Below are 177318 nucleotides of genomic sequence, written 5' to 3'. Positions count from 1 at the left end.
CGCGACCTGGGTGACGTGGTTGATCGCGGCGTTGCGCAACGCGCTGCCGGACATGCCCTGCGCCCAGCCCGGCTGCTGCGCGTGCCACAACAGCGCGTGACCGCGCACGCTCATGCCGTTGGCCTGCGCGTGACTGACCAGACGATCACCACCGGTGTAGCTGAACCGACCCTGCTGCGGCTCGGTGGCGTCCCACTTCATCTCGTTCTCGGGCACCACACTGTTGAACTCACGGTTCAGGATCGTCGTGTAGGTACTCGTGGACAGCTTGCCCGTCGCGACGGCGGCGCCGAAGTAGCGGCCCTTCTCGGCCGCCGAGGCCCGCAGGGTCGTGCCGGCGCTGGCCGTGGAGGTCAGCGTCACCGTCATAGCGGCGGCGAGAGCGCCGGTGACTGCGATGGTCACCGCCGCTCGCAGGGCTCTTCTGTGATTCATGCGGATTCCTTCTCTGTGGTGGTGCAGCGATGGAGACGCACGCCCGAATCTGCTTCTGCGACAGGGAGACGTCAGCAACGGTCGCCGTCGCGGCAGCGGTGCGGGGAGTCCTGACCCGACGTCCGGCATGCCCTGGGCGGACGTCGCAGGTCGAGGTGCCACAGCAGGTTCGCCCGGTGAACCACAGGTGCGGCCGCCCTCAACCATCGACTGTGAGCGATAACATGCCGTTCGTCAAGTCGTAACCAACAGCACCGAGCGCCGGTCGCTCCGTCGCGGTGGTGGGGTCCGTCGGCGTGCTGCCGGAGCCGCGCCGAGAACGGCTCCGGCAGCGCCCGTCACTGGAACGAGGCGTCGTCGACGAGGAGACCGTCGGTGCCCTCGGCCGTTTCGACGTAGAAGGCGGCGCTGCTCAGGGTGCCGCTCCACGACACGGTCGTGGTGCCGGTGAGCTGGGTCCAACCGTTCACGCTCACCCCCACCGCCGGGGTCAACTGGAGGTAGCTCGTCGTGCCGTTCGCGGTGAGCGACAGCGTCGCCTTCGCCGACGGGGTGCCGCTCTGTGCGCGTACCCAGACGCTCGTGGTGTAGCTCTTGCCACTGGTGAGCTTGCTCGTCACGTCCTGGCTGGGGCCGTTCCACGCGCCGGTCCGGCCGGTGATCGACAGCGACCCGCTGCCGCCGTGCGCGACTGTGGTGTTCCGGGCGAGCGTGCCACTGCCGCGCACACCCCAGCCGGTCGTGCCGTTCTCCACGTCGCCGTTGGTGATCAGTTTGGCGCTGCCGCCGCCGGTGCCGCTGAACTGCCACCAGTTGATGTTGAACAGGTTGCCGGTGCCACCGGCGAAGCGCAGGTAGAGATCATGGGTGCCGGTCGCTCCGCTGACCGCGCACGTGCTCGTGGTCCAGGTCTGCCAGCCGCCGGTGCCACCCACCGTGCAGGTGCCCACTGTCGGACCGCTGGCGCTGTCGAGGCGTACCTCGATGCGGCCGCCGCTGGTGGCCGAGGCGACCCGGGCGTTGAACGATGTCGCACCCGCGCCGAAGGCGACGCCCTTGACCTTGATGTAGTCGCCGTTCTCGATCCAACCGACGTTCATGCCGCCCTCGCTGGACACCTCGGTCTCGATCCCCGAGCCCCAGGCGATCGTCTCGGCCTCCTGCCGCACGTACGGGTTCAGCGTGCCCACCTGCGGGGCACCCGTACTCGTCATCGTGATCGTCGGGATCAGGTTGTTGCTCGTGTAACTGAACTTCTCCACCGCTACCGAACGGGTGTAACCACTGCCACCGGGCAGTGCCCCGTTGTGGTAGAAGAAGTACGAGCCGCCCTGGAAATCGATCACACCCGCGTGATTGGTGAAACTCGCACCCTGTCGCGGCATGATCGTTCCCCGGTACGTCCACGGCCCGGTCGGTCCCGTCGCCGTGGAGTACGCGATGAACTCCGAGCAGCACTCCGCCGCGAAGACGTTGTAGTACAACCCGTTGCGCTTGAACACCCACGGCCCCTCCTCGTACAGGGTCGGCCGACTCGCATTGCCGTTACGGGTGCCGAACCCCGCCGTCGTGAGGGAGATTCGCGTCGCGCTGCCGGAGAACGAAATCATGTCCGAATTCAATTTCACGTACCAAAGGCCCGGGTTACCCCAGTACAGATACGCCTGCCCGTCGTCGTCGACGAAAACTGTCGGATCGATCTCGTTGTTGCCGACGAGCGGTCGGCCGAGCGCGTCGCGGAACGGCCCGGTCGGGCTGTCCGCCACCCCGACGCCGATGACCATCTGGCCGTTGGAGCGCTGGCGCACCGGCACGTACCAGTAGAACTTTCCGTTACGGGCGATGACCTGCCCGGCCCACGCGTTGGCGTCCGCCCAGGCGAAGGTGGCCAGATTCATCGGCGAGCCGTGATCGGTCCAGTTCACCATGTCCGCTGACGAGTACACCCGCCACTCACGCATGGTGAAATAGGTGGACCCGTCCTCGTCGTGCCCGGTGTAGAGGTACACCCTGCCGTTGTGCACGAGCGGCGCGGGGTCGGCGGTGTAGATGGTCTGGACGATGGGATTGTCCGCCCTGGCGGCACCGGGAGTCAGGGCGAGGACGCAGGCCATGGTGGTCAGCCAGGCGATGGCGCGCCTGGCCCTGGTGGTGGTTCGGTCTTTCACCTTCACGATTACTCCCAGGATGCGACGGCTGTGTTAGCGCTAACAGACTGTGGTGGAGTGCCCCCTCCCTCATCTGACCTGGCTTTTTGTGAGGTGCGGGATCACCGTCGTAACCACATCGCAGCATCGATGTATCAACGCTGACATCGAAGGTTTACGATGCACGGTAAATGAGCGAGCGGGCGGGCGTCAACGGAGGCAGCTCCGGCGGCCTCCGTCACAGACGGTCACATCGAGCTGATCGCGAGCACGAGCGAGGTCCGTTTCGGACCACCACTGCCGCCAGACCTGGCCCATCCGGCTCGGGTCACCACCGGAGTGGGTCGACGAGGCGTCCCGAGGGTTGCGGGCATGTTAACGACGAACTATGTTAGCGATCACATCGATGTGCCGCGATAAGCGCAGGGGTGGGCACCCGGCGCACACGGCGACCGTGTCCCCGCCACACCCACACGCACCCGGCGTCGGCCTCTGCCGCCGACGACCCACCGCCGACGATGGCGGCCGCGTACCCGGCCACCAGGAGGTTCCCCATGCCACCACCCCCGCCCCTCAGCCGCCGCCACCTGCTCCAGGCCGCCGGAGCCACAGTGCTCGTCTCCGCGACCGGCGCCGTCGTCTCCCCCGCGAGCGCGTCCGCCGACGTCGTGCCCCCGGTCCGGTCCGACATCGGCGTCTCGGCGTACGGATTCGACCCCGGTCAGGTACGACTCACCTCCGGCAGGTGGATGGACAACCAGAACCGGACGCTCAACTACCTGCGGTTCGTCGACGTGGACCGGATGCTCTACAACTTCCGCGCCAACCACCGGCTGTCCACGAACGGTGCCGCCACGAACGGGGGTTGGGACGCGCCGAACTTCCCGTTCCGGACCCACATGCAGGGCCACTTCCTGAGCGCGTGGGCGTACGCGTACGCGGTGCTCGGCGACACCACCTGCCGGGACAAGGCCAACTACATGGTCGCCGAGCTGGCCAAGTGCCAGGCGAACAACGGTGCCGCCGGCTTCGGCGCGGGATACCTGTCCGGCTTCCCGGAGTCCGACTTCACCGCGCTCGAGGCACGAACGCTGTCCAACGGCAACGTGCCCTACTACTGCATCCACAAGACCCTCGCCGGTCTGCTCGACGTCTGGCGCTACATCGGCAACACCCAGGCCCGCACGGTGCTGCTGTCCCTCGCCGGCTGGGTCGACACCCGGACCAGCCGACTGAGCTCCAGCCAGATGCAGTCGATGCTCGGCACCGAGTTCGGGGGCATGAACGACGTGCTCGCCGACATCTACCAGCAGACCGGCGACAGCCGATGGCTCACCACCGCCCAGCGGTTCGACCACAACTCCGTGTTCAACCCCCTGGCCGCCAACCAGGACCAGCTCAACGGACTGCACGCCAACACGCAGGTGCCCAAGTGGATCGGCGCCGCCCGTGAGTACAAGGCCACCGGGACGACCCGTTACCGGGACATCGCCAGCAACGCGTGGCGGATCACCGTCGGCGCGCACACGTACGCCATCGGCGGCAACAGCCAGGCGGAGCACTTCCGGGCGCCCAACGCGATCGCCGGCTACCTCAGCAACGACACCTGCGAGCAGTGCAACACGTTCAACATGCTCAAGCTGACCCGGGAGTTGTGGCTGCTCGACCCGAACCGGGCCGACTACTTCGACTTCTACGAGCGCGCGCTGATCAACCACCTGATCGGCGGACAGAACCCGGCCGACAGCCACGGCCACATCACCTACTTCACCCCACTGCGACCGGGTGGACGTCGTGGTGTGGGCCCGGCGTGGGGTGGCGGCACCTGGAGCACCGACTACAACTCGTTCTGGTGCTGCCAGGGCACCGGCCTGGAAATCAACACCAGGTTGATGGACTCCATCTACTTCTACAACGGCACCACGCTGAGCGTGAACCTGTTCGCGCCGTCGGTGCTGAACTGGACACAACGCGGCATCACCGTCACCCAGACCACCAGCTTCCCGGTCAGTGACACGAGCACCCTGACCCTGAGCGGCTCGATGAGCGGCTCGTGGAGCATCCGGGTACGCATCCCGTCCTGGACCAGCGGTGCGACGATCGCCGTCAACGGCACAGTGGAGAACGTCGCCACCACACCGGGCAGCTACGCCACTGTCACGCGCACCTGGGCCGCCGGCGACACCATCACCGTACGGCTGCCCATGCAGGTCGCCGTCCGGGCCGCCAACGACAACTCCACCATCGGCGCGATCACGTACGGCCCCTCGGTGCTGGCCGGCAACTACGGCAACACGGCGCTGAGCGCCGCGCCGACCCTCACCGTCGCGTCGATCACCCGGACCAGCACCAGCTCGCTCGCGTTCACCGCCAGCGCCAACGGGTCCACAGTGAACCTCGGCCCCTTTTACGACGCCCACGGCTTCAACTACGCGGTCTACTGGAACACCAGCGGCAGCAGCGGCGGCGGCGGCAGCCACCGCCTGGTGAACGTCGGCACCGGGCTGGTTCTGGGCGTCCAGAACATGTCCACCGCCGACGGTGGTCTGGCCGTGCAGTGGAGCGACAGCGGCACCGCCGACCACAACTGGGTGGTCGTGACCGACGGCAACGCGGTCCGGTTCCGCAACGTCAACAGCGGAAAGGTGCTCGGTGTGGAGAACATGTCCACCGCCGACAACGCCCGCGTCCTGCAGTGGGCCGACAACGGCACCGCCGACCACAGGTGGATCCTCGTGGACAACGGCGACGGGACCTACAAGATCCGCAACGTCAACAGCAACAAGCTGCTCGGGATCCTGAACGGGTCGACGGCCATGGGTGCGCAGGCCGTGCAGGACTCGGACAACGGCAGCGCGGACAACAGGTGGAGGCTGGTCCGCAACGCCTGAGCGCCGACCCGCTCGACGGGCTCACCGGCGCGGTCACCCGAAGGCCGCGCCGGTGACGCCGGGCGGGCAGCCGGCAGCGGTCGTACAGTGGGGAGGGTCCTGGCCCCAGTGATCGTGGCGGACGTGTCGGCTCGTGCCGCTTCCGCCCGGAAGGAGCACAGTGAACCGCCCCCTCCGCACCACGCTCGGCAGCGCGTTGACCGCCGCCCTGCTGGCCACAGTCGTCGTCGCGCCGTCGCCGGCCCAGGCGCACCCCGCCGGCCGGCCGCCGACAGTCCTCGCCCTTCCCGACGGCTTCCAGCCCGAGGGCATCGCCACGGCCGGAAGGTACGCCTACTTCGGCTCCCGGGCGACAGGTGCCATCCAGCGCGTCGACCTGGTCACCGGCCGCGGCTCGACGATCGGCGCGGCAACCGGCACGCCGTCGCTCGGCCTCAAGGTCGACCCGCGCGGCCGGCTCTTCGTCTCCGGCGGCACGGCCGGCGACGCGCGCGTGCTCGACACCCGCACCGGCGACGTCCTGGCCCACTACCAGTTCGCCACCGCCCCGACGTTCGTCAACGACGTCGTGCTGACCCGCGACGCCGCGTACTTCACCGACTCGAACCGGCCGGTGCTCTACCGGCTGCCGCTCGGCCGTGGTGGGGCGCTGCCGCCCACCGACGCCTTCACCACGATCACCCTGACCGGCGCGTACGCACAGGTCGGCACCGGCGTGAACCTCAACGGTGTCGCCACCACACCCGACGGCCGGGCGCTGATCGTCGTCCAGTCCACCACCGGGACGCTGTTCCGGGTCGACCCGGCGACCGGCGTGAGCACCGTCGTGGACGTGCCGGGCCACACCTTCACCAACGGCGACGGGCTGCTCCTGCTCGGCCGCACCCTCTACGTCGTGCAGAACCGCCTCAACCAGGTCGCTGTGGTCCGGTTGAACAAGGCCGGCACCGCCGGCACGCTCACCGGCACCATCACCGACCCGAACTTCGACGTGCCCACCACTGTCGCCGCGGCACTGGGCCGGCTCTACCTGCCCAACGCCCGGTTCACCACGACCCCGACCCCGAGCACTCCGTACGCCGCCGTCGCGGTCCGCGCCCACTGAGCGACCCGAGGGGGTGCCCCGCCGAGCGGGGTGCCCCCTCCGGCCCGCCGCTCTGGATCCCGATCGCCCACCGGCCGCCAGTAGGATCACTGACACCTCGGCGACGACTGTCGCCTCGCGCACCCCGGAGTCCGTGTGGCCGCCCGTTCATACCGGTTCCTGCGCCGCACCCTCGCGGTGGGCTGCCTCCTCGCCGCTGCCACGGTGCCGGCCACCCGGCCGACCGGCATCGTCGACACCGCGGACGCCCCGCAGCCAGTGGTCCTGCGGATGCTCCAGCTCAACCTCTGCAACAGCGGTCGCGCCGGCTGCTACACCGGTCGGGCGATGGCCCGGGCCGCCGAGGTCATCACCACCGAGGCACCCGACGTGGTCACCCTCAACGAGATCTGCGCCGGCGACCTGTCCGCCCTGCACGACGTGTTCCAAGCCGTCCACGCCGGTCGGACGGTCGTGGCCGCGTTCCAGGCCGCCGGCGACCGCCCGAGCGGCGACGACACCCGCTGCCGCAACGGCCAACGGTTCGGCATCGGGCTGCTGACCCACGTGCGGACGTCGACCACCCCGCACACCGTGTACGCCGGAACCCACCCCACGCAGGACCTCGCGGACCCGGAGGAACGCGCCTGGCTCTGCGTCGACGTCGACGGCGCCCTGCTCGCCTGCACCACGCACCTGTCGGCCACCGGCTACCGCGTCGCCCTCACCCAGTGCGACCACCTGCTCGACACCATCCTGCCGACGATCGGCCGCGACGCCGGGTACGAGCCCACGGTGTTGGGCGGCGACCTCAACCTGCGCGCCGGACACGACCCCGACGTGCGGTCCTGCATCCCGCCCGGTCATCAGCGAATCGACGACGGGCGGCTGCAACACATCACGGCGACCGCCGACATCACGCTCTGCTGCCGCTCAGTGGTGCCCATGCACGGCGCGACCGACCACCCCGGGCTGCTGGCCACCCTCACCGTCGACCAGAGCCGCCCCGGCCGCCGGCCGGCCTGAGCCGCTCCGCGCCGGGCGCGGTGGGCGGGGGCCGGCCGCACCTCGTCAGCGCGGAGGCGTGTCCCGACGGGACGGGAACGGGGTTCCCGGCTGGCCGAGGGTGGAACGGGCGCGCAACCCGACCGGGTCGGGAGCAACGACGGGCGCCGCCGGCGCCGGCTCCGACAGCCGCCGCCCATCCAGGTACGCGGCGGCAGCCCGGTCGTCGTCGGTAGGGGCGGCGAGCAGCGCGTAGAGCAGACCGACCACCCCGAAGATCACCGCCAGCACGATCGGCACCAGCAGGGTGCTCACCCCGGCTCCGGTCACCTCACCCGCCCGCTCGTGGCGGTGCACCGACAGGGCACTCATGCCGGTGAAGTGCATACCGTTGACGGCGATCCCCATCACCAGCGCGGAGGCGAAGATCGCCACTCCCCGCCGGACCGTCATCGCGAGCCACAACGCGACGGTGGACGCCACCACGGCGATGACCACCGAGAGCACGACCCGGAGAGTGTCGTAGCCGAGGTCGCCGTTGAGACGCATGGCGGCCATGCCGGTGTAGTGCATGGAGGCCACCCCGGCGCCGGTGAAGACGCCACCAGCGATCAGTCGTGCCGGATTCAGCCGCCCGGTACCGACGATGGCCAGGCCGATGCCGACCGCCACCACGGCGATGACAGTGCTGGCCGCGGTCAGCGGCACGTCGTAGCGGATGCGAGTGTTCTCCACGGCGAAGCCGAGCATGGCCATGAAGTGCATCGCCCAGATGGCGGTGCCGCCCAGCGCCCACGCCGACAGCAGACCCCACCACGCCCGCTGACCGTTCGTCTGAGCCGTGCGGATGCGGCCGGCGCACACGAGGCCGAGGATCGAGCCGAGCACGGACAGCGCGTAGCTCAGCGCGGGTGTGATCCACCCGTACTCAAAGTGATTGATCTCCGCCACGGCGGCTCTCTCCCCATTCGTTACCAGCGCGTCAACAAGACGCCTGGGCAATGATCAGGGGTGCCGTGATCAGGCGCAACAGTGCCCCCCGGGCTATTCGCGGGGTGCCGCTGCGGTAACCGTCCGCTGCGTCGATTCGGCAGAGAATAATGACTGAGCGTAATACTCAGGCTGACGTGTGGTACGCGAGAACCCCTCGATTGACTGCCGCTATAGCTTGTCGCGCGGTGGAACGCAGCTCCGTTGTGGCGCCACCGGAGTCGGCAATCTGACCGAGCAGGTCGACCACCTGTCGGGCCCACCGGACGAAGTCCCCGGCGGGCATCTCACCATCGATCTCGTGCCCGCTGCCGAGCACCTTGGCCAACGCCTCGCCCCGCGCCCACCGGTAGACGGGCCAGGCGAAACCGAGATCCGGCTCCCGGGTCGCGGTCAGCCCCCGCGCCGCCTCGTCGGCCTCGATCTCCCCCCACAGCTTCAGCGTCTCGTCCACCGCGTCGGCCACCGGCCCGCGCGGCAACGACGCCCGCTCGTCGACATCACGACGCGCCTCGAACACCACGACGGACACCGCGGCGGCCAACTCGGCCGGCGACAGCCCGTCCCACACGCCCCGGCGCAGGCACTCGGCGACCAGCAGGTCCGCCTCGGTCCAGATCCGGCCCAGCATCCGACCGGCGTCGGTGACCGCGCCGTCAACGGCGAGGTAACCACGCTCGGTCAGCAACGCCACGATCCGGTCGAACGTCCGAGCGAGGGACCCCGTACGACCACTGACGCGCTCGCGCAGCTCCTCGGTGTCGCGCTCCAGCCGGCGACGCCGCTCCGCCCAGCGGGCGTGCTCCTCCCGCTCGGGGCAGGCGTGGCAGGGGTGATTGCGCAGCTCGGTGCGCAACTGGGTGATCCGGTGGTCCTCGCCGGTCACCTGACGGGAGCGGCCCCCGCGCCGGCCACCGTGACGGTCCAGGCCGGTGCCGCTGACCTCGGCGGCCAGATCCCGCCGGGCACCCGGGGACCGGTGGTTGAAGTGCTTGGGCACCCGGATCCGGGCCAGCACCTCGGCCGGGGTGGTGAAGTCGCCGGGGCTGACCCGCCCCGCCCACCGGTCCTGGGTGAGCACCAGCGGCCGGGGCTCACCGAACCCGCCGGTCGCCGGGTCCAGCACCACGGCCAACCCGGCGCGCCGGCCCGACGGCACCCGGATCACGTCGCCGACGCGCAGCCGCTCCAGCGAGGCCACCGCGGCGGCCTTGCGCTGGGTCTGCCCCTGCCGGGCGATCGCCTTCTCCCGGTCGGCGATGGCCACCCGCAGCGCGAAGTACTCGTCGAAGTCGCCGTGGTGGCAGGCGGCCTCGGCGCCGTACGCCTCGATGGTCTCGGTGTTGCGCTGCACCTGCCGGGCCAGGCCGACCACCGACCGGTCCGCCTGGAACTGGGCGAACGAGGACTCCAGCAGCGCCCGGGCCGGCTCCGCGCCGACAGTGCCGACCAGGTTCACCGCCATGTTGTACGACGGTCGGAAGCTGGAGCGCAGCGGGTAGGTGCGGGTGGACGCGAGCCCCGCCACGTGCCGTGGGTCCGTCTCCGGGGACCACACCACCACGGCGTGCCCCTCCACGTCGATGCCACGGCGGCCGGCGCGCCCGGTGAGCTGCGTGTACTCCCCCGGGGTCAGGTCGACGTGCGCCTCGCCGTTGTACTTGACCAACCGTTCCAGCACCACGCAGCGCGCCGGCATGTTGATGCCCAACGCCAGGGTCTCGGTGGCGAAGACCGCCTTGACCAGGCCACGGACGAACAACTCCTCGACGATCTCCTTGAACACCGGCAGCATGCCGGCGTGGTGCGCGGCCAGACCGCGTTCCAGGCCGTCCAGCCACTCCCAGTAGCCCAGCACCGACAGGTCCTCGCCGGGAATGGCGGTGACCCGGGACTCGACGACCCGGCGGATCTCGGCGCGCTCCTCCGCCGAGGTGAGCCGCAGCCCGGCGGCCAGACACTGCTGCACGGCGGCGGCGCACCCGGCCCGGCTGAAGATGAACAGGATCGCCGGCAGCAGGCCCTCCCGGTCCAGCCGGTCGACGATGTCCGGGCGCATCGGGCCACGCCAGCGCGGGCCACGCCGCCCGGCACCGGGCCCCGCGCCGCGCCCCTCGCCCAACTCCAGCCGCCGGGTCTGGTCGCGGGTGTAGCGCAGCAACTCCGGGTGCACGTCGTGCTTACGGGCGGCGTCGGCGTCGTGGAACAGGTCGAACATCCGCTTGCCGACGAGCATGTGCTGCCACAACGGCACCGGCCGGTGCTCGCTGACCACCACGGCGGTCTCGCCGCGCACGGTGACCAGCCAGTCGGCGAACTCCTCGGCGTTGGAGACGGTCGCCGACAACGAGATCAGGGTGACCGAGGCGGGCAGGTGAATGATCACCTCTTCCCACACCCCACCGCGGAACCGGTCGGCCAGGTAGTGCACCTCGTCCATCACCACGTACGCGAGGCCCTGCAGCGTGCTGGAGCCTGCGTAGAGCATGTTGCGCAGCACCTCGGTGGTCATCACCACCACCGGCGCGTCGCCGTTGATCGCGTTGTCACCGGTCAGCAGACCGACCTGCTCAGCGCCGTACCGGGCGACCAGGTCGTGGTACTTCTGGTTGGACAACGCCTTGATCGGTGTGGTGTAGAAGCACTTGCGCCGGGCCGTCGGGGTCACCGCGTCCTCGGCGGGAGGCGGGTCGTCGGGCCGCCCGCGCAACGCCAGATGCACAGCGAACTCGCCGACCACCGTCTTACCCGCGCCGGTGGGAGCGCAGACCAGCACACCACTGCCCCGCTCCAGCGACTGACACGCCTCCCGCTGGAAGTCGTCGAGGTCGAACCCCAAATCGAGGGCGAACTCGTCCAGCGCCGGAAACTGTGCGGCTTGTGCGGCCTTGCGGCGCGCCGCTGCGTACCGCTCGGCGGGACTCGACATGGCACCAAGATTAGTGCGTACCGCACCACGTCACCTCACAAGGCCGTCCGGAGGTGCCGTCGGAGGCGGTCGGTAGGGTGCACGGCGTGCCGGACCATGCCGAACCGCCCCAGACCAGTCCGCCGGGCACCACCGCCCACCGGGCGTCCCGACGCCCTGTCAAGGCGGTGCTCTTCGACTTTCACGGCACCCTGGCCCAGGTGGAGGAGCCCCGGCGGTGGGTGCTGGAGGCCGCGGCGGCGTGCGGCGTCACACTGGACCGGGTCCGCGCCACCTCGCTCGCCGACCGCCTGCTGACCGCCGGCCGCGCCGGCGGGCCACTTCCGGCGCGGGTCCCACCCCGTCTCGCCGAACTGTGGGCCGACCGGGATCTCTACCAACACGCCCACCGGGGCGCGTACACCGGGCTGGCCGAGACCGTCGACGCCGGCATCGACGGCTTCGCCGACGCGCTCTACGAGCGGCTGCTGACCGCCGAGGGCTGGCTGCCGTACACCGACACCGCCCCCACCCTGACCGCGCTGCGCGACGCCGGGGTGCCGGTGGCGGTGGTCAGCAACATCGGCTTCGACCTGCGTCCACACTTCGACACCTGGGGGCTCACCGACCTGGTCGGCGCGTTCGTGCTGTCGTACGAGGTCGGGCGCTGCAAACCCGACCCGGCGATCTTCTGGCGTGCCTGCGGGATGCTCGGCGTCGACCCGGAGCAGACCCTGATGGTCGGTGACACTCCGGCGGACGCCGGCGCGGTGGCCGCCGGTTGCCCGGTGCTGGTGCTACCGGCAGCCGAGCCGGGCCGGGAGAACGGGCTGGGCGCGGTGCTCGACCTCGCCCTGCCGACCTGACCCACGCCGGCCCTCCCGGACAGGTCACGCCGGTGGACACCGCCGGACGGTAGCCGGAGCTGACCCCCTACCGTCGTGCCCGTGACCGAGATCCTGCTGCCCACCCCGTCGCCAGCTGACACACCGCCGGCCCGGCGCGGTGGCGTCGTCGCCGTGGGGATGGTGCTCGGCGGGGCCCTGTCGGTGCAGTTCGGCTCCGCGATGGCCGCGTTGCTCTTCCCGCGTACCGGGGTGGCCGGGGCGGTGACCCTGCGGCTGACCATCTCGGCGGTGCTGCTGCTCGTCGTGTGCCGACCCCGACTGCGCGGGCACGACCGGTCGGCCTGGCTCGCGGCCGGCGCGTTCGGGCTGGCGCTGGCCGGCATGAACTCGCTGTTCTACCAGGCCATCGAACGCATCCCGCTCGGCCCGACGGTGACGCTCGAGGTGCTCGGCCCGCTCGCGCTGTCGGTGTACTCCGCCCGACGACTGGCGAGCTGGGGATGGGCGGGACTCGCGCTGGCCGGGGTGGCGCTGCTCGGGCAGGGCGGCTTCGACCGGCTCAACCCGGCCGGGGTGGCGTTCGCGTTCGGCGCGGGAGCCATGTGGGCCGCGTACATCGTGCTGAGCGCCCGCGTCGGCAGCCGCTTTCCCGGCGCCGACGGGCTGGCCCTGGCGCTGACCGTCGCCGCCCTGGTCACCCTGCCGCTGGGTATCGTCGACGGCGGTGCGGTGCTGCTCGAACCGCAGGTGCTGGCGCTCGGCGCCGCCCTCGCGGTGCTCGCCTCCGGCCTGCCCTACACCCTGGAACTGTTGGCGCTACGGCGGATGCCCACCGCCACCTTCGCGGTGCTGATGAGCCTCGGCCCGGCCATCGCCACGCTCGCCGGCTGGCTGGTGCTGCGGCAGGCGCTGACAGTGCTGGAGTGCGCCGCCATCGGGCTGGTCATCGCGGCGAGCATCGGCGCGGTACGGGTCAACGCAGCAGCCGCAGGGCTCCCGGAACCGCGCTGATCGTCACCGGCAGCTCCAGGGAGCGTTCCCCGTCGGCGTACGAGGTGATGCCCTCGGCGGCCAACTCCACTGTGCGGGCCCGGAAGCTGCGCACCAGCGGGTGACTGACGTGGGTGCCCTGGTAGATGCGCGGCTTCACCCGGACCAGGGTCCGCCGGTCGACCCGACCCGCCACCACCACGTCGAGCAGGCCGTCGGTCGGGTCCGCGTCCGGGCAGATCCGCATCCCGCCTCCGTACGTGGGGCAGTTGCCCACCGCCACGAGCACCGCGTCCAGGTCGTGCGACACCCCGTCGAGGCGCACCGTGTAGCGGCGGGGGCGCAGCCGGGCCAGCTCCACCAGGATCGCCAGGTCGTACCGGCGCGGGCCGCGCGGCCAGCGCATCCGGTTGGCCCGCTCGTTGACTATCGCGTCGAACCCGGCCGCGAGGACCGCCCCGAACCAGCGCTCGACACCGTCGACTCCGATCATCCTGGCCAGGTCGACAGGTCGGCTGCTGCCGTCGCGCACCGCCTCGGCGATCACCGCCGCCGCCGCGAGGGGGTCGGCCGGGAAGCCGGTGTCCAGGGCGAAGTCGTTGCCGGTGCCGGCCGGGATCGGGCCGAACGGCACCTCCGTTCCGGCGACCGCCTGCAACGCCCGGTGCACTGTGCCGTCCCCACCGATCGCTACCAACGCGCCGACCCCGTCCGCCACCGCTCGTCGGCACGCCGCCTCCGCCTCGTCCGGGCTCGACGCCGACAGCAACCGGATCGGTCGACCCGTGGCGGTCAGCCCGTCCAACAACCGGGGCAGCAGGGCGCTGTAGCGGCCCCGGCCGGCGGTCGGGTTCGTCAGGACCGCCACCGGGCCACCGGCGAGCGGAACACTGTCGACCGGTCCACCGGCGACCGGGCCGGGCAGGTGATCGTCTGCGGTCACGGGCAGCACCGTACCGCTCGGACACCCGCTGTTCACCAGGGGCAGGCGTCGTCACCGTCAGTGCCGCGGCCGGCGCGAGGTGACGCGACGACGCCGCCCCCGGAGTACGGGGACGGCGTCGGTGGACCGGGCGGCGCGCGGCCGTCAGGTCATGTCGTCGTAGCGGCGTTCGATCGGCGCCGGTGGGGCGACCGGCTCGGGCACGCCGATCGGCGCTGTCGAGTCGACCCGCTGCCCGGCCACTACCGGGTCCGGGTCGAACTCCAACGGCGACACCTCGTCGTCGTCGAGGCCGGCGTAGACCTCCTTGCCCCGCCCACGCCGCCGGTCGTTGATGAACGCGACGCCGACCGCAGCGAAGTAGAGCGCGGACAGGCAGATCGCCAACGCGGTCATTCCGAACGGGTCCGGAGTGGGGGTGACCACGGCGGAGAACGCGAAGAACACGAAGATCGCCACCCGCCACCAACTGAGCAGTCGTTTCGCGCTGGCCAGACCGACGAAGTTGAGCATCAGCACGATCAGCGGAAACTCGAACGCCACCCCGAACAGCAGGATGAGGTTGGTGACGAACGAGATGTACCTGGTGACTTCCAGATTCGTCGCGATGTCATCGCCGGACACGTTCAGCAGGAACTCGAGGCCCTTGGTGGTGACGAAGAAGGCCAGTACGGCGCCGGCCGCGAACAGCGGCGCGGCCAGCGCCGTGAAGATGTACGCGTAGCGCCGCTCGTTCCGGTGCAGACCCGGCGCGATGAACGCCCAGAGCTGGTAGAGCCAGATGGGGGCCGCGATGACCAGGCCCACCCACAGACCGATCTTGAGGTTGAGCAGGAAGACGTCCGCGACACCGAGCTGGACGAACTTGCACTTGCCCGAGATCGGATCCATCGAGGCCGGAAGATCGCAGTACGGCTTCGACAGCAGGATCCGGACCGGAGTCGCCAGCCAGATGCCGACGCCGAACCCGATCATGATCGCCAGCGACGCACGGAAGAGACGGTTGCGCAGCTCGCGGACGTGCTCGATGAGCGTCATCGAGCCATCGGCGGCCCGTTCGAAGGTGCTCGGGCCGCGTTTGCGCAGTGCGAAGGCCACGGGAGTGGTGCCCTTCGGTCAGTTGTCGCGGACGCGGTGCACCGGGTCGACGACCGGCTGCTGCGGCGGCGCCTGCTGGTACGGGGCCTGCTGCGGCTGGCCAGCGTACGGCGCCTGCTGCCCGGCGTGCGGCGGCAACGGCTGGTAGCCGGCCTGCGCGTCGGCCTTCTCGGCGAGGTCGCGGTCGTCGTCCTGCAGGCTCTTGGTCTCGGCCTTGATGATCCGCAGCGACCGACCCAGCGAACGGGCCGCGTCGGGGAGCCGCTTCGCACCGAAGAGCAGGATCAGCACAACCACGAGAACTGCGATGTGCCACGGCTTGAGGGCACCCATGAGAAGCTCCAGTCGCTCTGTGTTCGGGGGGTGGTACGCAGCCCATCGTACGTGCGGATCGGCTGTCCGCCACCCGCCGGGTGGTGGTGGTCTGGCCGGGAGGGTGAAGTCTTGACCAACCCGCGATGATCCGTCAACCACCGCCGGGCGCGCGCTCGATCAGCCGCGCTTGGCCTTGATCACCGCGAGTCGCCGGGAGGTGGTGTCGAGCTGACGTTGGACGCCCTCGGCTCGCTGTTGCAGCGCCTCGGCGGTGTCCCGCAACGCCTCGGCCTCGACGGCTTGCCGCTGCAACGCCACGGCGGCGCGGCGCAGCCGGGGCAGCCGGGTCAGCACCGGGCGCACGGCGAGCGCGAGCGCCACGAGGGGTAGCAGCACCACCGCGAGCACGATCCAGATCAGCACGGCGGTCAGCCTACTGGGTGCGGCCGGCGACCGCCGGGTCACCCGACGGCACGCGCTCCGGGTCGACCTCCGCCGGCCGGGACACGGCAGTGGGCGCGGGCACCGCGTACGCGTCCAGCGCGGCGGCGGCGGTCGCCCGCACCTGCTCGGCCAACTCGACCGGGGCGACCACAGTCACCTCCGGGCCGAGGCCCAGCACGAACCGGCGGGCCCACAGCAGGTCGGTCACCCGCAGGGAGACCAGCCACTGGTCGCCGTCGCCGGCCTCCACCCGCTCACACGGGTAGTACTCGGTGATCCACCGCTCGCCCCGACCGATGCGCAGGGTGATCAACGGCAGGTCGGCCGAGGGGCGGAACACACCAGCGGTGAGGTCGTGCGGCACGGCCTGCGGCGGCACCACCGCCGGCTCGTCCAACTCGGTGATCGCGTCGATGCGGTCGGCGCGGAACAGCCGGACGGCCTCCGCCCGCCGACACCACGCCTCCACGTACGCCCGACCGCCGACCATGAGCATCCGCAGCGGGTCGATGACGCGCTCGGTGGTCTCGTCCCGGGCGGCCGTGTAGTAGGTGATCCGCAGGGCCTTTCCGCCCTCCACCGCCGCGCGCAGCGCCTCGACCCGCACCGTGTCCCCGGGCAACCGGACCGCCACCGGGGCGCCCACCAGGTCACCGGCGTCCTCGATCTTGGCGAGGGCCCGTTCGACGGCCTCCCGGTTGGCCACCCCGGGCGTCTCGGCGAGCATCCGCAGGGCCACCACCAAAGCGAGGGCCTCGTCGGGGGTCAACCGCAACGGCCGGTCGATGCCGGCGTCGTAGGTGATGGTCACCCGGTCGCCGTCGAACGCCATGTCGATCAGGTCACCGGGGCCGTAGCCGGGCAGCCCGCACACCCACAGCAACTCCAGGTCCTCCCGGAGTTGGCGTTCGGTGACGCCCAGGTCACCGGCCGCCTCGGCGATCTCGATGCCGGGCCGGGCCAGCAGGTAGGGCACCAGGTTGAGCAGTCGGGCCAGCCGGTCGGCGGACGCGCGGGAACCGTTGCGGGCGGCCGGTCGGGTCACCTGGCACCCCCGCTCACGGCCAGCTCGTCGTGGCGCACCGCGATCTCCTTGAGTCGTTGGATGACGGCCTCGCGGACCTCCGGCGGGTCGAGGACCCGCACGTCCGGGCCGTAGCCGACGAGATGACCGGCCAGCCCGTCCGGGTCCGCGTACGGCAGGACCAGCCGGTCGCCGTCCGGACCGGCGGTCACGGTCACCGCCCAGCGGCGCAGGCCGGCGGCCCGCCCCGGCGCGGCCAGCACGGTGGCCCGACCGGTGCGCTCCACCGGACCCGACCAGGCCGCCACGTGGCTGATCAGGTCGACGTTCGCCGGCGGCTCGTACGCGCCGGGAGCGCCGGTCACCCGGACCGCGCCGACGACCCGGGACAGCCGGAAACAGCGGGTCGCCTCCCGGTCCTGGTCGTGGCCGACCACATACCACCGGCCACGCCAGCAGACCACACCCCAGGGTTGCAGCCGCCGCCGACTGGGCGCGTCACGGTCGGGCACCCGGTAGTCGAACCCCACCTCGCGGCGGTCCCGGGCGGCGGCGGTCAGCGGCGCGAACGCAGGGTCGACGGTGACCATCGGCTCCAGGCCCAGGGTCGCCTGCGGGTCCACGTCCACCCCGGCCGCCCGCAGCTTGGCCAGCCCGGACGACGCGGCGGCGGCCAGCCCCGCGTGCTGCCACAGCCGGGCGGCGATGCCGACAGCGGCGGCCTCGTCCGGTTCGAGCAGGATGTCGGGCAGCGCGTATTCCCGGTGGGCGATCCGGTAGCCGGGCTCGGCGTCGAAGGCGCTCGCGGTGCCCGTCTCCAGTGGCACCCCCAGCTCGCGCAGCTCGGCCTTGTCCCGCTCGAACTTGCGCTGGAACGCCTCGTGGTCGCGTGCGTCGTCCGGATCGTGCTCGTAACCGGGCACCGTCGCGGCGATCTGCGCGGCGGTCAGGAACCGTCGCGTGGACAGCAGACAGATCACCAGGTTGACCAGGCGTTCGGTACGGGTCCGCGACACGCGGTAGACGCTAGCAGCCGACCCGCCCACACCGTGCACCCACGCGGGCGTGCCGCACACTTGTTCGGATCGGGCCTCCCCCGGCGCGTCGCCGTCCCCGGTCATAGGGTGATCCTCATGTCGGAACCGGAGGCCAGGCCCGAGAGTGAGAGCGTCGGCACCGTCGTCGTCGCCGGCGTCGCCAACCTCGCCATCGCGGTCGCCAAGCTGATTGCCGGGCTGATCTCCGGATCCGCCGCGATGCTCTCCGAGGCGGCGCACTCGGTCGCCGACACCACCACCGAGGTGCTGCTCTTCCAGGCGCTGCGCCGGGGCGCCCGACCGGCCGACCAGCGACACCCGTTCGGGTACGGCAAGGAGAGCTACGTCTGGGCGTTCTTCGCCGCCATGTTCACGTTCGTCGCCGGAGCCGGTTTCGCCGTCACCCACGGCGTCACCACGATCCTGGTGCACGAGCACAGCGGCAACTTCCTGATCTCGTACATCGTGCTCGGGGTGTCGTTCGTCATCGAGTCGATCTCACTGACCCGGGCCGTACGCCAGGTCCGCCGCGAGTCGCGGCGCTGGCAGACCACCCCCCGGCGGTTCCTGCGCCTGACCGCCGACACCACGGTCAAGGCGGTCTTCCTGGAGGACAGCGCGGCCCTGATCGGCCTGGTGCTGGCCGGGCTCGGCGTGGGGCTGTCGCACGCCACCGGCGACGAGGTGTGGGACGGCGTCGCGTCGATCCTGATCGGGCTCCTACTGCTGACCGTCGCCGGGATCCTCGCCAGCAACAACCTGTCGCTGCTGGTCGGCCGGGCCGTCCCGGAGCGGCTGCGCCGCGAGATCGAGCAGGATCTGGCCGGGCTGCCCGAGGTGGAGCGCATCGACACCCTGTTGACCATGCAGCTCGGCCCGCAGGACATCCTGGTCGCCGCGAAGGTCGACTTCCGGGACGAGGCCACCGGCGCGCAGATCGAGGCCACCGCCGACGAGGCCGAGCGGCGACTCACCGACCGGTACCCGGAGATCCGCTTCGTCTTCCTCGACCCCACCCGTTCGATCCCGGGCGCCACCGGCACCGCCCGGCACACGCAGGCCGGGCCGAGCCCGGAAGCCGGCGGCCCCGAACCGACCTGACCCGCACGCGGGCCGCCGGGCCCGCGCGGCTAGCGTGCCCGTCATGGTGCGATGGCGTACGGGGACGGTGGCGACGCTGCGACGGCAGTGGACCGGGGCGGTGGAGCTCGACGTCGACCTGCCCGACGGCACGCGGATGCGGGCGCTGGCCTACCCGGAGCTGGTCGGTACGCCCGAGCCAGGTGATCGGGTGCTGCTCAACGCCGGCGCGCTGCTGATGGGGCTCGGCACCGGTGGGTACGCGCTGGTGGTGGCCCTGCCGGACCGGCTACCGCCGGACCCGCCGGACGTCGCCGACACCCGCGACGCCGGGCACCTGGTCAAGGCCCGCTACACGCCGTTGCAGCCGATCCTCCTCGGCGTCGACGAGGAGGCGTCCCCGTACCGCGACGTGCTGGCCGACGCGGACGACCTGGGCGGCCTGCCCGTGGTCACCGCCGACCTGCACTCGGCGCTCCCGGCGATCCTGGCCGGTATCCGGGCCGACGCCCCGCAGGCCCGGGTGGCGTACCTGCTCACCGACGGTGGGGCGTTGCCCGCCTGGTTCTCCCGCACCCTCGCCGGGCTGCGGGCCGACCTGGCCGGCACGATCACCGTCGGGCAGGCGTTCGGTGGCGACCTGGAGGCCACCACACTGCACGGCGGTCTGCTCGCCGCCCGGCACGTCCTCCACGCGGACGTGGCGATCGTGGCTCAGGGCCCCGGCAACCTGGGCACCGGCACCCGGTGGGGCTTCTCCGGCGTCGCCGTCGGCGAGGCGGTGAACGCGATCGCCACGCTCGGCGGGCGGCCGGTCGGCTCGTTGCGCATCTCCGACGCCGACCCCCGCCCCCGACACCGGGGGGTGTCCCACCACAGCCTCACCGCGTACGGCCGGGTGGCCCTCGCCCCGGCGGAGCTGGTGGTGCCCGAGGGCCTGGCGCCGGACCTCACGGCGGAGGTGGACGCGGCGCTGGCGCCCCTGGCGGCCCGGCACCGGATCGTCCGGGTGCGCGCCGACGGCTTGGACGCCGCGCTGCGGTCCAGCTCCGTCCCGCTCTCCACCATGGGCCGTGGCCTCGACGCCGACCACGCGTACTTCCTGGCAGCGGCCGCCGCCGGCCGCCACGCCGCAACCCACCTCCCCTAGCCCAGACCCCCCGCCCGGCCCCGCCCGGCCCCGGCGCGGTCGATCATGGGGTTGGCGGGTGCCGCCTCGGCGTGTCGCGCCGGACAACCTCATGATCGACGCAAATGGGAGGCAGACCCGGGGCGCCGAGGGGAGGGGTTGGGGGTGGGGGTGGGTGCGGGGGTCAGGCCAGGCAGATCAGGGCCAGCCAGCCGCCCACGATGAGCACCAGGGCCAGGGCCAGCACCCAGGTCGGCACCGTGTAGTCACCGCGGCGGTTACGGTCGACCTCGGCGCGGATCTTGTCCCGCCGGCGTTCGACCCAGTTCTGCCGCTCGCTGCCGCGGTCAGAGCGACCGGGGCGACCAGGGCGGTCGGGGCGGTCGGGGCGGTCGGGGCGGTCGGGGCGGTCGGGGCGGTCGGAAGGTCCAGAAGTCGTCATGGCGCGCCCAGCTTAACCGCTCGGTGCGCCGGGTCACCGGCCCCGTCGGCGCAGCGCACCGCCGGGGCCGGTGACCTGTCACATGCTGGCGATCAGCCGCTCCACCCGCTCGTCGTACGCCCGGAACGGGTCCTTGCAGAGCACTGTGCGCTGCGCCTGGTCGTTGAGCTTCAGGTGCACCCAGTCGACCGTGAAGTCGCGGCGCTTCTCCTGGGCGTGCCGGATGAACTCACCCCGCAGCCGGGCGCGGGTGGTCTGCGGCGGGGTCTCCTTGGCCTCGAAGATCTCCGGGTCGGTGGCCACCCGGTCCACGTCGCCGCGGCGCTCCAGCAGCCCGTAGAGGCCCCGGCCACGGCGCACGTCGTGGTACGCCAGATCCATCTGCGCCACCCGGGGGTGCGACAGCGGCAGGTCGTGCTTGCGCTGGTAACGCTCGATGAGCCGCAACTTGCTGACCCAGTCGATCTCCCGGGAGACCGGCTCCAGATCGCCGGTCTCGACCGCGTTGAGCACCCGGCCCCACAGCTCGACGACCCGCTTGGCGGCCTGGTCACCGCCGCGTCGCTCGACGAACTCGGTGGCCTTGGACAGGTATTCCTGCTGGATGTCCAGGGCGCTGACCTCCTTGCCGTTGGCCAGCCGCACCTTGCGTCGGCCGGTGATGTCGTGCGACACCTCCCGGATGGCCCGGATCGGGTTCTCCAGGGACAGGTCGCGCATCACCACCCCGGCCTCGATCATCCGCAGCACGATGTCGGCGGTGCCGACCTTGAGCAGCGTGGTGACCTCGTTCATGTTGGAATCGCCGACGATGACGTGCAGCCGGCGGTAGCGCTCGGCGTCGGCGTGCGGCTCGTCGCGGGTGTTGATGATCGGGCGGCTGCGGGTGGTCGCCGAGGAGACGCCCTCCCAGATGTGCTCGGCCCGCTGCGAGAGGCAGTAGACAGCGCCGCGTGGGGTTTGCAGGACCTTGCCAGCGCCGCAGATCAACTGCCTGGTGACAAGGAACGGGATGAGCACGTCGGCGAGTCGGCCGAACTCGCCGTGCCGGGAGACCAGGTAGTTCTCGTGGCACCCGTACGAGTTGCCGGCCGAGTCGGTGTTGTTCTTGAACAGGTAGATCTCACCCGCGATGCCCTCGTCGTGCAGCCGCTTCTCCGCGTCGACGAGCAGGCCCTCCAGGATCCGCTCGCCGGCCCGGTCGTGGGCGACGAGATCGGTCACCGAGTCGCACTCCGGTGTCGCGTACTCCGGATGCGACCCGACGTCCAGGTAGAGCCGGGCTCCATTGCGCAGGAAGACATTGCTCGACCGACCCCAGGACACCACGCGACGGAACAGATACCGCGCGACCTCGTCCGGGGACAGCCGCCGCTGCCCGCGATAGGTGCAGGTGACGCCGTACTCGGTCTCGAGGCCGAAGATTCGCCGCTCCATGGTGTGACATTAGCCGCCCGAAGGCCCGGTTCGTCACTGTCAGACCACAGGTCGTGCCCCAAGCGCGCTCACATACCGGGCGAGTGCGACATTCCGTCCGGCCGAAGGCTTGCCACGAAACGCCGGCAGCTGTCGTACTCGGGGAGCAGGCTCCGCTCGCGGGCCTGCGCGAGGGTCGGCGCGGCGTCGTCGCGCGCGGACAGCAGCGGCACCTCGGCGGGCCACTCGATGCCCAACTCCTCGTCCAGCGGGTGCACCGCGTGCTCGCCGGTCGGGTTGTAGGTGGCCGAGCAGAGATAGCTCAACGTCGCGTCGTCGGTCAACGCGCAGAACCCGTGCCCCAGCCCCTCGCCGAGGTAGACAGCCCGACGGTCGGTGTCGTCCAGTCGGACGCCCTCCCAACGGCCGAAGGTCGGCGAACCCACCCGCAGGTCCACGATCACGTCGAGGACCGCGCCCCGTACACAGGTGACGTACTTGGCCTGCCCGGGCGGGACGTCGGCGAAGTGGACGCCGCGCACCACGCCCCGCGCGGACACCGACAGGTTGGCCTGGGCCAGCCGCAGCGGATGCCCCACCGCCTCGGCGAGCGCGTCGAAGCGGTACCACTCCATGAACATCCCGCGCGGGTCGCCGTGCTGCTGGGGGGTGATCTCCCAGGCGCCCTCGATGCCCAACTCGCGAATCTTCACCAGGAACCCCCGTCGCCGGCCTGCTCGGTGAGCAGGCGGAGCAGGTAGTCGCCGTAGCCGCTCTTGGTCAGCGGCTCGGCGAGCGCGCGCAGCTGCGCGTCGTCGATCAGGCCCGCCCGCCAGGCGACCTCCTCGACGCAACCGATCTTGAGGCCCTGCCGTTCCTCGACCACCCGGACGAACTCGGCGGCCTGCATCATCGAGGTGAACGTGCCGGTGTCCAGCCAGGCGGTGCCCCGATCCAGCACCGTCACCGACAGCTCCCCGGTCTCCCGGTACACCTCGTTGACCGCGGTGATCTCCAACTCGCCCCGGGCGCTCGGGGTGAGCTTGCGGGCGATGTCCACGACCCGGTTGTCGTAGAAGTAGAGGCCGGGCACCGCGTACCGGGACTTCGGCCGGGCCGGCTTCTCCTCGATCGAGAGCACCCGTCCGTCGGCGTCGAAGTCGACAACGCCGTACTCCTGCGGGTTGGCCACCTGGTAGGCGAAGACCCGCCCGCCGATCGGGTCGGCGTGGTCGGCGAGCTGCCGACCGAGGCCCACTCCGTGGAAGATGTTGTCGCCGAGCACCAGCGCCACCGACTCGGTGCCGATGAAGTCCGCGCCGAGGATGAACGCCTGCGCGATGCCCTCCGGACGCTCCTGGCTGACGTACTCCAGCTGCAGCCCGAACTGGCTGCCGTCGCCGAGCAGCCGACGGAACTGGTCCTGGTCGTCTGGAGTCGTGATCACCAGGATCTCCCGAACCCCGGACATGACGAGGGTGGAGAGCGGGTAGTAGATCATCGGCTTGTCGAAGACCGGCATCAGCTGCTTCGAGACCGCCCGGGTGATCGGCCAGAGCCGGGAACCGGTGCCGCCGGCAAGTAGGATTCCACGCACCGGGGAAGCCTAGCGGCACTTCCGGGCGGGGTCGCCTACCGGGCGTCGAGCCGGCGGTCGCGTATACTTCCGGACCCGTGAGGATCCTCGTCACCGGCGGAGCCGGATTCATCGGGTCGGAGTACGTTCGCCTGCTGCTGGGCAAGCCGCTCGGCAGTGCAGCCGGCGTGCCGCCGATCGAGCCGGCCGTCGTGACCGTACTCGACAAATTGACCTATTCGGGCAACCTGGCCAACCTCGAACCCGTCCGCGACGATCCGCGACTGCGCTTCGTGCAGGGCGACATCTGCGAGCCGGCAGTGGTCGACGAGGTGGTGGCCGACCACGACGTGATCGTGCACTTCGCCGCCGAGTCACACGTCGACCGGTCGATCGCCGGTGCCGCGCCCTTCGTCACCACCAACGTGCTGGGCACCCAGACGCTGCTCGACGCGGCGCTGCGCCACGGCACCGGCCGGTTCGTGCACGTCTCCACCGACGAGGTCTACGGCTCGATCGACGAGGGCTCCTGGACCGAGACCTGGCCCCTCGCCCCGAACTCGCCGTACTCGGCGTCCAAGGCCGGCTCCGACCTGCTCGCCCTGTCGTACCACCGCACCCACGGCATGGACGTGGTCGTCACCCGCTGCTCGAACAACTACGGCCCGTACCAGTTCCCCGAGAAGGTCATCCCGCTGTTCGTCAGCAACCTCCTCGACGGTGGGACCGTCCCGCTGTACGGCGACGGCGGCAACATCCGGGACTGGCTGCACGTGCACGACCACTGCCGGGGAATCGCCCTCGTGCAGCAGAAGGGCCGCTCCGGCGAGGTCTACAACATCGGCGGCGGCACCGAGTTGACCAACAAGGAACTCACCGGTCTGCTCCTGGACGCCTGCGACGCCGGGTGGGACCGGGTGGTCCCGGTCACCGACCGCAAGGGCCACGACCGCCGGTACTCCCTCGACATCACCAAGATCAGCGACGAGCTCGGCTACCAGCCCAGCATCACCCTGGAGCAGGGCCTCGCCGACACCGTCCGCTGGTACCGGGACAACCGCTCCTGGTGGGAGCCCCTCAAGTCCGCGCCGACCGCATGACCCGGGTCCTCGTCACCGGCGCGGGCGGGATGCTCGGTCGCGACCTGGTCACCGTGCTGGGGGCCCGGCCCGACCTCAAGGTGACCACCGCCACCCGCGCCGACCTGGACGTCACCGACCGCGCGGCGGTGGACGCCGCCGTCGCCGGGCACGACCTGGTGATCAACGCCGCCGCGTGGACGAACGTCGACGCCGCCGAGACCGACGAGGTTGCGGCGACCTCCGTCAACGGCCACGCGGTGACCAACCTGGCCGCGGCCTGCGCCACCGACGGAACCCGGCTCATCCAGGTCTCCACCGACTACGTCCTCGCTGGCAACGCGGACAGCCCCTACCCGGAGGACGCCCCCACCGCGCCGGTGAACGCCTACGGGCGCGGCAAGCTGGTCGGCGAACAGGCCGTCGCGCGACTGCTACCCGACACCGGGTACGTCGTCCGCACCGCCTGGCTGTACGGCGCGCACGGCCCGAACTTCGTGGCCACCATGCTCCGACTCGCCACCCAGCGCGACCACCTCGACGTGGTCGACGACCAACACGGCCAACCCACCTGGTCCCACACGCTCGCCGAGCGGCTCGTCGCGCTCGCCGACGCGGCGCTGGCCGGTCACGCCGCGCCCGGCGTCTACCACGGCACCTGCTCCGGGCAGACGACCTGGTACGGGCTGGCCCGCGCCGCCTTCACCCTCGCCGGACTCGACCCGGACCGGATCCGACCCACCACCAGCGACCGGTATCCACGTCCCGCCCCCCGGCCTGCGTACAGTGTGCTAGGGCACAGCCGCTGGGCAGCCGTGGGTCTGCCCCCGCTTCCGGACTGGCACAGCGCCCTGGTCGACGCGTTCCACTCCCCCGCTCCACCCGCCCCGTGGAAGGTCGCATGAAGCTCACCCTCGTCACCGGCCTGACCGGCCTGCTGCTCCTCGGCACCATCGTCGAGCTGCTGCGCCGCCGTCAGCTGCGCGAGAAGTACGGCATGCTCTGGCTCGCCGTGCTGATCATCGTGATTCCGCTGTCGCTGTTCCCCCGACTGCTCGACAACGTCGCCGAACTGCTCGGTGTCGCCTCCGGTGTCAGCCTCGTGCTCTTCCTCGGCATCGTCTTCCTGCTGCTGGTGTGCGTGCACCTCAGCTGGGAGGTCAGCGCCCTGGAGGAAGAAACCCGGACCCTGGCCGAAGACCTCGCCCTGCTGCGCGCGGAGATCGACGCGGACCGGGCAGCCCGAGACGAACTGGTGTCGACCGATGGTTAACGGCAAGCGCACATTGATCATCATTCCGGCTCTCAACGAGTCGGGCTCGATCGCCGACGTCGTCAGCGAGGTACGCGGCGAACTGCCAAGCGTCGACGTGCTCGTCGTCGACGACGGCTCCACCGACCGCACCGCCGCCGTCGCCGCCGCCGCCGGCGCGAAGGTCGCCAAACTGCCGTACAACCTCGGCGTCGGCGGGGCCATGCGGCTGGGTTACCGCTACGCCCGCGACAACGACTACGACGTCGCCATCCAGATCGACGCCGACGGCCAGCACGACCCCCGGTACGTGCCGAAGCTCGTCGACCTGCTCGAGGACAACGACCTCGTCATCGGCGCCCGCTTCGCCGGTGAGGGCGACTACAACGTGCACGGCCCCCGCCGCTGGGCGATGGTGATGCTCTCCGCAGTGCTGTCCCGGGTCGCCCACACCAAGCTCACCGACACCACCTCCGGGTTCCGGGCCGCCAACCGGCGGGTCATCGAGATGTTCGCCAGCTGGTACCCGGCCGAGTACCTCGGTGACACCGTGGAGACCCTCGTCCACACCGCCCGACGCGGATACCGCATCCGACAGGTGCCGGTCGCCATGCGCAAGCGGATGGCGGGCACCCCCAGCCACTCCCCCGCCAAGGCGATGGTCTACCTCGGTCGCGCGTTCGCCGTCCTCACGCTGGCGCTCATTCGCCGGTGATCCGTCGCCTGCTCCGCCTGATCCCGCCCGGCACCATCGCTGTTGGTGCCGGGCTGGGTCTTCTCGGCCTCGCCTCGTACGTCCACCTCGCCGTCGCCGGCCACAGCCTCAACGGGGCCGACTACAACCGCCTGTCGGTGCTCTGGTCGATCGTGTTCACCCTCGGCATCGGCGTGTTCCTGCCGATCGAGCAGGAGGTCGCCCGGGTCGTCGCCGCCCGGCACAGCCAGGGTCTCCCCCCGGGGCCGGTGCTGGCCCGCGGCGTCACAGTCGCCGCCGCGATGCTCGCCGTGCTGGTCCTCGCCGTCACCGCCGGCCGTCAACTCCTCGCCGACCACCTCTTCCACGGCGACGGCACCATGGTCACCGTGCTCGTCGGCGCGCTCGCCGCGATGGCCGTCGCGTACGCCACCCGCGGTGTCCTCTCCGGCCTGCAGCTCTTCCCCTGGTACGGCACCCAGCTCGGCATCGACGGCGGCCTGCGCATCGTCATGGTCGCCCTGCTCGGGCTGGCCGGCGTGACCTCCCCCGTCTGGTACGGCGTCGTGCTCGTCGCCGCCCCGCTGGCAAGCGTCCTGCTCACCCTGCCGCCGGTGCTGCGCGCCATCGGCGGCGGCCCACCGGTCGCCTGGGCCACCCTGCTGCGCGGCCTCGGGCTGCTCACCGCCTCCAGCCTGCTCTCCCAAGTCGTGGTGAACGTCGGTGTGATCAACCTGCAACTGCTCGCACCCTCCGACACCGCGGCCGCCGGCGCGCTGCTCTCCGCCCTCGTGCTGGTCCGCATCCCCCTGTTCGTCTTCGGCTCCATGCAGGCGTCACTGCTGCCCGGCCTTGCCACCACCGCCACCACCGGCGACCAGGCCGGCTTCCACAGCCTGCTCCGCCGGGCGCTCGGCATCGTCACCGCGCTCGGCCTCACCGGGGCCGTCGGCGCCGTGCTGCTCGGCCCGTGGCTGGTCGGCGTGCTCTTCGACGCCCCCGGCGTCCTCGGCCACGGCGACTTCGCCTGGCTGGCCGCCGCCACACTCGCGTACCTCTGGGCGATGGTGCTCGGCCAGGCGCTGCTCGCCCTCGACCGGCACCGCGCCCAGGCACTCGCCTGGACCGTCGGCGTCGCCGCCCTGATCATCGTGACGCTGCTCCCGGCCCCGGTGATCCTCCGGGTCGAGCTGGCCTACACCGTCGGCTCCGTCATCGTGGCCGCCACCATGGCGGCGCTCCTGCTGCGCGGCGGCGTCCGCCGACCCACCACCCCCACCCGGCCGCTCGCCGACGCCGTCACCCCCGCCGTATCCGGAGGCATCCGATGACCCGCCCACAGGTGACCGCGGTAATGCTCGCCTACGGCGCCGAGCCATACCTGGTCGAGGCCGCCCAGGCCGTCCTGGCCAGCACCGACGTCGACATCGACCTTATCGTCGTCGACAACGGCTGCACCGGCGACGGCATCGACATCGTCAAGGGCTTCCCGCAGGTCCGGGTCATCCGCCCCGAACAGAACACCGGCTACTCCGGCGGATGCCGCGTCGGCGCCGCCGAAGCCACCGGTGACTGGCTCGCCTTCGTCAACTCCGACGCCGTCGTCGCCCCCGACGCCCTCGCCAGGACGGTGGCGGTCGCCGCCGAACCCGGCGTCGGCGCCGCGATGGCGTCGATCCGGCTGGCCGACACCCCCGAGCTGATCAACACCTCCGGGAATCCGCTGCACTTCACCGGGCTGTCCTGGGCCGGCGGCAACGGCGAACCCGCCACCGCGCACGCCGTCCGCACCAGCGTCCCGTCGCTCAGCGGCTGCTGCTTCGTGATCAGCCGCCAGCGTTGGCAGGAGCTCGACGGCTTCGCCGCCGAATACTTCGCCTACCACGAGGACACCGAACTGAGCCTGCGGCTCTGGCAACGCGGCCTGCGGCTGGAGTACGTCCCCGACGCCGTCGTACGCCACCACTACGAGTTCTCCCGCAACGACCTGAAGCTCTACCTGGTGGAACGCAACCGACTCGTCACCCTGCTCACCGCGTACCAGACCCGCACGCTCGTGGTGCTCGCCCCGATGCTGCTGCTCACCGAGGCGGCCATGCTCGCCGCCGCGATGGCCGGCGGCTGGACCAGGCAGAAGACCCGCGGCTGGGGCTGGCTGTGGCGCAACCGGGCCTGGGTCGGTGCCCGCCGCCGTCAACTCCAGACCGAACGTACCGTGCCCGACGGGGTGATCGCCGAGCTGATGACCGCCCGGGTCGCCCCCTCCAACGTCGACTCGCCTCCCGGCATGGGTGTCTTCAACGCGGTCGCCGCCGGCTACTGGGCTCTCGCCCGACCACTGCTCCAGCGCCGCTGACCCGGCCCGTACCCAGACAGAAGCGCCGGGGCCCGCACACGCGGACCCCGGCGCTGTCGTCGTCACACAGTCAGCTGTCGGCCTGCCCGGGCCGATCCTCCAGGTCGGCGGAGCCCGCCGAGCTGGTCGGCTTACCCGCCTCCCCCGTCGGCACACTCGGCGTGTCCGGCAGGTCGCTCGCCGGCGGCGCCGCCTTCCCGTCCAACAACGCGGTGAGCGCTGCCCCGGTGATCCGCCGGAACGTCCGGCCGACCCGCTGACGGTCCAGGACCGCCACCTCGAGCTGGTTCGCGGCGATCGTCCTGGCCGCCCCGCCCTCGCCACCGACACTGCTCAGCGCCTGCATGGCGACCTGCACGGCCTCCGCGAGCGACATGTCCGGCCGGTGGTTGGACTTCAGCACACCCGTGATGGCCTCGGCCTGCCCGCCCATCGCCATCCGCCCCGGCTCGTCGTTCACCGAACCGTCGTAGGTGAGCCGGTACAACTCGTCGTCGGCGGCGGTGGCCCCCACCTCCGCCACGCAGATCTCCACCTCGAACGGCTTCGACTGCTCGGTGAAGATCGCACCCAGCGTCTGCGCGAACGCGTTCGCCAGGGCCCGCCCGGTCACGTCCCGCCGGTCGTAGCTGAGCCCGTTCAGGTCGGCCATCCGCACGCCGGCCCGACGAAGATTCTCGAACTCGTTGTACCGACCGACAGCGGCGAAGCCGATCCGGTCGTAGATCTCACTGACCTTGTGCAGGGCGCTGGAAAGGTTCTCCGCGACGAAGAGCACGCCGCCGGAGTAACTCAGGACCACAGCGCTGCGCCCCCGGGCGATGCCCTTGCGGGCCAACTCGGAACGGTCGCGCATGATCTGTTCGGGCGAGGCGTAGAACTGCATGGCCACGGCGGCGGTTCTCCTTACGGCGCTGTGCTGACGGCTGCTGGCTGGTGGGGGTGGACGAGACTAACCGCCCGGGTTCTCCATCCGGCCGGAGACCACGCCCTCGGCGATCGTCGCCGTCTCGGCGTCGGTGAGCCGGTAGGTGCCCTCGGCGGTAGCGGTCATCACCACCGGGTAGATCCGCCGGGTCAGATCAGGCCCACCGGTAGCGGTGTCGTCGTCGGCCGCGTCGTAGAGCGCCTCGACCGCCAGCCGGGTCGCGTCGGCGACCGACAGCCCGGCGCGGAAGCGCTTCTTCAACGCGGACTTGGCGAACAGCGACCCGGAACCGATCGCGTCGTAGCCGGTCTCCTCGTACGGGCCACCGGTCACGTCATAGCTGAAGATCCGGCCGGCCCGCGCCGGGTCAGCGGCAGCCAGGTCGAAGCCGGCGAAGAGCGGCACCACGGCGAGCCCCTGCATGGCCGCGCCCAGGTTGCCCCGGATCATCGAGGCCAGCCGGTTGGCCTTGCCGTCGAGCGAGAGCATCGCGCCCTCGATCTTCTCGTAGTGCTCCAGCTCCACCTGGAACAGTCGCATCAGTTCGATGCCGATGCCGGCGGTGCCCGCGATGCCGACAAGCGAGTACGCGTCGGCCGGGTGCACCTTCTCGATGTCGCGCTGGGCGATCAGGTTGCCCATGGTGGCCCGTCGGTCACCGGCCATGACCACACCGTCGGCGGCCGCGATGGCCACGATCGTGGTCGCGTGCGGCGCCAGGTCGGCGGCCATGCCCGGCGGCAGCGGTCGCCGACCGGGCAGCATCTCGGGGGCCGCCCGACTCAGAAACGTCGTGAAGGAGGACGTCCCCGCGTTGGTGAACACATCTGGTAGACGCCCGGATGGATCAAAGCCCGCTGCCACGTGGTTCCTCTCAGGTACGTGATCGCCCTGGCCAGCCTCATGGGACTGTCACGGAACTGGCCAAGACCACCGTTGCAGTTGAAGCAGAGTATCCCGCGCACCCATCCGGTGCGATGATCGTGGTCCAGATGTTGCGGGTCGGCACCGCCACAGATCGCGCAGACCCCGCCCTGCTCGGCCAGGAGCTCCTGAAACTCTTTCTCGCCAACGCCGTACCGCCGCCGCAGGTGGTACTCGCGGTTGCCCCCGTACAGCCGCTCCTTGGTCTCGTTGGTCCTGGTGTTGTGTGGCAGGGTTTGCAGTAGGTGGCATACCCGGAGGCATCCGTCCTGTTACGGGGAAAGGCATCGAACAACTTGACCGCGCTGCAAGCCGGACAGAACTTGTGCCCCTCCGGCACGACACGACCTTCGCGCACCTCGCGGTCGAACTTGGCCCTTACCCGACGCGCGTAGCTTGCCTTGGATCGCTCGTTGAAGCAGAGCTTGCAGTAACTGCCTCGCCCACCCGGCCTCTTGGAGTTCGCGCAAAACTGATCGAGCGTCTTCCATTCGCTGCAATCACGGCAGCGACGAAGCCCGTCCCGATCATCGCCTGCTCTAGGTATGTCCGAATTAACCCTATATGCTCACTGACCTCCTTTTTGTACGTAACCTCTCACGAATTCCTCAGCGTTTTCTTCGAGGACGGAGTCGATCTCGTCGAGGAGGTCGTCGACGTCCTCGGTGATCTCGGCGTGCCGCTCGGCCACCTCGGGGTTTGCCTCGGTGGTGACGTCCTCGATTTCCTCGCCCTGACGGGACTTGCCGGACTGCGACTGGCCGCCGCTGTCATGAGTGGCCATTGCTGCCTCCTCCACGATCGTCTGCGATGAACTTACCTCGCGCGGGCGACGAAAAGCCCGCCGCGCGCCGGCTTGCGGCACACGGCGGGCATTCGCACCCGGGATCAGCCCCCGGTCAACGTCTCCAGCAGGTCCTTGGCGCTGGCGCAGCGGTCGAACAGGGCACCGACGTGCGCGCGGGTGCCCCGCTCCGGTTCCATCATCGGCACCCGGACCAACGACTCCCGGCCCACGTCGAAGATCACCGAGTCCCAGCTCGCGGCGACCACCTCGGAGGCGTACTGGGCGAGGCAGCGCCCCCGGAAGTAGGCCCTGGTGTCCTCCGGCGGCTCGGTCATCGCGGTGCGGGTCTCGTCGTCGGTGAGCAGCGTCTTCATCGCCCCCCGGCCGACCAGACGGTGGTAGAGGCCCTTCTCCGGCCGGACGTCGGAGTACTGGAGGTCGACGAGTTGCAGCTTGTGTGAGCCCCAGCCGAGCTTCTCCCGCTCCCGGTAGCCCTCCAGCAGCCGCAGCTTGGCCACCCAGTCCAACTCGTCGGCGCAGAGCATCGGATCCCGGCCCAGTCGGTCGAGGACGCTCTCCCAGCGGTCGAGCACGTCGACGGTCTGCTCGTCGGCGTCGGTGCCGTACCTGTCGTCGACAAAGGACCGGACCCGCTCCAGGTACGCCCACTGCAGGTCGAGGGCGGTGAGTCGACGGCCGTCGCGCAGTCGCATGCGGTGCGTCAGGGTGGGGTCGTGGCTGACGGCGCGCAACTCGCTCACCGGGTCGGCGATGCCGAGGTCGCCGCCGAGCGCCTTCTCCTCGATCATCGTGAGGATCAGCGCCGTGGTGCCGACCTTGAGGTAGGTGGAGATCTCGGAGAGGTTGGCGTCGCCGATGATGACGTGCAGTCGGCGGTACTTGTCGGCGTCGGCGTGCGGCTCGTCGCGGGTGTTGATGATGGGCCGCTTGAGCGTGGTCTCCAGGCCGACCTCGACCTCGAAGAAGTCCGCACGTTGGGAGATCTGGAAGCCGCTCTGGCCGCCGTCCTGACCGATGCCGACCCGGCCGGCTCCGCAGACGATCTGCCGGGTGACGAAGAACGGCGTCAGGTACGCCACGATGTCGGCGAATGGCGTCTGCCGGCGCATCAGGTAGTTCTCGTGGGCCCCGTAGCTGGCGCCCTTGTTGTCGGTGTTGTTCTTGTAGAGGTGGATCGGTTGGGTGCCGGGGATGGTGGCGGCCCGGCGGGACGCCTCGGCCATCACCCGTTCGCCGGCCTTGTCCCACCGCACGATGTCCCGGGGGGTGGTGACCTCCGGAGTGGAGTATTCGGGGTGCGCGTGGTCCACGTAGAGCCGTGCGCCGTTGGTGAGTATCACGTTGGCCAGGCCGAGGTCTTCGTCGGCGAGAGCCTCGGCGGGGTCGTACGCGGCACCGGAGTAGGTGAAACCGCGGGCGTCGCGCAGCGGCGACTCTTCCTCGTAGTCCCATCGGGCCCGGCCGCCCCGGTTGAGTTCCGGACGTGCCCCGTAGGCGTTGACCACCTGCGATGAGGTGACCATCGGGTTGGCTCCGGCCTGCCCGGGCACGGAGATGCCGTATTCGACCTCGGTGCCCATGATCCGTCTTACGCTCATCGACCTACCCGCTTCGCTCGCCCGACCCGGTCCCCCGTCAGGTCGAGCGTAGTCCGCCGTGGGCGCCTGTACTCCGCAGGTGAGTGCCGGCGGGCCGGAACAGTTCGATGGATGCGGTGTCGGAATGCGCGGCGGTCGGCGCCCACGGCGCTGCCTGACCTGCCCACGGCGAAGGTGTCCGCCGCAGTGGCGGACACCTTCGCTGGTGGGTCAGAGGTACTGGCCGGTGTTGCTGGCGGTCTCGATGGACCGGCCGGCCTCGGCGCCCTTGCCGCCGGAGACGAGCGTGCGGATGTAGACGATCCGCTCGCCCTTCTTGCCGGAGATGCGCGCCCAGTCGTCGGGGTTCGTGGTGTTGGGGAGGTCTTCGTTCTCGCGGAACTCGTCGACGCAGGCGTCGAGCAGGTGCTGCAGGCGCAGCCCCTTGCGGCCCGAGGTGAGGAACTCCTTGATGGCCATCTTCTTGCTCCGGTCGACGATGTTCTGGATCATCGCGCCGGAGTTGAAGTCCTTGAAGTAGAGGACTTCCTTGTCACCGTTGGCGTAGGTGACCTCGAGGAATCGGTTCTCCTCGGTTTCGGAGTACATCCGGAGCACCACGGCGTCGATCATCGCCGCGACGGTGGCCTGGGGGTCGGTGCCGTGTTCGGCCAGGTCGTCCGGGTGCAGGGGCAGCCCGGGGAGGATGTACTTGGAGAAGATGTCCTTCGCCGCTTCGGCGTCCGGTCGCTCGATCTTGATCTTCACGTCGAGACGACCGGGGCGCAGGATCGCCGGGTCGATCATGTCTTCCCGGTTGGAGGCGCCGATGACGATGACGTTCTCCAGCCCCTCCACGCCGTCGATCTCGCTGAGCAGCTGCGGGACGATCGTGTTCTCCACATCGGAGGAGACACCGGAGCCGCGGGTCCGGAAGATCGAGTCCATCTCGTCGAAGAACACGATCACCGGCGTGCCCTCGCCGGCCTTCTCCCGGGCACGCTGGAAGATCAGGCGGATGTGCCGCTCGGTCTCGCCGACGTACTTGTTGAGCAGCTCCGGGCCCTTGATGTTGAGGAAGAAGCTGGTGTGCTTCTCCTTGCCCTGCCGCTCGGCGATCTTCTTGGCGAGCGAGTTGGCCACCGCCTTGGCGATGAGCGTCTTGCCGCAGCCGGGCGGCCCGTACAGCAGGATGCCCTTGGGTGGGCGGAGCTGGTGCTCACGGAACAGGTCCGCGTGCAGGAACGGCAACTCCACCGCGTCGCGGATCTGTTCGATCTGCGACTGGAGGCCACCGATGTCGCCGTAGTCGACGTCGGGCACCTCCTCCAGGACCAGCTCCTCGACCTCGCTCTTCGGGATCCGCTCGTACGCGTACGCCGAGCGGGGCTCGATCATGAGCGAGTCGCCGGCCCGGATCGCCGAGCCGATGAGCGTCTCGGCGAGGTGCACGATGCGCTCCTCGTCGGAGTGGGAGACCACGAGCGCCCGGTCACCCGGCCCGCCGTTGGGCCCCTCCAGGATCTCCTTGAGCATCACCACTTCGCCGACCCGCTCGTAACCGAACGCGTCCACGATGTTGAGCGCGTCGTTGAGCAGGACTTCCTGGCCGCGCCGCAGGTCACCCACGTCGAGCGAGGGCGAGACCGCGACCCGTAGTTTGCGGCCACCGGTGAAGACGTCCACCGTGCCGTCCTCGTGCTTGGCCAGGAAGACGCCGTACCCGCTCGGCGGTTGCGCGAGCCGGTCGATCTCCTCCTTGAGAGTCACGATCTGCGTGCGAGCTTCCTTGAGGGTGCTCACCAGCCGGTCGTTGTTCTCGGTCAGCCGCGCCAACTGTGCCTGGGTGGCCGCCAGCCGCTCTTCGAGCTGCCGGACGTGTCGGGGGCTTTCGGTCAACTTACGCCGCACCAGGGCGAGTTCCTCTTGCAGGAACGCGACCTGCGTGGAGAGATCGTGGGCTTCCTTCTCCCACCGTGCGGCGCGCGAGTCCGCGTCGTCGCTACGTGCTGCCACGTCCCACCTCCCCGGGGGGCTTGAACGTTCTGCCCTAACACTAGCCGCTATGAGGCCGATTCGGTCCCACGCAACACCCTCGTCACCGAACCTTGATCGCCAAGGGTGGCCTGACGGGCCGTTACCGGCGTTCGGGTACCGTCGGAGCGTGGTACGGGAGAACATGGGGGGTGCACAGGTGGCCGAGGTCGCGACCGACGAACTGCAGGTCTGGGTCGACCAGGACCTCTGCACTGGCGACGGGCTCTGCGTGCAGTACGCGCCGGAGGTTTTCGAGTTCGACATCGACGGCCTGGCCTACGTCAAGGGCGTCGACGGTGAGATGCGGATGGCGCCGGGCAGCCGGGTCGACGTTCCCGCGCACCTGCGGCTCGAGGTGATCGACTCCGCGAAGGAGTGCCCGGGCGACTGCATCCACGTGGTGCGCGGCGACGGCGTCGAGGTCGCCGGCCCGGAGGCCGAGGACGACTGACCCACCGGCCGGGCCGCGTGGCCCGGCCGGGTCCAGATCGGGGTACGCCTCAGAGCATCGGCCGGCCGACCACCGAGGCGACCAACCGCGCGAACTCCTCCAACCGGGCGATCTGCCCGGCCCCACCGTCGTCCAGGGTCTTGCCGAAGCGCAATGCGTCGTGCCGGGGGGTGCCCGCCATCTCCTCACTCGGCGGCGCCTCGTCCAACGAGGTGAGCAGCAGGTAGACGTCGATGCTGTCGACCCTGATCTCGCCGCTCTCGGCACGGTTGAGCCGCCGCCGGCAGCCCACCTCGGTGACCGTGGAGACCGGCACCACCCGCAACGACGAGGTCATCGAGCCCGGGGGGCCCTCCTCCGGCGGCACGTCCTCGCCGTGCCAGAGAATGAGCCGGCTGCCGTCGCAGACGACGACCTCCTGCCACACCCCGTTCACCTCGTTGACGAAGCGTTCCAGGGTGAACCCGAGCACCGACGCGCCGCGCAGCACCCCGCCGAGCGCCTCCAGGGCGACGTCCGGGTCGCGCAGGTAGGCCCGCGCCGCTGATTCCAGGTCCTGGTAGGGCGACCAGTCGGGGAAGACCGCGGGGAGGTCTCCGCCGCCGTAGCCCGGTCGGCTCATGCCAGCGTCTCCCCCTGCTCGGCGGTGCCGACACCCAGCTCGATGGTCACGGCCTGTCCATCTCCCCCGCACCGTTGGGCTGCGCGTCCGCGGCCTGGGCGGCGGCGGCCTGCCGGGCCGCCTCCGCCTGGCGCAGGTCCTGGCGGCGCTGCGCGTACGCCTCGGTGCCCTTGCTGGGTTTGCGCCGGCGCGGCGGCGCGGTCACCCCGGGGGCCAGCTTGCGCGCGGACACCAGGAAGGCGGTGTGCGCGATCATCCGGTGGTCCGGGCGGACGGCGAGGCCCTCGGCGTGCCAGTCACGCACCAGCGACTCCCAGGCCCGGGGCTCGGTCCAGCCGCCGCGCTCGCGCAGCGCCTCCACCAGCTCGGAGAGCTGCGGGGTGGTGGCGACGTAGCCGATGAACACCCCTCCGGGCACCAGCGCCCGCTCGACCATGTCGAGGGTCTCCCAGGGGGTCAGCATGTCCAGGATGATCCGATCGAACCCGGTCTCCTGGCACTGTGCGACGTCGCCGACGTGCAGGTTCCACGAGGGGTGCGGCCCGTTGAAGAACGCCTCGACGTTGCGTTTGGCGATCTGGGCGAAGTCGTCGCGCAGCTCGAACGAGTGCAGCTCGCCCTCGGTGCCGACGGCGCGCAGCAGGGAGCAGCTCAGCGCGCCGGAGCCGGCACCGGCCTCGAGGACCTTGGCGCCGGGGAAGATGTCGCCCATGGCGACGATCTGCGCCGAGTCCTTCGGGTAGATCACCTGGGCGCCGCGGGGCATGGACAGCACGTAGTCCGACAGGAGCGGCCGCAGGGCCAGGAACGCGGTGCCGCCCCCGGAGGTGGTCACCACGCTGCCGTCGGGGAGCCCGATCAGCGCGTCGTGCGCCAGGATGCCGCGGTGGGTGTGGAACTCCTTGCCGGGCTCCAGCGTCACGGTGTGCATGCGCCCCTTGGGGTCGGTCAGCTGGACCCGGTCGCCGGGCCGGAACGGCCCCCGGTGCACGGGTGTCAGCGCCGGGTTTGCGGGGTCGGCGGCGACGGTGGAGGGAGTTGCGGTCACGGTGTCATCTTCCGGTTGGGTTCGAGGAGCTGTGCCAGGTCCGCGATGTGCAGAATGCCGACGACATCTTCGCCTGACGTCACCACGTACTGCGCGCCCGGGTGGGTCTGTACGGCCTCCATCACCCGCTCGCCGTCCCACCCGACGGGCAACGTGGGGAGTGTGCCGAGTGACCGGGCGACAGCGTCCACCGCCAGCCACGGTCGGCGCTCGACGGGCACCGCGTCGGCGGCGGCCGGGTCGACGAGCGCCACCGGTCGGCCGGTGGAGTCGGTGACCAGCAGCGCGGAGCCGGGCTGGCCGCTCTCGGCGTGTCGGCGCTGCGCCTCGGCCAGTGGTGTCCCGGTGGTCACCGGCCAGGTCGGCCGGGCCAGCCGGGCGAGGTCGATCAGCGGGAACCGGCGGCTGACCCGGGCGGCCCGGATCGACTGCCCGGCACCACGCCAGAGGGTGACGGCGACCAGCAGCATCAGCGGCAGCGCCAACGGCGCCAGCCGTCGCTCGACGGTGAGCAGCACGACCAGGCCGGCGGTGCCGACGGCGACGATCCGGCCGGCCCACCCGGCGACCTCGGTGCCGAGGTGCCGGTCGCTGGTGAGCCCCCAGACGGCGGCGCGCAACGCACGGCCGCCGTCGAGCGGCAGCCCGGGCAGGCTGTTGAACAGCGCCACGATGACGTTGCTGACCGCGAGCTGGAAGGCGAGCTGGTGGGCCACGGTCCCGTCCGGCAACGCGAGGGTGGCGGCGACCGCCAAGACGCCGAGCACCGCGGAGACCGCCGGCCCGGCGAGCGAGACCAGCAGATCGACGCGGGGCGACGGGGCGTCCCGGTCCATCTCGGTGTAACCGCCGAGCAGTTCCAGGGTGATCCCGCGCACACCGATGCCGTAGCGCCGGGCGGTGAGGGCGTGGCCCAGCTCGTGCAGCAGCACCGAGCCGAGCAGCGAGACGACGAACCCGAACCCGATCAGGTAGCCGCTGAGCTGCGGCAGGCCCAGTTGCCGGCGGGCGAACTCGCCGTACAGCACCGCGATGAGCACCGCGAGCAGGACCATGGAGCCGTTGAGGTGCAGCGGCACCCCGAACACCCGGCCGACGTTCAGGCCGAGGCGTCGGTCTGGTCGGCGCGGTGGCCTGGTTGTCTGCTCCATCGCCACGATGCTACGGACCGTCGCTGTGTGGGGCGGGCGGCGGTAGGTGTCACACCGGTGCCCTAACCTTTGCCGACATGACGGCGGAATCGGTCACCACCTCTCATCCCTCCCCCGCGGCCTCGACGCCGCCGACGGTGCGGGCCTCGCTGTCTCCGTCACGGGCGGCGGATTTCAAGACCTGCCCGCTGCTCTACCGGTTCCGCAGCATCGACCGGCTGCCCGAGCGCACCACCATCGAGCAGGCCCGGGGCACGCTCGTGCACGCGGTGCTGGAGCGCCTGTTCGACCTGCCGGCCACCGACCGCACGCCGGAGGCGGCCGGCGACCTGGTGGCCCCCCAGTGGGACCGGCTGGTCACCGAGCAGCCGGAGCTGTCCGGGATCTTCGACGGCGCGGAGCCGGCCGGCCCGGTGGAGTTCCTCCGCTCGGCCGCCGGCCTGTTGCAGGGTTACTTCGCGGTGGAGGACCCGACCCGTCTGGAGCCGGCCGAACGCGAGAGCCTGATCTCCGCGGTCGTCGACGAGGAGTTGCTGATCCGGGGTTACCTCGACCGGCTCGACGTCGCTCCGGACGGCGCGCTGCGGGTGGTCGACTACAAGACCGGCGGTGCTCCGCGGGAGGCGTTCGAGGCGCGGGCGCTGTTCCAGCTCAAGTTCTACGCCCTGGTGCTGTGGCGCACGCGGGGGGTGGTGCCCCGGGTGCTGCGGCTGCTCTACCTGCGCGACGCCGAGGTGTTGGACTACACCCCGGACGCCGACGAGCTGGTCCGCTTCGAGCGCACCGTGGTGGCGCTGTGGCGGGCGATCGAGCAGGCCACCGCCCGGCAGGATTTCCGGCCCCGACCCAGCCGGCTCTGCGACTGGTGCAGCCACCAGGCGCTCTGTCCCAGCTTCGGCGGCACCCCGCCGCCGTTCCCGGTCGCCGCGGCGACAGTCGACCCGTTGCGCGACTCCCGGTCCGCCCCGGTGGCGCCGGGTGCCGACGAGTGACGGCCTCCTGACCGAGGCGTACGCCCGGCGACGGTTCGGGCCCGCCGGGGTCACCCGCCGCCGGCCGACGCCGCAAGCCTGACCGCAGCGGTGCCGCCGCGGTCGGGACAGGGCGACCGGCCTGCCTCTACCGTGATCCGCGACGCACCGGCTCCGGTACGCGAGGATGACCGGTGCGCGCCACGACGTCGGCGGCACGGGAGACGAGATGACCGATCAGGCGCGGCCGGTGCGGATCCTGCTCGCCGACGACCAGCCGCTGCTGCGGACCGGGTTCCGGATGGTGTTGGGCGCCGAGAGCGACCTGGACGTGGTGGCCGAGGCCGGTGACGGCGTGGAGGCGGTGGAGCTGTCCCGCCGGCTGCTTCCCGACGTCGTCCTGATGGACATCCGGATGCCCCGGATGGACGGGGTGGCGGCGACGCGGGCCATCGTCGGCGCCCGGCTACCGGTGCGCGTGCTGGTGCTCACCACCTTCGACCTGGACGAGTACGTGGTGGGCGCGTTGCGGGCCGGCGCCAGCGGGTTCCTGGCCAAGGACGTGCCGGCCGAGGACCTGATCGCGGCGATCCGCACTGTCGCGGGTGGGGACGCGGTGGTGAGCCCGCGGATCCTGCGGCGACTGCTGGACCGCTTCGCCGAGCTGCTGCCCGACCCGGCGGCGACCCCGGCGGCGGTGCTCGACGCGCTTACCGAGCGGGAGCGCGAGGTGCTCGTGCAGGTGGCCCGAGGGCTGTCGAACGCCGAGATCGCGACGGTCCTGTCGGTGAGCGAGACCACCATCAAGACCCATGTCGGGCATGTGCTGACGAAGCTGCGGCTGCGCGACCGGGTGCAGGCGGTGGTGCTGGCGTACGAGTCGGGTCTGGTCCGCCCCCGGGCGTAGCCGGACCGGCCCGGGTACCTCACTCGGCGTACTCGAAGATCCCTCCGTGGGGGGACGGCGGCCGTTGCCACAGTCACCTACCGTGACCGGAGATGGCCTGGTTCGGTTGACCCTCCTGTGGCGTCAGGTGGACGTGTCGGTGCTGCCGCCCGGCGCTGTGGGAAAACGGTCGACCAGCCTCGACTCAGGGGCAACCCTGATCCGGCATGGGGGTGCACCCGCAGCGGGAAATCCGCTCCGGGTCCCCCCAGGGTCGGACGGGTGGGGCGTACGCAGCACCGATGATTGAACAGTCGCGCCGGACCATCGGGGGGCGGCGTGCATTTTCGGACAGACGGAAGAGGTAGATGACGTGACCGCGACGGTAGGCCAGCAGGCGCAGGCCGCGGCCCGGGCGAACGACGTGTGGAAGGTGTACGGCAGCGGCGAGGCTCAGGTCGTCGCGCTGCGGGGGGTCAGCGCGGAGTTCGAACGTGGCCGCTTCACCGCGATCATGGGCCCGTCGGGTTCCGGTAAGTCGACGCTCATGCATTGCCTGGCCGGTCTGGACTCGGTGACCAAGGGGACGGTGGCGATCGGCGAGACGACCGTCACCGGCTTGGGTGACGCGGGGCTGACGAAGCTGCGGCGCGACAAGGTGGGCTTCATCTTCCAGCAGTTCAACCTGCTGCCGACGCTGACCGCCAAGGAGAACATCCTTCTGCCGCTGTCGATCGCCGGGCGCAAGCCGGACCAGGCCTGGTACGACACGGTGATCGAGACGGTGGGTCTGAAGGACCGGCTGGACCACCGGCCGGCGCAGCTCTCCGGTGGGCAGCAGCAGCGGGTGGCGTGCGCCCGGGCGCTGGTCTCCCGCCCCGAGGTGATCTTCGCGGACGAGCCGACCGGCAACCTGGACTCGCGCTCCGGCGCGGAGGTGCTCAACTTCCTGCGCAACTCGGTCCGGGAGCACGGCCAGACCATCGTGATGGTGACCCACGACCCGACGGCCGCCGCGTACGCCGACCGGGTGGTCTTCCTCGCCGACGGTGAGATCGTCTCGGAGCTGATCGAGCCGACCGCCGAGACGGTGCTGGACACCATGAAGAAGCTGGACACCCCGGCCGAGGTGGGCAACTGATGTTCCGCGCGACGATGAAGAGTCTGCTGGCCCGCAAGGTCCGGCTGATCCTGTCCGGCCTGGCGGTGGTGCTCGGGGTGATGTTCGTCTCCGGCGCGTTCGTGCTCACCGACACGCTGGGCCGGTCCTTCGACTCGGTGTTCGCCGACGGTTTCTCCGAGATCGACGTGAACGTCGCGGCGAAGCCGAAGGTTCAGGTGAACGAGATGGAGGGCGAGCAGACCGTCGCCCCGCTGCCGGCCGCCCTGGTGGACCGGGTGAAGCAGGTGCCGGGGGCGGCCTCGGCGACCGGGGTCGTCAACGCCGACGGTGCCCGGGTGATCGGCAGCAACGGCAAGGTGGTCACCTCGTTCGGTCCGCCGCAGTTGGGCGAGAACTGGACCGGCGAGAGCGAGTTGCTGAAGCTGCGCGAGGGGCGCGCGCCGCAGGCCGAGGACGAGATCGTCATCAACAAGGCGTTGGCCACTGCCGCGAAGGTGCAGGTCGGCCAGAAGGTGGGCGTGCTCACGGCGTTCGAGTCGAAGAAGCGGGACTTCACACTGGTCGGCGTCTTCGGTTACAGCGGTGACCGGGACTCGATCGGCGGGGTCAACGAGGTCTTCTTCACCACGCCGGTGGCGCAGCGGCTGATGCTGGGTGAGCCGGACGTGTTCAGCAGCATCACTGTGCAGGCCGCCGGCGGGGTCTCCGACGGGAAGCTGCGCGACGACGTGGCCCGCACCCTGGGCCCGGACTTCGAGGTGAAGACCGGCGAGCAGGTGGCCGCGGACGCCTCGGCCAGCCTGAAGGAGGGCCTGTCCTTCTTCAACAAGATCCTGCTCGGCTTCGCCGCGGTGGCGCTGCTGGTGGGCACCTTCCTGATCCTCAACACCTTCTCGATCATCGTGGCGCAGCGGACCCGGGAGTTGGCGCTGATGCGCGCCATCGGGGCGAGCGGCCGGCAGATCATCGGTTCGGTGGTGTTGGAGGCCATCGCGGTGGGGTTGATCGCGTCGGTGCTCGGCCTCGCCGCCGGCATCGGGGTGGGCGCGCTGCTGGCGTTCCTGTTCGGCAAGCTCGCCGGTGGGCTCACCCTGGCCGGCATCGGTGTGCCGGCGGCCGCGGTGATCGGGTCGTTCGCCGTCGGTCTGGTGATCACCGTGGTGGCGGCGTTGCTGCCGGCGCTGCGGGCGTCCCGGATCCCGCCGATCGCCGCCATGCAGGACGTGGCCACCCCGGACCGGCCGTTGACGAAGGTCACGGTGGCCGGGTCGCTGGTCACCGGCGTCGGTGCGGTGCTGCTGTTCCTCGGGCTCAGCGGCAACGCCGGTGGGCAGACCCTGGCCACGATCCTCGGTGGGGTGCTGTTCGCCTTCATCGGGGTGGCGCTGTTGACGCCGCTGATCAGCCGGCCGGTGGTGAGCCTGCTCGGGGCGATCTTCTCCTGGTCGGTGCCGGGCAAGCTGGGCCGGCTCAACTCCGGGCGCAACCCGCGTCGTACGGCGATCACTGCCGCCGCGCTGATGGTCGGCATCGCTCTCGTCACCGGCGTCACCGTCATCCTGGACTCGGCAAAGGGCAGCATCAGCGCGCTCGCTCAGGACACCATCAAGGCCGAGTTGGTGATCGCCGGCCAGCAGGGCGGCCCGCGTCCGCCCACCTTCGACCCGGGGGTCCTCGACCAGGCCAAGGCCCTACCCGGTGTGCGGTTGGTCGACGGCGAGTACGGCGACATGGGGCGGATCGACGGGGAGAGCACCTGGGTCGCGGCGAGCAGCGACATCGCGTCGCTGCGGCAGATCTTCGGCGCGAAGCAGACCGCCGGTGACATCGACCGGCTCGGGCCGACCCAGATGCTGGCCAGTTCCGACACTGCCACCTCGCGTGGCTGGTCGGTGGGCTCCACTGTCAGCGTGCAGCTGACCCGGGGTGAGGCACGCACCTACACGATCAGCGGCATCTACGAGTCGTCGCAACTGACCAACCCGGTGACACTGCCGGCGACGGCGGCGAAGGACTTCGCGATCCCGCAGCCGATCCAGGGCTTCATCCAGTTGGCCCCGGGCACCCGGGTGTCCGACGTCCAGCCGCAGGTGGAGGCGTTGCTCGCGGACAGCCCCGAGGTGTCGGTGGCCGACCGGGACGCGTTCATCAAGCAGCAGATGAGTTCGCTCGACGGGCTGCTCACGATGATCCAGATCCTGCTCGCGCTGGCCATCGTGATCGCGGTGCTCGGCATCATCAACACCCTGGCCCTGTCGGTGCTGGAGCGGACCCGCGAGTTGGGTCTGCTGCGGGCGATCGGCCTTCGCCGGTCCCAGACCATGGGCATGATCACCGTGGAGGCGGTGGTGATCTCGGTGTTCGGCGCGCTGCTCGGCGTGGCCGTGGGCACCGGCCTCGGCGCGGCGGTGGTCGAGGCCCTCAAGGACGAGGGCATCACCGACCTGATCCTGCCCTGGGGGCAGATGGGTGTCTTCCTCGGTCTCGCCGCCATCATCGGCGTGGTGGCCGCGGTGCTCCCGGCCGTCCGGGCGGCCCGGATCAACGTCCTGGGCGCCATCGCCCACGACTGATCGGCACTGTCGAGGCCCCCGGTCGCCATCCGCGCGACCGGGGGCCTCGGCCGTCCGGTCTCCGCCGCTTGTCGCCGGGCCGGCGGCGGGTGGGTCAGCCGGTCGTAGCGGCCCGATCGGCGAGCAGCGACGCGAGCAGTTCCAGGTCCGCGTCGGCCAGGCTCCGCACCTGGTGTACGCCGACGGTGCTCGGCAGGGGCACCTCCGCCGGTACGGCCAGCACCGCCGCGCCCGAGGCGAGCGCACTGGCCACCCCGGTCGGTGAGTCCTCGATCGCCACGCACCGCCCGATCGGCACACCGAGCAGTCGAGCCGCGGTGAGGTACGGCTCGGGGTGCGGCTTGGCCGCCACCACCTCGTCGCCGGCGACCACCGTGTCGAAGTTGTCCCGACCGAGGGTGTCCAGGGCGATCTCGACGAGCGCCCGAGGGCTGGAGGTGACAAGCGCGGTGGGGATCGCCGCCGCGCGGACCGCCCGCAACAGCTCGAACGCCCCCGGACGCCAGGGCAGACCGGTGCGGAACAGGTCCAGGATCCGGGCGTTGATCCACGCCGCGCTGATCTCCGGATCCCGCTCGGGTTGCCCCAGGTCGTCGTGCAGGATGCGCATCGACTCGGCCATGGCGGTGCCGATGATCGACTGGCGGGCGTCGACGGAGAGTTCCCCGCCGTACTCCTTCGCGAGTTCCTGCAACGCGACGTCCCACAGCTTCTCGCTGTCGACCAACGTGCCGTCCATGTCGAAGAGCACAGCGGCGGGGTGATGGCTGCTCAGCGGAACCTCCAGGGTCGTGACCTGACACCGGCGATCCTGCCAGCACTCCGGGTGGCCGGTGGCGGCAACGGGCTCCAGGGTGATCCGGGCAACCCGCTCAGCCCAGGTCGCACTCCTTCAGCGAGCCCTCGTACCCCCGGAAGAACATGTCGGTGCGCTGCTCGGCGGTGCCGTGCGCCCCTTCGGCGAACCACGGCTGGTCCGGGTCGTCGCCGACCGCGGCCACCCCCTCCCGGAACTCGTCCAGGTCGCCCTCGGCCAGGGTCAGGGCACCCGAGCGCACCGAGTCGCCGAGGTACGCCCCGGCCATGCAGTCGGCCTGCAACTCCTGTTGGATGGTGAAGCTGTAGTTGATGCCGAGCCGCACCTGGATGGCGTGCGCGTACTCGTGCCCGAGCAGGTAGAACACGAAAGCGTCGCCGACCTGACGGAACGCCGCCACCGACCAGGCGACGTCGTAGGCGATGAAGTCGCCCTGCGAGCAGTAGACGGCGTTGTTGCGGGGCAACGGCTGGCCGCCGCAGGACACCTCGCCGTCGCGCTGGTACGGGGTGATCCGCCGGATCGGTCGGAAGCGTTCCCCGGACTCCTTGAACTGGGCCGCCCAGTACCGCTCGGCGACCGCCTGCGCGTCGGCGACGTCCTGCTCGAACTCGGCGACGCTCGTGGTGCTGTCGGCCCGGGTGGTGGTCGGCCCCGGTGCGGCGGCGGTCGGGTTCGCCCCGGGGCGTTCGGCTTCCGGCTCGGCCAGCCCACCACCGGCGCAGGCGAGGGAGACCAGGGCGGCGATCAGCAGACCCGCCACCGGGCCTCGCGCGTCGCGTCCGAACCGTGCCCCCACTGTGCCTCCCGACATCGGTGCTCGCGCTGCGCTGTGTACCCCGACGATACGACCGCCACGCCCATCACCGGTTTCACGTAGGGCGGGGCCGGACGGTTCACGCCTGCTGTTGTCCCGGCGCAGGGGCAGGGGGTGGCGACCTGATCAACAACCGGCTGCGCCGGTCGGACGGTCAGGAGGGTCGCTCACCCACCCGACTCCCGCCCGCGCTGCCACGTGTCACCCTGGTCACCATGCCGCTCGGCCTCGTACCTGTGTTGACGGCCCCGAGCCTCCCGCCCGGCCCTCGGATCGTCCCCCGGGTCGGCACTCCCGCGCCGACTGACGACTCCCCAGGCCACACCCGCCACCACCACGAAAACTCCGCCCACCACCCACACCAAGGTCATCCACCAAACCTAGGCCCCATCCGCCACCCGCCGCCCCCGGTGATCATGAGGTTGGCGGCGTTCCGTCCGGCGTGTCGTGGCGTCAACCCCATGATCACGGGTTCTGGTGGGGGGTGGGGTGGGTGGGGGGTGGGTGTCCGGGGGCGGGGTCTGGGTTCGACGTCTCCTGCGGATGCCGGAGGGCTGCTCGCCGACCTGGCCGGCGATTCTCGTCTCGCCGATGACCCGCGACTGCCGGCCGCCCGCGCCCACCTGTGGGAGCTGGAGGGTGAGTGGGTCGCCGCGCGGGAGGCGTACCTGATGGCGGCGTCGCGCTCGACGAACCTGGCGCAGCAGCGTTACCTGAACGCCCGCGCGCAGAGTCTGCCCGGGGACCCGCCGCCCGCCGGCTGAACCGGCGGGCGGCGCGGGCCACCGACCGAGCCGACAGCCCGTGCGGGCCACCGACCGAGCCGGCGGGCCGTGCCGCGTCAGGGGCTGGCGGCCAGGAAGACGAAGGCGGCCATCAGCACCAGGTGTACGCCGCCCTGCAACACGTTGGCCCGGCCGGGCACCACGGTGAGGACGGCGGTCACCGCGGTGAGCGCGAGCAGGGCGAGCTGGGTGCCGCCGAGGCCGAGCAGCAGCGGGCCGTCCAGCCAGATCGAGGCGATCGCGATGGCCGGGATGGTCAGGCCGATGCTTGCCATCGCCGAGCCGAGCGCGAGGTTCAGGCTGATCTGCACGCGGTCGCGGCGGGCGGCCCGGGCGGCGGCCAGGGTCTCCGGCAGCAGCACCAGCAGGGCGATGATCACACCGACGAACGCGTGCGGCAGGTTCGCCGCGGCGACGCCGGCCTCGATGGTCGGGGAGACGGTCTTGGCGTCGCCGACCACCGCGACGAGTGCCACCAGCAGCAGCCCCAGGCTCATCAGCGCCGCGCGGGTGCTCGGCGGCTTGGCGTGCTCCTCGGCGTCGATCACCTGACCCCGACTGTCGACAGGCAGGAAGTAGTCGCGGTGCCGGCCGGTCTGCACGAGCACGAACAGCCCGTAGAGCGCCAGCGAGGCGACGGCGGCGAAGGCGAGCTGGGCCGGGCTGAACTCCGGGCCGGGCCGGGCCGTGGTGAAGGTCGGGATGACCAGACTCAGGGTGGCCAGGGTGATCACGGTGGCCAGGGCTCCGCCGGTGCCCTCCGGGTTGAACACCGCGACGCGGCGGCGCAGCGCCCCGAGCAGCAGGGACAGGCCGAGTATCCCGTTACAGGTGATCATGACGGCGGCGAAGACGGTGTCCCGGGCGAGCGACTGGGTCTTCTCCGGTCCGCTGATCATCAGCGTGACGATGAGGGCGACCTCGATCACGGTGACCGCGACGGCGAGCACGAGCGACCCGTAGGGCTCCCCCACCCGGTGGGCGACCACCTCCGCGTGGTGCACGGCCGCGAGCACGGCACCGCCCAGCAGCACCGCCACCACCACGATGATCGGGCCAGGCAGGTTCCGCCCCCAGGTGACGATCAACACCAGGACGGCGAGCACGGGTACGACGAAGGTCCAGTCGGTCAGTCGGGAGCGAAGCAGGGCGGCCATGCCGTACAGAGTGCCAGGTCAGGTGATCATGTGCCCACCACCGACGCACCGGGCTGCGGCGTCGCAGGTCCGCGACGCGCCAACCTGTAACTCGTGGGTTACGCTTCCGGTGTGGACGAGGTGGCCGTCGCGATCGCCGACCCGGTGCGGCGGCACATCCTGACGCTGTTACGCGAGGAGCCGCTCTCCGCCGGCGACATCGCCCAACGGTTCACTATCAGCCGACCCGCCATCAGCCGCCACCTGCGGGTGCTGCGCGGCAGCGGCCTGGTCAGCGACGAACTCGTCGGACGGCAGCGGATCTACCGGCTCGACCCGGGCCCACTCGCCCCGCTGCTCGACTGGCTCACCGCACTCACCACAGCCGACAGGTGGGGCCGGCACCTCGACGCACTGGAGACCGAGGTCTATCGCACCCGCCGAGAGCGCCGCAGCCGCGGCCCGGCGGAGCACCGAAGGGAGCACACCGGATGACCCGCACACCCGCCGGACGCCTGTTTCGCACCGACGTCGGCCACGACCTCGTCCTCACCCGGACCTTCCGCGCCCCGGCGGCGGACGTCTGGGCCAGCCTGACCGAGCCGGAGCGCACGGCCCGCTGGTTCGGCCCGTGGGAGGGCGAGGCCCGGCCCGGACGGACCATCCGGGTCCAGATGGCGTACGAGGAGGAGCAGCCCTGGTGTGAGATGCGCATCGACGCGTGCGAACCGGGGCACCGTCTCGCCGTGTCGACTGTCGACGACCACGGCAGCTGGCTGCTGGAGCTGTCGCTCACCGAGACCGACGGCACCACCGAACTGCGGTTCGTGCAGCACCTCGACAGCGTGGAGGGCATCGCCGAGGTCGGCGCCGGTTGGGAGTACTACCTGGACCTGCTCGTCGCCTCCCGGGACGGCTCACCCCGTCCGGAGTTCGACGAGTACCACCCGGCGATGCGGCAGTACTACCAGGGGTTGGTCAGCACGGCCGGCTAGGCGTCGAGCTCCCGCCGCAGCTTGGCGAACTCGGCCGTCAACGCCGGCAGGGGAAAGTGCGCGTTCAGGCCGCTGGGGTTCGGCAACACCCAGACCCGGGCCGGGCCCAGCCGGTCCGGTCGCGGGCCCAGCCCGGCGTTCGGTCGGGCGAAGGCGATCCGGTACGCGGTCACCCCGAGGATCGCCACCCACCGCGGCCGGTGCCGCTCGGCCTTCACCGCCAAACCGGTCACCCCGGCCACCAACTCCTCCGACGTCAGCTCGGCGGCGCGGGCGGTGGCCCGGTTGCTCAGGCTGGTGATGCCCAGACCCTGGCGCAACAACTCGTCGCGTTCCCACGACTGCAGCTGGCGGTCGGTGAAGCCGGCCCCGTGCAGGGCCGGCCAGAAGCGGCTGCCCCGGCGGGCGAACGGCTCCCCCACGGCCGCCGAGTAGAGGCCCGGGTTGTAGCCGCAGAACAGCACGCGCAGCCCGGGACCGATGATGTCCGGCAGACCCCGGCCGGCCGCCGCCGTCACCTCCTGCGGGGTCGGCCGCCGCGCCGGCCCCGTACGCTCCGCGTCCACCCCATCGATCCTGCCGTACGCCCGGGTTGCCGAACCCGCACACGGCTTGGCACCCTCGACGGATGCCGTCGACCGATCACCTCGCCGCCAGCCGTCACGCACGGATGCGCTGGAACACTCCGCTCTCCCCGGAGCACGCCGCGCTGCTCCTGCAACGACTCGACGTCCGCCCCGGCGCACGCGTGCTCGACCTGGGCTGCGGTTGGGGCGAGCTGCTGCTGCGGGCGGTCACCGTCGGCGGTGTGTCCGGCCCGGTCGCCACCCGCGGCGTCGGTGTCGACACCGACGAGACCGCACTCGCCCGGGGGCGACGGCTGGCCGAGAATCGGTCGCTGAACCGGCACGTCGCCTTCGTGAAGGGGGAGGCGGCGGCCTGGCAGGAACCGGCCGACCGGGTCCTCTGCATCGGCTCGGCGCACGCCTTCGGCGGCACGACCGCCGCCCTCGACGCCCTCGACGCCGTGGTCAAGCCCGGCGGGCGGTTGCTGTTCGGCGACGCCTACTGGGAACGGTCCCCCACGCCGGAGATCGCCGAGGTCTTCGGCCCCGACGTCCCGACCCTTCCCGAGCTGGTCGAGGCCGCCCGAGAGCGGGGTTGGCGGTTGCTGCACCTGAGCACCGCCGACCAGCGGGAATGGGACGACTTCGAGTCCACCTGGCTCGCCGGGCGGCAGGAGTGGCTGCTGACGTACCCGGAGGACCCCCGTGCGGCCGAGGTCCGCGTGGAACTCGACGACCGGTTGCGTGAGTACGTCGGCGGTTACCGGGGTGTTCTCGGCCTCGCCTATCTCGTCCTCGGTCGCTGACGGTCCGCCCTTGACGCCGCCGCCCACGCCGCGCACGGTGAGCGCCGGACCCCGCCTCGCCCTGCCCTGGCGGGTCCTCGTCGTGGTCACCGCCGCCGTGCTGCTGTGGCTGCTCTTGGGCGCCCTGCTCGGCAGTGAATACGACCGGACCACCCACGCGGCCGGGGCGGTCCTCACCAGCGCTGTCGTCGTACCCCTGGTGGTCGTCGCCCGTCGCGTCCTGGACCGTCGGCCCTGGGCCGGCCTCGGGTTGCCGTCGCTGCGGGCCGGCTGGCGGCGTCTGCTGTTCGGCATGGCCTGTTGGCTCGTTCCCGCTGCGGCGGGGTTCGCGCTCTGCCTCGGTCTGGGCTGGGTCGAGATCAGTCTCCGGACGTCCGTCGGGGACGCGCTGCGCGTGGCGGCGCTGCTGGTCGTGCTGGTCTTCCTCAAGGAGGCGCTGCCGGAGGAGCTGGTCTTCCGCGGCTACCTGCAACACCAGCTCGCCACCCGGCTGCCCACCTGGCAGGCGGTCATCGGGCAGGCAGTGCTGTTCACGGTGTTCGGGTTCCTCATCGGGGCGGCCAGATCCGTCGACCGACTGGCGCTCTTCTTCGTCTTCGCAGTGCTGTTGGGTGCCTTCCGTGCCGCCACCGGCGACATCTGGGCCGGCATCGGCCTGCACGTCGCGTTCCAGACGGTCGCGCAGCTGTTCGGTGACGTCGGGGCGGTCTTCGACGTGGTCGGCGCGAACGTCCTGGGCGTGGTGGCCATGGGGGCGATTCCGTTCTCGGCCAGCTGGACCGTCCTGCGACATCGCTACCGCGACCACCTGGACTGGAACGCCCGCGCACCGGAGCCGGTGCGCGGAGCGGCTGAAGCCTAGGCGTTCGGCCCACCGGCCCGACCGGCGTACGGAAGAGTGGCGGGTCGGAGCCGTCGACAAACGAGCGACGGCATGCCACCAACCGCGCCCTCGACCGACAGGACGGGCCGACGGTGCTGGCGGGCCACTCCTGGACCGGCACGATCATCAGCGAGGCCGGCAATCATCCGACGGTTACCGCTCTGGTGTACGTCGCGACCCGAACGCCGGACGCGCTCGCCGCGACGTTCCCCACGCCACCGGCGAATGCCGGCCTCGCGCATCACGAGGGGTACGCACAGTTGAGCGAGAACGCCTTCCTGAACGACTTCGCCGGTGGCGTCGATGAGGCCCGCGCCCTGTACGCGGTGCCGGCGACGATCGCCGACCTCATCCTCATGGCGACGCGGCGGCAGAGCACGGCGCAGAACGTCGACCAGTTCGCGGACCGGCAGCGCCACAAGGTGCCCCGCGAGCTGTTCTCGAACTTCGTCGGTGGCCATGTCACCGACCATACGTGCCGCCCTCCCGGCGACGCCGACCGTGCGCGGGGGTGCCCGGGGCCGAACACGTGGGCTTGACGGGGCGTAGACATCGGAGGTTTACTGCGTCAACGATGCCAGTCGATGAATTCTGACCATCCATTGTGGGTGGTCCGGTTCGGCGGTTGGTCTCGGCGCCCCACCCCCCGCACCCCCACCACCACCCCGTACCACCTCAGCCGAGCATCGGCGGCCCGGCTTCCGCACCACCGCCATCGCGGCCTTCGGCCTGCCCGCCTGCACAGCCTGAGGTCGACGCTCAGCAGAGGAGCAAGACCATGCGTTCCCGTCCCCGCCTGTTGGCACTCGTCACCGGCCTGGCAGTCATGCTGGCCAGTCTGGTCGCCCTGCCGACCCCCGCCTCGGCGGCACCACTGACCAAGGTTCTGGTGTTCAGCAAGACCGCCGGCTTCCGGCACTCGTCCATCCCCAACGGCATCGCCGCGATCCAGCAGCTCGGCTCGGCCAACGGCTTCACCGTTACCGCGACCGAGGACGCCGCCCAGTTCACCACCTCCAACCTGGCCCAGTACCAGGCTGTGGTGTTCATGTCGACGACCGGTGACGTCCTCAACTCCAGCCAGCAGACGGCCTTCGAGTCGTACATCGCCGCTGGTGGCGGCTACGTCGGCGTGCACGCCGCGGCCGACACCGAGTACGACTGGCCGTTCTACGGCGCGCTGGTCGGTGCGTGGTTCAACTCGCACCCGGCGATCCAGACGGCGACCGTGAAGATCGAGGACCAGACCAACCCGTCGACCGCCCACCTCGGCACCACCTGGGTCCGCTCCGACGAGTGGTACAACTACCGCACCAACCCGCGGTCCACCGCTCGGGTCCTCGCCAGCCTCGACGAGTCGTCCTACAGCGGCGGCAACATGAGCGGCGACCACCCGATCACCTGGTGCAAGGCGTACGGCGGTGGACGCGCCTGGTACACCGGCCTGGGGCACACCGAGGCGTCGTACACCGACCCGAACTTCACGAAGATGCTGCTCGGTGGCCTCCAGGTCGCCGCGGGCTCCGTGACTGCCGACTGCTCGCCGCGCACGACCACCCCGCCGCCCACCGTCAGCGGTTCCACCCTGCGGGCACGCGCCAACAACCAGTACGTCAGCGCGCCCAACTCGACCACCGCGCTGATCGCCAACAAGACCTCGGTGAACACGAGCGAGCGGTTCGACCTGGTCAACGTCGCCAACGGCAACGTGGCGCTGCGGGCCAAGAGCAACGGGCAGTACGTCGCGGCCGAGAACGCCGGAGCCGCTGCGCTGATCGCCAACCGGGGCAGCGCCGGCGCCTGGGAGACGTTCCAGCTGGTCCGCAACTCCGACGGCACGGTGAGCCTGCGCGCCACCGTGAACAGCCGGTACGTCTCCGCCGACAACGCGGGCGCCTCCCCGTTGATCGCCAACCGGACCTCCATCGGCCAGTGGGAGAAGTTCGACCTGGTCACCACCAGCTGACCTGTTCCCCACCCGTTCTTCACCACCCCACCTGGTCGTGGTGCGCCCCCGCGCGCCCGCACCCCCGGTCGTCGAGAAAGGACGATCATGCTCTCGTACCCCCGGCGCTGGTCCCGGGCCCTGGTCGCGGCGGTCACCACCGTCGCGAGCGTGGCCCTGGCCGTGGCCGCAGCCCCCACCGCCGCACAGGCCGTGGTGATTCCCGCCAGCGACTATCAACAGGTCAAACTCGCCACCGGCTCGGCCGAGCTGGGTGAGGCCATGTCCCTGGCCGTCCTGCCCAACCGCTCGGTGCTGCACACCGCCCGCAACGGCGTCCTGCGGGTCACCGACGTGGCCGGCAACACCAAGACCTCCGGCACCCTGTCGGTCTACACCCACGACGAGGAGGGGTTGCAGGGCGTCGCCGTCGACCCCGGCTTCGCCACCAACCGGTGGATCTACCTGTACTACTCCCCCACGTTGAGCACCCCGTCCGGGGACGCCCCGACCACCGGCTCGCAGTCCGACTGGGACCGGTGGAAGGGACACCTGCGGCTGTCGCGGTTCACCCTCAACAGCGACGACACGCTCAACCTGGGCAGCGAGAAGATCGTGCTCCAGGTCGCCAACGACCGTGGGCAGTGCTGCCACGTCGGGGGTGACCTGGACTTCGACGCCGCCGGCAACCTGTACCTGACCACCGGCGACGACACCAACCCGTTCGAGTCGTCGGGCTACGCGCCACTCGACGAGCGGACCGACCGCAACCCGCAGTTCGACGCCCAGCGCTCGGCCGGTAACACCAACGACCTGCGGGGCAAGCTGCTGCGGATCAAACCGCAGTCGGACGGCACGTACACGATCCCGTCGGGCAACCTGTTCGCCCCCGGCACGGCCAACACCCGGCCGGAGATCTACGCGATGGGTATGCGCAACCCGTTCCGGATGAGCGTCGACAAGGCGACCGGCGTCGTCTACGTCGGCGACTACGGTCCCGACTCGGGAAGCACCAACTCCAGCCGGGGCCCGTCGGGTCAGGTCGAGTTCAACCGGATCACCGCACCCGGCAACTTCGGCTGGCCGTACTGCACCGGCAGCAACACCAGCACCGAAACGTACAACGAATACACCTTCCCGTCCGGGCCGTCGCAGTCGAAGTACAACTGCACGGGCGGGCCGACGAACAACTCGTTCCGCAACACCGGCTTGCAGACCCTGCCCGCGGCTAAGGCGGCCTGGATCAAGTACGCCGGCGACTCCGGCTCACCGTCGGAGTTCGGCAGCGGCTCGGAGTCGCCGATGGCCGGGCCGGTCTACCGGTACGACGCCTCGCTCAACTCCAGCGTCAAGTTCCCGCAGTCGCTCAACGGCCTGTTCTTCGCGGGTGAGTACGGCCGCCGCTGGATCAAGCCCATCGCGATCAACTCCGACGGCTCCCGCGGGGAGATCTCCAACTTCCCGTGGTCCGGCACGCAGGTCATGGACATGGCCTTCGGCCCGGACGGCGCGCTCTACGTGCTGGACTACGGCACCGGCTCGAACAACCAGGCGCTGTTCCGGATCGAGTACATCGGTGGCGGCAACCGCAACCCGATCGCTGTCGCCTCGGCCAACCCCACCTCCGGAGCCAACCCGCTGACGGTCAACTTCTCGTCGGCCGGCAGCTCCGACCCCGAGGGCGGGTCGCTCAGCTACCTGTGGACCTTCGGCGACGGCACCACGTCGACGGCGGCGAACCCGACGAAGACGTACACCACCAACGGCACCTACTCCCCCACGTTGCGGGTCACCGACCCGACCGGGCTGACCGGCACGGCGAGCCTGGTCATCACAGTGGGCAACACGGCCCCGACGGTGACGCTCACCTCGCCCGCCGACGGGCAACTGTTCAACTTCGGTGACACGATCTCGTACCAGATCAGCGTCAGCGACCCGCAGGACGGCACGATCGACTGTTCCAAGGTGAGCCTGACCTACGCGCTGGGTCACGACAGCCACGCCCACCAGATCACCTCGAAGACCGGGTGCAGTGGCTCGATCACCGTGCCGACCGACGGCGAGCACGACTCGGCGGCGAACATCTACGGGGTCTTCGACGCCGCGTACACCGACAACGGCGGGCTGACCACGCACAGCATCAGGACGCTGCAACCGAAGCACCGTCAGGGTGAGCACTTCGGCGCCACGTCCGGTGTCCAGGCCACCGACCACACCAGCGCCGAGGGTGGCCGCACCGCCGGGTTCATCGAGAACAACGACTGGATCTCGTACCAGCCGTACAACCTGGCCAACGCCAACCGCATCACCGTGCGGGCGTCGTCGGCCGGTGCGGGCGGCACCATCGAGGTCCGGGCCGGTTCGGCGACCGGCTCCCTGCTGGGCACCGTCACGGTGCCGGTGACCGGCAACTGGGAGACGTTCGTCGACGCGTCCGCCACGATCAGCAACCCGCCCACCGCGTCGACGACGCTGTACCTGGTGTTCAAGGGTGGGTCCGGCTACCTGTTCGACGTCGACGCGTTCACCTTCACCACCGGCACCGGTAGCAGCACGCCGGTGAGCACGCTGCGGGCGCAGGTCAACAACCAGTACGTGTCGGCGGTCGGCACCACCGCGTTGATCGCCAACAAAGCCAGCGTCGGCGGCACGACCGAGCAGTTCGACAGGGTGGACGCCGGCAACGGCAACATCGCGCTGCGGTCGCGGGCCAACGGGCTCTATGTCTCGGCCGCGAACGCGGGTGCCAACCCGTTGGTCGCCAGCGCCACGGCGATCGGGTCGTGGGAGACGTTCCAGCTCATCACGAACTCGGACGGGACGGTGAGCCTGCGGGCCACCGTCAACAACCAGATCGTGTGCGCCGAGAACGCCGGGGCCGGATCGCTGATCGCCAACCGTGCGTCGGTCGGGGCCTGGGAGAGGTTCATCCTGACCACCGGCTGACCGGGGGTGTGCACGGGGGCCCGGCCTGGTGACCGACCAGGCCGGGCCCTACCGTGTGAAGTAGGCGGCGCTCTCCGCGTCCGCGGGATAGTAGGACTCGACAGCGATCTCCTCGATGGTGATGTCCGTCGGCGTGCCGAACGTGGTGATGGTCGAGAAGAGCCGCAGCTCTCGACCGTCGACGCGGAGGATCATCGGGAGCACCACGTCGGCGTCGATCCGGTCGCTCGACGGCTCCTCGGGCTGCGGGCCGAGCAGTTCCTCGTAGAGCGCGGCGAGCGTCGCGTCGGGAGCGGCGGCGAGCTGGCGTGCGATCCGGCTGCGGAACACCGCCCGTACGTCCGCCAGGTTGACGACCAGAGAGGCGAGACCGCGCGGGTCCAAGCCGAGTCGGACCAGGTTCACCGGTGGCCGCAACAGGTCGGGGGCCACGTACGCGAAGAACCTGTCGACCGCGCGGTTGGTCATGACGATGTTCCACCGGCGGTCGAAGACCAGCGCCGGGTACGGCTCGTGTGCCCGCAGTACCCTGCGGACCGCGTCGAGGGCGCCCGACAGGGCGGCGTCGTCGAGCGGGCGCTGCGCGTACCGGGGCGCGAAGCCGGCGGCGAGCAACAGGTGGTTGCGGTCACGTAGTGGCACGTGGAGCTGGTCGGCGAGCCGGAGGATCATGTCGGCGCTGGGCGTGGACCTGCCGGTCTCGACCAGGCTGACGTGCCGAGCCGAGACGTCGGCGGCGATCGCCAGGTCGAGTTGGCTGAGCCCTCGGCGCTTGCGCCACTGCCGCAGCAGTTCCCCGACCGCATACACGATCATGACCCTACTCACCCTCGCCCGGGACGCCATGAAGTGCGATGTCATCGACAAGCACCGGGGGCGGGGAAACACTTGCGGCCATGACCAGCGAGAACAAGAGCATCGTCGGGCGTGCGTTGGCGGGGCTCGTCGACACCGGCGACGTCGACACGCTCGCCTCGTACCTGAGCGAGGACTTCACCCATCACCGGTCGGATTCGACAACCTCGACCAGGGCGCAGTGGCTCGCCGCGGTCCGCGCCGCGCTCGGCCCGACCACCGGCATGCGGGTCGACATCCTGCACCTGCTGGCCGACGGCGACCACGTCGTGGTGCACTCGCGACGCCGACTACCCGGGGCAGGGCCGGAGATCGTGGTGGTCGACGTCCTGCGGATCGCCGACGGGTTGATCGCGCAGGTGTGGGAGGTCATCGAACCGGCGGCCCACGCCGCCGCCAACGGCGCGTGGTGGGACGCGGGTGCCTAGATCGGGAAGCGGCCGTGCCGCCAGTGCCAGTGGCCGCCGGCCCGCAGGTGGTCGATGATCGCGCGCTGGAGCACCGTGCGGCGCGGCAGCTCGTCGAGCGGCGTGCTCAGCGTGCGGAACCCGAACCGCAGGACCTCGACGTCGGCGTCCGGCCCGGCGGACTCGTCGTAGGGCTCCAGCTCGAACCGGCGTTGGAACCGCACGATGTTGGAGTCCTCGGGAAGGTAGTCCCGCAGCTGCGGGTCGAGCAGCCATGAGGCGCACGAGAACGCGGTGTAGCTCTCGTCCGGGAAGTGCCGGGGGAAGAACGCGCGGGCCTCGTCGAGGGATGACGCCACCGCCCCCGGGGTCAGCGGCCCCGAATCGGGCACGTGCAGCCCGATCGCGCCGGCGCCGCGCTGGTGCTGTAACCGGCCCAGCTCGTAGACGCTGCCGCGCGAGTGCAGCGTCAGCCAGCTCTGCATGATCGGCCAGCCCTCGCCGCGCATCCGTCGGTCGATGGCAAGGTTGCGGCCCAGGTCGGCCAGGGTCACCCAGGTCACGGCATCCGGAACCCCGTGGTCACGGTGGTAGCGGCGCACGACGTCGACAAGGGCCAGGTACGCATAGACGTAGAGGTGTCGCCAGGCAGGCCCGCGCTCTCGGGGCAGCTCCGGACCGGGCGCAAGCCAGTCGTAGCCCGCGAGGTCGGCGCGGACCAGAGCGATCGAGCGGTCGAGCAGCCACCGCAGCTCCGGGGTCCACAGGGCGGAGCCGGGATCGGGCCAGCCCGCCATGATCTCGGCGGCGTCGTCCGGTGGCACGGCGAGCCGGTCGAGGATCGCTGGTGCGTCGGCCCTGGCCGGCAACGGAGCTGACGACCGGTCACCGGCGAGCCGGTGCACCCGGTCGACGTCCTCGACGGGCACTCCGAGCCGGCCGGCGATGTCGTCGGAATCCACGCCGACGACCCTACCGGCCGGCGGGCGTTTCAGGAGTCCGCCGGAACTCCGGCGTCGAGCTGCCCGATCATCGGCGCGAGGAGGTCGTTGAGTTCCCGGGCCAGCACCGCCACGGCCCGGCGCGCCGCCGTGGCGACCTCGTCGTCCGGGCCGTCGGGCGTTGGCGGCAGGTCGTCGAGCGGGATCGGCGCCTCCACCTCGAGCAGCGCACGTAGATGCGGGCGGCGCGTCTGGTCCTGCTCGGTCGGTGTGGTGAACTGGCCGAACAGCCGGGGCCAGTCCTGCCAACCACGGTCGCGCTGCCACTGCTTGGTCCAGGTCAGCTCGGCCGGCCAGCGGGAGGCCACCGTCACCGCGCAGACCAGGCTGCCGTCCCACGGGCTACGCACGCAGGTCGCCGAGATGATCCGTCGGTGCCAGCGCACGAAGCCCGGCGACAGCCCGGTGGCCACCTGCCAGGCGGTGACCGCGAACGCCACGGGCGCGAAGTCACCCCAGGTGTCGGCGAACTCGTCGATCCGGCGGTACACCTCGGCCTCGTACCGGCCGCGCCCGTCGGTGCCGTGCTCACGGTCGAACTGTTCGTCGAGCCAGAAGGCGCGCGGTTCCGGCATCCTCAACCCCCGTTTGTGAGAAGTTCTCGGACACACGGTGGCGCGTCCCGCAGTCAGGCAACCGTCACTGACCGTATGCGACATGCCTACTGTGGACCCTTCACCCGAGCCTAGCGTCTGTGCCAGGACGCCGGAACGCATCGGCCCCACCACCCACCCCAGGAGGTCCCGTGCGAAGCAAGCTCGGATTCATCTCGGCCGGTGTCATGCTGCTCGCCGCCGTCACCGTCGCGCAGCCGCAGGCCCAGGCCACCGCGACACCTGTCGCGGGGTCCGCCACAGTTGCCGAAGCGCGCGCCACCATCCACGGGCAGCCGTCCACCGACGCCGACACCGCGGCGAGGCTGGTCACCGCCTACTGGACCCCGGAGCGCATCCGAGCGGCGCGACCCGCTCCCATGCCGGACGGAGTCGACGCACCCGACGGGGAGGCCGCCGACCGACCCGGTCGCATCGGCGCGGCCCGCGACGCGGCGACACCGACGGCACCACGCTCCTCGACCTCGACGGTGAGCGCGGCCCCGGCGGGCAGCGGCCAGGGCACCCAGGCGGTGAACGCCTCGCCCGGTGTCGGCCGGGTCTTCTTCACCCACAACGACGAGGACTTCTTCTGCTCCGGTGGCACCATCAACAACCCCCAGGCAAACATGGTGTCCACCGCTGGTCACTGCGTACACCCCGGAGACGGCGGGTCGGTCTGGTTCGACAACTGGGTGTACGCGCCGGAGTTCACCGAGGGCGAGCCACTGCACGGCCTCTGGTCCGCCAAGGAATTCACCTCGGTGGAGGGCTGGGTCGACTGGGGCTACCTCTGGTGGGACTTCGCGTTCGTCACCATGCACCCCCTCGGCGGCAACCGGCTCGTGCACGTCACCGGTGGGCAGGGGCTCAGCGTCAACAAGTCCAAGTCGTTCTCGGCGATGCTGCTGGGCTACCCGGGCGAGCCGCCGTTCGACGGCCAGTCGCAGTTCTTCTCCTCGGGCACCACGAAGGCCGCCGGGGTGCAACGGATCAAGCTGAAGGACTGCCCGCTCAACAAGGGCGCCAGCGGCGGCCCGTTCCTGCGCACCTGGGACAACGACCTCCGATTCGGGTACGTCAACTCGGTGATGTCGTACAAGTACTCCGGGAACATGTACGGGCCCTACTTCGACGACGACGTCCTGGACATCTACAACGTCGCGAAGAACAAGCAGTGACCCACCCGGTGGCACCAGTGGGTTGACAAGACACCGGTTCCAGAGTGGACGATGCACCGTGCGAATTCTTGTGGTGGGTGGCAGTGGCCTGATCGGCGCTCACGTCGTGGACGTCCTGCGGAAGCGGGGTCACGCCGCTACCACCGTGGCGCGTACCGCCCATCCGGGCGTCGACCACCTGCTCGATGTCGGGTCCGCCTCGATCGAGGAGCTGCGGCCGCTGCTCGCCGGCCACGACGGCGTCGTGTACGCCACCCGCACCGACGAGCAACGGCCGCTGCCCAAGCCGATCTACCCCGAGTTCCGCCGCGACAACGTCGACCCGGTGGTGCGCCTGTTCACCGCCGCCCGCCAGGAAGGGCTCACCCGCGGCGTCGTGATGGGCTCCTACTACACCTACTTCGACCGGCTGCACCCCCAGTGGCGCCTCGCCGAACGGCACACCTACATCCGGTGTCGCCTGGAGCAGGCCCGGGAGGGGCGGGCCGCTGCTGGCGACGGCCTGCCGGTCGCCGTACTCGAACTGCCCTTCGTCTTCGGTCGGGTCGGCGACCGGCTGCCCAACTGGGCTGGTCCGCTGGACCGGTGGGCCCGCTCGCGTACCCCGCTGGTCGCCCCGACTGGTGGCAGCGCCGCGGCGTCCGCCCGCAGCGTGGCGGAGATCGCCGTCGACGCCCTGGAGCAGGCCAGCGGCGCGGACATCCCGGTCGCCGACGAGAACCTCACCTGGCACGACATGATCGCGCGCATCGCCGCGGCGGTGGGTCGACCCCGCCGGGTCGGCCGTCTGCCGGCCGGCGCGGCGCGGGCCGCGCTGCGACTCGGCGGCGCGGCGCAGGCCCTCGGCCGCAAGGAGTCCGGCATCAACCCCAGCCACCTTCCCGACCTGCTGCTCGCCGACCTGTTCATCGAGCCGACGAGCGGTCGGCCGCTGGACCCGGCCCTACGTGAGACCTTCCCGGTCCGCGCCACCTGACCCCTCGCGGGGTCGACCGTTACCGGCCTGCGGGGCGGCAATCTCGACGAACTCCTGCACGAGCGGAGACCGGTTGTCCGCAGCCCAGGCCAGGCACACCTGATTGGGGCCGATACCGGCGACGGGCACGTGGACGACGTCCGGTCTCGTGTAGAACGTCGCCGTCGACAGCGGCAGGATCACCATCCCGGCGTACGCGGCGACATGTTCCAACTTTTCCTCGACGGAGTTCAGCTCGGGCCGAGGTCGGGGGTCGGGGTCGGGGGCACGGTTCGGCAGGTCCCGCCACTCCGGCACCGCGTCCGGGTCCTGCAACAGCCGTTCCTGGATCAGCTCGGCGAGGTCGACCGACTCCTTGCCGGCCAGCCGGTGATCGGCGGGTAGGACGACGACCCGGGGTTCGGTGAACAGTGGCCGCAGGCACAACCCTCTCTGGTCGACCGGGAGCCGAACGTAACTGACGTCCGCGCGCCCCTCGCGGACGACGTCGGCCTGGTCGTCCCAGGACGTCCGAACGACGTTGACGGCCAGGTCGGGGTGCCGCTGGCCGATGGCGCGGGCCTCGGCGGTGACGAGAAGGCCGGGCATGAACGCGATGGTGAACGTCGGCCGGCCGTGTGCGACCCGCTGCACCCGCCGCCGCAGGGCGTCGGCCGAGGCGAGCAGCGGACGGGCGTCGGTCAGCAACTGTCGGCCGGCCTCGGTCAGCACCGTGGAGCGGCGGTCCCGAACGAAGAGCTCGGCGCGCAGTTCGTGCTCCAAGGCCCGGATCTGACGCGACAGGACCGGCTGGGCGATGTGCAGCCGTTCGGCGGCCCGACCGAAGTGCAGCTCCTCCGCTACGGCCACGAAGTAGCGGAGCTTACGCAGATCGACGTCCACCCCGCCCCCGTCCGGTTGCCGCTCCGGGCGGTATCCATGATACCCGCCGGGTATGAGTGGAGTGATGCCCAACGGGCATTACAGGAGGTGAAAGAGGTCTTGGACGCGGACGTTCCCGGCGGCGCACTGTGGTAACCGTCTCCACCACACGATCCGGAAGGACACGATCATGACCCTCATCGACCAGCGCGTCGTCGTACTCGGCGGAACGTCGGGGATCGGCCTCGCCACCGCCGCCCGTGCCGCCCGCGAGGGTGCCCAGGTCGTGGTCGCCTCCAGCAACCAGCGCAGCGTGGACCGCGCCCTGACGACCCTGCCGACCACCACCCAGGGGTACGTCGCCAACCTCACCAACCCGGACGCCGTGTCCCGGCTGTTTCAGGATCTCGGCTCGTTCGACCACCTCGTCTACACCGCTGGCGAACCTCTCGCGCTGATGTCCGTCGACGCCCTCGACCTCGCCGCCGCCCGGACCGCCTTCAACCTGCGCTACTTCGGCTCCCTGTCGGCGGTCAACGCGGCACTGCCGTACCTGCGCCCCGGCGGGTCGATCACCCTCACCACCGGCACCGCCAACCACCGGCCGAGCGCAGGCTGGTCGGTCGCGGCCAGCATCACCGGGGCGATCGACGCGCTGGTTCGCGCGCTCGCCGTCGAACTCGCCCCGATCCGGGTCAACGCCGTCTCCGCCGGCGTGATCCGCTCACCGCTCTGGGACTCCCTGCCCGAGGAAACCCGGGAGCAGATGTACGCGCAGCTCAGCGAAACGCTTCCGCTCGGCCGGGTGGGCGAACCGGAGGAGGTCGCCGAGGCGTTCGTCTACCTCCTGCGGGCCACCTACGCCACCGGCACTGTGGTGACCGTCGACGGCGGCACCCTGGTCTCCTGAGCCCGTAGGTTTGCGCGGCCGAGATCCGCACCACGTCAGGGGTGTGAAGCCTTCAGCGCGAATGAGGCCCCTAGATTCTCTGATGTTTCCGGCGGGACCGAGCTGCGCTGACCCTCAGCGAAGGTGTTCGGCCAGGCCGATGGTGATGCCCTCCGGGCCGCGGACGTAGCAGAGCCGGTAGACGTCCTCGTAGCGCTCCACCGCCCCGACGAGTTCGGCCCCGTGGCGGCGCAGCCGGCTGATCACGTCCTCGATGTCGTCGACGGCGAACATGATGCGCCGAATGCCCAGCGTGTTCGCCGGCGCGTTCTTCGGCTCGGCGCTGATCGCCTTCGGCGTGTGGAACATCGCCAGCTCGACCTTGCCGTGACCGTCCGGAGTTCGCAGCATCGCGACCTCCTGTCGGACGTCGTCGAGCCCGATGACCCGCTCCACCCACCGCCCCTCGACCGGACCCCGCCCCTCCACCTCCATGCCGAGTTCGACGAAAAATGCGATGACCGCGTCAAGGTCCTCGACAACGATGAGGACGTTGTCCATCCGCCGGAGCGCCATGCTGAATCTCCCTAGTCTGGTGCGGTCCCGGTGACCGCATCCCCCCTGAGACGGAGCCACTTCACTGATCTCGACACCCGCATCGGGCTGCCTGCCCCGCAGCGGCCCCGCTCGGCGACTGAGGGCTGAGCGCGGCACCGCACGCTGCGGTCCGGATCGAACGCCGTGTGCCGTCCCGCCGACCAGAACCGGAGTCCATCCGCATGGCCATGCACGACGATGAGATCGCCATCACCGATGACGTCGTCCGCGAGCTGATCGGCAGCCAGTTTCCCCAGTGGAAGACGGCGCCAGTCCAGCGCGTCGAGTCGAGCGGCACAGTGAACGCCATCTTCCGCATCGGCGACGATGTGGCCGCACGATTCGCACTCCGGCCGCGCGACGTCAGCGTCGCCGCTGAACTCCTTGAGCGGGAAGCCGAGGCCAGCCGGCGCTTCGCCGAACACAGCCCCTTCCCTTCTCCCCAGCCGATCGCGATCGGTCACCCGGGTAAGGGCTACCCGCTGCCATGGTCGGTGCAGTCGTGGGTGCCGGGGAGCATCGCCCCCGTCGACATCGACGGGTCCGTGCAACTCGCCCATGACCTGGCCCACCTGATCAGCGCGCTTCGGGCCACCGACACCGAGGGCCGCCGGTTTCAGGGCGACGGACGTGGCGGCGACCTACCCGACCACGACGAGTGGGTCGAAGAGTGCTTCGACAAGAGCGAGGGTCTGCTCGACGTGCCGACACTCCGGCGTCTGTGGAGTCACTTCCGGGAGCTGCCGCACACGTCAGCAGACGTCATGTCCCACGGTGACCTGCAACCACTGAACGTCCTGGTGGCCGACGGTCGGCTGGTGGGTGTGCTCGACACCGGCGACTTCACGCCGGCCGATCCCGCCCTCGATGCCATGAGCGGCTGGTACTTCTTCGACGAAGAGTCCCGAGCGGTGCTCCGCGACGAACTGGGTTGCGACGACCTGGAATGGGAGCGCACCAAGGCATGGAGCTTCCAACAGGCTCTCGGTGCCATCTGGTACTACGTCGACACCAACCCCGTCATGTACCGCATGGGCCGCCTCGTCCTTGACCGGGTCGTGGCGAACACGAAGGTCTGAGCCGGCAGGCGATCCCGCCGACTCCATCGGATGCCCGCAGTGGGCGCGACGTGTGAACGTCCGTGCCGGACCGGCCTCGAGACCCAACAGTCGGTGAGCGCACTCGTGCGACAGTGACACCATGACGTCGGAGGACGCACCCCTCGCTCCTCATGTGTGCCCGCACCCGGAGTCGTACCACCTGGTCTGGTTGGCCCACGACTCGCCCTCGACGGCGGTCGTACTCGCTCAGGCGGGCATCGAGTCGGAACAGGTCTACCGGTCATGGCACGGCGGGTTCGGCGCCGTACTCAGCGCAGAGCAGGTCAATGCGGTGCGCGGCATTCCCGGCGTGCGCCTGGTCGAGCAGGACACCGAAGGGCGGCCCGCGCCGTACGAGAGAACCACTGGCGACCCTGTTGTCGGTTCTTACCTCGTCCAGCTCGCGCTTGGCGCAGACCCGACTGTCGTGGCGGGGCGCGCGGGAGTCACCCCAACCGCCATTTTCAGGTATGGAACGTCTGGCTTCGGTGCGGTGATGAGCGATGAGCAACTTGATCGGGTTCGCCGTGATCCTGAAGTGACGTACGTTGAGGACGACGCCTACGTCTATCTGGATGACTGCTAGGGGCTGCTTCGTCCGGGAGGACCCTTCCGGGCCGGCCAGCGTCCGCGTTCGTCCGGCGGTGAGTGATGACGAGAGCGCTTACCCCCATCGGGCCAGTGCTCGAGCAATCGCGGCAGCGTGGCACGCTGGACATGGAGCAGCTTGGGGATCGGATTGATTGATACGGTCGGTAGCGTTGTCGCCTGGCGGAGGAACACGGAGCGTTCGGACTGTGGCCGGCGCGATGCCAGCGTTGCCTGGTGTTCACCCCTGCATCGGGCACGGATCGGGCACGTGATCGAGGCCGCCGTCGCCCGGGTGGGAGGCTGAGCGCGTGGGGCTGAACAAGGACATTGCGGCAGGGTTTGCCGATGCGCGCCTGTTTGAATGGCAACGCATCGGCTATGGCGGGTGGCGCGCGATGCTCGACGACAAGGATGTACGCCAGGTCGTCGGTGGCGACGGCAAGCGGTACAGCGTGGTCAGCTATGCGCTTGATGACGGCGACGGTCGTATCCGTATGTCGGTGGCCGTGGATGACGGGACCTGGTCGGCGTTCGTGCCGCTGGTGCGAGACCAGATCATGAATCCGGATGGCACGTTCGTCGAGTGACTGCTTCGGTGTGAAGGAACCATCACACGATGCTGAGCTGCGGGGCAGCGGTGGTGAGCTGCTTCGACGGTCCGCGAGGGTCCACAGGCGTCCACCCCTGTCCGCGTCGGTCGTCACTCAGTTGGTCACCCAGCACTAACTGTCAGGTGCTCACCATCTGCGGAAATTGCACAAGTCCTTGATCGCTTGCAGGATAAGATCCCTCGACTTCTGGATATCGACTCTCCCGCTTGTCGCACCCGAATAGCGCGAAGTGTCCCGCACCAGGAGGAGCGCGCCAATCCACGCCGTTATGACACCCAGCACCATGGCAACAAACAGCATTATTGTGATTGGCACAAGAACACTCGGTGCAACACCGAGTCGAGCGAGCAACATCAGCACCAGAGTTACCGGGAAGAGCAGAGCGAGGCGCACGCCTCTTACGAATAAGCGGTATCGGTACGATTGCACTATTGTAGACATATTGGGGCTATCCAAGGAACTCTCCATTCCGGTCCCAAACACTCGCAAACAAAGTCGCACGCCGAGTCAACGGATGCGCCATCCCGGTGCTCCTATGGATGTCAACCCCGCGACCCTCTTGACCCCCAGGCAACCAACACGGAGCCCTCACCTGCGGCGACCCGGTCGCTGCACTGCGACTGGTGTCCAACTGAGTCCACCAACGTCCGGTGGCGTCCGGCTCGATCGTCACTCAGTTAGTCACCCAAACTCAATGCTCTTGTTCGCCACTCGCTGGTCCGGTTTAGTTGCCATTTCGTTGCTGTCAGTGCTGCTGTCGCCAACCTCAAGATCTATGGAACGGCTAGGCACCGGGTTTCGCGCTTCGACATGAATCCCCGCGTCCCAGAGTTGTTACCTACGGTCGACAGCGACCTGCCATGCTCGTGTTCAACTCGTACCTTCACCGAGGAGTTATCGGCCGATAAACAGCGAGAGGAATGATGGCCATTCCGGGGTAGGTAGGAGATTCGTTTGCGCCATGCGATTCCATAATTTTAGAAAAATGCTGAACTAGCGCATCGAGCTTATCCCGCTCGAACCCTGGCTGAGAACTCACAGCGTTGTCGGGAAGTGAGGGGACGGGGCCAGACCGTCGTTCACCCCTTCGCGCAACGACGCCAACCGTTATCCAGTCTCGGGCCTCATTGCCGTAACGGCCATACAGTGCACTCTTTTCCGATCCGATGTAGTCAGATCTCTCTAGCAGAGTGCCAACGAAACCGTGGTTCGGCTTACTCGGACCGCAAGGCATTATTCGAATCATCACCCCCTTCGGGTACATCATCTTGACCATGTGAAAGATTGTCTTGGCCTGAGCCTGGTTTTTCTTGAGAACACCCGACTCCAGCATGTGCCCAACCATCTCAGAGAAGTGCTGCCCATCGGTGATATTCGAAGGTGCCTCGATTCGCACGATCGAGCCCTCGGGGGCAACTTCTACAATTTTATCGGACTCCCAGATTCGATGATCGGCAGCAACGTCTGAGATGTCGGTGAGAAATCCCGTTGCTTCGGCCGACTATTCGAACATTGTGAAATGCAGTTCCCCGAAACTCCGGGTTTCTTGGTTCCGTGAGATCGATTGGCGTCCGGCCTCGCCTTTTGCCACACCGAGGGATGCCCCTAGACCCCATCGGTTAAGGCGCTCGGTGATTTCCTCGACCTTATCCGGGGTGCCCTGATACAGCTGTCCAAGAAGGGACCGCACGCGCGGCACGTCAACGTAAAGGAAGTCCTGCAACACGGGCGTGCCGTCCTCCGGGATGCTCATGGTCATACATCGAACCTGCCTCACGTTCGAGGTGGCTCCCACGCGACACGCCGTCTGAGAATCGGTCGGCCTTACGACAACCTGACGCAGCAGCCGCCTCGCGATCCCGTCTGCCATCGACCCGCCCTCTTGGGGAGCGGGCCGCCGCCCGGCCCGCCACGTCAAGCGGACCTTGACGGCTCGCACGGACGCTGGCGGGTGGGGCGGTGGGCTGCTCGGCTTGCCCGGGTCGATGGCAGACGGGTTGGCCTACCGCAACCACCCACGGACCGCAACCCGCCGACGCAGCCCAGGCCATCCTGGAGCCGGAGCGCCCCCGCCGGAGGCGCAGTAAGCGCAACCCCGCAACCCCGCGACCGCCGCCAGCTCGCCGATGTGGCCGACGTGCGCTCTCCTACGCCGCGCGGGCTCGTGGCCGCGCGGCCGGCTGCCGGCCTACAACCCCACCGGTCAGCGACCTTTCGTTCTGCGGCGGCCCCTTAGGCTTTCCGCCATCCGCGCCAGCCGCCGGGCGTGCTGCGTGGCCGGAGTCGGAGCGCCAGCGGAGCGGCGGACGCGCGCCCAGGCGGCGGCGCTTGCGGCCCGTCTAGGGCCGCCTTGAAGACGTACAGAAACTTTGCACAACATCGACAAGGCGTTCGATGAAGACCAGGCCGCCGAGGACAGCCCGGAAGCCGTTGACGGCCTGGACACGGCATGATCATGGTTCAACGGCCTGCCAGGCAACCTTAGATGCAGGTCAGGGCACCTGCGCCCGTCACTTGGCGTTGAAGTAGTTGGCCTCCGGGTGGTGGACCACAATCGCGTCGGTGGCCTGCTCCGGCATGAGCTGGAACTCCTCGGACAGCTCGACCCCGATCCGGTCCGCGCCGAGCAGATCCATAATCTTCGCCCGGTCCTCCAGGTCGGGGCAGGCCGGGTAGCCGAACGCGTACCGGCAGCCCCGGTAGTCGTTGTGCAGGATGCCGGCCAGGTCCGCCGGGTCGTCGTGCCCCAGCGGGCGACCGTCGGGCAGGGTCATCTCGGCGCGGATGCGCTGGTGCCAGTATTCGGCAAGCGCCTCGGTGAGCTGCACGGAGAGGCCGTGCACCTCCAGGTAGTCGCGGTACTCGTTGCGGGCGAACAGCTTCGCCGCGTACTCGCTGACCGGCTGGCCGACAGTGACCAGTTGCAACGCGACCACATCGAGCTGGTCGCCCTGGGGTTTGAAGAAGTCCGCCAGGCAGAGCCGCCGCTCCTGCCGCTGCCGGGGGAAGGAGAACCGGGCGCGCTCCGCGTGCCCGTTCTCGTCGAGCACCACCAGGTCGTTGCCTTCGGAGTACGCAGGGAAGTAGCCGTACACCACGGCTGCCTCAAGGATCTGGTCGGCGATCAGCCGGTCCAGCCAGTACCGCAGCCGCGGTCGGCCCTCGGTCTCGACCAGTTCCTCGTAGGACGGCCCGCTGCCGCCCCGGGCGCCGCGCAGCCCCCACTGCCCGGAGAAGGTGGCCCGCTCGTCGAGCAGCGCCGCGTAGTCGGCCATCGGCACACCCTTGACGACCCGGGTGCCGAAGAACGGCGGGGTGGGCACCGCCACGTCGGCGGCCACGTCGGAGCGGACCGACGAGTCGTGCAGCTCGGGCAGCGACGTGCTGACCATCGAGCGTTGCCGCTCCCGGCGCGCCCGTCGGGCCGCGAGAGCCGCCTCCCGCTCCGGGTCGATCACCGGGGCGCCACCACGCTTGGCGGTCATCACCCGGTCCATCAGGGACAGCCCTTCGAACGCGTCCCGCGCGTAGTGGACCTGCCCGGGGAACGCCGACCGCAGGTCGTCCTCGACGTACGCGCGGGTCAGTGCCGCCCCACCGAGCAGGACGGGCCAACGCTCCGCCACCCCGCGGGTGGCCATCTCGGCCAGGTTTTCCTTCATGATGACGGTGCTCTTGACCAGCAGCCCGGACATGCCGATCGCGTCGGCGCGGTGCTGCTCGGCGGCGTCCAGGATGGCGCTGATCGGCTGCTTGATGCCGATGTTCACCACCTCGTAGCCGTTGTTCGACAGGATGATGTCGACCAGGTTCTTGCCGATGTCGTGCACGTCGCCGCGCACCGTGGCGAGCACAATGCGGCCCTTGCCGCCGTCCTCCATGGTCTCCATGTGTGGTTCCAGGTAGGCCACCGCGGTCTTCATCACCTCGGCGGACTGGAGCACGAACGGCAACTGCATCTGGCCGGAGCCGAACAGCTCGCCGACCACCTTCATGCCATCCAGCAGGATGTCGTTGATGATCGACAGCGGGGACCGGCCGCCGGCCATCGCCTCGTCGAGGTCGGCCTCCAGGCCGTTGCGCTCACCGTCGATGATCCGCCGCTTGAGCCGTTCGTCGAGCGGCAGCGCGGCCAACTCCTGGGCGCGGGTGGCCCGGGCGCTGGTGACGTCGACGCCCTCGAAGAGCTCCAGGAAACGCTGCACCGGGTCGTACCCCTCGCGGCGCCTGTCGTACACCAGGTCCAGGGCGACCTCGCGCTGCGCGTCGGGGATCTTCGACATCGGCAGGATCTTGCTGGCGTGCACGATCGCCGACGTCAGGCCGGCCTGGACGCACTCGTGCAGGAACACCGAGTTGAGCACCTGCCGGGCCGCCGGGTTGAGGCCGAAGGAGATGTTCGAGATGCCCAGGGTGAAGTTGACCCCGGGGTAGCGGCGGGTGATCTCCCGGATCGCCTCGATCGTCTCGATGCCGTCGCGGCGGGTCTCCTCCTGGCCGGTGGCGATCGGGAAGGTCAGCGCGTCGATCAGGATGTCGGCGCGGTCCATGCCCCACCGGCCGGTCAGGTCGTCGATGAGCCGGGCCGCGACCCGGACCTTCCACTCCTGGGTACGGGCCTGCCCCTCCTCGTCGATGAGCAGCGCCACGACCGACGCGCCGTGCTCACGGACGATCGGCATCACCCGCGCGTAGCGGGACTCGGGGCCGTCGCCGTCCTCGAAGTTCACCGAGTTGACCACGCAGCGGCCGCCGAGCATCTCCAACCCGGCCTCCACCACGTTCGGCTCGGTGGAGTCCAGCATGATCGGCAGGGTCGACGCGGTGGCGAACCGGCCGGCCAGCTCCCGCATGTCCTGCGTGCCGTCCCGGCCGACGTAGTCCACGCACAGGTCGAGCAGGTGCGAGCCGTCGCGTGCCTGACTGCGGGCGATCTCCACGCAGGCCCGCCAGTCGGCGGCGAGCATCGCGTCCCGGAACGCCTTCGAACCGTTGGCGTTGGTCCGCTCACCCACCATCAGCACCGACGCGTCCTGGGCGAACGGCACCGGGTGGTAGACCGAGGAGACGCCCGCCTCGTGCCGGGGCTCGCGGGCCGGGGCGGTGACGCCGTGCAGCCGCTCGGACAGCACCCGGATGTGCTCCGGAGTGGTGCCACAGCAGCCGCCGATCAGCCCCACGCCGTACTCGGTGATGAACCGCTCCAGGGCCTCGGCCAGCTCCACGGGAGTCAGCGGGAAGTACGCCCCGTCGGCGGTCAGCACCGGCAGGCCGGCGTTCGGCATCACCGACAGCGAGATCCGGGAGTGCTGCGACAGGTAGCGCAGGTGCTCGCTCATCTCGGCCGGGCCGGTGGAGCAGTTGAGCCCGATCAGGTCCACCCCGAGCGGCTCGATCGCGGCGAGGGCCGCGCCGATCTCACTGCCGACGAGCATCGTGCCGGTGGTCTCCACCGCCACGTGACAGATGATCGGCACCGCCTGACCCAGCTCGACCATCGCCCGCTTCGACCCGACCACTGCCGCCTTGACCTGGAGCAGGTCCTGGCAGGTTTCGATGATCAGCGCGTCCGCGCCGCCGACGATCAGACCCGCGGCGTTTTCCTGGTAGGCGTCGCGCAGGGTGGAGTAGGGGGCGTGCCCGAGGGTGGGCAGCTTGGTGCCCGGCCCGATCGAGCCGAGCACGAAACGGGGCCGCTCCGGGGTGCTGGCCGCGTCGGCGGCCTCCCGGGCGATCCGGGCGCCCGCCTCGGACAACTCGCGGATGCGGTGCGGGATGTCGTACTCGGCGAGGTTGGCGAGGTTGGCGCCGAAGGTGTTGGTCTCCACGCAGTCGGCTCCGACGGCCAGGTACGCGTCGTGCACGCCCCGCACCACGTCCGGGCGGGTTACGTTGAGGATCTCGTTGCACCCCTCCAGCCCGTCGAAGTCGTCGAGCGTGAGGTCCGCGGCCTGCAACATCGTGCCCATCGCGCCGTCGGCGATGAGGATTCGATCAGCCAACACATCCATCAATGAAGTCCGCACCCGTTCAGGTTAGTGCGATTCGGCCGGACTCCACGACCTCTCTCGAGCGATCCCCTATTGTGTCACCGGGATCACCCTGTCTGGTTCGTTCGGGTATGACCTGTTGCCGGATCGGCCGACCGGCGCGGCCGACGGGCCGCGCCCTCGCCCTGCACGTAGGCTGACGGACGTGAAGGACAACAGGGACGCCGCCGTGCCCCACGGTATGACGACCGGGCGCGGTCCCGGCGCCAGCCGCGACGAGCAGGGTGAGGTGACGGCGTGACCGAGTTCGACGGACTGCCGGTGCTGCGGTCCCCGGTGGCGATCGCCGCGTTCGAGGGTTGGAATGACGCCGCCGACGCGTCCACCGCCGCGGTCGAGCACCTGGAGCAGGTCTGGAACGCCCGGCAGATCGCCGAGCTGGATCCGGAGGACTTCTACGACTTTCAGGTCAGCCGGCCCACCATCACGATGGCCGACGGAGAGACCCGCCGGGTGGAGTGGCCGACGACCCGGTTCATGGTGGCCAGCCCGGAGGGCACCGACCGGGACGTCGTGCTGATCCGCGGCATCGAGCCGAGCATGCGGTGGCGGACGTTCTGCGAGCAGGTGCTGGAGATCTGCCACAGCCTGGAGGTGGAACGGGTCGTGCTGCTCGGCGCGTTGCTGGCCGACGTGCCGTACACCCGGCCCTTGCCGATCAGCGGCAGCGCCTCCGACGCGCAGGCCGCCGAGCGCTACCAGCTCACCCCCACCCGGTACGACGGGCCGACCGGCATCGTCGGCGTGCTGCACGACGCCTGTACCCGCGCCGAGGTGGACGCCGTCTCGTTCTGGGTGCACGTGCCCCACTACGCCAACAACCCGCCCTGCCCGAAGGCCACCCTCGCCCTGCTGCACCGGGTCGAGGAGGTCGTCGACCTGCCGGTGCCGATGGCCGACCTGGCCGAGGAGTCCGCCGAGTGGGAGCAGCGGGTACGCAGCGCCGCCGAGCAGGACGCCGAGCTGGGCGAGTACGTCCGCGAGCTGGAAGAACGGGTCGGCGACGAGGGCATCACCCCGTTGACCGGTGACGAGATCGCCCAGGAGTTCGAGAAGTACCTGCGCCGCCGGGGCGGTTCGGCCGGCCCCACCGCCGGTTCCTGGTAACACCGTCTCGCTGCGGGCCTTCGGACCTTTTGTGGTCCGGGGGCCCGCTTTCGCGTGTCCGGGGTAGCGCCGTCACACCCTCTAGGGCATCCTAGGAACCTAGATGTGATCAAGGAGGCGGGTGTGCAGATCAACCCCGGGGCCGCCGAGTTCCCGCACCGACAGATCGCCGCGCAGCTCAAGGCCCAGGTCCGCCGGGGCGACTGGGGCCCGGGCGAGCGGCTGCCGTCCATCCCGGCCATCGCCGAGATGTTCGGCGTCGCCAAGCAGACCGTGCAACGCGCCGTCGACCAACTGCGGGTCGAAGGCATCCTGATCACCAAACCCGGCTCCGGTACGTACGTGCGGGGCACCCGCCGCCGCCTCAACCGCCTCTCCCGAGGCCGGTACGGCGGCTTTCGCGGCTACCACACCGACCTGGCCGCCCGATACCGTCAACAACTCGTCTCCGTCGGGCACGCCCCCGCCCCCGCCGAGGTCGCCGACGCCTTCGGCGTGTCCGACGGCACCAGCCTGCTCTGCCGCCGGCACCTCGTCCGCACCGACGACTCCCCCGTCGAGGTGGGCGCCTCCTGGTTCCTGCCCCGCGACACCGCCGGCACCTCCCTGGAGCGCACCGAGGCGTTCGGCCGGCCGCTCTACCAGGAGGCCGAGGAAGCCACCGGACGGCGCTACGTCTCCGCCACCGACACGATAAGCGCCCGCCAACCCAGCCGGGAGGAGGCCGAAACCCTCCAGATCCGGCCGGACACCCCGGTGCTGCACCTGCTGCACATCGCGTACGACGCGCACCGCAAGCCGATCGAGGTGTCCCAGGCGACCTGGCCCGGCCCCATGACCACCCTCACCGAGGAATACAAGATCCCCGGCCCCACCCCCGACCCAGACCCCGACCCCGGCCTGGTCCTGAGCTAACGGCCACCCTCACCCCGTCCAGCCCACCCGGCCGCGCCGATCCTGCCCGCCCCGCCCTGCCCGCCCCGCTCTATCCCGCCCTGCACCGCCCCGCCCCGCCGATCTTGCACTTACTGTTGCCGCTCTGCCCCGGTTGGCACCTTTCGTAACGTCAGAAAGTGCAAGATCGGCGGGGAAGGTACGGGGAGCGCGTCGATCAAGGACTTGTGGTGCCTCACATAAGGGGCGCAGCGCCTCATACCAGCCACCACAACTCCATGATCGACGCCTGCCAAGCGCGCAGACGCAGCCCCAGCGCGCAGGGCACGAGCCCCAGCGCGCAGGGCACGAGCCCCAGCGCGCAGGGCACCAACCGAGCGCCGGGGCACCAACCCAACGGGGGTGCTGTCAGAGGCGGATGCCCAGGAGGGCGTCCACAGTGTTCGCGAAGAGGGCGGGTGCCTCGACGTCGTCTGTGGTGCCGGCGAGGGTCGCCTCCGCCCAGCGGTCGGCTGCGGCCAGGGCCCCGGGGGTGTCCAGGTCGTCGGCCAGGCGTGCGCGTACCTCGGCCAGCAGCTCAGCCCCGGACGGCCCGGCGGGCGCGGCGGCGGCCCGGCGCCAGCGGTCCAGGCGCTCGTGTGCGGCGCTGAGCAGGTCGTCGGTCCAGGTGCGGTCGCTGCGGTAGTGGCCGGAGATGAGCGCCAGCCGGATCGCCATCGGGTCGACCTTGTCGGCGCGCAGCCGGGACACGAAGACCAGGTTGCCGCGGGACTTGGACATCTTCTCGCCGTCGAGGCCGATCATCCCGGCGTGGACGTAGTGCTCGGCGAACGGCGACTGGCCGGTGAGCCGTTCGGCGTGCGCGGCGGATGCCTCGTGGTGCGGGAACAGCAGGTCGTTGCCGCCGCCCTGGACGTCGATGCGGTCACCGAGCAGGTTGAGGGCGATCACCGCGCACTCGATGTGCCAGCCGGGGCGGCCCCGGCCCAGCTCGCCGCCCGGCCAGGACGGTTCGCCGTCGCGGGCGCCGCGCCACAGCAGCGGGTCCAGTGGGTCACGCTTGCCGGCCCGGTCGGGGTCGCCGCCGCGCTCGGGGAAGATCTCCAGCATCTGCTCGCGGGTCAGGTTCGACTCGTAGCCGAAGCGGGGCGTGGCGGAGATGTCGAAGTAGACGTCGCCGGTGCCGTCGGTGAGCCGGTACGCGGCGCCGTCCTTGAGCAGCACCTCGACCTTGTCGGCGATGTCGGGGATGGACTCGACCGCGCCCACGTAGTGCGCCGGCGGGATGATCCGCAGCGCCTCCATGTCCTCCCGGAACAGTGCCGTCTCGCGCATCGCCAGGACCACCCAGTCCTCGCCGTCGCGGGCGGCCCGTTCCAGCAGTGGGTCGTCGATATCGGTGACGTTCTGCACGTAGTGCACGGGGCGACCGGCATCGCGCCACATCCGCTGCACCAGGTCGAACGTGATCATGGTGGCGGCGTGGCCGAGGTGGGTGGCGTCGTACGGGGTGATGCCGCAGACGTACATGCTTCCCGCGTCGGCCGGTTCACTCGGGTGGACGCCCTGCCGCGCCGAGTCGTACAACGCCAGTGGCTCGCCCCTGCCCGGCAGCCGTGGCACCTCGTGTCCCGCCCAAGACTCCATGGGATCAGCCTAGCCAGCCCGGCGACGACGCCCGAGCACCCCACGGGTGATCAAGATGACAGCGGTTCACATGGGCGGCCAGGGCATCGCCGGCCAGTCCTCCGGTGGGTGGGGGAAGCAGCCGTTCTCGCGCAGCCGGTCGATGCGGGCGGCGACCTCGGCCACCTCGCTGATCGTCAGGTGGTCGGCGAGTTCCACGCCGAGCGCCCCGGCGACCTGCCCGGCCAGCACGTCGAGCATCTCCACGGCGTCCGCGGGCAGCGGCTTGCCGGCCCAACCCCAGAGGACAGTCCGCAGCTTGTCCTCCACGTGGAAGCTCACCCCGTGGTCGACGCCGTAGATCCGGTCGTCGGCGCCGACCAGCACGTGACCGCCCTTGCGGTCGGCGTTGTTCAGCACCGCGTCGAGCACCGCGAGCCGGGCCAGCCGTGGGTCGTCGGCGTGCGCCAGGGCGTACGCGGCGCCGTCGTCGTCCCGGGCGGCGGCGATCGGAATCCAGCGTGGCGGCAACTCCTCGGCGGGCAGGAACCCGACGAGCGCTTCGGCGTCGTCCGGCTCGTCGATCCACAGCTGGCAGGAGCCGGGGCCGAACGGGCCGTCGCGCAGCACGGTGGGCGGCACCAGGTCCCATCCGGTGGCCCGGGAGACCAGGTACGCCGAGACCTCCCGACCGGCCAGGGTGCCGTCGGGGAAGTCCCAGAGCGGGCGCTCGCCACGGATCGGTTTGTAGACGCAGCGGGCGGTGGCCCCGTCCAGGGTCAGGATGCCGCGCAGCGTCGTGTTCGACGCGTCGACGAGCCGACCCTCCAGGTCGAGGGCGCCGTCACGCAGCAACCGCAATGCGGCGTCGCCGTCCTGGCGAGGCTGGAGGCCGGACGAGGTCACCGGTGATAACCGTTGTGCCGCGGGCAGAGGTGCCCGGCGGGGTCCAACGGCTGGCCGCAGAGCGGGCACGGTGGCCGGCCCGCGTTGACCACTCGCCGGGCCCGCTCGATGAACTGGCGGGTCGCCTGCGGGGTGAGCCGGACCCGGAGCCGGTCCAGGTCCTCGTCCGGCTCGTCGTCCTCGTCCTCGTCGTCGTCCTCGTCGTCCTCGTCGCCGAGCTCGACCTCGGGCTCCACCTCACCTGCGGCGATCGCCTCGATCACCACGGTCGCGGTGTCCACGTCGAAGGCCAGCCCGAGGGTCCCGACCCGGAACTCCTCGTCGACGGGGTTGTCGAGCGGCTCGTTGTCGCCGATCACCGGCGCCAGCTCGGGCAGGTCCACCCCGAAGCGCCGCTGCGCCTCGGTGAGCAGCTCCTCCAGCTTTTCGGCGAGCAGGGACACCTGGACCTTCTCCAGCGCGACGCTGACCAGCCTGCCGCCGCCGCGGGCCTGCAGGAAGAACGTGCGCTCCCCCGGCGGCCCGACGGTCCCGGCGACGAACCGCTCCGGCGGTTCGAAGGCGTGCACCTGGTGGGTCATACCCACGACCCTATCCGGCCCGCCTTGGCACCGCGCACCCCACCGACGCGAATCGCCGCCAGGGCGGCGCGCCCGGCGTACCAGGGGTTACACCCGGGCGTGGCGGCGTGCGCGGACAGCCCGGGCGAGGGCCGGGTCGTGATGCGCCTCACCGGGACGCACCCGCCCCGCCGCCGACCGCCGCGTCCGAGTCGGCCACCCGGCTCGCGCGGCGGCGTCGCTTGGCCGGCGGCGGCACCAGCGCCGCCAGGTCGCCGCCGGTGTCGTTGAGACGGACCAGAAAAGGACGCAGCGGCGTGAACCGGATCGCCGTGACCGACGCCGGGTCGGCCACGATCCGCTGAAAGGCATCCAGGTGTACGCCGAGCGCGTCCGCCACGATGGCCTTGATCACGTCGCCGTGGCTACAGGCCAACCAGACCGCCTCGGGGCCGTGTTCGGCGTTCACCCGGGCGTCCCAGGAGCGCACCGCCGCCACGGCCCGTGCCGCCATCGCCGCCATCGCCTCCCCACCCGGGAAGACCGCCGCGCTGGGGTGCTGCTGGACGACCGGCCACAGCGGCTCCTTGGCGAGCTTCTTCAGCGGCTGCCCCTCCCAGCTGCCGTAGTCGCACTCGATCAGCCCGTCCTCGACCACCGGGGCGGCCTGCGGGAGCGCCAACTCCAGGGTCTGCCGGCAGCGGATGAGCGGGCTGGTCACCACGGCGGCCAGCGGCACCGCCCGCAGCCGCTCGCCGACAGCGGCGGCCTGGGCGCGTCCGGTGTCGTCCAGCTCGACAGGTTGCCGACCAGCCAGACCGCCGTCGGCGTTCGCCGTGGTCCGGCCGTGTCGCAGAAGCAGAAGGGTCGCCACGGGACCACCCTATGACCTGGGCTCCCGGTCGGGCCGTCGCGGGTTCCGGCGGCAGCACGACGGCCCCCGGTTCCGCCTCGCTGGCGGAGTCGGGGGCCGTCGGCTGTCGGTCAGGTGGCGCTGATCGTGCCGGTCATCAGCAGAGCCAGGACCAGGGTGCCCAGCGCGACCCGGTACAGCACGAAGACGTACAGGGTGTGGTGGGCGACGTAGCGCAGCAGCCAGGCGATCGCCGCGTAGCCGATGCCGAACGCGATGAGGGTCGCCACGATCGTCTGGGCCACGGTGGGCACCGACGTGCCCGGGGCGGACGGTTCGAAGACGTCCCCGAGGCTGAACACACCGGACATCACCACCGCCGGGATGGCCAGCAGGAACGAGTACCGTGCCGCCGCCTCCCGGGTCAGGTTGAGCAGCAGGCCGGCGGTGAGCGTGCCACCCGAGCGGGACACCCCGGGGACCAGCGCCATGGCCTGGGCGAAGCCCATCACGATGCCGTCCTTCATCCGGAAGTTCTCCAGGGTGCGGGTCTGTCGCCCCCAGTACTCGGCGAATGCCAGCACGAACGCGAACACGATGAGCGTGGTCGCCACCACCCACAGGTTGCGCCCCGCGGTCTTGATCTGGTCCTTGAACAGGAAGCCGAACAGCCCGATCGGGATCGAGCCGACGATCACGTACCAGCCCATCCGGTAGTCGAGGCTGGAACGCACCGATTTGTCACGGATGCCCACCAGCCAGGTCCGGGTGATCCGCCAGATGTCCTTGGCGAAGTAGATCAACACGGCCGCTTCGGTGCCGAGCTGGGTGACAGCGGTGAACGACGCGCCAGCGTCCCGGTCGAAGAAGATCGCCGAGGTGATCCGCAGGTGCCCCGACGAGCTGACCGGAAGGAACTCGGTAAGCCCCTGGACGATGCCCAGGACGATGGCCTCGACCCAGGTCACTCGCCGACTCCTGAAAGATCCAGAGCCTCGGCCACGGTACGCAGGGTCTGCACACCGCTGTCCCGGTCGGCCACGAAGAGGGTCACCGACAGCGTGGTGACGCCGGCCGCGGCGTACTCCCGCATCCGCTCGGCGATGCGCTCCTTCGGGCCGAGCAGCGAGGTGCGGTCGATGAACTCCATGGGTACGGCGGCGGCGGCGTCGCGCTGCCGCTTGGCCAGGTACAGGTCCTGCACCTCGCGGGCGGCGTCGCCGTAGCCCATCCGGGTGGCGAGCTGGTTGTAGAAGTTCTGCTGCCGGCTGCCCATGCCGCCGACGTAGAGCGCGGCGTACCAGCGGACGAGTTCGGCGCACGAGGCCACGTCGTCGCCGATCACCACGGGCACCGACGGCACCACGTCGAACCCGGTCAGATCCTTGCCCACCTTGGCCCGCCCGGCGCGGACCGAGGCGAGCTGCTCCTCGGCGAACTCCGGGGCGTAGAACACGGCAAGCCAGCCGTCGGCGATCTCGCCGGCCAACTCCAGGTTCTTCGGGCCCACCGCGGCCAGGTAGATCGGTATGTGCTCGCGGGGCGGGTGGAAGCCCAGTCGCAGGGCCTTGCCCGGGCCGTCCGGCAGCGGCAGTGTGTAGTGCTCACCGTCGTACGCCACCTCCTTGCGGGCGATGGCCAGCTTGACGATGTCGACGAACTCGCGGGTCCGGGCGAGCGGCTTGGCGAAGCGCACCCCGTGCCAGCCCTCGGACACCTGCGGGCCGGACACCCCCAGGCCGAGCCGGAACCGGCCGCCGGAGAGCGCGTCGATAGTGGCGGCGGTCATCGCGGTGGCCGCCGGCGTACGGGCGGGGATCTGCATCACCGCGGCACCGACGTCGATCCGTTCGGTCTGCCCGGCCATCCAGGCGAGCATGCTCGGCGAGTCGGAGCCGTAGGCCTCCGCCGCCCACACCACCGAATAGCCCAGCCGGTCCGCCTCCTGGGCCAGCGCCAAATGGTCGGCCGGTGTGCTCCACGCCGTCTGGTATCCGAGACTGAGCCCGAGTCGCACTGGTCCTCCCCCATCCGTGGCACAGGTCGCCCCAGGTTACGCAATGCCGATAACGGACTCGATCACCGGCTCGACACCTATCATCCCCCCTCCATCGGGGCAGCCCGGGGCGGCGGAACCGGCAGAACCGGCAGAGATACGGGAGCGAGGATATCGGTGGCGGCAGGTTCGAAATAAGGTTCACCCATGCAACAGCGACCGCTCGGCCGAAGCGGGCTGGCGGTTTCCCGGCTCGCGCTCGGCACCATGACCTGGGGCCGGGACACCGACGCCGACGATGCGGCCGCTCAGCTCAAGAGTTTTCTGGACGCGGGCGGCAACCTGATCGACACCGCCGACGTGTACGGCGACGGCGACGCCGAGTCGGTGATCGGCTCACTGCTGGGCTCCCTCGTCCCCCGCGAGGAACTGCTGATCGCCACCAAGGCCGGGTTGCGTCCCGGCAGCGGCCGGCGTCGGGACGGCTCCCGGGGGCACCTGCTGCGCACGTTGGACGCGTCACTGCGCCGGCTCGGCACCGACCACGTCGACCTTTTCCAGGTGCACGGGTACGACCCGGACACCCCCCTCGAAGAGACCCTGGCCGCCCTGGACCATGCGGTGGCCAGCGGCAAGGTCCGCTACGTGGGGGTGTCGAACTTCTCCGGCTGGCAGACCGCGCGGGCCGCCGCCTGGCAGACCGCCTGGCCGGGGCGGGCACCGGTGGTCGCGTCCCAGGTGGAATATTCGCTGCTGGAGCGCGGGGTGGAGCGGGAGGTGCTGCCCGCCTGCGACGCGCTCGGCCTAGGCCTGCTGCCCTGGTCACCACTGGGTCGGGGGGTGCTCACCGGCAAGTACCGGCACGGCCGCCCGGCCGATTCTCGGGCCGCGTCGCCGCACTTCGAGCGGTTCGTCTCGACGTACCTGGAACCGCGCTGCTCCAGCATCGTGGAGGCGGTGGCCACCGCCGCCGGCGGCCTGGGGGTGTCGCCGCTGGAGGTGGCGTTGGCCTGGATCCGGGACCGGCCGGGGGTGACAGCGCCGATCCTCGGTGCCCGCACGGTGGGGCAGTTGCTGGGTGCGCTCCAGGTGGAACGGATCACCCTCCCCGAGGAGATCACCACCGCGCTGGACGACGTCTCCGCGGTGCCGGTCGGCTACCCCGAACGCGACGGCTGACCGGCCGGCCCTCGCGCGCCGAGCTCAGGGGCGTAGGCCGGCGACGACGACCTGAACGAGAGTTGTGGAGCCGCGGTGACGCGCGGTCGCGACGCAGCCGGTCACGAGAGCGTTGATGTCGTCGGCCGTGACGTCCGGACGGATGGTTCCCCGTTGCTGCGCCTCGTGCAGGAGATCGGCGAAGGCTGCGGTGAGGGCGGCGTCAGCGTCGGCGGGTATGTGGTAGCCACCGCCGGCAAGAACATCCGCGATGGCGCGATTGGTGAGGCCGGCGTCCACCATGACGGTGAAGAACTCGGCGAAGTCGATGCCAGAACGGGCCTTCTCGGTCAGGGCGTGGAGGCGGTCGAGCACCACGGCCTGGATGAGCGATTCCTTGGTCGGGAAGTGCCGGTACACGGTGCCGGCGCCGACGCCTGCGCGGCGGGCGATCTCGTCGATCGGCACGCCCAGGCCCTCGGTGGCCAGGATCTCGTAGGCGGCGTTCAAGACGCTCTGGCGATTGCGGCGAGCATCGGCGCGCATGGGGGCTCTCCGGCCTGTCGACAAGCGGGGCGATCGTTCCGTATAGTCAAACGGGGCGACCGTTCCGATTATAGGAGAACGCCATGTGGAGCGCGCGTGACATACCTCGGCTCGACGGCACCACCGCGCTGGTGACCGGAGCCACCGCCGGCATCGGCCTGGAAATGGCACAAGCTCTGAGCGCACAAGGAGCTCACGTGGTGATCGGCGCTCGCGACGCGACACGCGGTGCGGAGGCCTTGCGTGCGTTGCCCGGCAGAGGCAGCGTCCTCGCACTCGAACTCGCCAGCCTCCACGCCGTGCGGCAAGCGGCAAGCGACCTCCACAAGCGCTTCGAGCGGCTCGACATCCTGATCAACAACGCCGGTCTGTGGTGGCAGCCGGCACAGCGCACGAAGGACGGCTTCGAGTCTCAGATGGGCGTCAACCACCTCGGCCACTTCGCGCTGACCGGCCTGCTCCTCGACATGCTCGAGCGATCACCGGCCGGACGGGTCGTCACGGTCAGCAGCAAGGCGGCCGGCGCAGGCTCCGTTACGGCCCTCGACCCCAGGAGCCTCGAGGGGTACCGGCCCACCACGGCCTACAACGCCTCGAAACTCGCGAACTTGCTGTTCGCGTTCGAACTGCAGCATCGACTCGCCGCGGCCGACTCATCGACGATCAGCCTCGCGGCCCATCCGGGCGGAGCGCGCACCAGCCTCTTTCGTGACGCATCCGCAGGCTTCCGCGTGGCCAACGCGACGGTTGGCTGGCTGTTCACCCAGCCCGCTCGGGCCGGTGCACTGTCCGTACTCCGGGCGGCCACCGATCCGCGAGCCGTCGGCGGCGAATACTACGGACCGGGCGGTCCCGGGCAGTTCAAGGGCAACCCGAAACCGCACCGGGCCCCGGGCCGCGCCTGCGACCCGGCCACACGACGCCGATTGTGGGCGATATCCGAAGTGGCGACAGGCGTCGCCTACCCCTTGCCTGCCGAAGCTGCGCACTGACCTGTTCCTGCGACCCGCGTACCGCTGGTCCCACCGGCCGACACGGTTGAGGACGCCGCCCGGGGAGGTCGTAGAGCGCGTCAGGCCGCGGGAGTTCACCGCGTCGATCTCGCAGTTGCTGTTGCCGTTATGGTGCGACATGACTGTTTTGTCGCGACAGGAAGTGCAAGATCGGCGCGGCGAGGAGGTTGGGCGGGTGTCGGGGGGCAGGGCGGGGGCACGGAACGCTGGGGGCGGCGTTGTTGGTCACTCTGGAGGGGGTGGCGGACGGCCGCTGGGCTGGGCAGCATGGAGGGCATGGACTACGAATACGCGCCGCTGCGGTTGCCGCCGAACGTCGACCGGTTGACCGCCACGGCGCAGTTGGCGATCCAGGCGGAGTTCTCCGGGTGGGAGTTGGCCCGGGTGCGGCTGTACCGGGACGGCACGCGCCAGGTGGTGCTACGTCGGCGGCGGGTCAACCAGCCGCAGCCGGGCCTGTCGTACTGAACGGCCGAACGCCCGGGGCCACCGTGGCCCCGGGCGTCGAACGGCGTTGGTGCTGGTACCCGGCCTAGTGCTGGTGCCCGGCGTGGTCGTGGTCGTCGTCGAGTTCCAGGAACGGGTGCTCGTCGAGCCGACCGACGAGCCGGTCGTCGACGGCCGGCTGGAACGGGCCGACGGCGTCGTCGTCGTCGAACGACTCCAGGTCGACCGGGGTGCCGACCTCGCTGACCATGACCACCCCGTCGAGCGGCTCCAGCTCGGGGACGTCCAGCGCGCCGAGCGAGCCGTCGCCGCTCTGCAGCAGCTCCAGCACCGCCTCGCCGACGCCTTCCACCGGGGCCGGCTCGTCGTCCTCCGGGGTGCCCTCGCGGCGGGCCGCCTCGGCCACCCGCAGCAGCGCGGCGACGCTGGGCACCCGGTAGTCACGGCGCTGGCGCACCGAGATCACCCGAGGGTGCGGGTCGCTGGCCTCGGCGCCCTCGCCGCCGCCGAAACGCTCGTCGGCCTCGTCCGGGTCGATCGAGTCGACGTCCCACGGCGTCACCTCGCCGAACGCGTCGAGCAGCCGCTCGTCGTACGCGAAGGAGGCGTTGTTCAACGCCACGTACGCCTGCCAGACATCGTCGTCGTCGACGCGGCCCTCAGCGGCGCGGACGGCGGCCAGGTGGTGGCGGGCCGCTTCGATCACCCGCTCGAGAGCGGCGTCCAGCTCACCATTCTGGTCGGTCATGTGGGGCAGTCCCTTCACGATGGGGAGGTTGCGCGCCGACGGGTGACCGCCGGACACGACTAGCAGGTGCGGAGGAACCGGTCGAGAACCCGCACGCCGAACTGTAGTCCGTCCACCGGAACGCGCTCGTCGATGCCGTGGAACAACGCCGAGAAGTTCAGGTCGGCGGGCAGCCGCAGCGGGGCGAACCCGAAGCAGCGGATGCCGAGCTGCGAGAACGCCTTGGCGTCGGTGCCCCCGGAGAGCATGTACGGGACGGGCCGCGCCCCCGGGTCCTCCGCGCGCAGGGCCGCCGACATGGCTTCGACGAGGTCACCGTCGAAGGTGGTCTCCAGGGCCGGTTGCCGCTGGACGTACTCGATCGCGATGTCCGGGCCGACCAGCTCGCGCAGTTGCCGCTCCAGCAGCTCGGACTGGCCGGGGAGGCTGCGGCAGTCGATGGTCGCGGTGGCCCGGCCGGGGATGACGTTGTCCTTGTAGCCGGCGCTCAACCGGGTCGGGTTGGCGGTGTTGCGGATGGTCGCGCCGATGATGTTGGCGATGGGGCCGAGTTTGGCGATCGCCGTTTCCGGGTCGTCCGGGTCCAGTTCGATGCCGAGCAGGTCGGAGACCTCGGTCAGGAAGGCCCGCACGGTGTCGGTGACGACCACCGGGAAGCGGTGCCGGCCGATCCGGGCGACCGCCTCGGCGAGCGCGGTGACGGCGTTGTCGTCGTGCATCATCGAGCCGTGCCCGGGGCGGCCCTTGGCGTGCAACCGCAGCCAGTCGATGCCCTTCTCGGCGGTCTCGATGAGGTAGAGCCGCTGGCTGTCGTTGACGGAGTAGGAGAAGCCGCCCACCTCACCGATCGCCTCGGTGCAGCCGTCGAAGAGGCCCCGGTGGTTGTCGACCAGGAACCGCGCGCCGTAGTCGCTGCCGGCCTCCTCGTCGGCGGTGTACGCGAGCACGATGTCGCGTGGGGGTCGGACGCCGGTGCGCTGCCAGTGCCGCACCACGGCGAGCACCATCGCGTCGAAGTCCTTCATGTCGATGGCGCCCCGGCCCCAGAGGTAGCCGTCGCGCAGCTCGCCGGAGAACGGCCCCACCGACCACTCGTCGGCGTCGGCGGGCACGACGTCCAGGTGGCCGTGCACCAGCAGCGCGCCCCGGCTCGGGTCGGCGCCCGGGATGCGGGCCACCACGTTCGCCCGGCCCGGCGCGGACTCGTGCAGGACGGACTCCACGCCCACCTCGGCGAGCTTCTCCGCCACGTACTCGGCCGCGCGGCGCTCGCCGACGCTCGTGTCGTTGTCACCGGTGTTCGTGGTGTCGATGCGCAGCAGGTCGCGGCAGAGGTCCACGACCTCTGCGGTCGGGTCGGGTCGGGCGGAGGCGGCGTCGCTCGTCATCGCCTCTTCATACCAGCCCGGGCTGGTCGGCGGACCGGCGCGGGTGGACGCATCGACGGCCCGGTTTCGCGACGGCCGCGTTCGGGTACCGCCGCCCACGACCGTACGTCCCCTGCCGGAGCTTCCGCCCGCCAGTCGAGGAGGGCACCATGTCCGCCGTTCCCCTGCCGCCGCTGCCGCCCGCGCCCGTGCCCGAGGAGGGCTACCGGCCCGCCGGTCGCAGCATCGCCGACATCGTCGACCGGGAGCACCGGCAACTGCTGTCGCTGCTGGACCAGCTCTGCGGCCCGGGCAGCAACCCGCAGGAGGGGCTGCCGGTGCTCACCGCCGCGCTGTCGCGGCACCTGTCCGCCGAGGAGCAGTACCTGCTGCCGGCGGTCCGCGCGGCACTGCCGGCGGCCACCGAGCGGGTGGACGCGGAGATCAACGCCGACGCGGCCCTGCTGACCGCCCTGAAGGGGCTGACGGACGAGGCGTTGACCGAGGTCGCCGAGCGGGTCCGCCGGCATGTCGACGGGGTGGGCGAGCTGGTCACCGAGCTGCGCGGTATCGCGACCGAGGAGGAGCTGATCCGCCTCGGCAACCGGTTGGAGATCGCCGAGGAGGCCGCGCCGACCCGACCGCACCCGGGCACGCCGGCCACCCCTCCGTGGAACCGGATCGTGGAGCCGGCGGTCGGGGTGGTGGACAAGGTCCTCGACGCGGTGACCCGGCGACCGACGTACCTCAAGGACCTGCCGGAGCCGCCGAGCGACAGGTGACCGGCGCCCCGCTGGGAATGCATTCATTATCACCGATCCGCTTGGGCTATTCCGCCAGCAGACCGGTAGTCCTACCGTCACCCTATGAACCTGGAGCTGCGTCACCTGCGGGTGGTCTGCGCGATCGCGGAGACGGGAAGTGTGACGAAGGCGGCCTCGGCGCTCGGCCTGGCCCAGCCTGCGCTCACCGCCCAGCTCCAACGCATCGAGCGGACGCTTGGCGGCCCGCTGTTCGACCGGGACCGGCGCGGGGCCCGGCCCACCGCGCTCGGTGAGCTGGTGCTGGCCCGCGCCCGGGTGCTGCTGCCAGCCATGAAGGGGTTGCAGGACGAGGCCGCCCGGCTGGCCGGGGCGGGCGACACCCCGCCGTGCTACCGCTTCGGTGGGGTGAACAGCCCGATCCTGGGGCGGCTGGTGCACCGGCTGGCGGCCGAGCAGCCGCCCGCCCAGATCACCACGTACGCGTCCTGGTCGGTGGACGAGTTGGCGCAGTTGGTGGCCGGCGGTCGGCTGGACTTCGCGCTGGCCGGGGTGTGCGGCGACGCCAGCCCGTCGGCCGGGTTCGGGTTGAGCTGGCAGGAGGTCGCCGTCGACCCGGTGCTGGTGCTGTTGCCGGAGACCCATCCCCTCGCCGCCCAGGACGAGGTGCGCCTGGCGGACCTGCGCCACGAGCAGTGGGTGGCCGCGCCCGGCGACGGCTGCTTCGCCGACTGCTTCGCCGCCGCCTGCGCCCGCGCCGGGTTCACCCCCCGCAAGGTGTACGAGACCGACATCCGCGGCTGCGTCGACCTGGTGGAGGCGGGCGTGGCGGTGGCCCTGTGCCAGGCGACGTTCCGCCCGGTGAGTGGTCTGGTCACCCGTCAGCTCGCCGGGACGCCGCTGCGCTGGCGGCTGCTGCTCGGCTGGCATCCGGACTCCCCCGCCGCGCAGGGCGCGGAGCTGGTGCTGGCGACGGCCAAGGCGGCGTACGTCGACTCGTTGGCGCCGCACCCGGCGTACCTGGCCTGGCTGCCCCGCAACCCGGGGTTCGGTGTCCGGCAGCCCACCGGGGTCCGACCGGGCTGAGCGGCGGGTATTCCCGGCCGCTGGCGGTGCGAACCGCCGTGGGCCGGGTATCTGGCGGACATGACCGACCTCTACCCGCCCGCCGACGACCGCGAACTGCTGCGCCAGGCGGCTGCCGCGCACACCGCCGCCACCCGTGCGGTGGAGGCGTTCCTGCGCCGGCTGCCGACGGTGCCCGACCCGGCCGACGTGACCGAGTACGCGAACCTGCTCACCCGGGAGGACCAGACCCGCGCTGACCGGGACGCCGCCGCCGACGCGGCCGGCCTGACCATCGCCAGTCTGGAGCCCGACCAGGGCCAGTAGCGCACCGCGACGGTGCCGTCCCGGGTTCGGGACGGCACCGTCGCGGGTGGCCTCGCTCAGCGTTCGACGAGCGGGTCATGCCCCAGGTCGAGCAGGGAGTGCCGCCAACTGTCGTCGGCGTTGCCGCGCGAGGGCTTGGCGTCCATCAGCTCACGAATCCGCTCGACCGCCTCCCGCATCACCTCGATGTCCTCCGGGGTGAGGTCCACCTTGCGCTTGTTGAGCACCTTGAGGATCTCCCGGCCGGGCTGGGGCAGGTCGAGGTTCGGGTTCGGGCTGAACGACTCCTCCCCCGAACCCCGCGTCAGCAGCCAGGTCCGCAGCTGCTCCGACGGGACGTTGACCTCGGCGTGGAAGTCCTCCCAGAGCACTTCCACCTCGGGGTCGAGCCGCGTTTCGCGTACCATCAGGTCTCCTCTCCGGGCGGCGGCCCGGACGTCTCCGGGTCGTCCTGGTCGGTCTTCGGATGCAGGCCCTCCGCGGGCACCCTCGTGCGGCGGGGGTTCGCGGTGGGCGACGCCGGGATCGGGTCGGGATGCTCGTCCTCGTCCCGGGTTTCCGCGGGCTGGTGCGGGTCCTCGTGGTCGTCGGTTCGCGCCGACCCGCTCATCGCGGGTGGGTGGTCGTGGCGGCGGTGTACCCCCGCTCACCGGCGGTCACGTCGAAGGTGAGCGCGCCGTCGCGGACGTCGACTGTGACCTTCTGCCCCGGCGAGATCGCCGACTCCAACAGCATTCGGGACAGGTGGTTGTCGACCTCCCGCTGGATCACCCGGCGTAGCGGGCGGGCGCCGAACTCCGGCTGGTAGCCGTGCTCGGCGAGCCAGTCGATGCCGGCGGTGGTGAACTCCACCTGGAGGTCCTGGGCGTGCATGCGGCGGCGGGTCTCCTCCAGCAGCAGCGCGGTGATGTCGCGCAGCTGTTCGGCCTCGAGCCGGCGGAAGATGATGACCTCGTCGATGCGGTTGAGAAATTCCGGGCGGAAGTTCTCCTGCAGGCGGCGCATCAACCGTTCGCGCAGCTCGTTGCTCTCCTGCTCGCTGCCCACGTCCCCGGTGCCGAAGCCGACCGAGCGCTGGGCGCCGGTGATCAGCTCGGAGCCGAGGTTGCTCGTCATGATCAGGACGGTGTTCTTGAAGTTCACGGTGCGACCCTGGCTGTCGGTGAGCCGCCCGTCGTCGAGCACCTGGAGCAGGATGTTGAACACGTCCGGGTGGGCCTTCTCGATCTCGTCGAGCAGCACCACCGCGTACGGGCGGCGACGCACCGCCTCGGTGAGCTGGCCGGCCTCCTCGTAGCCGACGTACCCGGGCGGGGCACCGACCAGCCGACTGACGGTGTGTCGCTCCTGGAACTCGCTCATGTCCACCCGGACCATCCGGTCCGCCTCACCGAACAACGCCTCGGCGAGGGCCCGCGCCAACTCGGTCTTGCCGACACCTGTCGGGCCGAGGAACAGGAAGCTGCCCATCGGCCGCTCCGGGTCGGCGAGCCCGGCCCGGGAGCGACGCACCGCCTCGGCGACAGCGGTGACCGCGTCGTCCTGGCCGACCACCTTCTGGTGCAGGTGACCCTCCAGGCGCAGCAGCCGGTCCCGTTCCTCCTCGGTCAGCTGGCTGACCGGGATTCCGGTGGCCCGGGATACCACCTCGGCGATCTCCTTGGGGCCCACCTCGGGCACCTGCGAGGTGGACGAGCCGTCCTCGCCGTTCGCGCGCCGGATGTCCTCCTCCAACTCGGAGATCCGGTCCCGCAGCGCGGAGGCCCGCTCGTACTGCTCGTCGGTGACTGCCTGTTCCTTGTCCCGGCGTACCTCGTCGAGTTCCTGCTCCAGCTCGCGTACGTCGGACGCCGGGGTGCGGGTCCGCAACCGCACCCGGGCGCCGGCCTGGTCGATGAGGTCGATGGCCTTGTCCGGCAGGAACCGGTCGGTGACGTACCGGTCGGACAGCTCCGCTGCCGACACGAGCGCCTCGTCGGAGAAGCGCACCTGGTGGTGCGCCTCGTACCTGTCGCGCAGCCCGCGCAGGATGGCGATCGTGTCGTCGACGCTGGGTTCGGGCACCAGCACCGGCTGGAAGCGCCGGGCGAGGGCGGCGTCCTTCTCGATGCTCTTGCGGTACTCGTCGAGAGTCGTCGCGCCGATCACCCGCAGCTCACCCCGGGCAAGGGCGGGTTTGAGCATGTTGGACGCGTCCATCCCGCCCTCGCTGCCGGCGCCACCGGCCCCGACCAGCGTGTGGATCTCGTCCATGAAGATGATCAGCTCGTCCCGGTGCGCCCGGATCTCGTCGATCACCTTTTTCAGCCGCTCCTCGAAGTCGCCCCGGTACCGGGTGCCGGCGACCAGACCGGCCAGGTCGAGTTGGACGACCCGCTTGCCGAGCAGGGTCTGCGGCACGTCACCGTCACAGATCCGCTCGGCCAGCCCCTCGACGATGGCGGTCTTGCCGACGCCGGCCTCGCCGATCAGCACCGGGTTGTTCTTGGTACGCCGGGACAGGATCTCGATGGCCTGCTCGATCTCGTCGGCCCGTCCGACCACCGGGTCGATCTGGTCCATCCGCGCCAGCTCGGTGAGGTCCTGCCCGTACTGGTCGAGGGTGGGGGTGCCGCGGTCCGGCTTCGGCCCGGTCATCGGCCCGCGTTCGGCGTTGGCGGCCTGCAACGACTCGGGTTGGATCCGGCCGGCGGCCAGCATCCGGCCGGCCGGGGACTCCGGGTTGAGCGGCAGCGCCATCAGGATGTGCTCGGGGCCGATGTAGTTGGCGCCCATCGCCCGGGACAGTTGGTGGGCGTCGAGCAGCGCCCGCTTGGCGGCGGGGGTCAACGACAGGTTGGGCGGCACCTCCCCGCGCGGCGCGCCGTCGCCCTTGCCGCCGAGGGCGTTGAGCAGGGTGTCCGGATCGGCACCGGCCCGGCGTACCAGGTCTCGCAGCGGTTCGCGTTGCAGCGCCGCCCAGAGCAGGTGGTCGGTGTCCAGGTCGCTGCTCTGTCGTTGGGCGGCCCGCCGGGCCGCGTCGGCGAGCATCTCCCGGGCGTCGGCGGTCATCAGACGGGTGATGTCGACCCGGTGCGGCGGTCGGCGTCCTCCCTCGCCCCGGCCGAAGTACCTGGCCAGGAATTCGTCCCACGGGTCGGAGCCGATGTCACCGGGTCCCATCATGTCTGTCCTCCGCGGTAGGGCTCGGCACGGTCGGCAGGGGCTACCCGGCGCGCGCGCCGACAAACGCCGCAGATGGCGGAGCACCGGCCTTCCGGGTGTGGCGTCGGGTCCGGGCCGGCCGATGGTGGCAGGCTGACGGGATGGATGAGACCCCGCTGCTGATCGTGGATGGCGCCAACGTGGTGGGCTCGCGCCCGAACGGGTGGTGGCGTGACCGCGCCGGAGCCGCGGCCCGGTTGCGCGACTCGCTCGCCCCGGTCGCGAGCGTCGGGTTGCCGGCCCGCCTGCCCGCCCCGGTGGAGGTGGTCCTGGTCGTCGAGGGGGCCGCCCGGGACGTGCCGGGCACCGAGGGCGTCCGGGTGGTCTCCGCCGCCGGTTCCGGTGACGACACCGTGGTCGAGCTGGTGGAGGGCGCGCCGCGTCGGCGGCGGCTGGTGGTCACCGCCGACCGGGAGTTGCGCGGGCGCGTGACGGCGCTGGGCGCCGAGGTGTACGGGCCTCGCTGGCTCCGCGAGGAGCCGACCAACAACTGAGAAGTTCTCGCACTGGGACTCCCACAGATCGGACTCCCGGCACTTCCGAGGGCCTTCCGGACAGGCGGGCAGGAACACCGACAGGGCGGATGTTCTTTCGGGACCGCCGATAGGCTCTAATGGAGATCTCCCCGCCCCCAGGAGGTTCCGCCGTGGCGAGCGTCGCCGAGCTGAAGGCTGCCATCGATGTCGCCCTCCAACAGATCGGGGACGGGCAGACAGCCGTGCAGGCGGCCGGCGAGAAACTGTCCGAGGCGCAGCAGACCCTGGCCGGGGCCCTGGAGGGCAGCGGACACGAGACGGTGGAGGCGGCCCAGGCGTCGCTGACCCAGGCCAGCCAGGAGCTGGAGGAATGTCTCGCCGCGACACTTGTCGCGGTGGAGCAGGCGCAGCTCTACGTCTCCACCCTGTAGGCCGCCATGTCCATCATCGAGGATGTCGGCGGGCAGGTCCGCGCCGCCACCGAGGATTTCCCGGTGGCCCTGCTCGGGCAGGCGCTGGAGAAGTTCGGCCTGGCCGCGGAGCGGCTGCGCTGGGTACGGCAGGAGTCGGCCAACCCGATGGGGGTGCCGGAACTCTCCGCCGCCACCGAGCACGCCGAGAGCGCCGGCTACGCGCTGCGGGTGGCGCAGGAACAACTGTCGGCGTACCTGACGGCGATCGGGCTCGGCGCGGACGGCACCCCGGCCCCCCGCCCCGAGCAACGCGCCCCCCGCCACGACACGCCACCGGCGTCCGGGGTCACCGCCGTCACCCCCGAGCCTGCCGAACAGGTGCGGATGCGCCGCTGGTGGTCGGTGCGGGTGGCCGAGCTGACCGGCGGGCGCGAGGGCACCGACGACGAACCCGACGAGCGGGTGGACGACACCCAGGAGTTGCTGCGCCGGGTCGCCGGTGGTGTCCGCTCCGGCGACCGGGACCGGCTCCGCAAGGAGCTGCGCCGGGCCCCGGCCGACGTGGGGTTGGGCCTGGCGGCGCTGGCGCCACCGCTGCTGCGCGAGCTGGCCGGCGAGCTGCTCGGGCACCCGCCGCGCGCCACCGACCTCGGGCGGCTGCGCGGCGAGTTGGACGGACGGGTCCGCGACCTGCTGCCCGGGTTGCCGCCACCGGTACTGGAGACGTTGCTGACCCGGGTGTGTCGGATGCCGCCGCCGCGCACCTCCGGGGAGCCACCGCACGCCGCCGACTCCGCGGTGACCGCCGGGGTCGCTACCGCGCTGCTGCTCGCCCGCCTCGGCCGGGACGTGCCGGGCGGCGGCGCGAACGAAGCGGCGGGCAAGAAAGAACCGGCGGGCGCGGGGCAGCGAGGCGACGCGGGGCCGCCGCCGCGGGACGGGCGGCCAGCGGGCTCTGTTCCCCGCGGCGGCGGTGCAGTGCCCCGGCCGGGCACCCCCGCCGCGCAGCGCTCGGGTGGGCTGCCGCGCCCGGACGGGCCGACGACACGCCCCGGTGGGCTGCCGCCGGCACGCACGGGCAGCCCCTGGCGGGACGCGCCGACACGTCGGGGCTCCGATGGCTGACCGGCGCGGTCAACTGGCCAGCCGCATCCGGGACACCCTCGCCGAGGCGCTCGGCGCCACCCGTACCCGCCTGTCGGCAGCCCAGGCCGACCTGACCGCCGGGCGGGAACGACTGGCCCGGGTCCAGCGGGCGGCGGCCGCCGTACCGGAGCGGGTGGGCGCCCAACGGGACCGTCGCATCGCCGAGATCGACGCCCGCTACTCCACCCGGATCGCGGAGCTGGCCCGGCGGGCCGCCGACGCGGCCCGCCAGGAAGCACCCGGCTGCGCGGGAGCCGACTGGGCCGGGTGGGCGCCGACGCCCGCCCGCCGGGCCGAGCCGCCCGGCGCGCTGCGGCTCGGCACGGTCCGGATCGACGGTGTCGACCCGGTGCCCGCGCTGGTACCGCTGCTCGACGCCGGGCACGTCCACCTCTCCGGCGACGACCGCACCGGCTGCGACGCGGTGGTCTCCGCGTTGCTGCTGCGGGCCGTCGGCCGCGCCGACCCCGGGGCGGTACGACTGATCGGGTACGACCCGGATCAGCTCGGCGGCGGCCTGGCCGGGTTCGCCCCGCTGGGCACGGCGGGGCTGCTCACCTTCGTCGGCCCGGGCGGGCTGGGTCCGCTGCTGGACGACCTGGTGGAGCAGATCCGCCGGATCAACGAGACGGTCCTCGCCGGCGAGTTCGCGTCGCTGCGGGAACTGGCGGCGGCGACCGGCCGACGGCCCGAACCGTGGCGGGTGGCGGTGCTGCTCGGTGGTGAGGATCTGAACCGTCACGAGCGCGGGCAACTGGACCGGGTGGTGCGGGCCGGCGCGGCCTGCGGCGTACACCTGGTGGTGCACGGTGTGCCGTTGCCGGAGGATCCGACGGTGACCCGGGTGGTGGCCGGGGTGTCCGGCGCGCGGATCGGTGGGGCCTCCGGCCTGCCGATCCGGCTGGACCCGCCGCCGCCGGCCGTGCTGGTCACCGAGACCTGCCGGGACGTCGCCGCCCGGGTGAACGCGGGCCCGCCGCCGACCCCCTTCACCGACCTGCTGCCCCCGCCCGAGCTGATGTGGCGGGAGGACTCCGCCGACGGGCTGACCGCGCCGATCGGTGAGGGTCCGCAGGGCCGGCCGGTGCGGTTGACGCTCGGCGACTACCCACCGCACGCGCTGATCGGCGGGCCGTCCGGCACCGGCAAGACCAACCTGATCTTCGCGTGGATCGGTGCCATGGCGGCCCGCTACTCCCCCGCCGAGCTGGAGTTCTACCTGCTGGACTTCAAGGAGGGGGTCTCCTTCGCGCGGTTCGCGCAGGGCCGGCGCGACCCGAGCTGGCTGCCGCACATGCGCCTGGTCGGCATCAACGTCAACACCGACCGGGAGTTCGGGCTGGCCCTGCTGCGCTTCCTCGCCGAGGAGCTGCGCCGCCGTGCCGACGCGGCCAAGAAGCACGAGGTGACCAAGCTGGCCGAGCTGCGGGCGGTCGACCCGACCGGGCACTGGCCGCGGATCGTCGCGGTGGTGGACGAGTTCCAGATGCTGCTGGCCGGGCGGGACGTGGTCGCCCGGGAGGCGGCGGACCTGCTGGAGGACCTGGCCCGCCGTGGCCGCTCCCAGGGCATCCACCTGGTCCTGGCCTCGCAGGACGTGCGGGGCATCGAGGCACTGTGGGGCCGGCCCGCGCTGGTCGCCCAGTTCACCCTGCGCATCGCGTTGCCCAAGGCGCTGCGGATCCTCGCCGAGCGCAACGACGCCGCGCAGTCGCTGCCGCGCTGGCACGCGGTCGTCAACGCCGAGTCGGGCATGGTGGAGGGCAACGAGGTCGCCCGCATCCCGTCGGCCAGCGACTGGGAGACGTGGAGCGGGTTGCAGCACCGGCTGTGGCGGATGCGCGCGCCCGACGCGGCACCCGCCCGGCTCTTCGACGGCGACGCGATCCCCCGACTGGCGGACGCCCCGGACTTCCGGGCGCTCACCGTCCCCGCGGACGGGTCCGCACCCCGCAACCCGGTGGCGCTGCTCGGCGAGATCATCGACGTGCAGTCCCGCTCGGCGGCGCTGCGGTTGCCGCGCGCCCCGGGCCGCAACCTCGCGGTGCTCGGCACCCGCGTCGACGAGGCGTGCGCGGTGCTGGACGCGGCGGCCCGGTCACTGGCCCGTCAGCACCCGCCGGGCACCGCCCGGTTCTCCATCGCCTGCCTCGACCCGGATGCCGACCCGATCGCCCGCGCCCTCTACGAGGACCTGGCCGACGACGCCGCCTGGTACGACGAGGAAACCGTCGCCGAGCTGATGACCGAGGCGGCCGACGGGCTCAGCGCCCCGGCGAGCCCGCACTACCTGCTGCTCTTCGCCGTCGACGCGGCAGCGGGTGCGCTGGCCGCCCGGGTGGGTCGGCGTACCGGCCTGGAGCAGCTGCGCCGGATCATGCACGACGGGCCGGAACGACGCACCCACGTGCTGGCCTGGTGGCGGGGCGTCGCCCGGATGCGGGCCGACCTTGGTGGGCCGGCCGCCCGCACCGACCAGATCGGCGCCTGGGTGGCCCTCGACGCACACGGCGGCGAGCTGGGCTCATCCCTCTACCCGGGCACCGGTGGCCCGGACTGGTACCCCCGCCCCTGGCGAGGGCTTTTCTTCGACCGGGCGGTCCACCGCACCGGACAGGTGATCATCCCGTATGGACCGACACGATGAACGAACCGGTGACCAGCGAAACGTACGCGGCGCAGCTGCGGCGACTGGCCGAGGTGACCGCGCGGGTGCGGGAGCAGCGCGCCGAGGCGCACACCTGGCACGAGCGGCAGTGCGCCGCCGCCGAGCGGGCCGTCACCGACGCGGCCGCACAGCTCGAGAACGCCGAGGAAGAACTGAACGCCGCCCGTGAGCAGCAGGAACGAGTCGACGCCGAGGTGGCGCACCTGTGGCAACAGGTCCGCTCACGCCTCGGTGCCCGCCGCCTCGGCGGCCCGCCCGCCCCGGCGAACGGGGTCGGGGCCACCGACCCCGTCCTGCTCCTCGCCAAGGCCCGGGACCTGCTCGACCGGGCCGGACAACCGGGTGAGCTGCCGGGCTCGGTCAACCCGCTGCTGGCGCTCTGCGGGGTGGCCGGCGGTGCGGTGGCGTACGCGCTGGGCGCCGGTGCCCGCGCGCTGGGCGTCGGGTACGGCGGCGACCTGGCGGTCGGTCTGCCGGTGCTGGCGCTGGTGGTGACCCTGCTCGGGCCCCTGGTCGGTCTGGTGCCGGCCCGGGTGCTCGCCGACCGCCGGCACGCGGTCCTCGGGCCGCGGCCGATCACTGTGGTGCTCGGCGCGGGTCTGCTGACCACGGTGCTGCTGCTGGCCCTCGGCCGCTGACCTCAGGACGCGACGGGCCGTCGGGCGCGGTGGGCCGTCGGGCGCGGTGGGCCGTCGAGGGCGGTGGGCCGCCGGGCGCGGTGGGCCGTCGAGGGGCGGTGGGCCGTCGGGCGCGGTGGGCCGTCGAGGGGCGGCGATCCCGCCGACGCTGGCGGCGTGATCGACTCGGTTTCCAGGAAGTCGCGCTGTCCCGGCCGCCCGGACACCGCGACTTCCTGACGACCGAGTCGATCATCACCGGCCGGCAGATCAGCCGCTACCCGCCGATCAGGCCGAGCCGGTCTCAGGCCGGGACCACGACGGCCTCGCGGAGCAGTCGGCGGGCCAGCGTGACCCGGTCGGCGTCGTCGGGCAGGCCGGGCAGGTCACCGACGCGGGTGACCGCGCCGCTGAGCAGGGCCCGGGCGGCCGGTTCGCAACTCACCGGCAGGGTGATGGTGCGGTCGAAGAGCCGCAGCGCCACAGTGTCCGCGTCGTGCGGCACCACCTGCCAGCGCAGGCCGGACCGCAGTGTGACGAGGGAGTCGGCGTTCAGGGTGGCCAACGCGTCGGCCTGGGCGAGTGGTCGGATCGGCGCCGGGCGGGCCGCCGGCCAGGCGCGCTGCCGCAGTCGCGCGGCGACCGCCTGCGGGTCGGCGCGCAGCAGCCAGTCCCGCAACGCCTCCACGGTCTCGGTCAGCTCCGGCTCGATGGCGTCCGGGTCGGCGACGTCGGTGCCGAACGGCAGGCTCGCCCGCAGCCGCTGGTCCTCGGCGGCCAGCGCCAGCAACTCCTCCACCAGGGCGTAACGGGTGAGCGCGCGGATACCCACTGTCAGGTGCAGTGAGCTGGTGTCCTGCGCCTGCGCGCTGTGCAGCCACCCCCGAGGCAGGTAGAGGGCGTCACCGGGAGCGAGCACGACGTCCAGCGCGGCCGCGCCCCGGGCGGTGGCACCGACCTCGTCAGCGCGGCCACCCCACTGCTGCTTCTCCAGGGGGTCGGGCAGCACCGGCGGGTGGATCCGCCAGTGCTTGCGGCCGTCGACCTGGAGCACGAACACGTCGTGCGTGTCGTAGTGGGTGGCGAAGCCCTGGCTGCCGGCCGGGGTCAGGTAGGCGTTGATCTGCAGTGGCTGGTTGAGCGCGAGGCCCAGGTCACGGGCGAAGTCGACGAGCGGCGGCCAGATCCGGTGCAGGCCCTGCAACACCAGTGTGGCCCCGGAGGCGTACTGCTCCAGGACCCGCTCGTCGAGGACCTGGTCGCCGATCTCGGCGCCGGCGCCGCCGCCGCCGGTCCAACGCGCTGCGGCGACCAACTGGCCGTCCTTGGCGACGCGCAGGAAGGGGGTACGCAGACCACGCCGGCTCAGCAACTCGTCGGCGTCGGCGGGGCTGAGCAGGTCGGTGAAGCCGGCCGGGTCGGGTAGTTCGGCGGCGCGGGACAGCAGCGGCGTGTGCCCCCAGTGCGCGGCGGCGAACTTCGCCGGTTCGACCGAGACGCAGCGGGCCAGTGCCGCGACGGCCTCGGGGGACGCAACCGCCGGGCGGCCGTGGTGGCCGCCCGGCGGGTCGAGGTACGTCATGGTGTGCCGCTACCGGGCGCTGCCGTCAGCGCCACCGTCCTGCTGGCCCGGGGTGGCGCCACCGTCGGCGGGGCCTTCCGCGCCACCATCGGCGCCACCGTCGTGCTGACCGGGAGTGGCACCACCGTCGGCGGGGCCTTCCGCGCCGCCGTCAGCGCCACCGTCGTGCTGACCGGGAGTGGCACCACCGTCGGCGGGGCCTTCCGCGCCACCATCGGCGCCACCGTCGTGCTGACCGGGGGTCGCGCCGCCGTCGGCAGGACCCTCCGCGCCGCCGCCGCCGGTGGTCTGCATGTCGTCATCGTTGAGTGCCATCGGTACTCCCTCGGGTGTGCCGCCCCGCCGTACGCCGGGGTCCGTCATGCTGCGGGTGGTACCCCACGCGCGATCTTCTCTAACCCTCACCGTAGACGCCGAACCGGGGCGACACGGGCAGTTCGCGAGCGGCGGCGGAGAGTGCCAGGATGTGGTGGTGGGCGCCGTCGCTTTCGCCGCGCTGGCCCGTGGGGCCGGGCACCCGGTGTCCCGGGTGCCGTGCGCCGCCGGGGCCGCCAACGACTGAGCCCGCCCGAGTGGCTCGGGCGGGCTCACGGAATCAGGCCGTCACGGCATCAGCGTGGCGAGGTCCTTGGGCATGGTCTCCTTCACGTCCTGCCACTCGCCCTGGGTGACGTGCCGGCGCAGGGTGTCCAGCACCACCTGGGTGATCCGCTCCGCGCCGCCCTCCGACTCGTACGGGAAGCCCTGCCGGACCTCGTAGAGGAAGTCGTCACGGTTGAGCTTGATCGGCACGTCGGACGGCACCCAGCCGTCGAAGTAGATGCCCCGCACCAGCACCGGCAACTGCTGGGCGAACTCCACGCTCTCGTCCACCGGCAGCCGGTCGCGCAGCAGGTGCAGCACAGTGCGCAGGGCCGCGTACGACTGGTTGCGCCGTTCCTTCGGCCAGCCGTAGGCGTTCTCGATGTCCTTGAGAATGAGGTTCGTCTTGTCCAGCGAGGACTCGAACGCTGAGATCATCGCGTCAGCCATCGGTCGACCCCCGTTCGGTGGTGTCCCACCGTCGGTCGTCGGCGCGGCGCGGCGGCCCCACCGGGCCACGGCGGGCCCGCACCGGGCTGCCCTGCGGGGCGCGCCGGGCGTTGTCGGCAGTGCCGACCACGTGCAGGACGGCACCACGCCGTCGATCCGTCACCACTCGAACCGTCATCCCCGTCACCTCCGTGTCGTCTCCGGCGTCGGCCGTCGACGGACGGCCGTACCCACCGCGTCCACACTGCCCGCCGGGTGGGTGAGGCGGCCCCACCCGGATCGGGTGAGGTCAGTCGGTCTGGAGGAGACCCGCGAGGGTCTTCGCGTTCGTCTGCGCGTAGTCGCGGTAGCAGTTGTTCATGAGGACGTGGGTCTGGCCGGCCTGGTCGGCCAGTTCGCGCAGCTTCGGGGCCCAGTCGGCCAACTCCCGCTTGGAGTAGTCGTAGCCGAACTTCTCGTGGATGTCCTTGCTCGTCCACTTGTCGCTGTGCCCGTGGAACCGCACGACCGCGAGGTCCGCGGTGGCGGCCAGCACCGGGGGCAGCGACGAGCGGTGACCCTGCGGCATGTCCACGCAGACGTACGGCAGGTGGTGTTCGCGCAGGAAGGTGAGCGTTTCGTCGGCGTTGTCGCCGTCGAACCAGGAGGCGTGCCGGAACTCGTAGACCGGGCGCAGCGGCGCGCAGCGCTTCGCCACCTCCAGCAGGTACTGCTTGTTGGCCCGCTTGATGGTGAACCAGGGCGGGAACTGGAACAGCAGTGCGCCCAGCTTGTCGGCCTCGACCAGCGGGTCGAGCGCGGACAGGAAGCGCGTCCACACCTCCTCGTACGACTGCGCGGGCAGGTCGTCGGGGTAGACGTTCTTCTTGTCGGTCTCCGGGCGCAGGTCCTTGTAGAGCGCGTTCACCCGGGTGGGGTGCCCGGTGAGCAGGCTGAACGCCTTGATGTTGAAGGTGAAGCCGGCGGGGGTGCGGTCGGCCCACAGCCGCGCGGTCGCCTCGGCGGGCGGTGCGTAGTAGGTCGCGTCCACCTCGACGAGGGGAAACTGTCTGGCGTAGTAGGCCAGCCGCTTCTCCGGCGTGTCAGCGGTCTGCGGGTACCACCCCGAGTCGAGCAGCGTGCGGTCGGTCCAGGACGCGGTGCCCACGAGGATGTCACCCATTGTGGAAGTCCATCGTGTCGCGGACCGACCGGCAACCGCTAAGGTGGCTCAGGCCGCCCGCCGTTCACGGGTCTGCTTGCAGGTCACACAGGTGGTGGCGGACGGGAAGATTTCCAGTCGCTCCACCGGGATGGCGGCCGAGCAGCCCTCGCACCAACCGTAGGTGCCCTCTTCGAGCCGGCCGAGGGCGTGCTCGTACTGGGCCCGACGGTCGAGGATGGTGCGCAGCAGCGACTGGGCGGTGTCCCGTTCGGCCGTCTTGGTGCCACTGTCGGCCTGGTCGTCGCCAGCGGTGTCGCCGACCTCCACCAGCCGCAGCACCTGGCTCTGCACCAGTGCCTGGTCGTACTCCGCGGTCAGCTCGTCGTAGCGCGCCTGGAGCGACTGCCGGATCTGGTCGATCTCCGTCTGGGACCGGGTCGTACCGACCGTGTCGTCGACGAGCATCGCTGCCTGCCTTTCCTGGGCCTGTGGCTCACTGTGTACCGGGTGCCGGCGGCGCGGGGCCCCGGTCACTGTCGCGTTCGGTACGCGGGCGGTCACCCGCGCTCTGTGAGCCGGGCGAGTACCCGCCGGATCAGCTGTGCAAACCGAGAGATTTTCCGGTGTTATCCGGCTTCTCCACCGGGCTCCACGAGCGCCGGTCGGCGGGGGTCGTCGGCGCGTACCACCACGTCGGCGAAGCTCGCCGGGACGACTTCCTCGGCGTACCTGTCGAAGGCGGGCAGCGCCCACTGCTGGGCGGGTACGGTCCGCCGGCGCAGCGCCGCCGGGGACAGCTCCAGGTGGACCGTCACGTCGAAGGGCAGCGCGCCGCCGAGCAGCAACGGGCCACTGACCAGGACGACTCCGCCGGGTGCCAGGTCGACGTAGCGGGCCCGGCTGGCCCGGTCGGCGTCGGCGTCCCACAGCGACGGGAGCAGCCGGCCGGTGCCACCCGGGCCGGCCGGGTCGAGCACCTCCCGGCGCAGCCCGGCCTCGTCGACCCAGGCCTCGTAGAAGGAGTCCGGGTTGGTGCGCCCCAACTCGAAGCGCAGCGACGCGGGCCGGAGGAAGTCGGTGGCGCGGACGTGCAGCACCGGGTGGCCCTGGGCGCGCAGCGGGTCGACGAGCGCCGCGGCCAGGTCGTCGGTGCCGGCGGCGGGGGCGCCGTCCACCGCCACCCGCAGTCGCGCCGGCCCGGCGGCGGCGCCCGCGACGCGGGTCGCCGCGTCGGACAGCCGGCCGGTCAGCTCGGTGACGAGCAGGTCGGGCGAGATGGGGCGGATGCGCACCTGACCCATCCTGCCCCGCGCGGGCCGCGTCGGCGCCGTCGGTCAGCCGCTGCGGTCGACGGTGACCCGGGCGTCGTCGGCCAGCCGGTAGCCCACGCCGTAGACGGTGGTGACGAGCGGGACGTCCACCCCGACCTTGCCGCGGAGGCGACGGACGTGCACGTCGACGGTGCGTACGCCGGCGTGTTCGTAGCCCCAGACGGCGTTGAGCAGTTGCAGCCGGGTGAACACCCGGCGCGGGTGGGCGACCAGGTGCAGCAGAAGATCGAACTCCAGCCTGGTCAGCGGCAGCGGCTCCTCGTCGCGCAGCACCGAGCGCGACGAGGCGAGGATGTGCAGGGCGGGAATGGTCGGGCTGATCGGGCGGGCCGGCGACCGGCTGGCGGGCGCCTGGTCGGGGCGGCGTTCGGCCGGGACCGAGCCGATGATCACCCCTTCGCCCCGCTCCAGCATCTCGCGAGCGGCCTCCAGCAGGCGACGTGCCGCCGGGGTCAGCGACTCCTCACAGGCCAGCGGGATGGACAGCGTCACGGTGAGCACGGGCGCGGCGGTGTTCGCCGGGCGACGCTGGCCACCCGGAGGTCGACCGGGCACCGCGGGTTGGGACGTATGCCATCCGGCGCGCGACGAGGCGGGGCTGACCGACATGGTCCTCCTTGGGCTGGTCCGGGTATCTCCCCACGGCCCGGGACGCCGCTTCATCGATGTTTCCCGGCGCCTGGGCGAGGGTCAAGAGGCGGCTGCGTTGCATGAATGTGACAATTGACGAACGCATCGGAGCCGGATGCTCGCTCTGCGTACGAGGCCTGATGATTACAGCAGAGTCGTCGAGATGCCCCGATACGGGGGTCCCCGACCGGTTCAACGGGCCTGTCACGTCGCCTCCGGACCACTGCTCAGCTGCTGTGATCCACGCTTATCGGTGCCTCGTCGGCCAGCCGGTACCCGACGCCGTAGACAGTGGTCACCACCTCCGAGCCGGCCAGCTTGGCGCGCAGCCGACGGACGTGCACGTCCACCGTCCGGGCCACCGCGTGCTCGTAGCCCCAGACGCTGGAGAGCAGTTGCAGACGCGTGAAGACCCGGCGGGGACGCTCGGCCAGGAACAGCAGCAACTCGTACTCGATGCGGGTCAGGGCGACGACCCGGTCGCCCTGGCGGACGATCCGCGAGCCGGCCAGGATGCGGACGTGGTCCGTCGCGGCGGGCGGCTCGGCGACGGCGGGGCGCAGGGCCGGGCGTGGCCCCGACGTGGCGTCCTCCACGGCACGCAGTTGCCCCTCACCCGACTCGGCCAGCTCGCCGAGCAACTGCACCAGCCGGGCCAACCGAGGGCTCAGCGGCCCGGGGGCGAGATCGAGAGTGATCGTCAGGGTCGGGCTGGTGCGCGGGCGGGCCGGGCGCACTCCCGGGTGGCGGCGGGTGGGGATGGCGACGACGGACATGGTGCCTCCTGAATGGCGGTGCGGCCGCCACGCCGGGTGCGGCGTGGCGGTCAGTGGCGCGCCCACCCGGCGTTGACCGGGGACGCGAGGGGAGAGGAATGGTGCAGAGGGGTCGGGCCGAGGGCCGGCAAACCGGCGATCCGCCAGGCCGCGAACCCACCGACCACATCGGTGGCCCGGTGCAGACCGACGTCCTGCAGGGCGGCGGCGGCCAGCGACGAGGTGTAGCCCTCCTGGCAGAGGATCATCACCGGCACGTCGTAGTCGACGGCCTGCGGCAGCCGGGCCGGGCAGCGAGGGTCGAAGCGCCACTCCAGCACGTTGCGTTCGACGATGAGCGAGCCCGGCACCACGCCGTGCGCGGCCCGCTGCGCGGCCGGGCGGATGTCGACGAGCAGCGCCCCGGTCCGGTACGCCAGGTGGGCCCGCTCCGGGTCCAGCCGGCGCAGTCGGGCCCGCGCGGCGGCCAGGATCTCGTCGATGCCCCGGGAGCCCGGCGGCGGCACGGGGGCGGGACAGTGCTCGGCGGTTATCTGCATTCTCGGTTCCTTCCACTGACAGGGGGAATCTGGTGGCGCGCGTTCACCAGGACCGGCCGGCCTCGGCGACCTCGGCGATCCGCAGCCGCCCGTCCGACAGGTGGTAGCGGGTCATCCGCAGCAGTGCCGGGCGGTAGACGTGCACGCTGACCGCCGGGTCGACGCCCCGGTTGGTCACCTGGTGCACGTGCCGGGGCCCGAAGTGGCGGCCGGCGCCGGCGGACAGCAGTCGAGGGCGTAGTCGGCCGGCGCTCACCGTCTCCTCGGTGAGCGCGCCGCTCACCACCCGGAACGCCCCGGAGGAGCCGCCGTGGTCGTGCAGGTCGGTGCCCTGCCCGGGCAGCCAGCTCAGCGCCCACACCTCGTGCTCGTCGCTGACGGCGAGGCGGGCGTACCAGCGCTCGGCGGGGTCGAAGCGCAGCGCGACCGGCCAGCCGGCCGGGTCGGCCCACCTGGCGGCGACGGTGAGCAGGTCGGGCTCCGGGCGGTGGTGCGTCATGGCGGTTCCTCGCGGGTCGTTCGGCGGGGTGCCCTCGTACTCTAGACGGCAAAGCCTATAGGTTTAGTAGGTAATTCCGTCTGGTGGGACACAGGTCAGCCGAACGGGTCGGTCAGCGGACCATCGGCGGGTCCACCCGGTAGCCCGGCACCGACGGCCAGCGCACCGTCAACACCACCGACGCGCGCTCGGCGAACCAGGAGTGGTCCACCCCACGGGCCCACACCACGTAGTCGCCCGGCACGGCCAGCCGCACCGTCCGGTCCGGCAACTCCACCCGGAAACACCCCTCCACGAGTACGAGCAGAGTGGTGCGCACCTCGCCGGTCGCCCACCGCGAACGGGCCTGCCCGGGCGGGTGTACCCCCCACTTCACCTCGACGTCGGTGCTGTGTCGGACCTCCCCCGGCGGCGCGAAGTGCCCGAGCAGCCAACCGGCGTTGGTGGCACCGTCGACACCCGCGTTGCCCACGTACACCGTCTCGCCCATCGGACCCCTCCCCCAAACTGCCGGCCGAGCAACCTATCAGGGCCGGTGTGACCAGGGCATGTCTCCCGGATCGCGTCGAGCCGAGACGAGGCCCAGACGGCAATCCGGCAAGGCGGCTGGACGTCCGGATATCGGTGTTGCATCCGAACGTCCAGCCGACGCCCGGCGGCGTTGGCTGGGTCCGTCGTAGGCCGGCGAAGATCCGGGAGACACGCCCTTATCCTGGACCGGTGACCGACGACCTCGACGCCGAGACGCTGGCGTTCGCCCACCGGATGTTCGACCTGGCCCGAGCCGGCGCCGCCGACGAACTGGCGGCGCAACTCGACGCCGGCCTGCCGGTCAACCTGACCAACGACAAGGGCGACACGCTGCTCATCCTCGCCGCGTACCACTCCCACCCGGACACGGTGGCCGCCCTCCTCAGCCGCGGGGCCGACCACACCCGGGCCAACGACCGGGGTCAGACCGCGCTGGCCGCTGCGGTCTTCCGCAGCAGCACCGACGCCGTCCGCGCGCTCCTCGCCGCCGGAGCCGACCCGGCCCACGGCAACCCGTCGGCCGTCGAGACCGCGCGCTTCTTCGACCTGCCGGAGATGACCGAGCTGCTGCGCGCCGGCTGACACCGGCACGGTCGGCCGGTATACAGGGTCGGTGGAAGATCCCCTGCCGGAGCAGATGCGGGCCGCCGGCACCGCGCTGTTGACCGCTCTCGACCCCGCCGCCCGCGAGAGCGCCCTGCACTCGTTCGACGACGAGGCGGCCCGACGCTGGCTGGAATACCGGCCCAGACCCCGACCGGGCGTCAGCCTCGCCGAGCTCGACGTCGCCGCCCGCAAGGCCGCGCACCGGCTGCTGGCCACCGCGCTCAGCCCCTCGGCGTACGCGCAGGCAATGGCGATCATCTCGCTGGAGGAGGTGCTGGACCGGGCCGAGGGCTGGCAACGCGGGCGGCACAGCGCCGACTACTGGGTGGCAGTGTTCGGCGACCCCGCGCGCGACGACAGGTGGGCCTGGCGACTCGAAGGGCACCACCTGTCGGTAAGCATGACGGTGGTGGACGGACAGGTCTCCCCCGCGCCGATCTTCTTCGGCGCCAACCCCGCGGCGGTCCGCTACGCCGGCCGGCCCGTCTCCCGCCCACTCGGCGTCGAGGAGGACCTGGCCCGAGCCCTGCTCGACGCGCTGGGCCCCGCCGAGCGGGCCGCCGCGATCATCGCCGACGAAGCCCCGGCGGACATCATCAGCGCCACCCGCGGGCGGGCCGACGCGCCGCTGGAGCCTCTCGGCGTACCGGCGCAGCGGCTGGGACCGACCGGCCGCGCGCTACTCGACCAGGTGGTCGCCCTCTACCTCGACCGCCTGCCGCCCGAGCTGGCCACCCGGGAGGCGGCCCGGCTGGACGCCGGCTCGCTGCACTTCGCCTGGGCCGGCCCGACCCACCCCGGGCGGCGGCACTACTACCGGGTGCAGGGCGACGACCTGCTGATCGAGTACGACAACACCACCTCGGACGGCAACCACGCCCACACAGTGCTGCGCCGCCCGGCCAGCGACTTCGGCGCCGACGTCCTGGCAACCCACCACCAGACCCACCAGCACTGAATCCCCCAAGCCTGCCCGCCCCTCACCCCGCCCCGACCCCCGTGCCCCACCCGTTGCCCCGTCGATCTTGCAGTTGTGGTGGTCGAAATACCCCGGTGTATGACTTTTGTGGGGCACCACAAGTGCAAGATCGACGCAGGTCGGGTCACGGGCGGACGGCCTCGATCAGGAAACGTTGGGCGTGGGCGACGAACGGGCCCTCGGTGGTGATCCGGGCGTGGAGATCGCGCAGCGGGGCGCGGTAGCGCTCGACAGTGAACCCGGGCACCGTCCAGATCACCTTGCGCAGGAACCAGACCACCGCGCCGATGTCGGAGAAGGTCGCCCGCAGCGTGGCCCGACGTAGGTCGACCACCCGCAGGCCAGCGGCTTCGGCGGCGGCCACCGCATGCTCGGGGTGCCGCTGGTTCGGCGGCGGCAACGGCCCGAGGATCGCCTCACTCAGCTCCCGCATGGTGCCGGCCCCGATCTGCTGGGACAGGAACGTCCCGCCCGGCCGCAGCACCCGCGCCGTCTGCGCCCAGTCGGTACGCACCGGATGCCGACTGACCACCAGATCGAACGAGGCGTCACGGAACGGCAGCGGCCCGTCCGGCGCGACCGCCACCACCGACGCGCCGACCCGACGCAGGACACGCCGGGCGACCTCCACGTTCGGCGGCCACGCCTCAGTTGCCGTCAGCAGCTTCGGTGGACGGGGCACCTCGGCGAGGACCTCCCCGCCGCCGGTGTCCACGTCAAGTGCCGCGTCCGCATGCGCCATCCGGTCGGCGACCAACCGGGCGTACCCCCAGGGTGGACGCTCCTCGGTGGCCCGACCGGCCAGCCAGCCGAAACCCCAACCATCGACGGGCGCGGCTACGGCCTCCGCGATCAGATCCTCGGCGTCCCGCTCAACGGTCATGGCGGTCAGAATCACTGCCCGGTCATCCGCCCGACAACCCAATTTACTGCCGGCCGGAGTGGCCTGGTCTGTCTCAGCCGAGGTCGAGCCCGTGCTCTGTCAGGGCGGCCTGGATGATGTCGAGCGCCTTCGGGCCCATACCGTGCAGCTTGGCCAGGTCCCCCCGGGGGACGCCCGCAAGCTGACGCAGCGCGGTGTAGCCAGCCCCGTTCAGAGCCCGGGTGGCCGGCGCACCGATCTTCGGGAGCGCGTCCAGAGAGGAGGTCATCCGCAGATGGTAGACCGACCAGCAGCATCGACGCGGTCCCCGCACCCCGGGCACGCCGGCCGGCCGCGCCCCCGACTCACGGGTCGAGCAGGCCCGGCGCGCAGGCCGAGGAGGCCCGGCCCGCAGGCCGAGCAGGCCTGGCCCGCAGGCCGAGCAGGCCCGGCCCGCAGGCCGGATCAGGGGCGGGCGATTTCGCCGGTGGAGCCGGCGAGCGCGTCCAAGCCGCCGGCCTCGGCCCGGCCGCTGTCGAACTGACGCATCAACCGGGCGCCCAGGTGCACGCCGACCCCGCCGACGGCCAGCGCGACCAGCTCGGTGACCAGCATCGCGACCGACGCGCCGCGTTGCGGGGAGTGTGACCGGACCAGACAGGCGAGCAGGAACATGGCGGCCATCACCGCGTTCACCAGGTTGAAGGCGACTGCGGTGCGACGGGTGTGGTCGCCCGGCACGTCCCACAGGTCCACCATGCCGGCCACGGCGGTCAGCGCGGCGGCGACGAGGGCGGCGACGGCCGTCCAGTAGCCGACCTCGCCGAGGAACACCGGCCCGCCGATCACGTCGGTGAGGTCGAAGACGGTGGCGCTGACGAAGAGCCCGAGCGGAAATGTCACGAGCATGGGTTGGATCGGATGCCCCTGTACCCGTAGCCGGCTCTGCATCGGTCCTCCCCGGAGTCGGCGCAGTTCACCTGACCAGAGTGCTACCCAAGGCCGATCGAGGCGAACCGATACCGCCCGAGTCCCCGGTAGCAGGGAGAACGGGCACCGCCGCGCCGCCTCCCACCAGCGGTGCGGCCAGACCGCTGATCGAACCGATTTTCCGGAAGTCGCGGCTTCCGCCGGCTCAGGACACCCCGACTTCCAGGAACCCGAGGTGATCACGCCACGGCGCGGCCCAACCGGCCGGCGCGCGGGCGGGGTCAGTTGTCGCGTGGGCGGGAGACGGTTCGGACCAGTCGCTCGGCCACCTCGCGCAGCGGGATGTCCAGCGACGAGGCGGCGGTGCGCAGCACGTCGAGGGCCTCGGCCGGCGGGCACCCGCGCTGCGTCATGATCACGCCAATCGCCTGGCCCACCGCGCCTTCGTGCAGGAGGGAGGCGTCGCGTTCACCGGCCAGGGTGAGTTGCCGGCCACGGTCGCGGACGGCGGCGAGCAGCAGGCCGGCGTGTTCGGCCAGCAGCATGGCGGTCAGCTGGTGTTGCGGGGTCAACAGGTCCGGCGCGGCGGCGTACAGGTTGATCGCGCCGATCACCTGGTCGTCGATGTCGACAGGTGCGGAGATCACGCCGCGTACGCCGAGGTCGCGGGCGTGTGCCGTCCAGGCCGGCCAGCGGGGCTCACCGGCCAGGTCGGCGGCGAGGATCATCTCGCGGCGGTGGATGGCGCTCATCGCCGGCGTGTCCGGCCCGTGTCGCAGGTCGTCCAGCCCGGCCAGCCCTTCGTCCGAGGCGGCGACCCCGGCCGGCTCGCCGGCGCGCAGGGCGGTGAACCCGCACCAGCGCACACCGGCGACGGCGTCCCGGGTGGCCCGGACCAGGGCCAGTAGCGCCTCATCAAAGTCGGTCAGAGCGATCAGCCCGGCGGTCAGTTCCCGTAACAGCGCGGCTGTTTCCAGGACGCCGAGGGTCGGCACCACCGTCTCCCGCGTGTCGAGGTTCACCGGTTCGCCGCTCCCGTGCGGTCGCGTGCCTGCCCCGGATGCATCGTCACCTGTGTCATCGTCCGCCCTCTCCCGACTTGACCGACCAGCCCTAATACCCTGGGGAACCACGGTCGAAACGACGTAAATCGGGGCCCCGGTCGCGCCCGGAGGCGTCGACCAGGGCCCCGACGGTCGGTGTGTCAGCGCGAGGCGCCGCTGAGTCGCCGCCCGATCGACGCGATCAGACGGTCGAGCTCGGACCCGAACGGGTTGTCGTGCACCAGGTACGTCCAGGTGGCGGTGGGCCGGACCAGGGTGCCGTCGTCGGGCTGCCAGTCCTCATCGAATTCGGTCTCGTTGAAGGTGGCGATGGTGCGTGCCTCGATCTCCGGGATCAGGTTGTTGAACGCCGGCACCGCCGCGCGGTGGAACTCGTCCAGCGGGTCGAGCCGGCCCAGCGCGCGCAGGTGCACGCCCTCGCGGACCTCGGACAGCTCGGCCAGGTGCTCGGCCCAGAGCCGGTCCAGGTGGTAGAGCGCGATCGACCGGGCGGCACGGGCGAGGAGGTCCTCGTCCATCTCGCCGGCCTTCTCGGGCTCCTTCTCCAGCAGCATGACCGCTGCCACGTCGCTGGTGAGCAGCCGCTCCCGGCGCGCGGCGAGGGCCTTGCGCTGCTGCTCGATGACGACGCTGTAGCGCCAGGTGTTGCGGTGGATCTCGTGGTTGACGCCTTCGGCGACCCGCTGGGCGTGCTCGACCGCGTAGTCGACCTGCTCGTCGGTGACCAGGCCGTCGGCGTTCATCCGCGGCGAGGCCGGCACCGAGTCGGAGGCGTGCCGGACGACGAGGTCGTCCTCCAGGCTGACGAGGAAGACCGAGCCACCGGGGTCGCCCTGCCGACCGGCCCGACCGCGCAGCTGGTCGTCCACCCGGCGGCTGTCGTGTCGGCCGCTGCCGATCACGTAGAGCCCGCCCAGCTCGGCGACCCGCTCCTGGTCACCCTGGTCGCTGCCGCCGAGTCGGATGTCGACGCCCCGGCCGGCCATCTGGGTGGAGACGGTCACCGCGCCGTACGCTCCGGCCTCGGCGATGATCGCGGCCTCTTCGTCGTCGTTCTTGGCGTTCAGCACGACGCAGGGCACCCCGGCCGCGTTCAGGCCGGCGGCGAGCCCCTCGGACTCCTTGACGTCCAGGGTGCCGATCAGCATCGGTCGCCCCTTGGCGTGCCAGCGCTGGATCTCGTCGATCAGCGCCTCGTCCTTCTCCGCCCGGGTGGCGTAGATGCGGTCCGGCTCGTCCTCGCGGATGCACGGGGTGTTCGGTGGGATCACCGCCACCTCGAGGCCGAAGAACTCCCGCAGCTGGTCGCCGACGAGCACCGCGGTGGCGGTCATCCCGCAGACCTTCGGGTAGAGCGCGATGTACGCCTGCATGGCGATGGTGCCGAGCACCTCGCCCTCGGCGGTGGCGTCCAGCCCCTCCTTGGCCTCGACGGCGGCCTGGAGGCCGTCCGGCCAGCGGCGGCGCTGGGCCACCCGGCCCCGCATCTCGTCGACCAGCTCGACCGAGCCGTCCCGGACGATGTAGTCGACGTCGCGGTGCAGCAGGGCGTGCGCGTGCAGGGCCACGTTGACGGCGGAGAGCTGCTCGACGTGCTCCTCGTCGTACAGGTCGATGCCGAGCTTGGCCTCGACGGCGGCCAGGCCGGCCGAGGTGAACGCCACGCTCCGCCCGTCCTCGGCGACCGTGTAGTGCTTGTTCTTGCGCAGGCCACGGACGAGCGCGGCGGCGGCGTGCACCGGGTCCTGCTCGCCCGGCACCGCGCCGGCCAGGACCATCGGCACCCGAGCCTCGTCGATCATGATCGAGTCGGCCTCGTCGACGATCGCGGTGGTCAGCGCGGGCTGCACCCGGTCTTCGACGTCGGTGACCAACTGGTCGCGCAGGTAGTCGAAGCCCGCCTCGCTGACCGAGACGTAGGTGACGTCGCAGCCGTACGCGTCGCGCCGCTCCTGCGGGCTGGACGCCTCGTTGACCCAGCCGACGGTGAGGCCGAGCAGGGTGTAGACCGGCTCCATCCACTGGGCGTCGCGGCGGGCCAGGTAGTCGTTGATGGTGAGCACGTGCACCGGGCCGTTGCCGAGCCGGACGTGCCCGTACGCGGCGATCGTGGCGGTGAGGGTCTTGCCCTCACCGGTGGCCATCTCGGCGACCTTGCCGGAGAGCAGCGACATCGCGCCGAGCAGCTGCACGTCGTACGGCCGCTGGTCGAGGCCACGGCGGGCGGCCTCGCGGCCGACGGCGCAGATCTCCTCGTAACCGGTGGCGGCGCCCGCGGCCGCGGTCAGCTCGGCGTCGTCGAGCGCGGCGAGGTCAGCCTCGCGCGCCTCGATCGCCGGGAGCAGTTTCTCCAGCGGAGCAAGATCCACGGTCGAGCCGGGGCGCTGGAGGAACCGCCGGAACTTGCTCTTGAACCGTTGCGACACACCCATGAGCGGCAACGGTACGCGATTCCGGGCGGCGTGCGCGGCCCGGCCGCCCGGCAAGTCGCCTTCCTGGGACGAAGTCAGCCGACCAGCAGCTGATGGCTGGCGAGTTCCCGGTACAGCGGGTCGGTGGCGGTCAGTTCGGCGTGGGTGCCCACCGCCGCCACCCGGCCGCCGTCGAGGACGACGATCTGGTCGGCGTCGACGACTGTGGCGAGCCGGTGCGCCACGATCAACAGGGTCCGGCGGACGGCCACGGCGTCGATGGCGCGGCGCAGCGCTACCTCGTTGCGGGAGTCGAGGTTGCTTGTCGGCTCGTCGAGCAGCAGCACCGGCGGGCCGGCGAGCAGGGCGCGGGCGATGGCCAGCCGCTGCCGCTCACCCCCGGAGAGCAGGACACCGCCCTCCCCCACCTGCACGTCGAGGCCCTGCGGGGTGCGCTGCACCAGGTGGCCCAGGTTGACCTCGTCGAGCACGTCGCGCAACCGGTCGTCGGTGGCGTCCGGCGTGGTGATCAGCAGGTTCTCCCGCAGCGTGCCGGCCAGCACGGGGGCCTCCTGCTCGACGTAGCCGAGCCGGGCCCGCAACGCGTCGCGGGGCAGGTCCCGGATGTCGGTCCCGTCGAGGCGGACCGCGCCGGTGCTCACCTCGTAGAAGCGCTCGACGAGGGCCAGCAGTGTGGATTTTCCGGCCCCGGAGGGGCCGACCAGCGCGGTCCGGGTGCCGGCGGGCACCGCGAAGCTGACGTCGTGCAGCACCGGCTCGCCGCCCGGGTAGCCGAAGCCCACCCGCTCGAACTCGATCATCGGGGTGGGGCGGCGCGGGGTCGCCGTCGCCGCGGCGGGCGCAGGGCGGTCGTCAGCGCCCTCCGCCGGCACGGTGAGGATCTCCTCGATCCGCTGCAGGGCGCCCAGGCCGGACTGCAACTGGGTGTACGCCCGCAGCACCTGGCCCAGGGGCAGCGCCAGGAGGAACAGGTACATGACGAACGCGACCAGGTCGCCGACGGAGATCGCCCCGGCGGCGACCCGCGCCCCGCCGATGCCGAGCACCAGCAGGAACGCGCCCTGCACGGTAACCGAGCCGATCGGGCCGACGAGCGCCTGCACCCGGGCCACCCGCAGCCCCGCCGCGTACGCCTCCCGGGCGCTGCCGGTGACGGCCTCGGTCTCCCGGGGCTCGGCGCGGCTGGCCCGGATGGTCCGGGCCGCCGAGATGGCCCGCTCCACCGCCGAGGTCATCTCGCCGATCCGTTCCTGGGCGACGCGGGCCAGAGCCCGGACCCGGCGGGCGAAGGTGGCGGCGAAGATCAGCCCCAGCGCCACCCCGAGCAGTGTGACGCCGAACAGCAGCGGGTCGAGCAGCACCATGGCCGTGCCGGCGCCGACCACCGTCACCGCCCCGGTGACCGTCTCGAAGAGCCCGGAGGTGACCACCGCGCGCAGCAGCGTGGTGTCCGAGCCGACCCGGGAGAGCAGGTCGCCGGTGCGTCGGCTGTCGTACTCGGCGATGGGCAGCCGCAGCAGGTGACCGGCCAGCCGGCGCCGGGTGCCGAGCACCACCCCCTCGGCGGTGCGTTGCAGCAGGTAGTCGCGCAGCCCGCCGATGGCCGCGCCGAGCAGCACGAGGACCACCAGCACCGCCACCAGCCGGGCCACCCCGTGCCCGGCCCCGATCCGTTCGAGCACCGACCGGGTGAGCAGCGGCTGCGCCAGCGACGCCGCCGAGCCGGTGAGCGACAGCACGCCGACCACGACCAGGGTGCCGCGGTGCTCCCGCAGGTACGGCAGCAACGCGGCCAGGCCGGCCGACCGGCTCTTCGCGGTGTCGGGAAGAGCCGGTCGGTCCTGCACTGTGCTCATGCCGGGAACGGTAGCCGGCCGTGGCACGCGGCGACGGCGGGTCAGGTGGTGAGGACCACCTGTTGCTCCTGGCGGCGCCGGTCGGCCAGGTCGGTGAGGAGGGCCGGCGCCTCGTCGAACGGCACCACCGCCGAGACGAGGTGCTTGCGGATGGCGTCGCCGTACGTCCTGAGCAGGTCGACTGTCTCGGCGGAGAGCCGTTCGCGGTCCCAGGTGGGTGCGAGCCCACGCGGCACCCGGCCGATCTGGGCGCAGCGCAGCGACAGCCCGTTGTGGTGGAACTCCTCACCGAGGCGGACCGCGTCGGCGCCGCCCTGGTAGAAGGCGAGGTCGATGACGGTGCCCTGGGGCCGCAGCAGCCGCAGGGCGAGGTGCAACGCCCACGCCTGCCCCCGGCACTGGAACACCACGTCGGCTCCCCGGTCGCCGGCGGTGTGCGCCCAGCGGGTCTTGAGCACGACCGCCGGGTCGTCCGCGTCGGGGTCGAGGGTTTCCAGGCCGAGCGCCTCGGCGACCTGGCGGCGGTGCGGGGTGGGGTCGAGCACCACCACCGACGCGGCCCCGTTGCGCCTGGCGAACAACGCCGTCAGCAGCGCCACGACACCGGCGCCGACGACGGCGACCCGTCGGCCGCGTACCCCGTCGCCGAGCGCGCGGACGTCGGTGCCGTGCAGGTCGGCGGCGGCGTGCAGCAGACCGTTGGCGCAGATCGGGCCCATGTGCGCGACGTAGATGCCGAGCAGCGGGTCCAGGTCGTCGGGCAGCGCCACGAACCGTTCGGCGACCGGGTCGGCCAGCCAGCCGGTGCGGTGCCCGTACGTCATCGCGCCGACGGTGCCCACCGCGATGGCCGGGGTGGCGCTCTCCACCACCCGGCCGACCTGCATGTAGCCGAGTCGGGTCACCGGGTAGGGGGTGCTGGCCGCTCCCGGTTGGAACAGCCCCAGGTCGGGGTTCCAGGTGACGTTCAGGTAGGGATTCGTGCCCTTGACGTAGCTCAGCTCGGTGCCTGCGGAGACCCCGCTGAACAGTGTCTCGACCCGGAACGTGCCGGGGCGCAGCGGAGCGGCGTCCTGCTCGACCAGGTCGACCCGACCGGGGCCGGTGACCACCACGACCTTGTCACGCATCGACTGTCACCCCGGTGGTGAGCACCGTCGGCGCGGTCGTGGTGGCGAGCCGCACAGTGGTGCCGGTCCGGGCCGAGTCGGCCACCGCGAGGGCCAGGCGCTGGGTGGCGAGCGCCTCGGCGTACGGGACGCGCACGTCGTCGCCGACACCGCGGACGGCGTCGACGAAGGCGCGGTCCACCGCCACCCGGGCGGCCTCCGGGTCGGCCGGGACGTGTCGTTCGCCGTCGGCGTCGCGGATGGACAGCCCGTCCTCGGTGATCGCGAGGGCCAGCCCGTCGGCGAGGATCTCCAGCCCGGCCCGGTGTTTCCAGCCGAGGACGCAGGCGGCGCTGAGGGTGCCGACCGCCCCGTTGGCGAAGCGCAACGTGGCGGTGGTCACCGAGTCGATGTCGGCGCCGTCGACCGGGGGCGGGGTGCCGTCGCCGTACGCGGTGACCTCGGTGACCTCCCCGGCGAGCACCCGAACGAGGTCGAGGACGTGGGCGGCCTGCTCGACCACCGGGCCGCCCGAGCGGTCCCGCCTCGACCACCACGCCACCGGGGGCACCTTGTCCAGCCAGGCCCCGCTGACCATCCGCACCCGGCGGTCGGCGAGCAGGTCGCGGGCCTGGTCGAGCACGCTCAGGTAGCGCCAGTGGTGGCCGACGGCGGTGCGCAGGCCGCGCTGCTCGATCAGGTCGGCGATCCGCTCGGCGGTGCTCAGGTCGACCGCGACGGGCTTCTCCACGAACATCGGCAGCCCGGCCTCGATCACCGCCTCCTCGGCGGGGCCGTGCGCGAACGGCGGAACGCAGACGTACACCGCGTCCAGGCCGGTGGCCAGCAGCTCGGCGACGTCGGCGCAGGCCCGCCCACCGTGCTGTGCGGCAAGCGCGGACGCGGCCTGCGGCGCGACGTCAGTGACGCCGACCACCTCGACGTCGTCGAACCCGGCCAGTACCCGCGCGTGGCGTTGTGCCACGCCGCCGGCTCCGACCAGACCCACCCGGCAGTTGCGCATCCCGACACCCCTTCGAAGACATTTCATGTGCGATGGGAGCAGTCCCCTGGGGTGTGCGCAATCAAACGTTCATCCCCCGGGAACGCAGCGATGTCACCTCCGTGATCAAGCTGTTGCCAAGAAAGCGGTTAGCGCGTGATGAGTAATGGGAACAACCAAATTCGGTTTTTCCACGCACGAATGGAGGGGTGCCCGTGCGGGATACGACAACCAACGTTTCACCGGTGGTCGAGGCGTGGGCCACGTACCGGACGACGACGGCGGCCGACTGGCCGACGCAACGGCTGATGCGGGCCAAGGGTGGAACCCGGATCAGCGTGGTGCTGCCGGCGCGTAACGAGGAAGCAACGGTCGGCGCGATCGTCTCGACGATCCGGGAACACCTGATGGATCGGGTCGCCCTGGTCGACGAGCTGATCGTCGTGGATTCCCGGTCGACCGACCGCACCGCCCAGGTGGCCCGCGCCGCCGGCGCGGAGGTAATCAGCCAGGACGCGATGACCAGGGGGTTGCCCCGCCTCACCGGCAAGGGCGACGCGCTCTGGGCCGGGCTGGCCGCTGCCGAGGGGGACGTGGTGGCGTTCATCGACGCGGACCTTCGGGAGTTTCGACCGCACTTCGTGAGCGGGCTGCTCGGCCCACTGCTGACCGACCCGTCAGTCGACTTCGTGAAGGGCTTCTATCACCGACCCCTGGTGGGCACCGCGAGCGTGGAGCAGGACGGCGGGGGCCGGGTGACCGAGTTGATGGCCCGCCCACTGCTCAACCTCTTCTGGCCGGAGCTGGCCGGCTTCGTGCAGCCGCTCGCCGGCGAGTACGCGGGCCGCCGGGACGTGCTGGCCCAGGTGCCGTTCGTCTCCGGGTACGGGGTGGAGACGGCCATGATGATCGACCTGCTCGACCTGGTGGGCCTGGACGCGTTGGCGCAGGTCGACCTCGGTGAGCGCAAGCACCGCCACCAGGACACCGCCGCCCTGGGCCGGATGTCCGCGCAGATCATGTTGACCGCCTGGTCCCGGCTGCAACGACGCGGCTGGGCGACCCCCGGGTTGACGCCGGAATCGATGCTGACCCAGTTCCGACGCGGTGGGTCGGACACCCTGCCGAACCTGGACCGCGAGATCGTCGTCAGTGACGTGTCCATCGAGGAACGCCCGCCGTTGGCCGAGCTGCGCCACCGTCTGCCCCGCCGCCGGGTGGCCGCCGCGTGAACGCGAGCGGCCGGAAGGGACGAAACCGATGAGCCTCACCGTGCTGATGAACGCCGGCCCGTGGCTGTCGGTGCCGCCACCCGGTTACGGCGGCATCGAGAACGTGATCGCCACGCTGGTGCCGGAGCTGCGGCGACTGGGCGTACGGGTGGTGCTCGCCTCGGTGGGCAGCAGCACCCTGCCGGTCGACGAGCAGGTGTCGGTCTTCGCCGACGGGCAGTTCGCCGCGTTGCAGCGGCCGTACAACCAGGTCTGCGGGATCGCCCAGGCGCACCTGGCCGGAGTGGTCCGGGAGCTGCACTCCCGCGACGACATCGACCTGGTGCACGACCACGTCGAGGCGGTCGGGCTGGCCACCCTCGCCGCGATGGGGCCGGCCGGGCCACCGACCCTGCACACGCTGCACTGGGATCTGGCCAAGCACCCGGCGCTCTACGGCAACCTGGACGGCGGCGACCGGGTCCGGGTCAACGGCGTGTCCGCGTCCCAGCTGGCCCGTGCCCCCCTCGCACTGCGGGAGCACTCGGTGGGGCACGTGCACCTGTCCACGCCGCTCGCCGTCGACGCCGACCGGCGGCCCCGACCGGAGAAGGGCGAGCACCTGCTCATCCTGGGCCGGATCAACCCCGGCAAGGGGCAGGACGTGGGCGCTCGGCTCGCGCACCGGGTCGGTCTGCCGCTGGTGCTGGCAGGCCCGGTCGGCCCGTACCATCGGCCGGCTGATCTGGCGGCGGCCGGCGACGAGGCCCGACAGAACCCGGACGTGCGGTTCTTCCTCGACGAGGTGGCGCCACACGTCGACGGTGACCTGGTCCGCTGGGTCGGCACGGTGGCCGGCCAGGAGCGCGACGACCTGCTCGCCAGCGCCCGCGCGTCGCTGTTCCCGCTGCGGTGGGAGGAGCCGGGCGGCACGGCGGTGGTCGAGTCGCTGGCCCTGGGTACGCCAGTGGTGGCCACCGCCCGGGGCTGCCTGCCGGAGCTGATCGAGCACGGCCGCACCGGGCTGCTCACCACCGACGAGGAGGAGTTGGACGACCTCGTCCTCGCCGCCGAACTGCTCGACCCGGACGAGTGCCGGCGGGTGGCCGCGCGGCGTTTTACGCCCGCGGTGATGGCCGAGCGCTACGTCGAGCTGTACGAGCGGGTGCGGCAGTCGGCGCGCGCGCCGGGGTTGCTGCCGGCCTGACCGACGGCACGGACGACCGGTTTGCCCGTCCCGGCAGCGGGTAGCCGGCAGCGCTCTTGCCCGCCGCGCGACGAGGAGCCGGGAATGGTCGGACCGATGGCGCACTCCCGGGCCCGACCCAACCCGGCCGACGGCAAACCGCCGGTCCGTCGCGCGGCGTCGACGGCCGGGGTGCTGTTCCTGCTGGTCGGCGTCCTCGGCTTCGTGCCCGGGATCACCAGTGGTACGGACGCGCTGCGCTTCGCCGGCCACGACTCGGGCGCGTTCCTGTTCGGGGTCTTCCAGGTGTCGGTCCTGCACAACCTGGTGCACCTGGCGTACGGGGCGGTGGGTCTGCTGTTGGCGCGGACGGTCACCGGCGCCCGGGCGTTCCTGATCGGCGGCGGCGCGGTCTACCTGGTGCTCTGGCTCTACGGGCTGGCGGCGGACCACGACACGGGCGCGAACGTCCTGCCGGTGAACGCCGCCGACGGCTGGCTGCACCTCGGGCTCGGCGTCGGCATGATCGCGCTGGGTCTCCTGACCGGTCGCGCGACTCGATGACCTGGCGTTACGGGACGTGACCTGCCTCGCCTCGGCGTCGGCCCGGTTTCATCGGGAACGGCCTCGGGTAGTTTGCGGATCCCGACCCAGCAGCGAATCGAGGCGCCGATGTCGAGCCGGATCACCTGCGAGGTGCGTACCACGGCACCGGTGGCGGTCGTCCGGCTCAGCGGCCCTCTACACCTGGGCACGATGCGGTCGGTGCACCACGCGCTGACCGAGGCCCTTGTCGACCAGCCGGAGGCGCTCGTGGTCGACATGGCCGAGGTGGACGTCGAGGACCGGTTGGCGCTGTCCGTGTTCGCCGCGACTGCCCGCCGGGCCGAGGAGTGGCCGGCGGTGCCGGTGCTGCTCTGCTCTCCGTCGCCGGTCGCCGCACGGTGGCTGGCCGAGACGACCACGTGCCGGGTGCTTTCGGTCTCCGAGGACTGCGCGGAGGCGACCCGGCTGGCCGGCACCTCGTCCGGTTTGCGGATCCGCGCCCGGCTGGAGCCGGTGGCAGGGGCCTGCCGGCGAGCCCGGGACCTGGTCACCGAGGCGTGCGCGCGGTGGAACCTGCCGGACGCGTCGGGCCCGGCCGCGTTGGTGCTCAGTGAGTTGGTCGGCAACGTGGTGCGCCACGCCGGCACACCCATGCAGGTGACCGTGACCCTGCGCCGACCGTATCTGCACCTGGCGGTGGTGGACGGCAGCAGTGCCGCGGCCCAGGCGCGCGGGATAGACCTGCACGCCGAGGGTGGGCGGGGGTTGATGCTGGTCCGGGAGTTGACCCAGCGGTGGGGCATGGTCCCGGCCGGTCAGGGCAAGGCCGTCTGGGCGATGCTGCCGGCAACCTGAGCGACCGAGGGGCTTACGCCCGGTACCAGCGTTCTGACCGAAATTTCCGCTCTGGCCTGGTTACATGGTCGGAGGGTCGGGTAGGCACGCCCGTCCTTTCTGCCGTCACGACGGGGTGAGCAGCCATGCCCAAGCGGGTAACCACGGAACCCGGTCGCGATCGGGGCCCGGCGATCCTGGCACCGGCCCGTTTCGGGGGGTTCCCGGGAGCGGTACGAGCGCCGGTCCCCGGCAACTCTTTGATCAAGTTCCTCGCCACTACCGACCACAAGCAGATCGGCCTGCTGTATCTGCTGACCTCCTTCGGGTTCTTCCTGCTGGCCGGGCTGCAGGCGATGCTGATGCGCGCCGAGCTGGCCCGCCCGGGAATGCAGTTCCTCTCCTCCGAGCAGTACAACCAACTGTTCACCTCGCACGGCGCGGTGATGCTGCTGCTGTTCGCCACGCCCGCGGCGTTCGGGTTCGCCAACTACATCGTGCCGATCCAGATCGGCGCGCCGGACGTGTCGTTCCCCCGCCTCAACGCGCTCGCCTACTGGCTGTACCTCTTCGGCGGCCTCATGGTGGTCGGCGGGTTCCTCGCGCCGGGCGGCTCGGCGGACTTCGGCTGGACCGCGTACAACCCGTTGAGCAGCGTCGAGAACAGCCCCGGCGTGGGCGCGAACATGTGGGTGCTCGGCCTGGTCATCTCCGGGCTCGGCACCATTCTCGGCGCCGTCAACCTGATCACCACGATCCTCACCCTGCGCGCGCCCGGCATGACCATGTTCCGGATGCCGATCTTCACCTGGAACATGCTGTTCACGAGCGTGCTGGTGATCCTCGTCTTCCCGCTGCTGGCCGCCGCGCTGCTGGCGCTCTCCGCCGACCGGCTGCTCAACGCGCACGTGTACGACGCGGCAACCGGCGGCCCGATGCTCTGGCAGCACCTGTTCTGGTTCTTCGGTCACCCCGAGGTCTACATCATCGCGTTGCCGTTCTTCGGCATCATCACCGAGATCATCCCGGTCTTCTCCCGCAAGCCGCTGTTCGGCTACACCGGGATCGTGTTGGCCACCATCGCCATCACCGTGCTGTCCATGACGGTCTGGGCGCACCACATGTTCGCCACCGGCCAGGTGCTGTTGCCGTTCTTCAGCATCCTGAGCTACCTGATCGCGGTGCCCACCGGGGTGAAGTTCTTCAACTGGATCGGCACCATGTGGAAGGGCCAGCTCACCTTCGAGACACCGATGCTGTTCGCCATCGGGTTCCTCGTCACGTTCCTGCTCGGCGGCCTGACGGGTGTCCTGCTGGCCAGCCCGCCGGTCGACTGGCACACCCACGACAGCTACTTCGTGGTGGCGCACTTCCACTACGTGGTGTTCGGCACCGTGGTCTTCGCCCTGTTCGGCGGCTACTACTTCTGGTGGCCGAAGATGACCGGGCGGCTGCTCGACGAGCGGCTCGGCAAGGCGCACTTCTGGACGATGTTCATCGGCTTCCACGGCACCTTCCTGGTGCACCACTGGCTCGGCGCCGAGGGCATGCCGCGCCGGTACGCGGACTATCTGCCCAGCGACGGCTTCACCACGCTGAACATGATCTCCAGCGTCTTCGCGTTCATCCTCGGCCTGTCCACCCTCTTCTTCATCTACAACGCGTGGAAGTCCTGGCGGTACGGGGCGGTGGTGACAGTGGACGACCCGTGGGGTTTCGGCAACTCCCTGGAATGGGCCACCAGTTGCCCGCCGCCGTTGCGCAACTTCGACCGGATGCCCCGGATCCGCTCCGAGCGTCCCGCCTTCGACCTGAAGTACGGCCCGCTCGTGGCCGATCTGGGCCGCGACCTGCCGCAGCGCACCACGAAGCCGCCGCAGCAGTTCACCGAGGAGTTGCGCACGGAGCATCACGTCCCGGAGTCGCCGGCCGCCGAGGGCGCGCACGGTGCCCGCGAGGCGACCGACTACCAGCCGGCGCCGCGCTCCGGCGCCCGGCCGGTGGACGTGCCGGAGCCCGAGGGCGTCCGCCGCCCGAGCTTCGAGCAGAGCGACCCGCCGCAGGACTCCGAGGACGCGCCGAAGCCGCACGAGCGTTGGCGCCACCCGCACAGCGACGGCAACACCGAAGAGCACTGATCAGAGGTACGCGCGAAAGGGCCGACACCCGGCGGGGTGTCGGCCCTTCGGTCGTCGGTGTGCGCTCAGTCCCGGGCCGGGGCCAGGCCGGCGGCGGTGAGCGACCGGCGGACCGCGGGCTGGACCCGGGTCAGCCGCAGCGGCACCCCGGTCCGCTCCGCCGCGTCCCGCCCGGCCATCAGCGCGGCGATCCCACCGGCGTCGAAGCCACCGGCGCCGACCAGGTCGACGACCACCTCGCTGGGTTGGCCGGTGACCGCCTCCAGCATGGCGCGGCGCAACTGGTCCGCGCCGTCGCGGTCGATCTCGCCGCCGACCTCGACCACCACCGAGTCGCCGTTCTGCTTGACCGAGATCCGGGTCTTACCGGGGTCGGGTTCGGCGGCGCCGTTCTGCCACGGCGGCGGCGCGTCGGCGAGCATCGCCTGGCGCAGCCAGGTGAGCGCCCGCGACAGCAGCCGGGACACGTGCATCTGCGAGATGCCGAACCGGGCGGCGATCTCCGCCTGGGTCTGGTTGCCGTAGAAGCGCATCGCGAGGATCCGCCGCTCCCGCCAGGGCAGCCGGTGCAGTAGACCGCTCACCGTCACCCGGTCGTCGACCGATTCCAACGCGTTGTCCGACTCGCCGACCAGGTCCCCGAACTCGGCGGAGCTCTCCCCGCCCACCGGGGCGTTCAGGGAGGCCGGGCTGTAGCCGGCGGCGGATTCCAGGGCGGCGAGGATCTCCTCCTCCGGGGTTTCCAACCGGGCGGACAGTTCGGCCACCGACGGGGCCCGGGACAGCTCGCTGGTGAGCGCGGCGGTGGCCTGCCCCACCTCGAGGATCAGGTCCCGCAACCGGCGGGGCACGTGCACGCCCCAGGTGCGGTCCCGGAAGTGCCGTTTGATCTCGCCCACGATGGTGATGGCGGCGTACGCGGTGAACGAACCCCGTTCCGGGTCATAGCGGTCGACGGCGTTGACCAGCCCCAACCGGGCCACCTGTTCCAGGTCCTCCAGCGGCTCCCCGCGTCCCCGGTACCGGCGGGCCAGCCGGCCGGCGAACGGCAGCGCGAAACGCACCAGGTCTTCGCGGGCCTCACCCCGCCGCTCCGGCGGCAGCCCCGCGATCCGCGCCGCGTACGCCATCGCCGCCGCGTCGAGATCCTCCAGACCACGATCGGTGGGCGGTGGTGTGGTCGTGGTCGTGCTCGTCTGTCCGAACATCCGCGCCTCCCTCAGGAAGGTCCCCCGCCCGGATCGGGAAACCGGTCGTGCGCGTGGTCGAGCCACGCACCGGGCCGGAAAGTGGGTCAGTGACTGGGATGCCAGCGGGCGACACCGCCTCTACGCAGCGCAATCAGGCCGTCGCAGCCAGCGATGTTCCCGCTCCTCAGGTACTCAATCACGGGAGCCCGGGTTCGCGAGGATGTTTCGGCGTCCTTCGTCTCAGGAGACCAACAACCCCTGGTGGCCGCCGCTGTCGTGGAGCACTGCCAGCGCCTCGGCGACCCCCAGCGGGGGCGGAGCGGGCAGGTCGTACGGCTGGGCGCGCAGGACCTCGGTGGCCCGGCGGGTGGGCACCGAGGTGACCGGGTAACCGCGGGCGGTCGTGCGGTCCAGCGCCCGGCGCCTCCGCCCGAACCCGGCGACCGCCAGCCACTGGGGCAGTCCGGCCAGCGCGGGCGAGCGCACCCCGGGTGGCTCGGGCAACACGTCCACCGAGCTGAACGCCTCACTGCCGGCCAGCCACCACTCGGCCTCGTCGACGCTGCGGCGGGTGGCGTTCTCGCACCAGTAGGGCACCAGCCCCGCCCGTACCACCTGCCACGGGTCGAGCAGTCGGCCACACTCCACCACCAACCGGTCGCCGGTCTTGCCGGCGCGCCGCAGCCACCACCGGTACAGGTCGCCCACGGCAGCGCTCAGCGCCGCCGGCCGGGGCACCAACACCCGGTGCAGCGGGTGCTGGTTGCGGGTGGACCAGTCCCGCACGGCCACCTCGAAACCCGGGTCGACGCCGTGCTCGGCGTCCGCCGACGGTACGGACACCTCGGGCGGCTCCCACCGGGTCGCGTCGCCGCCGACGGAGCGCAGCACCTGCCGCAACGCGTGGCTGTCCGGGTGGAAGTCCACCGGGTCCAACCCGCTGCCCGGGCAGCCGACCTGGAAGCTGTGCCCCGGCCCGCGCTCCAGGACCGGCCAGGTGCGCGCGTCCCGGATCAGCAGCACGGGGGCGTCTGGCAGCAGCCGGTCGGCCAGGAACTGCGCGTACGCGGCCGGTAGGGCCCGCCACGCGGCGGTGAGCGACACCGTCGCCCCGGTCAGCGCGCCCCCGCTCGCCGGGCAGTGGACCTGGCGCAGGTGAACGTCGGCGTTGCCGGCGAGCAACCGGGTGGCGAGTGCCGCGCCGTGCTCCACGGCGTCCGCCGGGCGGTCCACCCCGCCGTCGGACCAGTGCACTGTCATCTCGAAGCTCGCCGGCAGCCACGGCACGCCGAGGGCCACCGCGAGGTGCGCCGCCGCGCCGTGCGGAGAACCGATCAACACCCCCGGGTAGCGCCGACGGGGGTACTGGTCGACGAACCAGCGGGCCACCCGGGCCGCGTCCACCTCGTCGACCTGGGCCACGGTGAGCGCGACCCGGCCGGCGGCGCGGGTGACGGCGGCCCGGCGTACCGGCTCGGGGGCGCCGGGGAACCGCGACGTCGGCCCGGTGTGCCCGAGGTCGGCGCAGTCGACCCCGCGCAACGCCCGGGCGGTGGCGGCGACCAGCACCCGGGCGGAGCTGCCCGCGGCCACGACCCGGTCGCCGGCGAGACCGGCGCCATCGGCCGTGAGCCCCTTGTGCACCTTGTGCACCGGCCCCACCTTGCCTCGTTCGCTCACCACGCGGCCGGGCTTCCCGTCCCGATGGGGTTCAAACTGGGCATCACCCACCCGGCGGCACATTCCGCTGGTCAGCGGGGTGCCCCGGTCATCGCCGTCGTTCTGCGGCTCGGGTTTCGCCAGGGCCAGGACGGGCACTTCCGGGGCCATGCGCACCGACGACACCAGCGAGCCAGCCGCCGCCACGATCACCCCGTACGAGGACGGACCGCTGTTGGTTCGCGGCGACTTCGCGCTTGTCACCCCGGACGGCGAGCACATCGAGGCGCGCCGGGGCACCGTGGCTCTGTGCCGGTGCGGCAAGTCGGCGCTCAAGCCGTTCTGCGACGGCACCCACAAGGCGATCAACTTCCGCGCGGGCACCAGTCGCGAGGGCTGACCCCCTCAGGTCGCCGCGTGACGCGCCCGCTCGCCGCCTGGCGCGGGCGGAGCGCGCGGCGGACCGCAACGATCGGCGCGCCCCCTTTGCTCTGCACCCGCCCATGCGCCAGTCACGGACCGTGCGTGGCGCACGGGCGGGTGCAGAGCAAAGGGGAAACTCAGCGCGCGATGCCCCCGCCCGAGAGCCAGCGGCCCACCCCCGCCGACTCCGCCCGATCGGAAGTGGCCCGTCGCCTCAACAGCGTGGAACTGAACAAGCCGATCGGGTCAGACGAGCGCGGGCGGGGCAGGCGGGGCAGCAGGCGTGCGCAACGCGACAAGCGAAACCTTCGGCGGCACGACCGGCGGGGCGGGTACGCGCAACGAGCTGCGGCCTGCCGCCCAACTGTCCAGCAGGTGCGCGGCGAAGAGGCGGTCCACGGCGAGCCCGGCCGCCGCGCCGAAGAGCACGTCACCGGCCAGGGCCGGCTCGGTGCGGACCAGGCCGCCGCACAGGTCGTGCGCGGCGATCTGCTCGTGCACCGCATCGGCTTCGACATGCTCGTCGTAGAAGCGGGTGGCCGCCTCGTCGAAGCCGAGCCGGCGCAGCCCGTTGCCGTAGCGGCGGTTGGGCAGCGAGGAGGTCATCTCGAACGCGGCCAGGTGCCCGAGCAGCGCGCCACGCAGCCGACGGTGCAGCCCGAACAGTGACATCAGGTTGTTTGTCGCCAACGTCACCGCCGGTGCCACGTCGATGTGGGCGCCGTAGCAGGTTTCCAGGCCCAGCCGGTCGAGGGTGCGGCGGAACAGCTCGGCGTGCATCCGGTCCAGCCGGCCGTTGCCGTACTCGTCGGTCTGGATCTCGACGAGCGCGGCCTTGGCCGGGCCACCGAGGCGGGGCAGCGCCCAGCTGTGCGGGTCCGCCTCCCGCAGGTGGTAGACGGAACGGTGGGCGACGAACTCCCGGAACTGGGCGAGGTCGGCACGCCGTTGCAGCGTCGCGGCAAGCGACGGCCCGTCGTCGGCCGCGACCAGGTCGGCCAGACCCGCCGCCACCCCGGCGACGGGCACCGACGGCGCGCCGACCAGCCGACGCAGCGCCGCCTCGAAGACCCGTTCGCAGCGGGCGCGCAGGGCCAGCAGCGTCGGCTGCCACTCCCACGACTCGTCCACCCCGAGCCAGCCCCGGTAGTGCAGCTCGTAGCAGAGGAACAGCGTCAGTTGGAGATCCTCGTCGGTGATCGGGTCCGCCGGGTCGAGGCCGGCGCCCAGATCGGCCGGCAGGTCGTGCGGCGTCTGCCGCAGCGCCTCGCCGACCGCCGCGGAGAGTGGACCCCGCGCCCTCGGCAGGGTCGCGGGACCGTAGCGGCGGTCGGCGGGCTCGGACATGGGACCTCCAGGATCGTCGGGCCACTGCTCATGCCCTGGTCCGGGGAGGCTAAACGAGATCGTCGGCGTTGGCGGTGACCTCCACCTGCTCGCGGACCTTCCGGGCCGGGGCGCCATCGTCGTACAGGCCCCGCAGGTCGGCGAAGGCAGGCTCCGGCGGCGCCAGCGACACGGTCGGGTCGACGACCGCCTCCAGCACGCAGGGGCGGTCCGCGGCGAGGGCCTCGTCCCAGGCCGCGCCGACCAGCTCCGGGCGGTCCACCCGCACCCCGTGCAACCCCAGCAGCCGGGCCCACCCGGCGTACGGCACGTCGGGCCGGCGGTGGGTCGGATCGGACGACACAGTTCGCCCGCCCCCCATGCCGTTCTGGTCCCGGTTGTTGAGCACCAGCACGACCAGCCGGGGGTCGCGCCACTGCTGCCAGAGGTGCGACACCGTGATCAGTTCGGCGAGCCCGTTGAGCTGCATCGCCCCGTCACCGACAAGCGCGATCACCGGCTGGTCGGGCGCGGCGAGCTTGGCCGCCACCGCGTACGGCAGCGCACAGCCCATCGAGCCGAGGGTGCCGCACAACTGCGCGTTGACCCCGGGCGGCAACGTGAGGTGTCGGGCGTACCAGTAGAGGACCGAGCCGACGTCGACAGCCACCGCCCCGGTGCCGGGCATCCGGGCCGACAGCTCCTGGAGGACGAGCTGCGGGTTGACCGGGTCCGCGGCGGCGGCGGCCCGCTCGGCGGCGACCTGCCGCCACCGGTCCACGGATCTTTCCACAGTGGCGCGCCACCGCTGCTCGGGCCGACCCCGCACGCGGCTCAGCAACGCCCGCAGCGTCTCGGCGGCGTCACCGACGAGCGGCACGTCGGCTGGGTACCGGGTGCCGATCCGGCGACCGTCGATGTCGATCTGCACGGTGCGCGCCTGCTCGGGCATCGGAAAGTAGTCGGTCCACGGGTCGTTGGTGCCGACCATCAGCAGCGTGTCGCAGCCACCCATCAGCTCCGCCGCCGCCGGGGTGCCGACCTCGCCGAGCACCCCGGTGTGGAACGGCAACCGCTCGTCGAGCACCGGCTTGCCGAGCAGCGAGGTGGCCACCCCGGCGCCGAGCCGGTCGGCCATCTCGATGATCTCGGCGGCGGCCTCCCGACCGCCCTGGCCCACCAGGATCGCGGTCCGCTGGCCGCCGCCGAGCAACTGCGCGGCCGCGTCCAGGTCCGCCTCGTGCGGCAGGACGCGGGCCAGCGGTTCGCCGGGAGTCGCCGTGATCACCCCGGAGCCGTACGACTGCGGGTCGGGCACCAGCGCCTCCTGCAACTGCCGCGGCAGCACCACGCAGGTCGGGCTGCGGGTCGCCGCCGCCGTCCGGAACGCCTGGTCCAGCAGCGCCCCGACCTCCCCGGGGCTGCGGCCGTACCGCACGAACTGGTTGCACACGTCACCGAAGAGCCGGCTCAGCCCGATCTCCTGGTGCGCGCCACCGAGCGGCCCGGAGATGTCCTCCCCCACGAGGGCCACCACCGGTTTGCTGTCCAGCTTGGCGTCGTAAAGGCCGTTGAGCAGGTGGACGGCGCTGGGCCCCTGGGTGGCGAGGCAGACCCCGATGCCGCCGGTGAACTTGGCGTGCCCGGTGGCCATGAACGAGGCGGTTTCCTCGTGCCGGGCCGGGATGAACGCCGGCTCGCCGCCGGCGCGGTCCAGCGCGTCGACGAGTGGAGCGATCGCCTCGCCCGGGTACCCGAAGGCGCGGGGCACCCGCCAGGCCAGGAGCCGCTCCACCACGACGTCCGCGACCGTTCGGTCAACCATTGCCGCGCCCCGGTGTGCTGGGGTCGACGTAGCGCAGCACCGCGCCGACGCCGTCGGTGAGGTCGGGCGCCTCGTCGGGTCCGAGCACCGTCAACGCCGCGTCGGTGCCGACGAGCGCCCGCACCAGTGCCGCGTCGGCGCGTACCCGTTGCGGGTCGGCCACCGACATGGCGGCCAACTGCCCCGGGTCGACGGCGATCTCGGTGGGTTCCGCGCCGATCCACAGCTCACCGTTCGCCGACGGGTCGTCCACGATGATCATCATGTCGACCTGGTTGCGTTGCAGGGCGGAGACGACCGCGTCGAGGCCGCCGCCCACGTCCTCCTGCACACCGAACTTGTCGAGCGCGGCGCTGATCCGCTGGTCGGCGATCTCCGCGATGGTCTGCACGGTAAGGTCGTCCAGCATGGTCTGGTCGGCGCCGCCGGCGCGAGAGCCGGCATCGGTGCGGACCACCAGGTCCTGCCAGCGCTCCGGCATCTGGGCGGCGATCATTCCGGTGGCCCGGACGTCGCCGGCGACCACCACCACGTCCGCGCCGACCCGGTCGGCCAGCTGCACGGTGGCCGCGGTGACGTCGCCGGCGTTCTGGTGCCACGCCTCCATGGCCGCCCGCTGGTAGCGCGACTGGGACCAGCCGCCGGGCTTCGTCCGCCGCAACGGGTACTCGTCCCGGCCGGCGACGTGCGCCCGCCTGGGCACCCCACCGGCGCTGACCGCCATCGCGTCGGCACCGAGCCGGTCGGCGACCACGCGGACCCAGGCCACCTGTTCGCCGCGTTGGGCGAGCAGCGGCATCACGTGCGGCAACGGCCCCACGTGGGCCAGGTCCCGCAGTGGTGGCGCGGAGAGGTACTCGGAGAGCACCACTCGGCCGTGACTGGCGAACAGTGCCAGGCCGTAGTCCCCGACCATCGGATCGTGGCCGCGGACCACCCGGTCCAGCGCGGCGAGGTCCGCCTCGTCCGCCCCCTGGTCGGCCAGGGCACGTTCCAGGGCACGCCAGCGCAGGTCCAGCGCTGGTTTGGCGTCCTCCGTGTCGGCGGAGGCGTCCAGATACACCGAGCACCACGGCCCGGGACGGTCGTAGAGCGGGCGCAGGAAGGACAGCTGCATGCTCGACCCCTTTCCAGCTCGGCCCCCCGCTTACCCGGGTCGCCGGGGATGTCACCTCGCGGCCGTGAGCCCGTGACCAGGTTTCATTCACGTCGTTCAACCGAGGACGTCGATACGATCTGTGAACACAAGCGGACTCTCGGTGGTGGCAATGGACAGCGGACTCGATACCCGACGGATCGTGCACCCGACGGAACGAATCGTCACAGGGCGGCTGGTCCGCCTCCTCGACGGCTACACCCGCGAGGTACGCGTCGGTCAGCCGGTGCTGGTGGCGGTGCTCGCCGCGGCGGCCTTCGCCCGGCTGCCCGCGCTCCTGCTACGCGCTGTCGTCTCCTTCGGCGGTGGCGGGACCCGGCGCCGCTGGAAGGAGCTGAAGCAGGGTCCGGAATACCTGGTCACGCCGGTACGACTGCGCAACACCGCCGGTCAGCTGTGCGAGGTGGAGTTGCACGGTCACCTGCCGCAGAGCGCCCTGCACCCGGCGGACCAGGTGCAGCTCACCCTGCGCCCGCAACGCGACAAAGAGTTGCCCCCCCGGATCGAACGGATCGTCAACCTCACCACCGGGCAGTTGCTGACCCCGCGTACCGCGACGCTCTGGTCGCATCTCGGGCCGCCGCTGCTGTTGCAGGCGTTCCTGGGCGCGCTGCTGCTGGCCGGCATCGCGGCCTGCTCCGCGCTGACCTGATCCCGGGCCGGGCCCGATCAGGGCCCTGCCGGGCAGGCGGCTCAGCCGACCGGCGCGGGCTCGCAGGCCGTCTGCCGGTCGACGCCGAGCATCCCCCGGCGGCGGGCCCAGCGCTCGAAGGCCAGTGTGGCGAACGGTGGTACCGCGCTGGCCAGGGCCACCACCGTGGCCAGCAGGCTCCAGCGGTGCAGCCGGGCCACGGCCAGCACCAGCAGGACGTACGCGACGAACAGGCCGCCGTGGATCGGCCCGAAGATCTTGACGCCCAGTTCGTTGTCCGGCGGGCCGTACTTGACGAACATGCCGACCAGCAGGGCCAGCCAGGAGCAGGCCTCGGCGATCGCCGCCGCGACGAACAGCCGGGTCACCTTCTCGCGCATCCGCACGCCACCACCTCTCGGGCGGCAATGGTATCGGTCTGCTCCGGCTGGGCTAACGGGGCGGAGAGTTGGGTAGGAAAGGGTCCTCGGGTCTTCCCCTGCCCGCCGATCACGTGCGAGGTTGGGGGAACCAGCGGTGACAGGGTGGTAACCATGGGCGAGGACGTCGGCGTACGAACCTTCAGTCGGGAGGATCGAGCCCGCTACCGCGACAAGGTCCGCCGCTGCCTCGATGTCTTCGCTGAGATGCTGCGCGAGTCCCGCTTCGACCTCGACCGGCCGATGACCGGGGTGGAGATCGAGCTGAACCTGGTCGACGAGGCGTCGAATCCGGCGATGCGCAACGCCGACGTGCTGGCGGCCATCGCCGACCCGAGCTTCCAGACCGAGTTGGGCCAGTTCAACGTCGAGATCAACGTGCCACCGCGCCGGCTCACCGGCAGTGGGACCGCCGAATTCGAGGACTACGTGCGGGCCAGCCTCAACGCCGCCGAGGTGAAGGCCCGTGCGATCGGCGCGCACATGGTCATGATCGGCATCCTGCCGACACTGCGCCCCGAGCACCTGACCGCCGACACGTTGTCGGCGAACCCCCGCTACAAGCTGCTCAACGAGCAGATCTTCGCGGCCCGCGGCGAGGACCTGCCGATCGCGATCAGCGGGGTGGAACGCCTGGCGGTGACCGCCGACACGATCACCCCGGAGGCGGCCTGCACCAGCACCCAGTTCCACCTGCAGGTCAGCCCGGCCCAGTTCGCCGACTACTGGAACGCCGCCCAGGCGGTGGCCGGCATCCAGGTCGCGGTCGGCGCCAACTCGCCGTTGTTCTTCGGCCGGGAGTTGTGGCGCGAGACCCGCATCCCGCTGTTCCAGCAGGCCACCGACACCCGGTCGGAAGAGATCAAAGCCCAGGGGGTACGCCCCCGCGTCTGGTTCGGCGAACGCTGGATCACGAGCGTGTTCGACCTGTTCGAGGAGAACGTGCGCTACTTCCCGGCGCTGCTGCCGGTCTGCGATCCGGAGGACCCGGCGCAGGCCCTCGCAGCCGGCGAGGTGCCCAACCTGGCCGAGTTGCGCCTGCACAACGGCACCGTCTACCGGTGGAACCGCCCGGTGTACGACGTGTCGCGGGGCCGACCGCACCTGCGGGTGGAGAATCGGGTGCTGCCCGCCGGCCCGACCGTGTTGGACACCGTCGCCAACGGCGCCTTCTACTTCGGGTTGGTGCGCGCCCTTGCCGAGTCGGACCGGCCACTGTGGTCGCAGATGTCGTTCAGCGCCGCCGAGGAGAACTTCACCAACTGCGCCCGGCACGGCATCGACGCGCAGGTCTACTGGCCGGGTCTCGGCTACCTGCCGGTCACCGAGTTGGTGTTGCGCCGGCTGCTGCCGATGGCGCACCACGGCCTGGACCGGTGGGGGCTCGACCCGGCCGAACGGGACCGGTTGCTCGGCGTCATCGAGCAGCGCTGCCTGACCAGCCGTAACGGCGCGACCTGGCAGGTGGAGACCCTGCACCGTTTGGAGTCGGCCGACCACCTGGACCGGCCGGAGGCGCTGCGCGAGGTGGTCCGGCACTACGTGGACCTCATGCACAGCAACCGCCCGGTGCACGACTGGCCGATCCCGTGACCGCCCCGGCAGCCCGATCGGCGGATCTCAGCCTCGTGCGGTGGGAACACCGAAGAGATCGATGATGCCGCCGGGGAGCTGGGCAAGCAGGTCGTGTCGCTCGTCGTCGTCGAGCGCCTCGGCCACGGTACGCAGCACCGCCTGGGCGTGTTGACGTACGTGGTCGGCGTTCGCGACCTGTTCGCGGTCGCCGACGTTCTTGAGGAACTCGCCGACGTCCCACCGGCGGCCCTGCGGGTTGCGGGTGACGGAGCCGTTCAGCCGCTCCGGTAGCTGGGCTGCCAGGTGGTCCGCCTCCTGTCCGGCGAGCCGTTCACCGAGCACCGACAGGACGGCCTCCACCGAGCGCACCGCCTCGTTCTCCCCGAGGCCCGCGCGCTGTCGTACCGTGGCGATCATCTGCTCGTAGTCCATGTCCCGCTCCTTCGGTCTCGTCGGCGGGCCATCGGCCTGCCGGCGGGCGAACGCGGCGAGTTCCCCGGCTCTCTGGCGACAAACAGGTGACGCGGGGTTCCGGACTTTCCCACCATCGGTCAGCGGGCCACCCAAAACCGCGCGAACCAGGCGCGTGCGTCGAATCGGCGCACCGGGCGAAGGCCGGCGTCCTTTGTGGACCCCGCGAGGCATAGATGACTGTCGTAGGCTGTGGCGGTTCGCAATCGTCTGATCACGACGGGGGACGCCGGTGGTCGCTTCTGGAACAGACCCAGCCATGATCCAGGGGCCCGCGCGGGCGCCTCTGTCTCGTCGGCACATGCTGCGGATGGGAGCCGCCGCGGCAGGTGGCGCGGTGCTCGTCGGCTCGGCCGAACCAGCGTCGGCGAGTGCCGCCGCGCCCGACGGTGCGAGGCGCGCCCTGCGGGCGCCGGTGTTGGCACCCGGTGACCGGGTTCGGGTCGTGTCGCCCGGCGGCACCCCCAACCCCACGACCATGGCCCGCGGCATCGAGATCCTGCGGAGCTGGGGCCTACAGGTGGAGCTGGGTGAGCACGTCTTCGCCACGTACGGCTACCTGGCCGGCACCGACGCTCAGCGGCTGGCCGACCTGAACGCCGCGCTCACCGACCCCGGGGTCCGTGCCGTCTTCGCCGCCCGGGGCGGCTACGGCACCCAGCGGATCGTCGACCAGATCGACGTCTCCCGACTGCGCCGGGATCCTCGGGTGGTCGTCGGCTTCAGCGACATCACGAGCATCCAGGGCAAGCTGTGGCGCGAGGCCGGTCTGGTCACCTTCTACGGCCCCATGGTCAACTGGAACGACGCCCGCACCGGCCCGGAGTCGGCCGAGGCGCTGCGCAGGGCGGTGATGACCACCGACCCCATCACGATAACCAGGGATCCGGCCGAGACGGCAGCCCCCGTCCTGGTGCCCGGGCGGGCATCCGGCCCCCTGCTCGGCGGCTGCCTGACGTTGATCTCCACCTCGCTGGGCGCGGGGGACGCGCCCAGGTTCGACGACGCGATCCTGTTCTTCGAGGACGTGGACGAGGCTCCGTACAGCATCGACCGGATGCTCACCGAGCTGCGCCGGGTGGGTGTGCTGGCCAGGATCGCCGGGGTGGCCATCGGTCAGATCACCAACAGCGTCGGCGACCCGGGTGAGTGGGACGCGGCGTCGGTGCTCAAGGACCGCCTGTACGACCTCGGTGTGCCGGTCCTGGGTGGGTTGCGGCTGGGGCACGGCAACGGGCAGCTCACCGTCCCGCTCGGCGCGAGGGCCACCATCGACGCCGAGGCGGGGACGTTGACCGTGGAGCCCGGAGTCCGCCCGCGCTAGCCGGTCGTCGTCGACTCCCAGGGAGAAGGGTCGTCGCGCAGGCGGCTGTAGAGGTGGGCGTCGCGCCACCGACCGGCGCGGAACTCGCTGGCCCGGATGATCCCCTCCAACTGGAAGCCGGCCTTCTCCAGCGCCCGTTGCTCGGCGACGTTCTCTGGGTGGGTGCCGGCCTGGATGCGTTGCGCCGGGCTGTGGTCGAACAGGTAGTCGCAGAGCAACGCCTGGGCACGCCACCCGATGCCCCGCCCACGCCACGGCGGCAGCAGGACGATGCCGATCTCCCAGTACGACGCCCGTCCGGCGTAGCGCCCGGCGCGGTAGCTGACCAGGCCGGCGGCGGCCTGCTCCGGTTCGACCTCGACGACGAGCCGCCCGTCGTCCTCGCCGAGGTAGCCGTCCACAGCGAACCTCCGCGCCGGCGCCTCGGCGTCCCGGAAGCCGGCCCAGTCCAGACCGATCAGACCCGGCTCGGTGCAGAACCGCCGGAACATGTCCAGGTCGGCCTCGCCGACCGGCCGTAGACGGACAGGGAGATCAGCCGTCCCGCGCCCCGATGTACCGACACCATCCATGGTCGACACGGTATCCAAGACGCCACACCCGCCCCCGACCCCACGTCCACGCGGTAGCCACGACGCGACATCCGCCCCGGCCCGTTGCCCACGTGGTAGCCACGACGCCACACCCGCCCCGGCCCGACGTCCACGCGGTAGGCGCGACGCCACACCCGCCCCGGCCCGAAGTCCGGGCGGTAGGCGCGACGCCGCGACCGCCGCCGGCCCGGAGTGGAAGGTGGACTCCCTTTGGAGCTGAACCGTTTGCGACATCATGGTCGGCCGCCGCGCGTTTGCCACATCCTGGCCGTCGCTCGCATGCGACATCACGACCATCTCCCGCTTGCGAAGAGCACGGCCGTCGCGCCGTGATGCGTTTGCGACATCAGCTCCACAGGCAGCGCGGGCAGCGCCCCCGCTCGCCCCGACCCACCGCACCCCATCCCACCGCACCCCCATCCCAGCGCACTCCGACCGACCGCACTCCAGCCCAACTCAGCCCGACCCACCCCCCACCCCAGCCCAACGCACTCCGACCCATCGCACTCCAGCCCAACTCAGCCCGACCCACCCCACCCCACCCCAGCCAGCGCACCCCAGCGCACCCCAACGCAGCCAGCCCAACGCACCCCGATCCACCTCCCCCGTCGATCATGGACTTGTGGTGGGTAACAAAGCATTCCCGACGGGGCCAAACCGGGCACCATAACTCCATGATCGACGCGATTGGGTCGCGATCTTGCATGTGGTGTCCCGACATAGGGCGCATCTGACGCTTTTCCGCGACCGAAACTGCAAGATCGACGCGGGCGGGGCGTTTATCGGAGTGACGGACCGGGCGGGGTAGGGCGGGGCAGGGCGGGGCAGGGCGGGGCGTGCGGTCAGACCTTGAGCAGCACCTTCGTACAGTCGTCCTGCTTCTTCTGGAAGATCTTGTAGCCCTTCGGGGCGTCGCGCAGTGGCATCCGGTGGCTGACGATGAAGCTCGGGTCGATCTCGCCGCGCTGGATGCGCTCCAACAGCGGTCGGGTGTAGCGCTGGACGTGACACTGACCGGTACGCATGACGAGGGAGCGGTTCATGAACGCGCCCATCGGGAACTTGTCGACGAAGCCGCCGTACGCGCCGACGACCGACACCACCCCGCCGCTGCGGCAGGCCAGGATCGCCTGCCGCAGCGCGAACGGTCGTTCCGTCTCGACCCGCGCGGCCTGCTTGGCCCGGTCGTACGCGTACATGGCGGCGTTGCCGTGGTGGCCTTCAAGCCCCACCGCGTCGATGCACGCGTCGGGGCCCCTGCCGGCGGTCATCTCGTTGAGGGTGTCCAGCACGTCGGCTTCCTCGTAGTTGATCGTCTCGGCGTCGATGTGCTCCTCAGCGAGCCGCAGCCGGTACGGGAACCGGTCGATGACGATCACCCGTTCCGCGCCGAGCAGCCGGGCGCTCGCCGCGGCGAGCAGCCCGACCGGCCCGGCGCCCCAGACGGCGATGACCTGCCCGGGTTTGATGTCGCACATCTCGGCGCCCATGTAGCCGGTCGGGAACACGTCGGCGAGCATGACCGCCTGGTCGTCGCTGATCTCGTCGGGCACCTTGACCGGGCCGACGTCGGCGAAGGGCACCCGGGCGTACTCGGCCTGGCCACCGGCGTAGCCGCCGAGCAGGTGGGAGTAGCCGAAGATGCCGGCCGGCGAGTGGCCCATGATCTTCTCGGCGATGCCGGCGTTCGGGTTGGAGTTCTCGCAGACCGAGTAGAGGCCGCGCTGGCAGGACGAGCAGTGCCCGCAGGCGATCGGGAACGGCACCACCACCCGGTCACCGGGGGCGAGGTTGCGGACCTGCGGGCCGACCTCCACCACCTCGCCCATGAACTCGTGGCCGAGGATGTCGCCCCTGCGCATAGCGGGGATGTAACCGTGGTAGAGGTGCAGGTCGGAGCCGCAGATCGCTGTGGTGCTGATCCGGACGATCGCGTCCCGGGCGTTCATGATCTTCGGGTCAGGTACGTCGATGACCTTGACGCTGCCGGCGCCCATCCAGGCGGTTGCCTTCATTCTCGGTCCCTTTCGGAGAGTTCGGGCGGTCAGCGGCGGGACGCCGGTAGCGGCTGGGCGGGTCGCTGCATGGCCTGTTGGCGTACGGAGATGCCGTTGGGGCTGCCCTCGGAGCGGACGACCTCCCCCGTCTCCAGCACCTGCTTGAACCGGCGCAGGTCGTCGCGAACCTGCTGCTCGGGTTCCTCGCCGAAGAGCTTCGCGACCGCGCGGCCGAGCGCTCCGGCCGGCGGCGCGTAGCGCAGTTCCACCCGCACCTCGGTCCCCCGGTCGCCGGGCGCGGGCACGAACCGGACCCGACCGGCGTTGGGCACCCGGGTTCCCGGCAACGAACGCCAGGTGATCGACTTGTTCGGCTGGTCGTCGATGATCTCGGCGTCCCACTCGACGCGGTGCCCGGCGGGGCCTCTGGCGATCCAGTGCGAGCGGCGCAGGTCGTCGGCGCGTACGGACTCCAGGTGCGCCATGAACCGCGGCAGGTTCTCCATGTCCCGCCAGAACCGGTAGGCCTCGGCGGGCGACCGGTTCACCGTCACCGCGATCTGCATCCGGATCACCCGGGCGCGGGCCCGTCGGGCCCGGCTGAGGCGTACGGCGGAGAGCACGTCGACGGCGGTGACGCCGGCGATGGCGAGGGTGGTGAGCGCGACCCGACGGCGGCGTTCGCCGCGGCGGTCGGCGAGGGCCCGTCCGAGCAGGGCGAGGTCCATGGCGTCGCCGGCTACCCGGCTCCAGGCCCAGCCGGCCGGGCGGCGGCCGCTGAGCAGGCCGGCGGCGCTGCCCAGCTCGCGCAGGCCGATGGCCGGAAGCACCGACCGCGCGGCCGGGGCGTCGTCCACCCCGGTCAGTCGCGCGAGGGGTCCGGGCGCGGTGAGAGCGCCGACTCCCAGGGCCAGGCTCAGCAGGCCGAGCGCGCTCGGCAGCGTCGCCGGCACCGGCCCGTCCAGCTCCGGCAGGAGCACCGTGTCGACCTGCCTCATGTCTGTCCCTCCGGTGGGCGTCGTCGCCGGTCCGCCGGCGGGGGGCGGCGGTGGTTCCGCTCCCGTGACGCTATGTCGTACCGGTGCCGGATGCGCCTGGTTCGGGGCAGAACGTCCGGTGCGGTGTGGTGTGGCGTCGTGGACGTCATCCCGGGTGACCGGATTCCGTCCGGCCGGTGGAACCTTCTTGCCGGCCCGTTGGTGGGAGTGGTGGAGAAGGGAGGTGACGGTGTCCGACGGCGATCTGATCTCCGAGCTCTACGCCGGCTGTTTCCGACGCCTGGTCGTCCAGCTGTACGCGGTGACTGGTGACCTGACCGAGGCGGCCCGGCTGCTGGTGAGCCGGGACGACGGGCGGCACTTCACGGTCGCCCGGGAGTACGGCAGGCTCGTCGGTTCGGTGAGCGTCGGGCCTGGGAACGCCTGGATGCGCTTCTCGCTCGCCCCCTGAACAAGGTGGGCCGCACACGTTAGGAGTGGCCTGCACCGGGTAGCCGGCATCCGCTCTGACCAGCGCCCGAGGAGGTGGGATGTCGGCGACAAGCGCCTTCTTCGAGCGGTTGACGGTCGCCGGCCGGGATCCGCGTTTCAGCAAGGTCCGTGGGAGCGTGCGGTTCGACATCCGTGACGGGGGCAGCCTCGAGCAGTGGTTGCTGGACATCGATCACGGCCAGATGCGGGTGACCCGGAGCGGTGGTCCCGCCACCACTGTGATCCACGTGTCCGCGCAGGTGGCGGAGGCGATGGCGCGCGGCCAGGTGAACGGGTTGGCGGCGATCACCAGGGGCGAGATCATGGTCGACGGTGACCTCGCGCTGGCGCTGCGCATCGGGCGGTTGTTCCCGCGGGAGCCCGGTCCGCTGCAGCGCAACGACCCCGACAGTGGGACGTGACCGATGAGGGACATCGCGGGCACCGTGGCGTGCATCGACGGCAACACGTTCATGGTGTCCGACGCCAGTGGCGACGTGGAGTCGTCCCCGAACACCCCGGTCGGCCTCTTCGCCGCCGACACGCGTTTCCTCTCCCGCTGGCGGCTGACCGTCAACGGCGAGTGCATGACCGCACTGTCGGTGGATGACAGCCAGTACTTCGAAATCACGTTCTTCGTGGTGCCGGGCGCGGCGGTGGACTACGTGCAGGCGGACGTGTCGGCCATCCGGCGCCGACGGGTCGGCCCGGATCTCACCGAGTCGTTGACGATCTTCAACTACGGCGAGCAGGACCTGGCGCTCGACGTGCGCCTGGAGGTGGCGGCCGACTTCGCCGACATCTTCGAGATCAAGTTCGATATCGGTGACAAGAAGGGCGCCGTCTACACGCACGTCGGCCCGGACGAGTTGCGCCTGGGCTACCGGCGCGACACGTACCGACGTGAGGTCGTCGTGTCGGCGAGTGAGCCGGCGGAGTTCGACGCCGGTGGTCTCCGGTTCGCGGTGCGGCTGCGCCCCGGGCAGCAGTGGTCGACCCGGTTGCAGGCCACCATGCTGGCGCTGCGTCCGGACGGCGTCGACCTCCGTACCGCCCTGCGCGCCCAACGGCCGGACGAAACCACCCTGCCTGACAGCGTGCGGTCCTGGGTCGCGGCGGCCCCGACGCTGGACACCGAGAACGTCGGTCTCAAGCAGGTCTATCACCGCAGCCTGGTGGACCTGGCTGCGTTGCGCTTCGCCCCGCTCTCGCTCAGCGGCGCGAGCGTCCCCGCCGCCGGTTTGCCCTGGTTCATGACGCTCTTCGGCCGGGACAGCCTGTTGACCTGCCTGCAAACCCTGCCGATCGCCCCGTCGCTGACCCCACCGACGCTGCGGATCCTCGCGTCGTTGCAGGGGGCCCGCACCGACGACGTGTTGGAGGAGGACCCGGGCCGGATCCTGCACGAGCTGCGGTACGGGGAGTCGGCAGCGTTCGAGGAGCAACCGCACTCCCCCTACTACGGCACTGTGGACGCCTCGCCGCTGTTCGTGGTGCTTCTCGACGAGTACGAGCGGTGGAGCGGCGACACCGCGCTGGTGAGGGAGTTGGAGCAGGAGGCCCGGGCGGCGTTGGCCTGGATCGACAGCTACGCGGACCTGACCTCCACCGGCTACGTCTGGTACCAACGGCGCAACCGTGCCACCGGCCTGGACAACCAGTGCTGGAAGGACTCCTGGGACAGCATCTCCTACGCCGACGGCCGGCTGCCGGGCTTCCCGAGGGCCACCTGCGAAACCCAGGGGTACGCCTACGACGCCAAGATCCGCGGGGCCCGGCTGGCCCGTACCGTCTGGGGTGATCCTGCCTTCGCCGACCGGCTGGAGAGCGAGGCGGCGGCCCTGTACGAGCGGTTCAACAGGGACTTCTGGATGGAGGACAGGGGCTTCTACGCTCTCGCGCTCGACCACGACGGCACTCCCGTGGACAGCCTGTCATCGAACATCGGGCACCTGTTGTGGAGCGGCATCGTGCCACCGGAGCGGGCGCCCCGGGTGGTCGAGCACCTGATGGGTCCGGCGTTGTTCTCGGGTTGGGGGGTGCGGACGTTCGCCGAGGGGCAGCGCCGCTACAACCCGCTCGGCTACCACAACGGCACGGTCTGGCCGTTCGACAACTCGTTCATCGCGTGGGGTCTGCGCCGTTACGGGTTCAGCGCCGAGGCGGCCCGAATCGCCGAGGGCATCCTGTCCGCCGCCACCTACTTCGAGGGCCGGCTGCCCGAGGCGTTCGGCGGGTTCGACCGCGACACCACGCGTTTTCCGATCCGCTACCCGACCGCCGGTAGCCCGCAGGCGTGGTCCAGCGGAGCCTGCATGCTGCTGATCCGCACCATGCTCGGTATCAACCCGCACGACGATCACCTGGCAGTGGACCCGGCGTTGCCGGACACCTTCGGTCAGATCGCGCTGCTGGACATCCCCGGCCGTTGGGGCAAGCGCGACGCGTTCGGCCGGCGGCGCCCCGACCAGCTCTGACGAAGCCGCGGTCCGCCGCCTGGGATCCGAGCCACCATTCGTTACCCAAAATTCGTAATCCGCGCCGTCGAGCGGGGCGACTCGACTTAATGGAAACTTAAGGCTGTACGCGCGAAAAACTGTCATCCGGACCGGCCGCGACGGCTGCCAGGGCAGTTGTCGAACGGCCTCCTTAATTCTTTCCCCACAAGTTGATGCAGGCCCCTGACGTGCACATACTCCTTCCGACAGCAGCTTTATCGTCGACTCGAAGGAAACCACTGGTAATGCGGACTCCCCCCGCGCACATCGCACCGCCGGACCGGGCGCGAAAGCGTCGCCGCCTCACGCGCATCACGCTCGCCTCCGCGGTCGTCGCCGCACTCGCCGGCAGCGGCATCTACATCGCCGGCGCCCAGGCCGAAGAGGTCGCCGTGCCCGGCCGGGTGCAGGCAGAGGCTTTCGCCGCGCAGTCCGGGGCGCAGACCGAGGGCACCGGCGACGCCGACGGCGGCCGGAACGTCGGCTGGCTGGCCAACGGCGACTGGCTGCGCTACGACGGTGTGTCGGTGACGGGCGCCGATCTGTCGGCCCGGGTCGCCTCGCTCAACGCCGATGGCGGCAGTGTCGAGTTGCGCCTCGGCGCGCCGGACGGTCAACTGCTGGCCAGCTTCCCGATCGCGCGGACCGGTGGCTGGCAGAAGTGGACGACGGTCACCGCGAAGGCGTCCGGCGTTCCGGCCGGCGCGCAGACCGTCTTCGCCGTCATGAAGAGCACGTCGGCGTCGGACTTCGTGAACCTGAACTGGTTCACGTTCGGCCCCGCGGCGGGCACGTCGCCGAGCGCGTCGGCCACGGCGAGTGCGTCGTCGACGCCGAGCGCGTCGGCCACGCCGACGTCGAAGCCGTCGGCTTCCTCGTCGACGTCCGTCCCCCCGGGCTCGCCGACCGGTGCCTGGGTGCCGGTCGACGAGGCCAAGTGGAACAGGGAACTGGCTGCCTTCAACGCCATCAAGCCGAAGGCGGTCCCGGCGGGGACCACCCGCGTTCCCGAGTTCCACACCGATTGCGGCGTCTCGAACTCGGCCCCGGACGACCCGATCGTCCTGCCTGGTCTCTCCGGCGCCTCGCACATGCACACGTTCTTCGGCCCGAAGATCGACGCCTTCACCACGACGGACAAGTTGTTCGCCGCGGCGAACACCTGCAACGCCCCCGGGGACAAGAGCGCCTACTGGACCCCGGAGCTGCGCAAGGATGGCAAGGCGGTGCCGATCAAGAGCATGCGCATCTACTACGGCTCGCGGGTCAAGGACCCGTCGACCGTCAAGCCCTTCCCGCCGGGCCTGAGGGTGGTCGAGGGCGACGCCAAGCGGCAGGTGGACACTCCGAAGAACGCCGGTAGCAACCAGTTCTGGTGCGCGGGCAGCGCCGAGATCGGCCGCAGCGCCGACGGCAACTGGCCGAAGTGCGCCCCGGGCGGCAACCTGATCTTCCAGCTCGTGTTCAAGGACTGCTGGGACGGCAAGAACATCGACTCGCCCGATCACAAGTCACACATGGGCGACCCGGTGAACGGCGTCTGCACCGGCAAGTACCCGGTGGCCGTGCCGGATCTCTCCTTCATGGTCAACTATGAGTCGCTGGGCGGTGACGGCCTCAGCCTCTCCTCCGGCAAGCCGTCCTCGATGCACGGTGACTTCATGAACGCCTGGGAGCCGGACCGTCTCGGCGACCTGGTCAAGTCCTGCCTCAACCAGAACGCCAAGTGCGGCATCGACACGACCTTCGCCGGCGGCTGACCCGCCTCCGTTAGCGACTGACGGCCCCCACGCTGAGCGTGGGGGCCGTCAGTCGGTTCACCCGACCTGTTCGGGCCGCGATGTCAGAGAACCATGCTGACCCCGTGGGCCTTGCACGCGGTACTGATGTCCTTGCCGGCCTTCTCGAAGGCCGGGTTCTCGGCGGCGGTCGCCGGGTCCGGCGCGGCTGCGGCCTTGGCCGCCTCGGCGCTGAACGTCCGCAGGGCCTCGGCCAGCTTGCTGTCACCGGTCGAGGCGACGGCGGTCACCTTCTCCTCCAGCCCGGTCAGGAGCTTCTTGAAGTCCGCCGCCGACGCGTCGCCGGTCGTGACGACCTTCACCATCTCGGCCCGCATCTCGTCGTTGGCCTTCTTCACGGCCGCACAGAGCTGCTTGTCGGTCGCCGCACCCGCCGAGGCTGGCGAGGCGGCAGCGGAGGTGGCCACCGCGGACGGGGCGGCGGACGTCGGTGCGGGCGTGGTGGGTCCGGCGGTCGTCGCCTTGTCACCGTCGCCACAGGCGGCCAGGGCTGTCGCAACGACGAGGATCGACACGGCGGAGGCAAGACGGAAAGATTTCACGGACGCGGACGATAGTCGATGCCGAGGCGATGATCAACTGTCTTGCACTGTCGCCATCCGCTCACCGAATAGGACTCACCTCTTCGGACGACCGGCTGGTAGGAAGAGGCGAGTTCGCCTCACCCCCAGGGAGATGATCGTGGCACGTTCCCATTTGTCCCGCCGTTCGCTGCTGACCGCCGGTGGCGCCGCCGCCGTGGCGCTCGGCGCGGCCGCGGCCAGCCCGTCCGCCGCCGCCGCCGCGGCGCCGACCGACAACCCGGTCGACTCGCCCACCGAGGCGCTGCACCGGCTCCAGGCCGGCAACCGGCGGTTCACCTCCGGCCACGGCCGGCACCCGCACCAGGGCCTGACCGACCTGCACCGGCTCGCCGCCGGTCAGCACCCGTTCGCCATCACCGTCGGCTGCGCGGACTCCCGGGTGGCCCCCGAGGTGCTGTTTGACCAGGGGCTCGGTGACCTGTTCGATAACCGGGTCGCCGGCAACATCGTCGACGACCTGCTGCTCGGCAGCGTCGAGTTCGCCGTGGAGGAGTTCGGCAGCCTGCTGATCGTCGTCCTCGGCCACGAACGCTGCGGCGCGATCAGCGCCACCATCGATGCCATTCACACCGGCGGTACGGCACCCGGGCACATCGGCACCATCGTGGACGCCCTCCGTCCGATCGTCGAGCCGGTGCTGAGCCAGCCCGGTGACCCGGTGGAGAACGCCGTCCGGGCCAACATCGCCGCGCAGGTGCAGGCGCTCAGCGCGCGCAGCACGATCATCGCCGACAAGGTGCACGAGGGCGCGCTGCGCGTCGTGGGCGCCCGTTACGACCTGGACAACGGGCGGGTCTCGCTGGTGGCCTGAGGCCGTCACCCGATCCTGGGCCACACCGTCGGTGGCGCTGGACGGTCGTCGAACGACGCCGTCCAGCGCCGCTGGTCGGCTCGCGGCACACGGGTACGGCGGTAGTAGGACCAGCCGGCCAGCGGCAACGCGACAGCCCAGGCCAGCAGGAGCGGGAGCCCGATCAGAACGCCGGTCGGAGTGAAGATGTCCTCCGCGGTGGGCTCCGCCAGGTCGGCGGCGAACTGCCAGGGCAGGGTCGCCGAGTAGCCGATCATCAGGGTGGATCCCAGCACCGTCGGCGTCAGCGGCACCCACGGCGGCACCCGGCGTCCGCGCAGCCACGGCACCCACCGGGGGAAGACGGTTCCCCAGTCACTGATGAGCCCCAGCGCCAAGACGCCGCCGAGCCCGGCGAGGATGCACAGCAGACCCAGGTAGAACGCGCCGGCCGGCAGGCCCAGGAGACCGTCCACGGGGTGTTCCCCCACCCCGGGCCCGCGACCGTGGTACCACTCGCGGAACGGACCGGGATGGGCGAACACCGGGATGCCGAGGATCCATGGCACGTGCAGCGGGATGAACCCCAGCACGGGGGCGATCCATGCCACCTGACCGGCTCGGCGCGCCCAGGACGGCGGTGGCGGGGTGGGCATTGTCGGTAGACGTGGTGCTCCATGCACGGCGTCGTCTTCCTCTCGTCCGTGGGCGATGGCCCGTCTGAGATCACCGTGGCCGAACAGCGGGACCAGCGGATCGCCGCGCGGAGGGAATCCTGTCCCCCGGACCGGGGATGATGATCGTCGCGGTGCGCCTGGCGGCTCGGTGTGTGGCGGCTGCGGCGGTTCCGGTACGCGTCCGCCCGATGTGCGCTGCGCGCGCGGACCCCGCCGGCGCGCAGCCCCACTAGGGTGCAGACATGGTCGATCGGCACCAGGTGATGCGCTTCCGGGTCCACGCCCAGCAGCTGGGCCGGGCCGAGGGCACGCTCGCCGACACCGCCGTCCTGGACATCGGCGTGCAGAACACCGGGCCGGACGGCGCGCGGTGGGCCCTCGCGGTGCGCGGGGTCGACGTGGCGGCGGTTTCCGACTCGGAGCTGGTCCTCCTGTGGACCGTACGAGGTGCACCGCACCTCTACCGTCGGGCCGACGTTGCGGCTGTCGCGGCCGCCGTCGAACCCTTCTCCGAGGCCGACGCCGGTAAGCGCATCTACGATGCCGTGAAGCCGTTGAAGGCAGCCGGCATCGACACCGTCGCGGCCCTGGACGAGATCGCCGCCCGGATGCGGGCCATCGTCAGCACGCCGACGGTGAAGGGTGACGTCTCGGGCCGCCTGGCCACCGTGCTCACCGAGCCGTACCTGCGGTTCTGCCGCCCGTGCGACGCCACGCACCTCTACGAGATGCCGTTCCGGCTCGCCGCCGTGCGGGCCGGGCTGGAGTTGCAGCTCGACACCTCACCTCCGGTCCTGCGGCGCATCACCGGGTTTCGGAAGGCGCCCGTCGCCGGCGACCGCTTCGACCTCATCCGCGCGTACCTTCGCCTGCTCGGCCCGGCCACCCCGAAACAGGTGGCGGATTATCTCGACGCCCCGGTGAAGGACGTGAAGGCGCACTGGCCCGAGGATGTGATCGAGGTGACTGTCGACAGCGAGGTGCGTTTCCTGCTGGCCGCCGACGAGGACGCGCTGGAGTCGGCCGACGGCCGGGGCACCCGTCTGCTCGGCCCGTTCGACCTGTTCCTCCAGGCCAAGGACCGGCCCACACTGGTGCCCGACGCCGCCCGCGCCAAGGAGCTGTTGCCGGTGCTGGGTCGCCCCGGCGGCGTCCTGGTCGACGGTGAACTGGTCGGCACCTGGCGCCCCCGCAAGTCTGGCAGGACGTTCACCGTCACCGTCCAACCGTGGCAGCGGTTGTCGGCGGCCACGCGTAAGGCGGTCACCGCGCAGGCCGAGCACCTCGCCGCGTACCGGTCCGTCTCCCTCAGCGGCGTCGACTTCGGCGGCTAACCGGCGACGACGCTCACTGCACCGTCCAGACGATGGCGGGCGGGTGCACCCGAGCGCAGATTGGATCACCGGCGGCGTCGGTCAACCCGAGCCGGCCGACGAGCGTCCCGTTATCGTCGTGAGCGGCGCGCAGCAGCTCGGTTGGCACGTCGGTGAACATCAACTTCGCTCGTCGGAACATGGCGAAGCCGTCCTGGGTCACCGCGCCCCAGCTCAGGTACAGAAACCGCGCCCCGGGGCGGCCGTGCACCCAGGGGCCGCCGACGTCGAGCATTCCGTCGACCTCGCGGCTGGACACCTCGAAGGACCAGGTGGCCGTTGCCGCGTCGGCCGGCACCTGATCGACCACCTCGGCCTTGCGCTGGACCCCGACGTGCACGTTGCCCAGTCGCAGCGCGTCGGCTTCGGCGCCCGCACGCTGACCTGGCAGATCGCTGCCGTCGATCCGGATCCGCATCCCACCGACTCTAGTTGCCCGGCGGTGGTGTCGTCCTCGCCGAGGACGGGCAGGTCGCCTGCCTCGACGCCCCCTGCCGGGTCACGAACTCGTCATACGCTGGCTGATCGTCGTCGACGTCGTCGATGGCGAGTGCCCGGTTGGGACGCCCGGTCGGAAGCGGCCTTGCACCGCGCCACCGGTGCAAGGCCCTCACGCTGGCGGCGGGAGCCGCATCCGATCCCCGACGTCAGCTCACGTCCGGACCGGAGGTCAGGGCACCTCTGGCGCGAAAGGAGATGCCAGAACGGCCGTCTGCACCGTCAGGATCAGATTCCCGGCGCTGTCGTAGGCGTTGATACGAGCAACAGCGCGTTCGCGAGGGGTGATGCATTCCGCGCCGGCGCAGTTGTGGGCGCCTTTGATCGCGCCGGTCTGGCAGGGGACGGCGACCCCGGTTCGACTCAGCACGCCGTACGCGTTGAGGAGGTCGACGCGGATCGTCGCGCAGTTGGCGGGAAACGCCGTGACGTTCGCGTTGGTGCGGAAAAGGGAATTGCCCAGGCCGATATAGCTGACGCAGACGTCGCCGTTCCATCCGCCCTGGGTGTACGTCGCACACTCCTTGGGAATCGCGGCCTGGCTCGGAGCAGCGAATCCGGCAAGGACGCCGGCCGTGACGGCAGTGACCGTGGCCGCCGCACCGATGGCTCTACGAATTCTCATTCCATGTCCTCCAACGAATCGAAAATGGGTCGCCAACAGGGCTTCCCGAGGTTACAAAACATCGTTGGACATCACTAGGACCGCAGTTGAACATCCCTCGGCAATAGGCGGTGAATGCATTCGCATCCCACCGACTTTGGTTAACCGGCCGGTTACCCGGCGGTGGTGTCGTTCTCGCCGTACTCGCCGCGAATGGGCAGGTAGTAGGCCGGCAGGAAGGCGGCGATGATGGCGACGCCGGCGATCGGCACGAACGCGCCGACGAGGATGCCGGAGCCGATCCAGACCAGCGCGAGCCTGAAGCGGCGGCCGATGGCCCGAGCGCCGACCGGACCGAGGCTGGCGTCCAGCAGTTTGGCGCGCCGGAGGTGGGCCCACACGATGTTGAAGAGGGCCGCCGCCGTCCACAGCGTGCCGCCGTACACGACGACTGACGCTCGTAGCCCCTGGTCCGCGCGTAATGCGTCGGCGAGCAGGGAGGTGGAGAACGGCAGGAAGGCGATGACCATGAGGAGCAACGTGTTGAGGAACAGGACCCCTCGGTCGACGTGCCGTGCCCGGTCGAACATGACGTGGTGATTCACCCACACCTGCCCGATGAGCAGGAAACTCAGCGTGTACGCCAGGTACGACGGCCACAGTGCACCGAGCCCTCGGACGAGGTTCCCGAAGTCGTGGGGCGGTTGGATCTCCAGCACGAGGAGCGTCACGGCGATCGCGAAGACACCGTCGCTGAAGGCCAGCATGCGGCCCGGACTACGGGTCAGGCGCGAAATTTCCCTGGTGGGAGGCACCCGGCGAATTATGCTCTATGTCAGCTTCCGTTACGGGCAGCGTTGACGGCCGTTCTACGCAGATAGGTCTCGGCCAACTGACGGAGGCGCGTCGCCCGAGTACAGGGTGCCGGTGTGTTCCTCGAACAGGGCGATGCTCCCGGGCGTGTGGCCGGGAAGGTGCAGCACTGTCAGCACCCGCCCGCCGAGGTCGATCCGGTCGCCGTAGTCGAGCAGGCGGTGCAGGGTCACTGGTGCGACGCGGCAGGCGGCGGGGTCGTAGCCGGGGTCGGACAGGACGTCGATCATCAGCTCCGGGACGGCTTCCCCGGCGGCGTCGACGCCCAGCTTCGCGAAGAGTTCCGCACCGTACAGGCTCGCCGGCACGCCGGACGCCAGGACCAGCGCGGCGATGCCGCTTCAACCCAGGCGGGTCAGCGGCACGCCGGTCGACGCACGACTGACGAGCATCGCCGGCATCCGATCCTCCAACGGACTCAGATGATCGCGAAGAGGTGGTCGGCGGGGTCCACGACGGCGGCCAGGACCGCGCCGGGCACGAGGGCCGGGTCGACCGCGCGGATCGTGTCGGCCTCGAAGGTGGCGAACCCCGGCCCGCTGACACGCAGGTGGAGACTCAGCCCGGGGTCCTCCCCACCCAGGTAGTTCGCCATTGCGAGGATCTCCGCGGTCGCGGCGACACCGGCGGCGGACAGTCGACGCGCGTCGCGTCGCGAGCGGCCCACCAGCCGCCAACCGAAGACGCCGAACCCGACGCCGACGACCGTCGACAACACACCACCGGCGAGGAGACCCCAGAAATCCGCGGATGATCGCGGTGGGTCCAGCGTCGCGGCCGCGGCCAGCAGGACCGGGCCGGGTAGGCAGATCGCCAGGAACAGGAGCCGGCTGAGCAGCGCGCCCACCGGTCCGATGCGTGCTTCCGCTTCCCGAGGGGCACTCGTCACCCTCGCACCGTAGTACAGCGGGTCACTCCGCCATCGAAACGAAGGCGGGACGGGGACCCGTCCGCGCCGGCAGCAGGACCGCCCGAACGTCCGGTGCGGACGAGGTCTGCGTGACAGACTGCGAGGTGCCCTCGGCGGTCGACACCGGTCAGCGAGCCCCGCAGAAAGGCCGGCGCGCGGAAGGGGCAGGGATGCCACCAACCTGGCTCGTGGCGCTCTCGTGGGCCTCGCTCGCGGTCGGCGTCGTCAGCTTCGCGGTCATCCTGGCCGACACCTATCTTCGCGGACACCGGCAGCCGGTCCGGGTCATGGAGATCGTCTGGCTGGTGACCGTTCTCTACGTCGGCCCGGCCGCGGTGCGCCTCTACTGGAACTGGGGCAGGCCCGAGGCGTTCTCCCGACGGCGGCAGGAGGATCTGCCGCGCCGGCCGCGCCGGGGCATCGTCGTCACCCACGTGTCCCGCTGCGGCGCCCACTGCGCACTCGGCTTCGTCGTCGCCGAGGTCGCCCTGTACGCCGTGCGATTCGACTCGGCCGAGGACCCGCTGTGGGTCGACTACGCCGGCGACTATCTGATGGCGGTGACGATCGCCGTTCTCTTCCGGTACTTCGCCGGGCCGGGTCGGCGCCTCGAAAAGGTCTGGCACGCGCTGTCGAGTGTCGGCAGGATCGAACTGCTGACCATCACCGCGTTCGAGGTGACGTTGTTCGTGTGGCTGACGGTCGCGCATCGCCTGGTCCTGCCGGAGCCACCCCTGCGACCCGACAGCCCGACGTTCTGGTTCGCCGGCCAGCTCGGGCTGATAGCCGGGTTCATCGCGGCTTGGCCGACCGCCTCCTGGCAGATTGGCCGGGGGTTGAGAGTCGAGCCGCGCCGACTCCCCTACGACTGAGCGGGGTCGGCCGCCCCGACAAACAACAAGCGGCAAGGAGATCACTCTCCCTGCCACTTCTAACGTATACCGCACCTGGGGGCTTGCGGCAAGACCCCGGTCGTGGCGCAGAATCGGCGGCCGGACCTGCACGAACGAGGCAACGGGGGCGCGACGTGGGTGTGTTGTCGATGGATGAGGGCCGTGGCGACCGGTCGCTGGTGGGTCTTCGGGAGGTCGACGAGACGCAGGTGTCGGTGGTGGGCGGCAAGGCCGCGCACCTGGGCGCGCTGTCGCGGATCGACGGCATCCGCGTGCCGGCCGGGTTCTGCGTGACGACGGCCGCCTTCCGGCGGGTCCTGGCGCGGACGCCGTCGATCGACGACCGGCTCGATCACCTGTCGCGGCTGAGCCCGGACGACAGGGAGGCGATTCGTACGCTCAGCGCGCAGATCCGCCGCAGCGTCGAGGAGACCGCGATTCCGGGTGACCTGACCGCCGCGATCACCGCCGCGATCACCGTGTTCGGTGAGCGGGCCGCCTACGCGGTGCGGTCCAGCGCGACGGCGGAGGACACGCCCACGGCGTCCTTCGCCGGGCAGCAGGACACCTACCTGAACGTGGTGGGGCCGGAGGACGTTCTGCGGCAGGTCAGCAGGTGCTGGGCGTCGCTGTTCACCGAGCGGGCCGTCGTCTACCGCCTGCGCAACGGCATCGACCACCGTACGGTTCAGATGGCTGTCGTCGTACAGCTGATGGTTTTTCCGGATGCCTCGGGCATCCTGTTCACCGCGGACCCGGTGACGGGCGACCGGACCGTCGCGACGGTGGACGCCAGCTTCGGTCTCGGTGAGGCTCTGGTGTCCGGCCTGGTGAACCCGGACGTCTTCACGGTGCGCGACGGCGAGGTCGTCGACGGCACTGTCGCCGCCAAGCGGCGCGCCGTCACCGCCGTGCCGGGCGGTGGCACGCGGGAAGTGGAGATCGACAGGCAGCGGCAGGAGCAGCCGGCGTTGACCCAGGCGCAGGTGGTGCGGCTCGTACGGCTCGGGCGACTGATCGAGGCGCACTTCGGCAGCCCGCAGGACATCGAGTGGTGCCTTGTCGACGACGACTTCCAGATCGTGCAGAGCCGGCCGATCACCACGCTCTTCCCCGTACCCGAAGCTGTCGACCAGGCGAAGCACGTCTACCTGTCGGTCGGCCACCAGCAGATGATGACCGACGCCATGCGGCCGCTGGGGCTGTCCATGTGGCAGTTGACGGCAATGGCCCCGATGCTGGAGGCCGGCGGACGGTTGTTCGTCGACGCGACCCGGCTGCTGTCCTCCCCCGCGAGCCGCGCCGGCTTCCTGGAGATGATCGGGAAGTCCGATCCGCTGACGAAGAACGCGCTGGAGACGCTTCTCGACCGGCCGGGCTTCGTCCCGACGACGCTCCCGGGCGGCGGTGGCGGTCCCGCCAGGCTGACGACCGGCGGTGTGTCGATCGAGACCGACCCGGCCATCGTGACCGGGCTGATCGAGCGCAGCGAGGCGTCTGTCGCCGCGCTGCGGCACGATATCGCGGCGATGACCGGCCCGGCGCTGTTCGACTTTCTCCTGGCGGCCTTCGGGGAGCACAAGCGGGTCCTCAGTGACCCGCTGAGCATGCAGGCGATCATGGCGGGCATGGAGGCCACCTGGTGGCTCAACGACCGACTGCTCGAGTGGCTGGGCGACAAGAACGCCGCGGACACGCTCACCCTGTCCGCGCCCGGCAACATCACCTCGGAGATGGGGTTGGCGTTGCTCGACGTCGCCGACGTGATCCGTCCGCATCCGGAGGTGGTGGCGTTCCTGCGGGCTGTCGAGGACGACGGCTTCCTCGACGAGCTGCCGACGACAGCGGGTGGTCCCGAGGCGCGCGACGCCATCGAGGCGTACCTCGACCGGTACGGCATGCGCTGTGTCGGCGAGATCGACATCACCAGGCCACGGTGGAGCGAACGCCCCCGCACGCTGGTGCCCGTGATCCTGGACAACGTCCGGCTCTTCGAGCCGGGCGAGGCCACGCGACGCTTCGCGCAGGGACGTGAGCAGGCGCAGCGGAAGGCGCGCGAGGTGTTGACGCGCCTGCGGGCGCTGCCGGACGGGGAGAACCGGGCCGACGAGACCGAGCGGATGATCGACCGGGTACGGACGTTCGTCGGCTATCGGGAGTACCCGAAGTACGACATCGTCAGCCGCTACTTCGTGTACAAGCGGGCCCTGATGGCGGAGGCGGAGCGGCTGGTGCGAGCCGGCGTGCTCGCCGAGCGGGACGACGTCTTCTACCTGACGTTCCAGGAGTTCCACGAGGTCGTCCGCTCGCAGAAGGTGGACCACGAGGTGCTCCGGCGGCGCCGGGACGCGTTCCGGTGGCACCAGGCGCTCACGCCGCCCCGGGTGTTGACCTCCGACGGTGAGGTCGTCACCGGGGCGTACCGGCACGACGACGTGCCGGCCGGAGCCCTGGCCGGTGTGCCGGTGTCCGCCGGAACCGTCGAAGGACGCGCCCGCGTCATCCTCGACATGGCGCAGGCCGACCTCGAAGCCGGCGACATCCTCGTCACCACGCACACCGACCCGAGCTGGACTCCCCTGTTCGTCGGCATCGCCGGACTGGTGACGGAGGTCGGCGGGTTGATGACACACGGCGCGGTGATCGCGAGGGAGTACGGCCTGCCGGCGGTCGTCAGCGTGCTCGACGCCACCCGGCTGATCCGCGACGGTCAGCGGATCCGCGTCCACGGCAGTGACGGGTACGTCGAGATCCTGCCCTGACCGCCGGCACGTCAGGAGGAACGACATGGCGGTCCGACGTCTGTCCACCGTGGCGGCCACGGCGACCCGGTCACCGAGGCGGCCGGCTACGAGACCGCGCTGAACGAGGCGTACGTCGCTGCCTGGGTCGGCCGCGAGAAACAGAATCGTGAGACGGCTCGAACTACGCGCGGGCGGTCACCTGGCGTCGGCGGCGCCGTTTGAGAAGCTGATGGATGACGCCCCACAGCCCGATGATCGTGAGCACTATCCCGCCGAGCGCGGGCAGAAACTCCGCCCCGTCTCGGGACACCCACAGCCGGCCCTTCTCCGGGGCGTCCGGTGAGTAGAGGACCGTGACGGAGTCACCGTCGCGGTAGAGGGAGCCGCTGCGGGTGACCAGTTCACTGCGGACGACCTGCCGTCCACCGGGTACGTCGTACTGGAACTCGTAGTACGTCCCCTGGCGCTTCGCGCGAAACGGCGTCTCGGTCGAGCTGACCAGCGTGGCGGTGGTGTAGACCTCCCCCGGCCAACCTCGACCATCCCAGACGATGGTGACGCCGATGCCGGTCAGCAGGATTCCGCACATGACTGCCGTCAGTGACGCCCGCATCGCCGAGACACCCGTGGGATTGCGATACTCGGCCATGGCCGAGAATATATCCGTGGCCTGCAAGGGTTTGCCGGGTAGGCACCGGGCATGCTGCCGCGCTCCTGAATGGCTGCGCGGATTTCGCTGGTCATGATGCTGTTTGGAGTCTAGCGTTGCCCGCCGTGCTCTCAATCGAACAGATAATCGGACCGGTCCTGGACCGGATCGGGGCAGGCTATGTCTTCCCCGAGAAGGTCGCTGACATCGACGCCGCGATCCGGCGTCGTCTCGCGGCAGGCGAGTACGACGACCTGGACGGGCCGGCGCTCTGCGAGACGGTCACCGCCCACCTCCAGCAGGTGTGCCCGGACAAGCATCTGCGGCTGCTGTGGTCGGACCAGCCGCAGTCGCTGGATCCAGCGGACGAGGACGGCGGGCGGGCCGCGTTCCTCGCGCTGCTCAGAACGGAGAACCAGGGGGTCCGCCGGGTCGAGCACCTCAACGGCAAGGTCGGGTTCATCGACGTGCGGCGCATCGCGTACGCCGACGAGGGCGCTGCCGCGATCGGCGCTGCCATGCAACTGGTCGCCCTCAGCTCCGCGCTCGTCCTGGACCTACGTGCGTGCTCCGGCGGAACACCGGAGGGAGCCGCGATGTGGTGCAGCTACTTCTTCCGCGACGACCAGGTGCACCTCAATGACTTCTACGAGCGGTCCACCGGTGCCACCCGCCAGTTCTGGACGACAGCGCACCTGCCCGCGCCGCGCTACACCGACCGGCCGGTGTACGTGTTGACCAGCGCGACGACGTTCTCCGGGGGCGAGGACGTGGCGTACACCCTTCAGGCGCACGGGCGGGCCGTCGTCGTCGGGGAGACGACGCGCGGCGGCGCGCATCCGACGGCCCGCCACCCGGTCACCGAACACATCCTCGTGACAGTGCCGACCGCCCGCACCATCAACAGCGTCACCGGTACGAACTGGGAGGGCGTCGGCGTGGTGCCCGACGTTCCCGTCCCGGCCGACCAGGCACTCGACACCGCGCTGACGGCCATCGCCGGCGCATAGGCGCGGCGCTGCGATTCGCGCGGACCGGGGTGCTCGGGTCGACCCGAGCCCCCCCGTTCGCGGATGAGACCGCAGGTGCCGGGTCCCGCCTGGCTGAACGCCGGGCGGGAACACCGCGTCAGGCGGTTGCCATTCCTCGGGTGGCCAGCTCGCTGAGCGATGCGGCGCCCGTGTCGCCGAGCGCCTTCCGAGCCGCGGCGGGTTCGGCCAGCTCGAACGCCTCGACGAGGAGTGTCGGCGAGCCCGACCGGCGGCGGATCCCGTCGATCTCCTGCCGGTCGGGGTTGAACGGCAACGCCGGCCACTGGTCCGCGGTCCTCTGCCAATCGGACGAGATGGCCGCGACCAGGCCGTCGAGCAGGGTCGCGTAATCTTCCGGGCTGATCGCCCGACCCAGCCCGTACCGCTCGCGCAGGGCGAGAATCCCGGGCGGAACCTCTTTCGCGGAGTAGCTGTCGTTGATGCCGAGCCACCAGTGGGCGTAGTAGGTGCCCTGGTAGCCCTGGGCGAGGTAGCGCGACCCGTCGTGGTGCACCTCGATGATGAAGTTGTGCACCTGCGGGAACTGGCAGTCGAGCAGCAGGACGGTAGCGGCGCTGGCGGGCTTGGCGAGTAGCGCCTTCTTGAGCGCGTCGCCGCCACCGGCCCCGTAGGTACCGCCGTGCTTCAGTCGGGTCGGCTTGCCGCCGGCGGCACTCAACTGCTCGCGAATCTGGAACGCCGCCATGCCGCAGTTTGCCCACCTGCGGCTCTCGTCGCGCTTCGCGATCTGCGGGTCGCCGGTCCTGCCCGTACTCCCCACCGCCGCGTTGAGCTTCGCCAGGTCGGCGCCGTCGACGGCCTGGTCACTACGGCGTTGACTGTTGTCGGTGGCACGTGCGGCGTCGCGCCGCGCGTAGCTGGTCGCGGCGGTGACGGCCTCGGCCCACGTAGCAAAGCTCTGACCTGGCTTCAGCGCACTCTCCGACCAGTTGATCAACGCGCCGACCACCTCGTCCCGCAGGTCGGCGGGCAGGAGCGGTGCGATCCTGGTCAGGATGTCGACGCACGCCTTCTCGTCGGTTTCCAGGTTGGGGATCTGACCGTTCGGTGGGTAGGCGTCCTTGTCCTCCGCGATGATCAGCATCCGAACCTCCGGTGTCCTTTGTGTACCGGCTGCCCCCACGGCGAGCCGGCCTCCAGGTTGGACCCTGAGTGAGCGAGGGAACACCCATCGTCGGACTTCCGTCCCGGATCGGGGCGCGCAGCGCGCAGTAGGCGCTACACCTGTCGGAGGTTCGACCGAGGAGAACGTCGATCCCCGGCCCCCGCTTTCAGCGGGCGGCCTTGTCGGAGCGGGATGGCTGGTACCGGAAGGCGCTCAGCAGGGCGGTGACGACAGCGGCCACCAGCAGGATCCTCACCCCGTGGAACACCACCGCGTCACCAGTGGAACCCGGCGGGAAGACGTCCTTGACGAGCAGGCCGACGCCCACTCCCAGCCCCAGGCAGGCATGCATCGCGGCCCGCCGGCGCGCAAGGGGCTGCGGACGGCCGAAGATCCGGGGCGTGGCAGTGCCTCCGCGACTCCTGACGAACAGCACGGTGGCCATGGCCAGGTTGGCAGCGGCGCACACGGCGGCCAGGACCACGTCCACGGGCTCCATGGGCCAGACGCTAGCGCACCCGGGGCCCGCGCCAGCGACCACCAGCTCCGAGGCCGGCTCGCGGAAACGCTGTGGTGTTGCGACACCTGCACTAATCTATGGTTGTCGATGGTGCCGCCAGCCCCGTTCGAGGAGAGGAATCCCGATGGTGAACGTCGGTAGCCGAGCCCTTCCGCGACTCCTCTCCCTGCTGCTGGCCGGCGTGCTCGCGACCGGCCTGTCCCTCGTCGGTGCCGGGCCGGTGGCAGCCGGGCAGACCGGCCTGCGCGCTGCCGACCCGAGCGTGATCCGCGTCGGCGGCAGCTACATCTCCGTCCAGTCGGTCGGCAGCGGGATCGCCGTGCGGCAGGCAGCCTCCCCCGACGCGCTGGCCGCCGCACCCGCGCGGCAGGTCTGGACGGACAGCCGCAACCTCGGTGAGGTCTGGGCCCCGGAGATCGTCACCGACGGGGGGCGCTACTACATCTACTTCTCGGCCGGGCGCGGCAGCGCCCACCGCATGTACGCGATCCACTCGGCGTCGCCCGCCAGCGGCTACACGGCAGAGCGGCAGCTCGCGCTGCCCGACGGCAGGTGGGCCATCGACGGCAGCCTGTTCACCTTCAACGGGCAGCGATGGTTCGTCTGGTCGGGTTGGGCCGGGGACACGAACGTCGAACAGAACATCTACCTCAGCCGGATGAGCGACCCGCTCACCCCGACCGGTGGCCGGTACGTCATCTCCCAACCGCGCGAGAGCTGGGAGCGGGTCGTCGGCAACCCGTACATCAACGAGTCCCCCGAGGCGATCAGAGACCCCAACGGGCAGCTCCACATCGTCTACTCCGCCAACGGCAGCTGGAGCGACAAGTACTGCCTCGCCGACCTGCGGCTGCGCGCCGGCGGCGACCCGACGTACGTGTGGGACTGGTACAAGTCGAACGGCTGCCTGTTCGGCTCCGACCGGGGCACCATGATGGCCGGCTGGGACCCGACAGTGCACGTGAACGGGCCCGGCCACCACAGTTTCGTGCTGCTCAACGGCGACATCGCCACCAGTCCACCCGCCGGACCGAGGTTCCCGCTGATGTACCACGGGGTGCCCAAGGGCACCGCGTACTCCTGGGCGAACCGCTACTGGTACACGGGCACCTTCTGCTGGTGGGGCAACACCACCTACCGCCGCGCCAACGTGCCGGGCCCGACCGCTGACACGGGGTTCAGCATCAAGTTCTTCGAGTGATCCCCCCGCGAGGCCGCCCACCAGCGCCGGTCCCTGCCGTCCCTCCGTTCGTCACCTGCCGTAGCGCCCACTCCGCCGGCCCGTGCCGGTGGTGGCGCAGCCACCACGCGCTCAGCGCGAGCTGCGCCACGTAGATGAGCAGTGCCAGCCCGGTCGTCCCGACCGGCGACACACTGCCGGCCAGGGCAAGCCCGATCCCGCTGAAGATGAGCAGCCCCAGCAGCGACTGCCCCAGGTAGTTGGTGAGTGCGATCCGCCCGGCCGGTGCCAGGGCCGACCGCACGAACCCGAACCGCTGGCCGTGCATCATCCGCAGCAGCGTGGCCACGTACGCGGCCGTCAGCAGCGGCGCGGTCGCGGCGCTCACGCCCACAGCCAGTGGCTCGCCGTTGCCGCCGCCCAGCGCGTAGACCACACCGCCCGCGATCCCCACGGGGAAGCCGATCCACTGGATCCGCCGCAGCACCGGCTCGTGGCCGCTCACGCCGGCGAGGAGCCGCCGTCGGCCGGCAACCAGGCCGAGCAGGAACATCGCGAGCGCCGTCGGCCCCTGGAACGTCGTGGACTGGAGCACCAGGAGGGGCAGCCCGGAGAGGTGGTGGCCGATGACATCGCCCCATCCGCCGAGCATCGCGGCGGTCGCCGTCTCGGCGTTGGCCAGTGCCTCGGCTCGGGTCGGTAGGAACGCGGAGGAGTCCACGAATAGCCCGCTGGCGAGCAGGCTCAGCAGCACGATTCCGTAGAGCACGCCGGCGACGCGCAGCGCCGTCCGGTCGTGGACCCGACGCATCCCGAGCAGGACCAGGCAGACCACCGCGTACGTCATCAGGATGTCGCCGCCGTACAGGAGCACTGTGTGCAGGGCGCCGATGATGAAGAGGCCGGCGATCCGGCGCAGCATCCGCGGCGTGAACGCGGCCCCCGCGCGCTCAGCCGCCTGCATCTGGAGGGTGAAGCTGTACCCGAACAGGAACGAGAAGAGGATGTAGAACTTCATGTCGACGAACACCGCGGACAGGGACCGTGCCGCGTCGTCGAGGACAGACGAGAACGCCGGGTCCGTGACGAGGTTGCCCGGGTAGCCGGAGGCCATGAAGGTGATGTTCACGACGAGGATCCCGAGCAGGGCGAAGCCCCGCAGCGCGTCGATGTCGTGGAGGCGCTGCCCGACGGGTGCCCGGCTCGCCGTGGTGCCGATCGCGCCCGCTGACACGTCCATATGCTTCTTCTTCCGTCCGGCCTCGACGACAACAGTTAATGTACAGGAGATACCATCTGTGGGACACAATGAGTCGTCAATGGCTGAGGACGTGCCGGCAGACCTGGCGCGGCTCTGGCGACTGTCCACGTCCGCACGCCGCGGCCGGCCCGCCGAGCTCGACGTCGACCGGGTCGTCGGCGCCGCGGTGGACCTGGCGGACCACGAGGGCCTGGACGGGGTGACCCTGCAGAAGGTCGCGCAGAGGCTCGGCTTCACCAAGATGTCGCTGTACCGGCACGTCGGTTCGAAGGAGGAACTTCTCGAACTGATGGCCGACCACGCCACCGGGTCCGCTCCCCGGTTGGAGGCGGACGTCTGGCGCGATGGCGTGCACCGCTGGGCGGCAGCGATCCGCGCCCGGTACGCCGAGCACCCGTGGCTCGTGGAGGTGCCGATCGCGGGCCCACCCCGAGGGCCGAACGCCATCGGCTGGATGGATGCGTTCCTGCGGGTCCTGCGCGACACCGGCCTTGATCCGAGGACGAAGGCGGGCATCCTCGTCGTCGTCAGCGGTTACGCGCGCAACGCGATCCTGCAGGGCCGGCAGATGGCGGAGGGCCGCAGCGGCACCGGGCTCAGCCAGGCGGATGTCGAGCAGAACTACGGCCGCGCCCTCGCCTCACTCGTCCACCCGGAGCGCTTCCCCGAGGCCGCGCCGCTGTTCGTGGCGGGCGCGTTCGAGAGCGAACCGGGCGAGGACCCCGAGGACCAGGACTTCGCCTCCGGCCTCGACCTGATCCTCGACGGCGTCGAGGCCGCCATCGCGCGCCGCACCCGCTGAGCGTCAACTGCTCGTCGCCGCACTCCTCAGAATTAAGAAAATTAAGCTGTACGTCTTTAAAGTTGAGACTTTCTGAGCTACAAATTCATATATGACAGAGCAGGCGATGGACTGGCAGGAACTCACCAGCCTGACGCGAGGGCAGCCGTTCGTCGTCGAGCGGGTGCGCCTGGCGAGCAACGGCGTCGCGATCGAGGGCGAGTTCGAGCCACCGCAACTGGCTCAGCTCGACGTCGATGATCAGGTCTTCGTCACGGCGTTCGTGCGCTGCCACGGCTCGATCAAGGAGATGGAGCGCATCTTCGGGGTGAGCTACCCGACGATCAAGTCGCGACTGAACCGGATCACCCAGATGCTCGACTTCGTCGAGACCGACCCAGCACCGTCACGGGCCGACGTCATCGACCGGTTGCGTCGCGGTGAGATCACCGCGCAGGAGGCGCTGGCCGAGCTGGACGGCCGGTCGTGATGCCCCAGTTGGTGACCGTCAGGGTCGCCCGCCCGGACCGTCGGCCCGTCCGTGTCTGGGTTCCGGTGCTCCCCGTGGCGCTCGTGCTCTTCCCGATCCTGGTCCTGGTCGTGCTGGCGGCGATCGTGGCCTGCCTCGTGTTCCGCATCCGTGTGGTGCGGGCTCTCGGCACCTGTTGGCGTGTCATCTCCGCACTGCCCGGTGCCCGCTTCGACATCGAGCACTGCCGCTCGGCCGTGCTCGTGGCAATCAGATAGGAGAGGTTCGAATGACCGAACAACGCAAGGACATCCTCGACATGCTGGCCGCCGGCAAGATCACCGCTGAGGAGGCGGAGCAGCTCATCGCCGCCCTCGAACGGGACCACACCTCTGCGGTGGCGGGTCCCGACGGCCGACCGAAGGGCAAGGTGAAGTACCTGCGGGTGGTGGTGGACGCCACCGACAACGGCGAGCCGTCACGGGTCAACGTGCGGGTGCCACTGCAACTGCTACGGGCCGGCGTACGGCTGGCGGCGCTGATCCCGCCGCAGGCCCTGGTCAAGGCCAACGCCTCACTCAGCGACTCGGGCGTGCCCATCGACCTGACGCAGCTCAAACCCGAGCAGTTGGAGGCGCTCGTGGAGCACCTCGACGAGATGACAGTGGAGGTGGATTCACCCGATGCCACAGTGCGGGTCTTCTGCGAGTAGGCGCCGTCTGACGAGACGGCCCCTCGAGAGGGTGCTGGAACACCCTCCCGAGGCTGCGCCCGCCGCAGCAGAGCACAGGTGAACTGCCAACCTGAAGTCTAGCCACTCACCAGCAGACCAGCGGTGGGACCACTCGGACGGGTGGTCCCACCGCTGCGTCCCGCGGTCAGTCGCACATCGGTAAACCGTCGCTGTCCGGGCGTCGGGCCACCTCGTAGCGTCGCGGCTAAGGAGGGATGCCCAGCGCGGAAGGACTCCCACCAGGTCTTCATGAACTGGTACGTCCTCGACGGCGCCGGGCAGACTTCCGGCTTTGGGCAGAACTCCCTGACCTACATCGGACTGGACCAATCCGGGGTCGACGTCCCCGACGGCGTCGAAGCCGCCATCGCGCGCCTCACCCGCTGACGAGGAGTTGTCATCCAGGCCAGCACTGGCTGAGGCGATAGCCGATCCCATGGCTGGTCAGCGCCCCGCCCATGTAACCGGCGAACAGTGGCTGAACCTGGGCCGGGACGATCGCATGGGTGGTCAACAGCGCCTTGATCCGCTCGGCCGCCCCCTGCGCCGCCACCCCGGAGTCGATCTGCGCCTCCCGCCAGGTCACCGGCGTGCCGTCGCGAAGACGCAGGGGCACCCCGATGGTCACGCCGACGACGATCTCGACCGGTGGCTCGAAGGCCGAGCCACCGTGGCGGAAGACCACCGCCCGGACGCAGCCGGTCTCCTGCCAGTTCTCCCCGGTGGGCCGGAAGATGAAGACGCTGGGATCGACCACGTCGGTGGTGGGCGTCTCGGCTACCGATTCCTGAGGTTGCGGGTGGCTTACCGGCTCGGGATATTTCTTCGGGACGACCTGCTGCGGAATAGCCACGTTCAGGGGAACTGTGGCCGGCACGAACGGAACGATCTCCGGATGAGAGGTGCGATGAATCGTCATCGTTTCCTGATAGTCCGTCTCCAGGACGCCGGTCTCGGGGTTGTGGTGTGCGGTCCCGACGACCTCGCCGGCAGAGTTGACCAGCCACACCGTGTCGTGGGCGGGTAGCCCACCACCACTTTCCGCGCCCGCGCCTCCGCCGTCGTCGAGATGTCTGAGCCAGCGCAGGTCGTCGAAGATGGACCCACCGGATCGCTCGGGATTGGCCCGAGCCGTGACGGGATCGTTTCCGTACTCACCATCGGCCATGTTTCACATTAGAAGTGGCGCGACGCGCGATTCCCTCGATCGGACACCAAGGTGACACCGATACGCGTGTCAACGATGGTGTGTGGCGACCGCCGGACCGCCCGGCTGACGCCGCCGCGATCAGGATTCCCGCTTGGCCCTGCTGCGACGGGTCCGCCGCCGGGGGGTGTCGTCACCGCCGGCGAGCCGGGTGAAGGTGAGCATGTTCGCCAGCGCCACGGCGACGATCGCCAAGCCGACCTGGATCGCGAGCACCACCCAGTCCCAGCGCAGCACCCACACCTTCACGCCGGCGTCGTCGTCGATGTGGAGCGCCCTGGCGACGACTGTGCCCAGCACCGCCGAGCCGACGCCGAGGACGAAGGTGGCGAAGAAACCGATCCGCTGCCTCCCCGGCAGGATGAGTCGGCCGAGCAGGCCGACGAGGGCACCGATGAGCACCGCGCCGAGATAACCAGTTACCAGCATTGCCGTTTCTCCCCTCCAGCAGTGCCGAGGTACATGCCCGAGTTACAGGGCCGTGGAAACCAAGCGCAGATCAGGGCCGCGGGCATGTCACCCCGACCCACTACGCTGGCGGGGCTTTCACCCCGGAACGAAGGACACCCATGGCCCGCCCGTACAAACCCGGCCCGAAGCAGTTCGTCTTCGCTGTCGGTGACGGCGACGATCAACACGTCTCGGTGGGCGACCCGCAGGAGGCGTACGAGGCGTTCTCCGCGTTCTTCCGGGGGCGAGAGTCGGAGACGTACACCATCACTGACGAGCCGGCGAGACAACGTCTGGTGCTCGGGCCCCGCCTGGGGGTGATCTCCCGGGTCACGGAGGCGGACCACCCTCGGTCGGAACACCTCCGGGTCGACCGGCCCAACCGCTACCTGCCGAGCGCGATGCTGTTCTTCGAGAACGGGTATGCCGGCCTCGACCACTTCGGCCAGTGGTTCGCCGACCTCGCCGACCTCGACGCGACACCGGAGATCCGGGGTGCCGCCCGCGCCGCCACGTTCACGACGGAGGCAGCGGCGATCGACGAGGTGGGCCGAATCTGGGCTGATTCCGGCTACGTCGACCCGACCGACAGGTACTACATCTTCTTTGATTCGAAGGACATCGACGATGACCGGGCCGACCGAGCCGAGCTGCTCAAGCTGATCGAGTTCCTCGGTCTGGAGCGTGTCGACGCCCCGGCCGAGGCCGCCGGTGGCGAGGTCTGGGTGCGCGCCGACCCGCGCCTCGACGCCGAGTGCGAACGGTGGTCGTGACCGGATGAGGGACGTCGTCTTCTCGCGTCGCAGCGGCTGGATCCCGAGCGTGATCCGTGAGGACGGCGAGCTGAAGCTGATGCTCGCCGCCGGGGCCGACGCCAACCATGAGCCTCGCACTTTCAGGGTCCCCATGTCCGAGGCTCACCTTGCGGTGATCCGGGACGACCTGGCCCGACACCTGCTGCTGTGGAGTGCGGTCCTCCCGCTGTGCGACGCCGCCGGCACGCGGGGCCAGCTCGACGAGGACGAGGCCGTCGCGCTCCTGGACCCGGTCCTGCTCTCCCCGCCCCCGGACGTCGACGCGCTCTTTCGGCGCATCCGGTGGGACCGGACCCGGCTCGTGGCCCATGGAGCCGACATCGCGCTACTCGAACGCGGCCAGGTCTGCGCGGCGATGCGCACGGCGACCGAGTTGCCGAACGAGAAGCGTGCACAGGAATATCACGCGACCCGCCGGCGCACCGAGCGCGGAATATCCCTCGGGCCACTCGACGCGGCGATTCTGCGCTACACGGGCCAGTTTCTGCACGGCGCGACGATTCCACGGCGGAAACCCGATGCCGTCGACCCGGCGCTGCTGCCCCAGATCATGCGGGTGATCGCCACCGCCGAGCAGGCGTGCGCCGGGATGCGGATCGGCCTCGACCCCCGGCGGGGACACCGGGCCACCGACAAGCGCGACTGGAAGCGCATGGAGGCGGCTGTCGACGCGGCAGTGCGCCGCGCGTACCCCGAACTCCTCGATGACGCGGTGCGGACGGTGAGCTTCCTGATGTGCTCGGAGGCCGCGGACCGCGCCAGGAGCACGCCGCCGGAGGACGACGACTCTGGTGTGGGTGCGACGAAGACGGCCCTGTCGTTCAGCGACGACAGGGGCGGCGAGAAGACGTGGGTACGGGGCGGCCCTCGCGGTGCGTCCGCCGAGTTCTGGGAGTTCGTCGCCGATCGCTCGGGCGGGGACAACGACGTGTTCACCATCGAGGACGAGGAGATGGGCGAGGGGATCCAGCTGCACTTCTACGCGGACTCCATCGCCCGGATCACGACGGTCGGTCCGAAGCTGGTGCGGTGCGTGTCGTCGTACCCCCGAAAGTGTGCGGCGACTCCGCGGCCCGGTCGGTCAGCTCGGCGGCGCGGCGGTACTCGCCGCAGCCGACGGCGGCCAGGGCGGCCTGCACCAGCAACGTCCCACCCACCGCGAACCCCAGGCGATCCCCGCCCCGCCCCCGGTGAACCCCGCCCCGGCCTCGGTGATCATGAGGTCGGCGGGCGGTTTGATCTCCAGAAGTCCCGCTAACCTCATGATCACCGGGGGTGGGATGAGGGGTGGAAGAACGCGGTCGGCGGCGGGAAGCAGACCCGGCACCACCCGCACCAACTGTTCGTGGTGCGCGTGCTGGTAGCTCCAAGTGCGCACGTTGGGAGATGCGCCGCCCGTCCCCCGTCAATATCTTGACAGCCATGATTATCCCGACCGAGCCGATCGGAAGCTTTCCGCGCCCGCCGGCGCTGCTGGCCGCCATCGCCGATCACGCCGCCGGGCGGATCGGGCAGGTTGCTCTCGACGCGCGGTACGACGACGCCGTGCGGGACACGATCGCCACCCTTGAGCGGCTCGGCTCACCTGTGGTCACCGACGGCGAACAGCGCAAGCCGAGCTTCGCGACGTACCCGCTGTCGGGTCTGGACACCCTGGCGCCGGACGGCGCCGTCATCCCGTTCGCCGACGGCCATACGCGGCAGCTTCCCCGCCTCACCGCGGGACCGTTTCGCTACGCGACGCGATCGCAGACGTACCTGACCGCCGCGCGACAGCACGCGACCGTGCCGGTCAAGCAGGCGGTCATCGCGCCGTCCGCGCTCAGCCTGCTGTATCCGGAGCAGGGAATCGAGGGGTACCCCCGAGAGGCGTTCCTCGACGACCTGGTGGACGAGGCGGAGGCCGACATTCGCGGCGCGCTGGACGCCGGCGCACAGACCGTGCAGCTGGACTTCACCGAGGGTCGGCTTTCGATCAAGCTCGACCCCTCCAAGGCCCTGCTACAGGCGTTCGTGGCCCTGAACAACCGTGTGCTCGAACGGTTCGCTCCGCACGAGCGGGCGCGCATCGGTGTGCACACGTGCCCCGGCGGCGACCAGGACTCCACCCACAGCCTTGATGTGGACTACGTCGAGCTGCTGCCGAGCCTCTTCGCGATCGACGCCGGCGTCTTCTACGTGCAGCTCGCTGGCGAGCGCGATCCGGGACGGGTGCTCGCCTCGATCGCTGAGCATGCCCGCCCGCACCAGCGGATCTTCGTCGGCGTGATCGACCCGGTCGACCCGGTGGTGGAGACCGCCGACCAGGTGCGCGACCGCGTGCTACGGGCCGCTGAACACATTCCGCCCGACCGGCTCGGCACCTGCGACGACTGCGGGTTCGCGCCGTTCGCCGACGACGAGTCCACGTCGCGGGACACGGCCTGGGCCAAGGTACGCGCCCGGGTCGAAGGAACCGCCCTGGCCGCCGAGCAGCTGGCCGGGTGAGGGCAGGGCGGGCGCCCGGTCCGCGCTGGTCGTGGACTTCGCCAGGGAACGACGGCTACCTTCTGGGAGGCTGACATCGAGCGAGGCGCACACGTCGGTGCTCGGCCAGCCCGACCCACGCGGTCAGGCGGTCCGGTCAGCGGGTGAGGCCGACGAGCGTCGCCAGTCGCGCCACCCCGGCTGGCGCTGGCTGCGCGCGGGCGACATCGGCGATCACGGTACGCGCCAACGGCCGGCACCGAACCTCAGCCGGCGCGACACTGTCCGCGTCGACCAGAGCCCGTGCGGCACCGCGCAGGTCACCCATCTGGAGGTACGCCTGCGCGACGTCGATCAGGTACGCGCCCCGATATTCGGCTGGCAACCGCCGCCACGCCTCCCGCCGAACACTGGTCACGTGCCGGCGTACCGCCTCGGCGGTGTCGCCCCGCACTGCCGCCACCACCACCCGCGCCAACTCCACCACGATCGGCCCGAAGCTGGTGCGATGCGTGTCGTCGTACCCTCGCAGGTTGGTGGCGACGCCTGCGGCCCGGTCGGTCAGCTCCTCGGCGCTGCGGCCCTCGCCGCATCCTGCGGCAGCCAGGGCGGCCTGCACCAGCAACGTCCCGCCCACCGCCCACCCCCGGCGATCCTCGCCCCAACCTCGATGATCATGAGGTTGGCGGGCGATTTGATCTCCAGCAGTCTCGCTAACCTCATGATCAACGGCGTGGGATGGGGGTGGGAGGATGCGGTTGGCGGCGGGGAGCAGCGCGGCCAGGGCCAGGTGGTCGCGGTTTTGCGCGCGGAGGGCTTGGCCTATTGAGACGGTTGCCGTTGCCCCCAGGATCGGGTCGTCGCCGGCGGCGGCCATTGCGCGGTCGGCGGCCAGCCAGCCGAGGTCGGCCTCGCCGAGCTTGACCAGCAGGGACGAGGTGATCCGGTACGCCGGCACCAGCACCTCCGCCGACCGCGCGCCCTGAACGGCGTCGAGCAGACCCGGCAGGACCCGAACCAACTGCCCGTAGTGCGCGTGCTGGTAGCTCAACCAGGCGTACCCGACCTGCCTCCTCAGCTCGTCCGTCGCCTGCGGTGGAGCCTGCGGCACGTCGTAGCGGGCGAGCGCGGCCCGGATGTCGTCCACCCCATCGGGTGTGCCCGCTGAGGTGCTCGGCTGCTGGCCGAGCAGCACCTCCGGATCGACCCGCAGGACGTGGGCCAACTCCTGGATCATTGAGTACCGGTCCAGGGAGCGCACACCGCGCTCCACCTTGTCCACCCAACTCTTCGACCTGCGCAACCGGTCCGCGAGCATCTGCTGCGTCATCGACCGCCGCACCCGCCAGCGGGCCACCCGCCGGCCGATCGGGAGGTCATCGCTGGTCACGCCGCCACCGCCGGTCCGGGACCGCACGGGTCGTGTCGTCTACGGGTACGCGGTCCGCCTCGGCTTGGGCGAGGAGGCGCTGTTTGGCAGCTTCCCGCTCGGCGGCCTCACCCTTGTTTTCCGGAGCGTTGTCGTCCTGACCGCTCATCCCCGCCTCCTCCGGTAGAGGCCCAGCAGCTCAGGATCGACCGTTGCCGCACTGGACCATCAGGACGTGCTCACGTCCCAATCCGGACGATAGGGTGAATTGGTGATGTCGTGATTACTGGCAGTTATGCGGCCAGGTTGATGCCGATACGGCCGGCGAGCAGGCGTAGCTCGTCGGGGATGGCTCGACGCTGGGCGCGGTGGGCCAGCGTCACTACGGCGTCGCGGGCGAGGGGGTTGATGGCGAACGGGATCGGCGCGGCCTGCTCGGCCTGCACGAATGCGGCGAGGGCTTCGGGGTCCCGGCGACCGCCGTCCGCCAAGGCGCGACCGAGGTCGAGCCAGTAGGACTGCTGGCGGATCGACGCTGCAAGCACCTGTGGTCGCACCGTCCTGGACAGCTCAATGACCCGGCCGGACTCGCCCTGCTCGGCGGCGATAGACATCGCCCAGAGCCCGACGTTGGTTGGCCCAAATCCGCAGCCGTTGAAGCCGGCCCCGTCGACCGGATCCCCGAGCGTTGCCGCCTCGCGCGCTGCCTCGGCAAGGTGATCGCTAGCTACGTCCAAGCGACCGCCGACTGTCGACGTCAACGCGGCCGAGAGATGCAGCTGTCCGAGCATCTGTCGCACCCGCTCGTCAGCGGCGTCGGCTTGCAGCTCGGTCAGTGACCGACCGGCGGCACGGGCTGCGACCGATGCTGATTCGATCGGCAGGCTCTGCGCATAAGCGAAGCGAGAGGCTGCGATCCATGCCGGGTCCTCGGTCCCTTCGGCGACCGTCCCAGCGAGTCGGGCGGCGTTGAGGGCCAGGTGGCGGTAGCCGAGGTTCCGCAGGCAGGTGGCGGCTTGGTAAGCGACCTGGACGAGCACGGTGCCGCCCACTGCTGCGGCTTCTAGCAGGAGGTTGGGCAGCACGCGGGCCATCGGCGGGTAGTTGCACGAAGTACGCAGCTGCTCGGAGCGGGCAATCTCGGTCGTCAGTCGTTCCGTTGTGTAGGTCGACGGGCGGCGCTCACCGTCCTCGATCTCGATCAGAGCCGACCAGATTGCGGGCACGCACTCGGCGGCGCCCTCACGCGCCGGATCGCCCGACTCGGTGCCCTGGCCGAGCAGGTCGGCCACCGTGACTTGGAGTGCAGCGGCGAGAGCAACCATAGTGGAGCGTCGGTCGATGTTCTTCCGACCCGACTCGACCTGCGAGACGTAGGACTGGGTGACACCAGCAAGCCCCGCGAGGACGGCCTGAGTCATGCCGCCGCGACGCATCCGCCAGTACCTGATCCTGGCACCAGTGGTGTCCGGCTTCGTCACCATGCCCTACACCTACCCCCAGTTAGAGGACCGAATTGGATTTGCACCTGCTACCCCGCCTGGTCGGACGCTACACCCGCAAAGCACCGCATCGGTGAGCCAGAGTGCCGGGAGTGCCTCTGCCTTCGGCACGTCCAGCCGCCCACAGGAGTCCTCGAACAGCCGGGAAGTTGAGGCGGCGGGGTCTGGCAAGTTTGATGGGAATGGTCCGGAAAACCGGCGACAACTCCAGCCGTGCTGGCCTCAGTCAAGCTGATCTCGATGCTCGAACGCGAGAAGGTCACGCTTTCGTGACTTCGAGTTCCCGTGCGGTACTGCGGCGCCAGCCGAATCCGAAGCCGCTCCCGAACAAGTCAGATCAGGGCAATACTCGTTATTTTCGCAGACCGCGACGCGACAGCAAGAACGCTCGTTACGCATACATGGACCCCGCAGCTTCCAAACGGTACAGTGCTCGCCAGATCGGAGGGCGGGCGGACATGCGCGAAGAAATCGCTCAGGCGATTCGACAGAAAAATATCGCAGTCGCAGTACGCTTCATTTTTGACAAATCCACCATTCGCCCTCGCTTGGGCTACAATCACGAGACTGAGTTGTGGGATTACAAGAAGGACTGCCCACCCAAAGGCGGCCCTAACGCTGATGCGGCTTGGGCAAATATCGCCTCAGATGTCCTTGCATTTCACAACCAGCAGGGTGGACTCATCTTCTTCGGTGTTGATGATGCGTCCTTCCAATTCGTCGGTGCAACGCGCATGCTAGATAGCAAAATGTTCAACGATCAGCTTCGCCGCTACCTTCCCGACAACATCTTCGTCGAATACAGCCGCGAGTTTATTCAGGACGATCAGCGATACCTCGGCGTAGCGCTTATACCTCCACGAGGGCCCATGCCTGCCAAATTCCGCGCAGGCTCACCTCTCGCGAACGGGAAGCGGAAATTCGAAAAAGAAGGTTCTGCTCGGAGAGAGGGAGACAGCACAAAAATCCTCAGCCCGGCGAAGACGGAAGCGTGGATCCAATCTTTACACATTCCCACGGTCGGCAATTCCTTTGCCGTCGATGTTCCATATTTTCGCATCCTCAAGCCTGAGTACGAAGAGTTTGTGCAGCGGTCAGAGTTGGGCAGGCGGATCGAACGCTCACTACGGGACGGCCGCATCGCCGTGACATCACTCGTTGGCATCGGCGGAATGGGCAAAACGGCCCTCGCTACATGGGCTGCTCTGCGAGCGTACGAAGCGGAAGAATTTAGGTATATAGTCAGCGTGACAGCCAAAGATCGAGAATTGACTACAACCGGCATCGTCGGCCTAGAGAACAAGCTCACGAGCTTCGAGCGACTTCTAGACGAGATCGCTGAGGTCTTACAGTTTCCGGATCTGCGTGAATTACCAATTGAAGAAAAAGAAGCTGAGATCCGTACGCTCCTGGGCAGCGACAAAGGTCTCATCTATGTCGACAATCTTGAGACTGTCGATGATGCACGAATCATCGACTTCCTCGACGAGCTTCCAGCTGGCGTGCGCGCAATAGTTACATCGCGTAGGTCTCGAGTCCGTGTAGCCGTCCGCCCCGTAGACATCGGTACGATGAATGACAAGGAAGTCGTAGCCTTTGTTCTTATGTTAACCAAGCAGTCGGCGTTCAAGCATCTCGGCCGGATCACATCATCGGAGGCACTGCGGGTCGGATCTGCATGGAATGGCATACCACTAGCTATACGGTGGGCCTTTGCGCGCAGCAAGTCTGTAGAGGAAGCAATAGCATCCGCTGAGAAGGCCGTCGCCATAGGCCGGCAAAGCGAAGAACTGCTTGAGTTCTCATTCAGGCGAGTATTTGATAATTTGAGCCCGCTTGAGCGGAGCGTTTTGCAGGTTCTATCCGTGCTGCAACGAGCCATTCCGATCGAGGCAATAGTGGCTTCGACGGCATCCGGCAACGTTGACGTTATTGACTCGTTGGACGACCTAGTCAACGACTCGTTGGCTGTTCGTGAGTTCGACACCAATCGCAACGACTATTGCTATACTTTGCTGCCGATTACCCGAGCCTTCGTCCAACATGACATGAGGTCGGATACGGCTCAAGCGCGAGAGCTTCACAAAAAGCTTCGCAATTGGTTTGAAGGCTACGACGTCAAGAACTCTGATGAGAGGCTCATAGTAAGGCAGTTGCGTCAAGGCGGCGCCGCCGACGATACTGCCCTCGTAGACCTTGCGGTCGCAGCCGAGCGTGACAATAAACTCGATGCAGCAGAACGGCTATTTCAGCAAGCACTTGGCCGTGCGCCTAGGTCGTGGCGCGCCGCACGCCTGTATGGCGAGTTCCTCAGGCACAAGCGCCAAGACCTCGCTGGTGCACTCCGGCACTACGGGCAGGCGATGGCAAACGCGCCTGCTCGCGGCCCCGAGCGCTCGCTAATTTACCGAGAATACGGCATTCTCATGAAGGATTCTGGTGAGCCAGACGCAGCTGACAAGGCTTCGATGGCACTCAAGGAAGCAGTCGCCGAGGCTCCGAGTGACCTAATTGCGGCGGGCGCTCTTGCGGGCGTACTCGACCGGAAAGGCGCTTCCCGCGCAGTCATTGAAGTATTAGAGAGCCGCTTCGACCGGGGTGATTCCAAGTTCCGGTCCATCGCCTACCCGGTGCTTCTCCGAGCATATGAACGGACTAACGAGATTCTTAAGGCGGCTGAACTCAAACGACGCTATGTCGAGAGCCTAAATGAATAGCCATCGACCCGCCGCGGCGCGGTGAGGTTCGGGATCACGTTCGACCGTAGCCACAAGCTACTGGAGGTTGCCGCCATGCTGTCGGACCGGAGTTGCCGAAATCTCGTTTCGGAGCGCCACGTTCGCCGCAGTCTCCCGCGGGCAGTTGGATCCGATCCCGCATCTCGGTGTTCCAATCAGATCCGCAGGGCTTTCGACTGACCGTAGACCTCGTCCATCGTCACCCACCCCACCGGCACCCCAGCGTTCATCGCTCGGGCCAGCATCTCCCGGGCCATCTGCACCTTCGTGGCGAACTGCACCTCGTCCGGGATCCTCGCGGCCCGGCACCGGTCTCGGTCATCGGTCTACGACGCCGGGAGGTAGAGCTGCCGGTCGATCAACGCGTGACCGTTCACGGACCGGTAGGCCAGGAACGTCCCGATCCGGCAGCTCTCCGTCCGACCAGCGGTGCCCCGAATGCTGGCGCTGCACCCCGGCCGACCAGGGCGCCCTTCTTCAGGAACCCAATGTCATCGACGATCAACACACCAGCCGGATCGCCGAGGTGCTCAACCACGTAATCCCGCACGTCGTCACGAACCGCGTCGACGTCCCAGTCCGCACACCGCAACAACCGGTGCATCCCGTTCGGCGACACATCCCCGGCCTGCTCAGCCAAGGTCCAGCCGTTCTTCCGCCCCAGACCCGACACCAGGCCGCACAGGTACTGACGCACACGCCACCGCGGCTCCGACCGCCGAAACCGCGGCCCTATCCGGGCATGCAACCGGTCCAACTCCCCATACCAACCATCGACACTAACGTCCGTCACAGACAGATCAACGGACGCGAATCGAACCCGATTCGCCTACTGCCGTTGCAATGCTAGGCCGGCAGCTGGATTCAGTCCCGCATCACCGTGACCCCCTCCTCAGCAGCCAGCAACACCAGCCGCGCCACTCCTGGAGCGAAAACCCTGCGCCGCCCAGGCAGGTCCTCACAACCAGCGCATCCCCTGCAGCGTGAGCAAACTGATACCCCATCCTGCAGGGGGATCGTTGATCGTTGCCGCCCGCGCCGTTCTGCCTAGTCCCAGCACACACTCCACCACTTCTAGCGCAGAGCTTGCGCCACATGTCCGGCAGGCATCCTGATTTGCTTGATCATCAGCCGCTCAAGCTCGGCAGTACTAGCAGCCTCTCGCATCCGCGAGCGGATGTATCCTCTCAAAAGGAATGCCGATCGAGGTTCCGGAACAAGATGGAGGCGCTGACCCGGCAGCGTGTAAAGCACCGCTGCCGACGTCGTAGCGTCATGCAACCAGTGGTTCAGATTTTGATCACCACGTGTCGGCAGGCTGTCGCATCGCCGCCACAAGACAGGCCGCATCGGGCAAACCACGCCAGCCGTCTGTGTCGTACCACGGACAGGCCACGGTGCCAGTCGGGGCATCGATCGTCGCCGCCGCTGGCCAGACGTAGTACAGTATCGAAGTGCTTACGTGGTCCGAGGTTCTAAAGCGAACGGACGCCGGCGCGGGCGCGGGTGCCGACCTACGACGAATACGCTTTAGGCTGCGTAGAGTACCACTTATTGTCACAGGGAATGCGGGTGCAGGTAAGACGAGAATTTGGTCAATCCTGACGCGGCAGCCGTATCGAGAAGTATCGAGTCTAACAAAGGACGATGGCTACCTGCTTCGCCCGAACCGAAACGGCGCGATAACGCTGACGACCATTCCGGGCCAGATATGCAATGGGCGCTATGCCGCCATGGAATACTATTTCAGAGAATCTCGCGCCTTGCACGGCGTAGTCTTCGTCGCAGCCAATGGCTTCGATCACGTTTGGCCTGACAAGCGCAACGACGTATCTCGGCAGCTAACGCGGTATCAGCTCGACTACCTCCGGAAGCGGAACCGAAGGAAAGAGCTGGACCGATTCAAGGAAACATGCCAAGTCCTAGCCGAGCGACTACTCGCAACTGATGCCAACACGCCTCGATGGCTGCTGGTAGTCGCCAATAAGGCCGACCTTTACTGGAACGAGATAGCAGCGGCGGAAAAGTACTACCTTCCCGGGTCGGGCAGCGACTTCGACGATGTCGCGCAGGAATTGCTGTCCGAGGTCGGACGTGGCAATTTGCAGTATGACGTGCTGCCCCTCGCGACGGCGCCAGTCGACTATCGGTTTCAATCAACAAGAGGCTTGCTGGAGAGCAGAACCCAGCTGAACACGATCCAATGCTCCGCCTCGATTGCATGCCTCGCTGAAGCGTTGGAGGCCCGCTGTGACGCCTGATCCGCTGCCATCTGAGCGTCACAACGACGGAGCCCGAGCACGCCGGAGGCGAGGCGAATCTCAAGCACGTGGTAACGACAGAGCTAGAAAGTGGCATTTGAGCTCTGGCGATGACCTTGAGGGAGCCTTGCGTGCCGCCGAGCGCTTGCTAGTTCAGGCCGAGGAACGCCACCGGCACGGCCAGAACTTAACAACGGCGATTCTGTCAATCATGGTGGGCACGGCTTTATCGTTTATAGCCTCGCTTGCATTTTTTGGATTCGGTGCTGGCGGGGTAAGCACAATCGTCGGGTTTCTTACGGCAATAACGACTGTCGGGGTACTCATCATAACGCTCCGCGCTTTGATGAGGCAGCGGCAGCGCATGAACCTTGACTATACTCTGCGTATCGCCACCCAGCTATCTTCTATGGTCGATGAAGCACTTGTTGACGTAGCCGAGCGCGAAGAGTGGAGTTATTTGAGAATAGACGCCACAAAACTTCGCCTAGCAGTTTTTCCTGCACACAATCCACGCATTAGGAAGACTAATGACTGAGCCTGTGCGCCGGTCTGGCGAGTGGTTTTTAATCGTTGTCTCCATCGTAGCGGACGTTGCCGGAATTCTAACATTTGTCGGGTTCGAGTCTAATAAGAACTTGCGTTTAGCCGTAGCTGGAGGACTTTGCATCGTTGGTGCAATTGTCGCTGCTTACGGGCTGATCCAGACGGCGATCTTCTGGCTGTCACCTGCAGGCAGCTACCAGCCTACGAGGCACTACGCGTCCGCGTTGTCAAAAAACGGGGCGGCCTTGGTCATATCAATCGTGCTAGGAATTGCATTCTTAGTCGTAGCGAATCGCGCCGACGTACCGTCGCCACCGGAGAATCCGTCGACAGGTCAACCAACCACATCCAGCTCTCCTGCTAGATAGCGGCGTTGGCCGAGCACTAGAACCCAGCTCATATGACGGAATATGACTCGGGATCTTAGATCCCCACCGGCGGCATCCCGAGCCGCCGCTCACAGCTCGAAGGGCGAGGCGGTGTTCTTTTATCTTTTCCTGGGTGACACCGTGGTTACCGCCGGCGCATTTTAGGCAATAGGCCATTTCGTCAGTGGGAGTTCTTCAGGCTTCACAGCGCCACAATCGCCGCAGTCTCCGCAGGCAGCTGGATCCGGTCACGCATCACGGTGACCCCCTCCCCCGTCGCCAGCAGCACCCGCCGCGCCACCCCAGGCAGCGACACCCCCTGCCCCCGCCCAGCAAAGTTCGCCACCACAAGCGTGTCCCCCCGCCGCATCACCAGGAACTGGTCCCCATGCTGCACAGACACCTCGTGCATCCGAGGATCCGACAGGTCAGAGGTAGACCGTCGCAAAGCAATCAACCGCTGGTAGAACGACAACATCGAAGCATGCTCAGGCTTGTCCAGCTCAGCCCAGTCCAACCGCGACCGCACGAACGTCTCCGGATCCTGCGGGTCCGGCACGTCCCCCTCAGCCCATCCGTGCGACGCGAACTCCCGCCGCCGCCCCAGCGCCACCGCGGTAGCCAACTCCGGCTCCGGATGCGACGTGAAGAACTGCCACGGCGTAGAAGCAGCCCACTCCTCCCCCATGAACAACATGGGAGTAAACGGCGCGGTCAGCAGCAGCACAGCCCCGACCCGCACCAGCGCAGGCGACAACGACGCCGAGATCCGATCCCCGGTAGCCCGGTTCCCGATCTGGTCATGGTTCTGCAAGTAAGCAACGAGCCGATGCCCGGGCACCCGCGAATCCAGAGGCCGTCCATGGTGCCGATTCCGGAAGCTAGACCAGGTCCCCGCGTGGAAGAACCCACCAGTCAGCACGTCCGACAGCGTCTCCAAAGAGCCAAAATCGCCGTAGTACCCCTGCCGCTCCCCAGTGAGAAGAGTATGCAGCGCGTGGTGCGCGTCGTCGTTCCACTGCGCGTGCAGCCCGAACCCCCCAGCCTCCCGAGGCGTGATCAGCCGCGGATCGTTGAGGTCCGATTCAGCGATCAAAGACAACGGCCGCCCCAGGTGCGTCGACAGGGACTCGACGGCAACAGCCAGCTCTTCGAGCAGCGGCACAGCCCGCGTGTCCGGCAGCGCGTGCACGGCGTCCAACCGCAGCCCGTCCACGTGGTAGTCGCGCAGCCACATGAGCACGCTGTCGATGATGTAGCGGCGTACTTCGTCGGAGTGCGGGCCGTCCAGGTTGACCGAGCGCCCCCAGGAGTTGGACTGCTCGGCGAGGTAGGGCCCGAACTGCGGCGCGTAGGCCCCAGAGGGCCCGAAATGGTTGTAGACGACGTCGAGGATCACCCCCAACCCGCGAGCGTGGGCGGCGTCGACGAACCGTTTCAGGCCGTCGGGGCCGCCGTAGGGCTCGTGGGGGGCATACCAGCAGACGCCGTCGTACCCCCAGTTGTGTTCGCCGTTGAAGGCGTTGACCGGGAGCAGCTCGATCAGGTCGACGCCCAGCGAAACGAGGTGGTCGAGGCGGTCGATGGCCGCGTCGAAGGTGCCGTCGGGGGTGAAGGTGCCGATGTGCAGCTCGTAGAGGATGCTGCCGGGCAGCTGCCGGCCCGTCCACGAGGAATCACTCCACTGGAACGCGGAGTGGTCGTAGCGGCGGCTGGGCCCGTGCACTCCCGCAGGTTGCCACGGTGACCGGGGGTCGGGCAGTGGGGTTTCGTCGTCGTTCAGCAAAAAGGAGTAGTCGAGGCCGGCGTCGGGCGTCTCGACTCTCCACCAGCCGTCGGCGGCGGCGCGCATCTCGTGGTCGGTGTCGCCGGTCAGGCGCAGCCGCACCCGGGTGGCGTCCGGTGCCCAGACGGAGAATTCGGTCATGAAACGGCCTCCTCGGCGGCGGTGGGAGGAGCCAGCAATGCGACGGGGTAGTCGGCCAGGAGAGTGTCCAACGGCGTCTCCCCGCCACTGTAGACCCGCCCGGTGAACAGGTCCTTCATCTCGTGAACGGGAAGTGACAGGGCCGTGTCACACCATCCGCCGGCGCGGGCCAGGCCCAACGGCAGCCGGGTCGCCACGGCGATCACGCCGCCGCGGTCGAAGGCCACCACGTGCCGGCCCACCGGCCCGTGCGCCGGGACCGGCCGGTAGGTGGTGAACAGCTCCGGGTGCGCCCGCCGCAGACGCAGGGTCCGCGACACGACGAGCAGCTTCGCCGCTCCGTCGGTGTCGACCGAGGGCAGCCAGCCGCCGTCGATCCGCGCCAGCAACTCTCGGCGTACGTCGAAGTCGACCGGCCGGCGATTGTCCGGGTCGACGAGGGAGTTGTCCCACAGCTCGGTGCCCTGGTAGGTGTCCGGAACCCCGGGCATGGTGAGCTGGATCAGCTTCTGCCCGAGCGAGTTGCACCAGCCGGCCGGGGCTATCGCTGCGGCGAGTTCGGTCAGCTCGTCGTGCAGGCTCGGGTCGTCGTACATGCGGTCGACCACCTCGTGCACCGCCTGCTCGAAAGCCGGGTCGGGGTCCGCCCAACTGGTCGAGGCCCCGGCCTCCCGGGCAGCCTTCTCCACGTACGCGTGCAGCCGTTCCCGCTCGATCGGCCACGCGCCGACGGCGGTCTGCCAGAGCAGGTGGGCGAACGCCGGGTCGGGCAGCGGCGCGTACTCCATCCAGGTCTTGACCTGCTCGGCCCAGCGGCCCGGCAGTTCGCTGAGCACGGCGAGCCGGGCGCGGACATCCTCGCCGCGTTTGGTGTCGTGGGTGGACAGGGTGGTCATGCTGGCGGGCCAGCGGACCTGCTGGGCGCCGGCGAAGCGGTGGAACTCCGCCGGCGGCACCCCGAAGTGGGAGGGGTCGTCGCCGACCTCGTTGAGCGCCACGAACCGGGTCCAGCGGTAGAACGCCGTGTCCTCCACGCCCTTGGCCATCACCGCGCCGGTGAGCTGCGGGAACCGCTGGGCCAGCTCGTCGGCGGGGTTACGCAGTCGGCGGGTGACCGCGTCGAGGGCGCCGGCCAGGTCGGGGCGGCGGCGGCCGGCCTCGGAGCGGGCGGCGGCGAGGTGCCGGGCACCGTGCGGCGGGTACCCGCGGTAGACGGCGAACGCGGCGGCCAGCTCGGCGAGCGCCGTGCGGGCCTGCTCGGTGGGCACCTCGGGGGCGAGGGCCGCCAGCCGGGTCAGCTCGGCGGCGAGCAGTTGGGTGGCGGCGGCCAGTTTGGTGGCGTGGGTCAGGTCCTCCCACGAGGTGTGCCGCCCGGTCAGGCGGTTGTCCAGCGCGGTGAAGTCACCCTCGGCGTCGGTGTCGACGAAGAGCCCGCCGACCGCGGCGAGGGCGTCGTACCCGGTGGTGCCGTCCACCGGCCAGTCCGGCAGCTCCTCGCCGTACTCCAGGATCTTCTCCACCACGAGCCAGGCGTCCGGCGCGGCCTCCCGCAGCCGGGCCAGGTAGCCGGCCGGGTCGCGCAGGCCGTCCGGGTGGTCCACGCGGATGCCGTCGACCTCCCCGGCGGCGGCCCACCGCAGGATCAGCTCGTGGGTGGCGGCGAAGACCGCCGGGTCCTCCACGCGCAGACCCGCCAGGCCCGCGATGGCGAAGAACCGGCGGTACGTCAGCTCGGCGTCACCGCGCCGCCAGGAGACCAGCTCGTAGTGCTGCCGGTCGTGCACCTCGGCGGCGCTGCCGTCGCCGGTGCCGTCGGCGACCGGGAAGCGGTGCTCGTGGTAGCGCAGCTCCCCGTCGACGACCTTGAGGTCGTCCACTGCGGCCGGGTCGTCGGCGAGCACCGGCACCAGCAGCCGGCCCCGGTCCCAGTCGATGTCGAACCAGTCGGCGTACGACGAGTCGCGCCCCCGGCGCAGCACGTCCCACCAGGCTGGGTTGGCGGCCGGGACGGCAACCCCGGCGTGGTTGGGCACGATGTCGACGACCAGCCCGAGCTGCCTGTCGCGCAGGGCGTGCAGCAACCGCTGCCGGGCGGCCTCCCCGCCCAGCTCCGGGTTGACGGCCCGGTGGTCGACCACGTCGTAGCCGTGCTGGGAACCGGGCGTGGCGGTCAACAGCGGGGCGGTGTAGAGGTGGCTGACGCCCAGATCGTCCAGGTAGTCGACGATCGCGGCGGTGGCGTCCAGGTCGAAGCCGGGGCGGACCTGCACCCGGTAGGTGGCCTTCGGAGGGGTGGCCGGCATGTCAGATCATCCTCTCCAACACGACGAGGGACCGGTCCGGCACCCGGATGGTGCCGCCCGCGCTGATCACCGTGGCGTCGTCCGGCTCGGGTTCGGCGGTGCTGATCACCCGTTCCCACTTCTGGCCGTACTCGCTGCCCGGCATGGTGAAGTCCAACGGCGCGTCGTGGGCGTTGAAGCAGAGCAGGAACGACGCGTCGTGGTGCTTCTGGCCGTACTGGCCGCGCTCGCGAATGCCCTCGCCGTTGACGAACAGCGCCACCGAGCGGCCGAAGTCGTTGCCCCAGTCCTCAGCGGTCATCTCCCGCCCGTCCGGGGTGTGCCAGGCCAGGTCGGGCAGCGGCTCGTCGATGCCCCGCCCGTTCACCGGCAGACCCGTGAAGAAGCGGCGACGCCGGAACACCTGGTGGCGTTTGCGGAACGCGGTGAGCGTCTGCACGAACTCCAGCAACTGCTCGTCGACGTTGTCCCAGTCGACCCAGGCCAACTCGCTGTCCTGGCAGTACACGTTGTTGTTGCCGTGCTGGGTGCGGCCCAACTCGTCACCGTGGCCGATCATCGGCACACCCTGCGACAGCATCACGGTGGCCAGGAAGTTGCGCCGCTGCTTGGCCCGCAGGGCGAGGACCGCCTCGTCGCTGGTGTCGCCCTCGACGCCACAGTTCCAGGACCGGTTGTGGCTCTCGCCGTCCCGGTTCTCCTCACCGTTGGCCTCGTTGTGCTTGTCGTTGTACGAGACCAGGTCGTTGAGGGTGAACCCGTCGTGCACGGTGACGAAGTTGATGCTGTGGAACGGTCGGCGGCCGTCGTCCTGGTAGAGGTCGGCCGAACCGGAGATCCGGGACGCGAACTCGGCGAGGGTGGCCGGCTCACCGCGCCAGAAGTC

At 70.6% G+C, this 177318-nt stretch carries 173 protein-coding genes and 2 pseudogenes (1 of these 175 cut by a window edge); 78 read left to right on the top strand and 97 right to left on the bottom strand.

Features of this window, described 5'->3' with window-relative positions; all coding sequences use genetic code 11:
* Together ABZ406_RS14235 and ABZ406_RS14230 are read right to left on the bottom strand one after the other, a co-directional pair.
* Positions 1 to 435 (bottom strand): endo-1,4-beta-xylanase (locus tag ABZ406_RS14235; RefSeq protein WP_357760461.1); only part of this gene is annotated, 435 nt, incomplete at its 3' end.
* Between the two features lie 338 nt (positions 436 to 773).
* Positions 774 to 2549, bottom strand: a complete 1776-nt coding sequence (locus ABZ406_RS14230; RefSeq protein WP_357760501.1) for a family 43 glycosylhydrolase — start codon at positions 2547 to 2549, stop codon at positions 774 to 776.
* 587 nt (positions 2550 to 3136) lie between these two features.
* Here ABZ406_RS14230 and ABZ406_RS14225 point away from each other — a divergent pair.
* The 3 genes from ABZ406_RS14225 (at position 3137) to ABZ406_RS14215 (ending at position 7583) form a co-directional block, all read left to right on the top strand.
* On the top strand, positions 3137 to 5473 hold the full coding sequence (locus ABZ406_RS14225; RefSeq protein WP_357760458.1) for a beta-L-arabinofuranosidase domain-containing protein: 2337 nt from the start codon (positions 3137 to 3139) through the stop codon (positions 5471 to 5473).
* A gap of 160 nt (positions 5474 to 5633) precedes the next feature.
* A complete protein-coding gene (locus tag ABZ406_RS14220) occupies positions 5634 to 6578 on the top strand; it encodes a superoxide dismutase (RefSeq protein ID WP_357760455.1) in 945 nt (314 codons plus the stop codon).
* A 135-nt stretch (positions 6579 to 6713) separates the two neighbouring features.
* Positions 6714 to 7583, top strand: a complete 870-nt coding sequence (locus tag ABZ406_RS14215; RefSeq protein WP_357760452.1) for an endonuclease/exonuclease/phosphatase family protein — start codon at positions 6714 to 6716, stop codon at positions 7581 to 7583.
* Positions 7584 to 7628: 45 nt separating this feature from the next.
* Here ABZ406_RS14215 and ABZ406_RS14210 read toward each other — a convergent pair whose 3' ends face one another.
* The gene (locus ABZ406_RS14210) at positions 7629 to 8513 is read right to left on the bottom strand and encodes an MHYT domain-containing protein (protein ID WP_357760450.1); all 885 of its coding nucleotides are present in this window, start codon (positions 8511 to 8513) and stop codon (positions 7629 to 7631) included.
* 166 nt (positions 8514 to 8679) lie between these two features.
* Positions 8680 to 11481, bottom strand: a complete 2802-nt coding sequence (locus ABZ406_RS14205) for a DEAD/DEAH box helicase (protein WP_357760448.1) — start codon at positions 11479 to 11481, stop codon at positions 8680 to 8682.
* A gap of 86 nt (positions 11482 to 11567) precedes the next feature.
* On the opposite strand from ABZ406_RS14205, the gene ABZ406_RS14200 reads away from it, so the two are divergent.
* Both ABZ406_RS14200 and ABZ406_RS14195 read left to right on the top strand, forming a co-directional pair.
* Complete coding sequence (locus tag ABZ406_RS14200) at positions 11568 to 12326, top strand: HAD-IA family hydrolase (protein WP_357760445.1); 759 nt, start codon at positions 11568 to 11570, stop codon at positions 12324 to 12326.
* A 75-nt stretch (positions 12327 to 12401) separates the two neighbouring features.
* Positions 12402 to 13319, top strand: a complete 918-nt coding sequence (locus ABZ406_RS14195; RefSeq protein WP_357760443.1) for an EamA family transporter — start codon at positions 12402 to 12404, stop codon at positions 13317 to 13319.
* Here the strand turns inward: ABZ406_RS14195 and ABZ406_RS14190 are convergent.
* From ABZ406_RS14190 to ABZ406_RS14165, 6 genes are all read right to left on the bottom strand, one after another.
* The gene (locus ABZ406_RS14190; protein WP_357760498.1) at positions 13282 to 14223 is read right to left on the bottom strand and encodes a diacylglycerol kinase; all 942 of its coding nucleotides are present in this window, start codon (positions 14221 to 14223) and stop codon (positions 13282 to 13284) included. The genes ABZ406_RS14195 and ABZ406_RS14190 overlap by 38 nt on opposite strands.
* 162 nt (positions 14224 to 14385) lie before the next feature.
* Positions 14386 to 15339 (bottom strand): twin-arginine translocase subunit TatC, encoded by a 954-nt coding sequence (tatC, locus tag ABZ406_RS14185; protein ID WP_357760440.1) that lies wholly within the window; start codon positions 15337 to 15339, stop codon positions 14386 to 14388.
* An 18-nt stretch (positions 15340 to 15357) separates the two neighbouring features.
* Positions 15358 to 15672: a Sec-independent protein translocase subunit TatA gene (gene tatA, locus ABZ406_RS14180; RefSeq protein ID WP_124855346.1), complete on the bottom strand. Its 315-nt coding sequence runs from the start codon at positions 15670 to 15672 to the stop codon at positions 15358 to 15360.
* A gap of 159 nt (positions 15673 to 15831) precedes the next feature.
* Positions 15832 to 16077 carry a hypothetical protein gene (locus tag ABZ406_RS14175; RefSeq protein ID WP_357760436.1) on the bottom strand — a complete coding sequence of 82 codons (246 nt, stop codon included), beginning with the start codon at positions 16075 to 16077 and terminating at the stop codon, positions 15832 to 15834.
* 10 nt (positions 16078 to 16087) lie between these two features.
* Positions 16088 to 17143 (bottom strand): YafY family protein, encoded by a 1056-nt coding sequence (locus ABZ406_RS14170; protein ID WP_357760433.1) that lies wholly within the window; start codon positions 17141 to 17143, stop codon positions 16088 to 16090.
* Entirely contained in the window at positions 17140 to 18138 is a 999-nt protein-coding gene (locus ABZ406_RS14165; protein WP_357760432.1) for a WYL domain-containing protein, read from the bottom strand. Before ABZ406_RS14165 ends, ABZ406_RS14170 begins: the two co-directional genes overlap by 4 nt.
* A 117-nt stretch (positions 18139 to 18255) precedes the next feature.
* On the opposite strand from ABZ406_RS14165, the gene ABZ406_RS14160 reads away from it, so the two are divergent.
* Together ABZ406_RS14160 and ABZ406_RS14155 are read left to right on the top strand one after the other, a co-directional pair.
* A complete protein-coding gene (locus ABZ406_RS14160) occupies positions 18256 to 19260 on the top strand; it encodes a cation diffusion facilitator family transporter (RefSeq protein WP_357760429.1) in 1005 nt (334 codons plus the stop codon).
* A gap of 43 nt (positions 19261 to 19303) precedes the next feature.
* Positions 19304 to 20389, top strand: coding sequence for a DUF3866 family protein (locus ABZ406_RS14155; protein ID WP_357760428.1), 1086 nt, complete (start codon positions 19304 to 19306; stop codon positions 20387 to 20389).
* Positions 20390 to 20552: 163 nt separating this feature from the next.
* Here the strand turns inward: ABZ406_RS14155 and ABZ406_RS14150 are convergent, their stop codons facing one another.
* The 4 genes from ABZ406_RS14150 to rfbA all read right to left on the bottom strand — a co-directional run bounded on the left by ABZ406_RS14150 (position 20553) and on the right by rfbA (position 23823).
* A complete protein-coding gene (locus tag ABZ406_RS14150; RefSeq protein ID WP_357760504.1) occupies positions 20553 to 20810 on the bottom strand; it encodes a hypothetical protein in 258 nt (85 codons plus the stop codon).
* A 78-nt stretch (positions 20811 to 20888) separates the two neighbouring features.
* Entirely contained in the window at positions 20889 to 22247 is a 1359-nt protein-coding gene (pafA, locus tag ABZ406_RS14145) for a Pup--protein ligase (protein ID WP_124771093.1), read from the bottom strand.
* Between the two features lie 68 nt (positions 22248 to 22315).
* Positions 22316 to 22939, bottom strand: coding sequence for a dTDP-4-dehydrorhamnose 3,5-epimerase (gene rfbC / locus ABZ406_RS14140; protein ID WP_357760425.1), 624 nt, complete (start codon positions 22937 to 22939; stop codon positions 22316 to 22318).
* Positions 22936 to 23823, bottom strand: coding sequence for a glucose-1-phosphate thymidylyltransferase RfbA (rfbA, locus tag ABZ406_RS14135; RefSeq protein WP_357760422.1), 888 nt, complete (start codon positions 23821 to 23823; stop codon positions 22936 to 22938). Before rfbA ends, rfbC begins: the two co-directional genes overlap by 4 nt.
* A gap of 77 nt (positions 23824 to 23900) precedes the next feature.
* On the opposite strand from rfbA, the gene rfbB reads away from it, so the two are divergent.
* The 6 genes from rfbB to ABZ406_RS14105 are packed head-to-tail and all read left to right on the top strand — an operon-like array spanning position 23901 to position 29183.
* On the top strand, positions 23901 to 24902 hold the full coding sequence (gene rfbB, locus ABZ406_RS14130; RefSeq protein WP_357760420.1) for a dTDP-glucose 4,6-dehydratase: 1002 nt from the start codon (positions 23901 to 23903) through the stop codon (positions 24900 to 24902).
* A complete protein-coding gene (rfbD, locus tag ABZ406_RS14125) occupies positions 24899 to 25786 on the top strand; it encodes a dTDP-4-dehydrorhamnose reductase (RefSeq protein WP_357760417.1) in 888 nt (295 codons plus the stop codon). The genes rfbB and rfbD overlap by 4 nt, the downstream gene beginning before the upstream one ends.
* Positions 25783 to 26154 (top strand): DUF2304 domain-containing protein, encoded by a 372-nt coding sequence (locus ABZ406_RS14120; RefSeq protein ID WP_357760414.1) that lies wholly within the window; start codon positions 25783 to 25785, stop codon positions 26152 to 26154. Before rfbD ends, ABZ406_RS14120 begins: the two co-directional genes overlap by 4 nt.
* On the top strand, positions 26147 to 26848 hold the full coding sequence (locus tag ABZ406_RS14115) for a glycosyltransferase family 2 protein (protein WP_357760412.1): 702 nt from the start codon (positions 26147 to 26149) through the stop codon (positions 26846 to 26848). The genes ABZ406_RS14120 and ABZ406_RS14115 overlap by 8 nt, the downstream gene beginning before the upstream one ends.
* Complete coding sequence (locus tag ABZ406_RS14110; RefSeq protein WP_357760409.1) at positions 26845 to 28158, top strand: polysaccharide biosynthesis protein; 1314 nt, start codon at positions 26845 to 26847, stop codon at positions 28156 to 28158. The genes ABZ406_RS14115 and ABZ406_RS14110 overlap by 4 nt, the downstream gene beginning before the upstream one ends.
* On the top strand, positions 28155 to 29183 hold the full coding sequence (locus tag ABZ406_RS14105) for a glycosyltransferase family 2 protein (RefSeq protein WP_357760407.1): 1029 nt from the start codon (positions 28155 to 28157) through the stop codon (positions 29181 to 29183). The genes ABZ406_RS14110 and ABZ406_RS14105 overlap by 4 nt, the downstream gene beginning before the upstream one ends.
* 70 nt (positions 29184 to 29253) lie before the next feature.
* On the opposite strand, the gene prcA is transcribed toward ABZ406_RS14105, so the two are convergent.
* From prcA to arc, 6 genes are all read right to left on the bottom strand, one after another.
* Positions 29254 to 30075, bottom strand: a complete 822-nt coding sequence (gene prcA, locus ABZ406_RS14100; RefSeq protein WP_357760404.1) for a proteasome subunit alpha — start codon at positions 30073 to 30075, stop codon at positions 29254 to 29256.
* Positions 30076 to 30135: 60 nt separating this feature from the next.
* Positions 30136 to 30975, bottom strand: a complete 840-nt coding sequence (gene prcB, locus ABZ406_RS14095; RefSeq protein ID WP_357760401.1) for a proteasome subunit beta — start codon at positions 30973 to 30975, stop codon at positions 30136 to 30138.
* Entirely contained in the window at positions 30894 to 31157 is a 264-nt protein-coding gene (locus ABZ406_RS14090) for an endonuclease VII domain-containing protein (protein WP_357760496.1), read from the bottom strand. The genes prcB and ABZ406_RS14090 overlap by 82 nt, the downstream gene beginning before the upstream one ends.
* Positions 31158 to 31603: 446 nt before the next feature.
* On the bottom strand, positions 31604 to 31819 hold the full coding sequence (locus ABZ406_RS14085) for a ubiquitin-like protein Pup (RefSeq protein WP_030332902.1): 216 nt from the start codon (positions 31817 to 31819) through the stop codon (positions 31604 to 31606).
* A 104-nt stretch (positions 31820 to 31923) separates the two neighbouring features.
* Positions 31924 to 33441 (bottom strand): depupylase/deamidase Dop, encoded by a 1518-nt coding sequence (dop, locus tag ABZ406_RS14080; protein WP_357760399.1) that lies wholly within the window; start codon positions 33439 to 33441, stop codon positions 31924 to 31926.
* Positions 33442 to 33651: 210 nt separating this feature from the next.
* Positions 33652 to 35436: a proteasome ATPase gene (gene arc, locus ABZ406_RS14075; protein ID WP_357760397.1), complete on the bottom strand. Its 1785-nt coding sequence runs from the start codon at positions 35434 to 35436 to the stop codon at positions 33652 to 33654.
* 178 nt (positions 35437 to 35614) lie between these two features.
* Between arc and ABZ406_RS14070 the strand changes: the two genes are divergently transcribed.
* On the top strand, positions 35615 to 35908 hold the full coding sequence (locus ABZ406_RS14070) for a ferredoxin (protein WP_357760395.1): 294 nt from the start codon (positions 35615 to 35617) through the stop codon (positions 35906 to 35908).
* Between the two features lie 49 nt (positions 35909 to 35957).
* Here the strand turns inward: ABZ406_RS14070 and ABZ406_RS14065 are convergent, their stop codons facing one another.
* The 3 genes from ABZ406_RS14065 to ABZ406_RS14055 are packed head-to-tail and all read right to left on the bottom strand — an operon-like array spanning position 35958 to position 38729.
* The gene (locus tag ABZ406_RS14065; protein ID WP_091408625.1) at positions 35958 to 36530 is read right to left on the bottom strand and encodes a hypothetical protein; all 573 of its coding nucleotides are present in this window, start codon (positions 36528 to 36530) and stop codon (positions 35958 to 35960) included.
* A gap of 46 nt (positions 36531 to 36576) precedes the next feature.
* Positions 36577 to 37530 (bottom strand): tRNA (adenine-N1)-methyltransferase, encoded by a 954-nt coding sequence (locus ABZ406_RS14060; protein WP_357760493.1) that lies wholly within the window; start codon positions 37528 to 37530, stop codon positions 36577 to 36579.
* A 44-nt stretch (positions 37531 to 37574) separates the two neighbouring features.
* Positions 37575 to 38729: a site-2 protease family protein gene (locus ABZ406_RS14055; protein ID WP_357760391.1), complete on the bottom strand. Its 1155-nt coding sequence runs from the start codon at positions 38727 to 38729 to the stop codon at positions 37575 to 37577.
* Positions 38730 to 38806: 77 nt separating this feature from the next.
* Here ABZ406_RS14055 and ABZ406_RS14050 point away from each other — a divergent pair, with 77 nt between their 5' ends.
* The 4 genes from ABZ406_RS14050 to ABZ406_RS14035 all read left to right on the top strand — a co-directional run bounded on the left by ABZ406_RS14050 (position 38807) and on the right by ABZ406_RS14035 (position 44282).
* A complete protein-coding gene (locus ABZ406_RS14050) occupies positions 38807 to 39721 on the top strand; it encodes a PD-(D/E)XK nuclease family protein (protein ID WP_357760389.1) in 915 nt (304 codons plus the stop codon).
* 208 nt (positions 39722 to 39929) lie between these two features.
* Positions 39930 to 40607 (top strand): response regulator transcription factor, encoded by a 678-nt coding sequence (locus tag ABZ406_RS14045; protein ID WP_357760386.1) that lies wholly within the window; start codon positions 39930 to 39932, stop codon positions 40605 to 40607.
* Positions 40608 to 40959: 352 nt separating this feature from the next.
* The gene (locus ABZ406_RS14040; RefSeq protein ID WP_357760385.1) at positions 40960 to 41727 is read left to right on the top strand and encodes an ABC transporter ATP-binding protein; all 768 of its coding nucleotides are present in this window, start codon (positions 40960 to 40962) and stop codon (positions 41725 to 41727) included.
* A complete protein-coding gene (locus tag ABZ406_RS14035; protein WP_357760382.1) occupies positions 41727 to 44282 on the top strand; it encodes an FtsX-like permease family protein in 2556 nt (851 codons plus the stop codon). Before ABZ406_RS14040 ends, ABZ406_RS14035 begins: the two co-directional genes overlap by 1 nt.
* 94 nt (positions 44283 to 44376) lie before the next feature.
* On the opposite strand, the gene ABZ406_RS14030 is transcribed toward ABZ406_RS14035, so the two are convergent.
* The 3 genes from ABZ406_RS14030 to ABZ406_RS14020 all read right to left on the bottom strand — a co-directional run bounded on the left by ABZ406_RS14030 (position 44377) and on the right by ABZ406_RS14020 (position 46287).
* Positions 44377 to 45033 carry an HAD family phosphatase gene (locus ABZ406_RS14030; RefSeq protein ID WP_357760379.1) on the bottom strand — a complete coding sequence of 219 codons (657 nt, stop codon included), beginning with the start codon at positions 45031 to 45033 and terminating at the stop codon, positions 44377 to 44379.
* 121 nt (positions 45034 to 45154) lie between these two features.
* Positions 45155 to 45898: a neutral zinc metallopeptidase gene (locus ABZ406_RS14025; protein WP_357760376.1), complete on the bottom strand. Its 744-nt coding sequence runs from the start codon at positions 45896 to 45898 to the stop codon at positions 45155 to 45157.
* Positions 45899 to 46083: 185 nt separating this feature from the next.
* Positions 46084 to 46287, bottom strand: a complete 204-nt coding sequence (locus tag ABZ406_RS14020; protein WP_357760373.1) for a hypothetical protein — start codon at positions 46285 to 46287, stop codon at positions 46084 to 46086.
* A 90-nt stretch (positions 46288 to 46377) separates the two neighbouring features.
* Between ABZ406_RS14020 and ABZ406_RS14015 the strand changes: the two genes are divergently transcribed.
* Positions 46378 to 46680 (top strand): hypothetical protein, encoded by a 303-nt coding sequence (locus ABZ406_RS14015; RefSeq protein ID WP_357760370.1) that lies wholly within the window; start codon positions 46378 to 46380, stop codon positions 46678 to 46680.
* Between the two features lie 77 nt (positions 46681 to 46757).
* Here ABZ406_RS14015 and ABZ406_RS14010 read toward each other — a convergent pair whose 3' ends face one another.
* Entirely contained in the window at positions 46758 to 47858 is a 1101-nt protein-coding gene (locus ABZ406_RS14010; protein ID WP_357760368.1) for an ionic transporter y4hA, read from the bottom strand.
* A 93-nt stretch (positions 47859 to 47951) separates the two neighbouring features.
* On the opposite strand from ABZ406_RS14010, the gene ABZ406_RS14005 reads away from it, so the two are divergent.
* On the top strand, positions 47952 to 48332 hold the full coding sequence (locus tag ABZ406_RS14005) for a metalloregulator ArsR/SmtB family transcription factor (protein WP_357760365.1): 381 nt from the start codon (positions 47952 to 47954) through the stop codon (positions 48330 to 48332).
* Complete coding sequence (locus tag ABZ406_RS14000) at positions 48329 to 48832, top strand: SRPBCC family protein (protein WP_357760362.1); 504 nt, start codon at positions 48329 to 48331, stop codon at positions 48830 to 48832. Before ABZ406_RS14005 ends, ABZ406_RS14000 begins: the two co-directional genes overlap by 4 nt.
* Here the strand turns inward: ABZ406_RS14000 and mug are convergent.
* A complete protein-coding gene (gene mug, locus ABZ406_RS13995; protein ID WP_357760360.1) occupies positions 48829 to 49398 on the bottom strand; it encodes a G/U mismatch-specific DNA glycosylase in 570 nt (189 codons plus the stop codon). The genes ABZ406_RS14000 and mug overlap by 4 nt on opposite strands.
* A 62-nt stretch (positions 49399 to 49460) precedes the next feature.
* Between mug and ABZ406_RS13990 the strand changes: the two genes are divergently transcribed.
* The 5 genes and pseudogenes from ABZ406_RS13990 to ABZ406_RS13970 all read left to right on the top strand — a co-directional run bounded on the left by ABZ406_RS13990 (position 49461) and on the right by ABZ406_RS13970 (position 55978).
* The gene (locus ABZ406_RS13990) at positions 49461 to 50204 is read left to right on the top strand and encodes a methyltransferase domain-containing protein (RefSeq protein ID WP_357760356.1); all 744 of its coding nucleotides are present in this window, start codon (positions 49461 to 49463) and stop codon (positions 50202 to 50204) included.
* 37 nt (positions 50205 to 50241) lie between these two features.
* Positions 50242 to 51066, top strand: coding sequence for a CPBP family intramembrane glutamic endopeptidase (locus tag ABZ406_RS13985; RefSeq protein WP_357760353.1), 825 nt, complete (start codon positions 50242 to 50244; stop codon positions 51064 to 51066).
* Between the two features lie 95 nt (positions 51067 to 51161).
* Positions 51162 to 51626: pseudogene (locus tag ABZ406_RS13980) on the top strand (hypothetical protein); the annotation flags it as partial.
* A gap of 239 nt (positions 51627 to 51865) precedes the next feature.
* Positions 51866 to 53053 (top strand): ThuA domain-containing protein, encoded by a 1188-nt coding sequence (locus ABZ406_RS13975; RefSeq protein WP_357760350.1) that lies wholly within the window; start codon positions 51866 to 51868, stop codon positions 53051 to 53053.
* An 87-nt stretch (positions 53054 to 53140) separates the two neighbouring features.
* Positions 53141 to 55978 carry a PQQ-dependent sugar dehydrogenase gene (locus ABZ406_RS13970; protein WP_357760347.1) on the top strand — a complete coding sequence of 946 codons (2838 nt, stop codon included), beginning with the start codon at positions 53141 to 53143 and terminating at the stop codon, positions 55976 to 55978.
* 48 nt (positions 55979 to 56026) lie between these two features.
* Here the strand turns inward: ABZ406_RS13970 and ABZ406_RS13965 are convergent, their stop codons facing one another.
* On the bottom strand, positions 56027 to 56794 hold the full coding sequence (locus ABZ406_RS13965) for a helix-turn-helix transcriptional regulator (protein WP_357760344.1): 768 nt from the start codon (positions 56792 to 56794) through the stop codon (positions 56027 to 56029).
* 80 nt (positions 56795 to 56874) lie between these two features.
* Here ABZ406_RS13965 and ABZ406_RS13960 point away from each other — a divergent pair, with 80 nt between their 5' ends.
* Positions 56875 to 57261 (top strand): nuclear transport factor 2 family protein, encoded by a 387-nt coding sequence (locus ABZ406_RS13960; RefSeq protein WP_357760342.1) that lies wholly within the window; start codon positions 56875 to 56877, stop codon positions 57259 to 57261.
* Here ABZ406_RS13960 and ABZ406_RS13955 read toward each other — a convergent pair.
* Together ABZ406_RS13955 and ABZ406_RS13950 are read right to left on the bottom strand one after the other, a co-directional pair.
* Positions 57258 to 58202 carry an acyltransferase domain-containing protein gene (locus ABZ406_RS13955; RefSeq protein WP_357760339.1) on the bottom strand — a complete coding sequence of 315 codons (945 nt, stop codon included), beginning with the start codon at positions 58200 to 58202 and terminating at the stop codon, positions 57258 to 57260. The two genes, ABZ406_RS13960 and ABZ406_RS13955, sit on opposite strands and share 4 nt — an antisense overlap.
* Positions 58203 to 58231: 29 nt before the next feature.
* Positions 58232 to 58816 carry a hypothetical protein gene (locus tag ABZ406_RS13950; RefSeq protein WP_357760336.1) on the bottom strand — a complete coding sequence of 195 codons (585 nt, stop codon included), beginning with the start codon at positions 58814 to 58816 and terminating at the stop codon, positions 58232 to 58234.
* A 170-nt stretch (positions 58817 to 58986) separates the two neighbouring features.
* Here ABZ406_RS13950 and ABZ406_RS13945 point away from each other — a divergent pair, with 170 nt between their 5' ends.
* Together ABZ406_RS13945 and ABZ406_RS13940 are read left to right on the top strand one after the other, a co-directional pair.
* Entirely contained in the window at positions 58987 to 60015 is a 1029-nt protein-coding gene (locus tag ABZ406_RS13945) for a hypothetical protein (protein ID WP_357760333.1), read from the top strand.
* A 58-nt stretch (positions 60016 to 60073) separates the two neighbouring features.
* Complete coding sequence (locus tag ABZ406_RS13940) at positions 60074 to 60991, top strand: NAD(P)-dependent oxidoreductase (protein WP_357760330.1); 918 nt, start codon at positions 60074 to 60076, stop codon at positions 60989 to 60991.
* Here the strand turns inward: ABZ406_RS13940 and ABZ406_RS13935 are convergent.
* Positions 60959 to 61873, bottom strand: coding sequence for a LysR substrate-binding domain-containing protein (locus ABZ406_RS13935; RefSeq protein WP_357760327.1), 915 nt, complete (start codon positions 61871 to 61873; stop codon positions 60959 to 60961). The two genes, ABZ406_RS13940 and ABZ406_RS13935, sit on opposite strands and share 33 nt — an antisense overlap.
* Positions 61874 to 62042: 169 nt before the next feature.
* On the opposite strand from ABZ406_RS13935, the gene ABZ406_RS13930 reads away from it, so the two are divergent.
* Positions 62043 to 62762 carry an SDR family oxidoreductase gene (locus ABZ406_RS13930; protein WP_357760324.1) on the top strand — a complete coding sequence of 240 codons (720 nt, stop codon included), beginning with the start codon at positions 62043 to 62045 and terminating at the stop codon, positions 62760 to 62762.
* A gap of 114 nt (positions 62763 to 62876) precedes the next feature.
* On the opposite strand, the gene ABZ406_RS13925 is transcribed toward ABZ406_RS13930, so the two are convergent.
* The gene (locus tag ABZ406_RS13925; protein ID WP_357760321.1) at positions 62877 to 63317 is read right to left on the bottom strand and encodes a VOC family protein; all 441 of its coding nucleotides are present in this window, start codon (positions 63315 to 63317) and stop codon (positions 62877 to 62879) included.
* Between the two features lie 203 nt (positions 63318 to 63520).
* Here ABZ406_RS13925 and ABZ406_RS13920 point away from each other — a divergent pair, with 203 nt between their 5' ends.
* The 3 genes from ABZ406_RS13920 to ABZ406_RS13910 all read left to right on the top strand — a co-directional run bounded on the left by ABZ406_RS13920 (position 63521) and on the right by ABZ406_RS13910 (position 65616).
* Positions 63521 to 64417 (top strand): aminoglycoside phosphotransferase family protein, encoded by an 897-nt coding sequence (locus ABZ406_RS13920; RefSeq protein WP_357760318.1) that lies wholly within the window; start codon positions 63521 to 63523, stop codon positions 64415 to 64417.
* Between the two features lie 121 nt (positions 64418 to 64538).
* Positions 64539 to 65024: a protease inhibitor I9 family protein gene (locus ABZ406_RS13915; RefSeq protein WP_357760315.1), complete on the top strand. Its 486-nt coding sequence runs from the start codon at positions 64539 to 64541 to the stop codon at positions 65022 to 65024.
* Positions 65025 to 65337: 313 nt separating this feature from the next.
* A complete protein-coding gene (locus ABZ406_RS13910; protein ID WP_357760312.1) occupies positions 65338 to 65616 on the top strand; it encodes a hypothetical protein in 279 nt (92 codons plus the stop codon).
* Between the two features lie 1525 nt (positions 65617 to 67141).
* Here ABZ406_RS13910 and ABZ406_RS13905 read toward each other — a convergent pair.
* Both ABZ406_RS13905 and metH read right to left on the bottom strand, forming a co-directional pair.
* A complete protein-coding gene (locus tag ABZ406_RS13905) occupies positions 67142 to 67399 on the bottom strand; it encodes a hypothetical protein (protein ID WP_357760309.1) in 258 nt (85 codons plus the stop codon).
* A gap of 751 nt (positions 67400 to 68150) precedes the next feature.
* Positions 68151 to 71666 carry a methionine synthase gene (gene metH / locus ABZ406_RS13900; RefSeq protein WP_357760306.1) on the bottom strand — a complete coding sequence of 1172 codons (3516 nt, stop codon included), beginning with the start codon at positions 71664 to 71666 and terminating at the stop codon, positions 68151 to 68153.
* Positions 71667 to 71927: 261 nt separating this feature from the next.
* On the opposite strand from metH, the gene ABZ406_RS13895 reads away from it, so the two are divergent.
* Both ABZ406_RS13895 and ABZ406_RS13890 read left to right on the top strand, forming a co-directional pair.
* Positions 71928 to 72797, top strand: coding sequence for a PAC2 family protein (locus ABZ406_RS13895; protein WP_030332815.1), 870 nt, complete (start codon positions 71928 to 71930; stop codon positions 72795 to 72797).
* Between the two features lie 123 nt (positions 72798 to 72920).
* The gene (locus ABZ406_RS13890; RefSeq protein ID WP_357760490.1) at positions 72921 to 73712 is read left to right on the top strand and encodes a GntR family transcriptional regulator; all 792 of its coding nucleotides are present in this window, start codon (positions 72921 to 72923) and stop codon (positions 73710 to 73712) included.
* Positions 73713 to 74099: 387 nt separating this feature from the next.
* Here ABZ406_RS13890 and mshC read toward each other — a convergent pair whose 3' ends face one another.
* From mshC to ABZ406_RS13860, 6 genes are all read right to left on the bottom strand, one after another.
* Positions 74100 to 75338 (bottom strand): cysteine--1-D-myo-inosityl 2-amino-2-deoxy-alpha-D-glucopyranoside ligase, encoded by a 1239-nt coding sequence (gene mshC, locus ABZ406_RS13885; protein WP_357760303.1) that lies wholly within the window; start codon positions 75336 to 75338, stop codon positions 74100 to 74102.
* Positions 75339 to 75404: 66 nt separating this feature from the next.
* Positions 75405 to 76223 carry an SCO1664 family protein gene (locus ABZ406_RS13880; RefSeq protein ID WP_357760300.1) on the bottom strand — a complete coding sequence of 273 codons (819 nt, stop codon included), beginning with the start codon at positions 76221 to 76223 and terminating at the stop codon, positions 75405 to 75407.
* Positions 76220 to 76804: a DUF3090 domain-containing protein gene (locus ABZ406_RS13875; RefSeq protein WP_357760297.1), complete on the bottom strand. Its 585-nt coding sequence runs from the start codon at positions 76802 to 76804 to the stop codon at positions 76220 to 76222. The genes ABZ406_RS13880 and ABZ406_RS13875 overlap by 4 nt, the downstream gene beginning before the upstream one ends.
* 148 nt (positions 76805 to 76952) lie before the next feature.
* Complete coding sequence (locus ABZ406_RS13870) at positions 76953 to 77657, bottom strand: MSMEG_4193 family putative phosphomutase (protein WP_357760294.1); 705 nt, start codon at positions 77655 to 77657, stop codon at positions 76953 to 76955.
* Between the two features lie 110 nt (positions 77658 to 77767).
* Entirely contained in the window at positions 77768 to 78604 is an 837-nt protein-coding gene (locus ABZ406_RS13865; RefSeq protein ID WP_357760291.1) for an undecaprenyl-diphosphate phosphatase, read from the bottom strand.
* Positions 78601 to 79653 carry an LLM class F420-dependent oxidoreductase gene (locus tag ABZ406_RS13860; protein ID WP_357760288.1) on the bottom strand — a complete coding sequence of 351 codons (1053 nt, stop codon included), beginning with the start codon at positions 79651 to 79653 and terminating at the stop codon, positions 78601 to 78603. The genes ABZ406_RS13865 and ABZ406_RS13860 overlap by 4 nt, the downstream gene beginning before the upstream one ends.
* A 186-nt stretch (positions 79654 to 79839) precedes the next feature.
* On the opposite strand from ABZ406_RS13860, the gene ABZ406_RS13855 reads away from it, so the two are divergent.
* Positions 79840 to 80811 (top strand): aldo/keto reductase, encoded by a 972-nt coding sequence (locus tag ABZ406_RS13855; RefSeq protein ID WP_357760286.1) that lies wholly within the window; start codon positions 79840 to 79842, stop codon positions 80809 to 80811.
* Between the two features lie 24 nt (positions 80812 to 80835).
* Here ABZ406_RS13855 and ABZ406_RS13850 read toward each other — a convergent pair whose 3' ends face one another.
* On the bottom strand, positions 80836 to 81336 hold the full coding sequence (locus ABZ406_RS13850; protein ID WP_357760282.1) for a helix-turn-helix domain-containing protein: 501 nt from the start codon (positions 81334 to 81336) through the stop codon (positions 80836 to 80838).
* Positions 81337 to 81419: 83 nt separating this feature from the next.
* Between ABZ406_RS13850 and ABZ406_RS13845 the strand changes: the two genes are divergently transcribed.
* Entirely contained in the window at positions 81420 to 82328 is a 909-nt protein-coding gene (locus tag ABZ406_RS13845; RefSeq protein WP_357760279.1) for an oxidoreductase, read from the top strand.
* A 297-nt stretch (positions 82329 to 82625) separates the two neighbouring features.
* A complete protein-coding gene (locus tag ABZ406_RS13840; RefSeq protein ID WP_238685861.1) occupies positions 82626 to 82817 on the top strand; it encodes a DUF5703 family protein in 192 nt (63 codons plus the stop codon).
* A gap of 64 nt (positions 82818 to 82881) precedes the next feature.
* On the opposite strand, the gene ABZ406_RS13835 is transcribed toward ABZ406_RS13840, so the two are convergent.
* Both ABZ406_RS13835 and ABZ406_RS13830 read right to left on the bottom strand, forming a co-directional pair.
* Complete coding sequence (locus tag ABZ406_RS13835) at positions 82882 to 83544, bottom strand: hypothetical protein (RefSeq protein WP_357760276.1); 663 nt, start codon at positions 83542 to 83544, stop codon at positions 82882 to 82884.
* A gap of 59 nt (positions 83545 to 83603) precedes the next feature.
* Positions 83604 to 84932 (bottom strand): M20/M25/M40 family metallo-hydrolase, encoded by a 1329-nt coding sequence (locus ABZ406_RS13830; RefSeq protein WP_357760273.1) that lies wholly within the window; start codon positions 84930 to 84932, stop codon positions 83604 to 83606.
* Positions 84933 to 85081: 149 nt separating this feature from the next.
* Between ABZ406_RS13830 and ABZ406_RS13825 the strand changes: the two genes are divergently transcribed.
* From ABZ406_RS13825 to ABZ406_RS13815, 3 genes are all read left to right on the top strand, one after another.
* Positions 85082 to 85693: a hemerythrin domain-containing protein gene (locus ABZ406_RS13825; protein WP_357760270.1), complete on the top strand. Its 612-nt coding sequence runs from the start codon at positions 85082 to 85084 to the stop codon at positions 85691 to 85693.
* 84 nt (positions 85694 to 85777) lie between these two features.
* Positions 85778 to 86758 (top strand): LysR family transcriptional regulator, encoded by a 981-nt coding sequence (locus ABZ406_RS13820; protein ID WP_357760267.1) that lies wholly within the window; start codon positions 85778 to 85780, stop codon positions 86756 to 86758.
* Positions 86759 to 86818: 60 nt separating this feature from the next.
* Positions 86819 to 87064: a hypothetical protein gene (locus ABZ406_RS13815; RefSeq protein ID WP_357760264.1), complete on the top strand. Its 246-nt coding sequence runs from the start codon at positions 86819 to 86821 to the stop codon at positions 87062 to 87064.
* A gap of 56 nt (positions 87065 to 87120) precedes the next feature.
* On the opposite strand, the gene ABZ406_RS13810 is transcribed toward ABZ406_RS13815, so the two are convergent.
* The 3 genes from ABZ406_RS13810 to ABZ406_RS13800 are packed head-to-tail and all read right to left on the bottom strand — an operon-like array spanning position 87121 to position 90229.
* A complete protein-coding gene (locus tag ABZ406_RS13810) occupies positions 87121 to 87471 on the bottom strand; it encodes a DUF3140 domain-containing protein (protein WP_357760261.1) in 351 nt (116 codons plus the stop codon).
* Entirely contained in the window at positions 87471 to 87674 is a 204-nt protein-coding gene (locus tag ABZ406_RS13805) for a hypothetical protein (RefSeq protein WP_357760258.1), read from the bottom strand. Before ABZ406_RS13805 ends, ABZ406_RS13810 begins: the two co-directional genes overlap by 1 nt.
* Positions 87671 to 90229 (bottom strand): ATP-dependent Clp protease ATP-binding subunit, encoded by a 2559-nt coding sequence (locus ABZ406_RS13800; RefSeq protein WP_357760255.1) that lies wholly within the window; start codon positions 90227 to 90229, stop codon positions 87671 to 87673. The genes ABZ406_RS13805 and ABZ406_RS13800 overlap by 4 nt, the downstream gene beginning before the upstream one ends.
* A 140-nt stretch (positions 90230 to 90369) precedes the next feature.
* Here ABZ406_RS13800 and ABZ406_RS13795 point away from each other — a divergent pair, with 140 nt between their 5' ends.
* The 5 genes from ABZ406_RS13795 to ABZ406_RS13775 all read left to right on the top strand — a co-directional run bounded on the left by ABZ406_RS13795 (position 90370) and on the right by ABZ406_RS13775 (position 95609).
* Positions 90370 to 90762, top strand: a complete 393-nt coding sequence (locus ABZ406_RS13795; RefSeq protein WP_357760252.1) for a hypothetical protein — start codon at positions 90370 to 90372, stop codon at positions 90760 to 90762.
* Positions 90763 to 90914: 152 nt separating this feature from the next.
* Entirely contained in the window at positions 90915 to 91175 is a 261-nt protein-coding gene (locus ABZ406_RS13790) for a hypothetical protein (protein WP_030332749.1), read from the top strand.
* Between the two features lie 6 nt (positions 91176 to 91181).
* Positions 91182 to 92282, top strand: coding sequence for a hypothetical protein (locus tag ABZ406_RS13785; RefSeq protein WP_357760249.1), 1101 nt, complete (start codon positions 91182 to 91184; stop codon positions 92280 to 92282).
* Positions 92275 to 94950: an FtsK/SpoIIIE domain-containing protein gene (locus ABZ406_RS13780; RefSeq protein ID WP_357760247.1), complete on the top strand. Its 2676-nt coding sequence runs from the start codon at positions 92275 to 92277 to the stop codon at positions 94948 to 94950. Before ABZ406_RS13785 ends, ABZ406_RS13780 begins: the two co-directional genes overlap by 8 nt.
* Positions 94947 to 95609, top strand: coding sequence for a hypothetical protein (locus tag ABZ406_RS13775; RefSeq protein WP_357760244.1), 663 nt, complete (start codon positions 94947 to 94949; stop codon positions 95607 to 95609). The genes ABZ406_RS13780 and ABZ406_RS13775 overlap by 4 nt, the downstream gene beginning before the upstream one ends.
* 283 nt (positions 95610 to 95892) lie before the next feature.
* Here ABZ406_RS13775 and ABZ406_RS13770 read toward each other — a convergent pair whose 3' ends face one another.
* The 12 genes from ABZ406_RS13770 to ABZ406_RS13715 all read right to left on the bottom strand — a co-directional run bounded on the left by ABZ406_RS13770 (position 95893) and on the right by ABZ406_RS13715 (position 103611).
* On the bottom strand, positions 95893 to 97170 hold the full coding sequence (locus tag ABZ406_RS13770) for a cupin domain-containing protein (protein WP_357760242.1): 1278 nt from the start codon (positions 97168 to 97170) through the stop codon (positions 95893 to 95895).
* Positions 97171 to 97179: 9 nt separating this feature from the next.
* Positions 97180 to 97485, bottom strand: coding sequence for a hypothetical protein (locus tag ABZ406_RS13765; RefSeq protein ID WP_238672152.1), 306 nt, complete (start codon positions 97483 to 97485; stop codon positions 97180 to 97182).
* Positions 97486 to 97773: 288 nt separating this feature from the next.
* Positions 97774 to 98202, bottom strand: a complete 429-nt coding sequence (locus ABZ406_RS13760; protein ID WP_357760239.1) for a DUF2267 domain-containing protein — start codon at positions 98200 to 98202, stop codon at positions 97774 to 97776.
* The gene (locus tag ABZ406_RS13755; RefSeq protein WP_112676583.1) at positions 98195 to 98380 is read right to left on the bottom strand and encodes a hypothetical protein; all 186 of its coding nucleotides are present in this window, start codon (positions 98378 to 98380) and stop codon (positions 98195 to 98197) included. Before ABZ406_RS13755 ends, ABZ406_RS13760 begins: the two co-directional genes overlap by 8 nt.
* A gap of 111 nt (positions 98381 to 98491) precedes the next feature.
* Positions 98492 to 99364 carry a DUF72 domain-containing protein gene (locus ABZ406_RS13750; protein WP_357760236.1) on the bottom strand — a complete coding sequence of 291 codons (873 nt, stop codon included), beginning with the start codon at positions 99362 to 99364 and terminating at the stop codon, positions 98492 to 98494.
* Between the two features lie 48 nt (positions 99365 to 99412).
* Positions 99413 to 99811, bottom strand: coding sequence for a TraR/DksA C4-type zinc finger protein (locus ABZ406_RS13745; protein ID WP_357760234.1), 399 nt, complete (start codon positions 99809 to 99811; stop codon positions 99413 to 99415).
* Positions 99812 to 99972: 161 nt separating this feature from the next.
* Positions 99973 to 100638, bottom strand: a complete 666-nt coding sequence (locus ABZ406_RS13740) for a uridine kinase (RefSeq protein ID WP_357760231.1) — start codon at positions 100636 to 100638, stop codon at positions 99973 to 99975.
* Positions 100639 to 100680: 42 nt separating this feature from the next.
* Positions 100681 to 101286 carry a winged helix-turn-helix domain-containing protein gene (locus ABZ406_RS13735; RefSeq protein WP_357760228.1) on the bottom strand — a complete coding sequence of 202 codons (606 nt, stop codon included), beginning with the start codon at positions 101284 to 101286 and terminating at the stop codon, positions 100681 to 100683.
* 248 nt (positions 101287 to 101534) lie between these two features.
* Positions 101535 to 102083 (bottom strand): winged helix-turn-helix domain-containing protein, encoded by a 549-nt coding sequence (locus ABZ406_RS13730; protein ID WP_357760226.1) that lies wholly within the window; start codon positions 102081 to 102083, stop codon positions 101535 to 101537.
* Positions 102084 to 102133: 50 nt separating this feature from the next.
* A complete protein-coding gene (locus tag ABZ406_RS13725; protein WP_357760223.1) occupies positions 102134 to 102622 on the bottom strand; it encodes a rhodanese-like domain-containing protein in 489 nt (162 codons plus the stop codon).
* Positions 102623 to 102665: 43 nt separating this feature from the next.
* Positions 102666 to 103121 (bottom strand): cysteine dioxygenase family protein, encoded by a 456-nt coding sequence (locus tag ABZ406_RS13720; RefSeq protein WP_357760220.1) that lies wholly within the window; start codon positions 103119 to 103121, stop codon positions 102666 to 102668.
* A gap of 112 nt (positions 103122 to 103233) precedes the next feature.
* Entirely contained in the window at positions 103234 to 103611 is a 378-nt protein-coding gene (locus ABZ406_RS13715; RefSeq protein ID WP_357760217.1) for a signal peptidase I, read from the bottom strand.
* Between the two features lie 230 nt (positions 103612 to 103841).
* On the opposite strand from ABZ406_RS13715, the gene ABZ406_RS13710 reads away from it, so the two are divergent.
* Both ABZ406_RS13710 and ABZ406_RS13705 read left to right on the top strand, forming a co-directional pair.
* On the top strand, positions 103842 to 104234 hold the full coding sequence (locus ABZ406_RS13710; RefSeq protein WP_357760214.1) for an ankyrin repeat domain-containing protein: 393 nt from the start codon (positions 103842 to 103844) through the stop codon (positions 104232 to 104234).
* Positions 104235 to 104265: 31 nt separating this feature from the next.
* Positions 104266 to 105216: a DUF3500 domain-containing protein gene (locus ABZ406_RS13705; protein ID WP_357760211.1), complete on the top strand. Its 951-nt coding sequence runs from the start codon at positions 104266 to 104268 to the stop codon at positions 105214 to 105216.
* A gap of 145 nt (positions 105217 to 105361) precedes the next feature.
* Here ABZ406_RS13705 and ABZ406_RS13700 read toward each other — a convergent pair whose 3' ends face one another.
* From ABZ406_RS13700 to ABZ406_RS13665, 8 genes are all read right to left on the bottom strand, one after another.
* Complete coding sequence (locus ABZ406_RS13700; RefSeq protein WP_357760208.1) at positions 105362 to 106120, bottom strand: class I SAM-dependent methyltransferase; 759 nt, start codon at positions 106118 to 106120, stop codon at positions 105362 to 105364.
* 73 nt (positions 106121 to 106193) lie between these two features.
* Positions 106194 to 106388 (bottom strand): DNA-binding protein, encoded by a 195-nt coding sequence (locus ABZ406_RS13695; protein WP_357760206.1) that lies wholly within the window; start codon positions 106386 to 106388, stop codon positions 106194 to 106196.
* A gap of 176 nt (positions 106389 to 106564) precedes the next feature.
* Positions 106565 to 107050 carry a DUF2231 domain-containing protein gene (locus tag ABZ406_RS13690; RefSeq protein WP_357760203.1) on the bottom strand — a complete coding sequence of 162 codons (486 nt, stop codon included), beginning with the start codon at positions 107048 to 107050 and terminating at the stop codon, positions 106565 to 106567.
* A 260-nt stretch (positions 107051 to 107310) separates the two neighbouring features.
* Positions 107311 to 108051: a GAF and ANTAR domain-containing protein gene (locus ABZ406_RS13685; RefSeq protein WP_357760200.1), complete on the bottom strand. Its 741-nt coding sequence runs from the start codon at positions 108049 to 108051 to the stop codon at positions 107311 to 107313.
* Positions 108052 to 108233: 182 nt separating this feature from the next.
* On the bottom strand, positions 108234 to 110525 hold the full coding sequence (secA2, locus tag ABZ406_RS13680; RefSeq protein WP_357760198.1) for an accessory Sec system translocase SecA2: 2292 nt from the start codon (positions 110523 to 110525) through the stop codon (positions 108234 to 108236).
* A gap of 74 nt (positions 110526 to 110599) precedes the next feature.
* Positions 110600 to 112381 carry an ABC transporter ATP-binding protein gene (locus ABZ406_RS13675; protein ID WP_357760195.1) on the bottom strand — a complete coding sequence of 594 codons (1782 nt, stop codon included), beginning with the start codon at positions 112379 to 112381 and terminating at the stop codon, positions 110600 to 110602.
* Positions 112382 to 112422: 41 nt separating this feature from the next.
* Positions 112423 to 113511: a zinc-binding alcohol dehydrogenase gene (locus ABZ406_RS13670; protein ID WP_357760192.1), complete on the bottom strand. Its 1089-nt coding sequence runs from the start codon at positions 113509 to 113511 to the stop codon at positions 112423 to 112425.
* Positions 113504 to 114514: a Gfo/Idh/MocA family oxidoreductase gene (locus tag ABZ406_RS13665; RefSeq protein WP_357760189.1), complete on the bottom strand. Its 1011-nt coding sequence runs from the start codon at positions 114512 to 114514 to the stop codon at positions 113504 to 113506. Before ABZ406_RS13665 ends, ABZ406_RS13670 begins: the two co-directional genes overlap by 8 nt.
* A 194-nt stretch (positions 114515 to 114708) precedes the next feature.
* Between ABZ406_RS13665 and ABZ406_RS13660 the strand changes: the two genes are divergently transcribed.
* The 5 genes from ABZ406_RS13660 (at position 114709) to ctaD (ending at position 120408) form a co-directional block, all read left to right on the top strand.
* Positions 114709 to 115725: a glucosyl-3-phosphoglycerate synthase gene (locus ABZ406_RS13660; RefSeq protein ID WP_357760186.1), complete on the top strand. Its 1017-nt coding sequence runs from the start codon at positions 114709 to 114711 to the stop codon at positions 115723 to 115725.
* 28 nt (positions 115726 to 115753) lie between these two features.
* On the top strand, positions 115754 to 116911 hold the full coding sequence (locus ABZ406_RS13655; RefSeq protein ID WP_357760183.1) for a glycosyltransferase: 1158 nt from the start codon (positions 115754 to 115756) through the stop codon (positions 116909 to 116911).
* A gap of 96 nt (positions 116912 to 117007) precedes the next feature.
* A complete protein-coding gene (locus tag ABZ406_RS13650) occupies positions 117008 to 117454 on the top strand; it encodes a DUF4383 domain-containing protein (protein WP_357760486.1) in 447 nt (148 codons plus the stop codon).
* 108 nt (positions 117455 to 117562) lie between these two features.
* Positions 117563 to 118291 (top strand): ATP-binding protein, encoded by a 729-nt coding sequence (locus ABZ406_RS13645; protein WP_357760180.1) that lies wholly within the window; start codon positions 117563 to 117565, stop codon positions 118289 to 118291.
* Between the two features lie 125 nt (positions 118292 to 118416).
* Entirely contained in the window at positions 118417 to 120408 is a 1992-nt protein-coding gene (ctaD, locus tag ABZ406_RS13640) for a cytochrome c oxidase subunit I (protein ID WP_357760177.1), read from the top strand.
* Between the two features lie 65 nt (positions 120409 to 120473).
* Here the strand turns inward: ctaD and ABZ406_RS13635 are convergent, their stop codons facing one another.
* The gene (locus ABZ406_RS13635) at positions 120474 to 121616 is read right to left on the bottom strand and encodes a SigB/SigF/SigG family RNA polymerase sigma factor (RefSeq protein ID WP_357760174.1); all 1143 of its coding nucleotides are present in this window, start codon (positions 121614 to 121616) and stop codon (positions 120474 to 120476) included.
* A 222-nt stretch (positions 121617 to 121838) separates the two neighbouring features.
* Positions 121839 to 123281: a hypothetical protein gene (locus ABZ406_RS13630; protein WP_357760170.1), complete on the bottom strand. Its 1443-nt coding sequence runs from the start codon at positions 123279 to 123281 to the stop codon at positions 121839 to 121841.
* Positions 123282 to 123426: 145 nt separating this feature from the next.
* On the opposite strand from ABZ406_RS13630, the gene ABZ406_RS13625 reads away from it, so the two are divergent.
* Positions 123427 to 123657: a CDGSH iron-sulfur domain-containing protein gene (locus tag ABZ406_RS13625; protein WP_357760167.1), complete on the top strand. Its 231-nt coding sequence runs from the start codon at positions 123427 to 123429 to the stop codon at positions 123655 to 123657.
* A gap of 269 nt (positions 123658 to 123926) precedes the next feature.
* Here ABZ406_RS13625 and ABZ406_RS13620 read toward each other — a convergent pair whose 3' ends face one another.
* Genes ABZ406_RS13620 through ABZ406_RS13610 form a run of 3 tightly spaced genes read right to left on the bottom strand, consistent with a single transcriptional unit; the run spans position 123927 to position 127948 of the window.
* Positions 123927 to 125027, bottom strand: a complete 1101-nt coding sequence (locus tag ABZ406_RS13620; protein WP_357760164.1) for an iron-containing redox enzyme family protein — start codon at positions 125025 to 125027, stop codon at positions 123927 to 123929.
* Positions 125028 to 125076: 49 nt separating this feature from the next.
* Entirely contained in the window at positions 125077 to 126831 is a 1755-nt protein-coding gene (locus ABZ406_RS13615; protein WP_357760162.1) for a thiamine pyrophosphate-binding protein, read from the bottom strand.
* Positions 126824 to 127948: a Vms1/Ankzf1 family peptidyl-tRNA hydrolase gene (locus ABZ406_RS13610; protein ID WP_357760159.1), complete on the bottom strand. Its 1125-nt coding sequence runs from the start codon at positions 127946 to 127948 to the stop codon at positions 126824 to 126826. Before ABZ406_RS13610 ends, ABZ406_RS13615 begins: the two co-directional genes overlap by 8 nt.
* 142 nt (positions 127949 to 128090) lie before the next feature.
* On the opposite strand from ABZ406_RS13610, the gene ABZ406_RS13605 reads away from it, so the two are divergent.
* A complete protein-coding gene (locus ABZ406_RS13605) occupies positions 128091 to 128639 on the top strand; it encodes a hypothetical protein (protein WP_357760483.1) in 549 nt (182 codons plus the stop codon).
* Positions 128640 to 128680: 41 nt separating this feature from the next.
* Here the strand turns inward: ABZ406_RS13605 and ABZ406_RS13600 are convergent, their stop codons facing one another.
* Positions 128681 to 129019 (bottom strand): DUF3817 domain-containing protein, encoded by a 339-nt coding sequence (locus ABZ406_RS13600; protein WP_357760480.1) that lies wholly within the window; start codon positions 129017 to 129019, stop codon positions 128681 to 128683.
* A gap of 153 nt (positions 129020 to 129172) precedes the next feature.
* Here ABZ406_RS13600 and ABZ406_RS13595 point away from each other — a divergent pair, with 153 nt between their 5' ends.
* Positions 129173 to 130651, top strand: coding sequence for a glutamate--cysteine ligase (locus tag ABZ406_RS13595; RefSeq protein ID WP_357760156.1), 1479 nt, complete (start codon positions 129173 to 129175; stop codon positions 130649 to 130651).
* A gap of 27 nt (positions 130652 to 130678) precedes the next feature.
* On the opposite strand, the gene ABZ406_RS13590 is transcribed toward ABZ406_RS13595, so the two are convergent.
* Entirely contained in the window at positions 130679 to 131065 is a 387-nt protein-coding gene (locus tag ABZ406_RS13590) for a DUF2267 domain-containing protein (RefSeq protein WP_357760153.1), read from the bottom strand.
* A gap of 340 nt (positions 131066 to 131405) precedes the next feature.
* Here ABZ406_RS13590 and ABZ406_RS13585 point away from each other — a divergent pair, with 340 nt between their 5' ends.
* Positions 131406 to 132428 (top strand): LD-carboxypeptidase, encoded by a 1023-nt coding sequence (locus tag ABZ406_RS13585; RefSeq protein ID WP_357760150.1) that lies wholly within the window; start codon positions 131406 to 131408, stop codon positions 132426 to 132428.
* Here ABZ406_RS13585 and ABZ406_RS13580 read toward each other — a convergent pair.
* The 3 genes from ABZ406_RS13580 to ABZ406_RS13570 all read right to left on the bottom strand — a co-directional run bounded on the left by ABZ406_RS13580 (position 132425) and on the right by ABZ406_RS13570 (position 136016).
* Entirely contained in the window at positions 132425 to 133000 is a 576-nt protein-coding gene (locus tag ABZ406_RS13580) for a GNAT family protein (RefSeq protein ID WP_357760147.1), read from the bottom strand. The two genes, ABZ406_RS13585 and ABZ406_RS13580, sit on opposite strands and share 4 nt — an antisense overlap.
* A gap of 863 nt (positions 133001 to 133863) precedes the next feature.
* Positions 133864 to 135036: a zinc-dependent alcohol dehydrogenase gene (locus tag ABZ406_RS13575; RefSeq protein ID WP_357760144.1), complete on the bottom strand. Its 1173-nt coding sequence runs from the start codon at positions 135034 to 135036 to the stop codon at positions 133864 to 133866.
* A 29-nt stretch (positions 135037 to 135065) separates the two neighbouring features.
* The gene (locus tag ABZ406_RS13570) at positions 135066 to 136016 is read right to left on the bottom strand and encodes an SRPBCC family protein (protein WP_357760141.1); all 951 of its coding nucleotides are present in this window, start codon (positions 136014 to 136016) and stop codon (positions 135066 to 135068) included.
* Positions 136017 to 136245: 229 nt separating this feature from the next.
* Between ABZ406_RS13570 and ABZ406_RS13565 the strand changes: the two genes are divergently transcribed.
* The 4 genes from ABZ406_RS13565 to ABZ406_RS13550 all read left to right on the top strand — a co-directional run bounded on the left by ABZ406_RS13565 (position 136246) and on the right by ABZ406_RS13550 (position 140745).
* The gene (locus tag ABZ406_RS13565; RefSeq protein WP_357760138.1) at positions 136246 to 136467 is read left to right on the top strand and encodes a hypothetical protein; all 222 of its coding nucleotides are present in this window, start codon (positions 136246 to 136248) and stop codon (positions 136465 to 136467) included.
* A gap of 79 nt (positions 136468 to 136546) precedes the next feature.
* Positions 136547 to 136909, top strand: coding sequence for an SCP2 sterol-binding domain-containing protein (locus ABZ406_RS13560; protein WP_357760135.1), 363 nt, complete (start codon positions 136547 to 136549; stop codon positions 136907 to 136909).
* Between the two features lie 12 nt (positions 136910 to 136921).
* Positions 136922 to 138964, top strand: a complete 2043-nt coding sequence (locus ABZ406_RS13555) for a glycogen debranching N-terminal domain-containing protein (protein ID WP_357760477.1) — start codon at positions 136922 to 136924, stop codon at positions 138962 to 138964.
* A 266-nt stretch (positions 138965 to 139230) separates the two neighbouring features.
* Positions 139231 to 140745, top strand: coding sequence for a DUF1996 domain-containing protein (locus ABZ406_RS13550; RefSeq protein WP_357760133.1), 1515 nt, complete (start codon positions 139231 to 139233; stop codon positions 140743 to 140745).
* Between the two features lie 83 nt (positions 140746 to 140828).
* Here ABZ406_RS13550 and ABZ406_RS13545 read toward each other — a convergent pair whose 3' ends face one another.
* A complete protein-coding gene (locus ABZ406_RS13545) occupies positions 140829 to 141326 on the bottom strand; it encodes a hypothetical protein (protein WP_357760131.1) in 498 nt (165 codons plus the stop codon).
* A gap of 139 nt (positions 141327 to 141465) precedes the next feature.
* On the opposite strand from ABZ406_RS13545, the gene ABZ406_RS13540 reads away from it, so the two are divergent.
* Positions 141466 to 142179, top strand: a complete 714-nt coding sequence (locus ABZ406_RS13540) for a carbonic anhydrase (protein WP_357760128.1) — start codon at positions 141466 to 141468, stop codon at positions 142177 to 142179.
* A 5-nt stretch (positions 142180 to 142184) separates the two neighbouring features.
* Here ABZ406_RS13540 and ABZ406_RS13535 read toward each other — a convergent pair whose 3' ends face one another.
* Positions 142185 to 142751, bottom strand: a complete 567-nt coding sequence (locus tag ABZ406_RS13535; protein WP_357760125.1) for a hypothetical protein — start codon at positions 142749 to 142751, stop codon at positions 142185 to 142187.
* Between the two features lie 326 nt (positions 142752 to 143077).
* Between ABZ406_RS13535 and ABZ406_RS13530 the strand changes: the two genes are divergently transcribed.
* Positions 143078 to 144169, top strand: a complete 1092-nt coding sequence (locus tag ABZ406_RS13530; protein WP_357760122.1) for a winged helix DNA-binding domain-containing protein — start codon at positions 143078 to 143080, stop codon at positions 144167 to 144169.
* A 13-nt stretch (positions 144170 to 144182) separates the two neighbouring features.
* Here ABZ406_RS13530 and ABZ406_RS13525 read toward each other — a convergent pair whose 3' ends face one another.
* From ABZ406_RS13525 to ABZ406_RS13505, 5 genes are all read right to left on the bottom strand, one after another.
* Positions 144183 to 144626, bottom strand: a complete 444-nt coding sequence (locus ABZ406_RS13525; RefSeq protein WP_357760120.1) for a DUF5990 family protein — start codon at positions 144624 to 144626, stop codon at positions 144183 to 144185.
* A 252-nt stretch (positions 144627 to 144878) separates the two neighbouring features.
* A complete protein-coding gene (locus tag ABZ406_RS13520) occupies positions 144879 to 145331 on the bottom strand; it encodes a hypothetical protein (protein WP_357760117.1) in 453 nt (150 codons plus the stop codon).
* 152 nt (positions 145332 to 145483) lie between these two features.
* Complete coding sequence (locus ABZ406_RS13515) at positions 145484 to 146077, bottom strand: TMEM175 family protein (protein ID WP_357760114.1); 594 nt, start codon at positions 146075 to 146077, stop codon at positions 145484 to 145486.
* A 102-nt stretch (positions 146078 to 146179) separates the two neighbouring features.
* The gene (locus ABZ406_RS13510) at positions 146180 to 146491 is read right to left on the bottom strand and encodes an MBL fold metallo-hydrolase (RefSeq protein ID WP_357760111.1); all 312 of its coding nucleotides are present in this window, start codon (positions 146489 to 146491) and stop codon (positions 146180 to 146182) included.
* Positions 146492 to 146601: 110 nt separating this feature from the next.
* Positions 146602 to 147072 carry a hypothetical protein gene (locus ABZ406_RS13505; protein WP_357760108.1) on the bottom strand — a complete coding sequence of 157 codons (471 nt, stop codon included), beginning with the start codon at positions 147070 to 147072 and terminating at the stop codon, positions 146602 to 146604.
* A 191-nt stretch (positions 147073 to 147263) separates the two neighbouring features.
* Between ABZ406_RS13505 and ABZ406_RS13500 the strand changes: the two genes are divergently transcribed.
* Both ABZ406_RS13500 and rph read left to right on the top strand, forming a co-directional pair.
* On the top strand, positions 147264 to 147965 hold the full coding sequence (locus tag ABZ406_RS13500) for a DUF4396 domain-containing protein (RefSeq protein ID WP_357760106.1): 702 nt from the start codon (positions 147264 to 147266) through the stop codon (positions 147963 to 147965).
* 170 nt (positions 147966 to 148135) lie between these two features.
* Positions 148136 to 150748, top strand: coding sequence for a rifamycin-inactivating phosphotransferase (rph, locus tag ABZ406_RS13495; protein WP_357760103.1), 2613 nt, complete (start codon positions 148136 to 148138; stop codon positions 150746 to 150748).
* A gap of 163 nt (positions 150749 to 150911) precedes the next feature.
* Here the strand turns inward: rph and ABZ406_RS13490 are convergent, their stop codons facing one another.
* Entirely contained in the window at positions 150912 to 151379 is a 468-nt protein-coding gene (locus ABZ406_RS13490) for a DUF3592 domain-containing protein (protein WP_357760100.1), read from the bottom strand.
* Between the two features lie 125 nt (positions 151380 to 151504).
* On the opposite strand from ABZ406_RS13490, the gene ABZ406_RS13485 reads away from it, so the two are divergent.
* Entirely contained in the window at positions 151505 to 152389 is an 885-nt protein-coding gene (locus ABZ406_RS13485; RefSeq protein WP_357760097.1) for a S41 family peptidase, read from the top strand.
* A gap of 118 nt (positions 152390 to 152507) precedes the next feature.
* Here the strand turns inward: ABZ406_RS13485 and ABZ406_RS13480 are convergent, their stop codons facing one another.
* Both ABZ406_RS13480 and ABZ406_RS13475 read right to left on the bottom strand, forming a co-directional pair.
* On the bottom strand, positions 152508 to 153515 hold the full coding sequence (locus tag ABZ406_RS13480) for a hypothetical protein (RefSeq protein WP_357760094.1): 1008 nt from the start codon (positions 153513 to 153515) through the stop codon (positions 152508 to 152510).
* A gap of 187 nt (positions 153516 to 153702) precedes the next feature.
* Positions 153703 to 154035, bottom strand: a complete 333-nt coding sequence (locus tag ABZ406_RS13475) for a hypothetical protein (protein ID WP_357760093.1) — start codon at positions 154033 to 154035, stop codon at positions 153703 to 153705.
* Positions 154036 to 154180: 145 nt separating this feature from the next.
* Between ABZ406_RS13475 and ABZ406_RS13470 the strand changes: the two genes are divergently transcribed.
* Positions 154181 to 155257, top strand: a complete 1077-nt coding sequence (locus tag ABZ406_RS13470; protein ID WP_357760090.1) for a glycoside hydrolase family 43 protein — start codon at positions 154181 to 154183, stop codon at positions 155255 to 155257.
* Here the strand turns inward: ABZ406_RS13470 and ABZ406_RS13465 are convergent.
* On the bottom strand, positions 155241 to 156476 hold the full coding sequence (locus tag ABZ406_RS13465) for a DUF418 domain-containing protein (protein ID WP_357760087.1): 1236 nt from the start codon (positions 156474 to 156476) through the stop codon (positions 155241 to 155243). The two genes, ABZ406_RS13470 and ABZ406_RS13465, sit on opposite strands and share 17 nt — an antisense overlap.
* Positions 156477 to 156555: 79 nt before the next feature.
* On the opposite strand from ABZ406_RS13465, the gene ABZ406_RS13460 reads away from it, so the two are divergent.
* The 5 genes from ABZ406_RS13460 (at position 156556) to ABZ406_RS13440 (ending at position 158867) form a co-directional block, all read left to right on the top strand.
* On the top strand, positions 156556 to 157299 hold the full coding sequence (locus ABZ406_RS13460) for a TetR/AcrR family transcriptional regulator C-terminal domain-containing protein (protein WP_357760085.1): 744 nt from the start codon (positions 156556 to 156558) through the stop codon (positions 157297 to 157299).
* Between the two features lie 91 nt (positions 157300 to 157390).
* On the top strand, positions 157391 to 157768 hold the full coding sequence (locus tag ABZ406_RS13455) for a DUF2089 domain-containing protein (RefSeq protein ID WP_357760082.1): 378 nt from the start codon (positions 157391 to 157393) through the stop codon (positions 157766 to 157768).
* Between the two features lie 74 nt (positions 157769 to 157842).
* Positions 157843 to 158025 (top strand): hypothetical protein, encoded by a 183-nt coding sequence (locus ABZ406_RS13450; RefSeq protein ID WP_357760080.1) that lies wholly within the window; start codon positions 157843 to 157845, stop codon positions 158023 to 158025.
* A gap of 11 nt (positions 158026 to 158036) precedes the next feature.
* Positions 158037 to 158459 carry a hypothetical protein gene (locus ABZ406_RS13445; protein WP_357760077.1) on the top strand — a complete coding sequence of 141 codons (423 nt, stop codon included), beginning with the start codon at positions 158037 to 158039 and terminating at the stop codon, positions 158457 to 158459.
* A gap of 270 nt (positions 158460 to 158729) precedes the next feature.
* The gene (locus ABZ406_RS13440; protein ID WP_357760074.1) at positions 158730 to 158867 is read left to right on the top strand and encodes a hypothetical protein; all 138 of its coding nucleotides are present in this window, start codon (positions 158730 to 158732) and stop codon (positions 158865 to 158867) included.
* A 10-nt stretch (positions 158868 to 158877) separates the two neighbouring features.
* Here ABZ406_RS13440 and ABZ406_RS13435 read toward each other — a convergent pair whose 3' ends face one another.
* Together ABZ406_RS13435 and ABZ406_RS13430 are read right to left on the bottom strand one after the other, a co-directional pair.
* Positions 158878 to 159648, bottom strand: coding sequence for a hypothetical protein (locus tag ABZ406_RS13435; protein ID WP_357760071.1), 771 nt, complete (start codon positions 159646 to 159648; stop codon positions 158878 to 158880).
* 120 nt (positions 159649 to 159768) lie between these two features.
* Entirely contained in the window at positions 159769 to 160116 is a 348-nt protein-coding gene (locus ABZ406_RS13430; protein WP_357760069.1) for a GlsB/YeaQ/YmgE family stress response membrane protein, read from the bottom strand.
* A gap of 140 nt (positions 160117 to 160256) precedes the next feature.
* Between ABZ406_RS13430 and ABZ406_RS13425 the strand changes: the two genes are divergently transcribed.
* The 3 genes from ABZ406_RS13425 to ABZ406_RS13415 all read left to right on the top strand — a co-directional run bounded on the left by ABZ406_RS13425 (position 160257) and on the right by ABZ406_RS13415 (position 163439).
* Complete coding sequence (locus tag ABZ406_RS13425) at positions 160257 to 160910, top strand: hypothetical protein (RefSeq protein ID WP_357760066.1); 654 nt, start codon at positions 160257 to 160259, stop codon at positions 160908 to 160910.
* 4 nt (positions 160911 to 160914) lie between these two features.
* Positions 160915 to 162210 (top strand): DUF6357 family protein, encoded by a 1296-nt coding sequence (locus ABZ406_RS13420; protein ID WP_357760063.1) that lies wholly within the window; start codon positions 160915 to 160917, stop codon positions 162208 to 162210.
* A 164-nt stretch (positions 162211 to 162374) separates the two neighbouring features.
* A complete protein-coding gene (locus ABZ406_RS13415) occupies positions 162375 to 163439 on the top strand; it encodes a cobalamin-independent methionine synthase II family protein (protein ID WP_357760060.1) in 1065 nt (354 codons plus the stop codon).
* Positions 163440 to 163575: 136 nt separating this feature from the next.
* Here ABZ406_RS13415 and ABZ406_RS13410 read toward each other — a convergent pair whose 3' ends face one another.
* The 3 genes from ABZ406_RS13410 to ABZ406_RS13400 all read right to left on the bottom strand — a co-directional run bounded on the left by ABZ406_RS13410 (position 163576) and on the right by ABZ406_RS13400 (position 166271).
* Positions 163576 to 164808 carry a helix-turn-helix transcriptional regulator gene (locus ABZ406_RS13410; RefSeq protein WP_357760057.1) on the bottom strand — a complete coding sequence of 411 codons (1233 nt, stop codon included), beginning with the start codon at positions 164806 to 164808 and terminating at the stop codon, positions 163576 to 163578.
* Positions 164795 to 164956, bottom strand: coding sequence for a hypothetical protein (locus ABZ406_RS13405; protein ID WP_357713632.1), 162 nt, complete (start codon positions 164954 to 164956; stop codon positions 164795 to 164797). Before ABZ406_RS13405 ends, ABZ406_RS13410 begins: the two co-directional genes overlap by 14 nt.
* 124 nt (positions 164957 to 165080) lie before the next feature.
* Complete coding sequence (locus tag ABZ406_RS13400; protein WP_357760054.1) at positions 165081 to 166271, bottom strand: helix-turn-helix domain-containing protein; 1191 nt, start codon at positions 166269 to 166271, stop codon at positions 165081 to 165083.
* Positions 166272 to 166747: 476 nt separating this feature from the next.
* Here ABZ406_RS13400 and ABZ406_RS13395 point away from each other — a divergent pair, with 476 nt between their 5' ends.
* On the top strand, positions 166748 to 169006 hold the full coding sequence (locus ABZ406_RS13395; protein WP_357760052.1) for an RNA-binding domain-containing protein: 2259 nt from the start codon (positions 166748 to 166750) through the stop codon (positions 169004 to 169006).
* 179 nt (positions 169007 to 169185) lie between these two features.
* On the opposite strand, the pseudogene ABZ406_RS13390 reads toward ABZ406_RS13395, so the two are convergent.
* Positions 169186 to 169784, bottom strand: a pseudogene (locus ABZ406_RS13390) (IS701 family transposase); the annotation flags it as partial.
* 976 nt (positions 169785 to 170760) lie between these two features.
* On the opposite strand from ABZ406_RS13390, the gene ABZ406_RS13385 reads away from it, so the two are divergent.
* A complete protein-coding gene (locus tag ABZ406_RS13385) occupies positions 170761 to 171288 on the top strand; it encodes a hypothetical protein (protein WP_357760049.1) in 528 nt (175 codons plus the stop codon).
* A 97-nt stretch (positions 171289 to 171385) separates the two neighbouring features.
* Complete coding sequence (locus ABZ406_RS13380; protein WP_357760046.1) at positions 171386 to 171826, top strand: hypothetical protein; 441 nt, start codon at positions 171386 to 171388, stop codon at positions 171824 to 171826.
* Positions 171827 to 172404: 578 nt separating this feature from the next.
* On the opposite strand, the gene treZ is transcribed toward ABZ406_RS13380, so the two are convergent.
* The 3 genes in view from treZ to glgX are tightly spaced (at most 1 nt apart) and all read right to left on the bottom strand, a layout consistent with a single transcriptional unit that may run on beyond the window.
* On the bottom strand, positions 172405 to 174129 hold the full coding sequence (gene treZ / locus ABZ406_RS13375; protein ID WP_357760043.1) for a malto-oligosyltrehalose trehalohydrolase: 1725 nt from the start codon (positions 174127 to 174129) through the stop codon (positions 172405 to 172407).
* Complete coding sequence (gene treY / locus ABZ406_RS13370) at positions 174126 to 176432, bottom strand: malto-oligosyltrehalose synthase (protein ID WP_357760040.1); 2307 nt, start codon at positions 176430 to 176432, stop codon at positions 174126 to 174128. Before treY ends, treZ begins: the two co-directional genes overlap by 4 nt.
* Before the next feature lies 1 nt (position 176433).
* Positions 176434 to 177318, bottom strand: partial view of a glycogen debranching protein GlgX gene (glgX, locus tag ABZ406_RS13365; RefSeq protein WP_357760037.1) — the final stretch only. 1233 nt of this gene lie beyond the right edge of the window; only the last 885 of its 2118 coding nucleotides appear in the window; its start codon lies off the right edge, out of view; it ends in the stop codon at positions 176434 to 176436.

Origin of the sequence: Micromonospora sp. NPDC005710 (assembly GCF_040630995.1) — a bacterium.
Lineage (GTDB): Bacteria > Actinomycetota > Actinomycetes > Mycobacteriales > Micromonosporaceae > Micromonospora.
This window is presented reverse-complemented; position numbering and strand designations above follow the sequence as displayed.

What these genes read in the sequence shown, in the direction of transcription:
- ABZ406_RS13425 (WP_357760066.1), top strand. Translation starts at nt 160,257, where the DNA reads ATGGCCCGCCCGTACAAACCCGGCCCGAAGCAGTTCGTCTTCGCTGTC.
- ABZ406_RS13960 (WP_357760342.1), top strand. Translation starts at nt 56,875, where the DNA reads ATGACCAGCGAGAACAAGAGCATCGTCGGGCGTGCGTTGGCGGGGCTC.
- ABZ406_RS13795 (WP_357760252.1), top strand. Translation starts at nt 90,370, where the DNA reads ATGGATGAGACCCCGCTGCTGATCGTGGATGGCGCCAACGTGGTGGGC.
- ABZ406_RS13460 (WP_357760085.1), top strand. Translation starts at nt 156,556, where the DNA reads ATGGCTGAGGACGTGCCGGCAGACCTGGCGCGGCTCTGGCGACTGTCC.
- ABZ406_RS13455 (WP_357760082.1), top strand. Translation starts at nt 157,391, where the DNA reads ATGACAGAGCAGGCGATGGACTGGCAGGAACTCACCAGCCTGACGCGA.
- ABZ406_RS13770 (WP_357760242.1), bottom strand. Translation starts at nt 97,170, where the DNA reads ATGACGTACCTCGACCCGCCGGGCGGCCACCACGGCCGCCCGGCGGTT.
- ABZ406_RS13820 (WP_357760267.1), top strand. Translation starts at nt 85,778, where the DNA reads ATGAACCTGGAGCTGCGTCACCTGCGGGTGGTCTGCGCGATCGCGGAG.
- ABZ406_RS13580 (WP_357760147.1), bottom strand. Translation starts at nt 133,000, where the DNA reads ATGGATGGTGTCGGTACATCGGGGCGCGGGACGGCTGATCTCCCTGTC.
- ABZ406_RS13765 (WP_238672152.1), bottom strand. Translation starts at nt 97,485, where the DNA reads ATGGCACTCAACGATGACGACATGCAGACCACCGGCGGCGGCGGCGCG.
- ABZ406_RS13725 (WP_357760223.1), bottom strand. Translation starts at nt 102,622, where the DNA reads ATGCAGATAACCGCCGAGCACTGTCCCGCCCCCGTGCCGCCGCCGGGC.
- ABZ406_RS13965 (WP_357760344.1), bottom strand. Translation starts at nt 56,794, where the DNA reads ATGATCGTGTATGCGGTCGGGGAACTGCTGCGGCAGTGGCGCAAGCGC.
- pafA (WP_124771093.1), bottom strand. Translation starts at nt 22,247, where the DNA reads ATGGAGCGGCGAATCTTCGGCCTCGAGACCGAGTACGGCGTCACCTGC.
- ABZ406_RS13720 (WP_357760220.1), bottom strand. Translation starts at nt 103,121, where the DNA reads ATGACGCACCACCGCCCGGAGCCCGACCTGCTCACCGTCGCCGCCAGG.
- ABZ406_RS13610 (WP_357760159.1), bottom strand. Translation starts at nt 127,948, where the DNA reads ATGCAGCTGTCCTTCCTGCGCCCGCTCTACGACCGTCCCGGGCCGTGG.
- ABZ406_RS13445 (WP_357760077.1), top strand. Translation starts at nt 158,037, where the DNA reads ATGACCGAACAACGCAAGGACATCCTCGACATGCTGGCCGCCGGCAAG.
- ABZ406_RS13800 (WP_357760255.1), bottom strand. Translation starts at nt 90,229, where the DNA reads ATGATGGGACCCGGTGACATCGGCTCCGACCCGTGGGACGAATTCCTG.
- dop (WP_357760399.1), bottom strand. Translation starts at nt 33,441, where the DNA reads ATGAGCGTAAGACGGATCATGGGCACCGAGGTCGAATACGGCATCTCC.
- ABZ406_RS13570 (WP_357760141.1), bottom strand. Translation starts at nt 136,016, where the DNA reads ATGAGGCAGGTCGACACGGTGCTCCTGCCGGAGCTGGACGGGCCGGTG.
- ABZ406_RS13785 (WP_357760249.1), top strand. Translation starts at nt 91,182, where the DNA reads ATGTCCATCATCGAGGATGTCGGCGGGCAGGTCCGCGCCGCCACCGAG.
- ABZ406_RS13585 (WP_357760150.1), top strand. Translation starts at nt 131,406, where the DNA reads ATGCTGCGGATGGGAGCCGCCGCGGCAGGTGGCGCGGTGCTCGTCGGC.
- ABZ406_RS13590 (WP_357760153.1), bottom strand. Translation starts at nt 131,065, where the DNA reads ATGGACTACGAGCAGATGATCGCCACGGTACGACAGCGCGCGGGCCTC.
- ABZ406_RS14035 (WP_357760382.1), top strand. Translation starts at nt 41,727, where the DNA reads ATGTTCCGCGCGACGATGAAGAGTCTGCTGGCCCGCAAGGTCCGGCTG.
- ABZ406_RS14015 (WP_357760370.1), top strand. Translation starts at nt 46,378, where the DNA reads ATGATCACGGGTTCTGGTGGGGGGTGGGGTGGGTGGGGGGTGGGTGTC.
- ABZ406_RS13805 (WP_357760258.1), bottom strand. Translation starts at nt 87,674, where the DNA reads ATGAGCGGGTCGGCGCGAACCGACGACCACGAGGACCCGCACCAGCCC.
- ABZ406_RS13655 (WP_357760183.1), top strand. Translation starts at nt 115,754, where the DNA reads ATGAGCCTCACCGTGCTGATGAACGCCGGCCCGTGGCTGTCGGTGCCG.
- ABZ406_RS14225 (WP_357760458.1), top strand. Translation starts at nt 3,137, where the DNA reads ATGCCACCACCCCCGCCCCTCAGCCGCCGCCACCTGCTCCAGGCCGCC.
- ABZ406_RS14120 (WP_357760414.1), top strand. Translation starts at nt 25,783, where the DNA reads ATGAAGCTCACCCTCGTCACCGGCCTGACCGGCCTGCTGCTCCTCGGC.
- ABZ406_RS14000 (WP_357760362.1), top strand. Translation starts at nt 48,329, where the DNA reads ATGACCCGCACACCCGCCGGACGCCTGTTTCGCACCGACGTCGGCCAC.
- ABZ406_RS14020 (WP_357760373.1), bottom strand. Translation starts at nt 46,287, where the DNA reads ATGACCTTGGTGTGGGTGGTGGGCGGAGTTTTCGTGGTGGTGGCGGGT.
- ABZ406_RS13465 (WP_357760087.1), bottom strand. Translation starts at nt 156,476, where the DNA reads ATGGACGTGTCAGCGGGCGCGATCGGCACCACGGCGAGCCGGGCACCC.
- treZ (WP_357760043.1), bottom strand. Translation starts at nt 174,129, where the DNA reads ATGACCGAATTCTCCGTCTGGGCACCGGACGCCACCCGGGTGCGGCTG.
- ABZ406_RS13595 (WP_357760156.1), top strand. Translation starts at nt 129,173, where the DNA reads ATGGGCGAGGACGTCGGCGTACGAACCTTCAGTCGGGAGGATCGAGCC.
- ABZ406_RS14150 (WP_357760504.1), bottom strand. Translation starts at nt 20,810, where the DNA reads ATGACGACTTCTGGACCTTCCGACCGCCCCGACCGCCCCGACCGCCCC.
- ABZ406_RS13755 (WP_112676583.1), bottom strand. Translation starts at nt 98,380, where the DNA reads ATGACGGTTCGAGTGGTGACGGATCGACGGCGTGGTGCCGTCCTGCAC.
- ABZ406_RS13920 (WP_357760318.1), top strand. Translation starts at nt 63,521, where the DNA reads ATGGCCATGCACGACGATGAGATCGCCATCACCGATGACGTCGTCCGC.
- rph (WP_357760103.1), top strand. Translation starts at nt 148,136, where the DNA reads ATGGATGAGGGCCGTGGCGACCGGTCGCTGGTGGGTCTTCGGGAGGTC.
- ABZ406_RS13810 (WP_357760261.1), bottom strand. Translation starts at nt 87,471, where the DNA reads ATGGTACGCGAAACGCGGCTCGACCCCGAGGTGGAAGTGCTCTGGGAG.
- ABZ406_RS13840 (WP_238685861.1), top strand. Translation starts at nt 82,626, where the DNA reads ATGGACTACGAATACGCGCCGCTGCGGTTGCCGCCGAACGTCGACCGG.
- ABZ406_RS14065 (WP_091408625.1), bottom strand. Translation starts at nt 36,530, where the DNA reads ATGAGCCGACCGGGCTACGGCGGCGGAGACCTCCCCGCGGTCTTCCCC.
- ABZ406_RS13700 (WP_357760208.1), bottom strand. Translation starts at nt 106,120, where the DNA reads ATGACCGTTGAGCGGGACGCCGAGGATCTGATCGCGGAGGCCGTAGCC.
- ABZ406_RS14050 (WP_357760389.1), top strand. Translation starts at nt 38,807, where the DNA reads ATGACGGCGGAATCGGTCACCACCTCTCATCCCTCCCCCGCGGCCTCG.
- ABZ406_RS13600 (WP_357760480.1), bottom strand. Translation starts at nt 129,019, where the DNA reads ATGCGCGAGAAGGTGACCCGGCTGTTCGTCGCGGCGGCGATCGCCGAG.
- ABZ406_RS13930 (WP_357760324.1), top strand. Translation starts at nt 62,043, where the DNA reads ATGACCCTCATCGACCAGCGCGTCGTCGTACTCGGCGGAACGTCGGGG.
- mshC (WP_357760303.1), bottom strand. Translation starts at nt 75,338, where the DNA reads ATGGAGTCTTGGGCGGGACACGAGGTGCCACGGCTGCCGGGCAGGGGC.
- ABZ406_RS14230 (WP_357760501.1), bottom strand. Translation starts at nt 2,549, where the DNA reads ATGGCCTGCGTCCTCGCCCTGACTCCCGGTGCCGCCAGGGCGGACAAT.
- ABZ406_RS13400 (WP_357760054.1), bottom strand. Translation starts at nt 166,271, where the DNA reads ATGGTGACGAAGCCGGACACCACTGGTGCCAGGATCAGGTACTGGCGG.
- ABZ406_RS13990 (WP_357760356.1), top strand. Translation starts at nt 49,461, where the DNA reads ATGCCGTCGACCGATCACCTCGCCGCCAGCCGTCACGCACGGATGCGC.
- ABZ406_RS13850 (WP_357760282.1), bottom strand. Translation starts at nt 81,336, where the DNA reads ATGCGCGCCGATGCTCGCCGCAATCGCCAGAGCGTCTTGAACGCCGCC.
- rfbD (WP_357760417.1), top strand. Translation starts at nt 24,899, where the DNA reads ATGACCCGGGTCCTCGTCACCGGCGCGGGCGGGATGCTCGGTCGCGAC.
- ABZ406_RS13905 (WP_357760309.1), bottom strand. Translation starts at nt 67,399, where the DNA reads ATGACCATGAGCATCCCGGAGGACGGCACGCCCGTGTTGCAGGACTTC.
- ABZ406_RS13750 (WP_357760236.1), bottom strand. Translation starts at nt 99,364, where the DNA reads ATGGGTGACATCCTCGTGGGCACCGCGTCCTGGACCGACCGCACGCTG.
- ABZ406_RS13675 (WP_357760195.1), bottom strand. Translation starts at nt 112,381, where the DNA reads ATGAGCACAGTGCAGGACCGACCGGCTCTTCCCGACACCGCGAAGAGC.
- ABZ406_RS13650 (WP_357760486.1), top strand. Translation starts at nt 117,008, where the DNA reads ATGGCGCACTCCCGGGCCCGACCCAACCCGGCCGACGGCAAACCGCCG.
- ABZ406_RS13490 (WP_357760100.1), bottom strand. Translation starts at nt 151,379, where the DNA reads ATGGCCGAGTATCGCAATCCCACGGGTGTCTCGGCGATGCGGGCGTCA.
- ABZ406_RS13515 (WP_357760114.1), bottom strand. Translation starts at nt 146,077, where the DNA reads ATGCTGGCCTTCAGCGACGGTGTCTTCGCGATCGCCGTGACGCTCCTC.
- ABZ406_RS13815 (WP_357760264.1), top strand. Translation starts at nt 86,819, where the DNA reads ATGACCGACCTCTACCCGCCCGCCGACGACCGCGAACTGCTGCGCCAG.
- ABZ406_RS13440 (WP_357760074.1), top strand. Translation starts at nt 158,730, where the DNA reads ATGAACTGGTACGTCCTCGACGGCGCCGGGCAGACTTCCGGCTTTGGG.
- ABZ406_RS13480 (WP_357760094.1), bottom strand. Translation starts at nt 153,515, where the DNA reads ATGCTGATCATCGCGGAGGACAAGGACGCCTACCCACCGAACGGTCAG.
- ABZ406_RS13780 (WP_357760247.1), top strand. Translation starts at nt 92,275, where the DNA reads ATGGCTGACCGGCGCGGTCAACTGGCCAGCCGCATCCGGGACACCCTC.
- secA2 (WP_357760198.1), bottom strand. Translation starts at nt 110,525, where the DNA reads ATGGGTGTGTCGCAACGGTTCAAGAGCAAGTTCCGGCGGTTCCTCCAG.
- ABZ406_RS13915 (WP_357760315.1), top strand. Translation starts at nt 64,539, where the DNA reads ATGACGTCGGAGGACGCACCCCTCGCTCCTCATGTGTGCCCGCACCCG.
- ABZ406_RS14055 (WP_357760391.1), bottom strand. Translation starts at nt 38,729, where the DNA reads ATGGAGCAGACAACCAGGCCACCGCGCCGACCAGACCGACGCCTCGGC.
- ABZ406_RS13405 (WP_357713632.1), bottom strand. Translation starts at nt 164,956, where the DNA reads ATGAGCGGTCAGGACGACAACGCTCCGGAAAACAAGGGTGAGGCCGCC.
- ABZ406_RS13530 (WP_357760122.1), top strand. Translation starts at nt 143,078, where the DNA reads ATGGTCGATCGGCACCAGGTGATGCGCTTCCGGGTCCACGCCCAGCAG.
- ABZ406_RS13730 (WP_357760226.1), bottom strand. Translation starts at nt 102,083, where the DNA reads ATGTCCGTCGTCGCCATCCCCACCCGCCGCCACCCGGGAGTGCGCCCG.
- ABZ406_RS14010 (WP_357760368.1), bottom strand. Translation starts at nt 47,858, where the DNA reads ATGGCCGCCCTGCTTCGCTCCCGACTGACCGACTGGACCTTCGTCGTA.
- ABZ406_RS13845 (WP_357760279.1), top strand. Translation starts at nt 81,420, where the DNA reads ATGTGGAGCGCGCGTGACATACCTCGGCTCGACGGCACCACCGCGCTG.
- ABZ406_RS13620 (WP_357760164.1), bottom strand. Translation starts at nt 125,027, where the DNA reads ATGTCCGAGCCCGCCGACCGCCGCTACGGTCCCGCGACCCTGCCGAGG.
- ABZ406_RS13645 (WP_357760180.1), top strand. Translation starts at nt 117,563, where the DNA reads ATGTCGAGCCGGATCACCTGCGAGGTGCGTACCACGGCACCGGTGGCG.
- ABZ406_RS13745 (WP_357760234.1), bottom strand. Translation starts at nt 99,811, where the DNA reads ATGCTCGTCGACGACACGGTCGGTACGACCCGGTCCCAGACGGAGATC.
- ABZ406_RS14160 (WP_357760429.1), top strand. Translation starts at nt 18,256, where the DNA reads ATGTCGGAACCGGAGGCCAGGCCCGAGAGTGAGAGCGTCGGCACCGTC.
- ABZ406_RS13670 (WP_357760192.1), bottom strand. Translation starts at nt 113,511, where the DNA reads ATGCGTGACAAGGTCGTGGTGGTCACCGGCCCCGGTCGGGTCGACCTG.
- ABZ406_RS13470 (WP_357760090.1), top strand. Translation starts at nt 154,181, where the DNA reads ATGGTGAACGTCGGTAGCCGAGCCCTTCCGCGACTCCTCTCCCTGCTG.
- ABZ406_RS13430 (WP_357760069.1), bottom strand. Translation starts at nt 160,116, where the DNA reads ATGCTGGTAACTGGTTATCTCGGCGCGGTGCTCATCGGTGCCCTCGTC.
- ABZ406_RS13715 (WP_357760217.1), bottom strand. Translation starts at nt 103,611, where the DNA reads ATGGGCGAGACGGTGTACGTGGGCAACGCGGGTGTCGACGGTGCCACC.
- ABZ406_RS13775 (WP_357760244.1), top strand. Translation starts at nt 94,947, where the DNA reads ATGAACGAACCGGTGACCAGCGAAACGTACGCGGCGCAGCTGCGGCGA.
- ABZ406_RS14085 (WP_030332902.1), bottom strand. Translation starts at nt 31,819, where the DNA reads ATGGCCACTCATGACAGCGGCGGCCAGTCGCAGTCCGGCAAGTCCCGT.
- ABZ406_RS13560 (WP_357760135.1), top strand. Translation starts at nt 136,547, where the DNA reads ATGTCGGCGACAAGCGCCTTCTTCGAGCGGTTGACGGTCGCCGGCCGG.
- ABZ406_RS13690 (WP_357760203.1), bottom strand. Translation starts at nt 107,050, where the DNA reads ATGCAGAGCCGGCTACGGGTACAGGGGCATCCGATCCAACCCATGCTC.
- ABZ406_RS13835 (WP_357760276.1), bottom strand. Translation starts at nt 83,544, where the DNA reads ATGACCGACCAGAATGGTGAGCTGGACGCCGCTCTCGAGCGGGTGATC.
- ABZ406_RS13550 (WP_357760133.1), top strand. Translation starts at nt 139,231, where the DNA reads ATGCGGACTCCCCCCGCGCACATCGCACCGCCGGACCGGGCGCGAAAG.
- ABZ406_RS13970 (WP_357760347.1), top strand. Translation starts at nt 53,141, where the DNA reads ATGCTCTCGTACCCCCGGCGCTGGTCCCGGGCCCTGGTCGCGGCGGTC.
- ABZ406_RS14115 (WP_357760412.1), top strand. Translation starts at nt 26,147, where the DNA reads ATGGTTAACGGCAAGCGCACATTGATCATCATTCCGGCTCTCAACGAG.
- ABZ406_RS14045 (WP_357760386.1), top strand. Translation starts at nt 39,930, where the DNA reads ATGACCGATCAGGCGCGGCCGGTGCGGATCCTGCTCGCCGACGACCAG.
- ABZ406_RS13695 (WP_357760206.1), bottom strand. Translation starts at nt 106,388, where the DNA reads ATGACCTCCTCTCTGGACGCGCTCCCGAAGATCGGTGCGCCGGCCACC.
- ABZ406_RS14105 (WP_357760407.1), top strand. Translation starts at nt 28,155, where the DNA reads ATGACCCGCCCACAGGTGACCGCGGTAATGCTCGCCTACGGCGCCGAG.
- ctaD (WP_357760177.1), top strand. Translation starts at nt 118,417, where the DNA reads ATGCCCAAGCGGGTAACCACGGAACCCGGTCGCGATCGGGGCCCGGCG.
- ABZ406_RS13760 (WP_357760239.1), bottom strand. Translation starts at nt 98,202, where the DNA reads ATGGCTGACGCGATGATCTCAGCGTTCGAGTCCTCGCTGGACAAGACG.
- ABZ406_RS13500 (WP_357760106.1), top strand. Translation starts at nt 147,264, where the DNA reads ATGCCACCAACCTGGCTCGTGGCGCTCTCGTGGGCCTCGCTCGCGGTC.
- ABZ406_RS13420 (WP_357760063.1), top strand. Translation starts at nt 160,915, where the DNA reads ATGAGGGACGTCGTCTTCTCGCGTCGCAGCGGCTGGATCCCGAGCGTG.
- ABZ406_RS13615 (WP_357760162.1), bottom strand. Translation starts at nt 126,831, where the DNA reads ATGGTTGACCGAACGGTCGCGGACGTCGTGGTGGAGCGGCTCCTGGCC.
- ABZ406_RS13825 (WP_357760270.1), top strand. Translation starts at nt 85,082, where the DNA reads ATGTCCGCCGTTCCCCTGCCGCCGCTGCCGCCCGCGCCCGTGCCCGAG.
- ABZ406_RS13520 (WP_357760117.1), bottom strand. Translation starts at nt 145,331, where the DNA reads ATGAGAATTCGTAGAGCCATCGGTGCGGCGGCCACGGTCACTGCCGTC.
- ABZ406_RS13830 (WP_357760273.1), bottom strand. Translation starts at nt 84,932, where the DNA reads ATGACGAGCGACGCCGCCTCCGCCCGACCCGACCCGACCGCAGAGGTC.
- ABZ406_RS13855 (WP_357760286.1), top strand. Translation starts at nt 79,840, where the DNA reads ATGCAACAGCGACCGCTCGGCCGAAGCGGGCTGGCGGTTTCCCGGCTC.
- ABZ406_RS14155 (WP_357760428.1), top strand. Translation starts at nt 19,304, where the DNA reads ATGGTGCGATGGCGTACGGGGACGGTGGCGACGCTGCGACGGCAGTGG.
- ABZ406_RS13665 (WP_357760189.1), bottom strand. Translation starts at nt 114,514, where the DNA reads ATGCGCAACTGCCGGGTGGGTCTGGTCGGAGCCGGCGGCGTGGCACAA.
- ABZ406_RS13925 (WP_357760321.1), bottom strand. Translation starts at nt 63,317, where the DNA reads ATGGCGCTCCGGCGGATGGACAACGTCCTCATCGTTGTCGAGGACCTT.
- ABZ406_RS13975 (WP_357760350.1), top strand. Translation starts at nt 51,866, where the DNA reads ATGCGTTCCCGTCCCCGCCTGTTGGCACTCGTCACCGGCCTGGCAGTC.
- ABZ406_RS13575 (WP_357760144.1), bottom strand. Translation starts at nt 135,036, where the DNA reads ATGAAGGCAACCGCCTGGATGGGCGCCGGCAGCGTCAAGGTCATCGAC.
- ABZ406_RS14205 (WP_357760448.1), bottom strand. Translation starts at nt 11,481, where the DNA reads ATGTCGAGTCCCGCCGAGCGGTACGCAGCGGCGCGCCGCAAGGCCGCA.
- ABZ406_RS13415 (WP_357760060.1), top strand. Translation starts at nt 162,375, where the DNA reads ATGATTATCCCGACCGAGCCGATCGGAAGCTTTCCGCGCCCGCCGGCG.
- ABZ406_RS13875 (WP_357760297.1), bottom strand. Translation starts at nt 76,804, where the DNA reads ATGACCCACCAGGTGCACGCCTTCGAACCGCCGGAGCGGTTCGTCGCC.
- ABZ406_RS13395 (WP_357760052.1), top strand. Translation starts at nt 166,748, where the DNA reads ATGCGCGAAGAAATCGCTCAGGCGATTCGACAGAAAAATATCGCAGTC.
- ABZ406_RS13435 (WP_357760071.1), bottom strand. Translation starts at nt 159,648, where the DNA reads ATGGCCGATGGTGAGTACGGAAACGATCCCGTCACGGCTCGGGCCAAT.
- treY (WP_357760040.1), bottom strand. Translation starts at nt 176,432, where the DNA reads ATGCCGGCCACCCCTCCGAAGGCCACCTACCGGGTGCAGGTCCGCCCC.
- ABZ406_RS13525 (WP_357760120.1), bottom strand. Translation starts at nt 144,626, where the DNA reads ATGCGGATCCGGATCGACGGCAGCGATCTGCCAGGTCAGCGTGCGGGC.
- ABZ406_RS13385 (WP_357760049.1), top strand. Translation starts at nt 170,761, where the DNA reads ATGGAATACTATTTCAGAGAATCTCGCGCCTTGCACGGCGTAGTCTTC.
- ABZ406_RS13625 (WP_357760167.1), top strand. Translation starts at nt 123,427, where the DNA reads ATGCGCACCGACGACACCAGCGAGCCAGCCGCCGCCACGATCACCCCG.
- ABZ406_RS13950 (WP_357760336.1), bottom strand. Translation starts at nt 58,816, where the DNA reads ATGCCGGAACCGCGCGCCTTCTGGCTCGACGAACAGTTCGACCGTGAG.
- ABZ406_RS13735 (WP_357760228.1), bottom strand. Translation starts at nt 101,286, where the DNA reads ATGTCGGTCAGCCCCGCCTCGTCGCGCGCCGGATGGCATACGTCCCAA.
- ABZ406_RS13635 (WP_357760174.1), bottom strand. Translation starts at nt 121,616, where the DNA reads ATGTTCGGACAGACGAGCACGACCACGACCACACCACCGCCCACCGAT.
- tatA (WP_124855346.1), bottom strand. Translation starts at nt 15,672, where the DNA reads ATGGGTGCCCTCAAGCCGTGGCACATCGCAGTTCTCGTGGTTGTGCTG.
- ABZ406_RS13475 (WP_357760093.1), bottom strand. Translation starts at nt 154,035, where the DNA reads ATGGAGCCCGTGGACGTGGTCCTGGCCGCCGTGTGCGCCGCTGCCAAC.